At 58.9% G+C, this 226,939-nt stretch carries 208 protein-coding genes, 2 tRNA genes and 2 pseudogenes (1 of these 212 running past the window's edge); 119 read left to right on the top strand and 93 right to left on the bottom strand.

All coding sequences use genetic code 11. From position 1 onward, the window contains the following. Positions 1–209, top strand: the end of a protein-coding gene (locus H8F22_RS08040) for a class I SAM-dependent methyltransferase (protein ID WP_027924956.1). Its footprint begins 574 nt before the window's first position; the window shows 209 of its 783 coding nt (coding positions 575–783); its start codon lies off the left edge, out of view; its stop codon occupies positions 207–209. Positions 210–327: 118 nt separating this feature from the next. Here the strand turns inward: H8F22_RS08040 and H8F22_RS08035 are convergent, their stop codons facing one another. Further along, positions 328–972, bottom strand: a complete 645-nt coding sequence (locus H8F22_RS08035; RefSeq protein ID WP_027924957.1) for a TetR/AcrR family transcriptional regulator — start codon at positions 970–972, stop codon at positions 328–330. Between the two features lie 93 nt (positions 973–1,065). Here H8F22_RS08035 and H8F22_RS08030 point away from each other — a divergent pair, with 93 nt between their 5' ends. The 3 genes from H8F22_RS08030 (at position 1,066) to H8F22_RS08020 (ending at position 6,701) form a co-directional block, all read left to right on the top strand. Further along, the gene (locus H8F22_RS08030; protein WP_027924958.1) at positions 1,066–2,166 is read left to right on the top strand and encodes an efflux RND transporter periplasmic adaptor subunit; all 1,101 of its coding nucleotides are present in this window, start codon (positions 1,066–1,068) and stop codon (positions 2,164–2,166) included. A 6-nt stretch (positions 2,167–2,172) separates the two neighbouring features. Next, positions 2,173–5,238, top strand: coding sequence for an efflux RND transporter permease subunit (locus tag H8F22_RS08025; protein WP_027924959.1), 3,066 nt, complete (start codon positions 2,173–2,175; stop codon positions 5,236–5,238). Between the two features lie 95 nt (positions 5,239–5,333). Next, positions 5,334–6,701, top strand: a complete 1,368-nt coding sequence (locus tag H8F22_RS08020) for a Fic family protein (protein WP_194939936.1) — start codon at positions 5,334–5,336, stop codon at positions 6,699–6,701. Between the two features lie 64 nt (positions 6,702–6,765). Here the strand turns inward: H8F22_RS08020 and H8F22_RS08015 are convergent, their stop codons facing one another. From H8F22_RS08015 to plsB, 3 genes are all read right to left on the bottom strand, one after another. Next, the gene (locus H8F22_RS08015) at positions 6,766–7,455 is read right to left on the bottom strand and encodes a DUF4197 domain-containing protein (protein WP_027924961.1); all 690 of its coding nucleotides are present in this window, start codon (positions 7,453–7,455) and stop codon (positions 6,766–6,768) included. Between the two features lie 40 nt (positions 7,456–7,495). After that, positions 7,496–8,110 carry a hypothetical protein gene (locus H8F22_RS08010; protein WP_194939935.1) on the bottom strand — a complete coding sequence of 205 codons (615 nt, stop codon included), beginning with the start codon at positions 8,108–8,110 and terminating at the stop codon, positions 7,496–7,498. A gap of 102 nt (positions 8,111–8,212) precedes the next feature. After that, complete coding sequence (gene plsB / locus H8F22_RS08005) at positions 8,213–10,696, bottom strand: glycerol-3-phosphate 1-O-acyltransferase PlsB (RefSeq protein ID WP_027924962.1); 2,484 nt, start codon at positions 10,694–10,696, stop codon at positions 8,213–8,215. Between the two features lie 165 nt (positions 10,697–10,861). Between plsB and H8F22_RS08000 the strand changes: the two genes are divergently transcribed. Then, positions 10,862–11,071 carry a cold-shock protein gene (locus H8F22_RS08000; RefSeq protein WP_010462862.1) on the top strand — a complete coding sequence of 70 codons (210 nt, stop codon included), beginning with the start codon at positions 10,862–10,864 and terminating at the stop codon, positions 11,069–11,071. Between the two features lie 135 nt (positions 11,072–11,206). Here H8F22_RS08000 and H8F22_RS07995 read toward each other — a convergent pair whose 3' ends face one another. From H8F22_RS07995 to H8F22_RS07980, 4 genes are all read right to left on the bottom strand, one after another. Continuing rightward, complete coding sequence (locus tag H8F22_RS07995) at positions 11,207–11,584, bottom strand: hypothetical protein (protein ID WP_007947690.1); 378 nt, start codon at positions 11,582–11,584, stop codon at positions 11,207–11,209. A gap of 84 nt (positions 11,585–11,668) precedes the next feature. Then, a complete protein-coding gene (locus H8F22_RS07990; RefSeq protein WP_027924963.1) occupies positions 11,669–12,478 on the bottom strand; it encodes a putative RNA methyltransferase in 810 nt (269 codons plus the stop codon). Beyond that, entirely contained in the window at positions 12,478–13,629 is a 1,152-nt protein-coding gene (gene dapE / locus H8F22_RS07985) for a succinyl-diaminopimelate desuccinylase (RefSeq protein ID WP_027924964.1), read from the bottom strand. Before dapE ends, H8F22_RS07990 begins: the two co-directional genes overlap by 1 nt. Positions 13,630–13,826: 197 nt before the next feature. After that, positions 13,827–16,418, bottom strand: coding sequence for a glycosyltransferase (locus H8F22_RS07980; RefSeq protein ID WP_194939934.1), 2,592 nt, complete (start codon positions 16,416–16,418; stop codon positions 13,827–13,829). A gap of 218 nt (positions 16,419–16,636) precedes the next feature. Here H8F22_RS07980 and tcdA point away from each other — a divergent pair, with 218 nt between their 5' ends. Both tcdA and H8F22_RS07970 read left to right on the top strand, forming a co-directional pair. After that, on the top strand, positions 16,637–17,452 hold the full coding sequence (gene tcdA, locus H8F22_RS07975) for a tRNA cyclic N6-threonylcarbamoyladenosine(37) synthase TcdA (RefSeq protein WP_032833614.1): 816 nt from the start codon (positions 16,637–16,639) through the stop codon (positions 17,450–17,452). Positions 17,453–17,567: 115 nt separating this feature from the next. Next, positions 17,568–18,737 (top strand): IS4 family transposase, encoded by a 1,170-nt coding sequence (locus H8F22_RS07970; RefSeq protein WP_194939933.1) that lies wholly within the window; start codon positions 17,568–17,570, stop codon positions 18,735–18,737. 46 nt (positions 18,738–18,783) lie between these two features. On the opposite strand, the gene H8F22_RS07965 is transcribed toward H8F22_RS07970, so the two are convergent. The 4 genes from H8F22_RS07965 to H8F22_RS07950 all read right to left on the bottom strand — a co-directional run bounded on the left by H8F22_RS07965 (position 18,784) and on the right by H8F22_RS07950 (position 21,954). Further along, positions 18,784–19,188, bottom strand: coding sequence for a SufE family protein (locus H8F22_RS07965; protein ID WP_194939932.1), 405 nt, complete (start codon positions 19,186–19,188; stop codon positions 18,784–18,786). Further along, the gene (locus H8F22_RS07960) at positions 19,185–20,390 is read right to left on the bottom strand and encodes an aminotransferase class V-fold PLP-dependent enzyme (RefSeq protein ID WP_194939931.1); all 1,206 of its coding nucleotides are present in this window, start codon (positions 20,388–20,390) and stop codon (positions 19,185–19,187) included. The genes H8F22_RS07965 and H8F22_RS07960 overlap by 4 nt, the downstream gene beginning before the upstream one ends. A 134-nt stretch (positions 20,391–20,524) precedes the next feature. Continuing rightward, positions 20,525–21,559: a 2,3,4,5-tetrahydropyridine-2,6-dicarboxylate N-succinyltransferase gene (dapD, locus tag H8F22_RS07955; RefSeq protein WP_027924969.1), complete on the bottom strand. Its 1,035-nt coding sequence runs from the start codon at positions 21,557–21,559 to the stop codon at positions 20,525–20,527. Positions 21,560–21,591: 32 nt separating this feature from the next. After that, the gene (locus H8F22_RS07950) at positions 21,592–21,954 is read right to left on the bottom strand and encodes an ArsC family reductase (protein ID WP_007949322.1); all 363 of its coding nucleotides are present in this window, start codon (positions 21,952–21,954) and stop codon (positions 21,592–21,594) included. Between the two features lie 181 nt (positions 21,955–22,135). Between H8F22_RS07950 and H8F22_RS07945 the strand changes: the two genes are divergently transcribed. After that, the gene (locus tag H8F22_RS07945; RefSeq protein ID WP_059181547.1) at positions 22,136–23,767 is read left to right on the top strand and encodes a Na+/H+ antiporter; all 1,632 of its coding nucleotides are present in this window, start codon (positions 22,136–22,138) and stop codon (positions 23,765–23,767) included. A 39-nt stretch (positions 23,768–23,806) separates the two neighbouring features. Here H8F22_RS07945 and H8F22_RS07940 read toward each other — a convergent pair whose 3' ends face one another. The 4 genes from H8F22_RS07940 to map form a co-directional block, all read right to left on the bottom strand. Next, positions 23,807–24,538, bottom strand: a complete 732-nt coding sequence (locus H8F22_RS07940; RefSeq protein ID WP_194939930.1) for a M12 family metallopeptidase — start codon at positions 24,536–24,538, stop codon at positions 23,807–23,809. 165 nt (positions 24,539–24,703) lie between these two features. Next, positions 24,704–25,903 carry a succinyldiaminopimelate transaminase gene (gene dapC / locus H8F22_RS07935; protein WP_194939929.1) on the bottom strand — a complete coding sequence of 400 codons (1,200 nt, stop codon included), beginning with the start codon at positions 25,901–25,903 and terminating at the stop codon, positions 24,704–24,706. A gap of 153 nt (positions 25,904–26,056) precedes the next feature. Beyond that, a complete protein-coding gene (locus tag H8F22_RS07930) occupies positions 26,057–28,759 on the bottom strand; it encodes a [protein-PII] uridylyltransferase (protein ID WP_027924972.1) in 2,703 nt (900 codons plus the stop codon). Between the two features lie 49 nt (positions 28,760–28,808). Further along, positions 28,809–29,591: a type I methionyl aminopeptidase gene (map, locus tag H8F22_RS07925; RefSeq protein ID WP_027924973.1), complete on the bottom strand. Its 783-nt coding sequence runs from the start codon at positions 29,589–29,591 to the stop codon at positions 28,809–28,811. Between the two features lie 372 nt (positions 29,592–29,963). Here map and rpsB point away from each other — a divergent pair, with 372 nt between their 5' ends. The 23 genes from rpsB (at position 29,964) to ispD (ending at position 56,271) form a co-directional block, all read left to right on the top strand. Then, a complete protein-coding gene (gene rpsB / locus H8F22_RS07920) occupies positions 29,964–30,701 on the top strand; it encodes a 30S ribosomal protein S2 (protein WP_003219330.1) in 738 nt (245 codons plus the stop codon). A gap of 191 nt (positions 30,702–30,892) precedes the next feature. Further along, a complete protein-coding gene (gene tsf, locus H8F22_RS07915) occupies positions 30,893–31,756 on the top strand; it encodes a translation elongation factor Ts (protein ID WP_007949329.1) in 864 nt (287 codons plus the stop codon). Positions 31,757–31,967: 211 nt separating this feature from the next. Further along, the gene (pyrH, locus tag H8F22_RS07910; RefSeq protein WP_003172271.1) at positions 31,968–32,711 is read left to right on the top strand and encodes a UMP kinase; all 744 of its coding nucleotides are present in this window, start codon (positions 31,968–31,970) and stop codon (positions 32,709–32,711) included. Further along, positions 32,708–33,265, top strand: coding sequence for a ribosome recycling factor (gene frr / locus H8F22_RS07905; RefSeq protein ID WP_007949335.1), 558 nt, complete (start codon positions 32,708–32,710; stop codon positions 33,263–33,265). Before pyrH ends, frr begins: the two co-directional genes overlap by 4 nt. A 13-nt stretch (positions 33,266–33,278) precedes the next feature. Next, complete coding sequence (gene uppS, locus H8F22_RS07900; protein WP_027924974.1) at positions 33,279–34,034, top strand: polyprenyl diphosphate synthase; 756 nt, start codon at positions 33,279–33,281, stop codon at positions 34,032–34,034. After that, the gene (locus H8F22_RS07895; RefSeq protein WP_027924975.1) at positions 34,034–34,840 is read left to right on the top strand and encodes a phosphatidate cytidylyltransferase; all 807 of its coding nucleotides are present in this window, start codon (positions 34,034–34,036) and stop codon (positions 34,838–34,840) included. The genes uppS and H8F22_RS07895 overlap by 1 nt, the downstream gene beginning before the upstream one ends. After that, positions 34,837–36,027: a 1-deoxy-D-xylulose-5-phosphate reductoisomerase gene (gene ispC / locus H8F22_RS07890; RefSeq protein ID WP_027924976.1), complete on the top strand. Its 1,191-nt coding sequence runs from the start codon at positions 34,837–34,839 to the stop codon at positions 36,025–36,027. Before H8F22_RS07895 ends, ispC begins: the two co-directional genes overlap by 4 nt. A 53-nt stretch (positions 36,028–36,080) precedes the next feature. Further along, the gene (rseP, locus tag H8F22_RS07885; protein ID WP_194939928.1) at positions 36,081–37,433 is read left to right on the top strand and encodes a sigma E protease regulator RseP; all 1,353 of its coding nucleotides are present in this window, start codon (positions 36,081–36,083) and stop codon (positions 37,431–37,433) included. Positions 37,434–37,507: 74 nt separating this feature from the next. Beyond that, positions 37,508–39,898 (top strand): outer membrane protein assembly factor BamA, encoded by a 2,391-nt coding sequence (bamA, locus tag H8F22_RS07880; RefSeq protein ID WP_027924978.1) that lies wholly within the window; start codon positions 37,508–37,510, stop codon positions 39,896–39,898. A 45-nt stretch (positions 39,899–39,943) separates the two neighbouring features. Beyond that, positions 39,944–40,447 (top strand): OmpH family outer membrane protein, encoded by a 504-nt coding sequence (locus tag H8F22_RS07875; protein ID WP_010462812.1) that lies wholly within the window; start codon positions 39,944–39,946, stop codon positions 40,445–40,447. A 2-nt stretch (positions 40,448–40,449) separates the two neighbouring features. Beyond that, positions 40,450–41,505, top strand: coding sequence for a UDP-3-O-(3-hydroxymyristoyl)glucosamine N-acyltransferase (gene lpxD / locus H8F22_RS07870; RefSeq protein ID WP_027924979.1), 1,056 nt, complete (start codon positions 40,450–40,452; stop codon positions 41,503–41,505). Between the two features lie 108 nt (positions 41,506–41,613). Further along, entirely contained in the window at positions 41,614–42,054 is a 441-nt protein-coding gene (gene fabZ / locus H8F22_RS07865) for a 3-hydroxyacyl-ACP dehydratase FabZ (RefSeq protein WP_008154051.1), read from the top strand. Next, on the top strand, positions 42,051–42,827 hold the full coding sequence (gene lpxA / locus H8F22_RS07860) for an acyl-ACP--UDP-N-acetylglucosamine O-acyltransferase (RefSeq protein WP_027924980.1): 777 nt from the start codon (positions 42,051–42,053) through the stop codon (positions 42,825–42,827). The genes fabZ and lpxA overlap by 4 nt, the downstream gene beginning before the upstream one ends. A gap of 2 nt (positions 42,828–42,829) precedes the next feature. Next, a complete protein-coding gene (gene lpxB / locus H8F22_RS07855) occupies positions 42,830–43,960 on the top strand; it encodes a lipid-A-disaccharide synthase (protein WP_027924981.1) in 1,131 nt (376 codons plus the stop codon). An 11-nt stretch (positions 43,961–43,971) separates the two neighbouring features. Then, positions 43,972–44,598, top strand: coding sequence for a ribonuclease HII (gene rnhB, locus H8F22_RS07850; RefSeq protein ID WP_027924982.1), 627 nt, complete (start codon positions 43,972–43,974; stop codon positions 44,596–44,598). Between the two features lie 76 nt (positions 44,599–44,674). Further along, positions 44,675–48,196, top strand: coding sequence for a DNA polymerase III subunit alpha (dnaE, locus tag H8F22_RS07845; RefSeq protein ID WP_027924983.1), 3,522 nt, complete (start codon positions 44,675–44,677; stop codon positions 48,194–48,196). Between the two features lie 151 nt (positions 48,197–48,347). Then, positions 48,348–49,295, top strand: coding sequence for an acetyl-CoA carboxylase carboxyltransferase subunit alpha (locus H8F22_RS07840; protein ID WP_027924984.1), 948 nt, complete (start codon positions 48,348–48,350; stop codon positions 49,293–49,295). 133 nt (positions 49,296–49,428) lie between these two features. Further along, positions 49,429–50,757: a tRNA lysidine(34) synthetase TilS gene (gene tilS, locus H8F22_RS07835; RefSeq protein ID WP_194939927.1), complete on the top strand. Its 1,329-nt coding sequence runs from the start codon at positions 49,429–49,431 to the stop codon at positions 50,755–50,757. Between the two features lie 274 nt (positions 50,758–51,031). Continuing rightward, a complete protein-coding gene (locus tag H8F22_RS07830) occupies positions 51,032–52,663 on the top strand; it encodes a CTP synthase (RefSeq protein ID WP_027924986.1) in 1,632 nt (543 codons plus the stop codon). Between the two features lie 5 nt (positions 52,664–52,668). Beyond that, on the top strand, positions 52,669–53,514 hold the full coding sequence (gene kdsA / locus H8F22_RS07825; protein ID WP_007949350.1) for a 3-deoxy-8-phosphooctulonate synthase: 846 nt from the start codon (positions 52,669–52,671) through the stop codon (positions 53,512–53,514). A gap of 156 nt (positions 53,515–53,670) precedes the next feature. Next, positions 53,671–54,960 (top strand): phosphopyruvate hydratase, encoded by a 1,290-nt coding sequence (eno, locus tag H8F22_RS07820; protein ID WP_194939926.1) that lies wholly within the window; start codon positions 53,671–53,673, stop codon positions 54,958–54,960. Positions 54,961–55,288: 328 nt separating this feature from the next. Beyond that, on the top strand, positions 55,289–55,567 hold the full coding sequence (ftsB, locus tag H8F22_RS07815) for a cell division protein FtsB (RefSeq protein ID WP_027924988.1): 279 nt from the start codon (positions 55,289–55,291) through the stop codon (positions 55,565–55,567). Beyond that, positions 55,564–56,271, top strand: coding sequence for a 2-C-methyl-D-erythritol 4-phosphate cytidylyltransferase (ispD, locus tag H8F22_RS07810; RefSeq protein WP_027924989.1), 708 nt, complete (start codon positions 55,564–55,566; stop codon positions 56,269–56,271). Before ftsB ends, ispD begins: the two co-directional genes overlap by 4 nt. A gap of 70 nt (positions 56,272–56,341) precedes the next feature. On the opposite strand, the gene H8F22_RS07805 is transcribed toward ispD, so the two are convergent. Next, entirely contained in the window at positions 56,342–57,238 is an 897-nt protein-coding gene (locus H8F22_RS07805) for a LysR substrate-binding domain-containing protein (protein WP_194939925.1), read from the bottom strand. 107 nt (positions 57,239–57,345) lie between these two features. Between H8F22_RS07805 and H8F22_RS07800 the strand changes: the two genes are divergently transcribed. The 8 genes from H8F22_RS07800 to rpoS all read left to right on the top strand — a co-directional run bounded on the left by H8F22_RS07800 (position 57,346) and on the right by rpoS (position 64,491). Beyond that, complete coding sequence (locus H8F22_RS07800; protein ID WP_027924991.1) at positions 57,346–58,458, top strand: S-(hydroxymethyl)glutathione dehydrogenase/class III alcohol dehydrogenase; 1,113 nt, start codon at positions 57,346–57,348, stop codon at positions 58,456–58,458. A gap of 8 nt (positions 58,459–58,466) precedes the next feature. Next, positions 58,467–59,312: an S-formylglutathione hydrolase gene (fghA, locus tag H8F22_RS07795; RefSeq protein ID WP_059181540.1), complete on the top strand. Its 846-nt coding sequence runs from the start codon at positions 58,467–58,469 to the stop codon at positions 59,310–59,312. A gap of 53 nt (positions 59,313–59,365) precedes the next feature. After that, a complete protein-coding gene (gene ispF / locus H8F22_RS07790) occupies positions 59,366–59,839 on the top strand; it encodes a 2-C-methyl-D-erythritol 2,4-cyclodiphosphate synthase (protein ID WP_059181539.1) in 474 nt (157 codons plus the stop codon). Then, a complete protein-coding gene (gene truD, locus H8F22_RS07785; protein WP_194939924.1) occupies positions 59,836–60,894 on the top strand; it encodes a tRNA pseudouridine(13) synthase TruD in 1,059 nt (352 codons plus the stop codon). The genes ispF and truD overlap by 4 nt, the downstream gene beginning before the upstream one ends. Further along, a complete protein-coding gene (gene surE / locus H8F22_RS07780; protein ID WP_027924995.1) occupies positions 60,882–61,631 on the top strand; it encodes a 5'/3'-nucleotidase SurE in 750 nt (249 codons plus the stop codon). Before truD ends, surE begins: the two co-directional genes overlap by 13 nt. A gap of 41 nt (positions 61,632–61,672) precedes the next feature. Beyond that, entirely contained in the window at positions 61,673–62,308 is a 636-nt protein-coding gene (locus H8F22_RS07775; RefSeq protein ID WP_172825954.1) for a protein-L-isoaspartate(D-aspartate) O-methyltransferase, read from the top strand. A 211-nt stretch (positions 62,309–62,519) separates the two neighbouring features. Further along, complete coding sequence (locus tag H8F22_RS07770) at positions 62,520–63,377, top strand: peptidoglycan DD-metalloendopeptidase family protein (protein ID WP_194939923.1); 858 nt, start codon at positions 62,520–62,522, stop codon at positions 63,375–63,377. Positions 63,378–63,483: 106 nt separating this feature from the next. Beyond that, positions 63,484–64,491, top strand: coding sequence for an RNA polymerase sigma factor RpoS (gene rpoS, locus H8F22_RS07765; RefSeq protein ID WP_027924998.1), 1,008 nt, complete (start codon positions 63,484–63,486; stop codon positions 64,489–64,491). A gap of 470 nt (positions 64,492–64,961) precedes the next feature. Here rpoS and fdxA read toward each other — a convergent pair whose 3' ends face one another. Next, the gene (fdxA, locus tag H8F22_RS07760; protein WP_027924999.1) at positions 64,962–65,285 is read right to left on the bottom strand and encodes a ferredoxin FdxA; all 324 of its coding nucleotides are present in this window, start codon (positions 65,283–65,285) and stop codon (positions 64,962–64,964) included. 142 nt (positions 65,286–65,427) lie between these two features. Then, positions 65,428–67,995 (bottom strand): DNA mismatch repair protein MutS, encoded by a 2,568-nt coding sequence (gene mutS, locus H8F22_RS07755; protein WP_194939970.1) that lies wholly within the window; start codon positions 67,993–67,995, stop codon positions 65,428–65,430. A gap of 213 nt (positions 67,996–68,208) precedes the next feature. Between mutS and H8F22_RS07750 the strand changes: the two genes are divergently transcribed. From H8F22_RS07750 to recX, 7 genes and pseudogenes are all read left to right on the top strand, one after another. After that, a complete protein-coding gene (locus tag H8F22_RS07750; protein WP_027925001.1) occupies positions 68,209–68,943 on the top strand; it encodes a LexA family transcriptional regulator in 735 nt (244 codons plus the stop codon). A 499-nt stretch (positions 68,944–69,442) separates the two neighbouring features. Beyond that, on the top strand, positions 69,443–69,790 hold the full coding sequence (locus H8F22_RS07745; protein ID WP_027925002.1) for a phage holin family protein: 348 nt from the start codon (positions 69,443–69,445) through the stop codon (positions 69,788–69,790). A gap of 128 nt (positions 69,791–69,918) precedes the next feature. Further along, complete coding sequence (locus H8F22_RS07740; protein ID WP_027925003.1) at positions 69,919–70,482, top strand: glycoside hydrolase family 19 protein; 564 nt, start codon at positions 69,919–69,921, stop codon at positions 70,480–70,482. A gap of 18 nt (positions 70,483–70,500) precedes the next feature. Next, positions 70,501–70,625: pseudogene (locus H8F22_RS32570) on the top strand (lysis protein); the annotation flags it as partial. A 74-nt stretch (positions 70,626–70,699) separates the two neighbouring features. Further along, positions 70,700–71,200: a CinA family protein gene (locus tag H8F22_RS07735; protein ID WP_027925004.1), complete on the top strand. Its 501-nt coding sequence runs from the start codon at positions 70,700–70,702 to the stop codon at positions 71,198–71,200. 83 nt (positions 71,201–71,283) lie between these two features. Then, positions 71,284–72,336 (top strand): recombinase RecA, encoded by a 1,053-nt coding sequence (gene recA / locus H8F22_RS07730; protein ID WP_007907270.1) that lies wholly within the window; start codon positions 71,284–71,286, stop codon positions 72,334–72,336. Positions 72,337–72,344: 8 nt separating this feature from the next. After that, positions 72,345–72,812, top strand: a complete 468-nt coding sequence (gene recX / locus H8F22_RS07725; RefSeq protein ID WP_027925005.1) for a recombination regulator RecX — start codon at positions 72,345–72,347, stop codon at positions 72,810–72,812. Between the two features lie 44 nt (positions 72,813–72,856). Here the strand turns inward: recX and H8F22_RS07720 are convergent, their stop codons facing one another. Next, positions 72,857–73,975: an LOG family protein gene (locus H8F22_RS07720; RefSeq protein ID WP_027925006.1), complete on the bottom strand. Its 1,119-nt coding sequence runs from the start codon at positions 73,973–73,975 to the stop codon at positions 72,857–72,859. A 371-nt stretch (positions 73,976–74,346) separates the two neighbouring features. On the opposite strand from H8F22_RS07720, the gene H8F22_RS07715 reads away from it, so the two are divergent. After that, complete coding sequence (locus tag H8F22_RS07715) at positions 74,347–74,541, top strand: hypothetical protein (RefSeq protein ID WP_027925007.1); 195 nt, start codon at positions 74,347–74,349, stop codon at positions 74,539–74,541. Here H8F22_RS07715 and H8F22_RS07710 read toward each other — a convergent pair whose 3' ends face one another. Continuing rightward, positions 74,542–74,967, bottom strand: coding sequence for a PA3611 family quorum-sensing-regulated virulence factor (locus H8F22_RS07710; RefSeq protein ID WP_027925008.1), 426 nt, complete (start codon positions 74,965–74,967; stop codon positions 74,542–74,544). 189 nt (positions 74,968–75,156) lie between these two features. On the opposite strand from H8F22_RS07710, the gene H8F22_RS07705 reads away from it, so the two are divergent. From H8F22_RS07705 to H8F22_RS07695, 3 genes are all read left to right on the top strand, one after another. Then, entirely contained in the window at positions 75,157–75,915 is a 759-nt protein-coding gene (locus H8F22_RS07705; RefSeq protein ID WP_194939922.1) for a tRNA-uridine aminocarboxypropyltransferase, read from the top strand. Positions 75,916–76,111: 196 nt separating this feature from the next. Then, positions 76,112–76,762 carry a response regulator transcription factor ErdR gene (gene erdR, locus H8F22_RS07700; RefSeq protein ID WP_027925010.1) on the top strand — a complete coding sequence of 217 codons (651 nt, stop codon included), beginning with the start codon at positions 76,112–76,114 and terminating at the stop codon, positions 76,760–76,762. A gap of 75 nt (positions 76,763–76,837) precedes the next feature. Then, the gene (locus H8F22_RS07695; RefSeq protein ID WP_008010143.1) at positions 76,838–77,200 is read left to right on the top strand and encodes a diacylglycerol kinase; all 363 of its coding nucleotides are present in this window, start codon (positions 76,838–76,840) and stop codon (positions 77,198–77,200) included. On the opposite strand, the gene H8F22_RS07690 is transcribed toward H8F22_RS07695, so the two are convergent. Beyond that, positions 77,197–78,123 carry a LysR family transcriptional regulator gene (locus H8F22_RS07690; protein WP_027925011.1) on the bottom strand — a complete coding sequence of 309 codons (927 nt, stop codon included), beginning with the start codon at positions 78,121–78,123 and terminating at the stop codon, positions 77,197–77,199. The two genes, H8F22_RS07695 and H8F22_RS07690, sit on opposite strands and share 4 nt — an antisense overlap. 122 nt (positions 78,124–78,245) lie before the next feature. Here H8F22_RS07690 and fpr point away from each other — a divergent pair, with 122 nt between their 5' ends. Further along, the gene (gene fpr / locus H8F22_RS07685) at positions 78,246–79,025 is read left to right on the top strand and encodes a ferredoxin-NADP reductase (RefSeq protein ID WP_003443014.1); all 780 of its coding nucleotides are present in this window, start codon (positions 78,246–78,248) and stop codon (positions 79,023–79,025) included. 123 nt (positions 79,026–79,148) lie between these two features. Here fpr and tsaA read toward each other — a convergent pair whose 3' ends face one another. From tsaA to rimO, 6 genes are all read right to left on the bottom strand, one after another. Then, on the bottom strand, positions 79,149–79,847 hold the full coding sequence (gene tsaA, locus H8F22_RS07680; protein ID WP_194939921.1) for a tRNA (N6-threonylcarbamoyladenosine(37)-N6)-methyltransferase TrmO: 699 nt from the start codon (positions 79,845–79,847) through the stop codon (positions 79,149–79,151). Positions 79,848–80,008: 161 nt separating this feature from the next. After that, complete coding sequence (locus H8F22_RS07675) at positions 80,009–80,779, bottom strand: SDR family oxidoreductase (protein WP_027925013.1); 771 nt, start codon at positions 80,777–80,779, stop codon at positions 80,009–80,011. Positions 80,780–80,972: 193 nt separating this feature from the next. Next, entirely contained in the window at positions 80,973–81,443 is a 471-nt protein-coding gene (locus H8F22_RS07670) for a YehS family protein (RefSeq protein WP_008010137.1), read from the bottom strand. 76 nt (positions 81,444–81,519) lie between these two features. Continuing rightward, positions 81,520–82,230, bottom strand: coding sequence for an rRNA pseudouridine synthase (locus H8F22_RS07665; RefSeq protein WP_027925014.1), 711 nt, complete (start codon positions 82,228–82,230; stop codon positions 81,520–81,522). Positions 82,231–82,313: 83 nt separating this feature from the next. Beyond that, positions 82,314–82,787: a GNAT family N-acetyltransferase gene (locus H8F22_RS07660; RefSeq protein ID WP_059181534.1), complete on the bottom strand. Its 474-nt coding sequence runs from the start codon at positions 82,785–82,787 to the stop codon at positions 82,314–82,316. 113 nt (positions 82,788–82,900) lie between these two features. Beyond that, positions 82,901–84,238: a 30S ribosomal protein S12 methylthiotransferase RimO gene (gene rimO / locus H8F22_RS07655; RefSeq protein ID WP_059181533.1), complete on the bottom strand. Its 1,338-nt coding sequence runs from the start codon at positions 84,236–84,238 to the stop codon at positions 82,901–82,903. 288 nt (positions 84,239–84,526) lie between these two features. On the opposite strand from rimO, the gene H8F22_RS07650 reads away from it, so the two are divergent. Continuing rightward, positions 84,527–86,428 (top strand): potassium transporter Kup, encoded by a 1,902-nt coding sequence (locus tag H8F22_RS07650; protein WP_027925018.1) that lies wholly within the window; start codon positions 84,527–84,529, stop codon positions 86,426–86,428. Positions 86,429–86,618: 190 nt separating this feature from the next. Here the strand turns inward: H8F22_RS07650 and H8F22_RS07645 are convergent, their stop codons facing one another. After that, positions 86,619–86,942 (bottom strand): DUF3077 domain-containing protein, encoded by a 324-nt coding sequence (locus tag H8F22_RS07645; protein WP_027925019.1) that lies wholly within the window; start codon positions 86,940–86,942, stop codon positions 86,619–86,621. 531 nt (positions 86,943–87,473) lie between these two features. Between H8F22_RS07645 and H8F22_RS07640 the strand changes: the two genes are divergently transcribed. Together H8F22_RS07640 and H8F22_RS07635 are read left to right on the top strand one after the other, a co-directional pair. Beyond that, positions 87,474–87,764 carry a Phd-YefM gene (locus tag H8F22_RS07640; RefSeq protein WP_027925020.1) on the top strand — a complete coding sequence of 97 codons (291 nt, stop codon included), beginning with the start codon at positions 87,474–87,476 and terminating at the stop codon, positions 87,762–87,764. Positions 87,765–87,775: 11 nt separating this feature from the next. Continuing rightward, positions 87,776–88,063, top strand: a complete 288-nt coding sequence (locus H8F22_RS07635; RefSeq protein WP_194939920.1) for a type II toxin-antitoxin system RelE family toxin — start codon at positions 87,776–87,778, stop codon at positions 88,061–88,063. Positions 88,064–88,452: 389 nt separating this feature from the next. On the opposite strand, the gene H8F22_RS07630 is transcribed toward H8F22_RS07635, so the two are convergent. The 4 genes from H8F22_RS07630 to H8F22_RS07615 form a co-directional block, all read right to left on the bottom strand. Continuing rightward, positions 88,453–89,751, bottom strand: coding sequence for a virulence factor family protein (locus H8F22_RS07630; RefSeq protein WP_194939919.1), 1,299 nt, complete (start codon positions 89,749–89,751; stop codon positions 88,453–88,455). Further along, complete coding sequence (gene mprF / locus H8F22_RS07625) at positions 89,751–92,393, bottom strand: bifunctional lysylphosphatidylglycerol flippase/synthetase MprF (RefSeq protein WP_059181528.1); 2,643 nt, start codon at positions 92,391–92,393, stop codon at positions 89,751–89,753. The genes H8F22_RS07630 and mprF overlap by 1 nt, the downstream gene beginning before the upstream one ends. A gap of 278 nt (positions 92,394–92,671) precedes the next feature. Continuing rightward, a tRNA-Met gene (locus H8F22_RS07620) sits at positions 92,672–92,748 on the bottom strand. A 233-nt stretch (positions 92,749–92,981) separates the two neighbouring features. Next, positions 92,982–93,058 (bottom strand) — tRNA-Met (locus tag H8F22_RS07615). 300 nt (positions 93,059–93,358) lie between these two features. On the opposite strand from H8F22_RS07615, the gene dinB reads away from it, so the two are divergent. Then, positions 93,359–94,420, top strand: a complete 1,062-nt coding sequence (gene dinB, locus H8F22_RS07610; RefSeq protein ID WP_027925673.1) for a DNA polymerase IV — start codon at positions 93,359–93,361, stop codon at positions 94,418–94,420. 102 nt (positions 94,421–94,522) lie between these two features. Here the strand turns inward: dinB and H8F22_RS07605 are convergent, their stop codons facing one another. From H8F22_RS07605 to H8F22_RS07590, 4 genes are all read right to left on the bottom strand, one after another. Then, positions 94,523–95,476 carry a hypothetical protein gene (locus H8F22_RS07605; protein WP_027925672.1) on the bottom strand — a complete coding sequence of 318 codons (954 nt, stop codon included), beginning with the start codon at positions 95,474–95,476 and terminating at the stop codon, positions 94,523–94,525. A 17-nt stretch (positions 95,477–95,493) separates the two neighbouring features. Continuing rightward, on the bottom strand, positions 95,494–97,209 hold the full coding sequence (locus H8F22_RS07600) for a proline--tRNA ligase (protein WP_027925671.1): 1,716 nt from the start codon (positions 97,207–97,209) through the stop codon (positions 95,494–95,496). Positions 97,210–97,339: 130 nt separating this feature from the next. Next, the gene (locus H8F22_RS07595) at positions 97,340–98,899 is read right to left on the bottom strand and encodes an AmpG family muropeptide MFS transporter (RefSeq protein WP_194939918.1); all 1,560 of its coding nucleotides are present in this window, start codon (positions 98,897–98,899) and stop codon (positions 97,340–97,342) included. Between the two features lie 44 nt (positions 98,900–98,943). Further along, positions 98,944–99,297 carry an MGMT family protein gene (locus H8F22_RS07590; protein ID WP_027925669.1) on the bottom strand — a complete coding sequence of 118 codons (354 nt, stop codon included), beginning with the start codon at positions 99,295–99,297 and terminating at the stop codon, positions 98,944–98,946. 164 nt (positions 99,298–99,461) lie between these two features. Here H8F22_RS07590 and H8F22_RS07585 point away from each other — a divergent pair, with 164 nt between their 5' ends. Next, the gene (locus H8F22_RS07585; RefSeq protein ID WP_027925668.1) at positions 99,462–100,469 is read left to right on the top strand and encodes a DUF481 domain-containing protein; all 1,008 of its coding nucleotides are present in this window, start codon (positions 99,462–99,464) and stop codon (positions 100,467–100,469) included. Between the two features lie 115 nt (positions 100,470–100,584). Here H8F22_RS07585 and H8F22_RS07580 read toward each other — a convergent pair whose 3' ends face one another. Further along, complete coding sequence (locus H8F22_RS07580; protein ID WP_002554837.1) at positions 100,585–100,794, bottom strand: cold-shock protein; 210 nt, start codon at positions 100,792–100,794, stop codon at positions 100,585–100,587. Between the two features lie 354 nt (positions 100,795–101,148). On the opposite strand from H8F22_RS07580, the gene dcd reads away from it, so the two are divergent. Continuing rightward, positions 101,149–101,715, top strand: coding sequence for a dCTP deaminase (gene dcd / locus H8F22_RS07575; RefSeq protein WP_007904652.1), 567 nt, complete (start codon positions 101,149–101,151; stop codon positions 101,713–101,715). A gap of 107 nt (positions 101,716–101,822) precedes the next feature. After that, on the top strand, positions 101,823–102,032 hold the full coding sequence (locus H8F22_RS07570) for a hypothetical protein (RefSeq protein WP_007947208.1): 210 nt from the start codon (positions 101,823–101,825) through the stop codon (positions 102,030–102,032). A 47-nt stretch (positions 102,033–102,079) separates the two neighbouring features. On the opposite strand, the gene pdeM is transcribed toward H8F22_RS07570, so the two are convergent. The 10 genes from pdeM to H8F22_RS07520 all read right to left on the bottom strand — a co-directional run bounded on the left by pdeM (position 102,080) and on the right by H8F22_RS07520 (position 115,247). Next, complete coding sequence (gene pdeM / locus H8F22_RS07565; protein WP_194939917.1) at positions 102,080–102,736, bottom strand: ligase-associated DNA damage response endonuclease PdeM; 657 nt, start codon at positions 102,734–102,736, stop codon at positions 102,080–102,082. Then, positions 102,736–105,222 (bottom strand): ligase-associated DNA damage response DEXH box helicase, encoded by a 2,487-nt coding sequence (locus H8F22_RS07560; RefSeq protein WP_194939916.1) that lies wholly within the window; start codon positions 105,220–105,222, stop codon positions 102,736–102,738. Before H8F22_RS07560 ends, pdeM begins: the two co-directional genes overlap by 1 nt. Before the next feature lie 158 nt (positions 105,223–105,380). Next, positions 105,381–106,145, bottom strand: coding sequence for an ABC transporter ATP-binding protein (locus tag H8F22_RS07555; protein ID WP_027925665.1), 765 nt, complete (start codon positions 106,143–106,145; stop codon positions 105,381–105,383). 13 nt (positions 106,146–106,158) lie between these two features. Continuing rightward, the gene (locus tag H8F22_RS07550; RefSeq protein WP_059181524.1) at positions 106,159–107,277 is read right to left on the bottom strand and encodes a succinylglutamate desuccinylase/aspartoacylase family protein; all 1,119 of its coding nucleotides are present in this window, start codon (positions 107,275–107,277) and stop codon (positions 106,159–106,161) included. Positions 107,278–107,301: 24 nt separating this feature from the next. Further along, on the bottom strand, positions 107,302–108,012 hold the full coding sequence (locus tag H8F22_RS07545) for an ABC transporter permease (protein WP_027925663.1): 711 nt from the start codon (positions 108,010–108,012) through the stop codon (positions 107,302–107,304). Next, complete coding sequence (locus H8F22_RS07540) at positions 108,009–108,737, bottom strand: ABC transporter permease (RefSeq protein ID WP_027925662.1); 729 nt, start codon at positions 108,735–108,737, stop codon at positions 108,009–108,011. Before H8F22_RS07540 ends, H8F22_RS07545 begins: the two co-directional genes overlap by 4 nt. Positions 108,738–108,794: 57 nt before the next feature. After that, the gene (locus tag H8F22_RS07535) at positions 108,795–109,577 is read right to left on the bottom strand and encodes a transporter substrate-binding domain-containing protein (RefSeq protein WP_027925661.1); all 783 of its coding nucleotides are present in this window, start codon (positions 109,575–109,577) and stop codon (positions 108,795–108,797) included. Between the two features lie 310 nt (positions 109,578–109,887). Beyond that, a complete protein-coding gene (locus H8F22_RS07530; protein ID WP_194939915.1) occupies positions 109,888–111,576 on the bottom strand; it encodes an ATP-dependent DNA ligase in 1,689 nt (562 codons plus the stop codon). Beyond that, on the bottom strand, positions 111,573–112,607 hold the full coding sequence (locus H8F22_RS07525; RefSeq protein WP_194939914.1) for a ligase-associated DNA damage response exonuclease: 1,035 nt from the start codon (positions 112,605–112,607) through the stop codon (positions 111,573–111,575). Before H8F22_RS07525 ends, H8F22_RS07530 begins: the two co-directional genes overlap by 4 nt. 189 nt (positions 112,608–112,796) lie before the next feature. After that, positions 112,797–115,247: a penicillin acylase family protein gene (locus H8F22_RS07520; protein WP_194939913.1), complete on the bottom strand. Its 2,451-nt coding sequence runs from the start codon at positions 115,245–115,247 to the stop codon at positions 112,797–112,799. Between the two features lie 428 nt (positions 115,248–115,675). Here H8F22_RS07520 and H8F22_RS07515 point away from each other — a divergent pair, with 428 nt between their 5' ends. Further along, complete coding sequence (locus H8F22_RS07515; protein WP_027925657.1) at positions 115,676–116,233, top strand: cysteine hydrolase family protein; 558 nt, start codon at positions 115,676–115,678, stop codon at positions 116,231–116,233. A 183-nt stretch (positions 116,234–116,416) separates the two neighbouring features. Here H8F22_RS07515 and H8F22_RS07510 read toward each other — a convergent pair whose 3' ends face one another. From H8F22_RS07510 to H8F22_RS07495, 4 genes are all read right to left on the bottom strand, one after another. After that, positions 116,417–116,635, bottom strand: coding sequence for an SEC-C metal-binding domain-containing protein (locus H8F22_RS07510; RefSeq protein WP_194939912.1), 219 nt, complete (start codon positions 116,633–116,635; stop codon positions 116,417–116,419). Further along, positions 116,632–117,126 (bottom strand): LEA type 2 family protein, encoded by a 495-nt coding sequence (locus H8F22_RS07505; protein WP_027925656.1) that lies wholly within the window; start codon positions 117,124–117,126, stop codon positions 116,632–116,634. Before H8F22_RS07505 ends, H8F22_RS07510 begins: the two co-directional genes overlap by 4 nt. 165 nt (positions 117,127–117,291) lie before the next feature. Next, positions 117,292–117,768, bottom strand: a complete 477-nt coding sequence (locus tag H8F22_RS07500) for a YchJ family protein (protein ID WP_027925655.1) — start codon at positions 117,766–117,768, stop codon at positions 117,292–117,294. Positions 117,769–117,772: 4 nt separating this feature from the next. Beyond that, on the bottom strand, positions 117,773–118,270 hold the full coding sequence (locus H8F22_RS07495; protein WP_027925654.1) for a DUF6231 family protein: 498 nt from the start codon (positions 118,268–118,270) through the stop codon (positions 117,773–117,775). Positions 118,271–118,459: 189 nt separating this feature from the next. Between H8F22_RS07495 and H8F22_RS07490 the strand changes: the two genes are divergently transcribed. From H8F22_RS07490 to H8F22_RS07475, 4 genes are all read left to right on the top strand, one after another. After that, positions 118,460–119,149 (top strand): OmpA family protein, encoded by a 690-nt coding sequence (locus H8F22_RS07490; protein ID WP_027925653.1) that lies wholly within the window; start codon positions 118,460–118,462, stop codon positions 119,147–119,149. A gap of 91 nt (positions 119,150–119,240) precedes the next feature. Then, complete coding sequence (locus H8F22_RS07485; protein WP_027925652.1) at positions 119,241–119,960, top strand: OmpA family protein; 720 nt, start codon at positions 119,241–119,243, stop codon at positions 119,958–119,960. A 147-nt stretch (positions 119,961–120,107) separates the two neighbouring features. After that, positions 120,108–120,386 (top strand): DUF1145 domain-containing protein, encoded by a 279-nt coding sequence (locus H8F22_RS07480; protein WP_194939911.1) that lies wholly within the window; start codon positions 120,108–120,110, stop codon positions 120,384–120,386. Beyond that, positions 120,379–121,137: a hypothetical protein gene (locus H8F22_RS07475; RefSeq protein ID WP_027925650.1), complete on the top strand. Its 759-nt coding sequence runs from the start codon at positions 120,379–120,381 to the stop codon at positions 121,135–121,137. Before H8F22_RS07480 ends, H8F22_RS07475 begins: the two co-directional genes overlap by 8 nt. Positions 121,138–121,173: 36 nt before the next feature. Here the strand turns inward: H8F22_RS07475 and H8F22_RS07470 are convergent, their stop codons facing one another. Further along, on the bottom strand, positions 121,174–121,638 hold the full coding sequence (locus tag H8F22_RS07470; protein WP_027925649.1) for a CopD family protein: 465 nt from the start codon (positions 121,636–121,638) through the stop codon (positions 121,174–121,176). Between the two features lie 99 nt (positions 121,639–121,737). Here H8F22_RS07470 and dinG point away from each other — a divergent pair, with 99 nt between their 5' ends. The 5 genes from dinG (at position 121,738) to pdxH (ending at position 129,756) form a co-directional block, all read left to right on the top strand. Beyond that, positions 121,738–123,882: an ATP-dependent DNA helicase DinG gene (gene dinG / locus H8F22_RS07465; protein ID WP_027925648.1), complete on the top strand. Its 2,145-nt coding sequence runs from the start codon at positions 121,738–121,740 to the stop codon at positions 123,880–123,882. A gap of 95 nt (positions 123,883–123,977) precedes the next feature. Beyond that, the gene (locus tag H8F22_RS07460; RefSeq protein WP_194939910.1) at positions 123,978–126,488 is read left to right on the top strand and encodes a beta-galactosidase; all 2,511 of its coding nucleotides are present in this window, start codon (positions 123,978–123,980) and stop codon (positions 126,486–126,488) included. Between the two features lie 225 nt (positions 126,489–126,713). Beyond that, complete coding sequence (locus H8F22_RS07455; RefSeq protein WP_194939909.1) at positions 126,714–127,859, top strand: serine hydrolase domain-containing protein; 1,146 nt, start codon at positions 126,714–126,716, stop codon at positions 127,857–127,859. 115 nt (positions 127,860–127,974) lie between these two features. Next, positions 127,975–129,084: an OmpA family protein gene (locus tag H8F22_RS07450; RefSeq protein WP_059181515.1), complete on the top strand. Its 1,110-nt coding sequence runs from the start codon at positions 127,975–127,977 to the stop codon at positions 129,082–129,084. Between the two features lie 24 nt (positions 129,085–129,108). Next, the gene (gene pdxH / locus H8F22_RS07445; protein WP_027925644.1) at positions 129,109–129,756 is read left to right on the top strand and encodes a pyridoxamine 5'-phosphate oxidase; all 648 of its coding nucleotides are present in this window, start codon (positions 129,109–129,111) and stop codon (positions 129,754–129,756) included. A gap of 5 nt (positions 129,757–129,761) precedes the next feature. Here the strand turns inward: pdxH and H8F22_RS07440 are convergent, their stop codons facing one another. After that, positions 129,762–129,998, bottom strand: coding sequence for a hypothetical protein (locus H8F22_RS07440; protein WP_027925643.1), 237 nt, complete (start codon positions 129,996–129,998; stop codon positions 129,762–129,764). Positions 129,999–130,130: 132 nt separating this feature from the next. On the opposite strand from H8F22_RS07440, the gene H8F22_RS07435 reads away from it, so the two are divergent. Beyond that, positions 130,131–130,595 carry an outer membrane lipoprotein gene (locus tag H8F22_RS07435; RefSeq protein ID WP_027925642.1) on the top strand — a complete coding sequence of 155 codons (465 nt, stop codon included), beginning with the start codon at positions 130,131–130,133 and terminating at the stop codon, positions 130,593–130,595. Between the two features lie 252 nt (positions 130,596–130,847). Here the strand turns inward: H8F22_RS07435 and H8F22_RS07430 are convergent. Together H8F22_RS07430 and nhaA are read right to left on the bottom strand one after the other, a co-directional pair. Next, a pseudogene (locus tag H8F22_RS07430) lies at positions 130,848–131,771 on the bottom strand (S-type pyocin domain-containing protein); the annotation flags it as partial. A gap of 121 nt (positions 131,772–131,892) precedes the next feature. Further along, entirely contained in the window at positions 131,893–133,080 is a 1,188-nt protein-coding gene (gene nhaA, locus H8F22_RS07425) for a Na+/H+ antiporter NhaA (protein ID WP_027925641.1), read from the bottom strand. Positions 133,081–133,316: 236 nt separating this feature from the next. Between nhaA and H8F22_RS07420 the strand changes: the two genes are divergently transcribed. Next, positions 133,317–134,414 (top strand): PLP-dependent cysteine synthase family protein, encoded by a 1,098-nt coding sequence (locus H8F22_RS07420; protein ID WP_172825951.1) that lies wholly within the window; start codon positions 133,317–133,319, stop codon positions 134,412–134,414. A 117-nt stretch (positions 134,415–134,531) separates the two neighbouring features. Here the strand turns inward: H8F22_RS07420 and H8F22_RS07415 are convergent, their stop codons facing one another. Beyond that, entirely contained in the window at positions 134,532–136,145 is a 1,614-nt protein-coding gene (locus H8F22_RS07415; RefSeq protein WP_027925639.1) for an NAD(P)/FAD-dependent oxidoreductase, read from the bottom strand. A 94-nt stretch (positions 136,146–136,239) separates the two neighbouring features. Beyond that, on the bottom strand, positions 136,240–136,893 hold the full coding sequence (locus H8F22_RS07410; RefSeq protein WP_194939908.1) for a COG3650 family protein: 654 nt from the start codon (positions 136,891–136,893) through the stop codon (positions 136,240–136,242). 134 nt (positions 136,894–137,027) lie between these two features. Between H8F22_RS07410 and H8F22_RS07405 the strand changes: the two genes are divergently transcribed. Then, the gene (locus H8F22_RS07405) at positions 137,028–138,128 is read left to right on the top strand and encodes an acyltransferase family protein (RefSeq protein ID WP_194939907.1); all 1,101 of its coding nucleotides are present in this window, start codon (positions 137,028–137,030) and stop codon (positions 138,126–138,128) included. Between the two features lie 19 nt (positions 138,129–138,147). Here H8F22_RS07405 and H8F22_RS07400 read toward each other — a convergent pair whose 3' ends face one another. Further along, positions 138,148–138,747: a short chain dehydrogenase gene (locus tag H8F22_RS07400; RefSeq protein ID WP_027925637.1), complete on the bottom strand. Its 600-nt coding sequence runs from the start codon at positions 138,745–138,747 to the stop codon at positions 138,148–138,150. Between the two features lie 104 nt (positions 138,748–138,851). On the opposite strand from H8F22_RS07400, the gene H8F22_RS07395 reads away from it, so the two are divergent. Beyond that, positions 138,852–139,778: a LysR family transcriptional regulator gene (locus tag H8F22_RS07395; protein WP_027925636.1), complete on the top strand. Its 927-nt coding sequence runs from the start codon at positions 138,852–138,854 to the stop codon at positions 139,776–139,778. A gap of 146 nt (positions 139,779–139,924) precedes the next feature. Here the strand turns inward: H8F22_RS07395 and H8F22_RS07390 are convergent, their stop codons facing one another. From H8F22_RS07390 to H8F22_RS07350, 9 genes are all read right to left on the bottom strand, one after another. After that, the gene (locus tag H8F22_RS07390; protein ID WP_194939906.1) at positions 139,925–140,407 is read right to left on the bottom strand and encodes a DoxX family protein; all 483 of its coding nucleotides are present in this window, start codon (positions 140,405–140,407) and stop codon (positions 139,925–139,927) included. Beyond that, positions 140,404–141,165 (bottom strand): HvfC/BufC N-terminal domain-containing protein, encoded by a 762-nt coding sequence (locus H8F22_RS07385; RefSeq protein WP_194939905.1) that lies wholly within the window; start codon positions 141,163–141,165, stop codon positions 140,404–140,406. Before H8F22_RS07385 ends, H8F22_RS07390 begins: the two co-directional genes overlap by 4 nt. Further along, positions 141,162–142,016, bottom strand: a complete 855-nt coding sequence (gene bufB, locus H8F22_RS07380; protein ID WP_194939904.1) for an MNIO family bufferin maturase — start codon at positions 142,014–142,016, stop codon at positions 141,162–141,164. The genes H8F22_RS07385 and bufB overlap by 4 nt, the downstream gene beginning before the upstream one ends. Before the next feature lie 25 nt (positions 142,017–142,041). Further along, entirely contained in the window at positions 142,042–142,344 is a 303-nt protein-coding gene (locus tag H8F22_RS07375) for a BufA1 family periplasmic bufferin-type metallophore (protein ID WP_194939903.1), read from the bottom strand. Positions 142,345–142,644: 300 nt separating this feature from the next. Beyond that, positions 142,645–143,346: an ABC transporter ATP-binding protein gene (locus H8F22_RS07370; protein ID WP_027925631.1), complete on the bottom strand. Its 702-nt coding sequence runs from the start codon at positions 143,344–143,346 to the stop codon at positions 142,645–142,647. After that, positions 143,347–144,114 carry a high-affinity branched-chain amino acid ABC transporter ATP-binding protein LivG gene (livG, locus tag H8F22_RS07365; RefSeq protein ID WP_027925630.1) on the bottom strand — a complete coding sequence of 256 codons (768 nt, stop codon included), beginning with the start codon at positions 144,112–144,114 and terminating at the stop codon, positions 143,347–143,349. It lies immediately after the preceding gene. Next, positions 144,111–145,367: a high-affinity branched-chain amino acid ABC transporter permease LivM gene (locus tag H8F22_RS07360; RefSeq protein ID WP_194939902.1), complete on the bottom strand. Its 1,257-nt coding sequence runs from the start codon at positions 145,365–145,367 to the stop codon at positions 144,111–144,113. Before H8F22_RS07360 ends, livG begins: the two co-directional genes overlap by 4 nt. Beyond that, positions 145,364–146,287, bottom strand: a complete 924-nt coding sequence (gene livH, locus H8F22_RS07355) for a high-affinity branched-chain amino acid ABC transporter permease LivH (protein ID WP_027925628.1) — start codon at positions 146,285–146,287, stop codon at positions 145,364–145,366. The genes H8F22_RS07360 and livH overlap by 4 nt, the downstream gene beginning before the upstream one ends. Before the next feature lie 232 nt (positions 146,288–146,519). Then, complete coding sequence (locus tag H8F22_RS07350) at positions 146,520–147,647, bottom strand: branched-chain amino acid ABC transporter substrate-binding protein (RefSeq protein WP_027925627.1); 1,128 nt, start codon at positions 147,645–147,647, stop codon at positions 146,520–146,522. Positions 147,648–147,997: 350 nt separating this feature from the next. On the opposite strand from H8F22_RS07350, the gene H8F22_RS07345 reads away from it, so the two are divergent. Next, positions 147,998–148,303, top strand: a complete 306-nt coding sequence (locus H8F22_RS07345; protein ID WP_027925626.1) for a DUF2288 domain-containing protein — start codon at positions 147,998–148,000, stop codon at positions 148,301–148,303. Positions 148,304–148,598: 295 nt separating this feature from the next. Here H8F22_RS07345 and H8F22_RS07340 read toward each other — a convergent pair whose 3' ends face one another. Next, positions 148,599–150,800 carry a hypothetical protein gene (locus H8F22_RS07340; RefSeq protein ID WP_194939901.1) on the bottom strand — a complete coding sequence of 734 codons (2,202 nt, stop codon included), beginning with the start codon at positions 150,798–150,800 and terminating at the stop codon, positions 148,599–148,601. Between the two features lie 196 nt (positions 150,801–150,996). Between H8F22_RS07340 and H8F22_RS07335 the strand changes: the two genes are divergently transcribed. Continuing rightward, complete coding sequence (locus H8F22_RS07335) at positions 150,997–151,893, top strand: NAD(P)-dependent oxidoreductase (RefSeq protein ID WP_081744011.1); 897 nt, start codon at positions 150,997–150,999, stop codon at positions 151,891–151,893. On the opposite strand, the gene H8F22_RS07330 is transcribed toward H8F22_RS07335, so the two are convergent. Together H8F22_RS07330 and H8F22_RS07325 are read right to left on the bottom strand one after the other, a co-directional pair. Next, the gene (locus H8F22_RS07330; RefSeq protein WP_194939900.1) at positions 151,784–154,066 is read right to left on the bottom strand and encodes a putative bifunctional diguanylate cyclase/phosphodiesterase; all 2,283 of its coding nucleotides are present in this window, start codon (positions 154,064–154,066) and stop codon (positions 151,784–151,786) included. The genes H8F22_RS07335 and H8F22_RS07330 overlap by 110 nt on opposite strands. Before the next feature lie 148 nt (positions 154,067–154,214). Then, entirely contained in the window at positions 154,215–154,580 is a 366-nt protein-coding gene (locus H8F22_RS07325) for a YkgJ family cysteine cluster protein (protein ID WP_027925623.1), read from the bottom strand. A 290-nt stretch (positions 154,581–154,870) separates the two neighbouring features. Between H8F22_RS07325 and H8F22_RS07320 the strand changes: the two genes are divergently transcribed. Beyond that, positions 154,871–156,220: a spinster family MFS transporter gene (locus H8F22_RS07320; RefSeq protein ID WP_194939899.1), complete on the top strand. Its 1,350-nt coding sequence runs from the start codon at positions 154,871–154,873 to the stop codon at positions 156,218–156,220. A gap of 96 nt (positions 156,221–156,316) precedes the next feature. Here the strand turns inward: H8F22_RS07320 and rapA are convergent, their stop codons facing one another. Next, a complete protein-coding gene (rapA, locus tag H8F22_RS07315) occupies positions 156,317–159,163 on the bottom strand; it encodes an RNA polymerase-associated protein RapA (RefSeq protein ID WP_027925621.1) in 2,847 nt (948 codons plus the stop codon). A 218-nt stretch (positions 159,164–159,381) separates the two neighbouring features. Here rapA and H8F22_RS07310 point away from each other — a divergent pair, with 218 nt between their 5' ends. From H8F22_RS07310 to ccoM, 3 genes are all read left to right on the top strand, one after another. Next, on the top strand, positions 159,382–159,723 hold the full coding sequence (locus H8F22_RS07310) for a hypothetical protein (protein ID WP_027925620.1): 342 nt from the start codon (positions 159,382–159,384) through the stop codon (positions 159,721–159,723). Between the two features lie 59 nt (positions 159,724–159,782). Further along, positions 159,783–159,944 carry a hypothetical protein gene (locus H8F22_RS07305; RefSeq protein ID WP_007935839.1) on the top strand — a complete coding sequence of 54 codons (162 nt, stop codon included), beginning with the start codon at positions 159,783–159,785 and terminating at the stop codon, positions 159,942–159,944. Positions 159,945–160,088: 144 nt separating this feature from the next. Beyond that, entirely contained in the window at positions 160,089–160,202 is a 114-nt protein-coding gene (gene ccoM / locus H8F22_RS32955; protein WP_027925619.1) for a cytochrome c oxidase subunit CcoM, read from the top strand. A gap of 181 nt (positions 160,203–160,383) precedes the next feature. Here the strand turns inward: ccoM and H8F22_RS07300 are convergent, their stop codons facing one another. Both H8F22_RS07300 and H8F22_RS07295 read right to left on the bottom strand, forming a co-directional pair. Beyond that, on the bottom strand, positions 160,384–161,859 hold the full coding sequence (locus H8F22_RS07300; protein WP_027925618.1) for an inorganic phosphate transporter: 1,476 nt from the start codon (positions 161,857–161,859) through the stop codon (positions 160,384–160,386). Positions 161,860–162,236: 377 nt separating this feature from the next. Next, positions 162,237–162,437, bottom strand: coding sequence for a hypothetical protein (locus tag H8F22_RS07295; RefSeq protein ID WP_007935837.1), 201 nt, complete (start codon positions 162,435–162,437; stop codon positions 162,237–162,239). A 674-nt stretch (positions 162,438–163,111) separates the two neighbouring features. Between H8F22_RS07295 and pcaR the strand changes: the two genes are divergently transcribed. From pcaR to pcaC, 11 genes are all read left to right on the top strand, one after another. Then, positions 163,112–163,954: a pca regulon transcriptional regulator PcaR gene (gene pcaR, locus H8F22_RS07290; RefSeq protein WP_027925617.1), complete on the top strand. Its 843-nt coding sequence runs from the start codon at positions 163,112–163,114 to the stop codon at positions 163,952–163,954. Between the two features lie 142 nt (positions 163,955–164,096). Continuing rightward, positions 164,097–165,443: an MFS transporter gene (locus H8F22_RS07285; protein WP_027925616.1), complete on the top strand. Its 1,347-nt coding sequence runs from the start codon at positions 164,097–164,099 to the stop codon at positions 165,441–165,443. 270 nt (positions 165,444–165,713) lie between these two features. Continuing rightward, positions 165,714–166,571 (top strand): CoA transferase subunit A, encoded by an 858-nt coding sequence (locus H8F22_RS07280; RefSeq protein WP_059181506.1) that lies wholly within the window; start codon positions 165,714–165,716, stop codon positions 166,569–166,571. Continuing rightward, positions 166,571–167,350 (top strand): CoA-transferase subunit beta, encoded by a 780-nt coding sequence (locus H8F22_RS07275; RefSeq protein WP_027925614.1) that lies wholly within the window; start codon positions 166,571–166,573, stop codon positions 167,348–167,350. The genes H8F22_RS07280 and H8F22_RS07275 overlap by 1 nt, the downstream gene beginning before the upstream one ends. Next, positions 167,347–168,552 (top strand): 3-oxoadipyl-CoA thiolase, encoded by a 1,206-nt coding sequence (gene pcaF, locus H8F22_RS07270; RefSeq protein ID WP_172825950.1) that lies wholly within the window; start codon positions 167,347–167,349, stop codon positions 168,550–168,552. The genes H8F22_RS07275 and pcaF overlap by 4 nt, the downstream gene beginning before the upstream one ends. Before the next feature lie 37 nt (positions 168,553–168,589). Beyond that, positions 168,590–169,294: a protocatechuate 3,4-dioxygenase subunit beta gene (gene pcaH, locus H8F22_RS07265; protein ID WP_027925612.1), complete on the top strand. Its 705-nt coding sequence runs from the start codon at positions 168,590–168,592 to the stop codon at positions 169,292–169,294. Between the two features lies 1 nt (position 169,295). Further along, positions 169,296–169,862: a protocatechuate 3,4-dioxygenase subunit alpha gene (gene pcaG / locus H8F22_RS07260; protein ID WP_027925611.1), complete on the top strand. Its 567-nt coding sequence runs from the start codon at positions 169,296–169,298 to the stop codon at positions 169,860–169,862. Positions 169,863–170,056: 194 nt separating this feature from the next. Further along, positions 170,057–171,361, top strand: coding sequence for an MFS family transporter (locus tag H8F22_RS07255; RefSeq protein WP_027925610.1), 1,305 nt, complete (start codon positions 170,057–170,059; stop codon positions 171,359–171,361). A gap of 45 nt (positions 171,362–171,406) precedes the next feature. Next, on the top strand, positions 171,407–172,771 hold the full coding sequence (locus tag H8F22_RS07250; protein WP_059181504.1) for a 3-carboxy-cis,cis-muconate cycloisomerase: 1,365 nt from the start codon (positions 171,407–171,409) through the stop codon (positions 172,769–172,771). An 11-nt stretch (positions 172,772–172,782) separates the two neighbouring features. After that, on the top strand, positions 172,783–173,571 hold the full coding sequence (gene pcaD / locus H8F22_RS07245; RefSeq protein ID WP_194939898.1) for a 3-oxoadipate enol-lactonase: 789 nt from the start codon (positions 172,783–172,785) through the stop codon (positions 173,569–173,571). Between the two features lie 13 nt (positions 173,572–173,584). Next, positions 173,585–173,977 carry a 4-carboxymuconolactone decarboxylase gene (gene pcaC / locus H8F22_RS07240; RefSeq protein ID WP_027925607.1) on the top strand — a complete coding sequence of 131 codons (393 nt, stop codon included), beginning with the start codon at positions 173,585–173,587 and terminating at the stop codon, positions 173,975–173,977. A 129-nt stretch (positions 173,978–174,106) separates the two neighbouring features. On the opposite strand, the gene H8F22_RS07235 is transcribed toward pcaC, so the two are convergent. The 7 genes from H8F22_RS07235 to emhA form a co-directional block, all read right to left on the bottom strand. Further along, positions 174,107–174,925 (bottom strand): methyltransferase domain-containing protein, encoded by an 819-nt coding sequence (locus H8F22_RS07235; protein ID WP_059181502.1) that lies wholly within the window; start codon positions 174,923–174,925, stop codon positions 174,107–174,109. A gap of 20 nt (positions 174,926–174,945) precedes the next feature. Beyond that, positions 174,946–175,314, bottom strand: a complete 369-nt coding sequence (locus H8F22_RS07230) for a DUF1641 domain-containing protein (protein ID WP_194939897.1) — start codon at positions 175,312–175,314, stop codon at positions 174,946–174,948. Between the two features lie 26 nt (positions 175,315–175,340). Continuing rightward, positions 175,341–176,531, bottom strand: a complete 1,191-nt coding sequence (locus H8F22_RS07225; protein ID WP_194939896.1) for an NAD(P)/FAD-dependent oxidoreductase — start codon at positions 176,529–176,531, stop codon at positions 175,341–175,343. Positions 176,532–176,723: 192 nt separating this feature from the next. Continuing rightward, a complete protein-coding gene (locus tag H8F22_RS07220; RefSeq protein WP_059181500.1) occupies positions 176,724–177,983 on the bottom strand; it encodes an OprD family porin in 1,260 nt (419 codons plus the stop codon). Between the two features lie 437 nt (positions 177,984–178,420). Continuing rightward, positions 178,421–179,881, bottom strand: coding sequence for an efflux RND transporter outer membrane subunit EmhC (gene emhC, locus H8F22_RS07215; RefSeq protein ID WP_059181499.1), 1,461 nt, complete (start codon positions 179,879–179,881; stop codon positions 178,421–178,423). Then, on the bottom strand, positions 179,878–183,042 hold the full coding sequence (emhB, locus tag H8F22_RS07210) for an efflux RND transporter permease subunit EmhB (protein WP_059181498.1): 3,165 nt from the start codon (positions 183,040–183,042) through the stop codon (positions 179,878–179,880). The genes emhC and emhB overlap by 4 nt, the downstream gene beginning before the upstream one ends. A gap of 3 nt (positions 183,043–183,045) precedes the next feature. Beyond that, a complete protein-coding gene (emhA, locus tag H8F22_RS07205; RefSeq protein ID WP_027925600.1) occupies positions 183,046–184,203 on the bottom strand; it encodes an efflux RND transporter periplasmic adaptor subunit EmhA in 1,158 nt (385 codons plus the stop codon). A 265-nt stretch (positions 184,204–184,468) separates the two neighbouring features. Here emhA and emhR point away from each other — a divergent pair, with 265 nt between their 5' ends. After that, complete coding sequence (gene emhR / locus H8F22_RS07200) at positions 184,469–185,101, top strand: efflux system transcriptional repressor EmhR (protein WP_027925599.1); 633 nt, start codon at positions 184,469–184,471, stop codon at positions 185,099–185,101. Positions 185,102–185,324: 223 nt separating this feature from the next. Here the strand turns inward: emhR and H8F22_RS07195 are convergent, their stop codons facing one another. From H8F22_RS07195 to H8F22_RS07185, 3 genes are read right to left on the bottom strand one after another with little or no spacing between them, the layout of a single operon-like run. Then, complete coding sequence (locus tag H8F22_RS07195) at positions 185,325–186,374, bottom strand: alkene reductase (protein WP_027925598.1); 1,050 nt, start codon at positions 186,372–186,374, stop codon at positions 185,325–185,327. Positions 186,375–186,402: 28 nt separating this feature from the next. Further along, a complete protein-coding gene (locus H8F22_RS07190) occupies positions 186,403–187,569 on the bottom strand; it encodes an MFS transporter (protein WP_027925597.1) in 1,167 nt (388 codons plus the stop codon). Positions 187,570–187,603: 34 nt separating this feature from the next. Then, positions 187,604–187,906, bottom strand: a complete 303-nt coding sequence (locus H8F22_RS07185; RefSeq protein WP_007983055.1) for an ArsR/SmtB family transcription factor — start codon at positions 187,904–187,906, stop codon at positions 187,604–187,606. Positions 187,907–188,077: 171 nt separating this feature from the next. Here H8F22_RS07185 and H8F22_RS07180 point away from each other — a divergent pair, with 171 nt between their 5' ends. After that, positions 188,078–188,656 (top strand): acyl carrier protein phosphodiesterase, encoded by a 579-nt coding sequence (locus tag H8F22_RS07180; RefSeq protein ID WP_027925596.1) that lies wholly within the window; start codon positions 188,078–188,080, stop codon positions 188,654–188,656. Positions 188,657–188,763: 107 nt separating this feature from the next. Here H8F22_RS07180 and H8F22_RS07175 read toward each other — a convergent pair whose 3' ends face one another. Both H8F22_RS07175 and olsB read right to left on the bottom strand, forming a co-directional pair. Beyond that, on the bottom strand, positions 188,764–189,555 hold the full coding sequence (locus H8F22_RS07175; protein ID WP_027925595.1) for a lysophospholipid acyltransferase family protein: 792 nt from the start codon (positions 189,553–189,555) through the stop codon (positions 188,764–188,766). Beyond that, on the bottom strand, positions 189,555–190,310 hold the full coding sequence (gene olsB, locus H8F22_RS07170; RefSeq protein ID WP_027925594.1) for an L-ornithine N(alpha)-acyltransferase: 756 nt from the start codon (positions 190,308–190,310) through the stop codon (positions 189,555–189,557). Before olsB ends, H8F22_RS07175 begins: the two co-directional genes overlap by 1 nt. A gap of 154 nt (positions 190,311–190,464) precedes the next feature. Here olsB and H8F22_RS07165 point away from each other — a divergent pair, with 154 nt between their 5' ends. From H8F22_RS07165 to H8F22_RS07145, 5 genes are all read left to right on the top strand, one after another. After that, the gene (locus H8F22_RS07165) at positions 190,465–191,343 is read left to right on the top strand and encodes an acyl-CoA dehydrogenase middle domain-containing protein (RefSeq protein ID WP_027925593.1); all 879 of its coding nucleotides are present in this window, start codon (positions 190,465–190,467) and stop codon (positions 191,341–191,343) included. Between the two features lie 157 nt (positions 191,344–191,500). Beyond that, positions 191,501–192,595 (top strand): serine hydrolase domain-containing protein, encoded by a 1,095-nt coding sequence (locus H8F22_RS07160; protein WP_194939895.1) that lies wholly within the window; start codon positions 191,501–191,503, stop codon positions 192,593–192,595. After that, entirely contained in the window at positions 192,592–192,912 is a 321-nt protein-coding gene (locus H8F22_RS07155; RefSeq protein WP_194939894.1) for an amidase, read from the top strand. Before H8F22_RS07160 ends, H8F22_RS07155 begins: the two co-directional genes overlap by 4 nt. 209 nt (positions 192,913–193,121) lie before the next feature. After that, positions 193,122–193,712 (top strand): YceI family protein, encoded by a 591-nt coding sequence (locus H8F22_RS07150; protein ID WP_194939893.1) that lies wholly within the window; start codon positions 193,122–193,124, stop codon positions 193,710–193,712. Position 193,713: 1 nt separating this feature from the next. After that, a complete protein-coding gene (locus tag H8F22_RS07145; protein ID WP_027925589.1) occupies positions 193,714–194,871 on the top strand; it encodes a phospholipase D-like domain-containing protein in 1,158 nt (385 codons plus the stop codon). A gap of 149 nt (positions 194,872–195,020) precedes the next feature. Here the strand turns inward: H8F22_RS07145 and bglX are convergent, their stop codons facing one another. Then, positions 195,021–197,312, bottom strand: a complete 2,292-nt coding sequence (gene bglX, locus H8F22_RS07140; protein WP_194939892.1) for a beta-glucosidase BglX — start codon at positions 197,310–197,312, stop codon at positions 195,021–195,023. Positions 197,313–197,547: 235 nt separating this feature from the next. On the opposite strand from bglX, the gene H8F22_RS07135 reads away from it, so the two are divergent. From H8F22_RS07135 to H8F22_RS07120, 4 genes are all read left to right on the top strand, one after another. Continuing rightward, entirely contained in the window at positions 197,548–198,156 is a 609-nt protein-coding gene (locus H8F22_RS07135) for a LemA family protein (protein ID WP_027925587.1), read from the top strand. Between the two features lie 34 nt (positions 198,157–198,190). Beyond that, on the top strand, positions 198,191–198,946 hold the full coding sequence (locus H8F22_RS07130) for a TPM domain-containing protein (RefSeq protein ID WP_027925586.1): 756 nt from the start codon (positions 198,191–198,193) through the stop codon (positions 198,944–198,946). A 28-nt stretch (positions 198,947–198,974) separates the two neighbouring features. Then, positions 198,975–199,592: a TPM domain-containing protein gene (locus H8F22_RS07125; RefSeq protein ID WP_027925585.1), complete on the top strand. Its 618-nt coding sequence runs from the start codon at positions 198,975–198,977 to the stop codon at positions 199,590–199,592. A 123-nt stretch (positions 199,593–199,715) separates the two neighbouring features. Then, on the top strand, positions 199,716–200,930 hold the full coding sequence (locus tag H8F22_RS07120; protein WP_194939891.1) for a class I SAM-dependent methyltransferase: 1,215 nt from the start codon (positions 199,716–199,718) through the stop codon (positions 200,928–200,930). Positions 200,931–201,004: 74 nt separating this feature from the next. Here H8F22_RS07120 and H8F22_RS07115 read toward each other — a convergent pair whose 3' ends face one another. Continuing rightward, a complete protein-coding gene (locus H8F22_RS07115) occupies positions 201,005–201,895 on the bottom strand; it encodes a DMT family transporter (protein WP_194939890.1) in 891 nt (296 codons plus the stop codon). 301 nt (positions 201,896–202,196) lie between these two features. On the opposite strand from H8F22_RS07115, the gene H8F22_RS07110 reads away from it, so the two are divergent. From H8F22_RS07110 to H8F22_RS07100, 3 genes are all read left to right on the top strand, one after another. Further along, positions 202,197–202,778, top strand: coding sequence for a DJ-1/PfpI family protein (locus tag H8F22_RS07110; protein ID WP_027925582.1), 582 nt, complete (start codon positions 202,197–202,199; stop codon positions 202,776–202,778). A 14-nt stretch (positions 202,779–202,792) separates the two neighbouring features. After that, entirely contained in the window at positions 202,793–203,098 is a 306-nt protein-coding gene (locus H8F22_RS07105) for a ribbon-helix-helix domain-containing protein (RefSeq protein WP_027925581.1), read from the top strand. A gap of 165 nt (positions 203,099–203,263) precedes the next feature. Then, positions 203,264–203,608 carry a YegP family protein gene (locus tag H8F22_RS07100; protein ID WP_194939889.1) on the top strand — a complete coding sequence of 115 codons (345 nt, stop codon included), beginning with the start codon at positions 203,264–203,266 and terminating at the stop codon, positions 203,606–203,608. 189 nt (positions 203,609–203,797) lie between these two features. Here the strand turns inward: H8F22_RS07100 and H8F22_RS07095 are convergent, their stop codons facing one another. After that, positions 203,798–204,817 (bottom strand): DUF4917 family protein, encoded by a 1,020-nt coding sequence (locus H8F22_RS07095; RefSeq protein WP_027925579.1) that lies wholly within the window; start codon positions 204,815–204,817, stop codon positions 203,798–203,800. A gap of 156 nt (positions 204,818–204,973) precedes the next feature. Here H8F22_RS07095 and yiaY point away from each other — a divergent pair, with 156 nt between their 5' ends. Then, a complete protein-coding gene (gene yiaY / locus H8F22_RS07090; RefSeq protein WP_027925578.1) occupies positions 204,974–206,122 on the top strand; it encodes an L-threonine dehydrogenase in 1,149 nt (382 codons plus the stop codon). Here the strand turns inward: yiaY and H8F22_RS07085 are convergent. Further along, positions 206,119–207,285, bottom strand: coding sequence for a multidrug effflux MFS transporter (locus tag H8F22_RS07085; RefSeq protein ID WP_194939888.1), 1,167 nt, complete (start codon positions 207,283–207,285; stop codon positions 206,119–206,121). The two genes, yiaY and H8F22_RS07085, sit on opposite strands and share 4 nt — an antisense overlap. Positions 207,286–207,303: 18 nt before the next feature. After that, positions 207,304–208,536, bottom strand: a complete 1,233-nt coding sequence (locus H8F22_RS07080; protein ID WP_194939887.1) for an aminotransferase class I/II-fold pyridoxal phosphate-dependent enzyme — start codon at positions 208,534–208,536, stop codon at positions 207,304–207,306. Positions 208,537–208,734: 198 nt separating this feature from the next. Here H8F22_RS07080 and H8F22_RS07075 point away from each other — a divergent pair, with 198 nt between their 5' ends. The 5 genes from H8F22_RS07075 to H8F22_RS07055 all read left to right on the top strand — a co-directional run bounded on the left by H8F22_RS07075 (position 208,735) and on the right by H8F22_RS07055 (position 211,843). Continuing rightward, positions 208,735–208,917 (top strand): hypothetical protein, encoded by a 183-nt coding sequence (locus H8F22_RS07075; protein WP_059181487.1) that lies wholly within the window; start codon positions 208,735–208,737, stop codon positions 208,915–208,917. A 65-nt stretch (positions 208,918–208,982) separates the two neighbouring features. Continuing rightward, the gene (locus tag H8F22_RS07070) at positions 208,983–209,621 is read left to right on the top strand and encodes a LysE family translocator (protein WP_027925574.1); all 639 of its coding nucleotides are present in this window, start codon (positions 208,983–208,985) and stop codon (positions 209,619–209,621) included. A gap of 18 nt (positions 209,622–209,639) precedes the next feature. Continuing rightward, on the top strand, positions 209,640–210,989 hold the full coding sequence (locus H8F22_RS07065) for a sensor domain-containing protein (protein WP_027925573.1): 1,350 nt from the start codon (positions 209,640–209,642) through the stop codon (positions 210,987–210,989). Between the two features lie 116 nt (positions 210,990–211,105). Next, positions 211,106–211,264 (top strand): KGG domain-containing protein, encoded by a 159-nt coding sequence (locus tag H8F22_RS07060; RefSeq protein WP_081744010.1) that lies wholly within the window; start codon positions 211,106–211,108, stop codon positions 211,262–211,264. A gap of 75 nt (positions 211,265–211,339) precedes the next feature. Then, entirely contained in the window at positions 211,340–211,843 is a 504-nt protein-coding gene (locus tag H8F22_RS07055; RefSeq protein ID WP_194939886.1) for a DUF4142 domain-containing protein, read from the top strand. A gap of 66 nt (positions 211,844–211,909) precedes the next feature. Here H8F22_RS07055 and H8F22_RS07050 read toward each other — a convergent pair whose 3' ends face one another. Further along, the gene (locus H8F22_RS07050; RefSeq protein ID WP_027925571.1) at positions 211,910–212,320 is read right to left on the bottom strand and encodes a low affinity iron permease family protein; all 411 of its coding nucleotides are present in this window, start codon (positions 212,318–212,320) and stop codon (positions 211,910–211,912) included. Between the two features lie 238 nt (positions 212,321–212,558). Between H8F22_RS07050 and H8F22_RS07045 the strand changes: the two genes are divergently transcribed. Together H8F22_RS07045 and tam are read left to right on the top strand one after the other, a co-directional pair. Continuing rightward, a complete protein-coding gene (locus H8F22_RS07045; RefSeq protein WP_059181485.1) occupies positions 212,559–213,644 on the top strand; it encodes a type I restriction endonuclease in 1,086 nt (361 codons plus the stop codon). Between the two features lie 310 nt (positions 213,645–213,954). Beyond that, positions 213,955–214,725: a trans-aconitate 2-methyltransferase gene (gene tam / locus H8F22_RS07040; protein ID WP_194939885.1), complete on the top strand. Its 771-nt coding sequence runs from the start codon at positions 213,955–213,957 to the stop codon at positions 214,723–214,725. A 261-nt stretch (positions 214,726–214,986) separates the two neighbouring features. On the opposite strand, the gene H8F22_RS07035 is transcribed toward tam, so the two are convergent. Continuing rightward, positions 214,987–215,715 (bottom strand): class I SAM-dependent methyltransferase, encoded by a 729-nt coding sequence (locus H8F22_RS07035; RefSeq protein ID WP_027925569.1) that lies wholly within the window; start codon positions 215,713–215,715, stop codon positions 214,987–214,989. 612 nt (positions 215,716–216,327) lie between these two features. On the opposite strand from H8F22_RS07035, the gene H8F22_RS07030 reads away from it, so the two are divergent. The 8 genes from H8F22_RS07030 to H8F22_RS06995 all read left to right on the top strand — a co-directional run bounded on the left by H8F22_RS07030 (position 216,328) and on the right by H8F22_RS06995 (position 226,609). Continuing rightward, a complete protein-coding gene (locus tag H8F22_RS07030) occupies positions 216,328–216,513 on the top strand; it encodes a hypothetical protein (protein ID WP_027925568.1) in 186 nt (61 codons plus the stop codon). Between the two features lie 611 nt (positions 216,514–217,124). Next, positions 217,125–217,262 (top strand): hypothetical protein, encoded by a 138-nt coding sequence (locus tag H8F22_RS07025; protein ID WP_194939884.1) that lies wholly within the window; start codon positions 217,125–217,127, stop codon positions 217,260–217,262. Then, on the top strand, positions 217,259–217,621 hold the full coding sequence (locus tag H8F22_RS07020) for a hypothetical protein (protein ID WP_194939883.1): 363 nt from the start codon (positions 217,259–217,261) through the stop codon (positions 217,619–217,621). The genes H8F22_RS07025 and H8F22_RS07020 overlap by 4 nt, the downstream gene beginning before the upstream one ends. 236 nt (positions 217,622–217,857) lie before the next feature. Then, the gene (locus H8F22_RS07015; protein ID WP_194939882.1) at positions 217,858–218,535 is read left to right on the top strand and encodes a hypothetical protein; all 678 of its coding nucleotides are present in this window, start codon (positions 217,858–217,860) and stop codon (positions 218,533–218,535) included. 456 nt (positions 218,536–218,991) lie between these two features. After that, on the top strand, positions 218,992–220,665 hold the full coding sequence (locus tag H8F22_RS07010) for a hypothetical protein (RefSeq protein ID WP_194939881.1): 1,674 nt from the start codon (positions 218,992–218,994) through the stop codon (positions 220,663–220,665). A 376-nt stretch (positions 220,666–221,041) separates the two neighbouring features. Next, entirely contained in the window at positions 221,042–222,256 is a 1,215-nt protein-coding gene (locus tag H8F22_RS07005; RefSeq protein ID WP_194939880.1) for an SIR2 family protein, read from the top strand. Next, positions 222,253–224,991, top strand: coding sequence for a hypothetical protein (locus tag H8F22_RS07000; RefSeq protein WP_194939879.1), 2,739 nt, complete (start codon positions 222,253–222,255; stop codon positions 224,989–224,991). The genes H8F22_RS07005 and H8F22_RS07000 overlap by 4 nt, the downstream gene beginning before the upstream one ends. 829 nt (positions 224,992–225,820) lie before the next feature. Beyond that, positions 225,821–226,609 carry a competence protein CoiA gene (locus H8F22_RS06995; protein ID WP_194939878.1) on the top strand — a complete coding sequence of 263 codons (789 nt, stop codon included), beginning with the start codon at positions 225,821–225,823 and terminating at the stop codon, positions 226,607–226,609. Positions 226,610–226,939: the final 330 nt, after the last annotated feature.

Below are 226,939 nucleotides of genomic sequence, written 5' to 3'. Positions count from 1 at the left end.
AGAAGGAAATGCGCTTGTTCCGGCCGTTGGTGGGCGATGACCCGGATGCGCCGGCGTTGTTGGAGGCCGCATTGGCGTTGGCCAGCCACCGGGTAGTGGTCAAGCGGCCGCGCAAGGCGCCGTGCATTGCAGGGCCGAAGCCGAGTCATGCGCTGGACGGGAAATCCAGCCGGTATGACATTTATCCGAAGAAAGCGCTCAAGCCCTGAGACCGAGTCGCTCCCATCGCGAGCAAGCTCGCTCCCACATTGGATCTGTGCAACGCCAGAGATCCTCTGTGGGAGCGAGCTTGCTCGCGATGGGGCCAGACCAGTCACCCCATTTCTATCAGGCTGTCTGCGGCCGATAAGCCCGCATAAACAACCCCACCACTTCCTGCACATGGTCTTCGGCCGCCTCCCCGGTCACCGGCCCGCCGCAGCCATACAGCAACCGAAAATTGCCCCCACCCTTGAGCAAGCAGAAGAAATGCTCAGCCGCATTACGCGGTTTATCAATGCTCAGCACACCGCTTTGATCAACCTTGGTCAGCAACCGCTCCATGCCATCCAGCATGCGTTGCGGCCCGGCCTCGAAAAAGATCAGCGAGAGTTTCGGGTCCTGGCTGCCGAGGGTGATCATCAGGCGGTGCAGGTTCACGGATTCGTCGCTGTTGATCAGCTGATGAAAGCCGTGCGCGATATTCAGCAGCACCGTTTCAACCGCAACCCCATCCGCCAGTTCGAAAAACAGCGGCGGCAGTTGCTCTTCGCACTTGGCGACCACGGCGGCGGAGAACAGCGTTTCCTTGTCGTTGAAGTGGCTGTAGACCGTCAGCTTGGACACGCCCGCCTCAGCCGCCACGGCATCCATGCTGGTGTTCGCGTAACCCTTGCTCACAAACAGAATTTTAGCCGCATCGAGGATGGCCTGGCGCTTGGCCAGATCCTTGGGGCGGCCCGGACCGCTGGGTGCTGAAAGATTGTTCGACATATTCCGCTTTAATACTGGACTGGTGAGTTTGCTATTAATACCATACTGCTCAGTATAATTATTCCAAGCACCATTAGCGAAAGGTCGTTCACCATGTTCCGCTATGCCTTGTCCCTCGCGTTGCCAGTCAGTCTGGCGTTTTTTTTGACGGCGTGTGGTCACGAAGAGGCGCCGCAAGTCACCCTTCGTCCGGCCATGGTGGTCCAGCCAGAGCCTTCGGCGCAGGCGATGGAAAGCTATCCCGGTGAAGTGCGGGCTCGCTATGAACCGGATCTGGCGTTTCGCATTGGCGGCAAAGTCAGCCGACGACTGGTCGAGGAAGGGCAGCGCGTCAAGGCTGACCAGCCTCTGGCCGAGCTCGACCCTCAAGACGTACGCCTGCAACTGGAAGCCACCCGCGCGCAGGTCGCCGCCGCCGAGGCCAATCTGAGCCTGGTGCGCACCGAGCGGGATCGCTACAAGACCCTGATGGACCGTCAGATGGTCAGCCATTCACAGTACGACAATGCCGAAAACCTTTACCGGTCCGGTGAAGCCCGCCTCAAGCAAATCAAAGCCGAATTCAATGTCTCGACCAATCAGGCGAGCTACGCGGTACTGCGCGCGCCCCAGGATGGCGTCGTGGCCAAGCGGGCCGTGGAAGTCGGGCAAGTGGTGGCCGCCGGGCAAACCGTGTTCACCCTCGCCACCGATGGCGAACGTGAAGTGCTGATCAGCTTGCCGGAACAGAGTTTCGGCCGCTTCAAGGTCGGTCAGCCCGTGTCGGTAGAACTCTGGACCCAACCGGATCAGCGCTTCGCCGGCCGCATCCGCGAACTGTCGCCCGCCGCCGATCCAAAATCGCGCACCTTCGCCGCCCGCATCGCGTTTACCGCCGGCAAAGTCCCGGCGGAGCTTGGCCAAAGCGCCCGGGTGTTTATCCAGACGGCAGAAACCATTGCGCTGTCGGTGCCGTTATCGGCGGTCACCGCGGAAAACGGCGCGACCTACGTGTGGGTGCTCGGGGCCAACAACACCCTGAAAAAAGCCCCGGTGCGGGTCGGTCCGTTCGGCGAGAAAACCGTGACTGTGCTCGAAGGCCTGAACGCCAGCGACTGGGTGGTGGCCGCCGGTGTCCATGTGCTTCACGACGGGCAGCAAGTGCGTCCGGTGGATCGCTCCAACCGCGTGGTCAATCTGGCGGACAAGGAGTAATTCCCGATGCGCTTCAACCTTTCCGAATGGGCGTTGCGTAATCGCCAGATCGTACTGTTCCTGATGCTCTTGCTGGCCGTCGTCGGTGCGCTTTCCTACACCAAGCTCGGTCAAAGCGAAGACCCGCCGTTTACTTTCAAGGCCATGGTGATTCGTACCAACTGGCCGGGGGCTACGGCTCAAGAAGTGTCGCGTCAGGTCACTGAACGCATCGAAAAGAAACTGATGGAAACCGGCGAGTACGAGCGCATCGTCTCGTTCTCCCGTCCGGGTGAGTCCCAGGTCACCTTTGTCGCGCGCGATGCCATGCATTCCAAGGACATTCCCGAACTCTGGTATCAGGTCCGCAAGAAGATCAGCGACATCCGCTACACCTTGCCGCCGGGCATTCAGGGGCCGTTTTTCAACGATGAGTTCGGCACCACCTTCGGCAACATCTACGCCCTGACCGGCGACGGTTTTGATTACGCGGTGTTGAAGGACTACGCCGACCGCATTCAGATCCAGCTGCAACGGGTCAAGGATGTGGGCAAGGTCGACTTGCTCGGGCTGCAGGACGAGAAGATCTGGATCGAGCTGTCCAACGTCAAACTCGCCACCCTTGGCTTGCCATTGGCCGCCGTGCAGCAAGCGCTTGAAGAACAGAATGCGGTGTCGACGGCCGGGTTCTTCGAAACCACCAGTGAGCGATTGCAGCTACGGGTCTCGGGGAATTTTCAGACGGTCGATGAGATCAAGAACTTCCCGATTCGCGTCGGTGATCGCACGTTCCGCATTTCCGATGTGGCCGACGTTCGCCGCGGTTTTAACGATCCTCCCGCACCGCGTATGCGCTTCATGGCCGAAAATGCTATCGGTCTGGCCGTGGCGATGAAGGATGGCGGCGACATTCTGGTGCTGGGTGAGGCACTGGAAAAAGAGTTCGACCGCATCCAGAACAACCTCCCGGCCGGGATGCAATTGCGCAAAGTGTCGGACCAGCCCGCCGCGGTGAAAACCGGGGTCGGCGAATTCATTCAGGTGCTGGTCGAAGCCTTGGCGATTGTGTTGCTGGTGAGCTTCTTCTCACTTGGCATGCGCACTGGCATGGTGGTCGCACTGGCGATTCCGCTGGTGCTGGCAATGACCTTTGCCTGCATGTATTACCTCGGCATCGGCCTGCACAAGATTTCCCTCGGCGCGCTGGTGCTGGCGCTGGGCCTGCTAGTGGACGACGCGATCATCGCCGTGGAAATGATGGCGATCAAAATGGAGCAGGGCTTCGACCGTATCAAGGCAGCCAGTTATGCCTGGACCAGTACGGCGTTCCCGATGCTCACCGGTACGCTGATCACCGCCGCCGGCTTCCTGCCGATTGCTACCGCGCAATCGAGCACCGGCGAATACACCCGCTCGATCTTCCAGGTGGTGACCATCGCGCTGCTGGCCTCGTGGGTCGCTGCGGTAGTGTTTGTGCCGTACCTGGGGGAAAAACTCCTGCCGGATCTGGCGAAAATTCATGCGGCGAAACACGGCACGGATCAGCCCGACCCTTACGGCACGCCGTTCTATGAGCGGGTCAGACGTTTGGTGGAATGGTGCGTACGGCGACGCAAAACGGTGATCGTGCTGACGATCATGATGTTTGTTGCCTCGGTCATGCTGTTCCGTTTCGTGCCGCAACAGTTTTTCCCGGCGTCGGGGCGGCTGGAGCTGATGGTCGATCTGAAACTGGCCGAAGGCGCCTCCCTGAGCAACACCGCCGACGAAGTCAAACGCCTGGAAGCCTTGCTGAAGGACCGCGCCGGTATCGACAACTATGTGGCCTACGTCGGCACCGGTTCACCGCGTTTCTACCTGCCACTGGATCAGCAACTGCCGGCGGCGAGCTTCGCGCAAGTGGTGGTCCTGGCCAAGACCATCGAGGATCGCGAAAGCCTGCGCACCTGGCTGATCGAAACCCTCAACGAACAATTCCCGGCCCTGCGTGGGCGGGTCACGCGTCTTGAAAACGGGCCTCCAGTAGGCTATCCGGTGCAGTTCCGGGTGACCGGCGAGCACATCGACGAAGTCCGCGCCCTGGCCCGTAAAGTGGCGGCCAAGGTTCGCGAGAATCCGCACGTTGCCAACGTCCACCTGGACTGGGAAGAACCGAGCAAAGTGGTGTACCTGAACGTCGATCAGGACCGCGCCCGAGCGCTGGGCGTGAGCACGGCGAACCTGTCGAAGTTCCTGCAAAGTTCCCTGACCGGTTCCAGCGTCAGCCAGTACCGCGAAGACAACGAGTTGATCGAAATCCTGCTGCGCGGCACCTTGCACGAACGCACCGAACTGTCGTTGCTGCCTAGCCTGGCCGTGCCGACCGACAATGGCCGCAGCGTTGCACTGTCGCAGATCGCGACGCTGGAATACGGCTTCGAAGAAGGCATCATCTGGCACCGTAATCGCCTGCCCAACGTCACCATTCGCGCCGACATCTACGGCAAGGAACAACCTGCCACGCTGGTGCAGCAGATCATGCCGACGCTCGATCCGATTCGCGCCGAATTGCCGGACGGCTACTTGCTGGACGTCGGCGGCACGGTCGAAGATTCCGCCCGTGGACAGAACTCGGTGAAGGCCGGTGTGCCGCTGTTCATCGTGGTGGTGTTGACGTTGCTGATGCTGCAACTGCGCAGCTTCTCGCGCACGGTGATGGTGTTCCTCACCGCGCCGCTGGGGCTGATCGGCGTGACCTTGTTCCTGTTGGTTTTTCGCCAGCCGTTCGGTTTTGTCGCGATGCTGGGGACCATTGCGCTGTCCGGGATGATCATGCGTAACTCGGTGATTCTGGTGGACCAGATCGAGCAGGACATCGCGGCAGGTCTCAAGCCCTGGCAGGCGATTATCGAGGCGACCGTGCGCCGCTTCCGCCCGATTGTGTTGACTGCATTGGCGGCGGTACTGGCGATGATTCCGTTGTCACGCAGTGTGTTCTTCGGGCCGATGGCGGTGGCGATCATGGGCGGTCTGATCGTGGCGACGGCGTTGACGTTGCTGTTCTTGCCGGCGTTGTATGCGGCGTGGTTCAGGGTGAAGAAAGAGCCGGTCTGACTTCCTACATGTATTTCAGAATCCTCTGATGTTGAGTCAGAGGACTCTGAATGCTGTACTCACGACTCAGTTTTACGAGTATTGAGACAGTCGTCATGAAGAAGCCACCGGTTGTAACGGGCAGGACCGATCCGGTGTTCGACCTGTTGATGAAATTCCCCCACAAGGAACGCCTCCCTGACTACCTGGCCCTGCTGAAGCCGCTGGATGATCAGGGGCGCTACCTTCCATTTGATGAATTGCGTTACCGCTGGGCGCCGGGGCTGGATTCCAGAGTGTGCTGGGCCTTGGTCAAAAAGGCCCGGACAGCACAATATTCCTGCCTTCTGCCCTTGGGCGAACCGGTCCAGTGGTGCAACTTCGTGCTGACGCCATTGGCGCAGAAAGCCATTTCGGCAGTCGATCGGCAAACCACCACCGCTGCGCTGGAATACATGACCAACCAGATCGGTGAGCGCGCGCATTTCAGCTATCTGCTCAATGACCTGATCGAAGACGAAGCCATCAGCAGCAGCCAACTCGAAGGCGCTGCCACCACCACGCGGGTGGCAAAGGACATGCTTAAGCGCCATCGCCTGCCGCGTACACCCGATGAGCGAATGGTCATTGGCAACTATCAGATGATGAACTTTGCCTGGGAAAAGCGTTATGAACCACTGAGTGTGGAACTCATCACTGCAATGCACCGTGTTGGCGTCGAGGGTATTGATGACGCGCAGTATTCGCCGGGTGAATTCAGAGGCAACGATGATGTGGTGGTGCAGGACGGTGAGGGCAACACCGTGCATACACCGCCGCCCGCCGCAGGGCTGGTGTCACGCTTGCAGGTGCTGACGAAGTGGATCAATCAGTCCCACAACGATATCAATCGTGAGGACTACCTCCATCCGCTGATGAAAGGCATCGCGCTGCATTTTGCCTTGGGTTACGAGCATCCTTTCCGCGATGGCAATGGTCGTGTTGCGCGGGCGCTGTTTTACTGGTTCATGTTCAAGAATGATTTCTCGGCATTTCGCTACATCGCGATCAGCGTGTTGTTGCGCAACGCACCCATGAAATACGGGCGGTCGTATTTGAATACCGAGGCCGATGAGCTGGACCTGACTTACTTCATCGATTTCCAGTGTTCGGTGGTCCTGCGGGCCGTCAGCGGTTTTACCGAGGTCTATCGCAAGCGTCTGGCCTACGCCGAGCGCTTTGATCGCTGGTTGATGGCGTCCGGCTTTTTCGACCAGCTCACCGAGAAGCAACGCGCCGTTTATCAAGTGGCCAAGAGCGGGATGGCCAAGGAGTTCACCGCCGTCAATGTGAAGGAAAATCTCGACTGTTCTTACAACACGGCTTCGGCGACCTTGAACGGGCTGGTTGATCTGAAGGTGTTCGAGAAACGGAAGATGGGCCGCGAGTGGGTATTCTTTTTACGGGCGGCCCCCGTTACACCATCCATCATCGAGGCCGTTTAAATGAAAAGCCCGCTGAAGTCGTAAAGGTCAGCGGGCTTTTTCTACAGGGTTCAGGCGCTCGGAATTACAACGTTCCAAACACCTTTTTCGCCAGACTGGTCGCCGCTGCCGCGGGGTTCTGGCGAATGGTTTCTTCCTGTTTGCCGATCATCTCGAACAAACCGTTCAGGGCTTGCTCGGTCACGTAGTTTTCGACGTTGGCGTTCTTGGCATCCAGCACACCCATGGTCGCCGCCTGACCGGCGAACGTGTTGTATTGCTTGGCCAGGCCGACCTGATCAGTGGCTTGCTTCACAATCGGCAGGAACTTCGTGCGGATCTGTTCGCGACTGGTTTTGTTCAGGTATTGAGTGGCCGAGTCATTGCCGCCGCTGAGGATGCCCTTGGCATCTTCCACACTCATTTTCTTCACCGCGTCCACGAGGATCGGCTGGGCCTGGGTCACGGCAGTTTCAGCCGCTTTGTTCATGCTGGCTTCCAGTTCGTCGACCTGATCGCCCATGCCGAACTGCTTCATCTTGCCGGCGACCTTGCCGAGTTTACCCGGCAAACCGATTTTCACCTCAGGGTTGTTGCTGAAGCCACCCGGTGTGCCGAGTTGTTTGACCGCCAGTTGTGCACCTTGGGTCAGGGCATCCTTGAGGCCGCCAGTGGCATCTTTTTGCGACAGGTCGTTGAGCGACAGCGCCAGTGCGCTGGCAGAGATCATCAGGCCTGCGCAGAGGCCGGCGAAGCGAAGGGTAGGGCGGAACATGACAGCTTCCTTGTTCGGTTTATTGTGAGCGTGAAGGTTATCAGGCTTTGCTGAAGGGTTTTAATACAACAGAACCGGGATAGACTTCGATTGAGTTGCGGTATCCATTTTCAATCGCCGTCAGGGTATAGCGTTTACCTGGCACAACAGTGTTCGGATCGTATTCCAGATAAAACGCCTCTGCCATTTGTTCACTGATATGCACTTGAGTCAGTTGCAACGTCGCATTGTCGTGCTCATGGGCAACAATGGTCACTGCGTGTTCAGGCGCCACCGCTTGAGGTTCTTGCGCCTGGATGTAGAGGCGACCGATCGGGCTCAGGTGCAGTGTTTGGCGGTGTGGTGCGCGGTGAACAACAATGAAGTGGTCCAGATCAATCAACAGCGGCACACCGTTGTGGGTCATGCTGACATTCACGCGGTATTTGACGCTGACATCGGAATAACTGTGCGCAAACGTAAAGTTCCAGCGGCCGCTGTACAGCAACGGTTTACGGGATTGCGCCACTTTAATGAGAGCCTGAGTGTTTGCCGTATAAACGCTTATATAAGTCTCGGCCTCGCCACCGTCAGGGGGTATAAAGTCTTCAGGCAAACTCAATGTCAGGGTGATGTAGTGGGTGGGGTTATCTAATGAGTTCATCGTGATATCCATATCGTGGTGGGGTACTTGAAGGGATCTATTAATCCATAATCGGACAACTATAAGAACGTCCCTGTTCTTATAGTTGTTGTCAGGGCGTTACTGACGATCCCACTAAGCCTGATCCGCCGCATCTTCACTGCGATGCAACGCTACCTGACGGATCGACAAGCGAATCTCCGCCGGCAACACCCGTTTGGCCGCGCCTTCGGCCAGTTCGCCGAGCAATTCGTGATAGCTCAACTTGCCGGCTTCGTCGCGCTTGAGCACCTCGAGGTCCAGCATCGTCTGGATGAAGTGACGGAACAGGCTCTTGTCGAAGAATTCCGGGGCGTTCAGGCCATGGAGGATCGACAGGCGCTGGGCCATGACCGTGCACAAGTCTTCCAGCTCCTCGGCGCTGATGCTGTTCTGGCCGCTGTTGAGCAGCAGGGACACGGTCATGTAGAAGCGCTGCAAGGTCTGGGCGATGCTCTTGGACAGCAAGGTCAGCAGCACGAAATGCCGTGAGCTGGGTGCCGGGCGCAGGTAGACATCGTTTTCGAAGCGCAGCAGGCCTTGTTCGACAAACGCTTGCAGCCATTGGTCGATCACGGCGTCCAGTTCATCCATGGACCAGCGAATGAACAGTTCCGATTGCAGGTACGGATACAGTGCGCGGGTGTAACGCAGGATCTGGTCGCGGTTCATGCGCGAAGCGCTCTGGAAAAAACTCGCGAGCAGTGCCGGCAACGCAAAAATATGCAGTACGTTGTTGCGGTAGTAGGTCATCAGGACGGCGTTTTGCTCGTCCAGGTACAAAATTTTGCCCAGGGCATCGCTCTGCTCGGACAGCAGGTCCATGTCCTTCACATGCTCGATCAGCGCACGACCGTCACCTTCCGGTAGCGTGGTGTGCGGCGAATACGGAACCTTGCGCAGCAGTGCCAGATATAGATCGAGCACCCGCGCCATGGCGCGATCATCCAGTGCCAGACGGCTGGTGGACAGCAACGCCAGCGCCACCAGATTCACCGGGTTGATCGCTGCCGCTTCGTTGAGATGCTGTGCGACTTTATCGCCGAGGCGGTTAGTCGTTTCGTTGAGCCAGGCCGGTTTGAATTGCGGGCCGAGTTCCTGTTGGCGCCAGTCCGGCTGTTCGCTGTCGAGGAACTCCGCCAGTTTGATCGGCTCGCCGAAGTTCACCGCCACCTGGCCGAAGCGCTGCTTGAGCGCGCCGATGACCTTGAAAATATCGAAGATCGACTCTTTCTTCTTGGTCGCACCACGCAGTTCACCGAGGTAGGTCCGGCCTTCCAATACGCGCTCGTAACCGATGTACACCGGCACAAACACGATGGGCATGCGCGACGAACGCAGGAAGCTGCGCAGGGTAATCGCGAGCATCCCGGTTTTTGGTTGCAGCATGCGCCCGGTGCGCGAGCGGCCACCCTCGACGAAGTATTCGACCGGGAAACCTTTGGTAAACAAGGTGTGCAGGTACTCGTTGAACACGGAGGTGTACAGCGGGTTGCCCTTGAAGGTGCGGCGCATGAAGAACGCACCACCGCGACGCAGCAGGCCGCCGATCCCCGGCATGTTGAGGTTGATCCCGGCGGCGATGTGCGGCGGGGTCAGGCCATTGCGGAACAGCAGATAGGACAGCAACAGGTAGTCGATGTGGCTGCGGTGGCAGGGCACGTAGATCACTTCGTAACCCGGGGCGACCTTTTGCACGCCTTCGATGTTGTTGACCTTGATGCCGTCGTAAATCTTGTTCCAGAACCAGCTCAACACCACTTCCATGAAGCGGATTGCGGTGTAGGTGTAGTCGGAGGCTATCTCGTTGCCGTAGCGCAGGGCCTGGGCCTTGGCTTTCTCCGGGGAGATGTTCTCGCGCTCGGCTTCGTCGAGGATCGCTTGCTTGACCAGTGGCTGGTTGAGCAAGCCCTTGACCAGATTGCGCCGGTGGGAAATGTCCGGGCCGATGACGGCGGCTTTGAGGTTGCGGAAGTGCACCCGCAGGATCCGCTGGGCCATGCGCACGGTGCGCTCGTGGCCCTTGTTGTGATCGATCAGCTCGCGCAGGTGAATCGGCGCGGAAAACTGCACGCGGGTCTTGCGTCCGAGCACGATGATACTCAGCAAGCGACGCAGGCGACCGGTGACCGCCCAGCTGTCGGCGAAGAGCAATTTCCATGGGCTCGATTCGCTGTCCGGCGACTGGCCCCAGAACACGCTGACCGGAATGATCTGCGCGTCTTCGGCGGCATTCTGGCTCAGGGCACTGACCAGGCGAGTCAGGGTGGGCGGCGCGCCGCGTTTATCCTGACGGCCGAGCCAGTCGGGCTCTGGCGTGAGGTAAAAGAACGCGGCGGGTTCCACCAGGTTACCCACTGAAACCGGCAACACCGGGCGAGGCAGGCCGGCCTTGCTGCATTCGGTGTCGACCACGGCGAGGTCGGTCAGCGAAGGGTTTTGCAGGACGTAGAACACCGGACGACTGCGGTCGAGGTTGAGGGTAAACGACGACTGGTTGATCGTCTCCGAGCGAACCCAGAGATACAACAGTCGGCGCAGGGTGCCAAACACAAGACGGCGGAACGGGGAACGGGTCATACGGCTTCTGCGTGAGTGAATAAAACCGAGCGTTTGCTCGGGTGGGCGATAGTGTGCCGTATTCACCGAAAATCGGCAAAAAAGCGGCTAAGTAAAGTGAGTTGAGAGTTTTGACGGCTGTCATATACTCGGCCGTTCAAAATAAAAACAAGGGGGTACTGATTCATGGCTACGCGCGAAACCGGCAACGTGAAGTGGTTCAACGACGCCAAGGGCTACGGCTTTATTCAACGCGAGGACGGGGTGGACGTGTTCGTGCATTACCGCGCGATTCGCGGCGAAGGGCACCGTTCGCTGGCTGAAGGCCAGCAGGTTGAATACGCCGTGGTGACCGGCGAGAAAGGGCTGCAGGCTGAGGACGTTGTAGGTTTGTAAACCCGATCTTCAGATCACCCAGAACCACTGTGGGAGCGAGCTTGCTCGCGATGACTGACTGACATTCAACATTGATGTTGGCTGACAGGGCCCCATCGCGAGCAAGCTCGCTCCCACAGGTTTTGTGTACTGGTTTTAAGCAGTTTTCCAGGTGATTTCTTCTTCACCGTCAGCGCTGATACGCATCCAGCGATCCGCTGTCTCTTCACCTTCTTCCTCGACCCACGTACCCGGCGCGCAACGCACTTCGACGTTCAGCGCGGCAAAGGCTGCGCGGGCGCAGGCAATGTCGTCTTCCCATGGGGTCTGGTCGCTGTCCAGAAACAGGCTGTTCCATTTGCCCACGGCTTTTGGCAACCAGGTCACCGGCACGTTGCCGGCCTTGCACTTGTATGTCTGGCCTTTCTGAACCCAGTCGGTGCACGGGCCCAACGCAGTGCCGAGCCAGGCCGCGATGGCCTTGTAGTCGACGTCGGCGTCTTTCAGGTAAATCTCGATATCGGGTTGGCGCATGGATGTCCTCACTGCGGGTCTGAAAAATCCATTCGCGGATTTAGCCGGCCTCAAGCCGTTGCTCAAGACCAAAAAATTAAGGGTTTATTGAAGAACGAAGTAATCGTAGCGCATCGACACAGTGACCTCGAACGGCTCGGCCTGTTCGATGACCGCTGCGCGGCGTTCGGCACTGGCGCGCCAGCCGTGGGGCGTCATGGCCAGCAGGTTCGCGCGGTCCTGACCCTCTGCAAGCGTCAGTTTGAATTCCAGGGTTTCACTGTGCGCCAACGCCATGCCGTCCGGCACCAGGGCCAGATGCTTGTCGTCGGTGTATTCGCGGACTTCGTCGTACAGCCGCTCGCGTAACTCCATCAGATGGCCGCTGGTCGGCCCGACTTTCATCAAGCCGCCACCGGGGCTGAGCAGGCGTTTGGCTTCTTCCCAATCCAATGGGCTGAAGACGCTGGCGAGAAACTGGCAACTGCCGGAAGCCAACGGCACCCGCGCCATGCTGGCAATCAACCAGGTCAGCTGCGGGTTGCGTTTGCAGGCGCGTTTGACCGCTTCGCGGGAGATGTCCAGCGCGTAACCGTCGGCATTGGGCAAGGCCTCGGCGATTTGCGCGGTGTAGTAACCCTCGCCACAGCCGATGTCCAGCCAGCGCTGTGGCGCATAGTGCGCCGCCAGTTCCGCCAGACGCTTGGCCACCGGCGCGTAGTGGCCGGCGTTCAGGAAATCGCGGCGGGCTTCGACCATGGCCAGGTTATCCCCAGGGTCGCGGCTGTTTTTGTGCTGCACCGGCAACAGGTTCAGGTAACCCTGGCGCGCGCGGTCGAACCGATGCCCGGCGGGGCAGGCCACGCCGTTGTCCACCGCGTTCAGCGGTTCACTGCAGATCGGGCAAGCGAGCATCAGGCGAGCAACTTGATCAGGGTCTGGTAGTAGATTTCGGTCAGCACGTCGAGGTCGGCGGCCAGTACACGCTCGTTGACCTGGTGGATCGTGGCGTTGACCGGGCCCAGTTCAACCACTTGCGTGCCCATGGTCGCGATGAAGCGACCGTCGGAGGTGCCACCGCTGGTGGACGCCTTGGTGTCGCGGCCGGTGATGTCCTTGATGCTCGACGCCACGGCATCCAGCAACGCCCCCGGCTCGGTCAGGAACGGCAGACCGGACAGCGCCCAGTCGATGTGCCAGTCCAGGCCATGCTTGTCGAGGATGTCGGCGACGCGTTTTTGCAGGCCTTCAACGGTGGATTCGGTGGAGAAGCGGAAGTTGAACACCGCCACCAGGTCGCCCGGGATCACGTTGGTCGCGCCGGTGCCGGAATTGACGTTGGAGATCTGGAAACTGGTCGGCGGGAAGAAATCGTTGCCGTGGTCCCAATGCTCGGCGGCCAATTCGGCCAGGGCCGGGGCAGCGAGGTGGATCGGGTTCTTGGCGAGGTGCGGATAGGCCACGTGGCCCTGAACACCACGAACGGTCAGCTTGGCACCGAGGGAGCCGCGACGGCCGTTCTTGACCACGTCGCCTACCAGCGTGGTGCTCGACGGTTCGCCGACGATGCACCAGTCCAGACGTTCCTTACGCGCGGCGAGGCGTTCAACCACCGCCTTGGTGCCGTGGTGCGCCGGGCCTTCTTCGTCGCTGGTGATCAGGAAAGCGACCTTGCCCTTGTGGTCCGGGTAATCGGCAACGAAGCGCTCGGCGGCCACGGTCATCGATGCCAGGCTGCCCTTCATGTCCGCCGCGCCACGGCCGCAGAGCATGCCGTGTTCGTCGATCAGCGCATTGAACGGGTCGATCTGCCAGGCCGTCACCGGACCGGTCGGCACCACGTCGGTGTGACCGGCGAAGCACAGCACCGGGCCGTCATGTTTGCCGTGGGTCGCCCAGAAGTTATCCACATCTTCGATGCGCATCGGTTCCAGCATGAAACCGGCATCGCCCAGGCGCTGCATCATCTGCTTCTGGCAATCGGCGTCGACCGGCGTCACGGACGGACGGCGGATCAGGTCGATGGCGAGTTGAAGGGTCGGCGAAAGGTCGGCGTGGGCCGTCATGGAAAACTCCGGAAGCTAATTGTGTAGGAGCAGAATTTGCTCGCGATGAACGATGATGAGGTCTTTCTGTTACACCGAGTCGCATCAATCGCGAGCAAGCTTTGCTCCTACAGGAATTGGTGCTGGGCGCGCAAAATGGCGGTTATCTTAAAGCAAAACGGCGACCATTGGCCGCCGTTTAGTGCATCCATACAGATTTAGACGGCGGGTGCCGGCTCCGGCTCGGCGGCCGGTTTCGGCAGCGAAGACAGGAACGCCATGATCAGCGCCGCCAGGTATGGCAGCGATTGCACCAGCAACATGGTCACCCAGAAGCGCATGTCGTTGCTCGGCAAGCCGTTGACCAGAAAGATCCCCAGCGCCGCGCCCCACAACAGCAGCATGATGAACACCTCTTCACGGGCCTCCGAAATTGCCACCCAGAAGCCGTGGTTATCGGCGTTTTTCGGGGTGCGGAAGAACGGAATGCTGCTGGTGAAGAAGCCGTACAGCACCGCTTTGGCGATGGTGTGCGACAACGCCAGCCCGGCCAGAGCCGCGCAGAACGCATCTTTGAGGTTCACGCCGACGGCGCGGCGATACAGGAAGATGATCTTGCCGACCTTGAACACGAACAGCGCCAACGGCGGGATTGCGAAAATCAGCAACGGCGGATCGACCCGCTGCGGCACGATGATCATCGCCGCCGACCACAACAATGCGCCGACCGTGAAGAAGATGTTCATGCCATCTGCGACCCACGGCAGCCAGCCCGCAAGGAAGTGGTAACGCTGGCCACGGGTCAGCTCGGTGTCCTTGCCGCGCAGCAGGCTGGCGGTGTGGCGCTTGATGATCTGAATCGCTCCGTAGGCCCAGCGGAAACGCTGTTTCTTGAAGTCGATAAAGGTATCGGGCATCAAGCCTTTGCCATAGCTGGTGTGGTAATACGCCGCCGACAGGCCTTTTTCGAACACGCGCAGACCCAACTCGGCGTCTTCACAGATGCACCAGTCAGCCCAGCCGAGCTCTTCAAGCACCGAGCGCCGGGTCATGGTCATGGTGCCGTGCTGGATGATCGCGTCACGGTCGTTGCGGGTGACCATGCCGATGTGGAAGAAGCCTTTGTATTCCGCGTAGCAGAGCTTTTTGAAGGTGCTTTCGTTCTGATCGCGATAGTCCTGCGGCGACTGCACCACCGCAATTTTCGGATCGGCGAAGTGCGGCACCATGTGCTTGAGCCAGTTCGGATCGACGCAGTAATCCGAGTCGATTACCGCGATGACTTCGGCATCCTTGGCGGTGTGCGGGATCAGGTAGTTCAGCGCGCCGCCCTTGAAACCGGCCAGCGGTGCAACGTGGAAGAACTTGAAGCGCGGGCCGAGGGTTTCGCAGTAATCGCGCACCGGTTCCCAGACCGCAGGGTCCTTGGTGTTGTTGTCGATGATCAGGACTTCGAAGTCCGGGTAATCGAGGTTGGCCAGCGCGTTGAGGGTCTGTTTGACCATCTCCGGCGGCTCGTTGTAGCAGGGCACGTGGATTGAGACTTTCGGTCTGTAGTCCGAGTCGCCCACCACCGGCAGGAATTCACGACGACGCTTGTGAGTCCAGACCGCTTCGGCCAGTTCATGCGCCTCGGTCAGCAGAACGATAAAGACCCCGAGCGCGCCGAGGGCCAGGAGGAGTCCAACTGTCAGGCTGAACCAGGTGCTGTATTGCTGGCTGTAGTCGTAACCGATCCACACCAACACCGAACCGCACAGGAACGCGATAAAGGTCAGGAAGGTACGGCCACGCTGGCGCAGGGCCGAGCCGTCGATCATCAGCAGGGTCAGGGACAGCAATGCCAATACGGCCGAGCCGATCGCCAGCACGCGCCATTGCGGGATCGCGACCACCGGGCCCTCGAAGTTGAATTTCTGCTGGCGCGCGGCATTGAACACGCCCCAATACGCGCCCACCGAACCTTCGTCGCTGGCCTTCCACGGCTGGTCAAATGCTTCGATCACGAAGTAGTTGAAGCCCTGGCGGTTGAGTTTGTTGACCAAGGTGCGCAGGTAGATCGCCTGATCCGCCGGGCTCGCATCGGTGCCGCCACGCATACGGCCGTTGCTCGGCCAGCCAACCTCCGAGAGCAACAGCGGTTTTTTCGGGAACATCTTTTTCAGGTCGCGGGCGCGGTCAAGGACGAACTGGCCGGCTTTGTCCACCGGGATGAATTCCCAGTAAGGCAAAACGTGGGCGGCGATCAGGTCGACGTGCTTGGCCAGTTCCGGGTGTTCTTCCCAGACGTGCCACTGCTCGGACGTGGTCACCGGCACCTTCACGGCGGCGCGCACGCGATCAAGGATCACGCTCAGTTCGGCAGCGGTAATTTCCTTACGGAAGATCGCCTCGTTACCGACCACCACGCGAACCACACTGCGGGAGGTGTTGGCAATTTCGATGGCACGGGTTATTTCGCGCTCATTGCGCTCCTGGTCCGGGCTGATCCAGATCCCCAGGGTCACGCGCAGGCCGAATTCCTCGGCGAGCTTGGGAATGTCTTCCAGGGTGCCGTCGACCGAGTAAGTACGGATGTTGTCCGTCAGCTTGCTCATGATCTCCAGGTCGCGACGCATTTGATCGTCGGTCGGGTACTGCTCTTTCTGCGGGTACTGGCCTTGCTGGAACGGCGAGTACGAGAAGCCGGAGATCTGTTCAGGCCAGTTGGGGGCGGTGACCGGGCGGTTGATCAGCGCCCAGAAGCCGGTAAACAAGGCTGCGATGGCGAGCACCACGACCAGGTTGAGTCCAAATTTGCGGGATGACATAGCTATTTCAGGTTCCAAAGACTGTGGAACGAAGGAACGGTTGGCGGTCGCCAAGGGGCGCGCATCCTACACCGGGCATTCTCTTTTCGTACAGCGGACAGGGAATTGCCGGACATTGGGCAATTTGCTTTCACATAAGTTCTTACACTTGTAGCCAGAAGGTTAAAAGTTCTCGCGCAGTGGCCCTATAATGCGCGCCGGTTTTTGGGGTATTGGTCATGAGTACAGAAGATCCGCGGTTTGCAGGCATCGCCCGTTTGTATGGCATCGAGGGGCTGGAGCGCCTGCGCGCTGCGCATGTGGCAATCGTTGGCGTCGGCGGCGTGGGTTCGTGGGCTGCGGAAGCCATCGCCCGGTGTGGCGTGGGCGAGATTTCGCTGTTTGACCTCGACGACGTCTGCGTCAGCAACGCCAACCGTCAGTTGCACGCGCTGGACAGCACCGTCGGCAAACCCAAAGTTGAAGTGATGGCCGAGCGCCTGCGCGGGATCAACCCGGACTGCTCGGTGCACGCGGTGGCGGATTTCGTCACCCGCGAGACCATGGCCGAGTACATCACGCCGAACATTGACTGCGTGATCGATTGCATTGACAGCGTCAACGCCAAGGCCGCGCTGATTGCCTGGTGCAAGCGGCGCAAGATCCAGATCATCACCACCGGCGGTGCGGGTGGGCAGATTGATCCGACGCTGATTCAGGTGTGCGACTTGAACCGTACGTTCAATGATCCGTTGGCGTCGAAAGTGCGCTCGACCTTGCGTCGCGACTACGGCTTCTCTCGCACCGTGACTCGCCATTACAGCGTGCCTTGTGTGTTTTCTACTGAGCAACTGCGCTACCCGAAACCGGATGGCAGCATCTGTTTGCAGAAGAGTTTTGTCGGCGATGGCGTGAAGCTGGACTGTGCGGGCGGGTTTGGTGCGGTGATGATGGTAACGGCGACGTTCGGGATGGTGGCGGCGACCAAGGCTGTGGACAAGATTGTGGCGGGTGTTCGGCGCCCTTCGGATCGGGTCAAGCCTGAGGTTGGATGATTGTTCCCACGCAGAGCGTCACTAGTGTCCGGTAAAAACCCAAGGGGGAGCTTGCTCCCCCTTGCTGTGCCTGCTTCGTAAGCAATAATCAGGTTTTCACACTCGATTTTCTCCCATGTTCAGCAGCACTCGATTTGCGCAAATGCTTCAAGCCCTTCCTCATCAGCTCTTCAAAGCCGCCGTCAAACGCTGTGGCGCTGATCGGTACGCCAAACAATTCACGTCCTGGGATTTGCTCGTTACGTTGATTTTTGGTCAGCTGACGCAAGCCAAAAGCTTGCGTACGTTGGCGACAGCTTCACAGTCGCTGCACCCCCATCGTCACCACCTCAACGCCAAAAACATGGTGCGTTCAACCCTTTGTGATGCGTTGAACAAGCGCAGCTCAGAGCCGTTTCGGCTGGCCTGCGAGCATTTGCTTCAGGGCATCGGCCGCAAGCAGCGCAAGTCGCTCGAAGCGATGATCACCCTGATCGACTCGACCTCGATCAGCCTGCGCGGACCCGGTTTTGACGAATGGACCACCGCGACAAAAACCCGCATAACCCAAGGCTTGAAGGTGCATGTGGCCATCGATCCACAGCAAACAGCCCCGACTTACGTAAACATCAGCGCCGCCAACGTCAACGATCTGAGCGATGCCCTGACCATGCCGCTTGAAGCAGGTATGACGTACGTTTTCGACAAGGGTTACTGCGACTACAACTGGTGGCACCAGATTGATCAAGTGGGCTCTTTTTTCGTCACACGACTGAAGAAAAACGCCAATCTAAAGCCGGTAGAAAATTTGAGAGAAAAGGATGCACCGGAATTCATTGAGGCGGACGAATCGGTATTGTTCGGCAAGAAATACCTGAGCACTCGACGTCCGAATCACTACCAAAATCAGGCTGTGCGTCGGGTTCAGGTCCGTCGAGAGGCCCACGAAACGCCATTGATTCTGGTCACCAACGACTTCTCTCGCTCAGCGGAGGAGATCGCCGATCTGTACAAGCAACGTTGGCAGATCGAGCTGTTTTTCAAGTGGATCAAGCAAAACCTCAAGCTCAAACGGTATTTCGGCTTCTCCGAAAATGCCGTTCGATTGCAGATATACAGCGCCTTGATTACCTACCTTTTGCTGCATCTTTATCAGCGCCGTTCAGGTTGCTCGGGGTCTATTTCAGACTTTGCCATTAGGCTAACCCACAGCTTGTTCGAACGCCCATTAAGCATCGAACACCTTGAACACCGAAGGCAAAAGCGAACAAAGCTGAAGGCTGCCCAAGGCAGCCTTCAGCTTTGAAAAGGTTTTACCGGACACTAGTGACGCAGAGCGTGGGAACGATCAGTTACTGAGCCAACTCATTCATTCGCTGGAGCACGGCATTCAGGCCATTGCTGCGCGACGGCGACAGCTGCCGCGAAAGCCCGAGTTGATTGAACCACTCCGGCAAATCCACCTGCCGCAATTCAGCCGCCGACAACCCGTTGACCCGCGCCAGCAGCAACGCCACCAACCCGCGAATCAACCGCGCGTCGCTGCTTGCCGCAAACTGCCAATAACCGTCCAGCAGCGCGCCCACCAACCAGACCTGGCTTTCACAGCCATGCACCCGGTTGGCATCTACCTTATCCACATCGCTCAACGCAGGCAGGCGGTCGCCCCATTGCATCAGCAATCGCGCGCGCTGTTCCCAGCCGGCAGCGTTCTGGAACGTCTCCAGCGCCGCCACCGCATCGGCAGGCAGATTCATCTCAACAGCTCCAGCGCCTGATCCAGCGCTTCAAAGAATCGCTCCAGGTCTTCGGAATCGTTGTACAGCGCCAACGACACCCGGATCGCCCCGGCCAGTTCGAAGCTTTTGAGGAGCGGCATCGCGCAGTGATGCCCGGCACGAACGGCAATTCCCTGTTCGGTCAGCAAATGCGCCAGGTCTGAGTTATGCACACCCTCGACGACAAAACTCGCCAGGGCCAGTTGCGGTTTGCCCAGCAATCGAATGCCGTTACGGGCCTCAAGACCCTTCAGCAAGTAATCATGCAGCGCGGCTTCATGGGCGTTAACGGCGTCCTGATCGAGCCCGGTGAGGTAATCCAGGGTCGCGCCCAGACCAATCACAGCGGCAATAGGTGGCGTTCCGGCCTCGAAACCCAACGGGGCAGGGCGGAAGCGTGCGTGGTGGTAATCCGCATCCAGCACCATTTCGCCGCCGAATTGCCAGTGACGCAGTTGCTTCAGTGCCTCGTTGCGGCCGAACAACACACCGAGGCCATCGGGGCCATAGAGCTTGTGGCTGGAAAACACATAGAAGTCGCAACCCAGTGCCTGCACGTCATGCCGGCCATGCACCACGCCTTGAGCGCCGTCGACCACGGTCAACGCATCGTGCGCCTTGGCCATCGCCATTAAGGACGGCAGTGGCTGCCAGACGCCGAGCACGTTGGACAGCTGACTGACCGCCAGCAAGCGGGTTTGCGGCCCAATCAACTGCGCGGCGGCCTCAAGATCGATCAAGCCGTCGGCATCCAGCGGCAGGATCACCAGATTCAGCTCGCGCCGCTGGGCCAGTTGCTGCCATGGCAGCAGGTTGGCGTGATGCTCCAGGGCGCTGATGACAATCTCATCGCCCGGATTGAAAAGATGCTCCAGGCCATAGGCCAGGAGGTTCAGCGCGGAGGTCGCGCCATGGGTAAAGATGATCTGCCCGCCATCGCCAGCATTCAGCCATTGCGCGACTTTGCTGCGACTGGCCTCGAACGCTTGGGTGGCGTGGGCGCCGGGCAAGTGTTGCGCCCGATGCACATTGGCTGCGCCGTTGGCGTAGTAATGCGTCAGGGCATCCAGCAGGGCTTGAGGCTTTTGCGTGGTGGCGGCGTTGTCCAGATAGGTCTGGTCTTGCCGTTGCAGAGCGGCGATGGCCGGAAAATCGGCGCGCCAGGGAGAGGGGATCATCATGTTATTTCGGCCCTGGTAAACATGGGCGGGTGTACGCCAAACCCGTAGGAGCAAAGCGTGCTCGCGAAGCTTTTAGTGGCCTCAGGGGCCCCATCGCGAGCAAGCTCTGCTCCTACAGGTGATCGTGACGTCGCTTAGTTGTGAGCGTGCAGCGCTTCGTTCAGTTCGATGGCCGATTTGTGGGTTTTGCATTCCACGGCACCGGTCTCCGAATTGCGACGGAACAACAGGTCAGGTTGGCCGGCCAGTTCACGCGCCTTGACGACTTTGACCAGCTTGTTGTTTTCGTCCAGCAGCGCCACTTTGGTGCCAGCGGTCACGTACAGGCCCGACTCAACGGTGTTGCGGTCGCCCAACGGAATACCGATACCGGCGTTCGCGCCGATCAGGCAGCCTTCACCGACCTTGATCACGATGTTGCCACCGCCCGACAGGGTACCCATGGTCGAGCAACCGCCGCCCAGGTCCGAACCCTTGCCGACGAATACGCCAGCGGAAACGCGGCCTTCGATCATGCCCGGGCCTTCGGTGCCGGCGTTGAAGTTGACGAAGCCTTCGTGCATCACGGTGGTGCCTTCGCCGACGTAAGCGCCCAGACGGATACGTGCCGCGTCAGCGATACGCACGCCGGCCGGTACCACGTAGTCGGTCATTTTCGGGAACTTGTCCACCGAGAACACTTCCAGCAACTCGCCACGCAGGCGGGCTTCCAGTTGATGCTCGGCCAGTTCGGACAGGTCGATCGCGCCCTGGCTGGTCCATGCCACGTTCGGCAGCAGCGGGAACACGCCGGCCAGGTTCAGGCCATGGGGCTTGACCAGGCGGTGCGACAGCAGGTGCAGCTTGAGGTAAGCCTCAGGCGTGGAAGTCAGTTGCACGTCTTCGGCCAGAATGGTCGCGACCAGCGGCTTGTGGCTCTCGGCCAGACGGGTCAGCAGGGAAGCCTGGGCAGCGTCGACGCCTTTCAGCGCTTCAGCCAGTTGCGACGCCTGAGCGGTGCTGAAAGCGATGGCCTGATTGCCTTCGGTGTAACCCAGGACCGGCGCGATGGCGGCGATGACTTCAGCCGACGGATGCAGGACAGGGGCGGCGTAGAACACTTCCAGCCATGCGCCTTGACGGTTTTGAGTGCCGACACCGAAGGCCAGGCTGAACAGGGAATTGGACATGTGAATACCTCTACAAAATTGAACGGGCTGGCTTACTTGAGCGCTGCCGCGTAGATATCTGGCTTGAAGCCAATCAGGGTTCGGTCACCGAGATCGAGCACCGGGCGCTTGATCATCGAGGGTTGTGCGAGCATCAGTTCGATGGCTTTCGGCTGGTCGAGATCGGCTTTGCGTTCGTCGTCGAGCTTGCGAAAGGTCGTGCCTGCACGGTTCAACACCACTTGCCAGCCGTGCTCGTCGCACCATTGGGTCAGGTGTTCACGGTCGATTCCGGCCGTTTTGTAATCATGAAAGTCATAGCTGACAGCGTGTTCATCGAGCCAGGTGCGCGCCTTTTTCATGGTGTCGCAGGCTTTGATGCCGAAAAGGTGCAACGTTTTGCTTGAAACGGTCAAGGAATTGCCCCCTTTGCAGGTGCTGAAAAAAAAAGGTGACGGATTATGCCATGGCCTTCCGGTTAAAACGCAAAACCTGTGGGAGCTCAGATCCGCCTGCGACATTGGTGTAACGTCCGTCGTGCAGTCTATGCGGCTAATATGGCACTTCGATGCTGTCGATTGCTGGGAACCGCGCTTTATGCAAACCGCCTATACCGTTCTTATCCTGTTGATGCTGGTCGGCGTTTCGCGTCTGATCGGACGGGTGATCCCACTGCCGCTGCCCTTGGTGCAAATTGCTGCCGGGGCGTTGCTGGCGTGGCCGACCCTGGGTTTGCACGTGGCACTCGACCCGGAACTGTTCCTCTTTCTGTTCCTTCCGCCGCTGCTGTTCTCCGACGGCTGGCGCATGCCCAAGCGTGAGTTCTGGCGACTGCGCGGGCCGATCCTGACGTTGGCGGTGGGATTGGTCCTGTTCACTGTAGTCGGCGCGGGTTACTTCATTCATTGGTTGATCCCGAGCATTCCACTGCCGGTGGCCTTCGCCCTTGCCGCCGTGTTGTCGCCGACGGATGCCGTGGCGGTATCGGCCATTTCCCGCAATCGCTTGCCCATGCCCTTGATGCACATGCTCCAGGGCGAGGCGCTGATGAACGATGCCTCGGGTCTGGTGACCTTCAAATTCGCTTTGGTCGCTGCGGTGACGGGCGTGTTCTCGCTGGCCAGTGCCAGTCTGGCGTTTGTATTGGTGGCGGTTGGAGGCCTGGCCGTCGGCGTGGCACTGAGCTGGCTGGTCGGGCGCTCGCGGTCGTGGATGATTGCTCGCGGTTGGGATGACCCGGCGACTCACGTGGTGTTCATGTTGCTGCTGCCGTTCGCCGCTTATGTGTTGGCTGAACGGCTCGGTGCCTCGGGCATTTTGTCGGCGGTGGCGGCGGGGATGATGCAGAGCTGGCTCGACTTGCTGCCGCGCCAGACCAGCACCCGACTGCTCAACCGCAGCGTTTGGTCATTGCTGGAATTTGCCTTCAATGGCCTGATTTTCCTGTTGTTGGGCTTGCAGCTGCCGGACATCATCAAGGCGGTGGCCAGCCATGAAACCTCGCTGTGGCCGACGCTGCTCTACCGCTGTCTGGATGTGCTGGCGATTTTCCTGGTCCTGCTGGTGTTGCGGTTTGTCTGGGTGCAGAGCATCTGGCGTTTGTCGGTGTTGATGCGGCGCTTGCGCGGCAAAGGCGAGATGACGCATGTGCCGACGATGCGTTCCTGTTGGCTGCTGACGGTCGGCGGAGTACGCGGTGCGGTGACGTTGGCGGGCGTGCTGTCGGTGCCACTGATGATGGGGGGCGAGGCATTCCCTGAGCGCGACCTGCTGATCTTCATCGCGGCCGGGGTCATCCTGTTGTCGCTGATTTCAGCGTGTATCGGCTTGCCGCTGTTACTGCGCGGCATTGAAATAAGTCCTGACGACAAGCGCCGCAATGAAGTGCGAGACGCGTGGCGCAAGACCGCTGAAGCGGCGATTCATGCGCTGGAAATCGAAGAGGCCAAGCCTGTAGACGCGAGTGAGGCAGCGTTGGCTGTCGAACTCAAGGCACGGATCATGTCCGAGTATCGGCATCAGCTGGATGTGTTCAATGATTCGGCGGAAGCCCAGGCGCTGGCCTTTCAGATGGATCTGCTGGAGCGCCGATTACGACTCAAGGCGCTGCGGGCGCAACGCCTGGAGTTGTATAACCTCAGTCGTCATCACCAGATTGGTGATGACGTGCTGCGAGAGGTGTTGGGTGAGCTGGACTTGAGTGAGGCCAATCTTGGGCTGGTTAAATAGTTTAAGCGGGCTCACTCGAATCTATGGATAACTTGATTGCTAACGTTTTGGATAAAGCAACGACATCAGTTTCTTATCTTTTTTACTTATTTTACGGTTGATAGGGATTTCCCAATTTTTTAGAGTCAGCGTGTTAGCGACCGGGTGGTGCATGATGGATTTTCTGTCGTACGAGGTATAAATCGCTTCGATTGTATTGAAGGGCTCAAAGAGATTGCTATCGACCTGTTCTTTGGTCAACGGGTTCATCTCTCTATTCTGGTAAAACTCATACACCTTCGGTTTGTCCCAGGGAATATTGGCTTCGGGGTGTTGATGTTCGTGCATTGCTCCCAAGGCGTGACCAAACTCGTGAGTCACAATCACTGCGAAATCTTCATGGTCAGGTTTGACTCCCAGGTTCATGGTCGGCCAGTCGGGATGAATCAACAGCGCGTCGGTGCCCAGCATTGAGCTGTTTTCATTGTTCCTGGTAGCGATCCGAATCTCGCCCTGCAAATCATCGACGAACTCAAACTTGAGATTGATATACGGCAGCCATTGGCTAGCGGCGTCGATGATTTTCTGTTTGTGCTCATCGTCGGGGCCATCGATAAAAGCGATTTTGAGCGTGCGTCCGTTTGCCCAGAGTTTCGAGTAATTGATCAGCGAGCGTTTGCGCCGGGTGCCGGTTGCGGAACCTGCGTTATCAGGGTTTTCGTTAACAGCAGCGTCGTAGGATTGTTGATCATCGGGCCACTGGATGAGGTTGCAGTCTTCAATACTGTTCATTGGCTACTTCTTCCATGAAGTTAGAGTAAAAGTCGTGTGAGTGCGCACAGCAATGCGCTACATGAGAGTAAGGGGCGGCTGCAGTTCAGTGAACTTTAATTTTGGCAGAAGTGTAACTTGCTGTATGAGAGGCCCGCGCTGCGTTGCACAGTGCGGGCCGGATACTTACTTATTACGAGTAATGAAGTCGCGAATTCGCTTCGCCGCTTCTACGCATTCGTCCAACGGTGCGACGAGTGCCATGCGCACGCGACCAGCTCCCGGATTAGCGCCGTCAACTTCACGGGACAAATAGGAACCCGGCACTACCGTCACGTGTTCTTCAATAAACAGGTCACGGCAGAACGCTTCATCGTCGCCTGCAACATTGGGCCACAAGTAAAAACCGCCATCCGGACGCTGCACGTCCATCACCGGGCTGAGGATTTCCAGCACCGCGTCGTACTTCTCGCGGTACAGCGCACGGTTGGCGCGCACATGCACTTCGTCATTCCATGCGGCCACGCTGGCCAGTTGGGTCTGAACCGGCATCGCGCAGCCGTGGTAGGTGCGATACAGCAGGAAGCCCTTGAGAATGTCTGCGTCACCGGCCACAAAACCCGAGCGCAGGCCCGGCAGGTTGGAACGCTTGGACAAGCTGTGGAAGACCACGCAACGTTTGAAGTCTTTGCGACCCAGCGCCACGCAGGCGCTGAGCAGGCCGGCTGGCGGGGTTTGTTCGTCGAAGTACAGTTCGCTGTAGCACTCGTCGGCGGCGATCACGAAGTCGTATTCATCCGCCAGGGCGATCAGCTTTTTCAGAGTGTCGACCGGGATCAGTGCACCGGTCGGATTGCCTGGCGAGCACAGGAACAGGATCTGGCAGCGTTTCCAGATGTCTGGCGAAACGGCATCGAAGTCCGGATTGAAGCCGTTTTCGTCCAGGCACGGCAGGTAGTGCGGCTTGGCCCCGGCGAGAAACGCCGCGCCTTCGTAGATTTGATAGAACGGGTTCGGGCTGACTACCAACGCATCGTCGCCACGGTTGACCACGGTCTGCGTGAAGGCGAACAGCGCTTCGCGAGTACCGTTGACCGGCAGCACGTTACGCGCCGGGTCGAGCCAGCCGTTCGGAACGCTGAAACGGCGTTCGCACCAGGCGGCGATGGCTTCACGCAGGGCCGGGATGCCGAGGGTGGTCGGGTACACGGCCATCTGATCCAGATTGCTGGCCAGGGCTTCGGCCACGAAACTTGGCGAGCGGTGTTTCGGCTCGCCGATGGACAGCGCGACAGGGCGTTTGTCCGGGTTTGGCGTCACGCTGCCGAGCAGGGCGCGGAGCTTCTCGAAGGGGTAGGGCTGCAACTGGTTCAGAGCGTTGTTCATCGGTAGATCTCGTTCGGTGTGGGGGCTGGCTTTTGTAGGCGCCAGGCTTGCCCGCGATGCAGGCGCCTCGGTTTGTCAGTGCACCGAGGTGATGCTATCGCGGGCAAGCCCGGCTCCTGCATAAGCGCTTTCCCACAGGGAAAGTTGGTTTGTTCAGATGCTGATGCGGGAAAGCTTGATATCGGGTTCGTGGCTGACGCTCAGCTGTTCAACGATTGCATCCTGCAAGCGGCTGCACAGCAACGGGTCCGACAATTGCTGGTTGTTCGCGTCGGTAATGAAAAACACGTCCTCCACCCGCTCGCCCAGCGTGGCAATCTTGGCATTTTGCAGCGACAGGTCGAACTCCAGGAAGATCGTGCCGATTCGCGCCAGCAGGCCTGGACGGTCGGGCGCCGTGAGTTCCAGGACCGTGACCGGACGCTGGGCGTCGTTGTGGATCGTCACCTGTGGCGCAAAGGCGAAATGCTTGAGCTGGCGCGGCACCCGGCGCTGGATGATGGTCGGGTAATCGTCCGGATTGCGCAGGGCTTCGGTCAGGCCGTCACGGATCTGCTTGACCCGCGCCGGGTTGTCGCCAATCGAGTCGCCGTCGGTGTCGAGCACGATGTAGGTGTCGAGAGTGAACTGGCTGCTGGAGGTGATGACGCGGGCGTCATGAATGTTCAGGTTGAGCTGGTCCATCGCGGCCACGGTCACGGCGAAGAAGTCGTGCTGGTCCGGCGCATAAATGAAGATCTGCGTGCCGCCCTCGAACTCGCGCTGAGTGGTTTCCTTGATCAGCACCAGGGGTCCGCCGTCGGCCGGCTGCTGGAGAATCGCGTCGCTGTGCCAGGCCACGTCGCCGGCGGTGTGACGCAGGAAGTAGTCATCGCCGAGCTGCGCCCACAGTTGCTCGACGTCGTCCGGGTCGGTACCGCCGCGCACGAGGATGTCCAGTGCCGCGCTCTGGGTCTGGCGGATCTGCTCTTCGCGATCGACCGGATTCTCCAGGCCGCGGCGCAAGGCGCGCTTGGTCTCGGTGTAGAGCTGGCGCAACAGGCTGGCACGCCAGGAATTCCACAGGGTCGGGTTGGTGGCGTTGATGTCGGCGACCGTCAGCACGTACAGATAATCGAGGCGGGTTTCATCGCCGACAATCTGTGCGAAATCGTGGATCACCTGCGGGTCGGACAAGTCCTTGCGCTGTGCCGTGGTCGACATCACCAGGTGGTTTTGCACCAGCCAGACGATCAGGCGGCTGTCCCACACCGGCAACTGATGGCGCTGGCAAAAGGCTTCGGCATCCACCGCGCCGATTTCCGAGTGGTCGCCATGCCGGCCCTTGCCGATGTCGTGGTAAAGCCCGGCCATATAGATCAGCTCGGGCTTGGGCAGCTTGCCCATGAGCTTGGCGGCCAGCGGGAATTTTTCCGACACTTGTGAGTACTGCAGCTTACGCAGGTGTTTGATCAGGTTCAGGGTGTGTGCATCGACCGTATAGATGTGGAACAGGTCGTGTTGCATCTGGCCGACGATGAAGCCGAACTCCGGCAAATAGCGCCCGAGGATGCCGTAACGGTTCATCCGGCGCAGGTTGCGGTGAATGCCGATCTTGCACTTGAACAGCTCGATAAACAGGCTGGTGTTACGAATATCGTTACGGAAGTCGTCGTCGATCAGGTGCCGATGTTCGCGCAGGAGACGGATGGTATCGGCGCGAACACCTTTGATTTCCGGCTGCTGGGCCATCAGCACGAAGATTTCGAGCATGGCAAACGGCGTGCGCCGGAACACGTTGTCGTTGCGCGCCTCGATGTAGCCGTCGTGCAACTGGAACCGCGAGTTGATCGGCTGCGGTGGCGCTTCGTCTTCCGGGGCGAGGATGACTTCTTCGAAGTGCTGGATGATCAGGTCGCTGAGCTGGGCAATGCTCATGACCACCCGGTAATACTGCTGCATGAAGTTTTCGATGGCTTGCTTGGCGTCATCACCGACGAAGCCCAGCAGCCCGGCAATCGAGCGCTGGTGATCGAACAGCAAGCGATCTTCGGAGCGACCGGCGAGCATGTGCAGCGCGTAACGGACTTTCCAGAGAAATTCCTGGGACGAGGCCAGCAGGGCGTTTTCGCTCTCTACCAGAAAACCTTCGCCGGCCAGTGCACGCAGGTTCAGGGTGCCGTATTCACGACGGGCCACCCACAGAATCGTCTGGATATCCCGCAGGCCGCCGGGCGAACCTTTGACGTTGGGTTCCAGGTTATATTCGGTGTCGTTGTATTTGTGATGACGGGCTTTCTGTTCGGCACGCTTGGCCAGAAAGAAGTCCTTGCTTGGCCACATGTGCGCGGTGCTGGTGACATCCAGCATGCGCTGGCGCAGGCGCTCGGGGCCGCAAATAGTGCGACTTTCCATCAGGTTGGTGACCACCGTCAGGTCCGCGCGGGCTTCAACGGCGCATTCATCCACCGAACGAACACTCTGACCGACTTCCAGGCCGATGTCCCACAACAGCGTCAGAAAACGCTCAATGGAGTCGCGGAAAACCTCGTGGTCGGCGCTGTCCAGAAGGATCAGCAGATCGATGTCGGAATACGGGTGCAGTTCACCGCGACCATAGCCGCCGACCGCGACCAGCGCGATGTCGGCGTCTTCACTCCAGTTGAACTGCTCCCAGGCCTTTTGCAGGATGTTATCGACGAACCAGGCGCGATCCTCGATCAGCCGGCGAATGTCGCGGCCGCTGCGAAAGCGCCCGTCGAGAACCTCGCGGGCCTGGCGGATCGCCTTCTTGAAGGCGGCAATCGGGCTTGCCTTCAGGGCCAGTTCAGCCTGGAACTGGCCGCGGTCGAAGAGTTCGGGATCCACCTGCGGCATCGATTGGCTTTCCTGTCTATCTATAAGGCTGAGAGCGTTGCGGTCCGGATCAGGCCGAAACGCGCGCGATGGTGTCGTCGGCGCGCAGGGTGAAGATCTCGTAACCGGTTTCGGTGACCAGCAGGGTGTGCTCCCACTGGGCCGACAGCTTGCGGTCCTTGGTGATCGCGGTCCAGCCATCGCCCAACACCTTGGTGTCGGCCTTGCCCTGGTTGATCATAGGCTCGATGGTGAAGGTCATGCCCGCTTTCAGTTCCATGCCGGTGCCGGCACGGCCGTAATGCAGGATTTGCGGCTCTTCGTGGAACACTTTACCGATTCCGTGACCACAGAATTCGCGAACCACCGAAAAACCGTTCTTTTCGGCGTGCTTCTGGATGATTTCGCCGATGTCGCCGAGGCGGCAGCCGGGTTTGACGATTTCAATCGCCTTGTACATGCATTCCTGGGTCACTTGCGACAGGCGCTCGGCCCAGACCGGCACGGTGCCGACGTGGAACATGCGGCTGGTGTCGCCGTGGTAACCGTCCTTGATGACGGTGACGTCGATGTTCAGGGTGTCGCCATCCTTCAACGGCTTCTCGTTCGGAATACCGTGGCAGACCACGTGGTTGATCGAGGTGCAGATCGACTTCGGGTAGCCTTTATAGTTGAGCGGCGCGGGAATGGCTTTCTGCTCGTTGACGATGTAGTCGTGGCAGATGCGGTCCAGCTCATCGGTGGTGATGCCCGGTTTGACATGTTCGGCAATCATTTCCAGCACATCGGCGGCCAGTTTGCCGGCGATGCGCATTTTTGCGATGTCCTCTGGGGTTTTGAGGGTGACGGTCATACAGGCTCTCTCTGCGCTCGATGGCGCTTGTCAAAACGAAATGGGCGGTGTGCGATCGATCTTCGCGGCCCTGAAAAACCTGATTCTATCAGACGATCAGTGCAAATCTGAGCCTTCGTGCGTCGCATCTCTCTATAGATAGGCGCATTCTTGAACGATTCCACGGGTCTATTAAGGGTGCGCATCAGGATTTGAGAATCCGGGTTCCGTTTTTTTCAGCCTTGTGGTATAAAATGCGCCGCTTTCCGGGGATACCCCGAAAGGCTTAAATCCACACACGTGTCGACACGATGACCTGGGTGCCTTCAGCTGATGCTGCTGGTTGGTCATTGGGATACGTGGAGGCCAAACCCGACTTATTAAGGAACTATCATGTCCCAAGTCAACATGCGCGATATGCTGAAGGCCGGTGTGCACTTCGGTCACCAAACCCGTTACTGGAACCCGAAAATGGGTAAGTACATTTTCGGCGCGCGTAACAAGATTCACATCATCAACCTTGAAAAAACCCTGCCAATGTTCAACGAAGCTCTGACTTTCGTAGAGCGTCTGGCCCAGGGCAAAAACAAGATTCTGTTCGTCGGCACCAAGCGTTCCGCTGGCAAGATCGTTGCTGAAGAAGCAGCACGTTGCGGTTCGCCGTACGTCGATCACCGCTGGTTGGGCGGCATGCTGACCAACTTCAAAACCATCCGTGCTTCCATCAAGCGTCTGCGTGACCTTGAAGTGCAAGCCGAAGACGGTACTTTCGCCAAGCTGACCAAGAAAGAGGCGCTGATGCGCACTCGCGACCTGGAAAAGCTCGATCGTTCCCTGGGTGGTATCAAGGACATGGGCGGTCTGCCAGACGCTCTGTTCGTTATCGACGTTGATCACGAGCGCATCGCGATCACCGAAGCCAACAAGCTGGGCATCCCGGTTATCGGCGTAGTCGATACCAACAGCAGCCCGGAAGGCGTTGACTACATCATCCCAGGCAACGATGACGCAATCCGCGCTATCCAGCTGTACATGGGTTCGATGGCTGACGCTGTGATCCGCGGTCGCAACCACGTTGCTGGCGGCACCGAGCAGTTCGTTGAAGAAGCTCCGGTAGCAGCAGCTGAGTAATTGACGCCTTGGCGTTGACTCAGTAAGCAAAAAGGGGGCTTGGCCCCCTTTTTGCCACCTCGAAAACCGTTTGTCGGCCCCGCACTTGCAGAGCTGTAACGTGCAGCGGCTTACAACGGTGGTTCGGGAAGAATTGATCGCCCGTTCGATCGGGTGGAATGGTTGAAAACCTATCCAAGAGGATTTTGAAAATGGCAGCAATTACTGCAGCGTTGGTTAAAGAACTGCGTGAGCGTACCGGCGAAGGCATGATGGATTGCAAGAAAGCCCTGGAAAAGGCTGACGGCGACATCGAAAAAGCCATTGATGACATGCGTGCTTCCGGCGCAATCAAGGCTGCCAAGAAAGCAGGCAACGTGGCTGCAGAAGGCGCTATCGCTCTGAAAGAAGACGGCAAATCTGCTGTTCTGCTGGAAGTGAACTCGCAGACTGACTTCCTGGCCCTGCAGGACGACTTCAAGGCATTTGTTGCTGCTAGCGTTGAAAAAGCGTTCGCTGACAAACTGACCGACGTCGCTCCGCTGATCGCCGCTCAAGAGGCTGATCGCCTGGTACTGGTTGGCAAGGTTGGCGAAAACGTCAACATCCGTCGCCTGGTACGCGTTGAAGGTGATGTTGTTGGTGGTTACCTGCACGGCAACAAGATCGGTGTTGCAGTTGTCCTGAAAGGCGGCAACGTTGAACTGGCCAAAGACATCGCTATGCACGTAGCGGCCAGCAACCCAGAGTTCCTGCTGCCTTCGGAAGTTTCTGCCGAAGCAATCGAGCGTGAAAAAGCTGTGTTCCTGCAGCTGAACGAAGAAAAAATCAAAGGCAAGCCAGAAAACATTGTTGAAAATATGGTCAAAGGCCGTATCAGCAAGTTCCTGGCTGAAGCAAGCCTGGTTGAGCAGGCGTTCGTCAAGAACCCTGAAATCAAGGTTGGCGAACTGGCCAAGAAAGCCGGTGCTGAAATCGTTTCTTTCACCTACTTCAAAGTAGGCGAAGGCATCGAGAAGCCAGTCGACAACTTCGCTGAAGAAGTTGCTGCCCAGCTGGCTGCTGCCAAGTCGTAAGACGGTTTTTTAAACTGTCGCCCTGAAGAGGCTGCCCGCTTACGCGCGCAGCCTCTTTTCAGATGGGCCGCCAATTTTTAATTGGTTTCCCGTTGGAACTGGCTTACAAAGCCATGTTCCGATGGCGCTGAAGCAGCGCCAAGCTAGAGTGAACGCAGCTGTAAACAGCTCGCAAAGAATTTTTTAAAATACGCCGCAGGAGAGATTCGCAATGGCTCAGCAGGGCAGTGGTTATCAGGCTCGCTATAAACGCATTCTACTCAAGCTTAGCGGCGAGGCCCTGATGGGCTCGGAAGAGTTCGGGATCGATCCGAAAGTTCTGGATCGCATGGCGCTGGAAGTCGGCCAGCTGGTCGGTATCGGCGTTCAGGTCGGTCTGGTGATCGGTGGTGGCAACCTGTTCCGCGGTGCAGCGCTGAGCGCGGCCGGCATGGATCGGGTGACGGGCGACCACATGGGCATGCTGGCCACTGTGATGAACGCCCTGGCCATGCGCGATGCGCTGGAACGTGCCAATATCTCGGCCATCGTGATGTCGGCCATTTCCATGGTGGGCGTGACCGATCACTATGATCGCCGCAAAGCCATGCGCCACCTGAACGCCAAGGAAGTCGTGATTTTCGCGGCGGGTACCGGTAATCCATTCTTCACCACGGACTCGGCGGCCTGCTTGCGTGCAATCGAAATCGATGCCGATGTCGTGCTCAAGGCGACCAAGGTCGATGGCGTCTACACCGCTGACCCATTCAAAGACCCGCATGCCGAGAAGTTCGATCATCTGACTTACGATGAAGTGCTGGATCGCAAGCTGGGCGTGATGGATCTGACGGCCATTTGCCTGTGCCGCGACCACAAGATGCCATTGCGCGTCTTTAACATGAACAAGCCCGGCGCCCTGCTGAATATCGTGCATGGTGGCGCTGAAGGGACCCTGATCGAGGAAGGCCAACAATGATCAATGAAATCAAGAAAGACGCTCAAGAGCGCATGCAGAAATCCCTGGACTCTCTGAACCATGCATTTGGTCAGATTCGTACCGGCAAGGCTCACCCAAGCATCCTGGGTAGCGTGATGGTGCCGTACTACGGCACAGACACGTCCATTACCCAAGTGGCCAACATCACGGTAAAAGACTCCCGCACCCTGCAGGTCGTCGCGTTTGAGCGCAACATGCTCGCGGCCGTCGACAAGGCGATCCAGAGTGCTGGCCTGAACCTCAACCCGACCAACCTGGGCGAGTTGCTGCTGATCTCCATGCCTGCCCTGACTGAAGAAACCCGCAAGGGCTTCACCAAACAGGCGCGCAGTGCCGCTGAAGATGCTCGTGTTGCCGTGCGCAACATTCGTCGCGATGCCTTGGGTGACCTTAAGAAGCTGGTCAAGGACAAGGAAATCAGCGAAGACGAAGAACGTCGTGCCGCTGCCGATATCCAGAAGCTGACCGACAAGGCTGAGGCTGACATCGATGCGGCCACCAAGCAGAAAGAAGCCGACCTGATGGCCGTATAAGGGTCGCGTTTTCATGGATAAGACCAAGCAGACTGCGCCGTCCGCGGTGCCGCGCCATGTCGCGATCATCATGGATGGTAATAATCGCTGGGCGAAGAAGCGCTTTATGCCGGGTGTCGCCGGGCATAAAGCGGGCGTGGATGCGGTTCGTGCGGTAATCGAGGTGTGCGCCGAGGCCAAGGTCGAGGTGCTGACCCTGTTCGCTTTCTCCAGTGAAAACTGGCAGCGCCCTGCAGATGAAGTCAGTGCCTTGATGGATCTGTTCTTCAAGGCATTGCGTCGCGAGGCCAAGCGCCTCAATGACAATAACATCAGTCTGCGCATCATCGGTGATCGCTCGCGCTTTCACCCCGAGCTTCAAGCTGCCATGCGTGAAGCCGAAGCGATGACCGTCGGTGCCAACCGTTTTGTCCTGCAGATCGCCGCCAACTACGGCGGTCAGTGGGACATTGCGCAAGCCGCTCAGCGTTTGGCGCGGGAAGTTCAGGCCGGGCATCTGCGCCCGGAAGACATCACTCCGGAATTGCTGCAAACCTGTCTGGCCACGGGCGATCTGCCGTTGCCAGATTTGTGCATCCGTACAGGTGGCGAACACCGCATCAGCAACTTCCTGCTGTGGCAGCTGGCTTATGCCGAGTTGTACTTCTCCGACCTGTTCTGGCCGGACTTCAAACACGATGCCATGCGAAGTGCGCTGGCCGATTTCGCTTCTCGCCAGCGCCGCTTCGGTAAAACGAGCGAGCAGGTCGAGGCTGGAGCCCGGGTTTAATGCTTAAACAACGAATCATCACCGCACTGATCCTGCTACCGATCGCTTTGTGCGGGTTTTTCCTGCTCGAAGGGTCCGGTTTTGCGCTGTTCATCGGGCTGGTCGTGACGCTTGGTGCCTGGGAATGGGCGCGGCTGGCCGGTTTTACCGCCCAGCCGATTCGCATTGCCTATGCTGCAGTGGTCGCGTTGATGCTGTTTGTCATGCACATCCTGCCGGGGCTTGCGCCCTGGGTACTGGGCGCTTCGGTGCTCTGGTGGGCGGTGGCGACGTATCTGGTGCTGACCTATCCGCGTTCCAGCGAACATTGGGCCAGTGCCGCCTGCAAGCTGATGATTGGTTTGCTGATTCTGTTGCCGGCCTGGCAAGGTCTGGTCCAGATCAAACAGGAGCCCTTGGGGAATTGGTTGATCATGGCGGTGATGGTGCTGGTCTGGGGTGCCGATATCGGCGCGTACTTTTCCGGTCGTGCCTTCGGCAAGCGTAAACTGGCGCCACAGGTCAGCCCCGGCAAGAGCTGGGAAGGCGTTTACGGAGGCCTGGTGCTGAGCCTGGTCATCACCGCAATCGTCGGCCTGGTGCGCGACTGGAGTTTCGCCCAGATGCTGATGGGGTTGATCGGCGCGGCAGTGATTGTCTTCATTTCCGTGGTGGGTGACCTCACCGAAAGCATGTTCAAGCGTCAATCAGGCATCAAGGACAGCAGTAACCTGCTGCCGGGGCATGGTGGTGTGCTTGATCGAATCGACAGCCTGACGGCTGCGATCCCGGTATTTGCCGTGCTGTTGTGGATGGCTGCACCGTGAGCCGCCCTCAACAGATTACTGTGCTGGGGGCGACCGGTTCGATTGGTCTGAGCACCCTCGACGTGATTGCTCGTCATCCTGCGCGTTATCAGGTGTTCGCCTTGAGCGGGTTCACTCGCTTGAGTGAGCTGTTGGCCCTGTGTGTGCGTCATACGCCGCGGTTTGCGGTCGTGCCGCAAGCCGATGCTGCCCGAACCCTGCAGGACGATTTGCGCGCGGCCGGCCTGTCGACCCGTGTGCTGGTAGGGGAGGAGGGGCTGTGTCAGGTTGCTTCCGATCCTGAAGTCGATGCCGTCATGGCGGCCATCGTTGGCGCGGCGGGCTTGCGTCCGACCCTGGCGGCGGTCGAGGCGGGCAAAAAGATTCTGCTGGCGAACAAGGAGGCGCTGGTCATGTCCGGCGCCCTTTTCATGCAGGCCGTGCGCAAAAGCGGCTCGGTGCTGCTGCCGATCGACAGTGAACACAACGCGATTTTCCAGTGCATGCCGCAGGATTTCGCCCGTGGGCTGGGTGTGGTTGGCGTGCGTCGGATTCTTCTGACGGCCTCTGGCGGTCCGTTCCGACAGACACCTTTGTCTGAACTGACGCATGTTACCCCCGACCAGGCGTGCGCTCATCCAAACTGGTCCATGGGGCGCAAGATTTCGGTCGATTCGGCCAGCATGATGAACAAAGGGCTCGAGCTGATCGAGGCCTGCTGGCTGTTCGATGCCAAACCGTCCCAGGTCGAAGTGGTGATTCACCCTCAGAGCGTGATTCATTCTCTGGTCGACTACGTCGATGGTTCGGTGCTCGCGCAGTTGGGTAATCCGGACATGCGAACACCGATCGCCAATGCCCTGGCCTGGCCGGAGCGTATCGACTCGGGTGTGGCGCCGCTGGACCTGTTTGCCATTGCGCGTCTGGACTTCCATGCGCCCGATGAAGAGCGTTTCCCTTGCCTGCGCCTGGCGCGTCAGGCTGCCGAGGCTGGTAATAGCGCACCGGCGATGCTGAATGCGGCGAATGAAGTGGCTGTGGCGGCGTTTCTCGACGGGCGGGTTCGCTACCCGGAAATCGCGAGTATCATCGAGGAAGTGTTGAACCTCGAGCCTGTAGTGGCGGTGGATGATCTCGAGGCCGTGTTCACGGCTGACGCGAAAGCGCGAGTACTGGCCGGGCAATGGTTGAGTCGTCACGGGCGGTAAGTGCTGCAATACGTTGGTCCATGCAGCACCGGATAGGATTGCGGAGAAAATAGATGAGCGCGCTCTATATGATTGTCGGCACCCTGGTGGCTTTGGGTGTGCTGGTTACCTTCCACGAATTCGGCCATTTCTGGGTCGCACGTCGCTGTGGGGTCAAAGTGCTGCGTTTCTCCGTAGGCTTCGGCATGCCGTTGCTGCGCTGGCACGACAAGAAAGGCACTGAGTTCGTAGTGGCTGCCATCCCGTTGGGCGGCTACGTGAAAATGCTCGATGAGCGTGAAGGCGAAGTGCCGGCCGATCAGCTCGAACATTCTTTCAATCGCAAATCTGTCGGCCAGCGTATCGCAATCGTGGCTGCCGGCCCGATTGCCAACTTTCTGCTGGCCATGGTTTTTTTCTGGGTCTTGGCAATGCTCGGCAGCGAGCAGGTACGGCCGGTTATCGGTGCGGTCGAATCCGGCAGTATTGCCGCCAAGGCCGGTTTGACTGCGGGTCAGGAAATAGTTGCCATCGATGGCGAGCCAACGACCGGCTGGGCTTCGGTGAATCTGCAACTGGTTCGCCGTCTTGGCGAGAGCGGTTCACTTCAATTGTTGGTGCGTGAGCAGGGTTCCACTGCGGACACTCCTAGCGAGCTGATGCTGGATAAGTGGCTCAAGGGTGCTGACGAACCGGATCCGATCCGTTCACTGGGTATCCGTCCTTGGCGTCCGGCGTTGCCGCCCGTGTTGGCCGAACTTGACCCTAAAGGGCCGGCGCAGGCTGCTGGCCTGAAGACCGGCGATCGCTTGCTGGCTCTGGATGGCAAGGCGCTGGACGACTGGCAACAAGTGGTCGACACCGTCCGTATGCATCCGGATACCAAAATCATGCTGCGCGTCGAGCGCGATGGTGCTCAAATCGATGTCCCTGTGACGCTGGCCGCTCGCGGCGAGAGCAAGGCGCCTACCGGTTACATGGGGGCCGGGGTGAAAGCGGTCGATTGGCCACCAGAGATGATTCGCGAAGTCAGTTACGGTCCTGTGGCCGCGATTGGAGAGGGTGCTCGACGCACCTGGACCATGAGTGTACTGACCCTCGATTCGCTCAAGAAAATGTTGTTCGGTGAGCTCTCGGTAAAAAACTTGAGTGGACCGATAACCATTGCTAAAGTGGCGGGCGCTTCTGCCCAGTCGGGCGTTGCTGATTTCCTGAATTTCCTTGCTTATCTGAGTATTAGCCTGGGAGTTCTGAATTTGTTGCCTATTCCTGTACTGGATGGGGGGCATTTGTTGTTTTATCTGATCGAGTGGGCGCGTGGTCGTCCCTTGTCGGATCGGGTGCAGGGTTGGGGGATGCAGATCGGTATCAGTTTGGTGGTCGGGGTGATGTTGCTTGCTCTGGTCAATGATTTGGGCCGTCTGTAACACTTCGCTGAATTGCGAATCTGCCGCATTTTGCGGCAGTTTGTTTATTGCCAGTTGGAATAAGAAAGGACTTCATGAAACGTCTGCTGCTAACTGCGGTTCTCACCGTATTGATGATCGCCGAAGTTCACGCCGAGTCCTTCACTATCTCTGATATTCGCGTCAATGGCCTCCAGCGGGTCTCCGCGGGTAGCGTCTTTGGTGCTTTGCCGTTAAACGTCGGCGAACAGGCGGACGATCGTCGCCTGGTGGAATCCACTCGTGCTTTGTTCAAAACCGGGTTCTTTCAAGATATCCAGCTGGGCCGCGATGGCAACGTCCTGGTCATCACGGTAGTCGAGCGCCCATCGGTCGCGAGTATCGAGATCGAGGGTAACAAGGCGATCTCCACTGAAGACCTGATGAAGGGCCTCAAACAATCCGGTCTGGCCGAAGGCGAGATCTTCCAGCGTGCCACGCTCGAAGGTGTGCGTAACGAACTGCAGCGTCAATACGTCGCTCAGGGTCGCTACTCGGCCACCGTCGACACCGAAGTGGTACCGCAGCCACGTAACCGCGTCGGCTTGAAGGTCAACATCAACGAAGGCACCGTCGCGGCTATCCAGCACATCAACGTGGTGGGTAACACGGTCTTCCCTGACGAAGACCTGATCGACCTGTTCGAACTGAAGACCACCAACTGGTTGTCCTTCTTCAAGAACGACGACAAGTACGCCCGTGAAAAACTCTCCGGTGACCTGGAGCGTCTGCGCTCCTACTACCTGGACCGTGGCTATATCAATATGGATATCGCTTCGACCCAGGTATCGATTACCCCGGACAAGAAACACGTCTATATCACTGTCAACGTCAACGAAGGCGAGAAGTACACCGTTCGTGACGTCAAGCTGAGCGGTGACCTGAAAGTCCCTGAAGATCAGGTCAAGTCCCTGCTACTGGTTCAGAAAGGCCAGGTGTTCTCGCGCAAGCTGATGACCACCACCTCGGAACTGATCACTCGCCGCCTCGGTAACGAGGGTTACACCTTCGCCAACGTCAGCGGCGTGCCTCAGCCTCACGATGAAGACCACACTGTCGACATCACCTTCGCTGTCGATCCGGGCAAGCGTGCCTACGTTAACCGCATCAACTTCCGTGGCAACACCAAGTCCGAAGACGAAGTGCTGCGCCGTGAAATGCGTCAGATGGAAGGTGGCTGGGCTTCGACCTACCTGATCGATCAATCCAAGACCCGTCTTGAGCGTCTGGGCTTCTTTAAAGAAGTGAACGTCGAAACCCCGGCTGTACCGGGCGTCGATGACCAGGTTGACGTGAACTACAGCGTTGAAGAACAAGCTTCCGGTTCGATCACTGCGAGTATCGGTTTCGCGCAAAGTGCCGGCCTGATCCTCGGTGGCTCGATCACCCAGAACAACTTCCTGGGTACCGGTAACAAGGTCAGCATCGGCTTGACCAAAAGCGAATACCAGAGCCGCTATAACTTCGGTTATGTCGACCCGTACTGGACTGCAGACGGTGTGAGCCTGGGCTACAACGCTTTCTATCGCACCACCGACTACAAAGACCTCGACGTCGACGTAGCCAGCTATGCCGTAGACAGCCTGGGTGCTGGCGTGAGCGTCGGTTACCCGATCAGCGAGACGTCGCGTCTGACCTTCGGCCTGACGGCACAGCAAGACAAGATCAAGACCGGTCAATACACCGTCGACGAAATCTTCGACTTTGTTAACCGTGAAGGCGATCAGTACCTGAACTTCAAGGCGTCGGCCGGCTGGTCCGAGTCCACCCTGAACAAAGGCGTATTGGCGACCCGTGGTCATTCTCAAAGCCTGACGGCGGAAGTCACTACACCAGGTAGCGACCTGTCGTTCTTCAAGCTCGATTACCGTGGCCAGTTGTTCCAGCCATTGTCTGAGAACTACACCATGCGCCTGCACACTGAATTGGGTTATGGCGATGGTTACGGTTCGACCGATGGCTTGCCATTCTATGAAAACTACTATGCTGGTGGTTTCAACTCGGTTCGTGGCTTCAAGGACAGTACATTGGGCCCGCGCAGTACGCCGAGCCGTGGTCAAGGATCTACCGGTAACCCGGGCACGCTGGCTGACCCGGATCAGGATCCACTGCCATTCGGTGGTAACGTCCTGATTCAAGGTGGTGCGGAGATTCTGTTCCCGCTGCCGTTCGTCAAGGATCAACGTTCCCTGCGTACCTCGGTATTCTGGGATGTGGGTAACGTGTTCGACTCCAAGTGCGAGCAGACGACCAACACTAATCCTGCGTCGAAGTCCAATACGCAGTGCAACGACATCAGCCTCAGCAACATGGCCAGTTCCGTCGGTGTAGGTGTGACATGGGTCACTGCGCTGGGTCCGCTGAGTTTCGCGCTGGCAATGCCAGTAAAAGAACCGGATAACGCTGAAACTCAAGTGTTCCAATTCTCTCTTGGTCAGACGTTCTAAGCGTCTGCCCCAAAATAATGACAATGGATTTTGTAGGGGTGCATCGTGCGTAAGTTGACTCAATTGGTTCTCCTCGCCACCGTACTGGTAGCAGGCCCGGCTTTTGCCGACATGAAAATCGCCGTTCTGAACTATCAGATGGCACTGCTGGAATCCGACGCGGCCAAGAAATACGCCGTGGATGCCGAGAAGAAATTTGGTCCGCAACTGAGCAAGCTCAAGACGCTGGAAAGCAGCGCCAAAGGCATTCAGGACCGTCTGATGGCTGGTGGCGACAAGATGCAGCAAGGCGAGCGTGAACGCCTTGAGCTCGAGTTCAAGCAAAAGGCCCGTGACTTCCAGTTCCAGTCCAAGGAGCTGAATGAAGCCAAAGCCGTTGCCGACCGTGAAATGCTGAAGCAGCTGAAGCCGAAACTGGACAGTGCTGTGGAAGAAGTCATCAAGAAAGGTGCTTTTGACCTGGTCTTCGAGCGTGGCGCAGTGATTGATGTCAAACCTCAGTACGACATCACTCGCCAGGTTATCGAGCGCATGAATCAGCTGAAGTAACTATGACTGCGACTATAAAGCTTGGCCAATTGGCCGAGTTCCTCGGCGCCACGCTACGTGGCGACCCGGAGAAAGCAATTACTGGGCTAGCCACTTTGCAAGAGGCTGGCCCAGCTCAGTTGAGCTTTCTCGCAAACCCTCAATACCGTAAATACCTGGCAGACAGCCGGGCCGCAGCGCTGTTGCTGAAGGCCGCTGATGCCGAAGGTTTTGCCGGTAATGCGCTGGTGGTGCCTGACCCGTATCTGGCCTACGCGCGTATTTCCCACCTCTTCGATCCAAAACCGAAAGCGGCTGCCGGAATTCATCCGACAGCCGTTGTGGCCGAGGACGCGGTGGTTGACCCGGCCGCGAGTATTGGTGCCTTTGCGGTGATCGAAAGCGCGGCACGTATTGCTGCCGGCGTGACTATCGGCGCGCATTGCTTCATCGGTGCCCGTTGCGAAATTGGCGAAGGTGGCTGGCTCGCCCCGCGGGTCACGCTGTACCACGATGTGCGCATCGGTAAGCGTGTGGTGATTCAGTCAGGTGCCGTACTCGGCGGCGAAGGCTTCGGCTTTGCCAACGAGAAAGGTGTCTGGCAGAAAATCGCCCAGATCGGTGGCGTGTTGGTCGGCGATGATGTGGAGATTGGCGTGAATACCGCTATCGACCGCGGCGCATTGGCCGATACCGTTCTCGGTAATGGCGTGAAGCTCGACAACCAGATCCAGATCGCCCACAACGTTCAGGTCGGTGATCACACCGCCATGGCCGCCTGTGTCGGGATCTCCGGCAGCACCAAAATCGGCAAGCATTGCATGCTCGCTGGCGGTGTCGGGCTGGTAGGTCATATCGAAATTTGCGACAACGTTTTCATCACCGGGATGACCATGGTGACCCACTCGATTACCGAAAAGGGCGCCTATTCTTCCGGTACGGCCATGCAGCCAGCAGCCGAATGGCGCAAAAGCGCGGCTCGCATCCGTCAGCTCGATGACATCGCGCGGCGTCTGCGACAGCTGGAAAAGCGTGTAGGGGAAGTGACCCCTGACGGTAATGCTTCATCAGATGGCTGATACCATTTCCATATCAAGTGTGCACAGCCGTTAGACTGCCTGCTTGATTTGCTAGAGGGGCGCGCGTCAGTCGCACGCTCCCAATCTTTACATAGGCTTCCCCCCGAAATGATGGACATCAACGAGATTCGCGAATACCTGCCTCACCGTTACCCGTTCCTGCTGGTGGACCGGGTCGTGGATCTGGATGTGGAAGGCAAGCGCATTCGCGCCTACAAGAATGTCAGCATCAACGAACCGTTTTTCAATGGTCACTTCCCTGCGCATCCAATCATGCCGGGCGTACTGATCATCGAAGCGATGGCTCAGGCTGCCGGCATTCTTGGCTTCAAAATGCTCGACGTGAAGCCTGCCGACGGCACGCTCTACTACTTCGTCGGCTCCGACAAGCTGCGTTTTCGCCAGCCTGTCACCCCAGGCGATCAGTTGATCCTCGAGGCCCGCTTCATCAGCTGCAAGCGTCAGATCTGGAAGTTCGAATGCCAGGCTTCGGTCGACGGCAAGCCAGTCTGCTCCGCTGAAATCATCTGTGCGGAACGCAAACTATGAGTTTGATTGACCCTCGCGCAATCATCGATCCGACGGCCATTCTGGCCGACGACGTCGAGGTCGGCCCGTGGTCGATCGTCGGCGCAGGTGTGGAAATCGGCGAGGGAACAGTGATCGGGCCGCACGTGATTCTCAAAGGCCCGACCCGAATCGGTAAGCACAACCGCATCTACCAGTTTTCGTCGGTAGGTGAGGACACGCCCGATCTGAAATACAAAGGCGAAGAAACCCGTCTGGTCATCGGTGACCACAACGTCATCCGGGAAGGCGTGACGATTCACCGCGGGACCGTTCAGGACCGTTCGGAAACGACCCTGGGCGATCACAACCTGATCATGGCCTATGCCCACATCGGTCACGACAGCGTCATCGGCAACCACTGCATCCTGGTCAACAACACGGCGTTGGCCGGCCATGTGCACGTTGAAGACTGGGCGATCCTCTCCGGTTTTACCCTGGTTCATCAGTATTGCCACATTGGCGCCCACAGCTTTTCCGGCATGGGCACGGCCATTGGCAAGGACGTTCCAGCGTACGTCACCGTGTTTGGCAACCCTGCCGAAGCGCGCAGCATGAACTTCGAGGGCATGCGTCGTCGTGGTTTCAGCGAAGACGCAATCCACGCGCTGCGTCGTGCCTACAAGGTTGTTTACCGCCAGGGCCTGACCGTCGAGCAAGCACTCACCGAACTGGCCGAGCCCTCGGATCAGTTCCCGGAAGTCGCGGTGTTCCGTGATTCCATCCAGTCTTCGACTCGCGGCATCACCCGTTAATCATGGCTAATCTGCGTATCGCGCTGGTAGCGGGTGAGGCTTCCGGTGACATTCTGGGCGCGGGTCTCATGCGCGCACTCAAGGCTCAGCATTCTGCGGTGGAGTTCATCGGTGTCGGTGGTCCGTTGATGCAAGCCGAGGGCCTGACCTCGTATTTCCCGATGGAACGTCTTTCGGTCATGGGCCTGGTGGAAGTGCTGGGCCGATTGCGCGAACTGATGGCGCGGCGCAAGAAGCTGATCGCCGACCTGATCGCCGAGAAACCGGACGTGTTCATCGGTATCGATGCCCCGGACTTCAACCTCAATATCGAACTCAAGCTGCGTCAGGCCGGGATCAAGACCGTGCATTACGTCAGCCCGTCGGTATGGGCGTGGCGGCAGAAGCGTGTGCTGAAGATTCGCGAAGGCTGCGACCTGATGCTGACGCTGTTCCCGTTCGAAGCAAAATTCTATGAAGAGAAGGGCGTGCCGGTGCGGTTCGTCGGGCACTCCCTGGCCGATGCGATCCCGCTTGAGGCTGATCGGGCCGCGGCGCGTGCCGAACTTGATTTACCGGACGGTCCGCTGGTTGCGCTGATGCCCGGCAGTCGCGGCGGCGAAGTGGGGCGCCTTGGTGCGTTGTTCCTTGACACCGCTCAGCGTTTGCGAGCCCTGCGCCCTGGCGTGCGTTTCGTCATGCCGTGCGCCAACCCGGAGCGCCGTGCGCAGCTTGAAGAATTGTTGGCCGGCCGCGATCTGCCGCTGACCTTGCTCGATGGCAAATCCCATCTGGCGCTGGCCGCCTGTGATGCGGTTCTGATCGCTTCCGGTACGGCGACCCTTGAAGCATTGCTGTACAAGCGGCCGATGGTGGTGGCGTATCGACTGGCGCCCCTGACGTTCTGGATTCTCAAACGCATGGTGAAAAGCCCTTACGTGTCCTTGCCGAACCTGCTGGCACAGCGTCTGTTAGTGCCCGAGTTGCTGCAGGACGATGCAACGGTCGAAGCCTTGGCTCAGACGCTATCGCCACTGATCGAGGGTGGTGAAGAACAGACTCGCGGCTTCGACGAAATTCACCGGACCTTGCGTCTGGACGCCTCCAACCAGGCTGCGGATGCAGTGCTGAAGCTGATCGGCCAAGTACAATGAGTAAAACAAGCATGCAAATGGGGCTGGATTTCACCTTGGTCGCTGAAGTCGAGGAATTGGTTGCCGGTGTTGACGAAGTCGGTCGCGGTCCACTCTGCGGTGCCGTGGTGACGGCTGCGGTGATCCTTGATCCGAGTCGGCCGATCCTCGGCCTCAACGATTCGAAGAAGCTCACCGAAGCCCGCCGCGAAAAGCTCTACGACGAAATCTGCGAAAAGGCCCTGAGCTGGTGCATCGCTCGGGCCGAAGTGGAAGAGATCGACGAACTGAACATCCTGCACGCCACCATGCTGGCGATGCAGCGCGCGGTCGAAGGGCTGCACATCCAGCCGAAACTGGCGATGATCGACGGCAATCGTTGCCCGAAACTGTCCATGCGCGCGGAAGCGGTGGTGCAGGGCGACGGCAAGGTTCCGGCCATTGCCGCGGCATCGATTCTGGCCAAGGTCAGCCGCGACCGCGAGATGGCGGCATTCGAACTGATTTACCCCGGTTACGGCATCGGCGGGCACAAAGGCTACCCGACGCCCGTTCATCTGGAAGCGCTGGCCCGCCTTGGCCCGACGCCGATTCACCGCCGCTCGTTCGCCCCGGTGCGCCTGGCGTACGAGGCGCGGGAAAGTCTGATCGAGAGTTAGTCGCAAGGCTGATGTTTTACTCAAGGCCCGGTACAATCCGGGCCTTGTTGTCTTCACGTTTCTAGACAGGATCACTATGCCGGCTTCATTCGTTCATCTACGCCTGCACACTGAATATTCCCTGGTCGACGGTCTGGTGCGGATCAAACCGCTGGTCAAGACCCTGGTCGGCATGAACATGCCTGCCGTAGCGGTCACCGACCAGAACAACATGTGTTCCCTGGTCAAATTCTACAAAGCCGCCATGGGCGCCGGGATCAAGCCGATCTGCGGTGCCGACTTGTGGCTGTCGAACAAGGACCCGGACAACGCCCTGAGCCGGATCAGCCTGCTGGCCATGAACGCGGTCGGCTATCGCAACCTGACCGAACTGATTTCCCGTGGCTTCATCGACGGCCAGCGCAACGGCTCGGTGATCATCGAGCGCGAATGGGTCGCCGAAGCCAGCGAAGGCCTGATCATGCTGTCGGCGGCGAAAGAGGGCGAAATCGGTCTGGCCATGCTCAGTGGCAACCCGGCTGAAGCGGAAAACCTCGCGCGCGAATGGATGGCGGTGTTCCCGGATCGTTTCTACCTGGAAATCCAGCGCACCAACCGCCCCAACGACGAAGAGCAGTTGCACGGTGCCGTGGCCTTGGCCGAGAAAATCGGTGCGCCACTGGTCGCAACCAACGATGTGCGCTTCATCAAGCAGGAAGACTTCGCCGCCCACGAAACCCGCGTTTGCATCGGTGAGGGCCGCGCCCTCGACGATCCGCGGCGTTCGAAGAACTACAGTGATCAGCAATACCTCAAAAGCGCCGAGGAAATGGCCGAGCTGTTCAGTGACCTGCCCGAGGCGTTGGAAAACACCGTCGAAATTGCCAAGCGCTGCAACATCGAAGTGAAACTGGGCAAGCACTTCCTGCCCAACTTCCCGATTCCCGATGGCATGACCATCGACGAGTATTTCCGCAAAGTGTCGTTCGATGGCCTGGAAGAGCGCCTGACCGTTCTGCTGCCCAAAGACACCACGGAAGACTACGAGGCCAAGCGTCAGGTCTACGTCGACCGGTTGAATTTCGAGCTGGATATCATCATCCAGATGGGGTTCCCCGGTTACTTCCTGATCGTGATGGACTTTATTCAGTGGGCCAAGAGCAACGGCGTGCCGGTAGGTCCGGGCCGGGGGTCGGGCGCCGGGTCGCTGGTGGCCTATGTACAGAAGATCACCGACCTCGACCCGCTGGAATACGACCTGCTGTTCGAACGTTTCCTCAACCCGGAACGGGTATCGATGCCCGACTTCGACGTCGACTTCTGCATGGACGGTCGCGATCGGGTAATTGAATACGTGGCCGAGAAATACGGTCGCAACGCGGTGAGCCAGATCATCACCTTCGGTTCCATGGCGGCCAAGGCTGTGGTCCGGGACGTGGCGCGGGTGCAGGGCAAGTCCTATGGTTTGGCGGATCGTCTGTCGAAGATGATTCCGTTCGAAGTCGGTATGACCCTGGAAAAGGCCTATGAGCAGGAAGAGATCCTGCGTGACTTCATCAAGGTCGATGAAGAAGCCGCCGAAATCTGGGAGATGGCCCGCAAGCTTGAAGGCGTTGTGCGTAACGTCGGTAAACACGCCGGTGGTGTAGTGATTGCGCCGACCAAACTGACCGACTTCTCGCCGATCTATTGCGATGAAGCCGGTGACGGCCTGGTAACCCAGTTCGACAAGGATGACGTTGAAGCCGCCGGTCTGGTGAAGTTCGACTTCCTCGGTCTGCGGACCCTGACGGTTATCGACTGGGCGCTGAAAACCATCAACCGCGACCGCGCCAAGGTCGATCAGCCGCCGCTGGACATTGCGTTCATTCCGCTGGACGACAAGCCGACCTACACGCTGCTGCAAAAAGCCGAAACCACGGCGGTGTTCCAGCTCGAATCCCGCGGCATGAAGGAGCTGATCAAGAAGCTCAAGCCCGACTGCCTGGAAGACTTGATCGCACTGGTGGCCTTGTTCCGTCCGGGCCCGTTGCAATCGGGCATGGTGGACGACTTCATCAACCGTAAGCACGGTCGCGCCGAACTCGCGTACCCGCACTCGGATTACCAGTACGAAGGCCTCAAACCGGTACTGGCACCGACTTACGGCATCATCCTGTATCAAGAACAGGTGATGCAGATTGCCCAGGTCATGGCCGGTTACACCCTCGGTGGTGCGGACATGCTGCGTCGGGCCATGGGTAAGAAAAAGCCCGAAGAAATGGCCAAGCAGCGCGGCGGTTTCATTGAGGGCTGCGCGACCAACAACATCGATGCGGACCTTGCCGGTAACATTTTCGACCTGGTAGAGAAGTTCGCCGGTTACGGCTTCAACAAATCCCACTCCGCGGCGTATGGCCTGGTGTCGTACCAGACCGCGTGGCTGAAAACCCATTACCCGGCACCGTTCATGGCGGCGGTGCTGTCGGCGGACATGCACAACACCGACAAGGTCGTGACCTTGATCGAGGAAATTCGCAGCATGAAGCTGCGCCTCGACGCGCCGGATGTGAATGCCTCCGAGTTCAAGTTCACAGTGAATGACGAAGGCCGGATCATTTACGGCCTCGGTGCGATCAAGGGTGTGGGCGAAGGTCCGGTAGAGGCGATCACCGAGGCGCGCCAGGACGGTCCGTTCAAGGACCTGTTCGATTTCTGCGCCCGTGTCGATCTCAAGCGGATCAACAAACGTACCCTCGACGGTTTGATCCGCAGCGGTGCGCTGGATCGTCTGGGGCCTTATTTCCATGACGAGCCGAAAGCTTATCAAGCGAGCATCGACCAGAATCGCGCGGTGCTGCTGGCGGCGATGGAAGGGGCGATCAAAGCTGCCGAGCAAACTGCTCGCACCCAGGACAGCGGCCATGCCGACCTGTTCGGCGGGCTGTTTGTCGAAGAAGACGCCGACGTCTACGCCAGCCACCGCAAGGCCAAGGAACTGACGCTCAAGGAACGGCTGAAAGGGGAGAAAGACACCCTGGGCCTGTACCTGACCGGTCACCCGATTGACGAATACGAAGGTGAAATCCGTCGCTTTGCCCGTCAACGCATCATCGATTTGAAACCGGCCCGCGATACCCAGACCGTCGCCGGCATGATCATCGCCCTGCGGGTGATGAAGAACAAAAAGGGCGACAAGATGGGCTTCATCACCCTCGATGACCGCTCCGGACGGATCGAGGCGTCGCTGTTTGCCGAGGCGTTCCATACCGCGCAGTCGCTGTTGCAGACGGATGCGATGGTGGTGGTCGAAGGTGAGGTCAGCAATGACGACTTCTCCGGCGGCCTGAAGCTGCGGGTCAAGCGCGTAATGAGCATGGAAGATGCGCGCACCAACCTTGCCGAGAGCCTGCGCCTGAAGTTGCAGACCAAGGATTTGAAGGGTGATCAGCTACGCTGGCTGGGTGAGTTGTTCAAGCGGCATCGCGGCGCATGCCCGATCACCATGGAGTACACGAGCCCCGATGCAAAGGCCTTGCTGCAGTTTGGCGAGACCTGGCGAATCGATCCGGCGGATGCGTTGATTCAAGCCTTGCGTGACCAGTTCGGGCGAGACAACGTCTTCCTCCAATACCGTTGACGGTCAGGTGACATCCTTGTGATTCAGAGCTGCCCCTGATCTCGACCCAATTTTTAATCTCGACCTGAACGCGCCTGTCCCTTAAGGTAGGGCGCGAATAGACAACCGGCCGGCCCAAGCTCTCTTGGACGTCGACCCAAGACGGACGCCTATGAACCCGAATTTTCTAGATTTCGAACAGCCGATCGCCGACCTGCAAGCCAAGATCGAAGAGTTGCGCTTGGTCGGTAACGACAATTCGCTGAATATCGGCGATGAGATCTCCCGCCTGCAGGACAAAAGCAGCACGCTGACCGAAGACATCTTCGGCAAGCTGACCAGCTGGCAGATCGCACGTCTGGCGCGTCACCCGAAACGCCCTTATACCCTGGACTACATCGAACACATCTTCACCGAGTTCGACGAGCTGCACGGTGACCGTCACTTCTCCGATGACGCTGCCATCGTGGGTGGTATCGCCCGTCTGGACGACCAGCCAGTGATGATCATCGGTCACCAGAAAGGCCGTGAAGTGCGCGAGAAGGTTCGCCGCAACTTCGGCATGCCGCGTCCGGAAGGCTACCGCAAGGCGTGCCGCCTGATGGAAATGGCCGAACGCTTCAAGATGCCGATCCTGACCTTCATCGACACCCCGGGCGCTTACCCTGGTATCGACGCTGAAGAGCGTAACCAGAGTGAAGCGATCGCCTGGAACCTGCGTGTCATGTCGCGCCTGAAAACCCCAATCATCGCCACTGTAATTGGTGAAGGCGGTTCCGGTGGTGCGTTGGCGATTGGCGTTTGCGATCAGTTGAACATGCTGCAGTACTCGACCTACGCGGTGATTTCGCCGGAAGGTTGCGCCTCGATTCTGTGGAAAACCGCCGAGAAGGCCCCGGACGCCGCTGAAGCCATGGGCATCACCGCCGAGCGCCTGAAAGGCCTGGGTATCGTGGACAAGGTCATCAGCGAGCCATTGGGCGGTGCACACCGTGACCCTGCCGCTGCGGCCGCCTCGATCCGTGCCGAACTGAGCTCACAACTGGCGATGCTGAAGAAGTTCGACAACGACGCGCTGCTGGCCCGTCGTTACGCGCGACTGATGAGCTACGGTCTCTGATCTGACCTCGCTTTTCCCATGTGGGAGCGAGCCTGCTCGCGATGGCGGCTTAACATTCAACTAATCTGTTGGCTGTTAGACCGCTATCGCGAGCAGGCTCGCTCCCACATTTGTTTTGTGCAAAGGGAACGCCATGAGTCGGCCAATGATTGATCTGCCTGCCAGGCTTTTGCAGAATTTGAAACCGTGGCGCAATGCTACGGCCTGGCGCATCGCCTTTAGTGGTGGGCTCGATTCCACCGTCCTCCTGCACTTGCTCGCCCACTTGGCAAAAACCGAATCCCTGCCTGCGCTCAGCGCTATCCATGTCCATCACGGCCTTCAGGTCGCGGCTGATGCGTGGCCGGCACATTGCCAATCCGTCTGTGATGCCTTGAGTGTGCCGCTACACGTCGTTCATGTTCAGGTTCAATCCGGCGCCAGCCTCGAGCGTGCCGCCCGGGATGCGCGCTATGGCGCATTCGTTGAAGCCACTCAGGCCGATGAACTGCTGCTGACCGCTCAGCACCGTGACGATCAGGCGGAAACCCTGTTGTTTCGACTGTTGCGCGGGGCGGGGGTGAGAGGTCTGTCGGGTATGCCGAGCGCGCGTCCGTTGGGGCGGGGTTATCTGCTGCGACCCTTGCTGGATGTCAGTCGCGCCGAACTCGAAGCGTATGCAACGGAGCATCAACTGCACTGGATCGAAGACCCTTCGAACCAGGATCGGCAGTTTTCGCGCAACTATCTGCGGCATCAGGTGTTCCCGGTATTGACCGAGCGCTGGCCGCAAGCGATGGCGACCATGGCTCGCAGCACCGCGCACTTGAGCGAAGCACAGGCATTGCTGGATGAGCTGGCGCAAATCGATCTGGCCGAAGCGACGACGGTCAATGATTTTGACTGGCTGGGCGTGCCCTCATTGGCGCTCGCTCCTCTTTTACGACTCTCCGCCGCTCGTCAACGCAATGCGCTAAGCCATTGGCTCGCAGCGCTGACTCGATTGCCGGACAGCGACCATTGGTCGGGTTGGGAAGATGTGCGCGACGCTACGGGTGATGCGCGTCCGGTCTGGCGGCTGGCGGATGGCGAGCTGCATCGGTCGGCCGGGCGTATCTGGTGGCTATCGGGCTGTTGGCTGCGCAATCCGCCGCCTGCCGTGCATTGGACCGATCCTTCGAAGTCGCTGGCGTTGCCGGAAAATGGTCTGCTCACGCTCACCGGGCAAATCCCCGATGGCCCGCTGCAAATCCGCTATCGTGAGGGAGGTGAGGTCATGCATTTAGCTGATCGCGGCCACCGCGACCTCAAGCGTTTGCTCAATGAGCGTGGGGTTCCGGCCTTCGCCCGTGGCAGATTGCCGCTGCTCTGTCGCGACGAGCAATTGCTGGCAGTGGGCAGCGTACAGGGCTTGAATGGCAGTGGGCAGGACGGCTGGCTTTTGCATTGGCGGCCACCTGGCGAAGATCAAGGTTTGAGCTGAAAGGGGCTTTCCGGTAGACTACGCTCCCTTCTTGATACAACTTCTGTGGATTCGCCTGAATTGCAGGAGTTGCCGATTACCAAGCAGTCTTTGCTGGGCGATTCCAAAAAATGTGTAGCGAGCAACGCACCGGTGTTTTATCTGCCGGTCTGTCCCAACGCGGCGGTTTTTTTGAAAGGTGCACTGTGATTAATGCAGGTGATCGGGGGCTTCGGCCTTCCTTCGCTTTCCCCGGCGGCTCGGACCGCTTTAACGCAGACTTCTAGGGTTTTTCATGACGCGCTACATATTCGTCACGGGCGGTGTTGTTTCTTCATTGGGGAAAGGCATCGCATCGGCTTCATTGGCGGCCATCCTGGAGGCGCGGGGACTTAAGGTCACCATGCTGAAGCTGGACCCGTACATCAACGTTGACCCGGGCACCATGAGCCCGTTCCAGCACGGTGAAGTGTTCGTCACCCATGACGGCGCCGAGACCGACCTGGACCTGGGCCACTACGAGCGGTTCATCCGCACGACCATGACCCAGAACAACAACTTCACCACCGGCCGTGTCTACGAGCACGTGCTGCGCAAAGAGCGCCGTGGTGATTACCTGGGCGCAACCATCCAGGTGATCCCGCACATCACTGACGAAATCAAGCGCCGGATCATCAAGGGCGCCGGCGATGCCGACGTGGCGATGGTCGAGATCGGTGGCACCGTGGGTGACATCGAGTCGCAACCGTTCCTGGAAGCGATCCGCCAATTGCGTTTCGAAGTCGGCGCCAAGCGCGCAATGCTGATGCACCTGACACTGGTGCCGTACATCGCCACGGCCGGCGAAACCAAAACCAAGCCGACCCAGCATTCGGTCAAGGAACTGCGTTCCATTGGCCTGCAGCCGGATGTGCTGGTTTGCCGTTCCGATCACCCGATCGACATCTCTTCGCGCCGCAAGATCGCGCAGTTCACCAACGTTGAAGAGCGTGCAGTGATCGCGCTGGAAGACGCCGACACCATCTACAAGATCCCGGGCATCCTGCATTCCCAGGGCCTGGATGATTTCGTCGTCGAGCGTTTCGGCCTGCAATGCGGCAGCGCTGACCTCTCCGAGTGGGAAGCGGTGGTTGATGCCAAGCTGAACCCGGAACACGAAGTGACCATCGCGATGGTCGGCAAGTACATGGAACTGCTGGACGCCTACAAGTCGCTGATCGAAGCGATGAGTCACGCCGGCATCAGCAACCGCACCAAGGTCAACCTGCGCTACATCGATTCCGAAGACATCGAAAACCAGGGCACCGCGCTGCTGGAAGGTGTTGACGCGATCCTCGTACCTGGCGGCTTCGGTCTGCGTGGCGTGGAAGGCAAGATCACCGCCGTTCAATACGCTCGCGAAAACAAGGTTCCGTACCTCGGCATCTGCCTGGGCATGCAAGTGGCCGTGATCGAGTTCGCTCGTAACGTGCTGGGCTGGAAAGATGCCAACTCCACCGAGTTCGATCGTGCCAGCGGCCATCCGGTCGTGGGTCTGATCACCGAGTGGGAAGATGCTACCGGCGCGGTCGAAACCCGTACCGAATCGTCTGACCTGGGCGGCACCATGCGCCTCGGTGCTCAGGAGTGCCTGCTGGAGCCGGGTTCGCTGGTGCACGACTGCTACGCCAAAGACGTCATCGTCGAGCGTCACCGTCACCGCTACGAAGTGAACAACAACCTGCTGCCGCAGATTATGGAAGCCGGTCTGAAAATCACCGGTCGTTCCGGTGACGGCGCGCTGGTTGAAGTGGTTGAAGCTCCGGATCATCCATGGTTCGTTGCTTGCCAGTTCCACCCTGAGTTCACCTCGACGCCACGCGACGGTCACCCGTTGTTCAGCGGTTTCGTTAAAGCAGCATTGATTCAACACCAGAAGAAGGCATAAATCTGATGGCGCAGAAGATCATCCGCGTAGGCGATATCGAGATTGCCAACGACAAGCCAATGGTGCTTTTCGGTGGCATGAACGTGCTGGAAAGCCGCGACATGGCGATGCAGGTCTGCGAAGAGTATGTGAAGGTTACCGAGAAACTCGGCATCCCTTATGTGTTCAAGGCCAGCTTCGACAAGGCCAACCGTTCCTCCGTGACCTCTTACCGTGGCCCCGGCCTGGAAGAAGGCATGCGGATTTTCCAGGACATCAAGCAAGCCTTCGGCGTGCCGATCATCACCGACGTCCACGAGCCTGACCAGGCCGCGGTCGTCGCTGAAGTCTGCGACATCATTCAATTGCCGGCCTTCCTGTCGCGCCAGACCGACCTCGTGGTCGCGATGGCCAAGACAGGCGCGGTGATCAACATCAAGAAAGCCCAGTTCCTGGCACCGCACGAGATGAAACACATCCTGAGCAAGTGCGTGGAAGCGGGCAACGATCAGTTGATCCTCTGCGAACGCGGTTCGAGCTTCGGCTACAACAACCTGGTTGTCGACATGCTCGGCTTCGGCATCATGAAGCAGTTCGAATACCCGGTGTTCTTCGACGTGACCCACGCGTTGCAAATGCCCGGTGGTCGCTCCGATTCCGCCGGTGGTCGCCGTGCCCAGGTGACGGATCTGGCCAAGGCAGGCATGAGCCAGTCGCTGGCCGGCCTGTTCCTCGAAGCCCACCCGGACCCGGACAACGCCAAATGCGACGGCCCTTGCGCCTTGCGTCTGGACAAACTGGAGCCATTCCTGGCCCAGCTCAAAGCGTTGGACGAACTGGTGAAGAGTTTTCCGACGGTAGAAACCGCGTAAACCTCAATTCTCCGGTAAAGTACCGCACGATTTGTTGCTCAGGCCCTCGGGCCTGAGCCTTATCGTCCGCAAGTCTGCCCGCTGCACCTCACTTGCCGACGGTAAAAGATTTCCTCTAGCTGCGTCGTTTTCGTCAACTTTGGAGTGTTTACAACAATGGCAAAAATCGTCGACATCAAAGGTCGTGAAGTTCTCGACTCCCGTGGCAATCCCACCGTGGAAGCGGACGTGCTTCTCGATAACGGCATCATCGGCAGCGCCTGCGCGCCGTCCGGTGCTTCCACTGGCTCGCGTGAAGCACTCGAGCTGCGTGATGGCGACAAGAGCCGTTACCTGGGCAAAGGCGTTCTGAAGGCCGTGGCCAACATCAACGGTCCGATCCGTGACCTGTTGAAAGGCATGGACCCAAGCGACCAGAAAGCGCTGGATCACGCGATGATCAAGCTCGACGGTACCGAAAACAAAGGTTCCCTGGGCGCCAACGCGATCCTCGCCGTTTCCCTGGCTGCGGCCAAGGCAGCAGCACAGGACCAGGACCTGCCGCTGTATGCTCACATTGCCAACCTGAACGGCACCCCGGGTGTTTATTCGATGCCGGTACCGATGATGAACATCATCAACGGTGGCGAGCACGCCGATAACAACGTCGACATCCAGGAATTCATGGTTCAGCCGGTTGGCGCCAAGTCTTTCTCGGAAGGCCTGCGCATGGGCACCGAAATTTTCCATCACCTCAAAGCTGTGCTGAAGGCACGTGGCCTGAGCACTGCTGTCGGTGACGAAGGTGGTTTCGCACCGAACCTGGCTTCCAACGAAGACGCTTTGAAAGTGATCTCCGAAGCCGTGGCCAACGCCGGTTACGAACTGGGCACCGACGTGACCCTGGCTCTGGACTGCGCGGCGAGCGAGTTCTACGAAGACGGTAAATACAACCTGTCCGGCGAAGGCCAGGTGTTCACCGCTGAAGGTTTCGCTGATTACCTCAAAGGCCTGACCGAGCGCTATCCGATCATCTCGATCGAAGACGGCCTGGACGAGTCCGACTGGGCTGGCTGGAAAATCCTCACCGACAAGATCGGCGAGAAGACCCAGCTGGTAGGCGACGACCTGTTCGTGACCAACACCAAGATCCTGAAAGAAGGCATCGATAAAAAGATCGCCAACTCGATCCTGATCAAGTTCAACCAGATCGGCACCCTGACCGAAACCCTGGAAGCCATCCAGATGGCCAAGGCCGCTGGTTACACCGCCGTGATCTCGCACCGCTCCGGCGAAACCGAAGATTCGACCATCGCCGACCTGGCTGTGGGCACCTCGGCTGGCCAGATCAAGACCGGTTCCCTGTGCCGTTCCGACCGCGTATCCAAGTACAACCAACTGCTGCGTATCGAAGAGCAGTTGAATGGCAAAGCCAAGTACAACGGTCGTGCCGAGTTCCGCGGTTGATAGAGTGCCGTGCCTCGCCAATACTGCGCCTTTTTGACGGTGCCTTTTGTCGTCATACTGCGTTGCCGCTCCTCGCCATAGCCAGCTATGACTCGTCGCGGCGCCTTGTCTGACAACAACAGTCACTCGTCAAAAAGGCGCGTATTGGTGAGGCACGGCACTGCATGGTAAAAAGACACCGGATTGTGTCGGAAAAATCGCTACAGCGACGTTTTTGCCACTAATCTGATGCCTTATAAGCACAAGCCTGGATTTTCCAGGCTTCGTGCTATCAGAAGCTTCAATGTTTTTGCATGGCTGTCTTTTTTCACTGGAAACCTGATATTCGATGCGCAGTCCCAATTGGTTGTTCCTTGTCTTGCTCTTGTTGCTGGCTGGCCTGCAATACCGCCTGTGGGTGGGTAATGGCAGTCTGGCGCAAGTGGCAGAGCTGACTCAGCAGATCAAGGATCAACAGGCTGAGAACGAAGGGTTGCTGGAGCGCAATCGGGTCATGGACGCCGAAGTCGGTGAGTTGAAAAAAGGCATGGAGACCGTCGAAGAACGGGCTCGCCATGAGTTGGGCATGGTCAAGGACGGTGAAACCCTTTACCAGCTGGCTCGATGAATTCCCCATTACCGGCCTTCTGGGCCGTGATTCCTGCCGCGGGCGTCGGTGCCCGTATGGCCGCAGACCGTCCCAAGCAATACTTGCAACTGGGCGGGCGCACTATTCTCGAACACAGCCTCGGCTGTTTCCTTGATCACCCGTCCCTGAAGGGGTTGGTGGTCAGTCTTGCTGTTGATGATCCTTATTGGCCAAACCTGGCCTGTGCTGGCGACTCGCGAATTCAGCGGGTTGACGGCGGTGCCGAGCGTTCCGGGTCGGTGCTGAATGCGTTGCTGCATTTGCATGCGTTGGGTGCTGATGATGAAGACTGGGTGTTGGTGCACGATGCTGCGCGGCCGAATCTGAGTCGTGACGATCTGGACAAGTTGCTGGGTGAGCTGGCAAATGATCCGGTCGGCGGGTTGCTGGCGGTTCCGGCGCGCGACACCCTCAAGCGGGTCGACAAACATGGGCGTGTGGTTGAAACCGTGGATCGCAGCGTGATTTGGCAGGCTTATACGCCGCAGATGTTTCGCCTGGGTGCCTTGCATCGGGCGCTGGCTGACAGTCTGGTGGCGGATGCGGTAATCACTGATGAAGCGTCGGCGATGGAGTGGGCTGGTTTGGCGCCGCGTCTGATTGAAGGCCGGTCCGATAACCTCAAAGTTACGCGTCCTGAAGATCTCGAATGGCTTCGTCAGCGTTGGGCTAATCGCCGCTGAATTCTTCGCTGGCTGTTCAACCGCCATCGCGAGCAAGCTCGCGATAGGTCAGGCACAGGCAACAAATAACTTAGCTCCGATACTCCGGCCGCTCAGCCAACCCTTCCTTCAAATAATCCACCAACTTGCGCACCTTCGGCGACAGATGCCGCTGCTGCGGATAAAGCGCCCATACCGCCGTGTTAGGCGGTTGATGCGCATCCAGCAGTGAAATCAATTCGCCGCTTTTCAAATGTTCCAGCACGTAATAGTCCGGCAACTGACACAACCCCACGCCCTGTAGCGCCGCATCCAGCACCGCTTGCCCACTGTTGCAGCGCCAGTTTCCCTGGACCCGCTGCGAAAATTCCCGCCCGTTCTGTTCCAGTTGCCACATGTCCGAGCTGCCAATGAGGCAGTTGTGGCGGCTCAGTTCCGACAAGCTGTGCGGGCGGCCATAGCGTTCCAGATAGGAGGGCGATGCGCACAGGTACATGCGTCGTGGTGCCAGACGTGTAGCGACCAATCGCGAATCCTGTAGGCGTCCAAGACGAATCGCCAAATCCAGACCTTCGTGCACCAGATCGAGCGTGCGGTTGCTCAGTTCGATATCGACACGCAGCTGTGGGTAAAGCCCCATGAAGCGCGTCACCAGCGGCACGATGAAGCGCTCTCCGTACGCCACGGCACAGGTCATGCGCAGCATGCCTTTGGGTTCGCTGGTCAAGTCGCCCACTGCGCGCAGGGCTTCTTCGCGACCGTCTTGCAGGCGCTGGCAATGTTGCAGGAAGGTTTGCCCGGCTTCGGTCAGCGTGACCCGGCGCGTGCTGCGGTACAGCAAACGAGTTTGCAAGCGCTCTTCCAGGCGTACGATTTGTCGACTGATATGGGAGGAAGAAACCCCAAGACGTTCCGCTGCGGCCGTAAATTGGCTGCATTCAGCCACGGCGACGAACTCGTCGATCCCTTCCCAGCGGCTTTCGGCCATCGTTGATTATCCCTATATGGCAATAATGTTTTGCTTTTGCCCTGATTATTCACCGTAAGGCCGTGTATTACACTTCCTGTCTCGTTTTTATTCGCTGGAGAATCCACATGATCAAGTCGCGCGCTGCCGTTGCCTTCGAGGCCAAGAAACCCCTCGAGATCGTCGAAGTCGATGTCGCCATGCCCAAGGCCGGCGAAGTTCTGTTGCGTGTGGTTGCCTCCGGCGTCTGCCATACCGATGCCTACACGCTGTCCGGCGCGGATCCGGAAGGTATCTTCCCGTCGATCCTCGGTCACGAAGGTGGCGCGGTGGTTGAAGCGATCGGCGAGGGCGTGACCTCGGTTGCGGTGGGCGATCATGTGATCCCGCTGTACACCCCGGAATGCCGCCAGTGCAAATTCTGTCTGTCGGGCAAAACCAACCTTTGTCAGGCGATTCGCGCGACCCAGGGCAAAGGCCTGATGCCGGATGGCACTTCGCGCTTTTCCTACAAGGGTCAGCCGATTTTCCACTACATGGGCACGTCGACGTTTTCTGAATACACCGTGTTGCCGGAAATCTCGGTCGCCAAGATTGCTAAAGAAGCGCCACTGGAAAAAGTCTGTCTGCTGGGTTGCGGTGTCACCACCGGCATCGGCGCGGTACTGAATACGGCCAAGGTGAAACCGGGTGATACCGTGGCCATTTTCGGCCTCGGCGGCATTGGTCTGTCGGCGGTGATTGGCGCGGTAAAAGCCAAGGCTGCACGCATCATCGCCATCGACATCAACCCGGCCAAATTCGAGATCGCCAAGCAGTTGGGTGCAACCGACTGCGTGAACCCGAAAGACTTCGACCGTCCGATCCAGGAAGTCATCGTCGACATGACTGATGGCGGCGTCGACTTCTCCTTCGAGTGCATCGGCAATGTGCAATTGATGCGCGCCGCCCTTGAGTGCTGCCATAAAGGCTGGGGCGAGTCGGTGATCATCGGTGTCGCCGGTGCCGGTCAGGAAATCTCCACCCGTCCATTTCAGCTGGTCACCGGTCGCGTCTGGCGCGGTTCTGCGTTCGGCGGCGTGCGCGGCCGTACCGAGTTGCCAAGCTACGTCGAAATGGCCGAGACCGGCGAAATCCCGCTGGACACGTTCATCACCCACACCATGGGCCTGGAAGATATCAACAAGGCGTTCGACCTGATGCATGAAGGCAAGAGCATCCGTTCCGTCATCCACTTCTGAGGTCGGTCATGAGCCTGGAAAATATCTCCTGCCAGAAAAGCTTCGGCGGCTGGCACAAACGTTACCGGCACCGGTCAGACGTGCTCGGCTGCGAGATGGTGTTTGCCGTATACCTGCCGCCTCAAGCGGAGCAGGGCGGCAAGCTTCCGGTGCTGTACTGGTTGTCCGGCCTGACCTGCACCGACGAAAACTTCATGCACAAGGCCGGCGCCCTGCGCATGGCTGCCGAGCTGGGGTTGATCATCGTCGCGCCGGACACCAGTCCGCGCGGTCCTGATGTGCCGGGTGATCCGGACGGCGCCTGGGACTTCGGCCTCGGTGCCGGTTTTTACCTGAATGCAACCCAAGAGCCGTGGTCGCGACACTATCGGATGCATGACTATGTCGTGCAGGAATTGCCGGCATTGGTCGAAGCTCATTTCCCGGCGTCGGACAAACGTGGCATCAGCGGTCACTCCATGGGCGGCCACGGTGCGCTGGTTTGTGCGTTGCGTAATACGGGGCGTTATCAGTCGGTGTCGGCGTTCTCGCCGATCAACAATCCGATGGACTGCCCGTGGGGTCAGAAGGCCTTCTCCCGTTATCTCGGCGAAGACCGTTCGAAGTGGCGCGAATGGGATGCGTGCGCCCTGATCGCCGAGGCTGACGAGAAGCTGCCGCTGTTGGTCGATCAAGGTGATCGCGACGATTTCCTCGCCACCCAGCTCAAGCCTGAAGCCTTGCAACAGGCCGCCAAACTGGCCGGTCATCCGCTGACGTTGCGCCTGCAACCCGGCTATGACCATAGCTATTTCTTCATCGCCAGTTTCATCGACGACCACTTGCAACATCATGCGCGCGCTCTAGGCGCCTAATGTTCGACAAAGCAGGTAGAATCACGCCCTGACAAAAATCGGGGCGTTTTTTTATGCGTATTGGCCACGGCTATGATGTGCACCGTTTCGCTGAAGGCGATTTCATTACTCTGGGCGGCGTGCGCATTGCACACGGCTTCGGGCTGCTCGCTCACTCCGACGGTGACGTCCTGCTGCACGCCTTGAGCGATGCCTTGCTCGGCGCCGCTGCGCTGGGTGATATCGGCAAACATTTCCCGGACACTGACCCGACCTACAAGGGCGCCGACAGCCGTGTGCTGTTGCGTCACGTCGTCTCGCTGATCCACGCCAAGGGCTGGAAAGTCGGCAACGTCGATAACACCATCGTTGCCCAGGCGCCGAAAATGGCCCCGCATATCGAATCGATGCGCGCGCTGATTGCCGCGGATCTTCAAGTTGAGTTGGATCAAGTGAACGTGAAAGCTACCACCACCGAAAAGCTTGGCTTTGTCGGTCGCGAAGAAGGCATTGCCGTGCACGCCGTTGCCTTGTTGCTGCGCGCATGAACGAATCGCAATTGCTTGGCCCGCGGGCCTATGGTGACGCTCTCGGCACCGCTGTTCTGAAAGCCACGGCAGAAGATTTCCAGGTCGATGAAGTGCTCAACATCCCCCTCAGTGGTGATGGCGAGCATTTGTGGATCTGGGTAGAAAAGCGCGGGCTGAATACCGAAGAAGCGGCACGGCGAATCGCCAAGGCAGCGGGCGTGCCATTGCGCACCGTCAGTTATGCCGGGCTCAAGGACCGTCAGGCGCTGACGCGCCAATGGTTCAGCGTACAGCTGCCCGGCAAGGCTGATCCGGATTTGTCGGCAGCAGAAAACGACACGCTGAAAATCCTCAAGACCGGTCGGCACAAACGCAAGCTGCAACGTGGCGCTCACTCGGCCAATGGCTTCACGTTGCGCCTGACGCAATTCGCTGGCGACAAAGCCGCGATTGAAGAACGACTGCAGCTGATTGCCAAGCAAGGTATTCCCAATTATTTCGGCGCCCAGCGTTTCGGCTTTGACGGCGGCAACGTGGTCGATGCCCGTGCCTGGGCCGCGCGCAAGGCGTTGCCGGAGCAGCGCAACGTGCGTTCGCGCCTGCTCTCGACGGCGCGCAGTTTCCTGTTCAATCAGGTGTTGGCGGCGCGTGTTGCCGACGGTACCTGGCAGCAAGCCTTGGTCGGCGATCTGCTGGCCTTCACCGACAGCCGCAGCTTCTTTCCGGCCGGTGAAGAGGAGTGCAGCGACCCGCGACTGGCGATTCTCGACTTGCACCCGACCGGCCCGCAGTGGGGCGAAGGTGACTCGCCGGCGTCAGGCGTTGTCCATGAACTGGAGCAGGCAATCGCCGCGCGCGAAGCGGAGCTGCGCGATTGGTTGATTAACGCCGGAATGAGCCACGAACGTCGCATCCTGCGGCTGCCCATTGGCGGGTTGACGTGGCATTATCCCGAGCCTGACATTCTGCAACTGGAATTCGTCCTTCCGGCCGGATGCTTTGCCACCGTATTGGTGCGCGAGCTTGTTGATCTGGTGCCGGTGGGGCAGACGGACAGCCCATGCGTATTCTGATTTCTAACGACGATGGGGTAGCCGCACCCGGTCTCGCCGCGCTTTATGCTGCGCTGGCGGATTACACCGAATGCGTGGTTATCGCCCCGGACCAGGACAAAAGCGGCGCCAGCAGTTCGCTGACGCTCGACCGTCCGTTGCACCCGCAAACCCTGGCCAACGGCTTCATCAGCGTGAACGGCACCCCCACCGATTGCGTGCACCTGGGCCTTAACGGCTTGTTGGAGCAGCAACCGGACATGGTCGTTTCGGGGATCAACCTCGGCGCCAATCTGGGCGATGACGTGTTGTATTCCGGTACGGTGGCGGCGGCCCTTGAAGGGCGTTTTCTTGAGCGTCCTTCGTTTGCCTTTTCATTTGTCTCGCGACAAATAGAGAACCTTGCTACCGCCGCTTACTTTGCGCGCAAGTTGGTTGAAGCCCATGGCGATCTCGACCTGCCACCGCGCACGGTACTGAATGTGAACATTCCCAACCTGCCGCTGGACCATATCCGCGGTATTCAGCTGACCCGCCTCGGGCATCGCGCACGTGCTGCGGCGCCGATGAAAGTGGTCGATCCGCGGGGCAAGTCCGGTTACTGGATCGCCGCCGCCGGGGATGCTGAAGATGGCGGCCCAGGCACCGATTTCCATGCGGTGATGCAGGGCTATGTTTCGATCACCCCGCTGCAACTGGATCGCACCTTCAACGATGCCTTCAGAAGTCTCGATGGCTGGCTGGAGGGACTGCGCTAATGTCTCGTGAACAAGACGATATGCTGCGCCGCGGCATCGGCATGACTTCTCAGCGGACCCGCGAACGCCTTATCCAGCGCCTGTACGAAGAGGGCGTTTCCAACGCCAAAGTGTTGGAAGTCATTCGCCGCACACCCCGTCACCTGTTCGTCGACGAAGCGCTGGCCCACCGGGCTTACGAAGACACGGCGCTGCCGATCGGGCATAACCAGACCATCTCCCAGCCTTACATGGTGGCTCGCATGAGCGAGTTGCTGCTGGAGGCAGGTCCTTTGGACAAGGTGATGGAGATCGGTACCGGGTCGGGCTACCAAACGGCTGTCCTGTCGCAGCTGGTCGAGCGGGTGTTCTCCGTGGAGCGCATCAAGGTGTTGCAGGACCGGGCCAAGGAACGCCTGGTGGAGCTGAACCTGCGAAACGTGGTGTTTCGGTGGGGCGATGGTTGGGAGGGCTGGCCGGCACTGGCGCCTTACAACGGCATTATCGTCACGGCAGTGGCCACTGATGTGCCGCAGGCCTTGCTCGATCAGTTGGCACCGGGTGGGCGCCTGGTCATCCCTGTCGGCTCCGGCGAGGTGCAGCAATTGATGCTGATCATCCGCGAAGAAAACGGCTTTTCCCGACGTGTTCTGGGGGCAGTGCGATTCGTGCCATTGCTCAACGGGCCACTGGCCTGAGCATTTGTTTTGGCGCGCTGAATTCTCTTCGATTGGCCGTGTCTTACAGCGGCATCGATTGGTTAAACGGTATTTATCGTCAGTCAGCAAACGTGTGCGCGAAGCGAATTCGCTTCATTAAAGGTAAAGCCTGTCCGGCCCGTTATACTTGCGACATCTCGAGCCGGAACACGGCAATCCACAATTTCAGCCACCACAAAGGGAGCGGCGGGTGAGTCTCACAGTCATTGCGCAGCGTATGAGTACAACGAGCTTTCAGCGCCTGGTGACTGGCCTTGTCTTGAGCACCTTGCTGGTCGGTTGCTCCAGCACCAAATCGAGTAACGTCGGCGTCGTCGATCGCAACAACGCGGCCCCCCAACGTCCGGCAACGACGACGGGCCAGTATGTCGTTCGACCAAAAGACACCCTGTTCTCGATCGCTTTTCGCTACGGCTGGGACTACAAAGCCCTCGCAGCGCGGAACAATATTCCTACGCCCTATACGATCCATCCGGGTCAGATAATTCGCTTCGATGGCCGCACCGGATCAACGCCGACAGCGGTTGCCAGTACGAGCGATTCCACGCCTTCGTCGTCGCTGAAAACCACGGTAATCCGGCGCCAGCCGAATGGCGCAACCACCAGTACTACGGTGGTTGCACCGTCCGTCGCCAACAAACCTGCACCCGCTCCATTGCCGCCAGCCGGCCCGGCCCCGACCGGCTGGGGATGGCCATCTAATGGCATTCTGATTGGTAAATTCTCCTCAAACGGTAGTTTGAATAAAGGAATTGATATCGCCGGAGATTTGGGACAGCCTGTTTTAGCTGCGTCTGATGGGACGGTGGTATACGCCGGGAGTGGCTTAAGGGGCTACGGCGAATTAGTCATCATCAAACACAGTGAAACCTACGTCAGTGCCTACGGACATAACCGCAGGCTGTTGGTACGGGAGGGGCAGCAGGTCAAAGTCGGACAGACAATTGCCGAAATGGGGTCAACGGGTACAGACCGGGTGAAACTGCATTTTGAGATTCGCCGCCAAGGTAAACCTGTAGATCCGCTGCAATTCCTGCCACGTCGTTGATTTGTTAGCCAGCCTGTTCCGTCACGTAGAGGGAACAGGCTCCAGCGTTGCCAAGGATAAAGGCGCCGCTTGAGCTTGAGGTCGAACTCACCAAAGGACTATAACAATGGCTCTCAGTAAAGAAGTGCCGGAGTTTGACATCGACGATGAGGTTCTCCTGATGGAGACCGGCATCGCCACGGATTCGATGTCGAATGATGAAGGGGCAGCTCCACCTTCCGTTCGTGCTAAATCCAAACACTCCGCTTCGTTAAAACAGCACAAGTACATTGATTACACGCGGGCACTTGATGCCACGCAGCTGTATCTCAATGAAATCGGCTTTTCCCCATTGCTCTCCCCGGAAGAAGAAGTTCATTTTGCGCGCTTGTCGCAAAGTGGCGATCCGGCCGGGCGCAAGCGCATGATTGAAAGCAACCTGCGGCTGGTGGTTAAAATCGCCCGGCGTTACGTCAATCGTGGGCTGTCGCTACTGGACCTGATCGAAGAGGGCAACCTCGGCCTGATCCGGGCAGTGGAGAAGTTCGACCCCGAACGCGGCTTCCGTTTTTCGACCTACGCAACCTGGTGGATTCGTCAGACCATCGAGCGCGCGATCATGAATCAGACCCGGACTATCCGGTTGCCGATCCATGTGGTCAAAGAGCTGAACGTGTACCTGCGGGCCGCACGGGAGCTGACGCAAAAACTCGATCACGAACCCTCACCCGAAGAAATCGCCAACCTGCTGGAAAAACCAGTGGGCGAGGTCAAGCGCATGCTCGGCTTGAACGAGCGGGTTTCTTCGGTCGACGTCTCGCTGGGTCCGGATTCGGATAAAACCCTGCTGGACACCCTGACTGATGACCGTCCAACCGACCCTTGTGAGCTGCTGCAGGACGATGATCTGTCCCAAAGCATCGATCAATGGCTGTCGGAGCTGACCGACAAGCAACGCGAAGTGGTGGTACGTCGCTTCGGCTTGCGCGGTCACGAGAGCAGCACGCTTGAAGACGTAGGCCTGGAGATTGGCCTGACTCGGGAACGGGTCAGACAGATTCAGGTCGAGGGCCTGAAGCGCCTTCGGGAGATTCTCGAGAAAAACGGCCTGTCGAGCGAGTCGCTGTTCCAATAAGCGATCGGCTCAACCGGCCATAAAAGACCCCGACTGACTCGGGGTTTTTTATTGCCTGCAAGATGGGCGGGGATTGCCGCAGGTTTGTAGTCTTGCGCTGTAAGTCTTTGCTTACTCTTTCGTAAGTGTTCGTTATTTTTAAAAGGCAGTACTCGTCCATATTCCTAAACACGCATTCCTATCTTTTTGATTTATATGGATATTTGTTTTTGTTAAGAGCATATGACAAACGTTTTTGACGATCACGCTCAATTGCACCAGGCAGAGAACCCTCTAGTATCTGAACTGTGTCGACGGACAGACACGCCCTTCAAGGAAGAGGGGAACGGACATCGCAGGAAGCGGTTCATCAGGACGATGAAAAGGAATACAGGGAATAGGGAAAAATGTGGGCGGGTCAAACCGCCCCTTTTTTTGCCTGTAGAAAAGCAAAAAGGCCCGCTAGGGGCCTTTTCGGGAACGCGCGGGAATCAGCGTTCGAGGTCTTTGATCTTGCCTTTGACGCCATCCCACTCTTCAGCGTCGGGCATCGATTCTTTCTTCTCGGTGATGTTCGGCCAGATTTCGGCCAGCTCAACGTTCAACTGAATGAATTCCTGCATTTCTACTGGCACTTCATCTTCGGAGAAGATGGCCACGGCAGGGCATTCTGGTTCGCACAGTGCGCAGTCGATGCACTCATCCGGGTGAATCACCAGGAAGTTCGGGCCTTCGTAAAAGCAGTCCACCGGACACACTTCTACGCAGTCGGTGTACTTGCACTTGATGCAGTTGTCGGTGACGACGAAGGTCATTTCTAATTTTCTCCTCAGGCGGCGGCAGCGGAGCCCCTTCACGTTGGGGTCGCCAGGTTCGGGAGCGATAGTCTGCTGGCCAGGCTATTAGCCAGCAGCATCCCAAACCGCGCGAGATTCTAACAGCTTGCAGGCAAGTGCGTTAGATCCGGTTCTTTAGTGTATAGAGCATTTCGAGCGCACGGCGCGGCGTCATGTCATCCAGATTGAGCTTGGTCAATTCATCCAGCACCGGGTGCGGCAGGCTGGCGAACATGTCGCTTTGCTGCGGCGCGGCCGGTTTGCCCTTGGCAGGTGCAGGAATTTCATGGGGCAGGGCGGTGGCTTCCAGGCGACCCAAGTGCTCGCGAGCACGCACAATCACTTCGCTCGGCACGCCGGCCAGTTGCGCCACGGCCAGGCCGTAACTCTGGCTGGCAGGCCCGGGCAACACGTGGTGGAGGAACACGATGCGTTCGTTGTGCTCGGTGGCATTGAGGTGAACGTTGGCCACCAGCGGTTGCGCCTCCGGTAGCACCGTCAACTCAAAATAGTGGGTGGCAAACAGGGTGTAAGCGCGCAGATGGGCCAGCCGCTCGGCAGCCGCCCAAGCCAGGGACAAGCCGTCGAAGGTGCTGGTGCCGCGACCGACTTCGTCCATCAGCACCAGGCTACGTTCGGTGGCGTTGTGCAAAATGTTCGCGGTTTCGCTCATTTCAACCATGAAGGTCGAGCGGCCGCCCGCGAGGTCATCGCTGGAACCGATCCGGGTGAAAATCCGGTCCACCAAGGACAGTTCGCAACTGGCCGCCGGCACGAAGCTGCCGATGTGCGCGAGCAACACGATCAACGCGGTCTGACGCATGTAGGTGGATTTACCGCCCATGTTCGGACCGGTGATTACCAGCATGCGCGTGTTGTCGTCGAGGCTCAGATCGTTGGCCACGAACGGTGTGCTCAGCACTTGCTCGACCACCGGGTGACGACCCTGGGTGATGCGCATGCAGGGCTCGTCGACGAAACGCGGGCAATTCAGGTCGAGGTTCAGCGCGCGTTCGGCGAGGTTGCTCAGCACGTCCAGCTCGGCCAGCGCAGCGGCGGTGTCCTGCAGCGGTGGCAATTGGGCGATCAGGTCTTCGAGCAGCGCTTCGTAAAGCATTTTCTCGCGGGCCAGGGCACGGCTCTTGGCCGACAGGGCCTTGTCCTCGAACGCCTTGAGTTCCGGGGTAATGAAACGCTCGGCACCTTTCAACGTCTGGCGGCGGATGTAGTCGGCCGGCGCGGACTCGGCCTGTTTGCTGGGCAACTCAATGAAGTAGCCGTGAATGCGGTTGTAACCGACTTTCAGGTGCGACAGACCGGTGCGGGCTTTCTCGCGTGCTTCCAGATCGATCAGGAACTGCCCGGCGTTTTCGCTGAGCGATTGCAGATCGTCGAGTTCGCTGTCGTAACCGGTCTTCAACACGCCACCGTCACGGATCACCGCTGGCGGGTTGTCGATAATGGCTTTTTCCAGCAGCGCTGCCAGTTCTGGATAGGTGCTGGTGGTCTTGGCCAGTTGAATGATGTGTGGCGCTTCCAGCTCGGTCATCGCCACTTGCAACTGGGGCAGCGCGCCCAGTGCATCGCGCAGACGAGCGAGGTCGCGAGGGCGGGCATTACGCAGGCCGATCCGTGCCAGAATCCGCTCGATGTCGCCGATTTCCTTGAGCTGTGGTTGCAGTTTCTCGAAGCGGTAGCTGTCGAGCAGGCACGTGATCGACGTCTGACGCGCCAGCAACACGGTCAGGTCCCGCAACGGACGGTTCAACCAACGGGTCAGCAAGCGGCTGCCCATGGCGGTCTGGCAGCGATCGACCACCGATTGCAGGGTGTTGTCGCGACCACCGGCCAGGTTGGTGTCCAGTTCCAGGTTGCGACGGCTCGCGCCGTCCAGCACCACGGTGTCATCCAGGCGTTCATGGCGCAGGCTGCGTAAATGCGGCAGAGCGGTGCGCTGGGTTTCCTTGGCGTAGCTGAGCAGGCAACCGGCAGCGCCGATGGCCAGGGTCAGGTTCTCGCAACCAAAACCTTTAAGGTCCTGAGTAGAGAATTGCTGGCACAGACTTTTCAGCGCCGAGTCGCGCTCGAAATCCCACGGCGCACGGCGACGAACCCCACGACGTTTTTCCGCCGGCAGGTCTTTTGGCCAATCGTCCGGGATCATCAGCTCGACCGGATTGACCCGCTCCAGCTCCGCCAGCAGGTTTTCCCAACCCTTGATTTCCAGCACCGTGAAATTGCCGCTGGTGATGTCCAGCACGGCCAGGCCGAACAGGCGCTCGTCACCCAGCACCGCCGCGATCAGGTTGTCCCGACGCTCATCCAGCAGCGCTTCATCACTGACCGTACCCGGCGTGATGATCCGCACCACCTGACGATCCACCGGCCCTTTGCTGGTCGCCGGATCACCGACCTGCTCGCAAATCACCACCGATTCGCCGAGCTTGACCAGTTTCGCCAGGTAACCTTCCGCGGCGTGGTAAGGAATCCCACACATTGGAATCGCTTGCCCCGCTGACTGCCCACGAGCAGTCAGGGTGATGTCCAGCAACTTGGCGGCCTTCTTCGCGTCTTCGTAGAAGATCTCGTAGAAGTCGCCCATGCGGTAGAACATCAACTGGTCAGGGTGCTGGTTCTTCAGGCGCCAGTACTGCTGCATCATTGGCGTGTGGGAAGACAGATCGGAGATGGCTTTATTCATCGGAAATTCAGGAAAACTCGTTGAAAGGTGTAGGGCAAAAGGAGGGGCATTGGCCCGGCTTTTCCGCGATGGGCGCAAGATTACCATGGGCGGTCCGCCCGACGCAGGCATGAAAGCCCCACGGCACATTTACACTGAATATGCACGAATTATGCAAAACAGCATTTGTCTTCGGCGAAAAGAACAAGCACTATGCGCGTTATGCAAAAACGCAACGTTTCTACTGTCTTAAGAGCACTGCTGGATCAGCACGGGATCTCCCCCACGGAGCTTCACCGTCGCACCGGCGTGCCTCAATCCACACTCTCGCGGATTCTCAGCGGGAAGATCGTCGACCCTTCGGATAAACACATCTCGAAGATCGCCGAGTACTTCGCCGTGAGCACCGATCAGTTGCGTGGCCGCGCCGATGTCGCGCCCGCCGCCCATGCCGCGCGCAATGAAGTGCATTCCGAACTCAAGGACATAAGTCTGTGGGACGACGATACGCCCGTCGATGACGACGAGGTGTCGGTTCCCTTTCTTCGCGAGGTTGAATTGGCTGCTGGATCAGGAAGATTCGTCATCGAAGAGAGCGAGCGCTCTAGCCTGCGCTTCGGCAAACGCAGCTTGCGTCACAACGGGGTGCAGTTCGACCAGGCAAAATGCGTGACGGTGCGCGGCAACAGCATGTTGCCGGTGCTGCGCGATGGCGCCACCGTTGGCGTGAACGCCGGCAAGTGCGGGATTGGCGACATCGTTGATGGCGACCTTTATGCGATCAACCATAACGGCCAGTTGCGGGTAAAACAGCTGTATCGCCTGCCGACCGGCATTCGCCTGCGCAGCTTCAATCGTGATGAGCACCCGGACGAGGACTACACCTTCCAGGAAATCCAGGAAGAGCAGATTGTCATCCTCGGTCACGTCTTCTGGTGGGGCATGTACGCCCGTTAACCTCGTCACCTTCAGATAAAACCCGCCATCGAGCGGGTTTTTTTTCGCCTGTCGAAACCGGCTGAGCCTTTGTCCGTGGGGCTTCAATGCGGTGGTGCATTTTTAAATACGCAAATAAATGCATTGGTGCATTGACTGTATATGCATCCATGCATATTCTTTGTCTCAAGCCGCTCAACAAAGCAGCTCGAAACGAAGTTCTTTAGTTCCACCACAAAGGCAGCGATGAACCGGCCTCAACGGTTCAGAGGGTTGGCAACTGACCCGGGTGTGCAGCGTAAAGCACCAGAAGCAGTTATCCGGCGGGCAGCGACCGCGGTCGGCGACACAATATGAATGGACTCGTACCGCGCCAGTAGCGCCGAAAGGTCAATGCAGGACCGCATTACTGAAAAGCCCGGAACGATGCCGGGCTTTTTGGAATGCCTACCTTCCATCAGGCACCTCAAGAAAACACTGTTTTAAAGAACCACTCATCAATCACTCCCGGAGGCGTGACATGACAAACGAGCAACTAGCGTTGCTGGACATGCCGATATGGCTCGTCATCGTCCTTGCCCTGGTGGGCGGGGTGTCCGGCGAAATGTGGCGCGCCGACAAGGACGGCGCTCGCGGCTGGTCACTGCTGCGACGCCTGGCCTTGCGGTCCGGGGCCTGCATGGTCTGTGGGGTCTCGGCCATCATGCTGCTGTACGCCGCCGGTGTGTCGATCTGGGCGGCCTGCGCCTTTGGCTGCCTGACAGCAATGGCTGGGGCCGACGTGTCCATCGGGCTTTATGAGCGTTGGGCTGCGAAGCGCATGGACGTGTGCGATGTGCCCCCGCGTGACACCCATCAGGATCGTTGAAACTCAAGACCAATGGATTGGCGAGCAGTGGTGCCGACCGGCATCCGGCCTGCAAGGACGCAGGTCTCCCACGGCCAGTGCCGTTCATTCAAACCCACCATAAACGGTTTATTGACCGAGGACCTTTTATGCCGCTAACCGATGGGCAACTGCTAAAAATCATGCCCAACGCCCGCGTCCAAGCGGGCGTTTTCATTTCTGCGCTCAATGCCGCCATGGCTCGTTTCAACATCAATACCCCGAAACGTATCGCCGTCTTTCTCGCTCAAGTCGGCCATGAGTCCGGGCAGTTGCAATACGTACGTGAACTCGGCAGTGAACAATATCTGAGCCAATACGACACCGGTGCCTTGGCTACTCGCTTGGGTAACACTCCTGCACAGGATGGTGATGGTCAAAAGTACTGCGGCCGAGGCTTGATCCAGATCACTGGCCGCGATAACTATCGCCAATGCAGTCTTGGATTGTTCGGTGATGATCGCTTGCTGTTTATTCCGCAACTGTTGGAAAAACCTCAATGGGCCGCTGAATCCGCGGCCTGGTACTGGGCGCAGAACGGCCTTAACGAACTCGCCGATCACGACCAGTTCAACAGCATTACTCGTCGCATCAATGGTGGGCTGAACGGCCTGGAGGATCGTCTGCAACTCTGGGCGCGGGCGAGGGCGGTGCTATGCCAGTCTTCGGTCTGATCTCTTGGCGGGTTATTGGCGGGACTTGACCCGGCGCATGCTCAACGATGGTCGCCATCACCGACACCGGGGACCGTGGACTGATTGCCTTGCAAGCTTGTCAGGCCTATATCAGAGCCCTTGCGCCCTCACATTTTGATTGATCCTGCGCCTTGCAAGCGCGATACGCTCGTGTACGGTAGTTCTCATTCCGCTTCCGTTCGCTCAGGAGATGACCGTGAAAGAAATCACCCAACTGGCCGCTGAACTGGGCAGGCGCTTGCAGGTGCTCAATGCCCATGTCACGGCCGCCGAATCTTGCACGGGCGGGGGGATCAGCGAGGCGATCACCCGTATTCCGGGAAGTTCGGCGTGGTTCGAGGCTGGCTATGTCACTTACTCCAATCGACAGAAAACCCAGCAATTGAACGTGCCGGTCGAGTTGTTTTCGACGGTGGGGGCGGTCAGTCGCGAGGTGGTCGAGGCAATGGTTCGCGGTGCCCAGGAAAAGAGCCGGGCGCATTTTGCCGTGGCAGTCAGCGGTGTGGCGGGGCCGGATGGCGGCTCTGCGAGCAAGCCGGTGGGCACGGTCTGGCTGGCCTGGGGCGTCGGTGAGCAGGTGTTCAGCGAGGTGCAGCACTTCCCTGGCAACCGCGACGAAGTCCGCCGACAAACGGTGAAGGCCGCGCTAGAGGGGCTGCTGCGCCATGCCGCCACAGAAATCTCAAATCAGGGGTAGGCGATCCTGAATCGCTGTGGAATAATACTGGCTACTTATACAGGTGTTGGCCGTCAGGCCTTATTGATTACGTGAGGACTTTAATGGACGACAACAAGAAGAAAGCCTTGGCTGCGGCCCTGGGTCAGATCGAACGTCAATTCGGCAAGGGTGCCGTAATGCGTATGGGCGATCAGGACCGTCAGGCGATCCCGGCTATCTCCACTGGCTCTCTGGGTCTGGACATCGCGCTCGGCATTGGCGGCTTGCCAAAAGGCCGTATCGTTGAAATCTACGGTCCTGAATCCTCCGGTAAAACCACACTGACACTGTCCGTGATCGCCCAGGCTCAAAAAGCCGGCGCGACCTGCGCATTTGTCGATGCCGAACACGCCCTTGATCCTGAGTACGCCGGCAAACTGGGCGTCAACGTTGACGACCTGCTGGTTTCGCAGCCGGACACCGGCGAGCAGGCCCTGGAAATCACCGACATGCTGGTGCGTTCCAACGCCGTTGACGTGATCATCGTCGACTCCGTGGCCGCTCTGGTGCCAAAGGCAGAAATCGAAGGCGAAATGGGCGACATGCACGTCGGCCTGCAAGCCCGACTGATGTCCCAGGCGCTGCGTAAAATCACAGGTAACATCAAGAACGCCAACTGCCTGGTGATCTTCATCAACCAGATCCGTATGAAAATCGGCGTGATGTTCGGCAGCCCGGAAACCACCACCGGTGGTAACGCGCTGAAGTTCTACGCGTCGGTTCGTCTGGACATCCGTCGTACTGGCGCGGTGAAAGAAGGTGATGAAGTCGTCGGTAGCGAAACCCGCGTCAAGGTCGTGAAGAACAAAGTGGCTTCGCCGTTCCGTCAGGCCGAGTTCCAGATTCTTTACGGCAAAGGCATCTACCTCAATGGCGAGATGATCGACCTGGGTGTTCTGCACGGTTTCGTTGAGAAGTCCGGCGCCTGGTATGCCTATGAAGGCACCAAGATCGGTCAGGGCAAGGCCAACTCGGCCAAGTTCCTGGCAGACAATCCGGAAATCGCCGCCAAGCTCGAGAAGCAACTGCGTGACAAGTTGCTGACCCCGGCGCCGGACGTCAAAGCATCGCCAGTCAAAGAGACGGCTGATGACCTGGCTGACGCTGATATCTGATTGATCCGATGACCGCCGTACTCGATACACTCGTCGCGGTGCGGCGAACCGCAATGGACCTGCTCGCTCGACGCGAGCACGGTCGAGTCGAGCTGACGCGTAAACTGCGTCAGCGAGGCGCCCTCCCTGAAATGATCGACACAGCACTCGACCGCTTGACGGAAGAGGGCCTGCTGTCCGAATCCCGTTACCTCGAAAGCTTTGTTTCTTACCGCGCCCGCTCCGGTTATGGCCCTTTGCGTATTCGCGAGGAGCTTGGCCAGCGCGGTCTGCAACGGGCCGATATCGAACTCGCGTTGCGCGAGAGCGGTATCAACTGGCAGGAGCAGTTGGAGGATACCTGGCGGCGTAAATTTTCCGGGCATCTGCCGATAGATGCTCGGGAGCGTGCCAAGCAAGGGCGCTTCCTGAGTTATCGGGGATACTCCATGGAGATGATCAGCCGCTTGTTCAGTGGCCGGGGAATGGATGATTGATAAAAAATGGCCCGCTATTTCGATAGCGGGCCATTTTTTTTGCCTCACATAACCTTGGAGGGCTCGCGCGTGCGCTGCTGCGTTTGGGGGGTAGATTGCGCCCAGTTTTGCGGCAGGTTGATGTAGTCCACCAGTTCACGCAGGCGACCATGATCACGCGCGTTAAAGTTGAAGGCCAGTCGCGCCAAGTGGCTGAACTGCGCTTCATCGTGCTCTTCGCCGCTGTAGGCGTGCTGATGGAAGCGATCGCTCAGGCACAGGTCGGCAAATGCTTCCTGCATGTGGTCAAGCGTTTGCTCACTGAGGGTGTGGTTCATGCGAATCACAAACTGATGCTTGAGCCAGCGGCTGGAGTGGAAGTTGCTGTAGAACTGGTTGATCTGTTCCACCGCTTCTTCAGCGCTGTAGACAAGGCTCACAAGCTTCATGTCGGTCGGCAGGATGTAGCGGTTTTCCTCCAGTTGATGGTGAATGAAGTCCAGCGCGCCTTGCCAGAACTTGCCGCCCGGTGCGTCCAGTAATACCACCGGCACCAATGGGCTTTTGCCGGTCTGAATCAGTGTCAGTACTTCCAGCGCCTCATCCAGGGTGCCGAAACCGCCTGGGCACAGGACCAGTGCATCCGCTTCCTTGACGAAGAACAGCTTGCGGGTGAAAAAGAAGTGGAAGGGCAGCAGGTTGGCGGTGCCTTGCACCGTGGGGTTGGCATGTTGTTCGAACGGCAGGGTGATGTTAAAGCCCAGGCTGTGCTCCCTGCCGGCCCCTTCGTGCGCCGCCGCCATGATGCCGCCGCCAGCGCCAGTGATGACCATCAGGTCCGAGCGCGCCAGCGCGGCGCCCAGTTCTCGGGCCAGACCATACAGTGGGTGTTCGATCGGTGTTCGGGCCGAGCCAAACACGGTGACTTTACGTCGGCTGCGGAACTGCTCGAGTACACGGAAGGCGTGCTCCAGTTCGCGCAGGGTTTGAAGGGTTATCTTGGCATTCCAGCGGTTGTGATCTTCCTGGGCCATGCGCAGCACTGTCAGGATCATGTCGCGGTAGATGGGGATGTTGGGGCTGTTGGGTGACACCAGGTTGAGTTGTTCTTCGACCTTGTTGGTGAGGTCGTGGCCGCTTTCTTCAAAATGACGGCTTAGCAGGTCATTCGGTTGGTAAGGCATCAATTTCTCCTTCCATACAGGCTGTGTTTTCCCTTGAAGCAGGAAACATTCGCACACTTGGCACAACAAGACGCGTCGCGGGCGGCCCCTTTCCAGCCCGGAAAAGTGAATGGGATCACTATGAATCTAGACCCTCGCAGAGATTTACGCTGGCTTGATCATTGCGCCGCAAAGTGTTTCCTGGCAACCGCTTATTGACGATTTGCAAGGTGATTTCACCGCTCGTCTGAACGCACGCCGAGTGTCGGGCGCTCTGATTTACTAAGCTACAGATGCGACACGACAACTTTGCGTCAAAGGCAGGGCGCGCGGTTCTAGAAGTTGAAGGAATTTTCGCTCAAGCAGGGCGAGGAGCAGGGAGGCGGGATGTTATGGCCAGAGTGATTCTGGAGATCGATACGCGACTGTATCGATTGCTCAAGTCATCAGCCGAGACCCATCACGTGAGTCTCGAGGAGGAGTGCTGCCGACGTCTGGAGGGAACTGAGCGACGGTCACATTACTTGCAGGCGTTGCTGGCAGAATTGCGCGCCGAGGATGAACAACGGCGCGCCAAATCCGGGTGATTACTTTTTCTTCTTGGCCGCCGGTTGCAGGCAATCCGACTCCTTGAAGCGCTCGCTGGCCACCGGACGGTTGGTTTTGACCTCGGTGAACTCGTAGCGCATGGTCGCGCCCTTGGCCATCAGCTTGCGAAAGCCCGGGTTGTTGCACACGGTAGAGCCCAGCTGGAAGTAAACAGCCTTGGGGTCGGCGCGCATCTTGTCAGCGTGGCTGCTCTGGACGCTGAGGTGGTTGATCAGCTCGGTGCCTTCAACGGTATAACCCTGATCGAGAATATCTTCGTTGATCGCCCGTGGCGTGCCGACGCTGCTTTGGGCGGCTACGTTTTGCAGCATTTTGTTCAGTTCCGTGTCTTTCAAGGACGCAGCCTGAGCGCTGAAGGACGACGCCAGCAGAATGGCAGCGGTGGGAACGATAAGGCGCAGCATGAAACTCTCCTGGTTCAGTGACTGGTGCTTCGACCCGTCACATGACTGTGCGTTCAGTGGCGGCGAATTATAGGGGACGCGCTCCGGACGGTACAGGCTTGCGCTGGCTGCTCTGATAAACTGGTGGCACTTTTTGCCCAGCCGAGTGCTTTTCGTGTCGATTTCCTCCTTCTGCCGGCGCTGCCTGCGATGAACCCTGCCATTCCGCCCTTTGCTGCCAACGCCGTGGCCCGCTTGCGCGATTCCCGAGAAGAAGAGGGGATCAAGCCGATTCAGGCCCGAGGCTGGAGGGCGCCGCGTTGCCGTTCCTGCCGGGTGATCGAGAGTCATTGTCTGTGCGCCTGGCGCCCGCAGGTCGAGGCGCGCTCCGGTGTGTGCCTGATCATGACCAACAAGGAAGTGTTCAAACCGAGCAACACCGGTTGGCTGATTGCCGATGTGGTACGCGACAACCATGCGTTTATCTGGTCTCGCACCGAGGTTGATGAACAATTGCTGGCGTTGCTGGCCGACCCGCAGTGGCAGCCCTATCTGGTGTTTCCGGGGGAATACGTTGAGCCCGAGCGTGTCACCAACACGGTGGACATGGACAGTTCGAAGCGTCCGCTGTTTATTCTGCTGGACGCCACTTGGACAGAAGCCCGGAAGATTTTCCGCAAAAGCCCTTACTTTGATCGCTTGCCGATCCTCAGCCTGTTGCCCGAGAAGCTGTCTCGATACCGATTGCGCAGGTCGACCCGCAGCGAGCATTTGTGCACCGCCGAAGTGGCTGCACTGTGCCTCGATCTGGCCGGGGATACCGCAGCGGCCTCGGCGCTGGACGCCTATTTCGACGTGTTCAGCCAGCATTACCTGGACGCGAAACGGCAACTGGACATGAACGTCGCCACGCCCGCTCATGCCGAGCTGATGCCCTTCGTGCAAAACTCGGCCCCAGCCATCTGCTGATTGTCGCCCATACTGCAAAGAACTGTACTGCCCATGCACCTTGACCACCCAGTCTTGGCTGGGCATGCTTGGCGCCGATTGGGGCGCGGCCAGGTTTGATACGCCGTTTTCAGCTGTTATTGGCGTTGAACGTGCCCCATTGGTGCAGCTCCGTGGCTGTGCCTTGAGTCGTTTGAAAAACAGGATCATTTGAAAAATGGCCACATACGAAATCCTGATTGCCGATGATCACCCGCTGTTTCGAAGCGCGCTGCATCAGGCCGTGACTCTGGGCCTGGGCCCGGATGTTCGTCTGGTGGAAGTGGCGAGCATTGCCGAGCTGGAAGCCCGCCTGGATGAAAAGTCCGATTGGGATCTGGTGCTGCTGGACTTGAACATGCCCGGTGCCTACGGTTTTTCCGGGCTCGTGCTGTTGCGCGGTCAGTACCCGCAAATTCCGGTGGTGATGGTGTCCGCGCAGGAAGAAGCGTCGATCATGGTCAAGTCCCGTGAGTTCGGCGCCAGTGGGTTCATTCCAAAATCCAGCGACCTGAGCGTGATCCAGAAAGCCGTGCGTGCCGTACTGGACGGCGACGTATTCTGGCCGCCACAGGCGTTTGAAGCGGTCAACGTTTCCGAGGAAGCCAAGGCCGCCAGCGAAGGCCTTGCCAGCCTGACACCCCAACAGTTCCGGGTGTTGACCATGGTCTGTGAAGGTTTGCTGAACAAACAGATTGCTTACGAGCTGAGTGTCTCGGAAGCAACGATCAAAGCCCATGTCACGGCGATCTTCCGCAAGCTGAATGTGCGGACCCGGACCCAGGCTGCACTACTCTTGCAACAACTTGAGTCAATTCCAAGCCACTAAACAGCTCCATGTTCACGCTATTTTGACTTTGCTTGATCTAGCGTTCCCATTCCTATCTGGTCAGTTGCCCACTCTATGTCACCTTTCAAAGGCCAAACCGGCCTCAAGCGTATCCTCAATGCCTCCGGCTATTCGCTGGATGGCCTGCGCGCAGCCTTCACCGGCGAAGCGGCCTTTCGCCAACTCGTGTTGCTCAACGTCATCCTGATTCCGCTGTCGTTCTTTTTGAACGTCAGCCGTGTCGAGCAGGCGCTGCTGATTGCCGTCTGCCTGTTGGCGCTGATCGTCGAGTTGCTGAACTCAGCGGTGGAAGCGGCCATCGATCGCATTTCCCTGGAATTGCACCCGCTGTCCAAGAACGCCAAGGACATGGGCAGCGCAGCTCAATTCGTGGCGCTGAGCATGATCGCGCTGGTCTGGGCGGTGATTCTGCTTTAAGCGATATTCGGCAGAACGATCTCGTCGCTGCGCTGAACCCCTGCGGTGAAAGCGCGGCACAGGTCGAGGAACTCGCGCATCGCCGATGTCTGATATTTCTGTTTGTGCCAGATGAAGTAGAACTGTCGCGCCAGGTCCAGGTCCGGTGTTTCCACGGGAACCAGGCTGCCACGACGGAACGCATCGCGCAGTGCCAGCCGTGAGATACACCCAATCCCCAATCCCGATTCCACTGCGCGCTTGATCGCTTCGGTGTGTTCCAGTTCGAGCCGGATATTCAGCGAGCTGCGATGGTGACGCATGGCCTGGTCGAAGGTCAGTCGTGTGCCAGAGCCTTGCTCGCGCAATATCCATGCCTCGTGACTCAGCTCCTCCATGGTCGCGATACCGCGTTTGGCCAATGGATGCTGCGGTGCACAGAACACCACCAGCTCATCCTCGACCCAGCTTTGCACTTCGATGTCCGGATGGCTGCAGTCGCCTTCAATTAGACCCAGATCAATTTCATAGTGGGCGACTTGTTGCACGATATTGGCAGTGTTCTGCACGTGCAGCTTCACCTGGCTTTCCGGATGACGCTGCATGAAGCTGCCGATCAGCAAGGTGGCCAGATAGTTGCCGATGGTCAGGGTCGCGCCGACCGCCAATGAGCCGAAACCGGACTTGCCGTTGAGCAGGTCTTCGATTTCCTTGGACTGATCGAGCAGGGCCACGGCTTGGGGCAGCAGCTGTTTGCCGAGGGCATTGAGGCTCAGCCGTTTGCCGGCGCGGTCGAACAGCTGGCAGCTGGACTGGCGCTCCAGTTCGGTGATCGAGGTGCTCGCCGCCGATTGCGAGAGGTTGAGCAAGCCCGCAGCACGGGATACGCTTTCCTGCTGGGCGACGGCGACGAATACTTGAAGTTGACGGAGAGTAAATCGCATATCGATATAACCGATAACCCTTATCTTAATAATCCATTTAACAGATATTGTCTCTGCCTTTAGAATGCGATGCAATTGCGCACATCATCGGCGCAGGCAAAATCTCCAGGAGTCCCACGTACATGAGCAACATGAACCACGAGCGTGTCCTCAGTGTTCATCACTGGAACGACACTCTGTTCAGCTTCAAGTGCACCCGTGATCCGGGTCTGCGCTTCGAGAACGGTCAGTTCGTGATGATCGGCCTGCAACAGCCCAACGGCCGCCCGCTTATGCGCGCTTACTCGATTGCCAGCCCGAACTGGGAAGAGCATCTCGAGTTCTTCAGCATCAAAGTGCCTGATGGCCCGCTGACTTCCCAGTTGCAGCATCTGAAGGAAGGCGACGAGATCATCATCAGCAAGAAGCCTACCGGCACCCTGGTGCTGGATGACTTGAAGCCTGGCAAACATTTGTACCTGCTCAGCACCGGTACCGGTCTGGCGCCGTTCATGAGCGTCATCCAGGACCCGGAAACCTACGAGCGTTTCGAAAAAGTGATCCTGTGCCACGGCGTACGTTACGTCAACGAAGTCGCTTACCGCGAATTCATCACCGAGCACCTGCCGCAGAACGAATTTTTCGGCGAGGCCCTGCGTGACAAGTTGATCTACTACCCGACCGTGACCCGCGAGCCGTTCGAGAACGAAGGTCGCCTGACCGACCTGATGCGCAGCGGTAAGCTGTTCAGCGACATCGGCCTGCCACCGATCAACCCGCAGGACGACCGCGCCATGCTGTGCGGCAGCCCGAGCATGCTCGACGAGACCAGCGAAGTGCTGAACAGCTTCGGCCTGAAAGTGTCGCCGCGGATGCGCGAGCCGGGTGATTACCTGATCGAGCGAGCGTTCGTCGAGAAGTAAGCAACAGCGTTGTTTTACCTGTGGGAGCGAGCTTGCTCGCGATAGGGGAGTGTCAGTCGACATCAATATTGACTGACACACCGCCATCGCGAGCAAGCTCGCTCCCACAGTTGTTTCTGGTGTTTAGATTTTCGCGGGGATGACTTCCAGGACGCGGATAACCCCGGCCTCGGGATAATGCCAACGCACGTCCAGGTCCCAGAACTGCGCGCCATATTCCCGCTCCGGTGTAGGAATCTGGTACGCCGGACGTGGGTCTTGTGCCAGGCATTGCTCGATCAACGCCACCAAGGGCTCTTCAAGGCGCTGAGCATGGCCATGAGCCTGTTGCAGCGCGGCATCCGTCCACTGCACGGGAATCAGCTGCGGCGCGGCGCTGGCGATGTTGTTGGAGGCGCTGTCGATGATGTCGGCGTAAGGCACGTAAGGTTTGATGTCGAGAATCGGCGTGCCGTCCAGCAAGTCGATCCCGGATATCCACAGGCGATTGGCTTCGACCTTGTCCAGCTTGACCACGGATTGACCGATACCGTTGGGCCGATGCGTAGCGCGGGTGGCGAATACGCCCATGGATTTGTTGCCGCCTAGACGAGGCGGGCGGACTTTCAAGCGCGGTTTTTCTTCCAGGGCCTGGTGGAACAGGAACAGCAACCAGACGTGACTGACCTGTTCCAGGCCTTGCACCGCATCGCCCTGATCGAACGGCGCGACCAACTCCAGTACACCGCGAGCGGCCGGGGCCAGTTGCGGTTGGCGCGGGATGGCGAACTTCTCCTTGAAGCAGGAGCGCACGAAGCCGATGGGGGAAACGCTGTAGGTCATGATCTGGGGTCGAGGCGGGGTCAGGACGGGCATGATAACCCGAGCGGCCACAGGATCGGTGGTGCCAGTCAGTCCGTCATCGCGGGCAAGCCTCGCTCCCACAGGGAAATGCATTCCAACGGTGGGCGCGTGGCTTGCCCGCGATGGCCGCACCGCCAATCTCAGAGACTGAACCCACCATCCAAAGGAATAATATTCCCGGTCATATACGCCCCCGCCGTACTCGCCAGACTGATCGCCAGCGCCGCCATCTCTTCCTCTCGGCCCCAACGCTTCATCGGAATCAGCGCCGTATCCTCGGCCAACGCCTGTTCATCATTGCCAATGTGCTGGGTCATCTTGCTCGGGAAACGCCCCGGCGCGATCACGTTGACGTTGATGTGCTGGCTCACCAGTTCCCGCGCCAGAATCCGCGACAATTGATGTAGGGCGGCTTTACTTGGCCCGTAGGCATACGCCTGCTCACCAAAGGACGAAATCCCGGCCACCGAGCCGATGTTGATGATCCGCGCCGGATTGGCTTCGGAGCCGGCTTTGCGCAGCAGCGGCAAAAACTGCTGAATGCAGTTGAACACCGACGTCACGTTGAGCTGCATGACCTTTTCCCAACCCTTGACCGGGTAGCTCTCCAGCGGAGCGCCCCACGTTGTGCCGGCGTTGTTCACCAGAATATCCAGATGAGTGATCTGCTCGCCCAGGCGCGTAGCCAGTTGAAGCACACCTTCTTCGGTGGCCAGGTTGGCCGCTACGCCATGGCAGCGCCCGAATGCGTTCAACTCGTCAGCCGTTTGCCGGCAAGCTTCAGCATCCCGGGCGCAGACGTACACGGTTGCGCCGGCTTCGACATAAGCCTTGGCGATCATTTTGCCGATACCACGGGTGCCACCGGTCACCAGTGCAGTGCGGCCTTGCAGGGAAAAGTACGGGTGCATGGCGAATCCTGAGCGTTGAGGGTCAGTACACCCTAGTCGTCAGTCGCCGTCAGCGGAGCCACTATTTTTGCGAGGAATGAGGGGCCATTCGGCCCAGTCTGAGTCCGCTTCTGTAGGAACACAGCTTGCTGGCGATGGCGTTTTGAAGATCGCTATCGCACAGCAAGCTGTGCTCCTACAGGGGACGAGGCGCTTACTGCGGCCGAACGCGCAGGGTCAGGCCTTTGAGGAAGTTGCGCAGCAACTGGTCGCCACAGGTGCGGTAGTTGGTGTGGCCGAACTTGCGGAACAGCGCGCTTAGCTCAGGCTTGGACACCGGAAACTCGGCAGCCTTGAGGATCGCGTGCATGTCGTCTTCTTTCAGTTCGAAGGCTACGCGCAGCTTTTTCAGGATGATGTTGTTGGTCACCGGGACTTCGATCGGCTGCGGTGGACGGCTTTCGTCCTTGCCGCGCTTGAAGATCACCAGGCCATCGAGGAAGTGCGCCATGACTTCATCCGGGCAGCGGACGAAGCCTTCTTCGTCTTCTTCTTTCTTGTCGAGGTAAGTCAGCAGGTCTTCCATGGACACGTCCATGCCGCCGAGCTTGATGATCTCGATGACCTTCTTGTCGCTGATGTCCAGCATGTAGCGAACGCTGCGCAATACGTCGTTATGAATCATGGTGTGCAATCCTGATATTCAGCAGTGGGCGCCGCAGCAAACAGCGGCGCCGGAATGTGTGGCGGCGGGAGAAGCCTTAGAACTTCTCTTTGCCGGACAGGTAGCGCCATTGGCCCAGCGGCACTTTGCCGATGGACACACCGCCGATGCGGATGCGGCGGATGGCGACGACCTTCAGGCCGACGGCCTGGCAAAACAGGGCGATCACGCCCGGTTGCGGGTTCTTCATCGCAAAGCGCAGGCGGTTTTCGTTCTGCCAGCTGGCCTTGACCGGCGGCAGTTCCTTGCCCTTGTACGTCAGGCCGTGGTTCAGGCGGTTAAGGCCGTGAGCCACCATGTCGCCTTCAACCTCGACCACATACTCTTGCTCGATCTTGCTGGCATCGGCAGTGAGTTTGCGCAGAATCTTCCAGTCCTGGGTGAACACCAGCAAACCGCTGGCGTTGGCCTGCAGGTCGGTGCTGGCGGTCAGGCGCAGGAAATGGCCCTTGAGCGGACGTTTGCTGAAGCGGTGTTCTTCGCTCAGCGTCTCGGCGCTCAGGGTGGCCATGGCGGTGTCCGCGTCCATGCCCACGGGCACGTTCAACAGGATAGTCACCGGTTCTGGTGCAGTGGCCTTGGCCTCGGGGTCGAGTTCGACTTTTTGCGTGCCGACCTTGAATTGCGGCTCGTCGATGACTTCACCGTCCACGGTCACCCAGCCGCCCTCGATGAACAGCTCCGCCTCCCGACGGGAACAGCCGACGAGTTCGATGAGGCGTTTGGAGAGACGAATCGGGTCAGTCATGACAGGGCCGTAACAAAAAAGGGGTGGGCATTGTACCTGCGTGGCGCCGGTTAATCGCGGGTCCATTTTGCAAGGTGAGACTTTTAGCCGCGTTGAGCGTGCTGATCTGCCTGCTTCATGCGCATATGCAACAGCGGATAAGGCTGGCCCATGCCGTCAAACTCGGAACGGCCGATCACTTCGAAGCCTTGTTTGAAGTAGAACCCCAAGGCTTGCGGGTTCTGTTCGTTGACGTCCAGTTCGTCGGCATTCAGGTGTTCCATGGCATAGCGTAGCAACTGTTTGCCCAGGCCCTGGCCGCGGTGGGCCGGATCGATGAAGAGCATTTCGATCTTGCCGGCGGCGACCCCGGCGAACCCGGTGATGCGTTGGCGCGGGTCCCGGGTGCAAATCAGCATCACGGCATCGAGGTAGCGGGTCAGCACCAGATCTTTCAACAACAGGATGTAACTGTCTGGCAGAAAGTCATGGGTGGCGCGCACCGAGGCCTCCCAGACCCGGGTGAGTTCTTCGTAGTCACTGTGTTTCGGGGTGTGGATGACCGAATGATGGCGCATGGCCGGATGTCCTGTGTGCAGTGGGGTGTGCGAGTCCTTTCTCCCACAAAACGATAGACGTAAAAAAGCCCCGCATCTCGTCAAGAGAGCAGGGCTTTTCGTATTTTTTGCGTTTAGATCTGTTCAGCCCACAGGTCGTATTCGTCGGCGTCGGTCACTTTGCACCAGACTTTGTCGCCCGGCTTCAAGTTGCTGCCGTTGTCGATGAACACGTTGCCGTCGATTTCCGGGGCGTCGAAGAAGCAACGACCCACCGCGCCTTGCTCGTCGACTTCGTCCACCAGCACTTCGATTTCACGGCCGATGCGCAGTTGCAGGCGCGCCGAGCTGATCGCTTGCTGGTGCGCCATGAAGCGGTCCCAGCGGTCTTGCTTGACGTCGTCCGGCACGATGGCCGCGTCCAGCAGGTTGGCCGGGGCGCCTTCGACGGGCGAGTACTGGAAGCAGCCGACGCGGTCGAGCTGGGCTTCGGTCAGCCAGTCCAGCAGGTACTGGAAATCTTCTTCGGTTTCGCCAGGGAAGCCGACGATGAAGGTCGAACGGATGATCAGGTCCGGGCAGATCTCGCGCCAGTTCTTGATGCGCGCCAGGGTCTTGTCTTCGAAGGCCGGGCGTTTCATGGCTTTCAGGACTTTCGGGCTGGCGTGCTGGAACGGGATGTCCAGGTACGGCAGGATCTTGCCGGCGGCCATCAACGGGATCAGCTCGTCGACGTGCGGGTACGGGTAAACGTAGTGCAGGCGAACCCAGACGCCGAGGGTGCTCAGGGCTTCGCAAAGTTCGGTCATGCGGGTTTTCACCGGCGCGCCGTTCCAGAAACCGGTGCGGTATTTCACATCAACGCCGTAAGCGCTGGTGTCTTGGGAAATTACCAGCAGCTCTTTGACGCCGGCCTTGACCAGGCGCTGAGCCTCGTCGAGCACGTCACCGACCGGACGGCTGACCAGTTTGCCGCGCATCGACGGGATGATGCAGAAGCTGCAGCTGTGGTTGCAGCCTTCGGAAATCTTCAGGTAGGCGTAGTGGCGCGGGGTCAGCTTGATGCCTTGCGGCGGCACCAGGTCGATCAGCGGGTTGTGATCCTGACGCGGCGGCACGGCGTCGTGCACGGCGTTGACCACTTGCTCGTACTGCTGCGGACCGGTCACGGCCAGCACGCTTGGGTGCACCTTGCGAATGTTGCCTTCTTCGACGCCCATGCAGCCGGTCACGATAACCTTGCCGTTTTCCTTGATGGCTTCGCCGATCACTTCCAGCGATTCAGCCTTGGCCGAGTCGATGAAGCCGCAGGTGTTGACCACCACGACATCGGCGTCCTCGTAAGTGGACACGACGTCATAGCCTTCCATGCGCAGCTGGGTAAGGATGCGCTCGGAGTCGACCAGTGCTTTTGGGCAACCCAGGGATACGAAGCCAACCTTTGGATTGGCCGGCGCAGGAGTGGTGGACATGTCTAACCTCGGTATTTGTGACGCCTCCAGCCGAGTCGGCAAGGCGACAAACGGGCGCTTTTCTGCGCCTCTGATCAAAAAGTGCGCAATTCTAGCGATCAGTCGTTCACTTGACCAGCTTTATGCAGGGAAATACGACGAGTGCTGCGCTATGCTTCGCGCCGTTAGGCTTTACCAAATATTTACAGTCAACATATCGTCTGTAACCTGAAGTAAAACAGCGCATGCTGCGTGGCAATGCATAGTGCTTCTTCCAAAGAAGTCCGTTCTGGGTAGTAGGAGTGGTGGATGGGTCAGGCAAGTAGTCAGGCAGCGAGCGCCGGGCATTCGGCGGCGAAGCCGATCGGCATGCTGGTCGCGGCGGTCGGGGTGGTTTACGGCGATATCGGCACAAGCCCGCTGTACACCCTCAAAGAAGTGTTTTCCGGTGGCTACGGCGTGCCGGTCAACCATGACGGCGTGCTGGGAATACTGGCGCTGATCTTCTGGTCGCTGATCTGGGTCGTCTCGATCAAGTACATGATGTTCGTGCTGCGCGCCGACAACCAGGGCGAGGGCGGGATCATGGCCCTGACGGCGCTGGCCAGACGGGCGGCGTCGGGGTATCCCAGGTTGCGAGGGTTGCTGGTGGTCTGCGGGCTGATCGGTGCGGCGCTGTTCTACGGGGACAGCATGATCACCCCGGCAATTTCCGTCCTCTCGGCGATTGAAGGTCTTGGCTTGGCGTTCGATGGCATCGACCATTGGGTGGTCCCGCTGTCGTTGGTCGTGCTGGTGGCGCTGTTCCTGATCCAGAGCCACGGCACCGCGCGAATCGGCATTCTGTTCGGGCCGATCATGGTCACCTGGTTTGTGGTGCTGGGGGCGCTGGGCGTCTACGGGATCATGCAGCACCCGGAGGTGTTGCAAGCGCTGAACCCGGTCTGGGGCGTGCGTTTCTTCACCCAGCACCCGGGCATGGGCGTGGCGATCCTCGGCGCGGTCGTGCTGGCGTTGACCGGCGCCGAAGCGCTGTACGCCGACATGGGCCACTTCGGTCGCAAGCCGATTGCCCGCGCCTGGTTCATCCTCGTGTTGCCGGCGCTGGTGCTGAACTACTTCGGCCAAGGCGCGCTGTTGCTGGGGGATCCGGAAGCCGCTCGTAACCCGTTCTATCTGTTGGCGCCAAGCTGGGCGTTGATCCCGCTGGTGGGCCTGTCGACCCTGGCCACGGTGATCGCCTCGCAAGCGGTGATTTCCGGTGCGTTCTCCCTGACCCGTCAGGCGATCCAGCTCGGCTACATTCCGCGCATGCACATCCGCCACACCTCCAGCGCCGAACAAGGCCAGATTTACATCGGTGCGGTGAACTGGGCGCTGATGGTCGGCGTGATCCTGCTGGTGCTGGGCTTCGAATCCTCCGGCGCCCTGGCCTCGGCGTACGGCGTGGCGGTGACCGGCACCATGCTGATGACCACCATCCTGGTGTCGGCGGTGATGTTGCTGCTGTGGAAATGGCCTCCGGTCCTCGCGGTGCCGGTGTTGATCGGCTTCCTGCTGGTGGACGGCCTGTACTTCGCCGCCAACGTGCCGAAAATCGTCCAGGGCGGCGCCTTCCCGGTGATCGCCGGTATCGCGTTGTTCGTGCTGATGACCACCTGGAAACGCGGCAAGCAATTGCTGGTCGAACGCATGGACGAAGGTGGGCTGCCCCTGCCGATTTTCATCAGCAGTATCCGTGTGCAACCGCCGCATCGCGTGCAGGGCACCGCCGTGTTCCTGACCGCACGCCCGGATGCGGTGCCTCATGCGCTGTTGCACAACCTGCTGCATAACCAAGTGCTGCACGAGCAAGTGGTGCTGCTGACGGTGGTCTACGAAGACATCCCACGGGTACCGCCGAGCCGACGCTTCGAAGTTGATTCCTACGGCGAAGGGTTCTTTCGGGTGATCCTGCACTTCGGTTTCGTCGACGAACCGGACGTGCCACAGGCGCTGAAACTGTGTCACCTCGATGACCTGGACTTCAGTCCGATGCGCACCACCTACTTCCTCAGCCGCGAGACGGTGATTGCCTCCAAGTTGGAAGGCATGGCCCGTTGGCGAGAGGGGTTGTTTGCGTTCATGTTGAAAAACGCCAATGGCAATTTGCGCTTCTTTAATCTGCCGTTGAACCGGGTGATTGAGCTGGGGACTCAGGTAGAAATGTAAGCCCCAACAAAAAGCCCCCGTTGCCGTGAAGGTGGCGGGGGCTTTTTTGTGTCTGGCATTTGATCCCGACCCAATGAAAATCCTTGTGGGAGCGGGCTTGCCCGCGATAGCGGTATGTCTGTCAAATCAATGCTGGATCTGCCGCCGTCATCGCGGGCAAGCCCGCTCCCACAAGGGAATTGCGGTGTTACTAGCTTACGGGACGCTCTTCTTCGGATTCGGTCTTTGTCCGGGCAGGTCGTGGGGTTAGCACCTTCAAGACATCATCAATAACAGCCTTACCCATTGCCGTCAGGTAATGCGCGGCCCATGCGTGGCGGTCAGTGTCTCTTGCGTAGGCAGCATCCTCGGCGAATGATTTTCCGAGGAAGAGGAGGTCGGAGGCTTGGGCTAAAGCTTCGACGATGGGGACGCCGGCGCGGACGTTGAATAGCGCTTGATCCGAGCAGTAGATGAGGGGGGTGAAGCCGATGGTTTTTAAATCTGAAATCGCGGACGGATCTATTTTGCTCATTGTTTCGCTCCTTAAAACGAGGAGCTGCCACATTCGTTACCACACGAATGGGTGGCAGCTGTACGCAGGGTGGTAAACCGGAAGAGCAAAGGAACCGGCAGACCCGAAGGTCTCCCACGCACAGCCGCCATAACACTGGATGACAGGCGAAAACGCATGAAATCGTGTTGGGAGCGCTGTTGCACTTTGCTTTGCCGGGTTACCACACCCGATCACTGCATCTGCAGCGACGTCCTGAGACTATCCCGTCAAAGAAAAGAGAAAAGCGCAACAAGGCGGCAAAGTGCCCAAACGCGAGATTCGGAGTTTGCCTACAAGGTCTGCGGGCGTCATCTGATATTGCGACACCAGAAGTAAACGAAACTAAACACGGCGGGAGCGTTTACACGTCCTTCGGCTCACTTTTTCTCAGGGTGAAAAACGCTGGATGAGAAACTCGCGTTTTTTGCAGCTTGCTGTATGTCTAATTCAACGCAATACTCTGCGTAGAACTGTGTGTTCAAATTTGCATGATTGTGTAGAGAGGTGAGTATGACGGCATTACTGGAGCGTGCTGACCAAGCAATTTCGGTGACTGCAATGGTCAGGGGGTTCAGTGCGAGGCTAAAGGAGATTTCCAGCCGAGCCACCGAACGACTGGTCATTTTCAAAGACAACCAACCCGCAGCGGTCATTATCAATGTCGATGCGTATCAGGAAATGCTCGACGAGCTCGAGGACCTTCGGGTTGAAGCGGCGGCTCGAGAGCGACTGATCGGTTTTGATCAGGCCAAGGCTGTCAGCCACGACGATATGCGGGCGCGGTACGCCAAGAAAGACTAAAGGAGCTGTGGATGGTTTGGGGCGTTATCTATCATCCGGAGGTTCAGAAGGATCTGGATCTGCTGGGAGCTGTGGCGGCGAACCGCATTCTTGATGTGATTGAAGAGCGGATTATCAATGGTGAGCCAGATAAGAGCGGCAAGCCCCTAAGAGCCAGTCTTGCAGGTTGCAGACGGATCCGGACAGGCGCCACACGAATTGTTTATCGAGTCGATGGCAAGGCCATTCAGGTACTGATCGTCGCAGTCGGAGCCCGACGTGATGAAGAGGTCTATGACGCCGCAGAGCGTCGCCTATAAGTAGACGCCTCCGTTGCCGTGAAGGTAGCGGGGGCTTTTTTGTGTCCGAACACATAACTTGAAGACGACGGAGACTCAATGTGGGAGCGGTGTTACTTGCTCTGGGGCAGTTTTTCTTCTGATTCGGTCTTTGTTTGGTTCGGTCGAGAGGTCAGAATCTATTGAACTGTGTTGACGGCTCGATTTTTCCAATAACAAAAGTGTCCACGTTTTATGGAGTGTGGACACTTGGACTTTCTAGCTTGATGAAGAGTCAAGACATTTAGGAGAATGGAGTCGAGGTCGAGTTCGACATACCGTCTACTAGCTGAAAGCACTTCACGTCCGCACATGTAAAAAAGCCCCCGCAACCAAACAGCTGCGGGGGCTTTTTCGTGGCGACGCTCAGATCACTCTTGCGCCGTCGCGTCTTCCTTGGCCTGTCGCTTGACGATGATGTCCACAAGGCGCTGGGCCAGTGCCGGGTAGTTCTCGTCGAAGTGGTGGCCGCCAGGCAGTTTGATCGCTTCGCCCACGGCGGTCTTGTCGGTGCAGCCGCTTTCGTCGACTTCTTCTTCGCCGTAGATGCACACCACTTTTTCCGGTGGCAGCTTGGCCATTTCCGGGCCGGTGGCGGCTTCTTTGCCGGCGTTGCCGAGCCAGCCTTCGACTTCGATTTCGAAGCTGCCGGTGCGGGCGAAGGCCAGCAGGATGATCGCGTCGACGCGCTGTTGTTCCGATTCGGCCAGGCGGTTGTAGATCGCTGGCAGTACGTCAGCGCCGAACGAGTAACCGGTCAGGATGAAGCGCTTGGTGCCCCATTTCTGCCGGTAGTGCTGCATCAGTTCGGCGAGGTCCAGGGCGCTTTGCTCCGGGCTCTTGTGCTGCCAGTAGTAGCGCAGGGTGTCGATGCCGACCACCGGGTAACCGATCTTGGCCATCTCGCCCGCTACGTCACGGTCAAGGTCACGCCAGCCGCCGTCACCGGACAGGAATAGGGTCACAGTGTCCTTGGCCTGGCCGGCCGGTACTTCAACAACCGGGATCTGCAGGCCGCCGGCGGCTTTGTCGCCACCGACGAGGATCTTGCGCAGTTCGTTGTTCAGCACTTGCGGCAGGTTGATGTCGTAGTCGCTGATACTGGTTTCGGCGTTGGGTTGATCGCGCACGAAACCGGCACTGGTGTCGTCCGGGTTGTCGTTCCATGCCACCAGCCAGTGGCCGTGGGCGGCGCTTTTCGGCAGCAGGTGGGTGCAACCCGGTTTTTCCAGGGCCAGGTCAACGGAAACGGCCTGAGCCTTGTCGTTCTTTTGTTCGGACAACCAGCGCCACGCCAGCACGGCGCCAGGGCCGATGCCGCTGACCAGGGTCGCCGGGCCTTTGAGTTCTCTCAGGCCCGATTGCAGGGCGCGGCTTTGCAGCAGGCAGTCGTTGGGCAGGATCACCTGGACAATCTGCGCCGAGCTGGAGCGGCTCAGGGTCATCAACTGCTGATCGCTGAGCTTCTGGTCTTCATTGACCGCCACCAGTACCTGGGCTTTCGGTGTGGTCCCGGGAATCACACGGGTCATCGCCGCGCCATCAGCCGGTGTCAGCAGTTCGAGCGTCGGAGCCGGTGCCGGACGTTTCAGGTACCAGTAACCGCCACCGAGAATCAGGGCCAGCACTACCAGTGTGGCCAGTACGTACCGCAAGGAGCGTTGAATCATCAGCGTTTCACCAATCCGGTCAAGCCGCCCGCAATCAGGGCAGCAGTGTCGGCCAGGGCTACCAGCGGATCGAGTCCGGCGGGCACGGCCATATAACGGGGTTCCCAGTCAGGCTGGAACTTGTCTTTGAAGCGGCGCAAGCCTTGGAAGTTGTAGAGCTGCTCACCACGGCGGAAAACCATCGAGCCCAGGCGCTGGGTCAGTGGTGCACCACGACGGGGTTGCAACCCCGACAACGGCACCATGCCCAGGCTGAAGCGCGCGTATCCATGATTTTTATAATGTTGAATCAGGCCGACCATCATGAACTCCATGGTCAGTTTTGGCGCGTCCGGGTGCGCACGCATCAGGTCGAGGCTGGCCAGGTCATGGCCATAAGTCTCGAGCAAATTGGCGAACGCTACCGGGCGACCTTCGAAGCGGATCACCGCAATGCGGAAATGCTTGAGGTAATCATCGCTGAAACGGCCCAGCGAGAAGCCTTTCTCGCGCACGTTCTTGCCGGTCAGCCAGGCATCGGAAATCACCTTGAGCTCATCCATTGGCGCATGACCCGGCTCAAAGATCTCCAGCGACAACCCGTCGCGGGTACCGCGGTTCCAGGTGTAGCGCAGGTCTTTCATCTCTTTGCCCTTGGCTTCGAGATCAAATCGATGCAGATCGACTCGGGCTTCTTCGCCCAATTTGATCGCGGTCAGGCCGATGTCCATGTAGTACGGCAGGTTCTCGGCGCGCACCTGATAGAACACAGGACGGGCGTGGTGGACGTCGCAAAGGTCGCGGAACTGCCAGATCATTTCCGCCCGTTGCTGGGTCGGGCCGATCGGGTCGTACAACGCCACCAGGCTGCGCCCGCGGCGGGCGTACATCAGAAACGCCTCGTCGTCAGGGTGGAACAGCAGCGCCTTGTCACCGGTCAGGGCGAGGCCGCCATCCGGTTGGGCTGAAGCCATGAGGATCTTGGACGCGCGCTCCAGTTCATCCGGCGTCGGCAAATGGATGACCGGGCGGGCGGTGCGCAGCAGCCAGGTCAGGGACACCACGACCAGCAGCACGGCGGCGCCCAGCAGCGAGCGCAAGCCACGCGGCGCATCAGCATCGAGGGTGAACTGCCACCAGAGTTGATGGCTGTACGGAACGTCCTGATACGCAAACAACAGCAGCCAGATCGAGGCCCCCAGCACGCACAGGCTCGACACCAGATACAACGGCGAGAACGGCAGTTCGGTGAGGCGGCTCGGGCGATAGAACGAGCGACGGAAAACCCCCAGCAAGCTGGCGATGAGGGTCATCAGGCAGGCTTCTTCCCAGTCAAAACCCTTGAGCAGGGAGAGCAGGGCGCCGACCAGCAGCAAAATAGTGGTCAGCATCCAGGCGGCCGACAAACGTCGGCGCAGGCCTTGAGCCAGCAACAGGCACAGCACGCCGATCAGGCTGGCGCCGAAGTGCGAGGCGTCGACCAGACGATGCGGGATCAGGAAACCGATGTGTTCCAGGCGGGTATCGATTTCCGGGGTCACGCCAGAAAACAGCAGCACCACGCCAGACAGGAACACCAGCACCGCCAGAATCGGAGCAGCGAGACCGGACGCCGCGCGCAGGGACTGACGCGACTGAAACAGGCGCTGGCCTTCATTAATCAGCAGGAAGATGCAGGCCACCAGCAAAGGCAACACCACATAAATCAGTCGATACAGCAGCAGGGCGGCGGCCAGTGGTGCTGCGCCGAGTGAATCGGCGAAGGCGGCCAGCAGGATCGCTTCGAATACGCCGACCCCGCCCGGTACGTGGCTGAGCACACCCGCGGCCAATGCCAGCAAGTACACCAACAAAAAGGCGCCGAAGGGCGGAGCTTCCGGCAGCAACAGATAGAGCACGGTCGCGGCGGCGGCCACGTCCAGGGCAGTGATGATCAGTTGCAGGAAGGTCAGGCGGCGGCCGGGCAGGCGCAAGGTGCGGCGACCGACTTTGACCAACAGGTTATCCGGTGAAGGCTGTTCCGGCAGGCGACGGCGGTAGATGCCGATGGCCAGCACACTAAAGAGCAGCAGGACAGCTGCGGCAATCACGCCGAGCAAGGTCTCGGACAGACCCAGGGCGGTAGAGGCGGCCGGCAGGTCACTAAGGGTTGCCAGCGCGGCCAGCGGTGGCAGGGCGCAACCGAGCGACAGGCTGGCAAACAACGTCATGTGAGCGACGTCTCCAGCCCCCAGGCCATGACGCGCATATAAACGGTAGCGAACCGAGCCCCCCGAGAGCATGGAAAGGCCAATGGCGTTGCCGATGGCAAAGGCCGTGAAGCCACCAAGTGCAAGGATTCGCGGCGGCAGCGTTACACCCGCATAGCGGCTGGCCGACCATTCGTAACCCAACAGAATGATGAAGCCGACGATGGTCGCACCCAGTGCGCCGAGCAGGGCCGGTTTCGGGACTTCCAGGATCGAGTCATGCAAAGCGTACAGGTCGAGTTCGCTCAACAGATGACGACAGGCAATCAGCGCGATCGCGAACAACAGCAGCGTGACCGCCAGGCCAATGGGCTGACGGTATTTGCTGATCAGATCGAGCAGGTGCAAACGCCCGGCCTTGATCGGTTGTGTCGCTGTGACGGTGTCTTGTGGATCAGACGAGTTGGCGCGCATCAATCACCTCTTGGATTGTGCGCGACAGGATGGAGGTATCGAGCCAAGTTACCAATCCCTGTAGAAAAAAATAATCACGAATATTAACGCCTCTCACCGGTTTGCGGCGATGGCCTGTCATGAGTCGTAGAGGGGGCTGCCTGAGTTGCAGCATAGTCTGAACTCGGCTGCCTGATGATCCCTGACGCTTCACGACACTGTGACAGATCATTGTTGCGAAAGGACTTTTTCTGCAGATACAAAAAAGGCCACTCTTTCGAGTAGCCTTTTTTGATGTTTGGTTGCGGGAGCCGGATTTGAACCGACGACCTTCGGGTTATGAGCCCGACGAGCTACCAGACTGCTCCATCCCGCGTCTGTGTGGCGGCATTCTACAGGCGAACGGCGGGGTGTCAACCGTTAATCCCGATATAGGTCAAATAAGCGCAAATGAGCGGGCGAACGGTTGCAGGGGAGACCTAAGTTTCGGAATCAGAACGATTTCTCATTTCTGGCCACGATCATCTAAAGGCGCCATTTCTTCGCTCACACCTACAAAACAGGCGCGCACAAAAAAGGCCACTCTTTCGAGTAGCCTTTTTTGATGTTTGGTTGCGGGAGCCGGATTTGAACCGACGACCTTCGGGTTATGAGCCCGACGAGCTACCAGACTGCTCCATCCCGCGTCTGTGTGTCGGCATTCTACAGAGGATCGCCGGGGTGTCAACCTCAAATTATGGAAAAACCTGTTCCTGTTCAACCGCTTAGCTTGCAATCAAGACCTGGATAACGGCTGAAAGGCACGCCCGGCAAGGCTTGCAGCTCTATTGGATGCTCTCAGTCGATTGATAAAATAAATGCACTGGGTCCTTTCCTACGTGTGAAAAAGAACATTCAGACTACTGGTGCTATATACAGGTGCGAGTGAGATACTGCTTATCCGACACGCCAACACGCCCTTTCTCCGTCATGAACTGCGCTTTTATATGACCCAGCGAAAAATCATCCACGTCGATTGTGACTGCTTTTACGCTGCCATCGAGATGCGTGACGACCCGCGCCTGGCCGGCAAACCGTTGGCAGTGGGTGGTTCGGCGGATCGGCGGGGAGTGATTGCGACCTGTAACTATGAGGCGCGCGCCTATGGCGTGCGTTCAGCCATGTCTTCCGGGCATGCGTTGAAGCTGTGCCCGGACCTGACCATCGTCAAGCCGCGCATGGACGCCTATAGAGAAGCGTCGAAGGAAATTCACACGATCTTTCGCGACTACACCGACATGATCGAACCGCTGTCCCTCGATGAGGCCTACCTCGACGTGTCGGACAGTGCGCATTTCGGTGGCAGCGCGACACGTATCGCCCAGGACATCCGTCGGCGGGTGTCCAATCAATTGCATATCACCGTGTCGGCCGGTGTGGCACCGAACAAGTTTCTGGCCAAAATCGCCAGTGACTGGAAAAAACCCAACGGGCTGTTCGTCATCACGCCGGATCAAGTGGAAGACTTTGTCAGCGGCTTGCCAGTCAGCAAACTCCACGGCGTGGGTAAAGTCACGGCCGATAAGCTGGGCAGGCTCGGCATCGTCGATTGCTCGCATTTACGCGAGTGGGACAAATTGGCGTTGGTGCGTGAATTCGGCAGCTTTGGTGAGCGACTCTGGAGTCTGGCCCGTGGGATAGATGACCGTTTGGTCCACAACGACAGTCGGCGGCAGTCGATCAGTGTTGAAAACACCTACGACGTAGACTTGCCGGACCTGGTGAGCTGCCTGGATAAATTGCCCGAACTGCTGGAAACCCTGGCGGGGCGCATGGCGCGAATCGATAGCAGCTATCGGCCGGGCAAGCCGTTCGTCAAAGTGAAATTCCACGACTTTACCCAGACCACGCTGGAGCAGGCCGGGGCAGGGCGGGATTTGGGGAGTTATCAGCTTTTACTGACCCAGGCGTTCAATCGCGGCGGGAAACCGGTGCGGTTGTTGGGGGTTGGGGTCAGGCTTGAGGATTTGCGGGGCGGGTTTGAGCAGATGGAGTTGTTTGAGCGGTAGTTTGGTGGTGAATTGAGGGCCTCATCGCGAGCAAGCTCGCTCCCACAAGGATCTACGGTGTTGCATAGATCCAGTGTGGGAGCGAGCTTGATCGTGATGCTTTTAGTTCGGTCCCGGATCCGCTACCAAACGCCCTGCATCCTTGGTCAACGACTTGAGAAATTCAGTCTGCAACTCAGGATCATTGCGCGTCAGTTCGATCAGGCTTTGTTCCAGTTCGCTGGCTTCTTCTTCAAGACCCAGGTCTGAAAGGCGCTTGACCCGGTGTACCCACTGGCTCACTTCGTCGTCTTCAAGGTCGTCATAAATCAGCCCGTGGGCTTCGAGCAACTTGCCGCGCAAAGAGCTGCTGACCGCCAGGGATGAGTCGGTATGCACATCGTCCTGCCCATCTTCGACGCTGATCAGCAGGCGGGTCAGATGATTGATGTCATGTTCGGCGAACGGGCTGTCCAGCAGATTCAGGCGCAGAACGCCGTTTTTGTCGGTGCTCAGCTCGAAGGTTTCCTTGCCGGCCTTGACCTCCACCGGACGCTCACTCCAGGGCAGGCTCGAGTATTCGGTGCGTTTGTCGCGCTGAACCTCATCGATACCGGCCAGGTTTTGCTGCGCACGACCGTGGGATTGCACGTTCATGAACGGGTTGAGCCCGGCGAAACCGTAGCTCAGCCAATCCTTGGTCACGCTGTCGGGCAGATTGCCGAGGGCAAACACGTTAACCACGTTCGCACCGACACCGGCCACGACGGCCACTGCGCCCAGCGGGACCTCGTAGACCTCCCGCCAGGGTTGGTAAGGCGTGTAGCGATCGTAGTGGCGCGTGACTTCAAATTCGGTGACTTCGAAGGTCTTCTGCTCGTGGATTTTCACCCGACGTTGCGGCAGATCAAGCACCTTGGGCTCGCCGACATCGATCTGCAGGCTGTGATCGAGCAGTTTGCGCTCGACACGTTCCTCGTGCTCGCTGCGTTGCGACATGTGATTGGCGCAGCCGCTGACCAGCAGGGTGCCGCACAGGGCGGCACCACCGAGGCCTAAGGTGTTTCGCTTGAACATGACTTCTCTATCTGGTGTCAGCGGCGGATACGGGCCTGGAGGAAAGACAGCACGTCAGCGACCGGCAGCGCTTGCGCTTCAGGTTCGGTGCGGCTTTTGTATTCCAGATTGCCTTCGGCGAGGCCGCGGTCACTGACCACGATCCGGTGAGGAATGCCGATCAGCTCCATGTCCGCAAACTTGATGCCCGGGCTGGTTTTCTTGTCGCGGTCGTCCAGCAGGACTTCGAAGCCGGCAGCCGTCAGTTCTGCGTACAGCTTGTCAGTGGCTTCGCGAACCTGTTCGGTTTCGTAGCGCAATGGCACCAAGGCAACCTGGAACGGCGCAAGCGTGTCGCTCCAGATGATGCCGTTGGCGTCGTTATTCTGCTCAATGGCCGCCGCGACCACGCGGGAAACGCCGATGCCGTAGCAACCCATTTCCAGGGTAACCGGCTTGCCGTTCTCGCCCAGCACTTCGCACTTCATCGCTTTGCTGTACTTGTTGCCCAGCTGGAAGATGTGCCCGACTTCGATGCCGCGCTTGATTTCCAGGGTGCCCTTGCCATCCGGGCTTGGGTCGCCGGCGACTACGTTGCGCAGGTCGGCAACGGTCGGAACCGGCAGATCACGCTCCCAGTTCACGCCGAAGTAGTGCTTGTCGTCGATGTTGGCACCGATGCCGAAGTCGCTCATCAGCTCGACGGAGCGGTCGATGATGATTGGCAGTGGCAGGTTCAGCGGGCCGAGAGAACCGGCGCCGGCGCCAATGGCGTCGCGCAGTTCGCTTTCGGACGCCATCACCAGTGGGCTGGCAACGCCTGGCTGGTTGGCGGCCTTGATTTCGTTCAGCTCATGGTCGCCACGGATGATCAGGGCAATCAGCTTGCCTTTCTCTTCTGCGTGAACGACCAGGGTCTTGATGGTCTTTTCGATCGGCAGATTGAATTTTTCCACCAGCGCGGCAATGGTCTTGGTGTCAGGCGTATCGACCAGGCGCAGTTCTTCGGCCGGTGCTGGACGAGAAGTTTCACGCGGCACGGCTTCGGCTTTCTCGATGTTCGCCGCGTAGTCGGAACCGTTGCTGAAGACGATGTCGTCTTCGCCGGATTCAGCCAGAACGTGGAACTCGTGGGAGCCGGCACCGCCGATGGAGCCGTTGTCGGCTTCTACAGGGCGGAACTTCAGGCCCAGGCGGGTGAACACGTTGCAGTACGCCTGGTGCATGCGGTCGTAAGTGACTTGCAGCGAAGGCTGGTCCGCGTGGAACGAGTAGGCGTCCTTCATGATGAATTCACGGCCGCGCATCAAACCGAAGCGTGGACGGATCTCATCACGGAATTTGGTCTGGATCTGGTACAGGTTGATCGGCAGCTGTTTGTAGCTGCTCAACTCGTTGCGCATCAGGTCGGTGATGACTTCTTCGTGGGTCGGGCCGGCGCAGAAATCGCGACCGTGGCGATCCTTGAAGCGCAGCAATTCAGGGCCGTATTCTTCCCAGCGACCGGATTCCTGCCACAGCTCAGCCGGTTGTGTGCTCGGCATCAACACTTCGAGAGAGCCCGCGGCGTTCATTTCTTCACGAACGACGGCTTCGACCTTGCGCATCACTCGCAAGCCCATCGGCAGCCAGGTGTAGAGGCCCGAGGCGAGTTTGCGGATCATGCCGGCGCGCAGCATCAGCTGGTGGCTGATCACGACCGCGTCGGAAGGCGTTTCTTTCTGTGTGGCGAGCAAAAATTGACTGGTGCGCATGGTTGGCCGTTGTCGGTTGCTGATGACGAGAAATGACGGAGCATTGTACGGGCGAGATCCGCTGGCGTACAGGCGTGCGGTCGGTGGTGTGGCACGAGGGCGGGATTCATGCCGCCCTTTGCGATGCTTCCTACGATTCTTCCACGATCTGGGTCGGCACCGGTTCCGGTGTCGGTGTCGGGCCTGCGCGACGGCTTTCCTGGTACCAGTGCAGGGCGATCAGCAGCAGTGTCGGAACACCGAGCAGGGCAGTGATCAAGAAAAAATTGTGGTAGCCGAACTTCTCGACCATGACCCCTGAGTACCCGCCGATCAGGCGTGGCAGCAGCAGCATGATTGAACTGAGCAGGGCGTACTGGGTGGCGGAGAACTTGAGGTTGGTCAGGCTCGACAGGTAGGCGACGAACGCCGAGGTCGCCAGGCCGGAACTGAAGTTGTCCAGGGAAATGGTGACGATCAGCATGTTCAGGTTGGCGCCCATGTCGGCGAGCATCAGGAACAACAAGTTGGTGCCGGCCGATGTAATGCCGCCGATCAGCAGAATCGGCAGAATGCCGAAGCGCACGATCAACAGGCCGCCCATGCCAGCGCCGACCAGCGTCATGATCAAACCGAAGATCTTGCTGACACCGGCAATCTGATCTTTGGTGAAGCCCTGATCGATATAGAACACGTTAGCCATGACGCCCATGACCGTGTCGGACATCCGGTAGGTGGCGATCAAGCCGAGCAGCAGGAACGCTTGCCAGCGGTAGCGCGTAATGAAGTCGTTGACCGGCGTCAGCACGGGCGCCAGACCGCGGCGACCCATGGTCGACAGGCACAGGGCGGTCAGCGTGGTGTAGAGAATCGCCCGCAGCAGCGCCCGGTCTTCGAGGACCAGATCGAGCAGGCTGACGCCGCCGAACAGCACGCTGGCGAAGTCGGTGTTATAGAGCTGGGTGAACATGGCGGGCACGGACACCAACAGCACGATCAGCACGAACACCGACGCCAGTTGATGCACAAAGCTGTAGCGGCCGGCCTGAAGCTGGGTGCGCAGTGGCACGGGCGGTTCGCGCATGAATATCGAGGTGAGCAACGCCGGGATCATCAGGGCGCCGAACAGCACGTAGGTGCCGGCCCAGGCCGAATGCTGATAGTTGAAGCCGGTGGAGCCGAAACCCTCGGCGAAGAACAGGGCGCCGGCGGTCGCCAGCAACGCGGCGATTCGATAGCCGGACATATAGCTGGCGGCGAGGGCGGCCTGGCGACTGTCTTCGGCGATTTCCAGGCGATAGGCGTCTACAGCGATGTCTTGCGTCGCCGAAGCGAAGGCAACGACCACGGCAATAGCGATCAACCAGGACAAGTGTTTTTGTGGGTCGCAAAACCCCATGCCGATCAGACCGAGGATCACCAGCGACTGCGATAGCACCAGCCACGAGCGTCGACGCCCCAGCTTGCCGAGAAATGGCAGGCGCCATTGGTCCAGCAACGGGGACCACACCCATTTAAAGGCGTAGGCCAAGCCGATCAGGCTTGCATAACCAATGGTTTCGCGGGCTACACCGGCCTCGCGAAGCCAGACGGAAAGCGTTGAAAACACCAGCATGTAGGGCAGGCCGGCGGCGAAACCAAGCAGCAACAACACGAGCGTCGAGGGGCTGGCATAGGCGGCGAGCGCGGCGCGCCAGGTTTTACGGGGCATGGGCTGGAGTCTGCCTCAAGAAATACGGAAACAAAGGGCGCACTCTAACCGCTGTGCTCTACCGGACGCCAGCCATGGCGCTGAATATCAACACGATTATTCAGGACACTGATGCCTTCAGCACGTAATCGCGCGCGCTGCTCATCCCCTGAAGGGCTGCCCACCGGCAGGCTGATCCGACCACCGGCCCCCAGCACCCGGTGCCAAGGCAGTTTCGTGTCACCCGGCAATTGGCTCAGTGTGCGTCCGACCCAGCGAGCGGCGCGACCGAGTCCGGCCAGCTCTGCCAATTGACCATAGCTCACCACTTTGCCCTCGGGCACTTGTGCCAGGGTCAGGTACAGCGCCGTGCGTCGGATTTGCGCCGGGCTTTCGGTATCAGCGGTTGGGTCGGTCACGTCCGGTGGTTCCTGAAAAAGTTCGCTTTGCCGTCTGTAGAGTAAGTCGTGGATCACTGATTGAGAAATGAACTCAATAGAAATAGTCGGGTCAGTCCTTGCTAGGGCCTTATTCCTGAGGATAATGCCGACTTTTTTTCGCAATCTTGAGCCTGTCTTTGCTTATGTTGTCCAGAACCTTGCTGTGCCTCGCTGTTGCCAGTGCCTCCTCACCTTTGCTCGCTGATACCGTCTGGTTGAAGAACGGTGACAAGCTGAGCGGCAAGATCACGCTGTTCGATGGCGGCAAATTGCTGATTCAAACCGAGTACGCCGGTGCGGTCCCGATCGACTGGAAGCAGGTCAAAACCCTGGAGAGTGATCAGGAGTTGCTGGTCAAGCAGGATGCCTACACCGGCGAGAAGACCAAGTCGCTGCATGCGGCCGATGACGGCAAGGTGACGCTGCAAAACGGCGAGGCACCAAAGACGGTCGAGTTGGCCAGTATCCAGCAGATCCTCAAACCCAAGCCGGTCGTGGAAGATCTGGTGTGGAAGGGCAATATCGACGCCGCGCTGGATTACCAGCGGGCGGAAAATGACACCGACGACTACGACATCGACTTCAAGACCACGGCGCGCCACGGTAAATGGCGGCATATCGCAGAAGGCGAGTACAACCGCGAATTCCAGGATGGCGTGGTGACCACAGACAACTGGCGGGCTGAATACTCCCTCGACCGCTTCCTCACCGAAAAATGGTTCTGGCAGGGTCGGGCTGTTTATAAGCGCGACAAAGTCGAAGACCTGTCCCGTCAGCGCACCGTCGGTACCGGTCCGGGCTACCAGTTCTGGGACAACGAATTGGGCGCATTCTCCCTGGGCTCGCTGGTCAACCGTACGGACTACGAGTTCACCGACGGCAGCAAGGAAAACTTCTATTCCCTGGCGATGAAGTGGGATTACAACCGCTACCTGATTGGCAAGAAGGTGGAGTTCTTCACCAATGGGGAGATTGGCAAGCCGTTGTCGGGCGTGGCCGATTACGCGCTGGATTCAGAAATTGGCTTGCGCTACAAGGTAACCGAATGGGCTTCGCTTAACCTGAAGGCGGAGCGGGATATCATCAGCGGTACCGATGAATCTGATCTGGACAAGACGCGCTACACCGCAGGGTTTGGCGTGGCCTGGTAAGGCGTCAAAGAAAAATCGCAGCCTGGGGGCTGCGATTTTTTTTGCCTGCAAAAACACACAGGCACAAAAAAGCCCCGCTTTTAAGGGCGGGGCTTTTTACTAAAGCAAGTACAAGTTAGATAACTTGAACTTCTTCAGCTTGCATGCCTTTCTGACCGCGGGTAGCGATGAAAGAAACCTGTTGGCCTTCTTTCAGGCTTTTGAAGCCGTCGGATTGGATAGCTTTGAAGTGAACGAACAGGTCGTCACCGGATTGTGGAGTGATGAAGCCGAAGCCTTTTTCATCGTTGAACCACTTAACGGTACCGGTTTGGCGATTAGACATGGTGTAACTCCTTGAACAAAGATAACTGCGACTCAGGAAGAACCCTGGCCGAGACTGAGTGCAAAGAGCAGGAAAAATTCTTGTAGATGGTTGGATCGAAATTCAACATATCGTGTAGAGATTCTCAGTGACACAAGCAGCACAGTGGCGCCACCTTAACCCTTTTTCCGGGACGTGCCAATGCTTCTTGCGAAGGTTTCTCTGTTTTCAGGACTGACGGTCCATTGGTTTGACGCAAAGGCCCTGAATTCATGGGACATCGTCGAGAATTGTGCCCCACACTTTGAACCCGGAGCGCGCGCCCGGTAAGATGCCGGACAGAATTTTTCCACCTCGCTATTCAGGACACCCGCCATGAGCATCAAATCGGACAAGTGGATTCGCCGCATGGCGCAAGAGCACGGGATGATCGAACCTTTCGTTGAGCGCCAGGTGCGCGGCAGCGACGATAGCCGTGTGATCTCCTACGGCGTGTCCAGCTACGGCTACGATGTGCGTTGCACCAATCACTTCAAGGTGTTTACCAACATCAATTCGGCGATCGTCGACCCGAAAAACTTCGATGCGGGCAGCTTCGTCGATATCCACAGTGACGTCTGCATCATTCCGCCTAACTCCTTCGCCCTGGCCAGCACCGTCGAATACTTCCGCATTCCGCGCAATGTATTGACCATTTGCCTGGGTAAAAGCACCTACGCGCGCTGCGGCATCATCGTCAACGTCACCCCGCTCGAGCCCGAGTGGGAAGGTCACGTGACCCTGGAGTTTTCCAACACCACCAATCTGCCGGCAAAAATCTACGCGAACGAAGGTGTGGCGCAGATGCTGTTCCTTGAGTCTGACGAAGAGTGCGAAGTCTCATATAAGGACCGTGGCGGCAAGTATCAGGGGCAACGTGGAGTGACTCTGCCGCGCACCTGATCCGTTCATCTGGCCAATCAGCGGGAATTCTTGAGCGGGTAGACACTCTATTGGGTGTACTGCCCGGTTCGCGCACAGCGGACGGGGCCTTCGCTCAGGAGTGCTTTATGAAGATCGATCCTCGAATAAGTGCCGAACTGGCAAGGCTTGAGCCCAATCAGATTGGCGTTTTGGCCTGGTCCTTGTTGGCACATCCACCCGTCAGCATGGCGGGGGGCATCCCCGGTCAACCCGACCCCGATACTCCAAACGAGCAGCCTACGGAACCCGGTGAACCGACCTTGCCGGATGAACCACCTCCCGCGCCTGTCGCATGATCTGCTGTTGAAAATGAATGGCCAGTCAGCTGATGTCCTTGAAGACTTCAGCTGACTGGCCATATTTCGTTGTCGCCGATCACAAAGATCCTGCAACGGTCATCCCGCTCGACCTGATACCCACCGGTAAACGCCCCAAAGGCCGGTAGCAGGCTGACGGCTTCTCCCAGCCTGAAACATGCCAGTCGCAAACTTTGCCGACCTTTGCCTCTTAATCGATAAACGGGATGGACGTGCCCGGCAAGCACGTGGCGATCAGGATGAGGGGCGGGTTCATGCTGCAAGGCGAACGGCCCCAGTAGCAACGGCTCAGGCACTACCCGGATGTTCAGCGAGGCAGGTGGATCGCCCGCTCGTTTGTCGTGGTTGCCGCGAATCAGCGTCATCGGCAAATCAGCATGCCGAGCCCGCCATTCGGCCAGCGCGCTCAACGTGGCCGCTGCATGAGAGCCGGGCCCGTGAAGAAAATCCCCGAGAAACATCAGTTGGCGGCAGGGCAAGGCAGCCAGCAAGCCGTCAAGCACCGCGATATTACTGGCGGTCGTGCCATGAGGCACCGGTTGGCCAAGGCTGCGATACGCCGCTGCTTTACCAAAATGCACATCGGCAATGAGCAGGGCGTGTTGCGCTGGCCAGTAAATGGCTTTTTCCGGCAGCAGCCACAGGTCTTCACCGGCCAGTCGAACGGGGTAGGGCGTGCTCATCAGGTTTTCCCGGTTTCGGCGGTTTTCTCAAGATCGGTGACCATGCGTCGGATACGGTCTGCGAGTTTTTCCGAGCTCATGCTTTCGCGCATGCGCTCAACCAACAGTGGAAACCCCAGCGGTGTAGGGCGTTTGAGCTGATGCAGGTCCAGTTGCAGACGGTTGATACGCTCCAGCGTCTGTTCCAGGCGCTGGATATCCAGTTCTTCCCGCAGGACTTCTTCCCCGGCCTGCGCCAGTAACAGATTCCCGGCGTCGTACTGTTTAAACACTTCAAAGAACAACCCGCTCGACGCCTGAACCTGACGTGTACTTTTCGGTGCGCCCGGATAGCCGGCAAACACCAGCCCGGCGATCCGCGCGATTTCCCGAAAACGGCGAAGCGCCAGTTCTCCAGCGTTCAGACTGGCGAGCACGTCTTCCAGCAGGTGCTCGGGGCTCAACAGTCCGGGACTCAACACTTGCGGCCAGTCCACAGGCGTGGCGCTGAGCAACTCCAGCCCATAATCATTCACCGCGATGGAAAACGTTACCGCCTGCTGCTGACTCACGCGCCACGCCAACAAACTCGCCAGCCCCAGATGCACCTGGCGCCCGGCAAAGGGATACAGGAACAGATGCCAGCCTTCGCGAGACTTGAGGGCTTCGGCCAGCAATGTTGTCGACGTCGGCAAACCAGACCAGCGTTGCTGCACCTCTAAGAGAGGTCGCAATGCGCGCATTTCCGGGCCGACACATTCGCCCTGCGCCGCTGCACTGAAACGCTCGACCACCGCTTGCGCCAGCTCATTGGAAAGCGGCATCCGTCCGCCATTCCAGCGCGGCACCGCGGCTTTTTTCGCGGTGCTGCGTTTGACATAAGCGGTCATGTTTTCCACCCGGACCAATTCCAGCAGGCGCCCGGCAAACAGAAAACCGTCGCCCGGTTTCAATCGCGCGATAAACCCTTCCTCGACACTGCCCAATTGCTTGCCGCCGCCGCCCTTGCTCCAGAACCTCAGTTGGATACTCGCATCGCTGACGATGGTGCCGATGCTCATGCGATGTCGCCGCGCCAGTCGCGCATCGGGCACGCGCCACACGCCGTGCTCATCCGGTTCCACCCGGCGGTAGTCCGGATAGGCTGTCAGAGAAAGCCCACCGTGGCGTACGAACGCCAGCGCCCAGGTCCAATTCGCGACAGTGAGGTCGCGATACGCCCAGGCCCCGCGTACTTCTTCATACAGCTCATCGGGCAGAAACCCACCGCCCAGCGCCATGCTGACCAAGTGCTGAACCAGCACATCCAGCGGTTTATGCGGTGATTCGCGGGGCTCGATATGTCGTTGTGCCACGGCGTCTTGTGCCGCAGCCGCTTCGATCAGTTCCAGGCTGTGCGTCGGCACCAGCGTCACCCGTGAAGTCCGTCCCGGCGCATGCCCGGAACGGCCGGCCCGCTGCATCAGCCGCGCCACGCCTTTGGCCGAGCCGATCTGCAGCACCCGCTCCACCGGTAAGAAATCCACACCCAAGTCCAGACTCGAGGTGCAAACCACCGCTTTAAGTTGACCTTCCTTCAATGCTCGCTCGACCCAGTCACGGGTATCGCGCGACAGTGAACTGTGATGCAAGGCGATCAGCCCGGCCCAGTCGGGGCGTGCTTCCAGCAAGGCCTGATACCAGATCTCGGATTGGGCGCGGGTGTTGGTGAACACAAGGCTGCTGGGACTGGATTCCAGCTCTGCGACAACCTGCGGCAACATCTTCAAACCGATATGCCCGGCCCAGGGAAATCGCTCGATGGCGGGCGGCAACAAACTATCGACGAGCAGCGCCTTGGACGTCTGGCCCTGAACACTGATGCCGCCCCCTTGTGGGATAAGTACCTCTTCAGCGTGAGCCTGATTACCCAACGTCGCGGAAACACCCCACACGATCAGTGCCGGATTCCATCGGCGCAGTCGGGCCAGGGCCAGTTGCAATTGCACGCCGCGCTTGTTGCCCAGCAACTCGTGCCATTCGTCGACCACCACCATGCGCAGGGTTGCCAGCGCCGTTTGCGCATCGGCGCGGGCGAGCATCAGGGTCAGGCTTTCAGGCGTGGTGATCAGGGTGGTGGGCAGGCGCCGGCTCTGTCGTGCCCGTTCGCTGCTGTTGGTATCGCCGGTGCGCAGGCCGACGCTCCATGAAATCTGTAAGTCGACCAGTGGCGTTTCCAGGGCGCGAGCGGTGTCGGCCGCCAATGCGCGCATGGGGGTTATCCACAGGACTGTCAGAGGTTGGGCGATCGGTTTTCGTTTACGAGAGGTTTCAACGGCTGTGACAGACGCGGCAAAGCGATTGAGCGCCGCAAACCAGACTGCATAGGTTTTGCCGGCACCGGTGCTGGCATGCAGCAATCCGGACTCGCCGCGTTTAACCGCGGCCCACACCTGTTTCTGAAAGACGAACGGCTTCCATCCGCGGGCGGTGAACCAGTGTTTTGCGTAGTCGGGGGAGGTTCCCATACCGGCGGTGTGCGCTCTGAAAGTCTTCTTTCAGTGACCGTGCGGGGGGGTGAAAGGTTTAATGAAACAACGCGATCCTGCAGGAGCACGGCTTGCCGGCGATGGCGGTCTCAAGGATGCCATCGCGAGCAAGCTTTGCTCCTGCAGGAAGGTATGGATTACTTGAGGTTGCCGCTGAGAAACTGCTTTAGCCGTTCGCTCTTCGGATTGCCCAGCACGTCGTCCGGCGCGCCTTCTTCTTCCACCAGCCCCTGGTGCAGGAACAGCACCTGGCTCGAGACTTTGCGGGCGAAGCTCATTTCGTGCGTCACCATTATCATGGTCCGGCCTTCTTCGGCCAGGCCCTGGATCACGCGCAGTACTTCACCCACCAGTTCCGGGTCGAGCGCCGAGGTCGGTTCGTCAAATAGCATGACTTCCGGTTCCATGGCCAATGCGCGAGCAATCGCGACTCGTTGCTGCTGACCACCGGACAGGAACGCCGGGTACTGGTCAGCGACGCGCGCGGCCAGGCCAACCTTGTCCAGATAACGCCGCGCGCGGTCTTCGGCCTCTTCCTTGCTGCAACCCAACACCCGGCGCGGGGCCATGGTGATGTTTTCCAGTACGGTCATGTGGCTCCACAGGTTGAAGTGCTGGAACACCATGGCCAGGCGAGTGCGGATTCGTTGCAGTTCATTGGCATCGGCCACGTGCATGCCGTGGCGATCCTTGATCATGCGGATATTCTGGCCGTCCAGGCTCATCGCGCCGTCGTTGGGCTGTTCGAGAAAGTTGATGCAACGCAGAAAGGTACTTTTACCCGAGCCGCTGGCGCCGATCAGGCTGATCACGTCGCCGGTGTTGGCCTTGAGCGAAACGCCTTTGAGGACTTGATGATCGCCGTAGCTTTTATGCAGGCCTTCGATGGTCAGTTTGTACATGGGGCAGACATCCTCAAGGCGAAAGTAGGTAGCCGCTGCGATAGGCTTCGGCGCCCGCGACATGCGCGATCACCATGCCAGCAGTGGCCATGCGCCGTAGCGAGCGGGCGTACATCAACCCGGCGGCGGTGCAATGAACGGGGGTGACGCGATCGTTGATCGGGTCAATGATTTCGGCGATCAATTGCCCGGCTTCGAGGTATTCCCCCGGCAGTGCGGTGAACACCAGCAAACCACCGACCGGCGTTTCCACAGGTTCGACGCCGGCCAGCGGCGTGGCCGGGTAGGGCAGTTCGGGCAGTGGCGCCGGTTCGCCGGCGATGGCGCCGAAGTGAATCAGGTAATCGATCAGGGCCTGGCAATCGAGGCTGGCCAGCGGATGATTGACGTCACCCTGGCCGCGCAATTCGACGGTTACCGAGAAACTGCCCAGCGGAATGTCGAAGCGTTCGCCGAAGCGCTCCTTCAACTGCCACCAGAGCAGGGTGAAACACTCATCGAACGATTGGCCGCCGGAATCCGTGGCCAGCAAACTCGCCTCGGCACCGATGTAGCGCGCCAGCGGCTCGACCTGCGGCCAGGCTTCGGGGGTGGTGTAGAGGTGCGCGACGGCTTCGAAATCGCAATGCAGGTCCAGCACCATGTCCGCGTCGCAGGCCAGCCGTTGCAGGGTCAGGCGCTGGGATTGCAGTTGGGTGCTGGCGGTTTGCCGGGCGAGGGCGTTGCGCAAACTGTCGCGAATCAGCCCGAGGTTGCGCTGCGGATCGTCACCGAGTTGGGCTTCGATCTCGTTGCCGACCGCTTCGCTGACATCGACGAACCAGCGGTTGAAGTTCTGCCCGCTTTCGAGCTCGTAACGGCCCAGCGGCACATCCATCAACACTTGTTCCAGGCCCACCGGGTTGGCCACGGGAACCAACACGATTTCGCTGCGCAGGCGGCCACTGGCTTCAAGCTCCGCCAGGCGTTGCTTGAGGTGCCAGGCCACGAGCATGCCGGGCATTTCGTCGGCGTGCAGGGACGACTGGATGTAGATCTTGCCTTGGGCCGACGTGGGGCCGTAATGAAAACTGTGAATCTGTCGTGCAGTCCCCGGCAGCGGGGACAGCAGGTCATGAATCTGGTGGCGCATGTCTCTTTATCCCTAAAGCGGGTCCTAGTGGGTCGGCCCGAGGAAGGCCAGCCAGCGGCGTTCGGCGAGACGGAACAGGCCGACCAGCGCGAAGGTCACGGTCAGGTAGATCAGCGCGGCAATGCCGAACGACTGAAAGGTCAGGAAGGTCGCCGAGTTGGCGTCCCGAGCGACTTTCAAAATGTCCGGGATGGTCGCGGTGAACGCCACGGTCGTTGAGTGCAGCATCAGGATCACTTCGTTGCTGTAATACGGCAACGAGCGACGCAGGGCCGACGGCATGATCACGTAGGCGTACAGCTTCCAGCCGGTCAGGCCGTAGGCTTTGGCGGCTTCGACTTCACCGTGGTTCATGCTGCGAATCGCCCCGGCGAAAATCTCCGTGGTGTAGGCGCAGGTGTTCAGGGCGAAGGCGAGGATGGTGCAGTTCATCGCGTCGCGAAAGAACGCATCCAGCACCGGCTGAGCCCGAATGGCCGCCAGGCTGTAGATCCCCGTGTAACAGATCAATAGCTGGATATAGAGCGGCGTCCCGCGAAACAGATAGGTATAGAACTGCACCGGCCAACGGATGTAGAAGCGCGGCGACACACGGGCGATGGACAGCGGGATCGACACGATAAAACCGAAGAAGATCGAAGCGCTGAGCAGCCACATCGTCATGGCCAGGCCGGTGATGTTGTTGCCGTCGCTATAGAGGAAGGGTTTCCAGTATTCCTGCAGAAGTTCGATCATCGTACGGCCTCCCGGGTACCGGCGGAGTAACGACGTTCAAGCCAGCGCAGAATGAAGTTGGACGCGCTGGTGATCACCAGGTAGATCAGCGCGGCAAGGACCAGGAAATAAAACAGCTGATAGGTGCTTTTACCGGCGTCCTGAGCAGCCTTGACCAGATCGGCAAGGCCGATGATCGACACCAGGGCCGTGGCCTTGAGCATCACCATCCAGTTGTTACCGATACCCGGCAGGGCATAACGCATCATTTGCGGGAACACGACGATCCAGAAACGCTGGCCGCGCTTGAGGCCATACGCGGTGGCTGCTTCGACCTGACCCCGTGGGACGGCGAGAATCGCGCCACGGAAGGTTTCGGTGAAATACGCGCCATAGATGAAGCCAAGGGTGATGACCCCGGCGCTGAACGGGTTGATCTCGATGTATTCCCATTCCATGTAATCGGTCAGCGACGTCAGCCAGGTTTGCAGGCTGTAGAAAATCAGCAGCATCAGGACCAGGTCCGGAACGCCGCGAATAAGGGTGGTGTAAAGCTGGGCAGGCACGCGCATCAGTTTGACTTTTGACAGCTTGGCACTGGCGCCGAGTAGCCCGAGCAACACGGCCACCAATAACGACAACGCCGACAACTTGATCGTCATCCAGGTGCCTTGCATCAGCAACGGACCGAAGCCCTTGAGGCTGAAGGCAGAGAGCCCCAGATTTTGTAATAGGTTTTCGAACATAAAATCAGCAACCTGATCGGATGAAAAAAGCGCCCATCGCGAGATGGGCGCCGGGCATTATTTGCCGCTGTACAGATTCAGATCGCCAAAGTGTTTCTTCTGAATGGTGGCGTAAGTGCCATCATCGTGTAACGCTTTGATACCTTTATCCAAAAGTGCCTTCAGCTCGGTGTTACCTTTCTTAATGCCGATGGCGGTTTTGGCTGGCAGCAAATGGTCGTCGACCGGCTTGCTGACATCATAGTCGGCGCCTTGTGGCGACTTCAGGAAGCCCAGTTCGGCTTGCAGCATGTCCTGAATCCCTGCGTCGAGACGACCGGAGGTCAAGTCGGCGTAGACCTGATCCTGGTTGGCGTAGGCCTGGGTTTTCACGCCAGCCTTGTCCAGAACGGCTTTTGCATAGGCTTCCTGGATGGTGCCTTGCTCGTAGCCGACGGTTTTGCCCTTGAGCGAAGCGACATCTGCGGTGACGCCAGAACCTTTCTTCGACACGTAAGCGGTTGGGCCGGAGAACAGCTCGCTGGAGAAGTCGATGACTTTTTCGCGGGCTTCGGTGACGGTCATCGACGAGATCACACCGTCGAATTTATTGGCCTTGAGGCCCGGAATCATGCCGTCGAAATCGCTTTCGACCCATTTGCACTTGACCTTCAGCTCGGCGCAGATCGCGTTCCCCAGATCGATATCGAAGCCTACCAGGCTACCGTCGGCCGCTTTCGACTCGAACGGTGCGTAGGAAGGGTCAACGCCAAAACGCAGTTCCTTGTATTCCTTTGCCATGGCAGAACCAGCAGCCATGCACAACGCCAGTGCAGAAAGGGTCAGCAATGCTTTTTTCATTATTCAATCCCTAAGAACCAATATGAGCGCTTGTGGCGCAGAATTATTGTTACTGGTAAGCGTAAGACCTATTGAAAGTAGCAATTTCCGAACCAGAGTCCCGAACAAGCGTTTTAAAAGGTCATACAAGAAGTGACTGCGCGGGAATTGTGCACGAAAACGGGCGTCGTGGAAGTGCTGCACCAAGATGGTTCATGTCGGCACAAATTAATGTAGGAGTGAGCCTGCTCTCGATAACGGTGTGTCAGTTAACAAAGGGTGCCTGACACACCGCTATCGCAAGCAAGCTCGGCTCCTACAGGGCATCGGGTTAGCTGAGCAGATTTTGCAGGGTGCCCAGATTGTCAGCGTCTTCGACTGATTTGTCCTGACGCCAGCGCAGCATCCTGGGGAAACGCACAGCGATCCCGCTTTTGTGGCGTTTTGACAGGGCAATGCCTTCGAACCCCAGCTCAAACACCAGGCTGGGTTTCACGCTGCTCACCGGGCCGAATTTCTCCACCGTGGTTTTGCGCACGATGCTGTCGACCTGGCGCATTTCTTCGTCAGTGAGTCCTGAATAAGCCTTGGCAAACGGCACCAGTGTACGTTCGCTGGCGTCGGGTGGGCCGTCCCAGACCGCGAAGGTGTAATCGCTGTAGAGACTGGCCCGCCGTCCGTGGCCTCGTTGGGCATAGATCAGCACCGCATCGACGCTGAACGGGTCGACTTTCCATTTCCACCACACGCCCATGTCCTTGGTCCGACCCACGCCGTACAGCGCATCCCGCGCCTTGAGCATCATGCCTTCGACGCCGAGACGGCGGGAGGCTTCCCTTTGGCGGGCGAGGTCGAACCAGTCATCGCCGGTCAACATCGGGGAGAGCAGTAACACCGGGTCATGGCAGGTGGCGATCAACTGCTCCAATTGCGTGCGACGCCGGGCCTGCGGCTGCGTGCGCCAGTCCTCACCGGCCCACTCCAGCAGGTCGTAAGCGAGCAGGACCACCGGCACCTCATCGAGGATTTTCTTGCCGAGGATCTTGCGTCCGATGCGCTGCTGCAACAGGGCAAACGGTTGCACGGAGGGGGCGGCGGGAGAGGCTGGATCGAAGGCATCTTCGGTGTCGGGGCGGACGCTTTTCCAAGCAACGATTTCGCCGTCGATCACGGTGCCGTCGGGTAAGCCGTGCACCAGGTGATCGAACTCGGGAAAGCGCTCTGTCACCAACTCTTCACCCCGGGACCAGATCCACAAACGCCCGTCGCGCTTGACCACTTGGGCGCGGATGCCATCCCATTTCCATTCCACCAGCCATTGGCTGGCGGGGCCAAGCAACCCATCGAATTGCTCGACCGGTTGCGACAGCGCATGGGCCAGAAAAAAAGGATACGGCTGACCGCCCCGTTCAGCGTGTTCAACCGCGGATTCGGCGGCGATCAGTTTCAGATAACTCGCCGCATTCGGGCGATTTGTCAGGTCGGTGTACGCGACCATGCGCTGGGCCACGCGTTTGCTGTCGAGCCCGGCCATGGCCGCCAATGCACGGGTCACCAGCAGCTTGGAGACGCCCACGCGGAAGCTGCCGGTGATCAGTTTGATGCACAACATCAGGCTGGCGCGATCCAGTTGCGCCCAGAGTTCGGGCAGGCGCTCGGCAAGCACTTCGGGCGACTCGCCGCGCAAGGGCAGCAGCTTGTCTTCAATCCAGACCGCCAATCCGTCGGTGGAGCGGTGCGGCGATTCGGGCAACACCAGCGAGATGGTTTCCGCCAGATCACCCACCGCTTGATAACTTTCTTCGAACAGCCAGGGTTCAAGCCCGGAAACGGCTTGCGCCAATTCACGCAGCACGCGCACGGGGACCAATTGCCGGGGCCGCCCACCGGACAAAAAATACACTGCCCATGCGGCATCTTGCGGTGAGGCCTGGGCAAAGTAGTGTTGCATCGCGGCCAGTTTGGCATTGCTCGACGTGGTGGCGTCGAGTTCGGCGTACAGCTCGGCGAATGCCTTCATGCCAGCACCTTGTCTTTCTCGGGTTCGATCCCGGCGTTTTCTTCCTCGTCGTCGCCGTACTCGGTGTCGAAGCTTTGTGCATCCAGACCTTGTTCGCGCAGATGGCGTACCAGCACGCCGACCGAACCGTGGGTCACCATGACTCGCTCGGCGCCGGTCTGTTCAATCGCCCACAACAGGCCCGGCCAATCGGCATGGTCGGACAGGACAAATCCGCGGTCGACTCCGCGCCGGCGGCGGGTGCCACGCAAACGCATCCAGCCGCTGGCGAAGCCGTCGCTGTACTCGCCGAAACGCCGCATCCAGGTGCTGGCGCCCGCCGACGGCGGGGCGATGATCAGGGCTTTGCGCATCATCGGGTCGCTCTTTTTGACTTCGCCGGCATAGATCGTGGGCGGCAGATAAACGCCGCTCTGGCGATACACCTGGTTGAGCGGCTCCACGGCGCCGTGCACCAGAATGGGGCCGAGGCTGGCGTCGATGCCGTGGAGAATGCGCTGGGCTTTGCCAAACGAGTAGCAGAACAGCACGCTGGCAATGTCGGCGGCGGCATTGGCCTGCCACCACTGATTGATCTCGGCAAACACCTGTGCCTGAGGTTGCCAGCGATAGATCGGCAGGCCGAAGGTCGATTCGGTGATGAACGTGTGGCACCGCACCGGTTCGAAGGGCGCGCACGTGCCGTCGGCTTCCGTCTTGTAATCCCCCGAGGCAACCCAGACCTCGCCCCCGTGCTCCAGACGCACCTGGGCCGATCCGAGGACATGGCCGGCGGGGTGAAAACTGAGGGTGACGCCATGATGGTTGAGGGGCTGACCGTAAGGCAGGGTTTGCAGATTGATGTCGGCACCGAGGCGAGCGCGCAGGATGCCTTCGCCGGCTGACGCGGCCAGGTAATGACGATTGCCGCTACGAGCATGGTCGCTGTGAGCATGGGTGATGATCGCGCGTTCGACCGGCCGCCACGGGTCGATGTAGAAATCCCCGGCCGGGCAGTACAAACCTTCAGGACGCGCGATAACAAGTTCCATGTCGTTACCAAAATGGAGGGACTTGTTAGCTATGAGGTTGGCGTGAAGCCGGAAGTTCTATCGAGATTTCAATGACGAGAAACATTCCCCCTGTAGGCGTGAGCCTGCTCGCGATAGCGGTGTGTCAGTCACTCAAAATGGTGGCTGACACACCGCTGTCGCGAGCAGGCTCACGCTACAGGATCGGGGTTATTTGCCGGGTGTCAGGGTCAACTGAGTCTTGCCGTACACCTTGTCAAAGTTCTGCGGCTGCATCGGCAGGCTCATGTATTGCCCTTTGAGCCAAGGATCGATGCTGTTCAGATAATTAGGGCTGGCAGGGTTGCCCGACTGACCGGTGCCGTTCTGGCCCATCAGCGGTTCGGCCTGGCCGAAGTCGACGATGAAGCGCATGGCCGGTGCCAGGGTGGTGTTGAAATCCTGACCCCAGGCGAACGCCGCGGTGTTCAGCGTGGTGTGGTCCCCGCCTGCCGCAACCGGGCCGCGAACAGTCTGGCCATTGGCGTTTTTCCATTCGTAGCGGTGCAGTTTGCCCCACTGCCAGGCCTTGTGATCGCCACCCAACTGGCTGTCGCCAGCGCTGATCGCTGCCGCCAGACTGCGGGCGAGGATCGCCGGTTTGTCTTCTTTCTGCGGTGTGCGGGCGTCATCCCAGAACGGACTGTCTTCGCGCCCCAGCAGATGATCGGCCTGCGCCGCGTAGGACAACTTGCCATTGGCCACGAAGGCTTTCCACGTCGGGCTGCTTTCCGGACCCAGCTCGTCGAGGAAGATTTGCTTCATGCTTTCCTGGAGGAACAATTCGTAAATCGCTGCATCGGCGGAGGTCGTGCTGAGCTTGCCGTCGAACGCCATCAGGCGGGTATAGGCCTCGTGAGCCTTGCCGCGATCGGCAGCCGGCAGCGCTTCAATCGCCTGCTTGAGCGGTTGGGACATGCCCGGTGCTTCAAACATTTTCTTCAGCTTGGAGGCGAAGGTGGTGGTCTGGTCGTATTGCATTGCGATCACGCTGCGCGTGTCGTGTTTGCCGGCGCCCGCCAGTTCGGCCAGACGTTCACCACGTTCCGGCGCTGCCCAGGAATTGGACAGTTGCATGCCGTAGCCATGGGGAATGACGCGCTGGTTGGCGGTGCCGAGCCAGCCTTGGGCCGGGTCCTGGTCGTAGGGGTGCAGCATCGGGTCGGCGAAACCGTCCCAGTCGTAGCGACCTTCCCAGCCCGGTGATGGCAGCAAGCCTTCGCCTTCGCGACGGTTCGGGTAGCGGCCGGTAACTTGCCAGCCAATGTTGCTCGCATCGGCAAACACCAGGTTCAGGGCGATGGCGCGGATTTCGCGGCTGGCGTCCGAGGCTTTCTCGACGGTTTGGGCCCGGGACAGGTCGAAAAACGCGTCCAGGGATTTGTCATCGGTGAAGCTCGGCATTTGCAGGGCCAGGCCGAAACCGTTGGCCAGCGTGGTGCCCTGGGCGCTGTTGAGCAGTGGACCGTGACGGGTTTCGTACACCGCTTCACGAATCGGCCGCTGGCCTTTGACGAAGTAGGTTTCGTTGCGCACGACGGCGGGCTGCCATTTGCCGCCGACTTCGTAGGTGAGGCCGTTGCCCTGGCGTTTGATTTTTTCCAGGAACAGGTCCTGGTTGTCGCCCATGACCGTGGTCATGCTCCAGGCCACTTTGCCGTTGAAACCACCGAGCACCATCGGCAAACCGGCGATGGTCACGCCCGCCGCCTGATATTTCGGCGCGCGGATCTGCACGTAGCTGAACAGCGACGGCACGCCCAATGGGCCATGGCTGTCACTGGCCAAAATGCTTTTGCCCGTGCGGCTGCGTTGCGGGCCGATCGCCCAGTTGTTCGACGAGGTGGCGCCCAACAGATTCAGGTCGGACAGTTGCCCCGTGGCTTTACTGATTTCGGCCAGTCCGGGAATCGCGCCGTTGAGCTTGATGCCCTGGAGTTTGTCGGCTTCGCCCAGCGGCAGTTTTTCATCGGGCGCGGACGGCGTCAGCCACGCGAGTTTGTCGGTGGTGACGGTCTGGGCCAGCATCAACGAGGAAATTTCTTCCGGCAGGTTGGCCGACTGGCTGAAGTTCAGCAGGCAGAAAATCAGCGCCGAATCTTCCGGTTTCCAGTATTCAGGCTTGTAACCGGTGGCCGCGAGGTCGGCTGGCAGCTTGTCGCGGTAGCGGAACAGGTAGGCGTTGACGCCGCGCGCATAGACTTCGAAGAAGCGTTTGAGGCGCGGCGAAGAGGCTTTATACAGCTCGCCGGCGCTTTTCTTCAGATTGACCGCGCGCATGTAGCGATCAGCGTCCAACAGGTCGGCGCCGGACATTTCTGCCAGACGACCTTCGGCCAACAGGCGCAGGGTGACCATTTGCGTGATGCGGTCGCTGGCGTGGACGTAACCCAGGGCGAACAACGCGTCGTGGAAGCTATTGCTTTCGATCAGCGGCATGCCCATGGCATTGCGACGTACCGAAACGTTCTGCGCCAAGCCCTTGAGCGGCTGCACACCGGAAGTCGGCGGGAGGGTGTCCTGGGCGTTCCAGGTCTGACAACCGGACAGGCTCAAGACACCGGCTACTGCTGCGGCAACGCCGAACCGGGGAAGAAAATGTGTAAGGGCTGGCGAGGCCATGGCAAAGCTCCTGCGGGGGTAAAGGCGCAATAAAGGCGCTACGTTAGTGAGCAGGAGGAGGGCGCGCAAGCGGCGGGCGGGGTTATTTCAAGATTTGTCTGACGAAGATCGTTCCCACGCTCTGCGTGGGAATGCCTCAACGGGCGCTCCGCATTCGGCTTTGGATGGACGCGGAGCGTCCCGGGCTGCATTCCCACGCAGAGCGTGGGAATGATCTTGGGGAAAGGGTCGGGATTTTGGTGGTTTGATTTTGGCCGCCAGGGCATAGGCTTTGACGGTCGCCGGACGGTTCTGGATGTGGTTGAACCCAGGTGGGGACAGCAACCGCGGGCATCAGGTCGTCCTGTTTGCGTTCGATGGCTTGCCTGTGAGAGGAGGTGATGCTGAAGTGCGTGAAATTCAATGACCCCGCAGGAGAAAAAACCGGCATGGAGCTCAAGACCCGCGCAGCACTCGTCATCATCGATCAACAAAAAGGCATTCTGCATCCCCGGCTCGGTCGCCGGAATAATCCTCAAGCCGAGGAGCGAATTCTTGATCTGTTGGCGTTTTGGCGCCGAACCGGGCGGCCGGTGATTCACGTGCAGCACCTGTCTCGCTCACCGGATTCAGTGTTCTGGCCACAGCAGTCGGGGGTGGAATTTCAGGAGCGGTTCCAGCCAAAGACCGGCGAACAACTGATCCAGAAACAGGTGCCGGATGCCTTTTGTGCGACGGGGCTGGAGGCGAGTTTGCGCGAGGCGGGGATTGAGCAATTGGTGATTGTGGGGGTGGCAACGAATAACTCGGTGGAGTCCACGGCGCGAACGGCCGGGAATCTGGGATTTGAGGCGTGGGTGGCGGAGGACGCGTGTTTTACCTTCGATAAGGCGGACTATTTTGGCAAGGCGCGTTCAGCCGAGGACGTGCATGCGATGTCGCTGGGGAATTTGCACGGGGAGTATGCGACGGTTTTAAGCACTGAGCAGATTCTGCAGGTTGACTGAAAACCCTGTGGGAGCGAGCTTGCTCGCGATAGCGGTCTGGCTGAAAAATTGATAGTGAATGTGATGTAGTCATCGCGAGCAAGCTCGCTCCCACAGGGGTTTATGTTGGACACAAATCCAATGTGGGGGTGGGCTTGCTCGCGAAGGCGATTCAACCGGCGAAGAAATTCTTCGCCCGACGCATCAAGCGCCGTGGCACTTCTTGAATTTCTTGCCATTGCCGCACGGGCAAGGGTCGTTGCGGCCGACGTCTTTCAGGGCGTTGCGCACCGGTTCCTGGTGAGCGTGGCCGCAGTTCGGACCGTGAACATGGTCATGGTCGTGATCATGGTGATCATGGTGGTCGTGATGGTCATGATCGTGGTTACAGTCAGGGCCATGGACGTGGGGTTGCTGGGTCATCGGGTGTGCTCCGGAATTAAATCGGCGGGGATTATCACGCCATTGCGCGCAAGGTGCACGTCATGCGCGATGAATAAACCGGTTTGCAGTACACCTTCCAGACGATAGGGAATGGGTTGGTCGGGTTTTTTCAGCATTTTCACCAGATCGCGCACCTTGGGCCACAGGTTGGTCCGGATCGGAACCTTGAAGTAAGCGCTGTGTTTGGGGCCGACCGTGAACCAGTGATCGTACTCACCTTCGGTCAGCAAGATGTCACCCAAGTGAATTCGGTACTCGAGGCTGCGCACGGTCAAGTCACTGTCGTTGGGGTTGTCGATGCGAAAGTGCAGCAAAAATTTCTGCTCCAGCAGTTTTGCCCGCACGACTTCGACCTTGACCAGATGCACTTCGGGGTCAGGCTCGTCATCCTCGAACCACGACGCACAGCCAGCGAGCCCCAGAAACAGGAGCAGGCTGAGCAGATAAAGTGCGTGTCGCCGGGTGATCATGGTCGTGTATCTCCCTTGAACCTGTAGCAGCTGCCGAAGGCTGCGTCCGACTGCGAAGCAGTCGTATTCCTGTCACCTCTATCCCACTGAAACAACGCGCTGCCTGATTTCACGACCGCTCCGCAGCCGAACGCAGCCTCCGGCAGCTGCTACAGGTCGCTCACCTCAACTGTTGAAATACCCCGCGCAACATTTCTTGAATTTCTGGCCGCTGGCGCATGGACAGGCGTCATTGCGCCCGGCCTTGAGTTGCACGGTCGGATCGATGAAGTACCAGTGACCGGCGTTCTGCACGAAGGACGAGCGCTCGCGGTGGCTGTGTTCGCCGCTGCCATCGTGCCAGCGCGCGGTGAAGGTCACGAAGGCGTGTTCCGGCTGGCCGCCGAAGACTTCGGAGCTTTCCACCTCCAGGCCCAGCCAGGTGCTTTGAGCGCTCCAGTCGCTGATGGACTGACGATTCAGGCCGGCCTGTTGCGCGGGCAGGGTAGTCGCCACCAGATAGTCGATCAGCCCCAGCACGTAGGCGCTGTAGCGCGAGCGCATCAAGGCTTCGGCACACGGCGCCGGATGCCCGGCGTGGTAATGACCGCAGCAGGCATCGAGCAAGGTGCCGCTGCCGCAAGGGCAAATGGATGTACTCATTGCATTACCACCAATATTTCCCGAAGTTTTCCGGATTGGCCCAAAAGCGTGAGTTGAGCCAGTCGGGTACTTGTTTGTAGTCAAGCAGATCATAGGTGAACAGGGTCAACACTTGTTCATCGCGCTGGAAGCGCTCGCTGGCTTGCAGGGCCAGGGAGAAAAAATCCGTCTCCTGCCAGCCGCTGGCCGACAAGTCCGCCAGCACCGCAATGCGGCTGGCGTTGAGGTTGCGGATCCCGCCGAGCAGGTTCAAGCCGTCGCGCTTTGGCAAGTGTTCGAGGCAATCGACCGCCAGCGCCAGATCAAACCGGCGTGCCGCCAGTTCCGCCGGCAACGGTCCCGGTGCCGTGTGGGCGACACACGTATCCGGGTGCGCAAGCTTGAAGGCTTCCAGGGCGGGAAACTCACTGGCCCCGATCAGCAACAGCTGCGCGGGAGCGTAAAGGTCCAGCAAAGCGGCCAACGCCTGTTGCGGTGTGCGCGAAGAAATAGCTGCAATCATCAAAGATCCTCAATCAGAGCACCAAGACTAGCCTGCCCAAACGTCCGGGCCTAGAGCGGGTTTAGCGCAAATGCGCCAATCCGTCGTGTACACGGGATAAAACAGCAATGGCCTATTGCTGGCGGAGTTTAATAGTCGGGTCTTTACTACCTGAATCGGTTCTAAGCCGATCCCTCAGGAGAAAACTAGATGAGCATAGTTCGGACAGCATTACCCTTGGTTCTGCTCACCAGTGTGTTGACTGGTTGCGCAGGTTTGCAGAAAACCGACTGGCCGACCTGTGCGGCTGTCGGTGGTGTCGTGGGTGCGGGTCTCGGCGCGACCGAGAGCTCCGCGTGGGCAGGCTATGGCGCGCTGCTCGTCGGCGGCACGGCAGCGGCCTATTGCTGGGTTCACGGTGATGGCGACGAAGACGGTGATGGTGTACCGGATAGCCGCGACAAGTGCCCGGGCACACCGCACGGCGTGACAGTCGATGCCAACGGTTGCCCTCCACCTGCACCGGTGGTTGAAGAGGCTGTTGTGGTCAAGGAAGAAACCATCGTCATCCGCGATGTTCACTTCCAGTTTGACAAAGCCACCCTCACACCATCCGACAAGCAGGTCCTCGACAAGATCGCCACTCGCTTGAAGGCGGAAGCGCCTACCGCTCAACTGACCGTTACCGGCCATACCGACAGCGTGGGCAGCGATGCCTACAACCAGAAACTGTCGGATAAACGCGCTCACTCGGTGGTTGAGTACCTCATCGAGCAAGGCGTGCCACGTAGTAGCTTCGTGTCTGTAGTAGGTGCCGGTGAAAGCCAGCCGGTCGCCGATAACAAAACGGCTGACGGCCGCGCGATGAACCGTCGCACGGAAATCAAAATCAACCGTTAAAGTCCCTTCCGCTCCGTGGCTTGTATAGTCGCGGATGCGGGTCTTTACTCCTGTGTAACCGGTATGGGCCGGTAACACAGGAGCTTTCAATATGAGCGTTCTCACAAGGACCGTCCTACCGGTTCTGCTGCTTGGCAGCCTGTTGACCGGTTGCGCAACTCACAGTGATGGCACTGCCCCCCTCAATCAACGCACCTGGCCAATCTGCAGCGTCATAGGCGGGCTGGTGGGTGGCGGTTTGGGCGCCATCGAAAGTGGCGGCTGGGCGGCCGGAGGAGCAGCGCTCGGAATCCTGACTGGCGGCTTGATCTGTTACGCCCAGGATGGCGACGAAGATGGCGACGGCGTTTTTGATCGACGTGATCGTTGCCCCGATACTCCCGCCAATACGCCGGTCGAACATCATGGTTGCCCGCTGCCGCAATACCCGGCCAGCGTGAAACCTGTCGAACCTGTACCCGAAGAAGTCATCACCCTCAGCGATGCGGGCGATGTGCTGTTTGCGTTCAATCAATCTGACCTGACCCCGTCTGCGCAGAATCAGCTGACTGCGCTGATGCCGAAATTGCAAAGCGCCGATGTGGTGAGTATCAAGGTGGTCGGCCATACCGACAGTGTCGGTTCCGATGCCTACAACCAAATGTTGTCGGAACGTCGCGCCACCAGCGTGGCAGCCTATCTGATGAACCAGGGGCTGGACCCGAACAAACTCACCAGTGAAGGCAAGGGCGAAAGTGAGCCCATCGCCGATAACGCGACTGATGAAGGGCGCGCGAAAAACCGTCGCGTGGAATTGCATATCAATCGCTAAGCCGCGATATAGAGCCATCGGCCCGCCAATAAGGGGGGGCGATGGCCATTCGGCGGTCTTCATGAAGAATTTTCCGTTGCCCTCTGGCGCATCCCGCGTGGAAGCCGTTACTGTGCGCCCAAAGAATAATGATCAGCGGGGGAGCGTATGAAGGTGTTTTGGGGGCTGGGGAAGTTATTGACCCTGCTGTTCTGGCTGGTGGTGCTGGTCAATCTGCTCACGCCGTTTGTTTATCCGTTGCACCCATTGGTCAATCTGGCCGGGGGCCTGCTGGCACTGTTCCATCTGCTGGAGCTGGTGTTCTGCAACCGCAGCCTCAAAGGCCGCGCCCACCCTTGGCGTGATCGCTTGCAGATTGCCATTTTCGGCGTCTTCCATCTTCAAACCATCCCGGCTCCCTCCGCACCGAAGGCTTCCCATGCGTAATCTCTGTCTGCTCGCCGCATTTATCAGTCCATTGGCCTGCGCTCAGGTTGTCAGTGTCGAAGCCAACTCGTTGATGCGCCTGCCCAACACGGCCAGCACCTTGCAACTGGAGCGGCTGGAAGTCGCGGATTACGGCACTTTGCTGATTCCTTCGAATGTCACCGAAGTGACGGTGGGCGAATTGCACCTGGGGCGTGAAGCGCGAATTGCCATCGTGCCGGGTGAACAACCGCTGGAATTTAAAGTGCACCGTGCCGAGTTGTCGGAAGGCAGTCAGATCACCGCGCGGGGCGCGCCGGGGAGTTTCCAGAAGGCGGCACGCTCGGGGCGCAATCTGAACTTGCAGATCAAGGCGTTGACCGCTCCGCAATTGTTGGTCGATGCTCGCGGCGGTGCGGGCGCACCGGGGTTTTTCGGTCTTGACGGCGCCAATGGCCAGGATCCGGGTTGTACCTATGGTCAGGCCGGTCGCGGTGCCGATGGCAGCGATGGCAGTGATGGTCAGCCGGGGGCTGCGGGCGCACTGGTGAAGCTGGAAGTGCCGCGCGATTTCCCGGCGGATAAAATCAAGGTGCAGGTCGCTGGCGGTGCCGGCGGTCTTGCAGGTCCTGGTGGTAAACCGGGGGCGGGTGGCCAGGCCAAAGGCTGCCTGGTGTACAAGGCCGATGGCGGCAAAAGTGGCCGTCCGGGAGCGGATGGCCAGCCTGGTCCTGCCGGGGCGGCGGGTTCGGTAACGGTTCAACGGTTGTAATCCTGATCGTTCCCACGCAGAGCGTGGGAACGATCATCAGAACATCGGCCGGGCCGCAGCAATCGCCACCAGCAACAGACCCACCATCAAATTAATCCCCACCAACCGCCGAATCTTCCCGAGCACGGCTGCACCCGTCGGCCAATCCTGCGCGTTCACTGCAATGCGCAACTCCGGCAGCATCAGCGCCTGGATCCGGATAAACAGCGCCGTCATCACCACGTACAACCCCATCATCACCTGCACATAACGCGGCGCGGCCTCAAACCCGGCGTATTGCAGATGAATCATGCCGACCCCGCTGATCGGCAGCAGCACTACCGCGACCCAGACCCAGCGGAAAAAACCTTGAAACACTTCCACCCACAGCTTCAGCCGGGCGGGGCCTTCCAGCGCCTTCATGGCCGCGGGGCGCAAAACCATCCAAGCGAAAAACATGCCGCCCACCCACACCAGGGCGGACAGGACATGCAGGGTATAAACGATGCCAAAAGGTGTCATTGGGGTACTCCGTTCTGCGCGGGATTAATTAGCGGGGTATGATAGCCGCCGAACCGAACCACTGAAAATTTATCCAGCGTTTTTAGCGCCCGACAATCCATGATCAGCACCGAACTCAAAACCACGATCCAGGGCGCCTATTCGCGTTTTCTCGAAGCCAAGAGCCTCAAGCCGCGCTACGGCCAACGCCTGATGATCGCCGAAATTGCCAAGGTCCTCGGGGATATCGACACCGACGACGAAGGCCGGCGCAGTGGCGACCCCGCGATTGTTGCGGTGGAAGCCGGCACCGGTACCGGCAAAACCGTGGCCTACAGCCTGGCGGCGATCCCGACCGCCAAGGCTGCCGGCAAACGCCTGGTCATCGCCACGGCCACCGTCGCCCTGCAAGAGCAGATCGTCTACAAGGATTTGCCCGATTTGATGCGCAACAGCGGGCTGAATTTCAGCTTCGCGTTGGCCAAGGGCCGTGGGCGCTACATGTGCCTGTCCAAGCTCGACATGTTGCTGCAGGAAGGCCACGCACAAACGGCCACGGCGCAGTTGTTCGAAGAAGAAGGCTTCAAGATCGAGGTCGACGAGGCCAGTCAGAAGCTGTTCACCAGCATGATCGAAAAACTCGCCGGCAATAAATGGGACGGCGACCGCGACAGTTGGTCGACGGCGCTGGAAGATGCCGACTGGGCGCGTCTGACCACCGATCACAGCCAGTGCACCAACCGCCATTGCCCGAACTTCGGTCAGTGCGCCTTTTATAAGGCCCGCGAAGGCATGGGCAAGGTTGACGTGATCGTCACCAACCACGACATGGTGCTGGCCGACCTGGCCTTGGGCGGCGGTGCCGTGCTGCCAGACCCGCGCGACACCATCTACGTGTTCGACGAAGGTCACCACCTGCCAGACAAGGCCATCGGCCACTTCGCCCATTACACGCGCCTGCGTTCCACTGCCGACTGGCTGGAAACCACCGCGAAAAACCTCACCAAACTGCTGGCCCAGCACCCGCTGCCCGGCGATTTGGGCAAGTTGATCGAGCAAGTGCCGGAACTGGCCCGCGAGATCAAGACCCAGCAACAATTCATGTTCACCGCCTGCGAGCAGGTCGCCGATTTCAAACCCGGCGAAGACGTCGAAGGCCGCGAGCGGCCGCGTCATCGCTTCGTCGGCGGGGTGATTCCCGAGCACATGCGCGAGATGGGTGTCGAGCTGAAGAAGGGCTTTGCCCGGCTCACCGACCTGTTCACCCGACTCACCGAGTTGCTCAAGGAAGGCATGGACGGCGAGGTCAACATCGGCATCGCCAGCAATCAGGCCGAAGAGTGGTACCCACTGTTCGGCAGCCTGTTGTCCCGTTCCTCGGGCAATTGGGAGTTGTGGGTGGCGTTCACCGCTGAAGACCCGGAAGACAACCCGCCCATGGCCCGTTGGCTGACGTTGGCCGAAAGCGGTTCGCTGTTCGACATCGAGGTCAACGCCAGCCCGATCCTTGCCGCAGAAATGCTTCGGCGCAACCTGTGGAACGTCGCTTACGGCGCATTAGTGACCTCGGCAACCCTGACGGCCCTCGGCACGTTCGACCGTTTTCGCATGCGCGCCGGCCTGCCGAAAAAAGCCGTGACCGCCGTGGTCCCAAGCCCGTTTCACCACGCCGATGCCGGCGTGCTGCGCGTGCCGGACCTGAAAGCCGATCCGCGGGATGCACCGGCCCACACCGCGGCGATCATTCGTGACTTGCCGCAACTGGTTGAAGGCTCCCGGGGCACGCTGGTGCTGTTTTCTTCCCGCAAACAGATGCAGGACGTGTTCGACGGCCTCGACCGCGACTGGCGCAAGCAAGTGTTCATTCAAGGCAACCTGTCGAAGCAGGAAACCTTGAACAAGCACAAGGCACGTGTCGATGGCGGGGATTCCAGTGTGCTGTTCGGCCTCGCAAGTTTTGCTGAAGGGGTCGACTTGCCGGGCGCGTACTGCGAGCACGTGGTGATCGCGAAGATCCCGTTCTCGGTGCCGGATGATCCCGTCGAAGCCGCGCTGGCGGAATGGATCGAGGCCCGTGGCGGCAATCCGTTCATGGAAATCTCCGTGCCGGATGCCTCGCTGAAACTGGTCCAGGCCTGCGGTCGCTTGCTGCGTACCGAAGAGGATCGCGGCACCATCACCTTGCTCGATCGACGTCTGGTCACCCAGCGTTACGGCAAAGCCATCCTCAATGCGCTTCCGCCATTTCGCCGCGAAATTTCCTGATACACCGGTGGGCACATTTGCCCGCCGCGTTGTCTATCTCTCTACCATCGCTTTTCCATTGACCCTTGAAGGTCGTTAGGGAGATCCACGTTCCTATGATTCGCCGTTCGTTGCCCGCTGTATTTGCCCTGATGTTCGCAGCCCCTTTGCTGGCAGCCCCCGCCGGCCAACAGACGCTGTTCAACTTTGTACGCCCCGCTGACGTGGTCCAGGTGGCGACTCAGGACGCCAGCCTGCCCCAATCCAATGCGGAACAAACAGCCGAAGGCGAAGTGTTGCGCCGGGTGACGTTCAACCCGGTGGCCCAGCCGAGTTTGCGTTTGACCCCGCAAACCGGCGCCTGGGACTGGTCGCAATCGGGCGCCATGAGCCTGCGAATCCAGAGTGCAATGGATTGGGCCGTGACCCTGTACGTGAAAATCCAGAGCAATGACGGCAAGACGCTGGTCAGTCGCGTCGATTTGCCGGCCGGTCCTGCGCAGACCTTGCTGGTGCCGTTGGTGGCAAGCTCATCGTTGAGCCAGGGCATGAAAGCCGGGCCGCCCATGCCGATGACCGTCGACGGCCAGCGCATGTTGCTGGCCAGCAGCGCCGGTGAGCTGGATCGCAGCCAGGTGGTGTCGGTGACCTTGTCGATGGATCAACCGAAAGTGGCCCAGAACATCTTGCTCGAACGTTTTGGTGTGCAGGACGGTGATGCCGTGACCCGGGCCGTTTATGGCGGGTTAGTGGATGCATACGGTCAGTCGACCCGGGCCAAATGGCCAGAAAAGATCAGCAGCGATGAGCAATTGAAAAGCGCAGCCGCCAAGGAACAGCAACAACTGAAAACCTGGCTGGCCGAGCGCGAAAAATCCTCTCTGGACACCTACGGTGGCTGGACCAAAGGCCCGATATTCAAGGCCAGCGGCTTTTTCCGCACTGAAAAGCGCGACGGTCGCTGGTACCTGGTCACCCCGCAAGGGCATCCGTTCTATTCGCTTGGGGTCAACACCGTGGCCCCGGACGTCAACCAGACTTACGTTGCCGGCCGGGAGTGGATGTTCGAGTCCCTGCCAAAACCCGACGAGCCGCTGGCCAACCATTTTGGCGACGGTGACAACCGTGGCGGTAACGGTGCCGATCAGGGCCGCGGCTATAACGCCGGTCGCTGGTACGATTTTTACGGTGCCAATTTGCAGCGCCTGTATGGCGCACCGTGTGCGCTGGGCAGTGACACCAAGGCCGGTGTTGCCGAAGCGGCCAAGGCCGATGCGGTCGAAGCGACGGTCGAGAAGGCTGCCGAGCAACCTGTTACGCCTTCTATTGCCGAAGCCGGAGTCGCCGAAGCGGCCAAGACCGGCGCCGCCGAAGCGACCGAGGCGAAAGCAGTTGAGCAGAAACCCGCCGAACCCTGCAAAGCGGTGGTGGATGAACAACGCTGGACCAACCACACCCTGGATCGCCTGCAAGCCTGGGGCTTCAACACCATCGGCAACTGGAGCGCCCCGGCGCTCGGCGACGCTGATCGCGTGCCGTACACCTTGCCGCTGTCGATCGTCGGCGATTACGCCAGCATCAGCACCGGCACCGACTGGTGGGGCGGCATGCCTGACCCGTTCGATCCACGTTTCGCCATGGCCACCGAACGCGCCGTGGCCATTGCCGCCCGCGATCATCGCGACGACCCGTGGCTGATCGGCTACTACGCCGACAACGAATTGGCCTGGGCCGGTCCCGGTAACGACCCGAAAGCCCGTTATGCGCTGGCTTACGGCACCTTGAAAATGACCACCGACGTGCCGGCCAAACGTGCGTTCCTCAAGCAGCTGCGCGACAAATATCGCAATCAGGCGGGGCTGTCCAAAGCGTGGGGCATCGATTTGCCGGCCTGGGAATTGATGGAAGACCCGGGCTTCGTGCCGCCGCTGCCAAGCGCTGACCACCCGGAAATCGAGGCTGACTTCAAATACTTCCAGAAGGTCTTCGCTGATACCTACTTCAAGACCCTCTCCGACTCGCTGAAGTGGCACGCGCCGAACCAGCTGTTGCTGGGCGGTCGTTTCGCCATCAGCACCCCGGAAGCCGTGGACTCCTGCGCGCAGTATTGCGACGTGTTGAGCTTCAACATGTACACCTTGCAACCGCAGGACGGTTACGACTTCGCCAAGCTGCGCAGCCTCGACAAACCGGTGCTGATCACCGAATTCAACTTCGGCTCGGCGGATCGCGGTCCGTTCTGGGGCGGCGTGACGCAATTGGCCAAGGAAGAAGACCGTGGGCCGGCCTACGCGAACTTCCTCAAGCAGGCGCTGAGCGAGCCTTCGATTGTCGGTGTGCATTGGTTCCAATACCTGGACCAACCCGTGACCGGGCGTTTGCTGGATGGTGAGAATGGTCACTTTGGTCTGGTAGGGATTACTGATCTGCCGTTCCAAGGGTTTGTGGAGGCCGTGCGCAAGAGCAACCTGGCGGCTGTCGATCAGTTGAGCAAAGAGGCCGTGAAAGCAGCGGCCGAGGCCGACAAGGCCAGCCACGATGCGGAGGGCGGCAGAAAGGCCGAGGCCGGAAAAGGGCCGGGGAAGGGCACTGGAAATGCGGGTGGGCATTCCGGTAATGGTCATTAAGTTCTAAAAGCATCGCGAGCAGGCTCACTCCTGCAGGGGATCTTTGGTGTGGCGAAGATCCCCTGCAGGAGTGAGCCTGCTCGCGATGGCGTCCGAAAAGACACCACAAATTTTCTCATCCAATCCATGGGCAACCGACCGCCCAGCCCAACCCTGTTCCCAAAACGGCTAATGGCTGGAACAATGCGGGCCACTTTGTATAGCGAATATCCGGGAGCAATGCGGGTGCAGATTCAGGGTCATTACGAGCTTAAGTTCGAAGCCGTGCGCGAAGCTTTCGCGGCGCTGTTCGACGATCCTCAGGAACGTGGCGCAGCCTTGTGCATCCAGGTCGGCGGTGAAACCGTCCTTGACCTCTGGGCCGGCACCGCCGACAAGGATGGCAGCGAAGCCTGGCACAGCGACACCATCGCCAACCTGTTCTCCTGCACCAAGACGTTCACCGCGGTCACGGCCCTGCAATTGGTGGCTGAGGGCAAGCTGCAACTGGATGCACCGGTAGCGCGCTATTGGCCCGAATTTGCCGCCGCCGGCAAAGAGTCCGTGACCCTGCGTCAATTGCTCTGCCATCAGGCAGGCTTGCCGGCGTTGCGCGAATTGCTGGCCCCGGAGGCACTTTACGACTGGCAAACCATGGTCGACGCCCTCGCGGCCGAAACGCCGTGGTGGACGCCGGGCCAAGGCCACGGCTACGCCGCGATCACTTACGGCTGGCTGGTGGGCGAGTTACTGCGCCGTGCCGACGGTCGTGGGCCGGGCGAATCCATCGTCGCTCGCGTTGCCAGGCCATTGGGCCTGGATTTCCACGTCGGCCTGGCTGATGAAGAATTCCATCGCGTGGCGCACATCGCGCGTGGCAAGGGTAATGTCGGCGATGCCGCCGCCCAGCGCCTGTTGCAAGTGACCCTGCGTGAACCGACGGCCATGACCACCCGGGCCTTCACCAATCCGCCGTCGATCATGACCAGCACCAACAAACCCGAATGGCGGCGTATGCAGCAACCTGCCGCCAACGGTCATGGCAATGCGCGCAGTCTGGCCGGGTTCTACGCCGGCCTGCTCGATGGCAGTTTGCTGGAAGGCGAAATGCTCGATGAGCTGACCCGAGAACACAGCCTCGGCGACGACAGGACTTTATTGACCCGGACCCGCTTTGGTCTGGGTTGCATGCTTGATCAACCGGACGTTCCCAACGCGACCTACGGCCTCGGCCCACGGGCGTTCGGCCATCCGGGCGCTGGCGGCTCCATCGGTTTTGCCGACCCTGAACACGATGTAGCCTTCGGTTTTGTGACAAATACCCTGGGGCCGTACGTCTTGATGGATCCACGCGCGCAGAAGCTTGCGCGAGTACTGGCCACTTGTCTGTAAAACCCGCTCAAGGGTTCCAGTACCGGAACCCGGCAGCCTTTTCGGTTTCAAAGCGTCAGTTTGTGCGGGCCGCTTCGGTCTGACTTTTCATTACTTCATATTTCGTGGATATCCGATGTCATCCAAACCAACTCTCGCCCTGGCCCTGTGCTTTGCTATCACCGGTTGTGCACAGACCCCAAAAAGTGATTCCGATGGTGGCAGCTGGTGGCCGTTCGGTTCGTCCGACAAAGTCGCCGCTAAAGAGCCGAGCCCAGTTCCTGCCCCGGCCCCGGCCCCACTGAAACCTGCTGCCACCGCACCTGTTGCCAAAAGTGAGAGCGCCAGCCCTTGGTACTGGCCGTTCGGTGCCGATGATGCCGCTGCCAAGACCGCTGCCAAGCCGGAAATAAAACCTGAAGCCAAACCGGTCCCGGTCGCCAAGGCTGATACCAACGCGGGTAACTCGTGGTGGTGGCCGTTCGGCGGCAAGGATCAGAGCGCTACCAAGGTTGCGCCAATAGACCCGAAAGTCACCCAGGCCTGGCTAGACGACTACGAACCGCGTCTGCGTGAAGCGATCAAGGACAGCAACCTGCAACTTGAACGCCGCGAAAACGTATTGGTGGTGACCGCGCCGGTAGAAGGCTCGTTCAACCCGGATCGTCCAGCTATGCTGCTGCCTGTCACCCTCGGCCCGTTCACCCGTGTCGCGAAAATCCTTGAAGTCGATCCGAAAACGGCCGTGCTGGTACTCGGTCACAGCGATACGTCGGGTGCGGCACCGGCCAACGTGAAACTGAGCCAGGAACGTGCACAAGCCGTCGCCGCCATCTTCCGTCTCAGCGGTTTGCAGCGTGACCGCCTGATGCTCCGCGGCATGGGCGGTGACGCCCCGCGTGCGGCCAACGACAGTGTTGAAGGCCGTGCCTTGAACCGTCGCGTGGAATTGCTGGTGACCCCGCAGAACACAATGGTGGCGTTGCTGGCCAAGTACAACATGCCGGCTCCGGCGCCAGTGACTATGATCGCGGCGAAGGACATCAAGCCAGTGGCCACACCGGTCACCCCTGCGCCAGCGGCGAAGAAAGCGGCTGTGCCGGCGACGAAAAAGGCCCCGGCGAAGAAAGCCACTGCCAAGAAAGCGCCGGCTAAAACCGCAACGCCAGCGAAGAAGACGGTGCCGGCCAAAGCAGTTGCCGACGCCAAGAAAGTTGACGTCGCGGCTGACGCCACCAAAAAGTGATTCGTTAACCAAAAGGAATGCGCCATGACCCAAGGCCTGGCTGATATGCGTCGTGACTACACCCGTGATGGCCTGACCGAGGCGCAAGCCCCGGCAGAGCCGTTCGGGCTGTTCCACCAGTGGTTCGCCGACGCGGTGAAAACCGAGCAAGCGCCGGTGGAGGCGAACGCCATGACTTTGGCGACGGTCGATCAGGACGGTCGGCCTCATTGCCGCATTCTGTTGCTCAAAGGTCTGGACGAGCAGGGCTTCACGTTCTTCACCAACTACGAAAGCGCCAAGGGTCAGCACTTGGCGGCGAATCCGTTCGCGGCCATGACCTTTTTCTGGCCGGCCCTGGAGCGCCAGGTGCGCATCGAAGGTCGGGTGGTGAAGGTTTCGCCCGAAGAATCCGACGCCTACTTCCAGGTTCGTCCGCTGGGCAGCCGACTCGGTGCCTGGGCGTCACCGCAGAGCCGGGTGATTGCCGATCGTGCCGAACTGGAAGCGCTGCTCAAGAACACCGAGCAACGTTTCAGCGATACAGCGCCGCACTGCCCGGATCACTGGGGCGGTTATCGCTTGCTGCCGGAACGCATCGAGTTCTGGCAGGGTCGTGCGAGCCGCCTGCATGATCGCCTGAACTACCGCCTACAGGGCGCTGACTGGATTCTTGAACGTCTGGCACCCTAAGCAGTCTACCGTTCGGGATACCTTGCTGCAGCGGCCTCAAGCCACTGGGGCAGGTCCCGACGCTTGATCTTCTGTGCGTGAGCGTTCGCCAGTTGCTGGAGCATGAAAGCTTTTTTCTGTTCGTCCTTCCCAGCCAAAGCCAATGCCAGGTCGCGGTCCATCCAGCGTTTTATCCGAACGTACAGCCACCAATGGAAGTACAGACCGGCGACGGTAGTGATGAAAACGATGAAGTAATCCATGACAATCCTTGGGGCGTGAATGTGCAGTGGCGCCTGTACCGGGCCTGAATCAAAACATTTTTATCCCGACCATGCCGTGACAGGCGTCAAGCTGCGGGGTTTAATGATCACCTGTCCTTTGGAGTTGATGCTATGCGTAAGTCTGTTTTGTTGGTTGCTTCCTTTTCCACGATGGCGATGTTGCTCACCGGCTGCCAATCCAGCCTGACCGGTGACTCCTACTCCCGTGATGAAGCGCGTCGTGTGCAAACGATTCGCATGGGCACCATCGAAGCGCTGCGCCCAGTGAAAATCGAAGGCACCAAAACCCCAATCGGCGGCGCTGCAGGTGCAGTGGTCGGCGGCGTTGGCGGTAGCGCCATCGGCGGCGGCAAAGGCAGCATCGTTGCCGCAGTCATCGGCGCAGTCGCCGGCGGCCTGGTAGGTTCGGCGGCCGAAGAAGGCCTGACCCGCACCCAAGGCGTCGAAATCACTGTGCGCGAAGACGACGGCAGCATGCGCGCCTATGTTCAGCAAGTTCAGGAGAATGAAGTGTTCCGCGTTGGCGAACGTGTGCGGATTTCTACTGTAGATGGCACGAGCCGCGTTTCGCACTAAGCGGGATGGGTAAAGAAAAACCCCGATCAGGTGACTGGTCGGGGTTTTTTGTGTCTGTGGTTTTCACCTGTTGCACATCAGTTGCAGTCTCTCTAGAGACAAGTCGTAGCCGTCAAACTCGCTATCATATTGCTCCCGGTTCCGGTTCACGGTGCCGCACGGGTGCCGATGAATACTCCAAGCCTTCAGGGAAATCGACGTTTAGTAGCCGCGCTATCTGAAGGATTTGACTGTCGGTTAGCTCAAGTTCAACAAAGACAGAACAATGTAAACCGGCTTCACCCCTGACCCCGCCGGAAACACAAGAATGAAATCCTTGTACTCAGGCGGATACACCGGGTTCACAATAATGCTGGCCGCCGCCGGCGTCGGCGGATACACCCAGATATGCGGCGCCTGCGGTGCAGCCTCCAGTGCTGGAATGCCGAGGGTGTCCGAGCCATCCACGGCCGGTGTCCAGATCAGTTCAACACCTCCCCCGAGATCCGCCACCTGCTGGCTGCCGCGCAGTGTGAACTGCACGACATCGACCATTTCCCAATCGCGGTTTTTGCCGGTGTAGAACCCGTAGCCCTTGAGGCTGCCGTCAGCCTGCTGCTCGACCTGCAATCGAACGCGGGTTCTGGCCTGTTTCAGGGCACGCAGTTGTTCGTCGGTGTAGAGCGCGCTATCACCCGGGCTCGGCGTCCAGAACAACGCGACGACACCGGCCAATGTGGCGGCAGTGGCGGCTTCAAGTGCCAATAAAGGTGCAGCGAGCGCCGGGGCTCTAAGTGCCAGTCGACCTACGCCGAGGGAGACGGTACTGCCGCTGATGGTTTCGAGATTCAGCACCCCGGCATCGTCTGTATCACGAGCACCGAGCCAGACAATTTCTCCGTAATCCTTGAGGCTGTCGGTCGGAACCACACCCGAAGGATTCGAGTAATCGATAATGGCGTCTGGCAGGTTGCAGGACTTGGCAAAGACGCATCCCGCGCGAGGGATGTCGGGTTTTTTCGTCGAGGCCTGAAGCCTATCTTCAAAAGCCTGCTGCCGGGCGAGCATGGCGTCGTAAGCGCTTTGTCGCGCATCGCGCTCGGCCAGTTCGGTGGCTGTCATGAAGCGGTGGGTAACGTGATGACCGTCACCGGAGGGTGGGCTTTTAGCCCTGGGGACTTCCTTGTTGCCAGCCACTGATCTTCCTTGCGTTCGTCCGTCGACAGTCCCCAATAAAGGAGCTGTGCGACGTTAACGAACGAGGCGGATCGTGGCTGTAGGATGAATCCTTGATGCTGCTAGGAGCGTTCGCTTTCGCTCAGGACTGCAAAACGGCGCTCTTGCGACTCGCCATCGCCGTCACCGCATAACCAATCAATGCCGCGAGAATCGACCCGGTCAGAATCCCCATCCGGTCCATCCCGGCGTAGTCGCTGACGCCTGGCTCAAACGCCAGCGAGCCGACGAACAGACTCATGGTGAAACCGATCCCGCAAAGGATCGATACCCCCAGCACATGGCCCCAATTGGCGCCTTGGGGCAGGGCGGCGATGCCGATTTTCACCGCCAGCCAGGTCAGGCCGAACACACCCACGGTTTTACCCAGCAGCAGGCCGGTGGCGATACCCATCGGTACGTGGTGGGTGAAGCTTTCAACGGTGACACCGCTCAGGGACAGGCCGGCGTTGGCGAAGGCGAACAGCGGCAGGATGCCGTAAGCCACCCACGGGTGCAGGGCGTGTTCAAGGGTCAGCAGTGGCGAAGACTCGGCGTTTTTGGTGCGCAGCGGGATGCAGAACGCCAGGGTCACACCGGCCAACGTGGCGTGGACACCGCTCTTGAGCACGCAGACCCAGAGGATCAAGCCGATGATCATGTACGGTCCAAGCTTCACCACGCCGAGCCGGTTCATGGCGATCAGCGCGATGATGCAGGCAGCCGCCAATGCCAGCGACAGCGTCGACAGGGTGCCGGAATAGAAGATCGCGATGACGATGATTGCGCCCAGGTCGTCAATGATCGCCAGGGTCATCAGGAACAGCTTCAGCGACACCGGCACGCGTTTGCCTAGCAAGGCGAGTACGCCGAGGGCAAAGGCAATGTCGGTGGCCATCGGGATGGCCCAGCCACCCAAGGCTGCCGGATCGTCACGGTTCAAGAACCAGTAGAGCAGCGCCGGCACGACCATACCGCCAATCGCCGCGGCGCCGGGCAGGACGATTTGCGAAGGGTTCGACAACTGGCCGTCGAGGACTTCGCGCTTCACTTCCAGGCCAATCAGCAGGAAGAACATCGCCATCAGGCCGTCGTTGATCCACAGCAGTAACGGCTTGGCGATTTTCAGCGCGCCGATCTGAGCGACGACGGGGGTGTCCAGCAGCCCGCTGTAGAGCCACGACAACGACGAGTTGTTGATGATTAAAGCCAGGGCTGCCGCGGCGATCAGTAACAGACCGCTGGCAGCTTCCAACTGAAAGAAACGCGTGAAAGTGCTACGCAGAGGCAAGGTCGCTCTCCATCGATGAATTCAAAAGGTGGCACACCCTAACCCGTACCGTTAGTTGTTAAAACAAAAGTTATATTCTTTTTTGTTATATGCAGTAACAACGTGAAGGTTGGGACCGGGCTTGAGCCTAGCAGTTGCCGGCCGTATTGAACGTCAGCTGTACCTGTGCGGGATGTAGGTTTTTTCCTAAGCTTGAAGGCTGAGCCTTACAAGAAGGCCGACTCAACGAGAAAACCATCATGAGCGACAACCGACAGTGGGCCCGCGAAGCCATCCGGATCATCGAAGCAGACTTCCAGCGCAGCGCCGATACCCACCTGATCCCCTTGCCGCTGCCGGGTTTTCCGGGCATTGAATTGTATTTCAAGGATGAATCCAGCCATCCCACCGGCAGCCTCAAGCACCGCCTGGCGCGTTCGTTGTTCCTGTATGCGCTGTGTAACGGTTGGCTCAAGCCCGGTGCGCCAGTCATCGAGGCGTCCAGCGGTTCGACAGCGATTTCCGAGGCGTACTTCGCCAACTTGCTGGGTTTGCCCTTTATTGCGGTGATGCCGGCGACCACCTCGAAAGAGAAAATCGCCCAAATTGCTTTCTATGGCGGCAAGAGTCATCTGGTCGACGACCCGACCCAGATCTACGCCGAATCCGAACGGTTGGCGCGCGAGCATGACGGTCATTTCATCGACCAGTTCACCTACGCCGAACGCGCCACCGACTGGCGGGCGAACAACAACATCGCCGAATCGATCTTCCATCAGATGCGTTTCGAAAAGCACCCTGAGCCGAGCTGGCTGATCTCCAGCCCCGGCACCGGCGGCACCACCGCGACGCTGGGGCGTTACGTGCGTTATCGCCAGCATTGCACCCGCGTGCTGTGCGCCGATGCCGAGCGTTCGGTGTTTTTCGATTACTACCAGACCGGCGATGCCAGCCTGCGCCTGGAGTGCGGTTCGCGGATCGAAGGGATCGGCCGGCCGCGGGTGGAAGCGTCGTTCCTGCCCAAGGTGATTGATGCCATGGTCAAAGTGCCGGACGCGTTGTCCCTGGCGGCGATGCACTATCTGGCGCAGCGGTTGGGGCGGCGAGTGGGCGGTTCGAGCGGGACCAACCTGATCGGCGCCTTGATGGCGGCTCAGCAGATGGCAGCGGCGGGGGAGTCGGGGTCGATCGTGGCGATTCTGTGTGATGGCGGCGAACGTTATGCCACCACGTACTACGACCAGGATTGGCTCAAGGGCCAGGGCTATGAATTGAGTGGTTTGATGGAGAGGGTGGCGGCGAGTGTCGAGCGCGGTGAGGCGCTACCATCGACGGTACTGCGCGCCAACATCTGACACACTGAAGATCCCTTGTAGGAGTGAGCCGGCTCGCGATAGCAAAAGATCAGTCAACATCTCTGTTGACTGTTAATCCGCATCGCGAGCCGGCTCACTCCTACAGGGGGATGTGCATCAGGCTTCCAGGCCGAGGATATCGCGAGCCACGGCTTCCGCAATCCGAATGCCATCCACACCCGCCGACAGAATCCCGCCCGCATAACCCGCGCCTTCACCCGCCGGGAACAAGCCCTTCACATTCAAGCTCTGCATCGATTCATTACGGGTAATGCGCAGCGGTGACGAGGTGCGTGTCTCGATCCCGGTCAACACCGCGTCATGCAGCGAGTAACCGCGAATCTGCTTCTCGAACGCTGGCAGCGCTTCACGAATCGCCTCGATGGCAAACGCGGGCAAGGCCAACGCCAAATCACCCAATGCAACGCCAGGCTTGTAGGACGGCTCAACACTGCCCAACTCAGTCGACGGCTTGCCGGCAATGAAGTCACCGACCAGTTGCGCCGGCGCTTCATAGTTGCTGCCACCGAGCACAAACGCATGGGATTCCAGGCGTTCCTGCAATTCGATGCCGGCCAGCGGGCCGCCCGGGTAATCGACTTCCGGGGTGATGCCAACGACGATTCCGGAGTTGGCGTTGCGTTCGTTACGCGAGTATTGGCTCATGCCGTTGGTGACGACGCGGTTCGGCTCGGACGTCGCCGCGACCACGGTGCCGCCTGGGCACATGCAGAAGCTGTAGACCGAACGGCCGTTCTTGGCGTGGTGCACCAGTTTGTAGTCGGCCGCCCCGAGTTTCGGGTGGCCGGCGTACTTGCCCAACCGTGCGCGGTCGATCAGTGACTGCGGGTGTTCAATGCGGAAACCCACCGAAAACGGCTTGGCTTCCATGAACACGCCACGGCCGTGGAGCATGCGGAACGTGTCCCGGGCACTGTGGCCAAGGGCAAGAATCACGTGTTTCGAATGGATCTGCTCGCCGCCGTTGAGTTCGACGCCGACCAGTTGGCCGTCCTCGATCAACACATCGGTGACGCGTTGCTGGAAGCGGACTTCGCCGCCCAGCGCGCGAATTTGCTCACGCATGTTTTCCACGACACCGGTCAGACGGAACGTACCGATGTGCGGTTTGCTGACGTAGAGGATTTCGTCCGGCGCACCGGCCTTGACGAACTCGTGCAGGACTTTGCGACCGATGAATTTCGGGTCCTTGATCTGGCTGTACAGCTTGCCGTCGGAGAACGTCCCCGCGCCGCCTTCACCGAACTGAACGTTGGATTCGGGGTTCAGCACGCTTTTACGCCACAGGCCCCAGGTGTCCTTGGTGCGCTGACGCACTTCGGTACCGCGCTCGAGGATGATCGGCTTGAAGCCCATTTGTGCAAGCAGCAGCCCGGCGAAAATCCCGCACGGCCCGAAGCCTACGACTACAGGGCGTTGCTGCAGATCGGCCGGTGCGTGGCCGACCACTTTGTAACTGACATCCGGCGCCACGTTGACGTTACGGTCATCGGCGAACTTGTGCAGTATCGCGGCCTCATCCTTGGCGGTGAGGTCGATGGTGTAGATGAAGCACAGTTCGGAGGACTTTTTGCGCGCATCGTAGCTGCGCTTGAACAAGGTGAAATCGAGCAGATCATCGCTGGCGATGCCCAGGCGCTGCACGATGGCAGGGCGCAGGTCTTCTTCGGGATGGTCGATCGGCAACTTCAGTTCAGTGATTCGTAACATGGCAAGACCCGGTTCGCGGGGCGCACAACTGCGCCAAGGCGTTGGAAACCGGTGATTATAAGCCCCAAAGGCGGATTCCGTGAGGCTTAAACGATCAGTCGTTGCGCGCACCGCCGAAATACGCGCAACCACGCTGTACCTGGCCATTGATGCGCAGTTCGGCGCTCATGTGCTGGACGCTGCCGGTGCTACTGTCGGTGCAGCGTTGCGGCGCGACCCACAGTTCGATGTGCTGGTTATTGGCTTCGGTACTGAGGTTGAAACGGCCGTCGCCCAGCTGTTCTTCCACATAAGGGACGGCCAGGGGCGGTTGACCGGCGCGATCGACCACCATGCCTTTGCCACTGACCTTGACGTTCCACTCAGGCGAGTGACCGGCCGCGCGCAGGATCTGCAGTTTGAAATTGGGATCGTCGCACGCCGTGCCCGAGCGCTCGACGCGGTACAGCTGCTCCAGATCAAGGCGGCTGTCGACGATGCGCCCGCGCACATCGGCAAACAACTTGCCCTTGGTATCGGCCAGAGACGCCGCCTGTTGCAGCACACTGGTGCCGCCGGTGTCGTTGACCACATAGCTGCTGGTTTCATTGCAGGGCTGGAACAGCAACTTGCCGTCCGCCGCCGTCAACTGGCCTTGCATACGGGTCTGGCCCGCGTGGGAGGCACTTTCACGCGGGCCATCAAACAACTGACAGGCAGCAAACAGCGGCAGCAGGGCAACGACGACTAAGGAACGGGCAACACGCATCTTTGGCTCTCCAGACAAGTGCCGCCACGTTACTCAGGCACGCTCGTGATCACAAGGCTTGTGTGCCAGGGATTGAGTTGCCGGGTGCGTCCCAGCATAGTGGCGCCCTTGTCCAGGATCGGGCTCTTTTCGGCATGAACCAACGTCTCTCTATTTTCCCCAAACGGTTGTACGCACTGGATGCACTGCGCGGTATCGCGGCGTTGGCGGTGGTGTTCTGGCATTGGCAGCACTTCTTTTTTCAAGGGGCAGTGCCGGGCCCGCTGCAAACCGAACTGCAACCTTTCTATAGCGTGTTCGCCTTGTTTTATCGACACGGTGGCGATGCGGTCGCGTTGTTCTTCAGCTTGTCCGGGTTCATCTTTTTCTGGTTGTTCGGTCATGCCGTGGCGCGTAGGGAGCTGACCGGAAAACAGTTCTTCATCGAGCGTTTCAGCCGCATCTATCCGCTGCATCTGGCGACCTTCGCCGCTGTTGCGCTATTACAGATGATCTATACACGGCATACGGGCAACGCTTTTGTTTATCCGTTCAACGATCTCTATCACGGCGTGTTGAATGTATTTCTCGCCCCGGCCTGGGGATTGGAACAAGGCTGGTCATTCAACGCCCCGGCCTGGTCGATTTCGGTTGAAGTGCTGCTCTACGCGGCATTCTTCCTGCTGTGGCGTTATTCGCCCCTGCCCATGCTGATCAGCATTTTCTTGATCGCCGTGGCCGCTTGTGTGTTTCCTGCGCAGTACAAAATCACCTTGGGCGTGTTCAGCTTTTTCTGCGGTGGTGTTGGCTATGTGTGGGTGACGTGGCTGCTGCAACGAATGCCACCGCGCTGGGTGGGCATGGGGTTGACGATCGGGTGTGCGGCGGGGTGGTGGTTGTTCGGCGCTGATCAGCCGCTGATCAAATGTGTGCTGTTGTTCCCGCTGACGATCATGGCCATTGCAGCCTGTCATCAGGTACTGGAACCGGTTGCCCGGCGCTTGGCGTGGCTGGGGGATATCAGCTACGCCTCCTATTTGCTGCATTTCCCGCTGCAAATTATCGCCGCGCTGTTGGCGGATAAATTCTTTGCGGGGCGAAGCGTCTTTTATCAGCCGTGGACGTTGCTGCTGTTCTTTGCGGTCCTGATCGGTGCCAGCCTGATTTGCCACCGCTGGTTCGAACGGCCAATGCAACAGTGGCTGCGCCAGTTCGGGCGCGAGCGCCTGGCGAGCGAAGTGATCGCTCGCCAGTAATGCCTGTCAGAAAGGACGGTCAGCCGACGTGAAACGTCTGACCTGTCTGCAAGCCTTCCACGCTTTTGGCGTAGGCCAATGCCACATCGGCTGCGGGAACCGGTTTGAACCCGCGGAAGTAAGGCGCGTATTTGCCCATGGCTTCCAGCAGCACGTTCGGGCTGATCGAGTTCACGCGCAGGCCGCGAGGCAGTTCGATGGCGGCGGCGCGGACGAAGCTGTCCAGCGCTCCGTTGACCAACGCGGCCGAGGCACCGCTGCGAATCGGGTCATGGCTGAGCACACCGGTGGTGAAGGTGAACGAGGCGCCGTCATTGGCGAACTCGCGACCGATCAGCAACAAATTGACCTGGCCCATCAGTTTGTCTTTGAGGCCCAGGGCGAAGCTGTCTCCGGTCATTTCATCCAGCGGCGCGAAGGTCACGTTACCCGCCGCGCAGATCAGGGCATCGAACTTGCCGGTCTGTTCGAACAGCTTGCGGATCGAGGCGCTGTCGCTGATATCCACTTGAAAGTCGCCACTGTTGCGGCCGATGCGGATGATTTCGTGGCGCTGGGACAGTTCCTTGTCGACGGCCGAGCCGATGGTGCCGCTTGCGCCTATCAATAGAATTTTCATCGTGCTGATTCTCGATTGGTTGAAAGTGATCTCAGTCTAGAGTGGTTTTTTCTGTTGATAAGCGCACTAATAGGCAACCTTTGGTTTTCAAATGGAAACAATCCATGAGCGAAATGGATGACCTGGCGGCGTTCGCGGTATTGATCGAAGCCGGCAGTTTTACCTTGGCAGCGCAGCAACTGGGTTGCAGCAAAGGCCAATTGTCCAAGCGCATCAGCTTGCTGGAAACACGGTTTTCGGTGGTGCTGTTGCAACGCACCACGCGTCGTTTAAGCCTGACGGCGGCAGGCGCGGCGCTGTTGCCTCAAGCTCAGGCGCTTGTCGTCCAGGTCGAAAGGGCGCGTCAGGCGTTGGCGCGGTTGAAGGACGACATGGCCGGGCCGGTGCGTATGACGGTTCCGGTATCGCTGGGGGAAACCTTCTTCGATGGTTTGTTGCTGGAGTTTTCCGGCAAGTACCCAGAGGTGCAGATCGAGCTCGATCTGAACAACAACTTTCACGACCTGTCTCGGGATGGTTTCGATCTGGCGATTCGTTCCGAGGTGGGCAAGGACGAGCGATTGGTGGCTCGGCCACTGCTGGCCTGGCACGAGATGACCTGCGCCAGTCCGGCGTATCTTGAACAGTATGGCGAACCGCAAACACCGCAGGCCCTGGCCGAACACCGTTGTCTGCTCAACAGTCATTACAGCGGTCGCGAAGAATGGCTCTATCACCAGCAACATGAGTTGTTGCGCGTACGGGTGTCGGGGCCGTTTGCCAGCAATCACTACAGCTTGCTGAAAAAAGCCGCATTGGCGGGGGCCGGCATTGCGCGCCTGCCGTCCTATTTACTGCAAACGGAATTGGCTGACGGGCGATTGCGCTGGCTCCTGCGTGATTATCAGACGCGGCGCATGCCGATGTACCTGGTTCACCCGTATCAGGGCGGTTTGCCGAAACGCACGCAGGTGCTGGCGGATTACCTGATCGGCTGGTTCAAGCGTAGCGGTGAGGCGCTGGATCGCCTTAGCCTCGCACGGTCCGTGTAGCCGCTGTCGAGCTTGCGAGGCTGCGTCCGGCTGCGCAGCACTCGTAAAATCAGTCACTGTGGTCTGACAGGTAAACCGCGTTTGCAGGTTTTGCGACCGCTTCGCGTTCGAACGCAGCCTTCGGCAGCTGCTACAGGGGGGCTGGGTTAGCGGGCGAAGCGTCGGGCGATCAGGTGATCAATCGACAATTTCCCCGGCCCCGTCGCCATCAAATACAGCAACACCGCCGCCCAGGTGCCGTGAGTCGGGTACGCATCCGGGTACACGAACAGTTGAATCGTCAGGGTCATGCCGAGCAAGGCCAACGCCGAAAAACGCGTGGCAAAGCCAATCAAAATCAGAACCGGGAAAAAGTGCTCGGCAAACGCCGCCAAGTGCGCTGCGATCTCTGGCGACAGCAACGGCACGTGGTACTCGCTCTTGAACAATGGAATGGTCGAATCGGCGAGGCGAGGCCAGCCGAGCTGAAAGGTGCCGTCGATCAAATCAATGGCGAGGCCTTCGACCTTGGTTTGTCCGGACTTCCAGAACACCGCCGCGATGGAGAACCGCGCAATGAAGGCGATCAGGCTCTGTGGAATCATCTCCAGCAGCGCGACAGCGCGGCTGATCGGGTTCTGAGTGTTCATGGCGATACCTTGTTGTGGTGGAGGTGAGTAAGGGCGTTGTGGCTGATCAGCAAGGCCAGGGTTTGGCTGAGGTCGAATGCGGGGGCGGACTCCACTGCCTGGAGCAGCGGCTGACCGTTTTGCAGGTTCTGAATGAAGGCGCTGGCGCCGGGTTCGATGACGAAGACTTCAACGTCCAGGCCATTGCGCAGGATCAACGCGTGTTGCCCGTGGTCCAGATCAATCCCGGCCAGCGTTGCGTCTTGCTGATGGGCAGCCCAGATCGAGACCACGGCGAAGGCTGACGTCAGCAGGTTGAGCGAGGGGTGAAGTTCGACGCTCAGCTCGCTCAGGGTGTGCGGGTCAGCGAGCGCTGCGCCGATCTGTTCAGGGTTCAACGGCTGGGCGTCGGCCGCGTGATAGGCGAGGGTGCGCAGGCGTTCCAGTCGCGCGACATCGGCCAGGTACGGCACGCTGACCGCCGGTTCGAAGCCTTCGATAAAGTCCGCCAAGTCGTGGCCGTAATCCTTGATCAACGGGCTCTGAGGCGCATTGCCGAGCAAATAGATCGCGGCCATGGCACGGAAAAATTCATTGCCGACCAATTGCGCAACCACGGGGTAGCTGTGCGCCAAGGCGTTGATCAGCGAACTCTGTACGTTATTGCGATACACCGCGAACCGGCTGGCGGGATCGGCGCCGTTGGCACTGAACACACCTTCGGGGCAGTTCAGTCGGGGATCAAGCAGGGCAGCAGCAAACGCGGCGTGCGTGTTCATGACCGGCCTCCCGCGCACCGCAACCGTTCATCGGCCTGACGCGCCTCGGCGTGCAAGACGCTGAAGGCCGGCAACTGATTGTCGCGTTCGATCAGGGTCGCTATCGGGCCTGTTCGCTCCAGTATGTGCTGGTACAAGGTCCAGACGGCGTTATCGATGGGGGCGCCGTGATCATCGATCAGCAGACGGTCACCGAGGCTGTCGGTGTCTTCGGCGAAGCCGGCCAGATGAATCTCGCCGACGGCATGGAGGGGCAGGGCGTCGATGTAAGCCGACAGATCGCGCTGATGATTGATGCTCGATACATAGACGTTGTTCACGTCCAGCAACAACCCGCAGCCCGTGCGACGGATGACTTCGTTGATGAAGTCAGCTTCATCGTACGTCGAGCGTTCAAACGCCAGATACGTTGCCGGGTTCTCCAGCAGCATCGGGCGTTTGAGGGTGCTTTGGACGTGATCAATGTGTTCACAGACGCGGCTCAGCGTCGGCGTGTCATAGGCCAGGGGCAGCAGGTCATTCAGAAACACCGGGCCATGGCTGGACCAGGCCAGGTGTTCGGAAAAGGACTGGGGTTGATAGCGCTCGATCAGTACGCCGAGACGCTTGAGGTGCTGAATGTCCAGTGGACCTTCAGCACCAATCGACAAGCCCACGCCATGCAGCGACAGCGGGTACTGCTCGCGAATCAAACCCAGGTAGTGATGAAACGGGCCGCCGGCCACCATGTAGTTTTCGGCGTGGACTTCGAAAAAGCCGATGTCCGGTTGTGAACCGAGCACTTCACGAAAGTGCTCGGTCTTGAGCCCCAGCCCGGCGCGGGGCGGGAGCCCGAACGGTAGATTGTTCATGGTCGACACTCGGGCTGGGTTGGGATCAGGCTTTGGCTTTGAACGCTTCCATTTGCCCGAAACCGGTCGGCGAGGTCTTGCTTTCGGTGGTGGCGCAGGTGCCTTTAGGGACGAGTTTCCAGGCGTTAGACTGGAAATCGGTTTTCGAAGTGCCAGCGCAGGTGGTGCCGGCGCCTGCTGCACAATCGTTATGACCTTTCATGGCCACGCCGAAGCATTTTTCCATGTCGTCGGCCGCGTGGGCGGTGGACACGGCGGCCATGCTCAAGGCAGAACCAAGGGCCAGAACCAGGGCTGTGGCGGACAGGGTGCGGGTGGTAGCAGTCATGATGTTTCTCCGGTTTTGAGGTGTCGGTCAGCAACGTTTGTGCTGGCTTACCCCTCTAGAGAAAGGTCGTGGCGATGCGTTACAGCGGTCTCCAAAACTTTTGTAAAAAACTTCAATACACACCACATCCCTGTAGGAGTGAGCCTGCTCGCGATCTCGGTGGTGGAGTCAACACAGGTGTTGAATGTGAAATAGCTATCGCGAGCAGGCTCACTCCTACAGGGGATTTCCTTTGTCCGGAAGGTGTGTGGCAGGCACAAAAAAACGGCCCGAAGGCCGTTTTCTGTTTACCGCGAAGACTCAACCACCCAGATACGCTTCACGCACTTTCGGGTCAGTCAGCAGGGCTTCACCGGTGCCTTGCATCACCACACGGCCGTTCTCCAGAACGTACGCGCGGTCGGCAATCTTCAGCGCCTGGTTGGCGTTCTGCTCGACCAGGAACACGGTCACGCCATCCTTGCGCAGTTGTTCGATGATGTCGAAGATCTGCTGGATGATGATCGGTGCCAGGCCCAACGAAGGTTCGTCGAGCAGCAGCAGCTTGGGCTTGCTCATCAGCGCACGGCCGATGGCGAGCATTTGCTGTTCGCCGCCGGACATGGTGCCGCCGCGCTGGGCGAAACGCTCTTTCAGGCGTGGAAAAAGTCCGAGAACCTTGTCCATCTGTTCCTGATAGTCGCCCTTGTCGGTGAAGAAGCCACCCATGGCGAGGTTTTCTTCCACGGTCAGGCGGGAGAACACCCGACGACCTTCCGGCACCACGGCAATGCTCTTGCGCATGATCTGCGCCGAGGTCTGCCCCACGAGCTCTTCGCCCATGTACTTGATGCTGCCACTGTGGGCCTGCGGCGAACCGCAAAGCGTCATCAGCAGGGTGGATTTGCCCGCGCCGTTGGCGCCGATCAGGGTGACGATTTCGCCCTGGCGGATTTCCACGTTGACGCTGTGCAGGGCCTGGATCTTGCCGTAGAAGGTGGAAACGTTTTCGAATTGCAGCATTTACGCTTCCCCCAGGTAGGCTTTGATCACTTCGGGATTGTCGCGGATCTGTTCCGGCGTGCCGTTGGCCAGGGGCGTGCCCTGGTTGATCACGACGATGTGGTCGGAAATGCTCATGACCAGTTTCATGTCGTGTTCGATCAGCAGCACGGTCACGTTGTGCTCTTCACGCAGCACACTGATCAGCGCCTTGAGGTCTTCGGTTTCCTTCGGGTTCAGACCGGCCGCCGGCTCGTCGAGCATGAGGATCCGCGGGCGGGTCATCATGCAGCGAGCGATTTCCAGGCGACGTTGCTGACCGTAAGCCAGGGTGCCGGCAGGCCGGTTGGCGAAGGCCTTGAGGTTGACCTTCTCCAGCCAGTACTCGGCGAACTCCATGGCCTCGCGTTCGCTTTTGCGAAAGCCCGGGGTCTTGAACAGGCCGGCCAGGAAGTTGGTGTTCAAGTGACGGTGCTGGGCGATCAAGAGGTTCTCGACCGCGGTCATGTCCTTGAACAACCGCACGTTCTGGAAGGTGCGCACCACGCCTTTGAGGGCGATCTTGTGGCCTGGCAGGCCTTCGATCGGCTCGCCGTCCAGCAGGATGCTGCCGCCGCTCGGCTTGTAGAAACCGGTCAGGCAGTTGAACACGGTGGTCTTGCCGGCGCCGTTGGGGCCGATCAATGCCACGACCTGTTTTTCCTTCACGGTCAGGGCGACGCCGTTGACCGCCAGCAAGCCGCCGAAGCGCATGCTCAAATTGTCTACTTTCAGGATCTCGCGGCTCATTTGCGCAGCTCCATGTGAGGACGTTGCATGGGCAGCAGGCCTTGAGGGCGCCAGATCATCATCAGCACCATCAAGGCGCCGAACATCAACATGCGGTATTCACTGAACTCACGCATCATTTCCGGCAACAGAATCATCACCGTGGCCGCCAGTACGACGCCCAGTTGCGAGCCCATGCCGCCCAGCACCACGATGGCGAGGATGGTTGCCGACTCGATGAAGGTGAAGGACTCCGGTGTCACCAGGCCCTGACGCGCGGCAAAGAAGCTGCCGGCGAAACCGGCGAAGCACGCGCCCAGGGTGAACGCTGACAGCTTGATTGCGGTCGGGTTCAGCCCCAGCGCCCGGCAGGCGATTTCGTCTTCACGCAGTGCTTCCCAGGCACGGCCCAGAGGCATGCGCAGCAAGCGGTTGATGACGAACAGGGCGAACAGCGACAACAACACCGCGATCAGGTAAAGGAAGATCACCTTGTTCACCGGGTTGTAGACCAGGCCGAAGTACTCGTGGAAGGTCTGCATTCCCTCCGCGGCCGTTTTATCGAACGTCAGTCCGAACAGCGTTGGCTTGGGAATGTTGCTGATGCCGTTCGGGCCACCGGTGATATCGGTCAGGTTACGCAGGAACAGACGGATGATTTCACCGAAGCCCAGGGTCACGATCGCCAGGTAGTCACCCCGCAAACGCAACACCGGGAAGCCCAGCAGGAAGCCGAACGTGGCCGCCATCAGGCCGGCAATCGGCAGGCAGATCCAGAAGCTCAGGCCGTAGTAATGCGACAGCAGCGCATAACTGTAGGCGCCGACGGCATAGAAACCGACGTAGCCGAGGTCGAGCAGGCCCGCCAGGCCGACCACGATGTTCAGGCCCAGGCCCAGCATCACGTAGATCAGCACCAGAGTGGCGATGTCCACCGCGCCGCGGGAGCCGAAGAACGGCCACACCAGCGCACCGATGATCAGCGCAATGATGATCCAGCGCTGGGTGGTCGGCAGGGTCAGGAAGTTACTGGCCTTGGCCGGCATGCCCGGCATGCTTGGCGAAGATTTCCAGGCCGCGCTGATCGACTTGTCGAACAACACTCGCAGGAACATCAGCATCGAGCAAACGGCGATGATGAGCAGCGTGGTGTTGCTGGTGCCATGGACTTCGAGGTTGATGCCGACGATGGTCAGTTTCAAACCCAGTACCGGGTAGGCGACGGCCCACACCAGCAAGGCGCTGAACAGCGCCTGTCTAAGATTCCTAGTCATACTTTTTCAACCTCCGGACGGCCCAACAGGCCGGTAGGCCGGAACAACAACACCAGAACCAATAGACCGAAAGCCACGACGTCCTTGTACTGGTCGCCGAAGATGTCGGCACCAAAGGCTTCCGCTACCCCCAACACGATCCCGCCGAGCATGGCGCCGGGAATGCTGCCGATACCGCCCAATACCGCAGCGGTGAAGGCCTTGAGGCCGACGAGGAAACCGGCGTTCGGGTTGATCACGCCATACTGCATGCTCAGGAGCACGGCCGCGATGGCCGCCAGTGCAGCACCGATGACGAAGGTCAGGGCGATGATGTTGTTGGTGTTGATACCCAGCAGGTTGGCCATCTTGATGTCTTCGGCACAGGCACGGCAGGCGCGACCCAGGCGAGAGCGGGAGATGAACAGCGTCAAGCCGAGCATGGCGACGAACGTCACCACGAACACCACGATTTGCATGTAGGAAATCAGCACTTCATGTGCGCCACCTGGCCCGATGGTGAAGTTACCAGGGATCAGGTTGGGGATGGATTTGTCCTTGGAGTCTTGCGCCAGCAGAACCGTGTTCTGCAGGAAGATCGACATGCCGATGGCGGAAATCAGCGGAATCAGACGGTTGCTGCCGCGCAAGGGGCGGTAGGCGATCCGTTCGATGCTGTAGCCGTAGGCACTGGTCACGACGATGGTCGCGAGGAAAGCGGCAGTCATCAACAGCGGAACGCTGTCGAGTCCCATCATGGACAGGCCCGCGATGGCGATGAACGCCACGTAGGAACCAATCATGTACACCTCGCCGTGGGCGAAGTTGATCATTCCAATGATGCCGTAAACCATCGTATAGCCGATGGCGATCAGGGCATACGTGCTGCCAATGGTCAGGCCATTAACCAGCTGTTGGAAAAAGTGATAGATGTCAGGCATTACAGCGCTCCTAAAAACCTGATACGCATTTCACTGGTGGAGTCATTTTCCCGCTCGAGCCCCGTGGATCTGCACCCACTTCGAACGCGAGGTTTGCCAGCGAACCGCTGATGACGGTTTTGAGATTTTCAGGTGGGGAGACTGGCGGATCACGCCAGCGCGGCCCAAAACGTTCGTAAAACAAAGCCCACGGCACGCCGTGGGCTTTGTTGGCAGTCAGTCAGGCAAGGCCTTACTGAGGCGAAGCTTCAGTTTTTGGTTTGCCGAAGTGCCACTCGTAAACCACAAATTTGAAGTCTTTCAAGTCGCCCTTGGCGTCGAACTGCAGATCGCCAGTCGGGGTCTTGAAGGTGCCAGCGTGGATAGCAGCAGCCACTTTGGCAGTGTCTTCGCTCTTGGCGGCTTCGATACCACCGGCAATCACTTCAACAGCCGAGTAGGCCGGGAACACGAACGGACCGCTCGGGTCTTCTTTCTTCGCCTTGAACGCGTCAGCCAGGGCAACGTTGGCCGGATCCTGGTCGAAGGATTTCGGCAGGGTCACCAGCAGACCTTCGGAAGCGTCTTTGGCGATCTGCGAAATGGAGTCGTTACCCACGCCTTCCGGACCCATGAACTTGGCTTTCAGGCCTTTTTCCTGGGATTGACGCAGGATCAGACCCAGCTCCGGGTGGTAGCCGCCGTAGTAGACGAAGTCGACGTTGGCTTGCTTGAGCTTGGCGATGATCGAGGAGAAGTCCTTGTCGCCGGCGTTGATGCCTTCGAACACGGCAACCTTGACGTTTTTGCCTTCCAGGGTTTTTTTCACGGCGGTGGCGATGCCTTCACCGTATTGCTGTTTGTCATGCAGAACAGCAACGATTTTCGGTTTGACGTGATCGGCAATGTAGTTACCGGCGGCAGGGCCTTGGGCGCTGTCCAGACCGATGGTACGGAATACCATTTTGTAACCACGAGCGGTGATGTCCGGGCTGGTGGCAGCCGGGGTGATCATGATCACGCCTTCGTCTTCGTAGATGTCCGAAGCCGGTTGAGTGGAGCTGGAGCACAGGTGACCGACCACGAACTTGACGCCGTCGTTGACGACCTTGTTCGCGACCGCTACCGCTTGTTTTGGATCACAGGCGTCATCGTATTCAACGGCTTCGAGTTTCTTGCCGTCTACGCCGCCTTTGGCGTTGATCTGTTCAATGGCCATTTTGGCGCCACTGAACTGCATGTCGCCGTATTGGGCTACAGGACCGGTCTTAGGGCCGGCGATGCCGATCTTGATGGTGTCAGCTGCGAACGAATGGCTGGCAACCCCGGCCAGAACCATAGCGGCAAACAGTTTGGAAATCTGCTTAGTAGCCTTAGTCATAGTGCTCCACTCTTACTGTTGTAGTTTTTATAGTCCTGGCGCCGTAGCAGCAGAACCGGGTCAGATATCTTCGATACCCTCCGGAAAATGCCCCCGACAACTGTACCGGTACAGTGTAGAGCGCCAATTGTTAGCCTGGGAAGCTGGCGCCGGGGGACAAAACCTGAGGGTGTCGCTTTTTTGAAAGAAAAAGACAGAATCACGGCGGGATGTTAGCTGGCTAATTGCTTGATTCAGCGGCATTCCCTGGCTTTCCTGCTCTTTTCGATCGGTGACTCAATTGCATCCGGGTTTTTCTGGCGGACCACCGACGTTATCATTCGCGTCGATTTCTTTTCCGGACAGGACCCATGACTCAAGAACCTAGCACCCTCTATGCCAAGCTGCTTGGTGAAACCGCATCTATTACCTGGAAAGAGTTGGAGCCGTTCTTTGCCAGGGGTGCCCTATTGTGGGTCGATCCCGGGCTGGATTTGATCGCGGCCGCCGAAGCCGTGGCGACTGACGAAGGGGAGAAAGTGGCTGCCTGGCTGGCTGCCGACCAGGTCGCCAAGCTGTCTGAAACGCGGGCGCTGGATCTTTTTGAGCGCGACCCGGCGTTGTGGGCAGTGGTGGTTTCGCCGTGGATTCTGATCCAGGAAAGGGCGACGAGCTGAATCGCTGCGCCTTATTGGTGCGTCGTGCGGGCGAGCAAAAGTGTGTAGGTGAGTAGCGTGATGGCACGTTGCCGTAGAGAAAGGCCACAGGCATGGCCAGCATCACGGTGACGTAAACGTAACGGGAACAGTTTGTCGGGCAGCCTGAGGGCTGCTTAATTGTTTCTGGATGTTGGAAAGACTGACATTTTCAGCGGATTTGAGGGGCTCATCGCGAGCAGGCTCACTCCTAGAGGGGAACGCATTCCACATGTAGGAGTGAGCCTGCTCGCGATGGCGGCAACCTGGTCTGGCGTCAGACCGAGAAAGTCTTGCCAGTATGGTTATTCAGCGAAATAACCTTGGTTTTGCCAATGCGGTGACGGTAGATCTCACGCAGGTACTTGATCGCCTTCTTCACGCAATCACGCGACAGGCGAATGTCGTTGATCGAGACAAACTTGTCCTTGTCGTTGATCAGCTCGCGGTACTTCTTCTCGTACATCGGTTTGATCGCGTACCAGTTGGTATCGAGGATCTTCGCCGGGTTCTCGAATTCGTTGAGCAAGTCGTCGATCCGGTCTTCGTCGAATTCTTCATTAATAATGAAGTCGAGGATCGAGTTGTCCAGCGTCTCGTCGAAGCGGTACGGGTTCTTCGCGAAGCAGCGCTTGATGAACGCGACGATCAACGTCAGGAAGTCGTCCGACAGGCACGGGCTCTTGGCGATCAGGGTGGTCAGCGACAAGTTGGCCGAGGCGCCGATCACCAGCGCGTAGCGCTTGAGCGTCGTGTTCGGGAACAGGCTGTTGAGGTGGGTCTTCAACCGGTTCAAGTCCATGTAGGACAGCTTGTAGTCTTTCGGCAAGGAAACGATCGACACCACCGACGAGCAGTTCTTGAAGAAGTGCAGGTCGTGCAGCGCGGCCGCGTCGTAACCGGAATTCTTGTACTGCTCAAGCGAGGCGCGATAGCGCTTGGATTCGATCGGCAGCAGGCTGATGCCTTCGATCGCCTGGGTCACTTTGTTGAAATGCGGCAGGTCGATGGAGCGGAAGAACAAATCATCGATGTTCAGGCGCTGCGGTTCTTTCTCGAACACCTTGAACTTGTCGCTGCTTGGCGGCGGGGTTTCCGGCACCACGGATTCGGCGTAGGCAATCGCCACCGGGCCGGCCAGGCTCATGAACAGGTCGTTGGCGTCGAGGCGAATGGTTTCGCCGATGTCGATGCCGGCGCGACGGAAATAGTTCTGGTCGTAGTCGGTCGTTACCGCCTGCGCCGTCAGGATGTTGAAGATCTGCTGCGAGATGTACTGGTTGGCGTGTTTTTCCATCGCATTGACGTCAATGTTCTGGATGTTGCCGTCATCGCTTTCTTCGGCATAACGCATGATGTCGTTGGAGATCAGCATCATGGCGTTCCATGGGCGGATACGGCCCATGACGCTGGCTTCGCTGCTGTCTTCGTTGGCGAAGTTGTAGGAGAAATCCCACTCTTCTGACAGGTATTTACACAGCAGGCGACCGGCGTTGATGTGCAGCGCCTCGGACATTTCGCTGCGGTGATCGGAAATGTTCGGCAGCACGCAAATGCCGCTGGTGAAGATCGGCTCGAAGACGAAGGAATGACCGCTCTTGCCGTCATGTTCGTCCATCGGTTTGGTGTCGAACGTCTTGTTCATGTACGAGTGCTGCTGGGCCAGGCCGAACTCCGAGGCCATGCCCGAACCGGTACCGCCGCCGGCACTGAAGATCGAGAAATACAGGCGCGACTGGTTGGCCTTGATCCCGCAGCTGTCGATCAGGTACGAGTGAATCATCTTCCAGTCAGGGCTGGAGAAACGCTGGGTGTCCTTGTTCAGGATGATCTTGGCCAGGTACTGACCGAGGATCGGCGCGTTACCGGCACCACCGGCGTGGACTTCCGACAAGTCCATGATTTTCATTTTGCTGTAGTCGCGCAGGAACCCGCTTTTTTCGCCCTTGCGCGAGAAACGGATGCGGCCGGCGATGTCTTTGTCGAGGTCGCCAAGCATCACCAGCGGTTCTACCAGGAACACCGGTTTGGCGCCCTTGTTGGTGCCCAGGCGCAAGTTGTTACGAATCCATTGGGCCGGGCTGTAGCCCTTTTCCGCAAAGCGTTTGTCCGGCGACAGACGGTCTTCGTTGTTGAATTCGTTGAGGTAGAACTTGCGGGCGTTGTACACCAGCTCCGCGACGTCCAGAGCAATGTTCGAGCCGCAACGACCAAGACCGATCAGGCACACCGACGGGAATTCCTGGTCGTTATGCTGTTCGCTCACGCCTTCCAGGTGGGGCGGGCGCGGGAACACCATGTCGCGCAGGCCGTCGAGGTTATCGAGGATGCGGTCGGTATTGGTTTCAGTGAAATACAGGTATTGCTGAGTGGCCAGCGGGCGCACCGGGGTCAATGGCTTCGACGATGAGGGGCTGTTCGCCGCAGGGCTCAGAGTCAGATCGGAGACCGTGGTGGCCGGGTTATTTTTAGAAGTCATTGGGCGCCATCTACCTGGACTGGTTGGCTGAGCGACATCTGTCGTCAAACCTTCACGGAATGGGATCTCGCGTCTTTTTTATGCGCGTATTTGGCCAAAGTCTCAGGGACTCGCCTGAGCATCAGTGGGTGGAATCCTTTCCTTAGTCATGATGGATCGGCCAATATTCGGCGATCTTTAATCAAAAGGAGGCTAAATGATGTCAACGCTACCTTCGTTGGGGTTCGCCGGTATTGGTCTGATGGGGCTGCCCATGTGCCGGCGCCTGCTGGCTGCGGGCTATCCGTTGACCGTGTGGAACCGTAACCCGGGCAAGTGCGCGCCGTTGGTGGAGGCCGGTGCCCGACAAGTGGCAACCCCCGCCGAACTGTGCCAGCACGCCGACATCATCCTGCTGTGCCTGGCGGACACCGCGGTGGTGCGTGAGGTGGTGTTTGGTCCGGTCGGGGTGGCCTCGGGGGCAAAAAGCGCTCAGTTGCTGGTGGATTTTTCCAGCCTGGAACCCAGCGCTACACGAGAAATGGCCAAACAGCTGCTCGACAGCACCGGAATGAGTTGGCTGGATGCGCCGGTGTCCGGTGGTGTGGTCGGCGCCGAGGCCGGCAGCCTGGCGATCATGGTGGGTGGCGAAGCGGTGGATCTGCAGCGAGTACGTCCGCTATTGCTGACTCTGGGCCAGCGTGTCACCCACATGGGCGGCGTCGGGGCCGGGCAGGTGACCAAGGCGTGCAATCAGATGATCGTGGCGTGCAATGCGCTGGTGATCGCCGAAGTGGTGGCGTTGGCCGAGTCTTCCGGGGTTGACGCCCGGTTGATCGCCGAGGCACTGGCCGGTGGTTTTGCCGATTCAAAACCGTTGCAGATCCTCGCCCCGCAAATGGCCGAGAGCCAATTTGAACCGGTGAAATGGCATGTGCGCACGCTGCTCAAAGATCTCGACACCGCCGTGAAGTTTTCCCGCGAACAGGGTTCGGCGACCCCCCTCAGCGGATTGGCTGCGCAACTGATGCGCCTGCATGGGAGCCAGGGATTCCTGGAAAAAGATCCATCGACGTTAGTGCAGATGTACCGCGAGCCTGGCTCAGAGGTGTGACGTTGAACGAATGCTTGCGCTGGTTGATTTCGTTCAACACCGGACGCAACTCAGCCAGTGGCACCGGGCGACTGAGCAGGTAGCCCTGAACGAAATCGCAGCCCAGGCGTTCGAGAAAATCGTACTGCTCGAAGGTTTCGACTCCTTCGGTGACCACCTGCAAATGCAAGCTGTGGGCCATGACGATGATGGCCTGGACGATTTCCATGTCCTGTGTGGCTTTGGGAATGTCCTGGATAAACGAGCGGTCGATCTTCAGCGTGTTCAGCGGAAGGCGCTTGAGGTAGGCCAGGGACGAGTACCCGGTGCCGAAGTCATCGATCGACAAGGAGACCCCGAGGGCACGAATCTGCCGTAGCAGCACCAGCGTGTTGGCGAGGTTGCCCATCAGCGCATTTTCGGTGACTTCCAGCTCCAGCCGTTGCGGCGCGACCCCGGAGGCGTGCAGCGCGAGTTCGATTTCGTCGGCCAGCTCTTCACGCGCAAGGTTCAGCGGTGAGCAATTGACCGCGATCTTCAGTTCCTCGCAACCGTGCCGGGACAATTCACCCAGGTCTTCGCAGGCTTTGCGCAGCACCCAGTTGTCGAGCTCATGGATCAGGCCATTGGCCTCGGCAATGGCAATAAACCGATCAGGCGCCAGCAAGCCATGAACCGGGTGTTGCCAGCGAACCAGTGCTTCGAGCTTACTGACCTGGCCGGTTTTCAGGTCGAAGATCGGCTGGTAATACAGCATCAATTCATTGTCTTTACGCAGGGCGTGCCGCAGTTCTTCTTCGAGTTGCAGCTCCATCGTGGCGCGGGTCTTGAGGTTGGAGCTGAAAAAATTCAGGCCGTTGCGACCTGCGTCCTTGGACTGGTACAGCGCCAGGTCGGCGTTTTTCAACAGTTCTTCACAGGTCTTGCCGTCTTGCGGGAACAGGCTGATGCCGATGCTGGTGGTCATGACCATGTTGCGGCCGGAGAGCTCGATGGGCTCCTTCATTTTCAGCATGATGCGCTGGGCCATGTGCTGCGCTTCTTCGGGATCATTGAGGCCGATGAGGATGCAGAACTCGTCCCCGCCAAATCGGGCCACGACATCTTTGTGGCTGCGCACCGAGCTTTTGATATGGCCGGCCAGCACTTTGAGCAATTCATCGCCAGCGTCATGGCCAAGGCTGTCGTTGATGCGCTTGAAGTGGTCGATGTCGAGGAACATCACCGCCAGCATGCCCCCTTCGTTGGTCTTCTCGATCAGTTTCTCGGCGAATATCTGATTGAAGCCACGACGGTTGATCAGGTTGGTCAAGGCGTCGTAATGCGCCACTTGCTGCAGCGACAGGCGCGCCTGATCCAGTTGGCTGAGCAGCGAGTTGACCCGCTGCAGATCACGCTCCTTGTGTTGCAGTTTTTTGTCCGCCAGTGCCGCGCTGATGCTGCTGCCGATGATCAGCAGCGTAATGACCGCCACCGTCAGCGCCAGTTGCAGGTGGCTGTGTTCGCTGACCGGCGCCAGGACGCTACTGCTGGGTATCACCAGATCGAAGGCGGCCATCCCGGTGAAATACATGCTCAGGATGCCGGCCCCGAGGAGGAGGCTGGCGCTGTATTTGAGCAGTTGGTGAAACATCCCGGTGCCGTCACGCAAATAGCGCGACAGCAGCAGTGCCGCGAGGCTGGCGCCAATCGCGATGGCGATGGACAAGGCAAACAACGCCGGCTGGTAGTAGACCGTGGCACTCGATTGCATCGACGCCATGCCCACGTAATGCATGGCGGTAATCCCCAGACCGACCCACACCGAGGCCTTGAGGCAATGCCGGACATTCAGGTCGGGGAAGCTGAGGGTGTGCATCACCAGCCAGGCCGCGCACAGGGCGATTGCCAGTGAAATCAGGGTGACGGGGAGTTGGTAGTGAATGTCGACAGGTGCCTGGAACGCGAGCATGCCGATAAAGTGCATGGCCCAGATTCCGCCTGCCAGGCACCCACTGCCGACCCAGCGCCAAAGCCTTTGCGAAGCCGGACTTTCCGCATGCGCCACACGCTCTGCCATATCCAGCGTGGCAAAGCAGCCAGCACACGCCACGACATAAGCCAGCAGCACCAGAAAAGGGTCATGCGTGCAATTGAGTATGAATTGCCCGCTCGCTGTCAGCTCGGTAATGAAATGCAGACCAAGCCACTCCATAGCACGCCCCGTCGTTGTCATCCCGGCCGGCGCAATGAACGCCAGCGAATGTCATCGAGTATAGAGGCCGTGTCTGGAGTGCAAGGGATGATGTCAAAATGGTTCCATATGATTTTGGCATCATGGTAATCGCGTTTGGTGCTAAGCCTCAGGCGCTTTGTTCAAAGGGGATTTCGTACGCCGGTTGCAGGGCTGGAAGGCCGAATGCTGCCCGGGCCGCGTCGCAATCCACGTTCGCTTCGCCATTTTCCCAAGACGCCTCAAATTCCCGGCAGGTGCTGGAACGCTCGTTGTAAATCGAGCATTTGACCTCGCTGCCGACGGTCCCCTCCAGGCTGATGCAGCGGGTGGGTTTGCAGTCGGTGCCGAGCATCGCCACGCGACTGGGACTGATCGACGCGACCAGCTCATCCGGCACCGTTCCCCCGGACGAGGCGCATTCGCCCCAGAAAAAAGACACACGGAAATGGGAACAGCAGGCACCGCAATTCAGACACGGACTGACTTCGGACATGGTCGATGATCTACGCAGGAGGGGGTACGCAGGGGAGCGGACAGGGGCGCTATTCTAGGCTTCGCAACGGGCTTTGGAAGGGGGTATGAAAGGTATTTTTCAGCGACGGACGGTACCGTGAAAATAGCGGCCGGATCCCCGTGAATCCTGGGCCTGGCGGTCAGCGCGCCTGCGTGAATCCATGGCCTGATATCAGCCTTGTCAATAATGACAGACAGCGTGGGTGGGCCTGTCTAGATTGGCGGTTCCGGGGACAGTGAGGCCCCAATAACAATAAAAGAGACGGACCCATGCAGAACTCGACCCAAGCGGCGAATGCCTGGCGCATTCTGTTCCTGTTGTTCCTGGCCAACCTGTTCAACTTCTTCGATCGCACCATTCCCGCCATCATCATCGAACCGATCCGCATGGAGTGGCACCTCAGCGACTTTCAGTTGGGGATCGTCGGCACCGCTTTCACCCTGGTTTACGCGATTGCCGGCCTGCCGTTGGGGCGGATGGCCGATACCGGGTCACGCCGCAAGCTGATGGGTTGGGGCCTGGCGGTCTGGAGCGGGCTGACCGCGGTCAACGGACTGGTGGGCAGCTTCTGGAGTTTCCTGATCGTGCGCATGGGCATCGGCATCGGTGAAGCCAGTTACGCACCGGCTGCCAACTCATTGATCGGTGACCTGTTCCCGGCGCACCGCCGGGCGCGGGCGATGGGCATTTTCATGCTGGGTCTGCCGCTGGGGTTGTTGCTGGCGTTCTTTACCATCGGCGCGATGGTCAAGGCGTTCGACAGCTGGCGCGCGCCGTTCTTTATCGCGGCCGTGCCGGGGCTGATCCTGGCGATCTTCATGTTCTTCATTAAAGAGCCAAAGCGCGGCGCAGCAGAAACCGTGCAGGTGTCGCAGGAGCGCGTCGACCGGCCGATCCGCCGGGTGCTGGCGGTGCCGACGTTCCTGTGGCTGGTGATGGCGGGACTGTGCTTCAACTTCGCGACCTACGCCTGCAATTCATTCCTGGTGCCGATGCTGCAGCGCTATTTCCTGATGCCGTTGCAGGAAGCCGCAGTGGCCACGGGGGTGATCGTCGGCGTGACCGGTTTGTTCGGCCTGACGCTCGGCGGCTGGGTCGCTGACAAGATTCACCAGCGAGTGGCCAACGGGCGGCTGTTGTTTGCCGCGTTCAGTTTGATTATTTCGACCGTGTGTACGGGGTGGGCATTGCACGCCGGGCGCATCGAGATCGGCGTGTTCGTGGCGGTCTTCAGTGTGGGCTGGTTGTTTGCCTACAACTTCTACACCTGCGTCTACACCGCGATTCAGGACGTGGTCGAGCCACGATTGCGGGCCACGGCGATGGCACTGTTCTTTGCCGGGTTGTATTTGCTGGGCGGTGGATTGGGGCCGGTGGTAGTGGGCGGTTTGTCCGATCACTTTGCGCACACGGCGATGCTGGCGGCCGGTACCGAGCAGATGACCGAGGCGTTCAAGGCCGTCGGTTTGCATGACGCGATGTACCTGATTCCGGTGGCGTTGTTCTTCACCATGGTCTTTTTGTTTATGGCTTCGCGGTGTTTTGTGCGGGATGCGAAACGGATGAAGGCAGGGTTGGGGGCGGTGGTTGAGCCTGGGGTTTCTGTGGCGACTGCATAAATGATCGTTCCCACGCGAGCGTGGGAACGATCAGCAGACAAAAAAAGGCCCGCATCACTGCGGGCCTTTTTTATTTAGCCGGGTAGAGCAGGGGACTTAACCCGCCACCAACACCCGAATCGCTTCCAGTCGCAACGCAGCCTTTTCAAGCATGGCCAACCCTTGCTCGCGCTGTTTGCGCAGGGCAATCAGTTCGCTGTCGCGCACGGTCGGGTTCACGGCTTGCAACGCGGTCAGGCGCGCCAGTTCTTCATCGGTATCCGCCGCCAGGCGACGCTGCGCCTCGGCCACACGCTCGGCGTGACGCGGCAGAATCTTCTCTTCGCCAGCATTGATCCGTGGCGTCAGCTGATCGCGCTGGGCCTGGATGAATTTGTTGGCGCTGGCACGCGGTACGCTTTCCAGCTGATCGTTCAAGGTCTCGAACGACACACGGGCCGACAGGTCGTTGCCGTTGGCATCGAGCAGGCAGCGCAGCGCGGCCGGCGGCAGGTAACGGCCCAGTTGCAGCGAGCGCGGGGCAACCACTTCGCTGACGTAGAGCAGTTCCAGCAACACGGTGCCAGGCTTGAGCGCCTTGTTCTTGATCAGCGCGACGGCGGTATTGCCCATCGAGCCGGACAGGACCAGGTCCATGCCGCCCTGCACCATCGGGTGTTCCCAGGTGATGAACTGCATGTCTTCGCGAGACAGCGCCTGGTTGCGGTCGTAAGTGATGGTCACGCCTTCGTCGTCGCCCAGCGGGAAGCTGGCGTCGAGCATTTTTTCGCTCGGCTTGAGGATCAGGGCGTTTTCCGAATGGTCTTCGCTGTCGATGCCGAAGGCGTCGAACAGGGTTTCCATGTAGATCGGCAGGGTGAACTGATCGTCCTGCTCAAGAATGTCTTCGACCAGCGCATCGCCTTCGCCCGCGCCGCCGGAGTTGAGCTCCAGCAAGCGGTCACGGCCGGTGTGCAAGTCGGCTTCCAGACGCTCACGCTCGGTGCGGGCTTCGTCGATCAGCGCTTGCCACTCGCCGTCGTCGGCCTCTTCCAGCAGCGGCAGCAGGCGCGGGCCGAACTGATGCTGCAAGGCGTTGCCGGTCGGGCACGTATTGAGGAATGCGTTCAGCGCTTCGTGGTACCACTGGAACAGACGCTCTTGCGGGCTGGTTTCCAGGTACGGCACGTGCAGCTCGATGATGTGCTTCTGGCCGATCCGGTCCAGACGCCCGATACGCTGCTCCAGCAGGTCCGGGTGTGCCGGCAGATCGAACAGCACCAGGTGGTGCGAGAACTGGAAGTTGCGACCTTCACTGCCGATTTCCGAGCAAATCAGCACTTGTGCACCGAACTCTTCGTCGGCGAAGTAGGCGGCGGCGCGGTCACGCTCGAGAATGTTCATGCCTTCGTGGAACACCGTGGCCGGGATGCCGGAACGCACGCGCAGGGCGTCTTCCAGGTCCATGGCGGTTTCGGCGTGGGCGCAGATCACTAGCACTTTGGTGCGCTTGAGCATCTTCAGGGTGTCGATCAGCCACTCGACGCGCGGGTCGAATTTCCACCAGCGTTCTTCTTCGTTGGCGTCTGGCTGGGCCTGGAAGCTGACTTCCGGGTACAGCTCGGCGTGATCGCCCAGCGGCAGTTCGAGGTATTCATCCGGGCACGGCAGCGGGTACGGGTGCAGTTTACGCTCCGGGAAACCCTGAACGGCGGCGCGGGTGTTTCGGAACAGCACGCGGCCGGTGCCATGGCGATCCAGCAGTTCACGCACGAGGCGCGCGCTGGCTTCGGTGTCGCCATCGTTCACGGCAGTCAGCAGGGCTTCGCCTTCGTTGCCGAGGAAACCGTGAATGGTCTTGTGCGCTTCAGGCGACAGGCGCCCTTTGTCCAGCAGCTCCTGAACGGCTTCGGCCACCGGGCGATAGTTTTCGCTCTCGGCGCGGAAGGCAGCCAGGTCATGGAAACGGTTCGGGTCGAGCAGGCGCAGACGGGCGAAGTGGCTGTCCTGGCCCAGTTGTTCCGGGGTCGCGGTCAGCAGCAGCACGCCGGGAATGGTCTCGGCGAGTTGTTCGACCAAGGTGTATTCCGCGCTGGCCTTGTCTTCATGCCACACCAGGTGGTGGGCTTCGTCGACGACCATCAAGTCCCAACCGGCGGCAAACAGTGCGTCCTGGGCCTTTTCGTCTTCGACCAGCCACTCCAGTGCAACCAGTGCGAGCTGGGTGTCTTCGAAGGGGTTGGTGGCATCGCTTTCGATGAAGCGTTCTTCGTCGAACAATGCGACTTGCAGGTTGAAGCGGCGGCGCATCTCGACCAGCCACTGGTGCTGCAGGTTCTCGGGAACCAGGATCAGCACACGGTTGGCGCGGCCCGAGAGCAGTTGGCGATGGATCACCAGACCGGCTTCGATGGTTTTACCCAGGCCTACTTCGTCCGCCAGCAGAACGCGCGGCGCAATGCGGTCGGCGACTTCGCGGGCGATGTGCAACTGGTGCGCGATCGGTTGTGCGCGCACGCCACCGAGGCCCCACAGCGCGGACTGCAATTGGCGGCTGGTATGTTCCAGGGTGTTGTAACGCAGGGAAAACCAGGCCAGCGGGTCGATCTGCCCGGCGAACAGACGGTCGCTGGCCAGACGGAACTGAATGAAGTTCGACAGCTGGGTTTCCGGCAGCGTGACGCTTTCGTTCTGCGCGTTGAGACCGTGGTAGACCAGCAGGCCATCGACGTCGTCGACTTCCTGGACCGTCAGCTTCCAGCCTTCGAAGTGAGTGATCGAGTCACCGGGCGAAAACCGCACGCGGGTGAGGGGCGCATTCCGTAGCGCGTACTGGCGAGTCTCGCCAGTGGCCGGGTAGAGCACGGTCAACAAGCGGCCGTCCTGTGCCAGAACGGTGCCTAAACCCAGCTCGGCTTCGCTGTCACTGATCCAGCGTTGCCCCGGTTGATACTGCTGCGCCATGCTGCCTGACTCCCACCTTGAAAAAGCGGGCTATCTTAACGGAAGGAGGCCCTCAGGGCCAAAGGACTCTCATAAAAACTCGCAGTCTTACGTTAGCCCAATGAAGTCGTGCTTGCCGGTCAGGGCACTGATGAGTGCCAAACGGGTCACAGTTTGCGACCGATGGCTCAAGTCGCCATCCCCGCAGCCGACAGCCTGCTGACAGGAGACTAAAAATTATGCTGCTACCGATGCTCCCCTTGAGTGCCGTGCCAATCACCTCACAGCACGACCCGATCCGTCAGCGCCCGGATATTCCGCCAGTGGTGCCGGTGCAGGAAAGCTCGAACGAAAGCACGATCGACCTGCAGCAGCGCGATCCCGAGGAAGCGGCTTTTCAACTGCGCGAGGAACAACGCCGCAAGCTGGAGCGCGAGCGTCGCCGCCGCGAGGCCGATGAAGACCCCGAGGAGCACCTGGCCATTCCCGGTGACGAACTGAATGCCGACAACACCGTGCCGGTGGCCCCGTTGATGGAGGATCAGCCGCGTCAGGGCTTGTGGGTCGATATTCAGATTTGAGTTGTGGCGGGTCAGACCGCATTATTGCGATATACCCGTCAAACGATGCACTGAGCACCATGAGCCAAGACGATAAGCTGATTGATCTCAACTCTGAACGCGCCAAGCGGGTTCACGACCTTAATGAAAAACGTCTGAATGAAGTTCGACAGGCGTTTGAGCAGGCAATGCCTTTGGGCAAAGCCAAGAAAAAACCGAAGAACAAACCGAAAAAGCGTTGAAACCCCCTGCATCTGTTGATGCAGGTCAGTTATTACCCCGCCTTTACGCCCGGTCTCGGGCGACATTGATCCAGGTCAATTTTTTCTTCTGCCTGTTTGGTTAACTTAGCCCTATCGCAACAGGGCAAGCCCAGGAGGCCAGTCATGTTTTTCGACAACGTGGTGATCGCCGGAGTGCTGACTGTCAGCCTCATGGTCATGTTTTTCGCAGGGTTTGGATTTTTTATCTGGAAGGATTCGCACAAGCGTAAACCGTAGTTCTTTCCGGATGTAATGAGCACGCAAGGCATTTTGGGCAACTTCGGTTGCCCTTTTTTTTGCCTGCAATTTAGACCTGGCAATACAAAACCCTTGTAGGAGTGATCTCCCCCTGAATTAGAAATTGCGCCCACAAAAAGCCCGACTCAATGGTCGGGCTTTTTCATTGCTCGGCGATGTATCAGCTACCCAGTGCCTTCGACGCCAGCCAGAACAGGCCGGCCGACAGGCCCACCGTCGCAGGCAGGGTCAGGACCCAGGCCAGCAGGATGGTTTTCACCGTGCCACCTTGCAGGCCGCTTTTGTTCGCGACCATGGTGCCGGCCACGCCCGAGGACAGCACGTGGGTGGTGGAGACCGGCAGGCTGAAGATGTTCGCCAGGCCGATCATGCACGCGGTGGTGATCTGCGCCGACATGCCTTGGGCGTAGGTCATGCCTTGCTTGCCGATCTTCTCGCCGATGGTCAGTACCACGCGTTTCCAGCCCACCATGGTGCCCAGGCCCAGTGCCAGGGCCACCGCCAGAATCACCCAGAACGGCGCGTATTCGGTGGTGGTGGTCAGGTCTTTGCGCAGTTTGTCCAGGTCGGCCTTTTCACGGGCATTGAGGCCAGGCAACTTGCCGACTTTCTTCGCCGTGTCATCCAGGCAGAGCAGGTAGCGACGCACTTCGATGCGGCTGTCCGACGACAACGAGTGGTAGTCCGACACACCTTTAAGGGTGCCGAGCAGGGCGGTAATGGTCGGTTCGGTCTGTTGCGGGTTGCAACGGAATTTCTCCGGCAGATCACCTTCTATGCTTTTGCCCAGCGCCAGGTATTCACCCAGGGTGTCGGCATTGCGCTTATAGAACTGGCTCAGGTGCAGGGTCGCATCGCGGGTCCGTTCGATCTGGTACGTCGTGCTGCCCAGGTCGAGTACGAACTGCGCCGGCACGATACCGATCAGCACGAGCATGATCAGGCCGATACCTTTCTGACCATCGTTGGAGCCGTGCACGAAGCTCACGGCCATGGCCGAGATCACCAGGACCAGACGGTTCCAGAACGGTGGGTGCTTCTTGTCATCGAGCTTGCGGCGCTGGTCCGGTGTCTTGTGCATCTTCGACAGTGGACGCCACCATTTAAGGCCGATCAACACCAGTGCCGCGACGAGGAAGCCGGCCATTGGCGAGAACACCAGGGAGGCACCGATGTCGATCGCCTTCTGCCAGTTCACGCCATCGGCCAACGGAATATCGTTGATCAACGCGTTGGCCAGGCCGACACCGAGGATCGAACCGATCAGGGTGTGGGAGCTGGAGGCCGGGATACCGAAGTACCAGGTGCCCAGGTTCCAGGTGATGGCGGCAGCAAGCAGCGAGAACACCATGGCCAGTCCGTGACCGGTGTTCACATTGATCAGCAGTTCTACCGGCAGCAGGTGGACGATGGCATACGCCACGCCAACACCGCCCAGCAGCACGCCGAGGAAGTTGAACACCCCGGAAAAGAACACCGCCAGATGGGGCGGCATGGCTTTGGTGTAGATAACAGTGGCCACCGCGTTTGCGGTGTCATGAAAGCCGTTGATGAACTCGAAGGCGAGGACAAAGGCCAGGGCGAGCAAGAGGCTCACAAGCACCCAAGCATCCAGTCCGCTGAATAAATCGATCATGAAGGTTTTCTGACCCGGTCGTAAGGGGGCGCGATTATGCCAGAAAAGACTGCTAATCAATGCACTTGCTGCTCATCGGTAACATTCTTCAACGAAATAATTGGCGAGGGACGCCAATCTCCCAGCGTTTTACCGGGTTTTACAAGCTATTGAATTAAAAGGAGAAATCAACAGGAACAAGGGTTCCGCTCGTGGAGTCGAGAGGCTTGAACGCTTGTGTGAAATATCTGAGAAGAGGGTCAGAAACGAGCCATTTGCCTCATCCGAGGGGTGAGGAGGCCGCTGCCCGCTTGTAGCGGGCACGAAAGGCTTGATCGATGCCACCCGCTTTTAGCGGGAGCAGACGCAGACCCCTGAAAGAATTCGGGCCGAGTCGGTCAAGGCTCTTCGGCTTTGAGTTCCTTTTCCATCTTCTGCAGTTCTTGGGTGAACGCCTGGTCCTGAACGGTGGCGCGTTTACGCCAGGGTTTACGTTCCGGTTCGGGCTGGGCGGCGTAGGTGGTGACTTCCCCGCCGTAAACTTCCTTGTAACGTTGTTCCTGGCGCTCAAGTTCCGCGCGCAGTTCGTCTTTCGTCACAGTGCTACCTGTATGAGTTGGGATAATTTCCGGTGAAACGCGCTGCATCGAGTCGATTGACCACGCTCATAAAAGGGTAATGCCCGGGAAGGCAACCTTTTGACGGCATGTGAACAATACTTCCATGTTGCAGGCGGCCACGACACCAGAGAAAAACAGCTGACGTAGCATCAGGTTCCTGTTTCAGCGAGCGCATTGGCGGAGCATATGAAATGAGCGTCAGGCGCTTGCTGTGGGCAACGACAATGGGACATCGCGCTGCCGGGTGACAGAGTCGGTGGATAAAAAACCGCTTCGCCACTGGATTGCATTATAGCGGTCGATTCGAAGAACACTATCACCGAGGCGTTAAAAGTAGTTCGTCATGTGTGATTGTTTTGTTACTGACAAGTGTTAACGGCAACTAGGAGGCCGATGATGTCATTGTGCAGCGATGTCTTTCTGGCGCCATTAAGGCGAACAACTTAAACCGCTTACATCGACCTTTAAGAAGTGGACCAGACAAAAAATAAAACGGGCAGTTAATGGCGTGAGTCGCATCAGGCCTTGCGTGGCATTGATTGCGATTATCGGCCTGCCGTCCGATAATCGCCCAATCTTGGCGGTCCCGGACTTGTGTGCAGAAGCAGGGGCCGCGTGTAATAGCCGCTGATCCGCCTCGGAAAGGACCTGTCATGAATGATCAAATGCGCAACTCTTTCACTTCAGTGGCGCCGCCGATCGTCGCCTCACCCGCGAAGCGAATCCAGGCCCTGACCGGCGACCCTGATTTCATGACGTCCCTGGCGCGTGGCCTGGCGGTGGTGCAAGCGTTTCAAGAGCGCAAGCGCCACCTGACCATTGCCCAGATCAGTCACCGCACGGAAATTCCCCGCGCCGCCGTGCGCCGTTGCCTGCACACCCTGATCAAACTTGGTTACGCCACCACCGACGGTCGTACCTATTCGCTGCTGCCCAAGGTGTTGACCCTGGGTCATGCTTATTTGTCTTCGACGCCACTGGCGGTATCAGCCCAGCCGTACCTGGACCGCATGAGCGAGCAACTGCACGAAGCCTGCAACATGGCCACGCTGGAAGGCGATGACATTTTGTACATCGCGCGCTCGGCGACCACACAGCGGCTGATTTCGGTCGACCTTTCAGTCGGCGGTCGCCTTCCGGCCTATTGCACGTCAATGGGCCGGATTCTGCTCGCCGCACTGGACGATACCTCGCTGCGCGAATATCTCGATCACGCAGAGTTGCAAGCCAAGACCAGCCGCACCCTGCATACACCCGAGGCGTTGCTCGAATGCCTGCAAGAGGTGCGGCAACAAGGTTGGTGCATCGTCGATCAGGAGCTGGAACAGGGGCTGCGTTCGATTGCTGTGCCGGTGTATGACGCATCCGGTCAGGTGGTGGCCGCCTTGAACGTCAGCACCCACGCTGGCCGTGTCAGTCGCAACGAACTGGAACAACGCTTCCTGCCCGGACTGCTCAGCGCCAGTCGCGACCTCAGCGCACAGCTCTTCGCCTAAGCCTCTTCTATCTAAGCTGTTCGATAAACGCACAGACTCGCGTTTATCGAATTGACGCTCTTTCCCTTGGATCATTACTGTCGCGGCAGCGCCAGCTCAGGCTGGCACCTGTCCGACTGCGTTCTTGCGTGGAATAAAAATAATGAACCAGCCCCAGTCTGCTGTAGGTCACTGCCTCGATGTGCAGTCCTTCATCAATGCTCAACCCATTTCGCGCTATCAGTGGCGAGTGGTGATCCTGTGTTTCCTGATTGTTTTCCTTGATGGCCTCGACACCGCGGCCATGGGCTTTATCGCGCCTGCGTTGTCGCAGGATTGGGGGATTGACCGCGCCAGTCTCGGCCCTGTGATGAGTGCCGCGTTGATCGGCATGGTCTTCGGCGCGCTGGGTTCCGGCCCGTTGGCTGACCGCTTCGGGCGCAAAGTCGTGCTGGTGGGGGCGGTGTTGTTGTTTGGCGCGTTCAGCCTGGCGTCGGCCTACAGCACCAATGTCGATCAATTGCTGGTGCTGCGTTTCCTCACCGGCCTGGGTCTTGGTGCCGGCATGCCGAACGCCACCACCCTGCTGTCGGAATACACCCCGGAGCGCAAGAAGTCCCTGCTGGTGACCAGCATGTTCTGCGGCTTCAACCTCGGCATGGCCGGTGGCGGGTTTATCTCGGCCAAGCTGATCCCGGCGTTTGGTTGGCACAGTTTGCTGCTGATCGGCGGGATTCTGCCGCTGATCCTCTCGGTCGTCCTGCTGTTGTGGCTGCCGGAGTCGGCGCGCTACCTCGTGGTCCGTAACCGTGGCACCGACAAAGTGCGCAAGACCCTGGCGCCCATCGACCCGACCATCGTCGCCCAGGCTTCAAGCTTCAGCGTGCCGGAACAGAAAACCGTGAAGGCGCGCAACGTGTTCGCGGTGATCTTCTCCGGCACCTACAGCACCGGCACCTTGCTGCTGTGGCTGACCTATTTCATGGGCCTGGTGATCGTGTACCTGCTGACCAGTTGGCTGCCGACACTGATGCGTGACAGCGGCGCGAGCATGGAGCAGGCCGCGTTCATTGGCGCCCTGTTCCAGTTTGGCGGGGTGCTGAGCGCGGTGGGCGTGGGCTGGGCGATGGACCGGTTCAATCCGCACAAGGTCATCGGCATTTTCTACCTGTTGGCCGGGGTGTTTGCCTACGCGGTAGGGCAGAGCCTGGGCAACATCACGCTGTTGGCGACGTTAGTGCTGGTGGCGGGCATGTGCGTCAACGGTGCGCAATCGGCGATGCCTTCCCTGGCGGCGCGGTTTTATCCGACACAAGGGCGGGCGACCGGGGTGTCATGGATGCTCGGGATTGGCCGGTTTGGCGCGATTCTCGGGGCTTGGATGGGCGCGACGTTGCTCGGGCTGGGCTGGAATTTTGAGCAAGTGCTGACGGCGCTGGTGATTCCGGCAGCGTTGGCGACTACGGCGGTGGTGATCAAGGGCATGGTCAGTCATGCGGATGCGACTTGATCGCCTGATCTGGAATCTTCAGCGGCTCTGATGGCCTCTTCGCGAGCGGGCTCACTCCTGCAGGTGACCGCGTTCCCCCTGTGGGAGTGAGCTTGGTCGCGATGCTTTTGATCTTCGATAGGCAGACAACAATCTGTTCGATAAACGAACGCTTAGTCGATTATCGGATTGTTTGGTGTTTTGCACAGGCTTAACCTTCAGTCATTCCGGCGCTGCGCATCGCGCCTTTTTCTTCCACTGTCGGTTGATCACAAAACGGGAGCCTGCCCCATGGCTGAAATCCTTTCGCTGCACGACGCGGTGAAGCAATTCGTAAACGACGGCGATACGGTCGCGCTCGAAGGCTTCACCCATCTGATCCCTACGGCGGCGGGTCATGAAATCATTCGTCAGGGCAAGAAAGACCTGACGCTGGTGCGCATGACCCCGGACTTGATTTACGACCAGTTGATCGGCGCCGGTTGTGCTCGCAAATTGATTTTCTCCTGGGGCGGCAACCCGGGTGTGGGTTCGCTGCACCGTCTGCGTGATGCCGTCGAAAAGCAGTGGCCGCATCCACTGGAGATCGAAGAGCACAGCCACGCCGACCTGGCCAATGCTTACGTCGCCGGCGCATCCGGCCTACCGTTCGCGGTGCTGCGGGCCTACGCCGGCTCCGACCTGCCGAAGGTCAATCCACTGATCAAGACCGTGACCTGCCCATTCACCGGTGAAGTGTTGGCGGCCGTGCCGTCGGTGCGTCCGGACATCACCGTGATTCACGCGCAGAAGGCTGACCGCAAAGGCAACGTGCTGCTGTGGGGCATTCTTGGTGTGCAGAAAGAAGCCGCACTGGCCGCCAAGCGTTGCATCGTCACCGTCGAAGAAATCGTCGACGACCTCAATGCCCCGATGAACGCCTGCGTCCTGCCAACCTGGGCCTTGAGCGCGGTTTGCCTCGTCCCTGGCGGCGCACATCCGTCCTACGCCCACGGTTACAACGAGCGCGACAACCGCTTCTACCAGGCCTGGGACCCGATTGCCCGCGACCGTGAAACCTTCACCGCGTGGATCAACGAATACATCCACGGCTGCGCTGACTTCAGCGAGTTCCAGGCCAAGCTGGCCGCTGCTTCGGAGGCCAAGTAATGACTTACACCACCAATGAAATGATGACCGTCGCCGCCGCGCGCCGTTTGAAGAACGGTTCGGTGTGCTTCGTCGGCATCGGCCTGCCGTCGAAAGCGGCCAACCTGGCGCGCCTGACGTCGTCGCCGGATGTGGTCCTGATCTACGAATCGGGTCCGATCGGTGCCAAGCCGAGCGTATTGCCGCTGTCGATTGGTGACGGTGAGCTGGCGGAAACCGCCGACACCGTGGTCCCGACCGGTGAGATTTTTCGCTATTGGTTGCAGGGCGGGCGCATCGACGTCGGTTTCCTCGGCGCTGCGCAGGTCGACCGTTTCGGCAACATCAACACCACCGTGGTCGGCGATTACCATGCGCCGAAGGTTCGCCTGCCGGGTGCCGGTGGCGCGCCGGAGATCGCCGGTTCGGCTAAAAGTGTGCTGATCATCCTCAAGCAGTCGGCGCGTTCCTTCGTCGATAAACTGGACTTCATTACCTCGGTCGGCCATGGCGAGGGCGGTGATTCACGCAAGCGTCTCGGTCTGCCGGGCGCTGGTCCGGTCGGCATCATTACCGACCTGTGCGTCATGGAACCGGAAGCCGGCACCCATGAATTTGTGGTCACCGCGCTGCACCCCGGCGTGACCCGTGAGCAAGTGGTCGCCGCCACCGGTTGGCCGATTCGTTTTGCCGACACGGTTGAAAACACCGCTGAGCCTACCGACGTCGAACTGACGGCGCTGCGGGATCTTGAAGCCCGCACTGCCGCCGCCCACGGCCAAGCACCCGGAGAAGCCTGATGCGTGACGTTTATATCTGCGACGCCATTCGCACCCCTATCGGCCGTTTTGGCGGCGGTCTGTCGACCGTTCGCGCTGATGATCTGGCCGCTGTGCCGATCAAGGCGCTGATGGAACGCAACCCGTCGGTGGACTGGACGGCGGTGGACGAGGTGTTCCTCGGCTGCGCCAACCAGGCCGGCGAAGACAACCGGAACGTCGCCCGCATGGCATTGCTGCTGGCCGGGCTGCCGGAAAGCATTCCCGGCGTCACGCTCAATCGCCTGTGCGCATCGGGCATGGACGCCATCGGCACGGCGTTCCGCGCCATCGCCAGCGGTGAAATGGAACTGGCGATTGCCGGCGGCGTCGAGTCGATGTCCCGCGCACCGTTCGTGATGGGCAAGGCCGACGCGGCGTTCTCGCGCAACATGAAGCTGGAAGACACCACCATCGGCTGGCGTTTCATCAACCCGTTGATGAAAGCGCAATACGGTGTGGATGCGATGCCGCAGACCGCCGACAACGTGGCCGACGATTACGAAGTGTCCCGCGAGGATCAGGACGCTTTCGCGCTACGCAGCCAGCAACGCACAGCCGCCGCGCAGGCCGCAGGATTTTTTGCTGAAGAAATCGTCGAAGTGCGGATTGCGCACAAGAAGGGTGAAACGGTCGTGACGCAGGACGAGCATCCTCGTGGCGATACCACACTAGAGATGTTGGCCAAACTCAAACCGATCAATGGCCCCGACAAAACCGTCACTGCAGGCAACGCTTCGGGCGTCAACGACGGTGCAGCAGCGCTGATTCTGGCCTCGGCCGAAGCCGTGAAAAAACACGGCCTCACCGCCCGCGCCAAAGTGCTGGGCATGGCGAGTGCCGGTGTCGCCCCACGTGTGATGGGCATTGGCCCGGTCCCGGCGGTGCGCAAACTGACCGAGCGTCTGGGCGTGGCGGTCAGCGATTTCGATGTCATCGAACTCAACGAGGCCTTCGCCAGCCAAGGCTTGGCGGTGCTGCGTGAACTGGGCATTGCCGACGACGCGGCCCAGGTCAACCCGAACGGTGGCGCCATTGCTTTGGGCCATCCGCTGGGCATGAGCGGTGCGCGCCTGGTCCTGACCGCGTTGCATCAGCTGGAAAAAACCGGTGGCAAGAAAGGCCTGGCGACCATGTGTGTCGGTGTCGGCCAAGGTCTGGCCCTGGCGATCGAACGCGTCTGACACGTCGCGTCGACAAATAAGAACAGAGGAAAGCGCAATGACTGACAAGCCTGGTTACCGTCGTCCGCAGGAAGGCACTCAGCCGGAATACCTGCACCCGACGTATCAATCCACCAACCTTCGCTCGCCGTCCAAACCGTTGGTGTTTCTGCCCCATTCGCTGTCGGAAATCACCGGCCCGACCATCGGCGCCGAACGCGTCAACGAGAAGGACAACGACCTGACCGTTCAGCACAAGGGCGAGCCGCTGGGTGAGCGGATCATCATTCACGGCCGTGTGCTCGATGAAAACGGTCTGCCGGTGCCGGGTATTCTGGTAGAGATCTGGCAGGCCAACGCCGCCGGTCGCTACAACCATGCCCGCGACCTGCACGACGCGCCGCTCGACCCGAATTTCACCGGCACCGGCCGCACCGTGACCGATGCCGATGGCTGGTATCAATTCCAGACCATCAAGCCCGGCGCCTATCCATGGGGCAACCACCACAACGCATGGCGTCCGGCGCATATCCATTTCTCGTTGTTCGGGCCGAGCATTCTCACGCGGCTGGTCACGCAGATGTATTTCCCGGGTGACCCGTTGCTGGCTTACGACCCGATTTACAACTGCGTGCCGGACACCCGCGCCAAAGAGCGTTTGATCGCCACGTTCGATCTGGAAAAAACCGTCCCTTCCTACGCCCTCGGTTATCGCTGGGACATCGTCTTGCGCGGCCGCGACGCCACGCCGATGGAGAAATAAGATGACGCTGAACGCGACCACGTCCCACACCGTCGGGCCGTATTACCACATCGGCCTGACCTGGCTGAACCGCGAAGACCTGACCGTCGAACAAACCCTGGGCCAACGCGTGGCGATCACCGGGCAAGTCATCGATGGCAACGGTGATGTCGTCAACGACGCGATGCTGGAAGTCTGGCAGGCCAACGCCGCCGGCAAATACGACCATCCGGAAGACGACCAGGACAAACCGCTGGACCCGAACTTCGAAGGCTTTGGCCGGGTGCCGGTGGATGCAGAAGGGCGCTTTCGTTTCACCACCATCAAGCCGGGCACGGTCGAAGGCCTGAAAGGCTCGACCCAGGCGCCGCACCTGGTGGTGCTGGTGTTCGCGCGCGGGTTGGTGAAGCATTTGCTGACGCGGATTTACTTTGAGGGTGACGCGGCGAATGTGTCGGATCCGTTGCTGGAGTGTGTACCGGCCGAGCGTCGCAGCACGTTGCTGGCGAAGCAGGATGCGTCCGGCGTGTATCAGTGGAATGTGATCCTGCAAGGGACTGAAGCCGAGACGGTGTTCTTCGACTATTAAACGTACACCGCAAATCCCTGTGGGAGCGAGCTTGCTCGCGATGGCGGCCTGTCAGTCAACGTTGACGACACAGTTACACCGCAATCGCGAGCAAGCTCGCTCCCACAAGGGGATTTGTGTGCCTGATCTATCTGGGGAACAGGACTGTTGCGAAGTGTGTCTAGACTCTCACTGTCCCCATTGAGTGAAAAACAATGACAACGACCGCTGCTTCAACAGAACACTACACCGGCGAAGAGCGCAGCAAGCGCATCTTCGCCATTGTCGGCGCCTCGTCCGGCAACCTCGTGGAATGGTTCGACTTCTACGTCTACGCCTTTTGCGCGATTTATTTCGCCCCGGCCTTTTTCCCCTCCGACAACCCCACGGTGCAGTTGGTCAACACCGCTGGCGTGTTCGCCGCCGGGTTCTTGATGCGCCCCATCGGCGGCTGGATTTTCGGCCGGGTAGCGGACAAGCACGGGCGCAAGAACTCGATGATGATCTCGATTCTGATGATGTGCTTCGGTTCGTTGCTGATCGCTTTCCTGCCGACCTACAAGGACATCGGCGTCTGGGCGCCGGTGCTGTTGCTGCTCGCGCGTTTGATTCAAGGGTTGTCGGTGGGCGGCGAGTACGGCACCACCGCCACCTACATGAGCGAAGTCGCGCTCAAGGGACAGCGAGGATTTTTCGCCTCGTTCCAGTACGTGACGCTGATTGGCGGGCAATTGCTGGCGGTGTCGCTGGTGGTGATCCTGCAACAGTTCCTCACCGAGGATGACCTGCGTGCCTACGGCTGGCGGATTCCGTTTGTGGTCGGTGCGGCAGCCGCGCTGATTTCACTGTTCCTGCGCCGTTCGCTGAAGGAAACCAGCAGCAAGGAAATGCGTGAAAACAAGGACGCCGGCAGTATCGCAGCACTGTTCCGCGACCATAAAGCCGCGTTCATCACCGTGCTCGGTTACACCGCCGGTGGCTCGCTGATTTTCTACACCTTCACCACGTACATGCAGAAATATCTGGTGAACACCGCCGGCATGCAGGCCAAGACCGCCAGCTACATCATGACCGGTGCACTGTTCCTTTATATGTGCATGCAGCCGTTCTTCGGCATGCTCGCCGACAAGATCGGCCGGCGTAATTCGATGCTCTGGTTCGGCGCCCTCGGGACCTTGTGCACCGTGCCGATTCTGTTGAGCCTGAAAAGTATCAGCAGTCCGTTCCTGGCCTTTGTACTGATTACCGTGGCGCTGGCGATCGTGAGTTTCTACACCTCGATCAGTGGCCTGGTGAAAGCCGAGATGTTCCCGCCGGAAGTGCGCGCCCTCGGCGTTGGCCTGGCGTACGCGGTGGCGAATGCGATCTTCGGTGGTTCGGCGGAATACGTGGCCCTGAGCCTCAAAGCCGTGGGCATGGAAAACTCCTTCTACTGGTATGTCACGGTGATGATGGTGGTGGCGTTCCTGTTCAGTTTGCGCCTGCCCAAGCAGGCAAAGTATTTGCACCACGACCTCTGATCTTTCCGCGCGGGCCTGACGGGCCTGCGCCATCAAGGACTGTTTATGAACGATCGACCGGGCAATCAATTGTTCGATGCCTATTTCACTGCCCGCGATATGCGTGAAGTGTTCTGCGATCAGGGCCGCGTGCAGGCCATGCTCGACTTCGAAGCGGCACTGGCCCGGGCCGAGGCGCGTGTCGGGCTGATTCCGCAAACGGCTGTCGCTTCGATTGAAGGCGCGTGTCAGGCCGGGCATTACGACTTCGCCGCCCTCGGCGAGGCGATTGCCACCGCAGGCAATTCCGCCATTCCGTTGGTCAAGGCGTTGGGCAAGCAGATCGCGGCCAATGATGCTGAAGCCGAGCGCTATGTGCATTTGGGCGCCACCAGCCAGGATGTGATGGACACCGGTCTGGTGTTGCAACTGCGCCAGGCACTGGCCTTGATCGAAAGCGATCTCGCGCAACTGGGCGACACCCTCGCCACTCAAGCCCAGCGTTATGCCGCCACGCCGCTGGCTGGACGCACCTGGTTGCAGCACGCCACACCGGTCACCCTCGGTATGAAAATCGCCGGGTGGCTGGGGGCGGTCACCCGCAGCCGTCAGCGCTTGCAAGAACTCAAGCCACGTTTGCTGGTGCTGCAATTTGGTGGCGCCTCGGGAACCCTGGCCGCCCTCGGCGCGCAAGCGATGCCGATTGCCGAAGCGCTGGCCGGCGAGTTGCAACTGACCTTGCCGGATCAGCCTTGGCACACTCAACGTGATCGTCTGGTGGAGTTTGGCTCGGTGCTGGGACTGATCGCCGGCAGCCTCGGCAAACTCGGTCGCGACATCAGTCTGTTGATGCAGACCGAGGCGGGCGAAGTATTCGAACCCTCGGCGCCGGGCAAGGGTGGATCCTCGACCATGCCGCACAAGCGCAACCCGGTGGGTGCTGCGGTGCTGATCGGTGCGGCGACTCGGGTTCCCGGTTTGCTCTCGACGCTCTTCAGCGCCATGCCCCAGGAACACGAGCGCAGCCTCGGTCTGTGGCATGCCGAATGGGAAACCCTGCCGGAGATTTGCTGCCTGGTGTCCGGCAGCCTCAAGCAAGCCTTGCTGGTGGCGCAGGGGCTGGAAGTGGATGCGGCTCGCATGGCGCGCAACCTCGATTTGACCCAGGGCCTGGTGCTGGCCGAAGCGGTGAGCATCGTCCTTGCCCAGCGGGTCGGCCGCGACACCGCGCATCATTTGCTGGAACTCTGCTGCAAACGTGCGGTGGCTGAACAGCGGCATCTGCGCGCCGTCCTGGGTGACGAGCCGCAAGTGACCGCCGAGCTTTCGGCGGCTGAACTCGATCATTTGCTGGACCCCGCCCATTACCTCGGCCAGGCCCATACCTGGGTCGAGCGGGCGGTGGCTGAACATTCTGCGTTGACTGCCTGAAGGAGATTGCTGTGGCTTTTGTACAACTCGCCGAGGGCGAACTGCACTACCAAATAGAGGGGCCTGAAGATGCACCGGTCCTGGTGCTGTCCAACTCGCTGGGCACCGACCTGCACATGTGGGACGCACAGATTGCAGCGTTCACCGAACACTTCCGGGTGTTGCGTTTCGACACCCGTGGCCACGGCCTGTCTCTGGTGACCCCCGGCCCGTACAGCATCAAGCAACTGGGCCATGACGTGCTGGCGCTGCTGGATGCCTTGCATATTGAGCGTGCGCATTTCTGCGGGTTGTCCATGGGTGGCTTGATCGGCCAATGGCTGGGGATCAACGCCGCTGATCGACTGAGCAAACTGGTGGTGTGCAACACCGCGGCGAAAATCGGCGATCCGTCGATCTGGAACCCGCGCATTGAAACCGTGCTGCGTGACGGTCCGGCCGCGATGGTCGCGCTGCGCGATGCCTCGATTGCGCGCTGGTTTACTCCGGACTTTGCTGCCGCCAATCCGTCTGCCGCGAAGCGAATCACCGACATGCTGGCCGCCACGTCGCCAGAGGGGTACGCCGCCAATTGCGCAGCCGTGCGGGATGCCGATTTCCGTGATCAGTTGTCGTCGATCAAGGCGCCGCTGCTGGTGATCGCCGGCACCGAAGACGCCGTGACGCCGCCGTCCGGTGGGCACTTCATTCAAGAGCACGTGGCGGGCGCCGAATACGCCGAGTTCTACGCCGCACACTTGTCCAACGTCCAGGCCGGCGCCGCGTTCAGCGCGCGGGTGTTGGCGTTTTTGTCAGCTTAGTAAGGGGATGGTTGTGGACGAAAAACAACGTTACGACGAGGGCATGAAAGTCCGTCGCGCAGTACTCGGCGACGCTCACGTCGACCGCAGCCTGACCGCCCTGACCGAGTTCAACTCGGAGTTCCAGGAGATGATTACCCGCCACGCCTGGGGTGATATCTGGACCCGCCCGGGCCTGCCGCGCCACACTCGCAGCCTGATCACCCTTGCCATGCTGATCGGCATGAACCGCAATGAAGAACTGAAATTGCACCTGCGCGCCGCCGCCAATAATGGCGTATCCCGTGGCGAGATCAAGGAAGTGATCATGCAGAGCGCAATCTACTGCGGCATCCCGGCGGCGAATGCGACGTTCCATTTGGCGGAGTCGGTTTGGGATGAGTTGGGGGTTGAATCGCGGGAGTGACCTCGGGTTTTGATGGTGCCTGAGCTGAGGCCTTCGCGAGCAGGCTCGCTCCTACATCAGACCGCATTCTTCCGGGAGGAACTCGGTCAACTGTAGGAGTGAGCCTGCTCGCGATAGCGATGCCATGGCTTACACAGTAGCCACAATGAAAACCCGCTTGAACGGAAACAACGTGTGCCCATCCCCCTCCCGCGGATATTGCGCATGCACCCGCATCATGAAGTGATAGATGAACCTCGCCTGTTCGTCATCCTTCAATCCCTGCATGACCTCCCTTAACGCCGACACCTTGATCCAGTCATAAATCGGCGACTTGCCGTCAACCACCTGTAGCTGCTCGGTTTCCCAGATATCCAGCGTGGCACAGAGCGGCGCCAGCAATCGGTAGTAGTCCTCCAACGACAACAGTGGCCGCCGGGCCATGGTTTCACGCAACTGCGGTGTGCCCAACGGCTGACCGTTGTGGCCGCCATCGTCGAGGGTTTCGAGCATCAGCTGATACCACGGCGCATCCCGCCAGTCAGGCATGTGCGCCGCCAGACAACCGCCCGGGTCGAGGTGTGTGAGCAATCGGGGCAACAGCCGTTGATGATCGTCGATGAAATGCAGCACGGCGGCGGCAAATAGCAGATCGGCGGGTTGTTCGGGCTGCCAGTTTTGCAGGTCGCACTGCTTCCAGTGGGCCCTGATCGGCAAGGCTCTGGCCTCCTGAAGCATTTGCTCAGAACTGTCGATACCCATCAAGTGCGCGCGGGGCCAACGCTTGGCCAGCAGCTGTGTCGCAATGCCCGTGCCGCAGCCCAGGTCGTAGATGCGACGGGGGTTCTTGATGTCGACACGGTCGAGCAGTTCGTTGACCGGTCGTTGCCTGAGGCGGGAAAACTGCTGGTACGCCTTGGCGTCCCAGTGAGTACAGGCGTTCCCTGCCGTTTCGAGTTTGACGCTCATGAGGTGATCCTCTCTGGCGATTACAGTTGCCTTCCGATGACATTCAGGGATTTCAGGACAACCGCCACGCCTTTGCGTGTGTCCGGATCGTTCAGCATTTTGATCAGCGCATAGGCGCCTGGTGGGGCGGCGGCGCTGACCTCGGCTTTGGCCAGGCGCACGGCATTGCCAATCATCCAGGTGGACGCCGTGGCGTTTTCGAACAGCTGCGCCAGTTTTTCTACCATTGCAGGGTCCAGCAGGTCGATCATGTCCGAGACCAGCGACAGCGCATCGACAATATTGTCCAGCCGCCCGCCGTCGAGCAACGGCTGAAGTTTGGCCATCAAGGCGTTCAGCCCCGGCGTTCCGGTCGCACCGACCGCCAGTGTTTCATCCAATGAGTTCATCACCGTTCACTCCTCCCTGTGCAGGGTCAAAGCATTCCGCGGGCAACCGCCCAATACAGGCCACGATTGAAGCCATGCCTGAGCAGGCCGCCAAGTTTGGTCGGCGGAGTCGGCGACACGTCACGGGCATAGTTGTACACCAGTGGCATGCCGGCATTGAGGCCCATTTGCGCGACGGCCTGAACACGCCCGTCATAGACGCTGTGGGGCGCGCCAAGGCGAATCTGCGCGGTAATATTGTTGGCGATCACCGGCGCCTGGTTGTGGCAGGCGCCTCCGGCCTTGCTCACCGGCAGGTCGACGGTGTCGCCAATCACGTAGACGTTTTCGAGGCCATAAACCTGCAGGGTTTCGTGGTTAGTCGGCAGCCAGCCTTCGTTATTCGGGGCTTGCGAAACGCCGCACTCCAGCACTGCATCCACGGCGCGGATCGGTGGCGTTGCCATCAGGATGTCGAACGGTTGCGCGTCGCCTTCTGCCGAGTAGGCGATCTTCTGATCCGGATCGACCCGGTCGAGGGTGAAGCCGCGTTGGAAGTGAATGTTTTTCTGCTCGAAAATGCCGGGCAGTATTTCTCCCGTAGGCCTTTGCAGAAACAGGCAGTTGCGCAGCAGCTGAGCGGTGGTCGGGTAGGTGTAGACGATTTCCACCTGGTCGCGTACACCCCGAAGCCGCAGAAAATCATCGAGCATCAGCGTGGTTTCCACCGGGGCAATGCCGCATTGATGCGGCACGTTGGGTGTGTGCGGAAAGGACACTGTGATGAAAATCCGGCCCTTCTTGATCGTGCTCAGGCGTTCTGCCAGTTGCCGGGCGGGTTGATATTGGTAGAAGTGGTCGCCGGCTTCTTTCAAGCCTTCGATACGCTCCGGTGCGGGTACGCAACCGGTGGCGATGACCATAAAGTCATAGCCATAACATTTGCCGCTGCGGGTTTTCAGGCTTTGGCCGGGAAAATCGAAGTGTATGACTTCCTCGATGTGAAAGCTGATTTCCGGGCGCAACAATGAACGTTCCGGGCGCTTGAGTTCTTCTTCAAAGAACTGATTGAACGCCACATACATGAACGCAGGTTTGTAGAAGTGATCGGGGGAATTGGACAGTAATGCAATCGAGACTTCGCCACGCAGGATTTCTGGATACAACTTGCTGGCCAGTTGATTGGCCAGCATGGTTCCACCTACGCCGCCACCGACGATAACTATTCGCTTGCTCATACCTGACCTCCGTGGTCATGGCAGCTTCGCGTACAGCATCCGGAGATAACGGAAGAAAAAATGGGGCTCCTACATCAGGCTGGAGAATTTAAACGCACAGCCTGACTGTATCTGCGCTTGTGCAAACCGCCAGTACCAAGTGACCAGTGGTTAGCGCCGGCATTACCTGAGCGCGCATGCCGGCGCTGAGTTTTATAACAAACTGATCGGATAGCTGACGATCAACCGGTTCTCGTCGAATTCGTTGTTGCTGAAGTCGCGGCGGATGGTCGAGTTGCGCCATTTGACGTTGAAGTCCTTCAGCGCGCCGCTTTGCACGGTGTAGCCCAGTTCCGACTCGCGGCCCCATTCCTTGCCGTCGGTGACGGTGCCGGTGTGGACGTTGTCGCCGCTGATGTAGCGGTTCATCAGGGTCAGGCCCGGAATGCCGAGGGCGACGAAGTTGTAGTCGTGGCGCACCTGCCAGGATTTTTCCTGTGCGTTGTCATAACTGGCGTTGTAGCTGTCGTTGGCCAGGGTGCCGCCGCTGGTGCCGTTGACGCGCATCCAGGCGCTGTCGCCAGTGAGTTTTTGCAGGCCGACGTAGAAGGTGTTGCCGCCGTATTTGGCCGAGAACAGGCCAGACCAGGTCTTGTTGTCGAGATCGCCGGCGCGGGCGCTGCCGTCATCCTTGCCGTAGAAAAAGCCGAGGTTGGCGCCCAGGGTCCAGTCGCCCAGTGGCTGGCTGTGGATCAGATTGACGAATTGCTGGCTGTAGATGTCCTTGAGTTCGGCGTTCCACAGGCCAATCTGGGTGCGCTTGTCGTTGAAGGCGTATTCACCGCCCTGGAAGTTGAAGCGGTCGGAGGTGAAGGCCGGTTTCCCGTTCATCGACATGTCGCTCATGCTGCTGTCGTCGCGTGGGCTGTTGGCGCGGAACTGGCCGCCGTAAAGCGTCAGGCCGGCGATTTCCTTCGAGGTGATCTGGCCGCCACGGAAGGTTTGTGGCAGGGAGCGACCATCGTCTGAACGCAGGATGGGCAGCACCGGCATCCATTCACCGACCTTGACTTCAGTCTGGGACAGCTTGGCCTTGAACGCGACGTTGGTGCGACCGAAGTTGTCCGCCGGGCGTCCGTCATGGTCCAGTGGCAGCAACTGCGTACCGCCGGTGCCTTTGCCGCCGTCGAGCTTCACTGAATACAAACCCAACACATCCATACCGAAACCGACAGTGCCCTGGGTGAAGCCGGATTTGGCGTCGAGGATGAAACTTTGCGTCCACTCTTCAGCCTTGCCTTGAGCCTTGGTCGGGTTGGTGAAATTGCGGTTGATGTAGAAGTTGCGCAGGTTCAGGTTGACCTTGGCGCCGTCGACAAAACCCGCTTCCTCGGCCATGACAGGCAGGGCAGCGCTGGCCAGGGCGATGGCGATTAGGCTGGGAAGATAATACTGCGCGGTGGAAGGCGTCATGGGGCGGTCTCTCTAATTGTTAGGGATGAAACAGGGCGCTGCCGCAACGTCGGAATTGCGGACAAAGGATTCGAAGTTGTGAAAATCGGAACGGATCAGCCGGACAGGGCAGGGCGCGGAGACATGGTGTCGAACCTGATGTTATTGGTCTTGTGGGGGCAGATGGTGAGGGGAATGAACCAGCTGGTTCAATTGGCAAAAGCGGGTTTTGGGCGATAATCGAACGTAAGATTGGATTAGATTTTGTGTCGTTTGCGCGGGCCTCATCGCGGGCAAGCCCGCTCCCACAGGTTTCTATGTTTGCCGCAAATCACATACACACAGAAATCCACTGTGGGAGCGGGCTTGCCCGCGATGAGGCCAGTGCTGACAACACAGTGTTCGGCAGACAACAAAAAGCCCACCAAAAGGTGGGCTTGATGTTTTTCATAACGCGATCAGAACAACTTCATCTTCGGCGCGTCTTCTTTGAGCGGTTCGACTTTCGCCGTCTGCTCATTCCAGCCACCGCCCAAGGCCTTGTACAGATTGACCGCACTGACCAACTGCGCCAGGCGATCAGTGATCAGCACTTGTTGCGCGTTGAACAGCTGACGCTGGGCGTCGAGGAAGGTCAGGTTGCTGTCGACACCAATGCGGTAACGACGCTCGGCCAGGCGGTAGTACTCCTGGTTGGCGGTGACGTTGTCACGCTGCGCCTGCAACTGGTGGGTGTAGGTCTCGCGGGCAGCCAGGCCGTCGGCGACTTCCTGGAAGGCCGTTTGAATGGACTTCTCGTAGTTCGCCACGCCGATGTCTTTCTGGATTTTCGAGTAATCCAGGCTGGCGCTCAGGCTGCCGGCGTTGAAGATCGGCAGGTTGATCTGCGGCGAGAACAGCCAGGTGCCCGAACCGCCCTTGAACAGACCGGACAAGTCCGGGCTCAGGGTGCCGGCGTTGGCCGTCAGGCTGATGCTCGGAAAGAACGCAGCCCGTGCCGCGCCGATGTTGGCGTTGGCAGCTTTGAGGTTGTATTCGGCCTGGAGGATGTCCGGACGACGTTGCAGCAAGTCCGATGGCAGGCCGGCGGGTACGTCGCTCAGCAAATCGTCGGACAGTGGCTTGGCCGCTTGCAGGTTGGCCGGGATGCCGGTGCCAAGCAGGAGCACCAGGCTGTTTTCATCCTGAGCGACCTGGCGGGTGTACTTCGCCAGTTGAACCCGGGCGGTTTCCACCGAGGTGCGCGACTGGGCGAGGTCCAGCGCAGACGCAACACCGACTTCGGCACTGCGCGCGGTGAGCTTGTAACTCTCCTCGAACGCACCGAGGGTGTCCTGGGTCACTTTCAGCAGTTCCTTGTCGGCTTGCCAGGCCAGGTAGGCGTTGGCCACGCTGGCCACCAGGCTGAGCTGCGTGCTGCGTCGACCTTCTTCAGTAGCGAAGTACTTCTGCAGCGCTTCTTCGCTCAGGCTGCGAACCCGACCGAACAGGTCGAGTTCATAGGCACTGATGCCGACCGTCGCCGAGTAGGAACTGGTGATGCCCGCCTGGCCGGACTGCGAAGCGTCAGCCGGAACGCGCTGACGGCTGCCGGTGCCGTTGGCCGACACGGCCGGGTACAGGTCGGCGCGCTGAATGCGGTACTGCGCTGCAAAGGCGTCAATGTTCAAGGCAGCGACACGCAGGTCACGGTTGTTTTCCAGTGCGACCTGGATCAACTGTTGCAGGGCCGGGTCATGGAAAAACTGCTTCCAGCCTTGCTCCGCTGCCGCCTGGCCAGGCGCCTGGGCCGGCGAATACGCCGGGCCTTGCGGGTATTGGGCTGCCACCGGTGCCGCAGGTTGCTGATAATCAGGTATCAGCGAGCAACCACCGAGCACAAACGCGGCAACGGCTAGGGAGAGTAGCGACTTGCTCATTGGCCAGCCTCTTTAGGAGTTTCAGTGGCGTCATCCTGGTCGACTTTTTTGCGCTGACCGATGGACGACACAGTGACGAAGAACAGTGGGACCCAGAAGATCGCCAGAACGGTGGCGGTGATCATACCGCCAATCACCCCGGTGCCGATGGCATGCTGGCTGCCCGAACCTGCACCGGTGGAAATCGCCAGGGGTACCACGCCCAGAACGAAGGCCAGCGAGGTCATGATGATCGGTCGCAGACGCATCCGGCAGGCTTCAATCGCCGCATCGCGCAAGCTACGCCCTTGTTCATGCAGTTCCTTTGCAAATTCGACAATCAGAATGGCGTTTTTCGCCGCCAGGCCGATGGTCGTCAACAGGCCCACCTGGAAGTACACGTCGTTGGACAGGCCACGCAGGCTGGTCGCCATCAGTGCACCGATGATCCCCAGCGGCACCACCAGCATCACCGCAATCGGGATCGACCAGCTTTCGTACAGCGCCGCCAGACACAGGAACACCATCAGCAACGACAGAGCGTACAGCGCTGGCGCTTGCGAACCGGACAAGCGTTCCTCGTACGACAGGCCGGTCCAGGAAATACCGACACCCGCCGGCAGTTTCGCGGCAATGGCTTCGACTTCGGCCATGGCTTCACCGGTGGAGTAGCCCGGCGCCGGGGAACCGAGGATTTCCATCGCTTCCACGCCGTTGTAACGGGCCAGCTTCGGCGAACCGTAAATCCATTCACCCTTGGCAAACGCCGAGAACGGAACCATGGTGCCGACGCTGTTGCGCACATACCATTTCTTCAGGTCTTCCGGGCTCATACGCGAGCCGGGCTGGCCTTGCACGTACACCTTCTTCACTCGACCACGGTCGATGAAGTCGTTGACGTAGCTACTGCCCAACGCAATCGACAGGGTGTTGTTGATGTCGGCGATGGTCACGCCCAGGGCGCTGGCCTTCTCGTCGTCGATTTCCAGTTGGTATTGCGGTTCGTCGTTCAGGCCGTTCGGGCGCACTTGCGTCAGAATCTTGCTCTGCGCGGCCATACCGAGGAACTGGTTACGGGCAGCCATCAGCTTTTCGTGACCAATGCCGGCACGGTCTTGCAGGAACACGTCGAAACCGGTGGCGTTACCCAGTTCCAGTACCGCCGGTGGCGCAAAGGCAAACACCATGGCATCGCGGAAGGTGAAGAAGTGCTGCTGTGCACGGGCCGCTACCTTGAACACGTTGTTGTCGGCGTTACGTTCGTCCCATGGGCGAAGCATGATGAACGCCATACCCGAGCTCTGGCCGCGACCGGCGAAGTTGAAGCCGGTTACGGTAAACACCGAGTTCACTGCATCGCCTTCACCGCCATCCTTGCCCGGACGCAGCAGGAATTCACGCATCTCGTCCACGACCACCTGGGTTCGCTGGGCCGTTGAACCGGCCGGCGTCTGCACCTGGGCGAACAGTACACCCTGGTCTTCTTCCGGCAGGAACGCTGTTGGAATACGGGTGAACAACCAGATCATGCCGACAATGATGATGAGGTAGGCCAACAGGTACGGCGCCTTGTGCGCGAGCATGCTGCCCACGCCGCGCTCGTAGCGTTTTACACCACGGTCGAAATTACGGTTGAACCAGCCGAAGAAGCCGCGCTTGGGTGTGCCGTGCTCACCCTTCGGAATGGCCTTGAGCATGGTGGCGCAGAGCGCCGGTGTGAAGATCAGTGCAACCAGTACCGACAAGGCCATGGCCGAGACGATGGTGATCGAGAACTGCTTGTAGATCACGCCGGTGGAGCCGCTGAAGAACGCCATTGGCAGCAGAACCGCCGACAGCACCATGGCGATACCGACCAGTGCGCCCTGGATCTGCCCCATGGATTTCTTGGTGGCCTCCTTGGGTGACAGGCCTTCTTCACTCATGACCCGTTCGACGTTTTCCACCACGACGATGGCGTCGTCCACCAGCAAGCCGATGGCCAGGACCATACCGAACATGGTCAGGGTGTTGATGCTGAAACCGGCGGCCGCGAGGATGCCGAATGTACCGAGCAGTACCACCGGCACGGTCATCGTGGTGATGATGGTGGCGCGGAAGTTTTGCAGGAACAGGAACATCACCAGGAACACCAGCACGACGGCTTCGACCAACGTGTGAACCACACCTTTGATCGACTCGGTCACCACTGGAGTGGTGTCATACGGAAACACCACTTCCATCCCTTGCGGGAAGAACGGCTTGAGGTCGTCGATGGTCTTGCGCAGGGCTGTGGCGGTATCCAGGGCGTTGGCGCCGGTGGCCAGCTTCACGGCCAGGCCGGACGCCGGAGCGCCGTTGAACTGGGCGTTGATGCTGTAGTTTTCACCGCCCAGACCCACGTCGGCGACATCTTTCAAGCGAACCTGAGAGCCGTCCTTGTTGACCTTGAGCAGGATTTTATTGAATTGCTCAGCGGTCTGCAGACGGGTCTTGCCGATAATCGTGGCGTTCAGCTGCGTGTCGGGCAGGGCCGGCAAACCGCCGAGTTGACCGGACGAGATCTGCACGTTTTGTGCGGCAATGGCGGTTTTGACGTCAACCGGGGTCAGGTTGAAGTTGTTCAACTTGGCCGGGTCGAGCCAGATACGCATGGCGTACTGGGAACCGAACACCTGGAAGTCGCCGACGCCGGCGGTCCGCGAGATCGGGTCCTGCATGTTCGACACGATGTAGTTGGACAAGTCGTCCTTGGTCATGCTGCCGTCACGCGAGACCACGCCGATGACCAACAGGAAGTTCTTCACGGCCTTGGTCACGCGGATACCTTGCTGCTGCACTTCTTGCGGCAGCAGCGGGGTGGCCAGGTTCAGCTTGTTCTGGACCTGAACCTGCGCGGTATCGGAGTTGGTGCCTTGCTCGAAGGTCGCGGTGATGGTCATGGTGCCGTCGGAGTTACTTTCCGAGGACACATAACGCAAGTGGTCGATGCCGTTGAGCTGTTGCTCGATCACCTGCACCACGGTGTCCTGTACCGTTTGTGCCGAAGCACCCGGGTAGGTCACAGAGATGGCGATCGCCGGAGGCGCGATGCTCGGGTATTGGTTGATCGGCAGCTTGAGGATCGATAGTGCCCCGACCAGCATGATCACCAGGGCAATTACCCAGGCGAAAATCGGACGGTCGATAAAAAATTTCGACATGGTTTACTCCCCTTTGCCGCTGGAAGCCTTATCAGCTGCCTGTGCGGGGGCCGGGTTCTTTACGCCAACGTTGGTCGCTTCACTGGCTTTGACTTCGATACCAGGTTTGACGAATTGCAGCCCTTCGGTGATCAGGCGATCGCCTGCCTTCAGGCCGTCCTCGATCAGCCATTGGCTGCCGACGGTGCGGCTGGCCTTGAGCTGACGCAACTCGACCTTGTTGTCAGGACCGACGACCAGTGCAGTCGGGGTGCCTTTCAGGTCACGGGTCACGCCTTGTTGCGGCGCCAGAATGGCTGCTGCGTTCACACCGGACTGCAACTGGGCGTGCACGAACATGCCCGGTAGCAGGGTGTGTTCCGGGTTCGGGAACACGGCGCGCAAGGTCACGGAACCGGTGGTCTGATCAACCGAGACTTCGGAGAATTCGAGCTTGCCGTCCAGCTTGTACTGGCTGCCGTCTTCGAGGGTCAGCTTGACCGTTGCCGCGTTGTCGCCAGCCTTTTGCAGGCGACCGCTTTCCAGTTCACGGCGCAGTTGCAGCAATTCCACCGAGGACTGCGTCACGTCGACGTAGATCGGGTCGATTTGCTGGATCACTGCCATCGGATCGGCCTGGCCGCTGGTGACCAGCGCGCCTTCGGTCACGTTCGAGCGACCGATACGACCGGTCAGCGGCGCGTAGACCTTGGTGTAGCGCACGTTGATCTGGGCGGTTTGCAAGGCGGCTTCCGATTGCAGGCGGTTGGCCACGGCCGTGTCGTATTCCTGACGGCTGACGGCTTGCTCGTTGACCAGTTGCTTGTAGCGGTCGGAGATCGACTTGGTCTGTTGCAGGTTGGCTTCGGCACTTTTCAGGGTGGCGTCATACACCGACGAATCGATCTGATAGAGCTGTTGGCCAATCTTGACGTCGCCGCCTTCCTTGAACATGCGCTTGAGAATGATGCCGTTCACCTGAGGACGCACTTCGGCGATGCGGTACGCGCTGGTACGGCCCGGCAGGTCGGACGTCAGCGTAAACGTTTGCGGTTGCAGGGTAACGACGCCGACCTGAGGAGGCGGTGCGGCTGGTGCCGCTTCTTCCTTTTTGCATCCGCTGAGCAGCGATGCCAAGGCGACGGCAGTGACCAGAGCGGTAACAGCTGGCTTGAATTGCATGAAAATCCTCGGGTCAGGCGCGCAAAGTGCGCACTAGAAAGGTGGAAGGGTAAAAATAGGGTGCTGAGTGGATAAGTAGCTTGCTAAGGAATATACTTACGTTCATGGTTGTTTGTAAACACCTTGGCTGTGTACCCACTTCGCTACAAAAGCCGTTCGAAGGTTTGAATTCTAAGACGGGGACGGCGCCCAAGAGCGAACGCTCCACTTTTATTCAGCTGATGTTCAGACATCACTGAAGCATCCTGATTGAGGTTTTACTGCCATGGTCCGTCGCACCAAAGAGGAAGCTCAAGAAACCCGCGCCCAGATACTCGAAGCGGCAGAGAAAGCCTTTTATGAAAGGGGCGTGGCACGCACGACACTGGCGGACATCGCGACCCTGGCCGGCGTGACTCGCGGTGCCATCTACTGGCATTTCAGCAACAAGGCCGATCTGGTGCAGGCCATGCTGGATACCTTGCATGAGCCACTGGATGAGATGGCCAGGGCCAGCGAAAGCGAAGAAGAACTCGACCCGCTCGGCTGCATGCGCAAGCTGCTGATTCATTTGTTTCATCAAGTTGCACTGGACCCGAAAACCCGACGCATTAATGAGATTCTGTTTCATAAGTGCGAATTCACCGATGAAATGTGCGATCTGCGCCAACAGCGCCTGACGGCCAGCCTTGATTGCAATGTGCGCATCGGCCTGGCCCTGCGTAATGCCGTGAATCGGGGGCAAATGCCCGCAGACCTCGACACGGCGCGCGCGGCCATCAGCCTGCACGCGTACATCGATGGCATCCTGTACAAGTGGTTGCTGGCCCCCGACAGTTTTCAATTGCACGCCGAAGCCGAGCGTTGGGTCGAGACCGGGCTGGACATGCTGCGCTTGAGCCCAAGCCTGCGCAAATGAAACAAAATGCGTAATCGGCGTCGCCACTGTCAACTTTCCAGGCGGGTGCCGATGCCATAGGGTGCTTTTATATACGGACGCTCGCCAGGATGACAGGTAGCGAGCTACGTATTTTGTAGGAATTTTGTGTCTTGGATGTGAACGTGTGTGATCACGCCACGTTAAAAACCAAAAAGCCCCGGCTCTCACGAGTCGGGGCTTTTTGCATTTCAGTGACGGATGCTTACAGCGCAGGGTAGTCGATGTAACCGACCGGGCCTTTTGCGTAGAACAGTTCTGGACGTGCTTCGTTCAGCGGCGCATCGGCCTTCAAACGGGCCGGCAAGTCCGGGTTGGCGATGAACGGCACACCAAAGGCGACCGCATCGGCCTTGCCGCTGGCCAACCAGGCGTTGGCGCTGTCCTTGGTGAAGCGTTCGTTGGCGATGTACGGGCCGCCGAAGGCTTCTTTCAGTTGTGGGCCGAGGCTGTCGCCGGCTTCTTTCTCGCGGGAGCAGATGAAGGCGATGCCACGCTTGCCCAGTTCGCGAGCGACGTAGGTGAAGGTTTCGGCCAGGTTGTCGTCGCCCATGTCATGGGAGTCAGCACGCGGTGCCAGGTGCACACCCACGCGGCCGGCGCCCCAGACTTCGATGGCTGCGTCGGTCACTTCCAGCAGCAGGCGCGCACGGTTTTCCAGGGAACCGCCATAGTTGTCGGTGCGCTGGTTAGTGCTGCTTTGCAGGAACTGGTCGAGCAGGTAACCGTTGGCGCCGTGGATTTCCACGCCGTCAAAACCGGCAGCCTTGGCGTTCTCGGCACCGGTGCGGTAAGCGTCGATGATGTCGGCGATTTCAGCGGTTTCCAGGGCACGCGGCGTTGGATAGTCGGCCAATGGGCGAACCAGGCTGACGTGACCTTTTGGCTGAATGGCGCTCGGTGCGACCGGCGCTTCGCCGTTCAGGTACGAGGTGTGGGACACCCGGCCGACGTGCCACAGTTGCAGGAAAATCTTGCCGCCCGCGCCATGGATCGCTTTGGTCACGTTAGCCCAGCCACGGACCTGGTCGTTGGACCAGATGCCCGGGGTGTCCGGGTAGCCGACACCCATTGGCGTGACCGAGGTGGCCTCGCTGAGAATCAGGCCGGCGGAAGCGCGCTGGACGTAGTATTCGGCCATCAGCGCGTTTGGCACGCGGCCTTCGTCGGCGCGGCAACGGGTCAGCGGCGCCATGATGATGCGGTTGGCCAACTCGATGTCGCCCAGTTTGATCGGATCGAAAATAGTCGTCATGAAAACACCCTCGTGAGGTTCAAGTGGATTAGTGAGTCGCTGGAGCCAGTTCGGGATTGCCGCTCTGGCGGAAAGTAATCAGGGTCACCAGCAGGGCGAGTACCGCCAGTGCGGCAGCCGCGAGCGGTACGCTGGTCAGGCCGAAGCCGTGGGCGATGACACTGCCGCCGACCCAGGCACCGAGGGCGTTGCCAATGTTGAAAGCGCCGATGTTCAGGGTCGACACCAGGTTCGGTGCCGCTTTGCCAAAGGTCACCACGTTCACTTGCAGGGCCGGCACGGCGGCAAAACACGCGGTGGCCCAGAGGAACAGGGTGATTTCGGTCGGGATCAGCGCAACACTGGTCCACGTCAGCACGGTGGAGACCACGGCCATGCTGATGAACACACCAATCAGCGTCGCAGCCATGCCTTTGTCCGCCAGTTTGCCGCCGATGATGTTGCCGACGGTCAGGCCCAGGCCGATGAGCATCAGGGTCCAGGTCACGCCACGTGGCGAGACGCCGGTAACTTCGCCCAGCAACGGCGCGACGTAAGTGAAGAGGGTGAAGACCGAGGCCGCGAACAGCGCAGTCATGCTCAGGGACAACCAGATCCCGGCACCCTTGAGCGCAGCCAGTTCGGCACGCATGTCGAGTTTTTCTTCATCACGCTTGGCCGGCAGGAAGCGGATCAGGCCAATCAGGGCGATCACACCAATTACCGTCACGGCCCAGAAGGTCGAGCGCCAGCCGGCCTGTTGGCCGAGCGCGGTGCCCAGTGGCACGCCGAGCACGTTGGCCAGGGTCAGGCCGGTGAACATCAAGGCCACGGCCGAAGCGCGTTTGTTGGCCGGCACCAGGCCTGCCGCCACCACCGAACCGATACCGAAGAAGGCACCGTGGCAGAGCGCCGTGACAACGCGTGCAAACATCAACACGTTGTAGTCACTGGCGAGGGCGCAGAGCAAGTTGCCGATGATGAAGATCCCCATCAACGCCACCAGTGCAGCCTTGCGCGGCAGTCGGGCGGTGGCCAGCGCCATGAACGGCGCCCCGATGGCCACGCCCAGGGCGTAACCGGTCACCAACCAGCCAGCGCCGGGGATCGACACACCGAGGTCAGCCGCCACATCGGGCAGCAGGCCCATGATGACGAACTCGGTGGTGCCGATGGCGAAGGCACTCAAGGCCAGTATGAGAAGCGAGAGGGGCATTGTTGATTCCTTGTCGGCTGACTGACGTTAAGGGTCAGAGCTCTTTACTGAAGGTCTTGAGGAATTCCTGGATGGTTTCCTCATTACGTTTGAAAAAATGCCACTGGCCGACTTTGCGGCTGCTGATCAGGCCGGCGCGTTGCAGCGTCGCCAGGTGCGCGGACACCGTGGACTGCGACAAGCCGCAACGTTGATCGATCTGCCCGGCACAAACGCCGTGCTCGTTGCTGTGGGACTGGTCAGGAAATTCGACGGTAGGGTCTTTGAGCCAGTGCAGGATTTCTCGCCGTACTGGGTGTGCCAGGGCTTTTATTATTTCGTCGAGATTAATGGTCATGGGGGTGAGCTCGTGATGGTTAAAACGCTATATCGCGATGAGGCGAACTTTAAATCGGTATTTCGCGATATACAAATATGATTTGGCTCTGAGCCGCTAACAATTCGGTATATCGAGTTATAACGATACGTGGGATGTAAAGATCCAAAGGCGCAGTGCTAAGCTGCGCCTATGAACTATCTCGCACATCTTCACCTCGGTGGCCAGCGTCCCGGTCAATGGCTCGGCAGTCTCTATGGCGATTTCGTCAAAGGACGGCTGCAAGGGCAATACGCGCCGGAGATCGAGGCGGCCATTCAGCTGCACCGCAGCATCGACGTGTTTACCGACCGCCATCCGCTGGTGGATGTTGCGTTGTCGCGGTTTTCCACGACACGCCGGCGTTACGCCGGGATCGTGCTCGACGTGTTTTTCGACCACTGCCTGGCACGGGACTGGACGCTGTACGCCGACCGGCCGCTGGAGTTGTTCACGTCGGATGTGTACCGGGTGCTGGCGGCCGAGCCGCAGTTGCCGGAACGGTTGGCGAGCATCGCGCCGCACATGGTGGCGAATGACTGGTTGGGGTCGTATCAGGAATTCGAGGTGCTGGAACAGGTGCTGCGGGGGATTTCTCGGCGGTTGACCCGGCCGGAGGAACTGGCGGGGGCGATGCAGGAATTGCGGGTGTTGTATGAACCGTTGAGTGACGATTTCAGGCTGTTCTACCCACAGCTCCAAACCTTTGCCCAACACTACCCAACACCTTGAACCCAATGTAGGCGTGAGCCTGCTCGCGATGGCGGCATAACATTCAACAATGATGTGAATGAAAGACCGCTATCGCGAGCTGGCTCACTCCTACAGGGGATGTGTGTTTAAGCAGCGATGGCCGGGCGCATCGGGATTGGCTGCTTCTCCGCAATCGCCCCAAACAACGCTTTCTGCACCGCTTGCTGCGCTTCGAACGCCAGCGCTGCACGTTCGCGACCTTCGCAAGCAATCGGCTTGAGCAGGTGAATCTCCACATCCCCCCGGTCATTGGCAAACAAGCGCATCAAATGCGACAGCAGATCATCGTCGCCAATGAACGGTGCCAAGGTGTCGAGCTGACCGTCACGCAAATAACGAATCGCCACCGGTTGCAGCTGCACCTCTGAATCAATTGCCGCCGACAGCAAGCGACCATGAAAGGTACGCAACGACCGGCCATCGGTGGTGGTGCCTTCCGGGAACATCAGCAGCGGATGCTCCTGTTCCAGGTGGCGGGTCATTTGTTTGCGGATCAGTTGACTATCGCCCGACCCACGACGAATAAACAGACTGCCAGCCTTGGCCGCCAACCAGCCCGCCACCGGCCAGGTGCGCACTTCGGCCTTGGACAGGAACGACATCGGCGTGAGCATGCCCAGCAGCGGGATGTCAGTCCAGGACACATGATTACTGACCCAGAGCATCGGTTGCTTGGGCAATTCACCCTGAACAGTCACGTGGAAGGGCAGGGCATTGCTCAACCGCGTCATGAAAAATCGCGACCAGCGTTGGCGGCGGACCATCGAGTGGGCGATGCCCATGCGCTCGAACAGACCGAACACGCAGGCCATGCTCAATCCCAGCGCGACCACCACCAGCACTCGCGCAATCCGCGCGTACACCCGCAACCGGTTCATCACATCGCCGCCTTGAAGTGCTTGGCGTAACGCGGGCAGAGCTCGTCGCGCTTGAGCAGGATGAACACGTCGGCCACCTGGAAATCTTCGTCCCAGCAAGGCTCGCCGCAGATCTTCGCGCCGAGGCGCATGTAGGCCTTGAGCAGCGGCGGCATTTCGGCGATCACGTTAGAAGGAATATCCAGCGTCGGCAGCGGCTTTTTCGGCTCGGCGCGCAGGTGTTCGGTGCACAGGTAGCGTTCGCGCAGGCGCTGCATGATCGCGTGGGCCTGGATGCCGCCGTCCTGCATCGGGATGCTCGCGCAGCCCATCAAATAGCTGTAGCCGCCCTGATTCAATACTTCGGCCAGTTCACCCCAGAGCACAGCGATGGTGCCGCCGTTGCGGTAGGCCGGGTCGACGCAGGTGCGGCCGATTTCCAGGATCGGGCCTTTGAGATGCACCAGGCCGTGCAGGCTGAATTCTTCTTCGCTGTAAAACTTGCCCAGGCTGCTGGCCGCCGTGTGATCGAGCAAACGGGTGGTCGCCACCAGGCGCCCGGTATTCAAGTCACGCACGCCGATGTGGGCGCAATGAACATCATAGTCATCCATGTCCAGACCCAGCTCAGCGCCCTTCAGCTTGGCGTTGAACTCGCCGCTGAACACGTTGAAGCGCAAGGCCTGGGCTTCCTGCAAGGCCTCGCTGCCGATCAGGCGTTCGGCTTGCAGGCGGCGGTCGTTGCCGGTGTCGCGGATGCGGGCGATCTGAGTCATGGCGATTCTCCGTGCGGGCTGCTCACCCGTCTTGGGTTACAGCGGATCGACTTTCTTTATGCAGCCGTTTTGTGCAAGGTCAGGCTATGTAGCCCCGGTGTCATCGCCATTAAGCTTTGGTGATGCTTATATGACAGCCCACGAGGAGCCTCTTATGCCCTGGCAAAACCTGTTGAACCGCCAAGAACGCCTGCCCGCCAACCCGGATCTGGCGGAAGGTTTCGTGACCTTGTTGCACCAGTTGGGCACGGTGACGCCGTTTGAACTGGCCGTGGCTGGCGGGCGTTTGATGGCCACGCCGGGGCTGGCGTTTCTGGTGGGGTATCAGGCAGCGTTGCGCATGCTCTGGCCGAGCGCGCCGCTGAGCCTCGGCGCGCTGTGTGCGACCGAACAGCGCAGCCTGCGACCGGCGGACATGCAAACCCGTCTCACGGATTTGCGCCTGAGCGGGCGCAAGGATTTCGTCACCGCCGGTGATGCCGCCGAATGGCTGCTGATCGCTGCCCGCAGTGAAGCGCCCGGCGACCCTGTAAGCCTGAGCCTGGCGGTGGTCTATCCCGATGAACCCGGCGTGCGCCTGGAAAAGCTGCCGGCGATCCCGCTGATGCCGGACATCAGTCATGGCCGCTTGTTTCTCGACAATGCCCAGTGCGAGTTGTTGGCGGGGGATGGTTGGGATGCCTACGTCAAACCGTTCCGCACCCTTGAAGATGTGTACGTATTGAGCGCCATGACGGCGTGGCTGTATGGCATTGGCCAGGACAGCGACTGGCCGCAAGCGTTGCAGTTGCGGTTACTGGCGCTGCTGGCCGGGTGCGCGGAAGTCAGCCGTCAGGCACCGAACAATGCGGCCGGGCATGTGTTGTTGGGTGGGTTGTTTGCGCAGTTCGAGGGGCTCAAGGTTGAAATTGATCTGGCGTTGGCCGATGGGCCGGGGCATTGGGCGGCGATGTGGCAGCGGGATCAGGCGGTGATGGATTTGGCGGCGGGTGCCAGAGGTAAGCGGTTGGCCAAGGCATTAGCCGTGAATTAAAGGGCCCCATCGTGAGCAGGCTCACTCCTACAGTTTGAAATGCATTCCCCTGTAGGAATGAGCCTGCTCGCGATGGGGCCAGTATGGGCAACACAGATCCCAAAACTGTCATCAACCTCAACTAGGCTCAGCAAGTTAATCCTCCCGAGCCCACGCCATGTTCAAAGGCTTGTCCCTCATTGTCATGCTGCTGCTCAGCCTCCCGACCCACGCCGAAAACTGGCCGGCCGAGCAATGGTCAACCGCCCCGGCCATCACCGGGTCAGCGCTTCAAGCCCTGGAAACCTACGCCTTCCCACCCCGCGACGACAGCACCCGAAAAGGCGTGCGCACCGACGCCTTGCTGGTGATCCGCGACGGTCAATTGATCTACGAACGCTACGCCGGCCCGACCACCGCCGACACGCCACACCTGACGTGGTCGATCAGCAAAAGCCTCATGGCCACGGTGCTGGGTGTGGCCTATGGCGAAGGCTTGTTCAAACTTCAGGACCCGGTGCAGACGTTTTATCCGCCGATGAAAAAACACCCCGGCGTGACCATGGCCGACCTGCTGCATTGGGCTTCGGGGCTGGACTGGCAGGAAGACTATGAATACGCCCCGTTGAAGTCCTCGGTGGTGGCGATGCTCTACACCCGTGGTCATCAGGACATGGCTGCGTTCACCGCCGAGCATCCCGAATACGCCGAGCCCGGTCAGGCCTTTCGTTACTCCAGTGGTGACAGCGGTTTGCTCGCCGCCGCGCTGAAAAATATCGTCGGCCCGGCACGTTATCCAGACTATCCGTGGACTGCGCTGTTCGAGCCCTTGGGCATCCACCATGCCGTTTGGGAAACCGATGCCACGGGCACTTTCGTCGCTTCGTCCTACGCCTATCTCACGGCTCGCGATCTGGCACGCATCGGGTTATTGATGGCGCGCGACGGGCGCTGGCAGGGTCGTCAGTTGCTGCCCAAAGACTGGGTCGCCTTCAATCGCGAACCGTTCGCCCGCTATCACGCTCATCAGGATGACGCCGTGCCTGGCGGTCAATGGTGGCTCAATCGCGCAGTGGACGGGGCGGCACAACCCTGGCCCGATGCGCCGGCCGATACCTTCGCCGCACTGGGTCATTGGGGGCAGGCGATGTACGTGATCCCCAGCGAAAACCTGGTGATCGTGCGCTATGGCGATGATCGCGACGGGAGCTACCAGCACAACGAATTGCTCAAACTCGCGCTCAAGGCGTTTGCTCAAAAGGTGCAGCCATGAGTTTTCTTCGACACAGACCGTTCAGCGCGTTGTTCCTGGTATTGCTGGTCGCGTTGCTCAGCTGGATCTGGCAGGAGCGAGTGGCGCTGTGGGCGTTCCCTGACATCATCAGCGCCTACACCGCCAAAGAATATTGCTCGTGCCGGTATGTGATGAACAACGAGACCGGGTATTGCCACCGCTATGTAAAGCAGTGGCTGCCGACCAGCAGTTTTGTCGATGATGCCGCCAGCAAACGGGTCACGGTCAGTGGCATGGGCCGTAGCAACAGCGCTGTGTGGATCGGCGAACGCCAAGGTTGCCGTCTGCAACCCTGACGCCCACGAACCTTTGTAGCCGCTGCCGAAGGCTGTGTTCGGCGGCGAAGCCGTCGTAAAACCAAGCGCCGCGGTACTTCAGGTTGCCTCGCTTCGCAGGATTTCACGACGGCTTCGCCGCCGAACGCAGGCTTCGCCAACGACTACAGGTTTGCATCTTGCTGCCGGGCGGTTAAGGTTCGTGCAGGTTTATCTGCACACGAGTCTCTATGTTCAACCGCTCCCTCTCTAAAACCCTCGCGTTCCTGCTGTTGGCCGGTGCCACGCTGTCGGCCCGCGCCGATTGGTATCTGGACGGGGAGTCCTCGCGGCTGTCGTTCATCAGCACCAAAAACGCCAACCTCTCCGAAGTGCAGCGCTTTCTGGTGTTGCACGGCAAGGTCGACGCCAAAGGCCTCGCCGAGGTGGAAGTCGAGCTGGAGTCGGTGAACAGCGGCATCCCCTTGCGTGATGAACGGATGCGCAAAGAGCTGTTCGAGATCCAGACCTATCCTGAAGCGTTGATTACTGCGCAGATTGATCTGCGTCCAATCAACGACCTCGCGCCCGGCGCGCAGTTGGAGTTGCGCTTGCCGCTGACCGTCAACCTGCATGGCAAGCAACATCAATACAACGCCGAATTGCTGGCGACGCGCCTCGATGACCGACGCTTTCAAGTGGTAACCCTGGAGCCGCTGGTAATCAATGCCGAAGATTTTGATCTGGCTCCCGGGCTGGAAACGTTGCGCAAGGTTGCCGATCTGTCGGCCATCAGTCTGTCGGTACCGGTGGGTGCGGTACTGATTTTCACGGCGCGCTGACATGGCCGGCGCAATCTTTCCCTGGCGTGAAGGCAACCACTTCGAGCTGCTGATCGACGGTCCGCAGTTTTTCCCACGCATGCTGGTCGCGATTGCCCGCGCCGAAGAACAGGTCGAGCTGGAGCTGTATCTGGTGGAGGCGGGCGCCTGCGCCGAGGCCATGGTGCAAGCCCTGGTGTCGGCAGCCGAACGCGGTGTGCGCGTGCGCTGCCTGTTCGATGACTATGGCAGCCTGGCGTTTACCCTGACCTTGCGTCAGCGCCTGACGGCGGCCGGGGTCGAATTGCGTTTCTACAATCGCCTGAGCTGGCGGCGTTGGGTCGGCAACTTCTACCGCGATCACCGCAAGCTGTTGCTGGTCGATCAAAGTCTGGCGGTGGTCGGTGGCACGGGCGTCACCGATGAGTTCTGGACGCCGGGTGAAGACACCAGCGAATGGCACGAAGTCATGGTGGAAATCACCGGGCCTTTGGTCATTGACTGGCAATTGTTGTTCGACCGCCAATGGATCGCCAACCGCCATCGACGGGCCTGGAAACCGGCCTCGCATTTTGGCTTGCCGCGCCTGCCACGAGTGCCGTCGATGGGTGAAGGCATGGGCCGGGTGGCCTATGCCGACGCCCGCCAGCACCGCGACATTCTGCAATCGCTGGTTCGCGCGCTGAACAGCGGCCAGCAACGCATCTGGCTGGCGACGCCGTACTTCCTGCCGACCTGGAAAGTCCGCCGCTCACTGCGCCGGGCCGCCGGTCGGGGTGTTGACGTGCGCCTGTTGTTGACCGGGCCGCGCACCGATCACCCGTCGGTGCGTTACGCCGGGCATCGCTACTATCCGCGATTGCTCAAGGCCGGGGTGAAAATTTTCGAGTACCAGCCGTGTTTCCTGCACCTGAAAATGGTCCTGATCGATGATTGGGTGAGCATCGGCTCATGCAATTTCGATCACTGGAACTTGCGCTTCAACCTGGAAGCCAACCTTGAAGCGCTGGACCCAGGGCTGACGCTGGCAGTGGCGGGGAGTTTCGAACGGGACTTTGCGCAGAGCCAGGAAGTCAGCCTCGAAGAATGGCAACGCCGGCCATTGTGGAAGCGGGTCAAGCAACGGATCTGGGGCTGGGTGGATCGGCTGGTGGTGAACCTGCTGGATCGCCGCGGATAGCCGCCGTACCCAAAAAACCATTGGAGGAAAACCACTGTGGGAGCCGAGCTTGCTCGCGATGGCGGCGTAACAGTCAACATAGGTGTTGGATGTTATGGCCTCATCGCGAGCAAGCTCGGCTCCCACAGGTTTTTGCGGTGTTTGAATAATTACAGCAACTCAAAGCTCTGCTGTGTCACGTCCTGGGAGTCCAGGCCGATCTGCACGTTGAACTTGCCCGGCTCGGCAGCGAACTTGAGCTGGGTGTTGTAGAACTTCAAGTCGTCCTCGGTGATGGTGAAGTGCACGACTTTCTGTTCGCCGGCCTTGAGCATGACTTTCTGGAAGTTCTTCAGCTCCTTGATCGGTCGGATCATCGAGCCAGTCACGTCCTGGATGTACAACTGCACCACGGTTTCGCCGTCGCGTTTGCCGGTGTTTTTCAACGTGACGCTGGCGTCGAGCTTGCCGGTCTTGTTCAGTGTGGTCGACGACAGGGCCATGTCGCTCAGGCTGAAATCGGTGTAGCTCAGGCCGAAACCAAACGGGAACAGTGGGCCGGTGGTGTCATCGAAATACTGCGAGGTGTAGTTGCCCGGTTTGCCCGGCGTGAATGGCCGGCCAATGCTCAGGTGGTTGTAGTAGGTCGGAATCTGACCCACCGAGCGCGGGAAGGTGATTGGCAGTTTGCCCGACGGGTTGTAGTCGCCGAACAGCACGTCAGCGATGGCGTTGCCGCCTTCGGTGCCGCTGAACCAGGTCTCCAGAATCGCGTCAGCCTGTTCCTTCTCTTCGAGAATCGACAGCGGGCGGCCGTTCATCAACACCAGCACCAGTGGCTTGCCGGTGGCTTTCAGGGCCTTGATCAGATCGCGCTGGTTGGCCGGGATGTTGATGTCGGTGCGGCTCGACGATTCGTGGGACATGCCACGGGACTCGCCCACCGCTGCCACCACCACGTCGGCATCCTTGGCGGCTTTCACCGCTTCATCGATCAGCACTTGCGCCGGACGCGGATCATCCACCACTTCCGGGGCGTCGAAGTTGAGGAAGTTCAGGTAATCCAGGACCTTCTTGTCACTGGTGATGTTGGCGCCACGGGCGTAGATCAGCGTGGCCTTGTCGGCGACGGCGGCGTTCATGCCGTCGAACAGGGTCACCGATTGCGCCGGTTTACCCGCCGCTGCCCAGCTGCCCATCATGTCGATTGGCGCCTTGGCGAGCGGGCCGACCAACGCGATTTTCGCGGTTTTCTTCAGCGGCAGGGTTTCGTTCTGGTTCTTCAGCAACACCAGGCTGCGACGCGCGACGTCACGGGCCTCGGGGCGATGCAGGCGGCTGTCGGCGTAGGTGTCGGCCGGATCATCTTCAGCCTTGCCGATGCGCAGGTACGGGTCCTTGAACAGGCCCATGTCGTACTTTGCGCCGAGCACTTCACGCACGGCGTTGTCGATGTCGCTTTGCGCGATCTCGCCCGATTTCAACAGCCCCGGCAGTTCTTTGCCGTACAGCGTGTCGTTCATGCTCATGTCGATGCCGGCCTTGATCGCCAGCTTCGCGGCTTCGCGGCCGTCAGCGGCGACGCCGTGCTTGATCAACTCGAAAATCGCCCCGTGGTCGCTGACCGCCAGGCCTTTGAAGCCCCATTCCTTGCGCAACAGGTCATTCATCAGCCAGGTGTTGGCGGTGGCCGGCACGCCGTTGATCGAGTTCAGGGCAACCATCACCCCGCCGGCACCGGCGTCAATCGCCGCGCGGTAAGGTGGCAAGTAGTCCTGGTACATCTTGACCGGGCTCATGTCGACCACGTTGTAGTCGCGACCGCCCTCGACCGCGCCGTACAAGGCAAAGTGTTTGACGCTGGCCATGATGCTGTCAGCCGCGTTGGCGCCTGAACCCTGGAAGGCTCGGACCATCACGCCGGCAATGCGCGACACGAGGTAGGTGTCTTCACCGAAGCCTTCGGAAGTCCGGCCCCAGCGCGGGTCGCGGGAGATGTCGACCATCGGCGCGAAGGTGATGTCGAGGCTGTCCGCCGCGGCTTCCTTGGCGGCGATGCGCCCGGAGCGGCCGATGGCGTCCATGTCCCAGCTCGAAGCCAGGGCAATCGGGATCGGGAAAATGGTGCGGTGGCCGTGGATCACGTCATAGGCGAAGAACATCGGGATCTTCAACCGGCTGCGCATGGCCGCGTCCTGCATCGGACGGTTTTCCGGGCGGGTGATCGAGTTGAACGTGCCGCCGATGTTGCCGGCCGCGATTTCCTTGCGGATCAGTTCGCGTGGCATTTCCGGGCCGATGCTGATCAGGCGCAATTGGCCGATCTTTTCATCGAGGGTCATCTGCTTCATCAGGTTACTGATGAAGGCGTCCTTGTTCTCCAGAGGTGCGGGGGTCGTGGCGGCCAATACGTTTTGACTGGCCAGGCTGACGAACAGGCCCAGCAAATACAGCTTCTTCATGAATTGTTTTCTCAAAAGCCTAAACGGCAGTGAATACGCGCCGATCAGCCAAAAGTTAGGGAGCGACTATTGTTGTTCAAGTAAATGCAGCACACTTCTGCGTGTTTTTTGTGCAGGGGCATCTTTTAGCCCATTGGCTCGTTGCAATCCAGTGGCGGCGGCAGATTATGCCCCAAGTGCCCGGTCAGAAGAGTGTGATTGGTTTTTCAACGGAATGTGCCAGGGAGTGACCCAGATGAATGCAAGACACCACTATCGCTCGAGCTTGCAGGTGGCAGCCCTGATGCTGTTGACCACTGTGCTCGCGGGCTGCGGCATCAATACGATTCCGACCCTCGACGAGCAGGCCAAGGCCGCGTGGGGCCAGGTGCAGAACCAGTATCAGCGTCGCGCCGACTTGATCCCCAACCTGGTGGAAACTGTCAAAGGCTATGCCAAGCACGAAGAAGAAACCCTGACCGCGGTGATTGAAGCACGGGCCAAGGCAACGTCTATTCAGGTGGACGCCAAGACCCTGGATAACCCGGAAAAACTCAAACAGTTCCAGCAGGCCCAGGATCAACTGACGGGGGCTTTGAGCCGTTTGATGGTGGTGTCCGAGCGTTATCCGGACCTGAAGGCCAACCAGAACTTCCTCGCCTTGCAGTCGCAACTTGAAGGCACCGAAAACCGCATCGCCGTGGCCCGTCGTGATTTCATCCTCGCGGTGCAAAAGTACAACACTGAGATTCGTACTTTTCCCGGTCGCTTGTGGCACACCGTTTTGTACAGCGATTTGCCGATCCGCGAAACCTTCGAGGCGACCACGCCGGATGCCGATAAGGCACCTCAGGTAAAGTTCTGACCGGCTAAAAGCATTACCACGGATGAGGTTGCCAATGCGCGTGTTGAAAGTGGGGCTGATGCTGTTGTTCTGGGTGTGTGCCCTGACGGCGCAGGCCGAGTTGAAGTTTCCGGCGCTGACCGGGCGGGTGGTCGATAACGCCCAGATGATCGAGCCGTCGGTGCGCGAGCAACTGACACAACAACTTCAGGCCCATGAAAGCGCCACCGGCGAGCAGTTGGTGGTGGTCACGTTGCCGGACTTGCAAGGCACCGACATCGCGGACTTCGGCTACCAATTGGGCCGAGCCTGGGGCATTGGCCAGAAAGATAAAAATAACGGCGCGCTGCTGATCGTTGCGCGCGATGAGCGTAAATTGCGCATCGAAGTCGGGTATGGCCTCGAAGATCGACTGACCGACGCGCAAAGTTCGGTGATTATCAATCAGGTGATCACCCCCGCGTTCAAGGCGGGTAACTTCAGCAAAGGCATCAGCGACGGGGTCGCGGCGATGCTGGTGGTGTTGGGCGGCAGTCCGCTGGATGAACCCTCAACGGTCTATGAGCCGCGCGGTGATGAGGACAGCGACTTCGTGGCGCGTCATCCCGGCGTCTTCGTGTTTCTGGTGATGCTGTTCATCCTGACGATTTTTGTCTTGCAGATGCTCGGGCTTCTGCCCTCCGGCCGTGGGGGTTCGGGTGGTTCGGGCGGCGGTTTCGGCGGCGGTGGTTTTGGTGGCGGCGGTGGAGGCGGGGGCTTCAGCGGCGGCGGGGGCAGTTTCGGGGGCGGCGGTTCGTCGGGCGGCTGGTGATAACAATAATGAGCAGGCACTTTTCAACATGGCATTACTGACTGAACACGAACAACGCAAAGTCGCCGAGGCGATTGCCCGGGTCGAGCGCGACACTGACGCCGAACTGGTGACCGTGCTCGCTGCCCGCGCCGACGACTACGCATACATTCCGCTGCTGTGGGCCAGCCTGCTGGCGCTGATGGTGCCGGGGATCGTGCATTACCTCAGCGGATGGCTGACCCTGCACAGCTTGCTGCTGGTGCAATGGATCACTTTTGTGGTGCTGTGCCTGGTGTTCCGCCTGCCGAAAGTCACCACGCACCTGGTCCCGCGTTCAGTGCGGCACTGGCGCGCCTCGAACCTGGCGCGCCGGCAATTCCTGGAGCAGAACCTGCACCACACGGTCGGTAGCACCGGAATGCTGATTTTTGTCTGCGAGGCTGAGCGCTATGTGGAAATCCTGGTGGATGAAGGGATTTCCAGGCGGCTGGACAACAAGAACTGGGATTCGATTGTGGCGGCGTTCACCCAGCAGGTGAAACAGGGGCAGACGTTGCAAGGGTTCGTGACGTGCATCGAGGCGTGTGGTGAATTACTTAAAGTGCATGTGCCGGTAACGCAGGTGCGCAATGAGTTGCCGAACCGGTTGGTGGTGTTAGGCTGATGCTTGACCACGCGCCAGCTGCTACAGATCGTGCCGTTCGGGAAATTACCCGTGCCCTGCATCGACATCCCCCCTAAAATACCCGCCATTCCCCGATTCGCTCCGCCCGAGGCCGTTTTGCCCATGTCCGTCACCGCCACTCCCGCCAGCCTCGCGCCGGATCACCACGCCCAGTTCATCGACCTGCTGCAAACCAGCCTCGACGCCAACGCCTTTATCAAGCTGGTGCTGGCCAAGTACGTCGGTACCGAAGCGGATTTACAGCGCCTGATCATCAATCAGCTGACGGTCAAGGATCAGCCTTGCCTGTCCTTCGTCTATCGCTACAAAACCCGCGACATCACCAAGAACCTGCCGCTGGCCGAAGGTGTCGCGACCATCGCCGCGCTGCTGCCGGCCTCGTTCAAAAATGCGCATTTGTTGTCATTGACCGATGAAGCCCAGCTCGAATACAGCAAAAAGGGCAAGTCCTCGCTGTTCAAGAGCAAATCTCAGCAATTGCGTGAAGTGCCATCCGCCGAGCACAACCGCGAAAAAAACCGCTTCCTCGACCTGAGCCGGCCGTTCCTCGCCGACCTTGGCGTGACCAACAGCAAACACGAGCTGATCCCGGCGATGTCGCGCAAGTGGAAGCAGATCAACAAGTTCATCGAAGTCTTCAGCCATGCGCTGACTACCTCACCGCTGGCGCTGGACAAGCCGGTGCAGGTGGCGGATTTCGGTTCGGGCAAGGGTTACCTGACGTTCGCCATCCACGACTACCTGCGCAACACCTTGAACGCTGAAGGCGTGGTGACGGGTGTCGAGCTGCGTGAAGAAATGGTCAACTTGTGCAACGCCGCTGCGGCGAAACTCGAGCACCCGGGGCTGGTGTTCAAATGCGGTGACGTGCGCAGCGTGGCACCGAGCAAGCTGGACGTGATGATCGCCCTGCATGCCTGCGATATCGCCACCGACTACGCGATTCACACCGGCATTCGTTCCGGCGCCTCAATCATCATGTGCTCGCCGTGCTGCCACAAACAGATCCGCCTGCAAATCCAGAGCCCGGCACTGCTCAAGCCGATGCTGCAATACGGTCTGCATTTGGGCCAGCAAGCTGAAATGGTCACCGACAGCTTGCGCGCGTTGTTCCTTGAAGCCTGCGGTTATGAAACCAAGGTGTTCGAGTTCATCTCGCTGGACCACACCAACAAGAACAAGATGATCCTGGCGGTCAAACGCGCCGAGCCGGTGGACCCGGCCCAGCTGTTGGTGAAGATTCAGGCGCTGAAGGATTTCTACCACATCAGCGAACACTGTCTTGAAACCCTGCTGCGGGCTGACGGCTACCTCTGAGCCCTGTAGGAGCCCGGCTTGCCGGCGATGGCGATTTCGAATACGCCATCGTTAGCAAGCCGGGCTCCTACCGTTCAGGCGGTGGCGATGCGTGCGGGTTTAACCGCGGTCTTGCGGCCCAGCATCACGGTCACGATCACCCCGGCGGCAAACAGCCAGGTGATCGGCTCGATGTGTTCACCAAAGAACAACGCCGAAAATGCAATCGTGAAGAAGATCTGCAACAACTGAATCTGACTGACCCGCGCAATCCCGCCCATCGCCAACCCGGCGTACCAGGCAAAAAAACCAATGAACTGCGAAAATAGCGAAACATAACCAAACGCCCACCAGGTCTTCGCTGAAATTTCGCCTTGATGTTGCAGCGCCAGATACACCACCGGTCCGATCAACAGCGGTGTCGACAACACCAGCGCCCAGCAGATCACCTGCCAGCCGCCCATTTCCTTGGCCAATCGACCGCCCTCGGCGTAGCCCAGACCACCCACCGCAATTGCCCCGAGCATCAACAAGTCACCGGCCTGAATGCTGCCGGCACCGCTGATCAACGCATAACCCAGCACCAATGCACTGCCCAACGCGGCGCAGGCCCAGAAGGCTTTTGACGGCCGTTCGTGGGATAACCACGCGGCGTACAGCGCCACGCACAGCGGTTGCAGACCGTTGACCAGGGCACCGTGGGACGCCGGCAAGGTTTGCATGGCCCACGCCGACAACACCGGAAAACCGAGAATGACCCCGGCGATCACCAGGGTCAGGCCTTTGACCTGTTTCCAGGTCGGCCATTTCTCCCGTCGCCACAGCAACAGCACCGCCGCCGGCACCGCCGCGAACAGCGCCCGGCCGAGGCCATTGAGCAGGGGATGCAGTTCCTGCACGACGATTCGCGTGAAGGGCAGGGTGAGGCTGAAAATCACAACGCCGAGCAGGCCGAGGGCCATGCCGGTGTTTTCGCGCGAGGACATGATTTGGGGACCAGAATTCAGGGTGATGGGAAGTACCTTCATCTAGCCACAAACCGCGTTGGCTGCGCTGTTACAGCTAGGCGCAGAGTTATCCGTACAGTTTGAGGGCGCCATCGCGGGCAAGCCACGCTCCCACAGTTGATCGCATTCCCATGGACGACTCGGTCAACTGTTGGGCGCGTGGCTTGCCCGCGATGAACGATGATGCGGTCCATCAGGTAGTAGCAGGTTATTACCCGACCCACTGGATAAGGACTACCTTGAATACTCCTGCCAATGTTCCCCCAGAGGAGTCCTCCCCATGGCTGCCAAGAAAATCCTGATGCTGGTCGGCGATTACGTCGAAGACTACGAAGTGATGGTGCCGTTCCAGGCGCTGCTGATGGTCGGTCACACCGTCCACGCCGTGTGCCCGGACAAAACCGCCGGCCAGACCGTGCGCACCGCGATCCACGACTTCGAAGGCGACCAGACCTACAGCGAAAAACCCGGCCACCTGTTCGCCCTGAACTTCGATTTCGCCAAAGTCGCTGAGTCCGACTATGACGCGCTGCTGATCCCCGGCGGCCGTGCGCCGGAATACCTGCGCCTGAACGACAAAGTCCTGGACCTGGTGCGCGCCTTCGACAAGGCCGGCAAGCCGATTGCTGCCGTGTGTCATGGCGCGCAATTGCTGGCAGCGGCCGGAATTCTCGAAGGCCGCGAGTGCAGTGCTTACCCGGCCTGCGCCCCGGAAGTCCGTCTGGCGGGCGGCACGTTCATCGATATCCCGGTGACGCAAGGCCATGTTCAAGGCAATCTGGCCACTGCCCCGGCCTGGCCGGCGCACCCGAGCTGGCTCGCCGGTTTCCTCGGGTTGCTGGGCACCAAAATCACGCTGTAACGAGGGACCTGTCCATGTGCGAGCTTTACGTCAAGGCCGATCCGATCCTCTACGAATCGCGCTCCCGCTCGCTGCGCATCTGCGGGGTGGTCACCACCCTGCGGCTGGAGAACCAGTTCTGGGACATTCTCAGCGAAATTGCCGAAGTCGATGGCATGACCACCAACCAACTGATCGCCAAGCTGTATGAAGAGGTGATGGATTACCGGGGGGAAGTGGTGAATTTTGCCTCGTTTTTGCGGGTGAGTTGTATGCGGTATTTGAGTCAGCGGCGGGTCGCTGTGCCGGAATTGTCGGTGGTTCGGGCGGTGGTGAAGTAGCTAATACCGCGTAGACCCATTCGCGAGCAGGCTCACTCCTGCAGGGGATCGCATTTCCATCGTAGGAGTGAGCCAGCTCGCGATGGGGCCTGTGCAGGCGACAGAAACCGTGGTGTGGTCTTTACTCTGAAACGCGAAACCTCTCAATCGCCAAGGAGAAAGAGCATGTCCGGATGGTACGAAGTGAGCAAAAGCAGCAGTGGCCAGTTCAGGTTTGTTCTCAAGGCCGCCAATGCCGAAACCATTCTGACCAGCGAGCTGTACACCACCCGCGCCGCCGCCGACAAAGGCATTGCATCGGTTCAGTTCAACAGCCCGCTGGATGAGCGCTACGAAAAAAAGACCACCAAGGATGGCCATCCTTATTTCAACCTCAAGGCCGGTAACCACGAGATTATCGGCAGCAGCGAGTCGTACGCCTCCGCTGCCGCGATGGATAAGGGCATTGCCAGTGTGAAAGCCAACGGGCCGACCACGGTGATCAAGGACAAGACCTTGCCGGTGCTCTAAACACACATTTCAAACTCACACACATCCCGCTGTAGGAGTGAGCCTGCTCGCGATCGCTGCTTAACATTCGACGAAGAGGTTGAATGTCAGACCGCCATCGCGAGCAGGCTCACTCCTACAAGGATTTGTATACGCCGCAAACCCAATGTGGGAGCGAGCCTGCTCGCGAAGGCGTCAGCCGCCTCGCCGCTAAACCTCAACCGGAACCGTAAGCTTCGGATTCCCCAACGCGTGCGTCTTCGAATCAAAAAACCGCAGCGCTGATCCCGTCCCCTCAAACACCTTCGCGTAATGCCGCTTCTGATGCTGGATAAACGCCTTGCTGCGCGGATAAATCGAGATCGCCACCACCGACGGTTTCGCCTGGCGCAACGCATGAACGATATGGCTATCCTGCTCGCCCAGCGCATGTCCAAAGACACACAACCCGTCGCCATGCCCCAATAACTGGTCATAACAGAACGACAGATAATCCGAGCTGCGAATGGTCTTGAGCTTGTCCTGCGCCGGCCCTTCGTTCACGAACAGCGGCACGTCATCCAGGGTCTTGATCGTATTGTTGATCGCGAAACTGCCGAGCAGCGTGCCCTCGGTCGACATCAGCTTGCGCGCCGTGCCGTCCTGATTGCGCACCAGGTGCAAACCACCGTGCAGGTACAGCAAACGGGTTTTATCGGTCGCCGTGACGCTCAGGTCAAAGCCCGGCTCGGCGCCCTGGAACAGGTCGGTGATCGCGTCCGGCTGATGCTGGATGGACCAGTAATTGAGCAAGTCATAGTTGGTGGTAAACACCGTCCGATAGTTGCCCAGTTCCGAGCTGATGGTCGCCAGCGTCGAAGGCACGACCAGTCGCCATGGAATATGTACTGCATGCACGGTGTTGATCAGCGCTTCCTTGATCGCGTAATAGCGATTGCGCGGTGCGGCGGAGCTGACGGCCAACGCCTTGTTCACGCGACTGGTGGTTTTCAGCGCGCTCAGCACTTGTTCGAAACTGCGTGTCTGCATCGCCTCGAACACGCTCAGCTCGGACTGGCTCAGCGGTTTTTCTTCGACGGTGCGCGCATTCTCGAACAGCGAGTCGTAACCAAAGTCGTCCCACACCGCACGGCTGGCGCCGTTGCCCACCAGCAGGCCGCTGAACGAGGCGGTGGCGCGCAAGGCGTTCCAGTCTTCAAGTTGGGCATCAACATCCTGGAAATCGGTCATTGCGGTCAAAGTCTCAAAGCAAAAGGTCTGATGGGCGGCGACTTTATCACGACCATGACTTGAGCCAGATCAAGTTACTGCGTGAGCGAAGGGTCGAAGCTGTGGGCGTCCCGCTGGATCGGCGTCGCCGATTCGGCCCAGCCAGGAGAATCGCTCATGAGCAGCACGTTTTTCATTCCCGCCGTGAACATCATGGGCACGGGTTGCCTCGACGAAGCCATGGACACCATTGGCAAGTATGGCTTTCGCAAAGCGCTGATTGTCACCGACGTCGGGCTGGCCAAGGCCGGCGTTGCGAAAATGATTGCGCAAAAACTGGCGATGCAGGACATCGATTCGGTGATCTTTGACGGCGCCAAACCCAACCCGAATATGGCCAACGTTGAGCTCGGCCTGGGCTTGTTGAAGGAAAGTTGCTGCGATTTTGTGGTGTCTCTCGGGGGTGGTTCGCCCCACGACTGCGCCAAGGGCATCGCGTTATGTGCGACCAACGGCGGGCAGATCCGCGACTATGAAGGTGTCGATCAATCAAGCAAACCGCAGCTGCCGCTGATCGCGATCAACACCACCGCCGGCACCGCCAGCGAGATGACGCGTTTTTGCATCATCACCGACGAATCGCGCCACGTGAAAATGGCCATTGTCGACCGCAACGTCACGCCGCTGCTGTCGGTCAACGACCCGGCGCTGATGGTCGCCATGCCCCAGGGGCTGACGGCCGCCACCGGCATGGACGCACTGACCCACGCCATCGAAGCGTACGTCTCCACCGCCGCCAACCCGATCACCGATGCTTGTGCACTGAAGGCGATCACGTTGATCAGCAACAACCTGCGGCTGGCGGTGCGCAACGGCGATGACATGGCGGCGCGGGAAAACATGGCCTACGCGCAATTCCTGGCGGGCATGGCGTTCAATAACGCGTCCCTGGGTTATGTCCACGCCATGGCTCACCAATTGGGTGGGTTCTACGACTTGCCTCATGGCGTCTGCAACGCAGTGCTGCTACCCCACGTTCAAAGCTTCAACGCTCAGGTGTGCGCCCCGCGCTTGACCGACGTGGCTCATGCGATGGGCGCCGACATCCGTGGTTTCAGCCCTGAAGAGGGTGCTCAAGCGGCTATTGCCGCGATCCGTCGCCTGTCCAGTGATGTGGACATCCCGGCCGGATTGCGTGAGCTCGGCGCCAGACTCAATGACGTCCCCATGCTTGCCACCAATGCGCTGAAAGACGCCTGCGGTTTTACCAATCCCCGGGCGGCGGATCAGCGCCAGATCGAGGAGATTTTTCGCAGCGCCTTTTAGGCCGTTTTGCGACCGGGCGCGAGCATGACGCACAGCATCGCGCCCACCGCCAGCAAGGTACAGAGCAACGACAACGGCCATGCCTGCTGACTGGCGATCAGGCTGGCAACACCGCCAATGATCGCTGCCATCAGTTGATGAATAAAGCCGCTCAACGCCATCGCATAGGCACCCCCGACCGGTGAACCGTCGTTCGCCAGCGACAGGCTGATCGGGTACGTCAACGACTGCCCGAACACTGCCACGCAATAGGGCAACCAGAACAGCAGCGCAATGGAGGTGCCGACGAGGCTGCCCAGCAACATCACCGCGCTCCCGGTCAGCACCAGAGCGACGCCCACCGTCATCAACCGGCGCTGACCGGTGCGCAGTACCAAGGCATTGACCCCCAGTGCTCCCAGAAAGTACGCCGCGCTGATCGGCCAGCCCAGCAGGCCATATTCCACGGCCGACCAGTTGAACGGCCCTTGCAGAATCAGCGGCGCGGCCGTGTTGAAGGCAATGATCACCCCGTAGCCGAGGCCACCGGTAAGCGCCGGCAGCAAGAACGCCCGATCACGCAGAATGCGCCCGTAACTGGGCCACGCAGACGTCTGAACGTTGTCCTCGACCAGCACCGCAAAAGAAACCCGCGCCACGACGATCGCCATCAACAGGCTCGTGCCACCCAGCAGATAGAAAATCGCCGGCCAGCCCAGTGCGACCTGAATGACCGACCCCAGGTATTGGCCGATGCCCAGCGCTATCACGAACGAAATCGAAATCCACGACAACGCCTTGGCCAACAGCTCACCGCGGAAACTGTCGCGGATCAACACCCGTGCCATGACTGAAATCCCGCTGGCACCAATGCCTTGTAGCAGCCGAAAAAACAGAAACGCTTCAAGCGTCTGGCCCAGCGGCAGCGCAAGGTTGGCCAAGCCATAAATGCCAAGTGCCGCGAGCAGCACCGGTTTGCGGCCGATGCGCTGGCCGAGGCTGCCCCAGAACAACATCGGCAGCGCCATGCCGATCAGATACACCGCCAGTCCCCAGGACACCTGCGAAGCGTCGGCGGACAGGTGCCGAGCCATCTCCGGCAGCGCCGGCAGGTAAATGCTCATGCCCAGTTGCGCGAGGAAAACCGTGCTGCAGGTGACGAGGAGGGTGGTGCTGCTCTTCATGGAATCATCCCTGGATGTCTAGCGGGCGTCCCCGGCGCAGGTGCGTAAAAGCTCGGTGACGAGTTCACAAAAATGTCGAATCAGCGTCGGCTCCATGTCGGCGCGTAGCGTGATTCTGATGGCGGCCTTGCCTTGTGCAACCACGGGGAAAAACACCGCCGAGGTAAAGAAACCCAGATTGGATAATTCGATGGCAATACGGTTGGCCAGCCTCGCTTCACCGCAGTGGATCAAGCGAATCGGCATGTTGCTGGCGTATTGTGCGGTTCGAATCAGGCTGTCAAAGAGGCGGATATTAACCTGAAGCTTTTCCTGTAACGCAGTCAATGCAGGCGTGTGATGCAGCAGGATGGACGCTCTGCCCGCACCGATGGACGCGCTGTTCAGGCTTTGCGACCAGTTACTGGGGCCGCCGTAGCGTTGAATCAGTTTTTTCTGCCGTTCGTTGCCCAGCATCACCATTCCGCCGCTGGCGCCAAATGACTTGGCCAATGAGGCGACAATCAAGGCGTCATCCTCCAGCGCCTGCAACCTGGGACGCACGAGGCCCGCACCGAACGTGCCGACAGCGGACAAAGCGTGAGAATCGTCGAGGTAAAGAAACAGGCCGTAACGGTCCTTCAGGTACAACAGGCTGTCCAGGTCGGCGACCCCGCCCATGCTGTACGCACCGTCGGCCACATACGCGACCCTGGCATGTTGCTGGCACTGCGTTTCCAGAAAATCCATGTCGTTGTGCGGGCTGGTCACGACCCTGGTTTCGTCGGCGCAGGCGGCTTTGAGGTGACTCATCGAATAGTGTGCCAAGCGGTCAAACACCATCACCGGCGACCGGTTCTCGTTGAACACGCCGCTGGCCAGCAGCGGCAGGACGCCGGCACTCGCCGCGCTGCACGACAAGGTGCTCAGGCATGTGGCGCCGAACAACGCTGACAGCTCCGTTTCGTACTGATCGAGGATTGCCAGTTTGCAGCGATTTTTCGAGTTGGCGATGCGCAGGGTGCCGGTTTCCCACAAGGTGGTCATGGCGCCATCGAGTAAGTCGGGATGGTGATCCAGGCCCAGGTAGGAGGTAGTACAGAAGTGATGAAAAGCGCGTCCGTGCTGGTCAACCATGCGGTTGCTGCTTCTGATGTCGACGTTCAGCCCCGCGACTTTTCCCGCTTCCGCGGTTTCCCAGTCGTGATCGGCTAGCGAGATCAGTTTTCGATAGTTGGTGAAAGTGTTTGCCGCGTGCGTTGTCTGGTCCATGTGACGTGTCTGTCCTTGAGTGATGAAACCGTCCGTGTGTTTCCAGACTTTACAGCGTGGGGTGTGGGCGCTGAATCGGCCGTTTCCTGTTCGGTTGAGTGTTACAAGAGATTTACATGTAGGGCGATGGCGTGTGAGGTTGTGGGCAAAAACCGAGCTATCTGCCGACTCAGCCGAACTGAAGTCATCGAGCCCTCCATGCTGCCAAAAAGCCTGATCCGCCGTCTCGACCTGATCATCCTTGTGATATCGATGTGGCGGCGCGTCGTTTACGTTTGTGTTGGCGTGGCACACGTGGCGGGGTGGGGATCAGGTGTTGAATTGGCTGAATGGGCGGAACGACGACCCAACGCAGGAATGAAGTTCTTCGACGATCAGTAAGTCCACGCACAAGGACCTGAGATAGACTGGCGCCCATTCACCAGACAGTTCAAAAGGATTTCCTGATGACCCCATCGCTGCTAATGGCTGTTCTCGCCTCGGGCTTTATCTACGGCATCACTCCGGGGCCGGGTGTGTTGGCGGTGTTCGGCATTGGCGCGGCGCGCGGTCGGCGGGCGGGGGCGGGGTTCTTGTGTGGGCATTTGCTGGGCGATGTGGTCTGGTGCAGTACCGCGTTGATTGCAATAGTCGGGGCGCGGGAAATCGGTAGCACGGCATTCGATGTGTTGGGCGTGTTCAGCGGGTTGTATTTGTTCTGGCTCGGTTTGCGCGCCGTGCGGGCGAAACGCAGCAGTGCCGAAGCGCCTCAAGGCCCGGCCCGCCAGCCGTTCTGGCACGGCATTCTGTTCGGTTTGACCAATCCCAAGGCTTACCCGGTGGCGGTGGCCACGTTTACCGCACTGCTCTCGAGCCGCGCGGAGCTGCTGCACTGGTCGATGCTGCCGTGGTTGATTGTGCTGAGCTTCGTCGGTGGCCTGATCGCCTACGCTATTCTCATCGGCATCGTCGGTGCGCGGCAGGTCCGGACCCTGTATCAACGTCACGAACTGGCCATCACCCGGTTGTGCGGGGTCATGTTTATCGGTTTTGCCATTAATGCCCTGGCGCACGCGTTGCCGGGACTGGTCACAAACAAGACTTGAGGCCATATGCAAGACACCATGGCATCCAGAAATTCCGCGCCGTTGGCGAGCTACATCGATCTGTTGCTGGACGCCGTTTGTGCGGTCGACAAGCAAGGTCGCTTCGTTTTTGTCAGTGCGGCGTGCGAGCGCATTTTTGGCTATACCCCCGACGAGCTGATCGGCCAAGTGATGATCGACATGGTGCATCCTGGCGACCGCCAGCGCACCCTCGACGCCGCGCGGGAAATCATGGGCGGTGAGCCCAAACTCAACTTCGAAAACCGCTACCTGCGCAAGGACGGCCAGGTGGTGCACATCCTCTGGTCGGCGCGCTGGTCGGAAGTCGATCAATTGCGCATCGCCGTGGCCCGGGACATCACCGAACGCAAGCAGGCCGAGTCCCGGCAAGCAGCGTTGTACGCGATTTCCGAAGCGGCTCACGCGGCGGAAGACTTGCTGGCGCTGTTCAAGCGCATTCACCTGATCATCGGCGAATGGCTGCCTGCGCTGAATTTCTCCGTGGCGCTGTATGACGAACACTGCGCGCAGCTGAATTTCCCCTATCACGTCAACGACCACGAACTGCAACCCGAGCAGCCCGGCACCATCACCGGGCGCCTGTGTGCGGAAGTGATCCGCAGCGGCTTGCCCATTTTGCTGACCCCGGACCAGGGCCATTCGCCCGCAGGTTTTGAGACGTTGGTCGAGGGCCCGAATTCACCGTGCTGGCTGGGCGTGCCGCTGAATTCGCAAAACGGCACCATCGGCGCGCTCATCGTCAAAAGCGTTGCGGGTGGCGAGCGCTACACCGAACGGGACAAGGAGCTGCTGCAATACGTCTGCGCCCAGGTCGCGACCGCCATCGAGCGCAAGCAGTTGCATGCCCGGTTGCAGCGAATGGCGCAGTACGACCAGTTGACTCAATTGCCCAATCGCGAGCTGCTGCGTGATCGTCTCAAGGCTTCGCTGGCGCTGGCCCGGGCCGATGGTGGGCGCATGGCGTTGCTGTACGTCGACCTCGACCGTTTCAAGGACGTCAACGACACCCATGGCCACGCGGTGGGCGACATGCTGTTGCAAGCGGTGGCCAATCGGATCAAGGGGTGCGTACGCGAAACCGATACCGTGGCGCGCATCGGCGGGGACGAGTTTGTGGTGTTGTTGCACAGCATCCACGGCCTGGAAGACGCCGACGGCGTGGCGGAAAAAATTCTTCAGGTCCTGGCGCAGCCGCTGCGTCTGGACGGGCACAACCTGAACATCCACACCAGTATCGGCGTCGCTCATTACCCCGAGCACGGCACCGAGGAAAAGCAGTTATTCAGGCATGCCGACGAGGCCATGTACGCTGCCAAACGCCAGCATCATCTACGACTCGAAGTCTGATAGTTCGCCGCCGTTCGTCGCGGCGTTTTCAGGTTTTCTAAACCTTTTGGGGCTCGTTCATTCTGATTTTATGCGGGCTGTTGCTCGCCTGGATCATCACCAAGAGGTAGAGAATCATGCCTAACTCAAGAAACTCGAACTCGGGAAACTTCGCCAACGATCGAACGAAGGCGTCTGAAGCCGGTCGCAAAGGTGGGAAAACCACCACAACGACGGTCGATAAAGACTCTACGAAACCCGAAATGGGCCGCAAAGGTCCTCAGAAGTCCAAGTAGTGATTGAAGGTGGTTTTGATCGAGAGGCGGGGGCGCAAGCTCCCGCTTGAATTTTTTCAGAAGGAGGGCGCGACCATGAGCCGGATGGCCACCCGAATACGTCATGCAAGTTTTGCCACGTTCCTGGGATTGTTCGCCAGCAGTGCCTTTGCCCAGTCCCCCGCCGAATTCATCAACGATGCCTCGGCCCAAGGCATGGCCGACATCGAAGCCAGTCGCCTGGCGCATCAGAAAACCGAATCCAAAGAGGTTAAGGACTACACCATCGTCGTCATCAACGACCGCACCACCGCCAACCAGCACCTGGCGAAAATCGCCAAGCAACTGGATCTGCCAGTGGCCCCTCGCGAAGAAGTGGTCGATAAGGCCAAAGCCTTGATGCCGCAAGCGATGGACGGCGCAACCTTTGACCAGGCCTACGCCGCCAGTCAGGTGAAAACCACGCAGCAAGCCATCGAGCAACTTCAACAGGAAGCGCAAACCACGGACATTCCGCAAATCAAAGCATTTGCTGAAGAAACCCTGCCCAAACTGCAAAACCATCTGCAAATGGCCAGGGCGTTGCAGGCCGGTCGCTAGTTCAAGTCTTTACGCCATTCAGAGCAAACGGCGCGTGATTCACATCACGCGCCGTTTTGTTTGTGCTCAGCACTTGTTCAAACCCTGTTTGCGCGGGCTCGTCGTCGCCAGCCCCGCCAAGTCATGCACATCTTTTTCGCCCATGGCGCGATAGTGGCGGCGCAGCGCTTCCAGTTGTTTGAGGTCCAGTAGTTCCAGCCCCAACATCGCGTTCTGCGCCTCCTTGTTCACCCGCAGCAACTCATCGATTTTCAGATGCAGAATGTCGGTGTCGCGGTTCTGCGTGTTCTGGATCAGAAACACCATCAGAAACGTGATGATCGTGGTTGAGGTGTTGATGACCAGTTGCCAGGTGTCGTTGAAACCAAAAATCGGACCGCTCGCGGCCCACAGAATAATAAGAATAAGCGCCCCCATGAATGTCTTGGGACTGCCGGCCCACAGGGCGAGTTTCTGCGAGATTTTTGCGAATTTCATTGCCGTGTTCCTTATTGGGATGCGCCTGAATTTCAGACAGCGACGGCGTGTTGAAAATTCTTTCGGGTTTTGCGCACTCATGGAAAGCGCGTATTGCGCTGGCTTCGGATGTAAGAAACCTCAGTATTTCGCAAATCCTGATCGGAATCTTTCTTTGTGCCGGTTTGTGTCTAGTATCAAGGGCAGTCAATTTGCCAGCATGCAAGCACACGGATCGAAACCAGCTAAGAGGTCACTCATGGAATTCTTCGAAAAGTTAGCAAGTCTAGCCGCCAAAGTTCGTTTGCAGAGCGCTGCAATTCAGACGGAAGAAGCGACCAAAAACGCTTTTGTCATGCCGTTTATCAGCACAGTACTGGGCTACGATGTCTTCGATCCGACTGAAGTGACTCCCGAATTCGTTTGCGATATCGGCACGAAAAAAGGAGAAAAAATTGATTACGCAATCATGAAGGGTGGAGAAGTTCAGATTCTTATCGAGTGTAAAAAAATAGGCGAGCCACTGCACATCAATCATGCGTCTCAGTTGTTTCGCTATTTCCATGTCACCAGCGCTCGAATCTCCATCCTTACTAACGGCCAGGTCTACAAATTCTTCACCGACCTGGATGCGCCCAACAAGATGGATGAGAAGCCGTTCCTTGAACTCGACCTGCTGGACATCGATGAATATTCAGTCCCGGAATTGGTGAAGCTCACCAAATCAGCTTTCGATGTGGATTCGATCATCAGCGCCGCAGGTGAGTTGAAGTACGTCAGCCAAATCAAAAAGGTCATTGCGGCTCAAGTCAGCAAACCCGATGACGACTTCGTCAAAGTGTTCGCTTCGCGTGTCTACGACGGGGTGATTACTCAAAAGGTCCGAGAGCAGTTCCATGAACTGACAAGAAAAGCGGTCGTGCAATTTCTCAATGATCAAATCAACGAAAGGCTCAAGTCCGCCATGAGCGGTGCCATACAACCTGCATTGGCGTCTTTGCCAGTTTCATCCAGTGGGGCTGAGCCACCGGATGTGCGGGACGAGTCGGAGGACAAGGTCCTGACGACATTGGAAGAACTGGAGGGTTATCACATCGTTCGTGCCGTGGTCCGGTCTGTGGTCGATGCAAAGCGGATTGTTCAGCGCGACACTCAGAGTTACTTCGGTATTTTGCTCGACGACAACAACCGTAAACCGATTTGCCGTCTGCACTTCAATCGTTCACAGAAGTACATCGGCATTTTTGACGAAGAGAAAAATGAAACCCGACATGCGATAAATTCGATAGACGATATCTACGAGTATTCGGATCATTTGAAGAAGACGGTTGGGTATTACGCCTAGCATCGTTTGTCGTAAACCAGCCAAGATTGGCCGAAACGGCCAATGTCGGTTATGGATGATGCATACCTTGTGGCGAGGGAGCTTGCTCCCGCTGGACTGCGCAGCAGTCCCCTACTTTTTTGGGTGAGAAAGGGGGGCGCTCCGCACCCCAGCGGGAGCAAGCTCCCTTGCCACAGGTTTCTTATCGCTTGTGCTTTTCCGGCATAAGCCTAGGTGGCCGGTTTTTTGTGGCTGTTGTTTGCTACTTCAGTTTCACTACCCAACTCAAGTTACCCATCGCCTCGCAACAACGCACCAACAGGAGAACGCAATGAGTTGGTCCGCCAAACAATACGTCGCTTTTGAAGATGAACGCACCCGCCCGGCGCGAGACCTGCTCGCCGCCATCCCGCCGGTGGATGCGCGCTCGGCCATCGACATCGGGTGCGGTCCCGGCAATTCGACCGAGTTGCTGGTCGAGCGCTTCAGCGGCGCCACGGTGCGTGGGGTCGACAGTTCGAGCGACATGATCGAGGCCGCTCGCAAGCGCTTGCCAAACGTGCAGTTCGACACTGTTGATATCGGAACCTGGGACGATAACGGCCCGTTCGACGTGATCTTCGCCAATGCCGTGCTGCAATGGCTGCCCGATCACGCGACGTTATTGCCGTCGCTGGCCGCCCGACTGACCGAGGGCGGCAGCCTGGCCATCCAGATGCCCGACAACCTCAACGAACCTTCCCATCGCCTGATGCGCGAAGTGGCCGCCGAAGGCCCTTGGGCCAGCAAACTGGCGGACGCCGCCGGGCAACGCACCGAGATGGCCAGTGCCAGCGATTACTACTCGATGCTGCGGCCACACTGTGCGCGCGTCGATGTGTGGCGCACCACTTACCATCATCCGCTGGCAGGTGGCGCGTCGGGTGTGGTCGAGTGGTTCAAGGGCAGCGGTTTGCGGCCGTTTCTCGAACCGCTGGATGACACGGAAAAGACGCACTACCTCAAGCAATACCATGCCGCGATCGAGCAGGCTTATCCGGCGTTGAGCGATGGTTCGGTGCTGTTGCCGTTTCCGCGGTTGTTTATTGTCGCAACCCGATAGTGCAAAAAGGGACGGATCTCGCTGAGCGTTATCTGTCCCTGTACTTGGCACTCAAATATTCAAAAACAAACGAAGCAAAGCCGAACAACCCGATCATCGAAATGATCATGATCCCCAACTCTGAATTGTCCATGTTGATCTCTAGGTGAAAGTTGAGCCGACAGAATAAGGCACCTTTAGTCAGGCCCAACATCGCGCTACTGCTTCTTTACCGGATTTCAAAGACCTATACGTAAAATATACGAGAACCCGACGCGGCTCTTAGCGATGAACGCTAACCAGCAACATCATCGGCCGTTCCCGCTCTTCGGCCAGCGCCGGTTGAGCCGCCACTTCTGTATCACTCGGCCCCCATTCGTTGACATGCTGAATACTGAAACCCGCGCCAATCAGCGTATTGAACAGCGTGCCAAGGGTTCGGTGCTGCTTGATCACGCCTTCCGCCAGCCAGTTCGTCACCCGCTCACCTTCCCGTTGATAGCTGTCTACCGGCCAACGCTTGCGTCCCTCGCCGTCGATCAGCCAACCCGGATTGCGCGGGGCCATGAAGATCGGGTGCTCGATGGAAAACACAAAGCGCGAACCAGGTTTAAGGGCCGCGTGGATCGTGGCGAACAACCCGGACAGATTCTTGATGTAGTGCAGCGCCAGTGAGCTGTAAGCCAGGTCGAAACCAGCTATGGGTAAATCAAGCTGTTCCAGATCTGCCCGTGAATAGTGGATGTTGCCCACCGATGTGGTCTTGCGAGCCTGCTCCAGCATCTTTTCCGAGACGTCCAGACTAAGCACGCTATCAGCGCCTTGCTCACTGGCCCAGCGGCTGAACCAGCCGTAACCGCAACCGAGGTCCACTACCTTCAGGCCTTTCATCGGCGGCAGCATTGATTTGAGTGTTGGCCATTCCGGTGCCGCGTCGAGGCCTCCAAGGGAACGGCCCATTTGGCTGTAACCGTGGAAAAACTCCGGATCGTCGTAGATGTTTTGAGTCATGTCGGGTTGCTCTATTGAGATCGTTGGTGGGCGGAATTTGGGCCGCGCCGATTGGTTTCCCTCGAAGCGTTGTGGCGCGTATTCGTTGATGGCCGCGCGGTGGGGAGGGGCGTTGGAGATGGTGGAAATGCTAGCGGGTCGGGCGGGGAGGGGAAACGGGTTGAGCGTTGCGGATTTGTAACCAAGGCCCATGTAAAAAATCGGCGATTCGGTTAAGGCCGAACTGCAAGACGATCAACCGACCGAAAAACAGTTAACGCTCCTTCATGCGCAGCTCTCGGATGTTGCCTACAACCTAAGCGGGAATCACCCGCTATCCGCTGGTGGGTAGATAGGAAATAGTGCTCCGCAGAACGGACTGCACGATAGGTGATGAGTGATTGACGTCCGACAGATTTTGCCGGCTTCGCAGACAACGACGCTTAGGTTGGCGGCTAAAAGCCGAGAAGGATGATCAATGCACCAGAACGATCGCGAAAATTTAGAACTCGATAAGCTATTGGTCGCCGATACTCAACATACATCGCTGGTACTTGAGCTTTGCAACCACACGGCTCACATTGTCAGGAACAGTTCACGGACTCAACACGGACTGCGAGAGGAGAAAGAAACATGTCCACTCATCGTAGTAACGGAGCAAGCATCGAGCAATTGCATCGTGAAATGGAGGCTTTAGCTGAAGAGATGAGACGCCCGGCCCCGACCAAAATCCGCACTACGTTGTTGCCGTTCAGCATCGGTGCTGCATTCGCGCTGACCCTGTTTGTCGCCGTCGCTTTTGTCGCAAAACATCTTTAATTCTCTGTCGGCTCAGATACCTTTTTTTCGTACTATCTGAGGCGCTGAAACAAACCTCATCGCTGTGCCCTCCTGGCAACCTCCCACCAACTAGCGCTTGTCGGCTATCTACCGTGCACAACTGATCAGCGGCGTCGTATAACTCACATCAGGTCCTGCCGCATAATCCAGTCCGGATTAGTCGGCACATCGTCCCTCGTCCTGAACGCCAATCTGACCAAACACCGTTATTAACCGAGTCGCCTCGGTTGTGTACCGCAGAAGTCACCACCCTGTTCTCCCTGCAACCGTGCCTTTTGGAAATGCCGCAGAAGGTGAAGTCGCTACGCTAAGTAGGGTGTGCCTGCCATATCTTGGCTTCCATCATTTGCGTAGCCGCGAGGTCTTCCTGAAACACCGCGTCACCTGATTCCACGACTGCTGCGCAGCCGGACGCAGGCTTCGCCAGCTGCTACGAATCGAGGGCGCCCCGAAAGGCGCCCCTTATCACATCAGGACGGCTCTGCATCCATGCGTCGAGCGATCACGTCCAGGGCATTGCCCGGGAGAAGGTCCGGACGTCGCAGATCGCCAAGCTGGAGGACGACTGGGATCAACAGGTGCAGGCACTGGTGAACATTGGCAGCCACCTGGTGAACCTCGGCAGCAATGAAGCCTTTCGCTCTATGAAGATTCCCCACATGGCAGACCGTAGCCGCTCAATTAGCTATCACGACCTGCTCGACGATCCGTCGGTACTGCTCGGGTGAAGCCGGCCGTAGACAAAGTAAATCTGTACCGCACGTGGGTCGCCAGCGCTGTCGAACGACCGTTGTGCCGCGGCTTTGAAACCGTGGGCAAGAAGGTCGTGTTCTGGTCGGTGGTCTGCTGGGAGGCGATCAAGTCAGGAGGCGAACGGAGCATTGTTCGTCCGTTTTCCACCGAGCAAAAGGCGCAGTGGGCGGTGCAGGTACTGACCATACATTACCCCGGCCGAGCGTACGCGCTGCTACGCCAGATCAGTGAGAATGATGTCGAGGCGGCTCAGATGGAGGTTTTCGAGCGTTCGGTGATGGACGACGTGTTGGCCTTGGAACTGACCGCCAAGTACGCAACAGCGCCGGATTAATCCCTTGGCTTTGAGGTGACCGTAGGCCGCTGGGTTCACACCCTGGCGGCCTTTTTTATTCGCACATGAAGAGGTATGTGGCTGCCTTCGTCGCGTTGCGCCTGAAAGGGTTCCTCTGACCTTTCAATCAGGAAGTAAAGCTTTGCCTTTTCATGCCGAATTACATTGAAATGACGTGATCCTGCGTAACGGATAACGTGCCCTATTGATCAGTTTTTATTCGAAAGTAGATGTACATGCCAAAATCAACGCGAGCACTTATCCATTACTCAACTGCCGAAGTCGATGTGTTCGATGTCCCCAACGGTCATTTCAACGTTAGGACTCAAGGGCGGCTATACACCATTGGGGTCGAAAGCCGAACAAAGATTGGTGTAACTAGAGCTCTCGCGCCACGCAGCGCTCTGCTGTTTACCGACGCGGCACTGGATAAATTTTCTACGCACTCATTTTGGACGCTGAATTTTTTTAAGAGATTGTTCGGCCAGCATCGAACCCTCACATTCGGTGATGTAACTTGGAAAATGAGTGATACGGTCCGCCAAGGTGATGTTCTACAGATAAAAGACATTCAGATTGTGCCAATTAAAGATCGCAGACGCGGAGTATGGCAACGTATCAAAGTAGTGGCTGCGCGGACCCTGGACGCAGTGGTTTTTGGTTCGATGGCTACGGCGATGACAGTGATCCTGGCGATACAATTCAGACGTTCTTATGATGCTCCCTATGTAATGATAGAAAAGCTAGTACCAGGTATTTACGATTATCTTGATACTGTAGGCCCATGGCTACTCCAAAAACTTCCTTTTGTGCTTGCTGGGTTGTTGGTAATTCTGACTATTCTTTTGATTCAGGCTTCGCGGCAGCTGGAGACCAAGTGTTTCCGGGATGATCTGAGTAAGCTGGGTTATTGAGGAGACCTAAACACTTTATGCGTTATAGCGGCGTCGTGATTTCCCGCTCAGACGCCAAAAGGCAATTCGTCATTCACGGATTGAAGGACGATAGAAATACAAATCGGGTAATCCTTTGGAGGCCACGTCGGGTAAGGGCTGCAATGCCTATCAAGAATCAACCGTAGACGAGGTAGGCGAAACGGCCCAAAGGGTAGATGAATGTGGCGTTGGAGCTGTTCGCGGGTAGACAGGCGTTAGATTTGAATATTCACAAATCAGTCCGTAAGCCACGAACGGCGGAGCCTGCAAGACGACACCACAATTTGTTAATGCCGAGGTTTGAAAATGGCAACGGGGACCTTTTTTGGCGTCCGACGATGCAGCCAGCAGAGCTTTTCAGTCAGGGAAAAAAGTCGCCGAGCGATTAATTTCTTAGCATAATATTGATGTGAACTCAGTTGGGAATGAGGGTATATGGCCTTAAAAAACCCTATGGACAAGAAGCCAGTTAAAGCAAAGGGCAATATCAAAAAAGCTAGATCTACGTCAGTAAAACGTGACAATTTTCTAGCCTCGACGGTTCAGCGCCTACGAGATATGGCCGGTAACGTTTGCTCCTTCCCTGGCTGTCATGTGCACACCCATGGTTCAAAGGCACTACACGACGGGCCTTTCAGCATTGGTGTTGCATGCCATATTAAGGCCGCCGCCCCCGGTGGTCCGCGATACGACACTAGTCAAACCCAAGCAGAGCGTAAGGATGTAAGAAATGGGGTTTGGATGTGTCAAACGCACTCTAAACTGGTAGATGCAGACGATTCACCTTATCCGGTGGAGACCTTGCATGAGTGGAAGCGCCTTGCTGAAATTCGCGCGAATGAAATGGTCAACAAACGAGCCTTTACCGAATTAGAGTTAAAGGATGCCGCACATACTGAATCAGTGGCATTATTAGAACGCTGGGTAAACCGGACCGGAAACCCAATAGACTCTCCTATCATTGAGGTTATGGAAGGCTATGAAGCAGGCTTAGAAAGTTTAGATCCACGATTTAAAGTGCAGGTCAATCGTGATGGGCAACAAATCAATCACGTTATAACTCCTGCTTCGAAAGACGCAAACTTCTGCATATTAATTAACGACATAGAAAATCTTGAAGGTTTTTTGTCTGCCGAAAAGGCTTTTTTTGAGGAAGGGCGCGAGCTTGTTATACCCTCGTCAAATTTTGAGCTTGCTGGCTCAAAGCTGTTTGAAGCCATTCATAAAAAATTTGATACAAAGCGCGCTGGCTCAATATCGCTTAGTAGCATAAAAAAGCCAATCAAGACTAATTTTTATGCTTGCGACTTGGATGGGCATGAATATTTAATAGAATCATTTATATCTAGTTGCAGCTCTGGAGCTATTCGCGCAGTAATAAACGGCGCGTGCCTAAGCGACTTACTTGTATTTAAAGTGGCAATTGAAGGCGACAAAAGCCTTACGAAATTGGATATGTCGTTTAACCTTGAAGCATGGAAGGGGTTGAACATCTTAGAGCTTCCGCTTTTCAGTAGACTGGTGCGCGCCCTATCTTACTTAGAGAAAGGACACTTTGTTGTTGAGTTTGAAATTGAAAATGAATTACCTAGGTTTGATTCAAGTCAAAATGGCGACATCAGAATATTTGTTGACGAGTTCACTGAGGTCATTTCGGCTCTTCATAAAGCTAGAAAAATCGCTGAAAAATGTGAAAGTGCGATTATTCTGAAAAACATAAACATCGATGAGCGCACTCAGCGATTTCTCAACAAGTACTCTCGCCTTATATCTGGCCCAGTCAAAAGTAAGCGCACACCTTCCATGCTGTGCTGGGGGCACTTTAAATTCTACGAGGGCTTTACCCTTGACTACCTTAACTCCAAGGGAAAAGCAAATCACATCACAATTAATGAGGTCGGTGGTTTTGCATGTGATATTTTTGGCCAGACTATTAAAGCCCCGAGAATATCGACTAACTATATCAATATCGAGTCTCTAGTGTTTAGCGATCTGGATAACAGAGAAAGTACAATATATGAAGTCCGCACAACTGAAGAAACGCTAATTGAATCTAATTTGCTTGAAGGAGATCATTGGGAAGTACTTAACAGTTTTCCAAACTCATAGATAGAATGGCGAGCACCTCCGACTGATGCAAGGCAACTCAAGATGAGTTAGCAGCAAACCAGCCTCGAAAACCATCAACCTTTACCAACCATACCGGACACTCAGTAAAAATATGCGGCTCCTCCCGAGAGGATGTGCCGCAGGGAGAATTTTGGGCCTCGCCGTGTCCCTGAGCATGATCCATTTTCGGAGGTTGCCGCGAGCCCTTGATTCTGTGAGTTCTCCTGCCCTCCGTACCACAACCATCAGGGGGGCCAGACGAGCAGAGGTATGACTCAGATAGATTTATCATGGAAACCGACTCATGTGTTCCGAATGTATTCTGCTACCTTCTATGCCGATCCTTGGCGTACATTCGTGATCCACGGACATGGGCTTGAATTTGAAAATGGATACATCTGCTCAAGATCGCGTAATCTCATTCGGCAACGGTCTGGCTGCAATACCGGAACGCCTGCTGCTAGCCCACGCACGAGGCCAGGTCCTATTTATATGCGGCGCAGGTATTTCGATGCCTGCTGAGTTACCAGACTTCCGCCAACTTGTAGTCGACGTTTACGAAAAGCTAGACCCCGGCGTTTATGCAGTTATTTCGAAGTTACCACGCGGTGCTTGTAACCAATGGAAAGCAGATGTGTCGCATCTCAATGCCCCTCAAAAGGCGGAGGTACATCGGTTCATCATCGGAGACTTCGACGTAGTCCTAGGCATGCTTGAAAGACGTCTTGATGGTCGAACACATGGTGGCAGTCAAGTTAGACATGCTGTAGCCGAACGTTTGCGAGCTGGTGATACCAAGCCAGCTCCTATTCATCGCGCTCTTATGCGACTTGCGGATCGAGGGGGCGCAGTTACTATCGTCACAACAAACTTTGACCAGCTTCTTGAGCGTGCAGGGAAGCGTCGCGGCTCTAAAATCCAGACTTATTCACTCGGGGCGATCCCCAGGCCCACTCGACAGTTGGATTTCGCTGGAGTGTTTCACATCCACGGCGTACTTGAGCCGCAGCCAAATCGTGTTTCCGAATTAGTTATTTCAGACCAAGACTTCGGCGAGTTTTATCTACGTCGTCGAGTTGTACCGGATCTTATTTATGATGCTGCCCGCTTGTACCACTTAGTCTTGGTTGGCTACAGCGCCAACGATCCGCCAATGCGATACTTGTTAAATGCGGTGGCTGCAGATGGATTTCGTTTCGGAGACTTGAAGGAGAGATTCACGTTTTTCGGCTCTGGCACACCTGACCCAATCGCGCTTGAGGATTGGAAGGCGCGCGGTATTACACCAATACACTACGATGATCAAAACGAACATTCCGCATTACGCGAAACACTTGAGCGCTGGGCAAATTTTTCGGCAAATAATGGAAGTCCACGCCGTGTAGATGCCGAAATTCGGAGGATCGTGAGAAACCCCAGAGCACTATCGCCGGAAGCGGATCGCGACTTGTTCGATCATTTGATTAGAAGAGGCAATACAAGTGAACGAATTAGATTGTCTGCGCTAACGTCTCGTGGAAAAGCTGACCTCGGCTGGCTCGATGCAATCATTAAAATCGGTGCAGAAAAAGACCAGGATCGCCGCCCATGATTGCGGATTTGGCATATCTCGATGAGCAAGACCGCGCCTCGCTGCAAGCAATGATTGTGTTTCTTGAGCAACGATTAGCGGACGCTGGAACGATTGACTGGGCACTGCGTTTAAGACCGCAGCAGCGAGTGGAGCGCATTGCCATTGAGTATCTGCTGCGAAGTCCTCATGGACGCAATCTCGATGAGCCCTGGAACTCTACATGGCAGTTGATCGAAGAAAGCTGGTCAACCCCAAGGATCGAATCGGATCCATCAACTGCGATCTATGACATTCAAAATCGGCTTCGCGCAGGAGATCGTTCGGGGGCAGTCATTTCAAAGATTGTAGCCTGCGTCATGCCGACCCTGAGCGTTGAACCACGCGACTCCTGGTACCGCCAATTTGCAAAACGACCAAGCCGTCCTAGAACGTTCGAGCACCTGCTTTCCGCAAAGCTGACCAGCGGCGAGCTAATGAATTTAGACGTGCTCGAACTGGCACGCTTAACTGAAATAGCCTTCCTAAAGGAATTAGGGATTGCGTTGGAATCAGCTATAAATCTCGGCCTTCAAGTAGCTAGACGGCTCGGCTGGAATGATCAAGATAATTACTGGAAGCTTGGGGATTTACGACGGGTATATTATGCAATCGGTACACCCAACGACGATAACGACCGTGACCCCGATGCTTTTCACACTGGAATCGCCCCATCAGTCAAACTTCTTTTCGCAGTTGTCGGGCGGATCGCGGAGCTAAGCCCTCCTGATGCACGGCAATTTGTCCAACGGTGGAGGAGCGAGCAATCATCTGTCTATACACGTCTTTGGGCAGCCGCGGCTCGGAATCCAGAACTCGTTGAGCCCATACAAGTTATCGCGTTCCTAGCCAACCTCGATGACCTCCACTTTTGGAATTTGCACATTTTTCCGGAGATCGCAGAGCTTCGTGCGATACGATTTGGCGATCTAGACCTCCTGTCTCAGAAGGCGATAGCCAAGCGAATACACAAAGGGCCTCCGCGCAATTTCTGGCCGAAAAAAGTAGAGGCTGAAAAAATCAAAGAGGCCCGAACTTACCAAGCTGTCCGAGAATTTAGACGGATCGAAGCCGCGAGAGGAGCGTTGCCACTGGATGAACAGGAATGGCTGAACTCAAACCTTAGTCGGTTCGATGATTTGATAGACATGGGCGTGGATGGAGGGCTTCCGAAAGGTCCCACGGCGTATTGGGTTCAGCCAAACCCAGATTCAAAATATGACTCTATGACTGGGGTGATTCGCTTGCGAGCGTTGGAAACTGGCCTTTCAACTAGTCGTGACGGTTGGAGTCACAATCCTTCAGAGGGCGCGAATGACTGGCTTCAAGAGTTCGATAATACACTGCTAGTACTACGGGATCTTGAATCAACTGGCAATGGCGGAGACGATTTTCCGTATGTCTGGAACCGTTTCGGTTGGGCACACGTACCGACCATGAAAGATGGCAACGCTACTCTTAATCGTGACCTTCAATCTGAAGCTGAGCGGGTGCTCTCGATGCTGATCCAAACCACCGAGGACACACTCTCGGTGGCAATCGAGGGAGTCTGCGCCTGGTTGGATGCTTGGCGGATACAAGTTGTACTTTCCAATCTGGGCTTGTCTGTATGGGAGAAGGTTTGGCCATTAGCTGTCGAAGCTACCAATATACAAACTGCCCACACAGATGATGCAAATCTCAACGTTTTGGTTCGTAGCGCAAACGATGACGATGTGCCCATGGATCTGGATACGTTAAATACGCCTGTAGGAAAGCTAGTGGGCGTATTCATTGAAGCCTGGCGATCGCTCGCCGGCGTCGAGGCTCTCTTCGCCGAGGGCACCGTCACCCGCACGATGCGGGATACAGCAATTAGTGCAACTGGCCGCAGCGGTTTGATCGTTCGCCATCGCTTTATCGAGCATTTGCCGTATTTCCTTCGCACTGATCGACACTGGGCTGAAGTAAACCTGATTTCGCCATTGTTGATAAATGATGATGCCTCAGTCCCCCTCTGGCGTGCTGTAGCGCGACGTACACGTTACAGCGACGTTCTGAAAATCATCGGCAACGAAATGGTGGAAAGGGCCAATGATCGGCGCCTTGGGCGCGAAGCTCGACAAAGCTTGGTTTTCAGCCTTGTCATAGAAAGTTTGCACTCTTTCAGAGAGGCGCGTGAACCAGCTGTATCCGCTCCAAAAATTCTCCAAATGCTGCGGAATTTGGACGATGAAATTCGTGCCACTGCAGCTAAAGCGGTCCAGCAATTTGTACGAGAACTGTCTGCTAGTAAATCAGATGAAATAGACACACCTGGCGCCGCTGAACTGTTCAGAACGGCAGCCGCGCCATTTCTCAAACAGGTCTGGCCCTCAGAGCGCTCCTTGGCTACTCCCGGCGTTAGTGGTGCGTTTGCTGCTCTCCCAGCGGCATCAGAAGACGCTTTTGGTGAGGCCGTCGATGCCATTGAACGCTTCCTCGTTCCATTCAAATGCTGGTCATTGATTGACTACGGCCTATATGGTGAGGTCCATGGGGAGAAGAAGCTTTCCATTATCGACAGCGAGTACAAAGCTAGAGCCTTACTCCGTCTGTTTGATCTCACCATTGGAAACGCGGACGGAGCAATTATTCCTTACGATCTCACTGAGGCATTAGATCAAATACAATATGTTTCTCCTGAACTTACAAAAAATCCGATCTATAGACGACTCTCTACTGCGGCTAGGCGCTAATGGTATCCGGTCTTACTTATGCACATCGATCGCATCTACGATAAAAGTTGGATGTCTACTGTGCACTGCGACACTGAGTCTTGACGGTCGTCAGCGTCTCGTCAAAGAAGTAGCGATCCTTACCTGAAACACGTCGGGGCCCCTGGCAATTTAGACGGAATACGGGTGCTGAAACTCGCGTAAATTTGTTAGCGGCACCCCGCCAAAGTTAGTTAACTGGTTAACTCGGTTGGTAACTAAGCTGAAAGCCTTGCAGGGCGTGGCTTGTAGCCCGGTTAACTAAGCATTTGAGCTGGTTAACTCGGCAGTCCTTCAATTCACCTGAGAGCCAAGCCGGCCGAGGCTTTCAGGGCGGTTAACTAAGGAGTTAACCGACTAAATTACTCGGTTAACTGGTTAATCACTCGAACCGGCAGGTTAAATCGACTGAGAAGCAAGCGGGCTGTGGCTTTCAGGGCAGTTAACCAAGAGTTAACCGACTAATTCACTCGGTTAACTCTGGTTAACTGGGTTTGGTCAACTCAAGTGGCAGCTGTCGATCTGGCAGCTTCTGTTCCCCCAATAAAACACTGGGGTACAAGTTCCCCCTCTCAAGCCCCCGGAAACATTGGCTGTTCCCACTGTTCCCCCGTTCCCCCGTTTTTTGAAATCAGTCACACATTGGATGACGACCAGCCGCGACACATTGGAGTGGTTAATTTGCCTCTGTAGCGAGGGGCAGCAATCGACCCTATGCTGTCGGTGGTGGGGTAGAAGTCAGTCAAACACCGAAGAAAAAAATCAGCTCTCTTTTCCACGAGTGCTATCTGACCATGAGAAATATTGGGGTATGAAATTTTCCTTGGTAAGCGGGCAACGCCAACTGGCGCAGCCAAACCTTTCCGGAATATGCCCAAGCTGTGGGCGCACTACGCATGCGAAGTGCGGAGAGTTGAAAGCGTGGCACTGGGCGCATCAAACCATGCGTGATTGTGACTCCTGGTGGGAAAAAGAAACTGAGTGGCACCTCGATTGGAAAGACCAGTTTCCCGCTGACTGGCAGGAGATTGTTCACCATACCGAGGACGGTGAACGACACATTGCAGACGTGAAGACTCATGATGGCTGGGTGCTCGAGTTCCAGCACTCGATCATCCGACCTGAGGAGCGCCGATCTCGCGAGGCCTTTTACCAAGCCTTGATTTGGGTGGTGGATGGAAAGACACGACAGAGAGATGAAGCTAAGTTTTTGAGCGCGTGGGCTAATGGTGTGCCTCGCAATCGGCTTTCGTCCAAGCGGAGAATCAACTTACCCGGGGGCGCCTTGTTAAGGGATTGGGCGGGCAGCACCGCGCATGTTTTCTTTGATTTCGGAGACAAGAGGACGCTTTGGTGGCTCTTCCCTGCTAGCGACGATGTGAGAGCGTACGTCTTCCAAATTTCGCGCGAGGAGTTCCTCAGAATCCATCGGGAGATCAGCGCGCATGGGGAAAGCAAATTCGATTCGCTTGTGCAGAACTTCACCGCATTCATCGCGGATTACGAGTCACCGCCACCTGTACCGCAACCTCGAAAGCTGAAAGAAATTTCTCCGCACCCCAATCGCACGTCAATGATTCGAAAAAAATTCCGACTTTAGGACACCTTTAATCTCGTTGTTCCGGCCGTCTAGCCTGTGAGGAACAACGGAAACCGAACAGAAGTCACCTCCTGTGAATGCCTGCTGCTAGCCGGTTGTTGCCAATCATCGTGGATCGCAGATTTCGTAGCGCCGAGCGGCGCTGCGCGACTCTCCAATTTTTTGAGATGTCTCAAGAACTTAGGAATAGAAGATCCCGAAACGGGGAACGAACGGGGAAAATTGAAGGAGGTTGAGGCCAGAAACGAAAAAGGCCCACCGTAAGGTGAGCCTAAGTCGTTGTTCTATATGGTGCCGGCACCAGGAGTCGAACCCGGGAACTACTGATTA

Origin of the sequence: Pseudomonas mucoides (genome assembly GCF_015461845.1) — a bacterium.
GTDB classification, from domain to species: Bacteria; Pseudomonadota; Gammaproteobacteria; order Pseudomonadales; family Pseudomonadaceae; genus Aquipseudomonas; species Aquipseudomonas mucoides.
The sequence above is the reverse complement of the archived record's forward strand: the minus strand, read 5'-3'. Positions and strand labels throughout refer to the sequence as shown.

Excerpts from the sequence above, each read along its gene's own strand:
- eno (WP_194939926.1), top strand. The coding sequence starts at position 53,671 with ATGGCAAAAATCGTCGACATCAAAGGTCGTGAAGTTCTCGACTCCCGT.
- truD (WP_194939924.1), top strand. The coding sequence starts at position 59,836 with ATGAACGAATCGCAATTGCTTGGCCCGCGGGCCTATGGTGACGCTCTC.
- lpxD (WP_027924979.1), top strand. The coding sequence starts at position 40,450 with ATGACTGCGACTATAAAGCTTGGCCAATTGGCCGAGTTCCTCGGCGCC.
- frr (WP_007949335.1), top strand. The coding sequence starts at position 32,708 with ATGATCAATGAAATCAAGAAAGACGCTCAAGAGCGCATGCAGAAATCC.
- H8F22_RS07410 (WP_194939908.1), bottom strand. The coding sequence starts at position 136,893 with ATGCGTGTTGCCCGTTCCTTAGTCGTCGTTGCCCTGCTGCCGCTGTTT.
- fpr (WP_003443014.1), top strand. The coding sequence starts at position 78,246 with ATGAGCAACATGAACCACGAGCGTGTCCTCAGTGTTCATCACTGGAAC.
- H8F22_RS07055 (WP_194939886.1), top strand. The coding sequence starts at position 211,340 with ATGAGCCGGATGGCCACCCGAATACGTCATGCAAGTTTTGCCACGTTC.
- H8F22_RS07220 (WP_059181500.1), bottom strand. The coding sequence starts at position 177,983 with ATGACGCCTTCCACCGCGCAGTATTATCTTCCCAGCCTAATCGCCATC.
- livH (WP_027925628.1), bottom strand. The coding sequence starts at position 146,287 with ATGCCTGACATCTATCACTTTTTCCAACAGCTGGTTAATGGCCTGACC.
- H8F22_RS07585 (WP_027925668.1), top strand. The coding sequence starts at position 99,462 with ATGTTGTCCAGAACCTTGCTGTGCCTCGCTGTTGCCAGTGCCTCCTCA.
- H8F22_RS07130 (WP_027925586.1), top strand. The coding sequence starts at position 198,191 with ATGCGCGTGTTGAAAGTGGGGCTGATGCTGTTGTTCTGGGTGTGTGCC.
- H8F22_RS08000 (WP_010462862.1), top strand. The coding sequence starts at position 10,862 with ATGGCTACGCGCGAAACCGGCAACGTGAAGTGGTTCAACGACGCCAAG.
- H8F22_RS07230 (WP_194939897.1), bottom strand. The coding sequence starts at position 175,314 with ATGAACTCATTGGATGAAACACTGGCGGTCGGTGCGACCGGAACGCCG.
- tsf (WP_007949329.1), top strand. The coding sequence starts at position 30,893 with ATGGCAGCAATTACTGCAGCGTTGGTTAAAGAACTGCGTGAGCGTACC.
- H8F22_RS07340 (WP_194939901.1), bottom strand. The coding sequence starts at position 150,800 with ATGACTTCTAAAAATAACCCGGCCACCACGGTCTCCGATCTGACTCTG.
- H8F22_RS07305 (WP_007935839.1), top strand. The coding sequence starts at position 159,783 with ATGAGCCAAGACGATAAGCTGATTGATCTCAACTCTGAACGCGCCAAG.
- H8F22_RS07095 (WP_027925579.1), bottom strand. The coding sequence starts at position 204,817 with ATGACCGATTTCCAGGATGTTGATGCCCAACTTGAAGACTGGAACGCC.
- dinG (WP_027925648.1), top strand. The coding sequence starts at position 121,738 with ATGATCAGCACCGAACTCAAAACCACGATCCAGGGCGCCTATTCGCGT.
- bamA (WP_027924978.1), top strand. The coding sequence starts at position 37,508 with ATGAAACGTCTGCTGCTAACTGCGGTTCTCACCGTATTGATGATCGCC.
- H8F22_RS07285 (WP_027925616.1), top strand. The coding sequence starts at position 164,097 with ATGAACCAGCCCCAGTCTGCTGTAGGTCACTGCCTCGATGTGCAGTCC.
- H8F22_RS07800 (WP_027924991.1), top strand. The coding sequence starts at position 57,346 with ATGATCAAGTCGCGCGCTGCCGTTGCCTTCGAGGCCAAGAAACCCCTC.
- H8F22_RS07460 (WP_194939910.1), top strand. The coding sequence starts at position 123,978 with ATGATTCGCCGTTCGTTGCCCGCTGTATTTGCCCTGATGTTCGCAGCC.
- H8F22_RS07060 (WP_081744010.1), top strand. The coding sequence starts at position 211,106 with ATGCCTAACTCAAGAAACTCGAACTCGGGAAACTTCGCCAACGATCGA.
- H8F22_RS07980 (WP_194939934.1), bottom strand. The coding sequence starts at position 16,418 with ATGTCATCCCGCAAATTTGGACTCAACCTGGTCGTGGTGCTCGCCATC.
- H8F22_RS07450 (WP_059181515.1), top strand. The coding sequence starts at position 127,975 with ATGTCATCCAAACCAACTCTCGCCCTGGCCCTGTGCTTTGCTATCACC.
- H8F22_RS07550 (WP_059181524.1), bottom strand. The coding sequence starts at position 107,277 with ATGCGCCACCAGATTCATGACCTGCTGTCCCCGCTGCCGGGGACTGCA.
- H8F22_RS07665 (WP_027925014.1), bottom strand. The coding sequence starts at position 82,230 with ATGACTGACCCGATTCGTCTCTCCAAACGCCTCATCGAACTCGTCGGC.
- H8F22_RS07500 (WP_027925655.1), bottom strand. The coding sequence starts at position 117,768 with ATGAGTACATCCATTTGCCCTTGCGGCAGCGGCACCTTGCTCGATGCC.
- dinB (WP_027925673.1), top strand. The coding sequence starts at position 93,359 with ATGACCCAGCGAAAAATCATCCACGTCGATTGTGACTGCTTTTACGCT.
- yiaY (WP_027925578.1), top strand. The coding sequence starts at position 204,974 with ATGAGCAGCACGTTTTTCATTCCCGCCGTGAACATCATGGGCACGGGT.
- H8F22_RS07035 (WP_027925569.1), bottom strand. The coding sequence starts at position 215,715 with ATGACTCAAAACATCTACGACGATCCGGAGTTTTTCCACGGTTACAGC.
- H8F22_RS07235 (WP_059181502.1), bottom strand. The coding sequence starts at position 174,925 with ATGAGCGTCAAACTCGAAACGGCAGGGAACGCCTGTACTCACTGGGAC.
- H8F22_RS07775 (WP_172825954.1), top strand. The coding sequence starts at position 61,673 with ATGACTTCTCAGCGGACCCGCGAACGCCTTATCCAGCGCCTGTACGAA.
- H8F22_RS07065 (WP_027925573.1), top strand. The coding sequence starts at position 209,640 with ATGGCATCCAGAAATTCCGCGCCGTTGGCGAGCTACATCGATCTGTTG.
- H8F22_RS07030 (WP_027925568.1), top strand. The coding sequence starts at position 216,328 with ATGTCCACTCATCGTAGTAACGGAGCAAGCATCGAGCAATTGCATCGT.
- H8F22_RS07830 (WP_027924986.1), top strand. The coding sequence starts at position 51,032 with ATGACGCGCTACATATTCGTCACGGGCGGTGTTGTTTCTTCATTGGGG.
- dnaE (WP_027924983.1), top strand. The coding sequence starts at position 44,675 with ATGCCGGCTTCATTCGTTCATCTACGCCTGCACACTGAATATTCCCTG.
- pcaH (WP_027925612.1), top strand. The coding sequence starts at position 168,590 with ATGACTGACAAGCCTGGTTACCGTCGTCCGCAGGAAGGCACTCAGCCG.
- H8F22_RS07715 (WP_027925007.1), top strand. The coding sequence starts at position 74,347 with ATGGCCAGAGTGATTCTGGAGATCGATACGCGACTGTATCGATTGCTC.
- recA (WP_007907270.1), top strand. The coding sequence starts at position 71,284 with ATGGACGACAACAAGAAGAAAGCCTTGGCTGCGGCCCTGGGTCAGATC.
- tcdA (WP_032833614.1), top strand. The coding sequence starts at position 16,637 with ATGAGTACAGAAGATCCGCGGTTTGCAGGCATCGCCCGTTTGTATGGC.
- H8F22_RS07435 (WP_027925642.1), top strand. The coding sequence starts at position 130,131 with ATGCGTAAGTCTGTTTTGTTGGTTGCTTCCTTTTCCACGATGGCGATG.
- H8F22_RS07580 (WP_002554837.1), bottom strand. The coding sequence starts at position 100,794 with ATGTCTAATCGCCAAACCGGTACCGTTAAGTGGTTCAACGATGAAAAA.
- H8F22_RS07075 (WP_059181487.1), top strand. The coding sequence starts at position 208,735 with ATGCTGCCAAAAAGCCTGATCCGCCGTCTCGACCTGATCATCCTTGTG.
- H8F22_RS07375 (WP_194939903.1), bottom strand. The coding sequence starts at position 142,344 with ATGACTGCTACCACCCGCACCCTGTCCGCCACAGCCCTGGTTCTGGCC.
- H8F22_RS08015 (WP_027924961.1), bottom strand. The coding sequence starts at position 7,455 with ATGTTCCGCCCTACCCTTCGCTTCGCCGGCCTCTGCGCAGGCCTGATG.
- mprF (WP_059181528.1), bottom strand. The coding sequence starts at position 92,393 with ATGCGCGCCAACTCGTCTGATCCACAAGACACCGTCACAGCGACACAA.
- H8F22_RS07555 (WP_027925665.1), bottom strand. The coding sequence starts at position 106,145 with ATGTACAAACTGACCATCGAAGGCCTGCATAAAAGCTACGGCGATCAT.
- H8F22_RS07320 (WP_194939899.1), top strand. The coding sequence starts at position 154,871 with ATGCAGAACTCGACCCAAGCGGCGAATGCCTGGCGCATTCTGTTCCTG.
- dapE (WP_027924964.1), bottom strand. The coding sequence starts at position 13,629 with ATGACGGCCCACGCCGACCTTTCGCCGACCCTTCAACTCGCCATCGAC.
- H8F22_RS07740 (WP_027925003.1), top strand. The coding sequence starts at position 69,919 with ATGCCGCTAACCGATGGGCAACTGCTAAAAATCATGCCCAACGCCCGC.
- H8F22_RS07300 (WP_027925618.1), bottom strand. The coding sequence starts at position 161,859 with ATGATCGATTTATTCAGCGGACTGGATGCTTGGGTGCTTGTGAGCCTC.
- emhC (WP_059181499.1), bottom strand. The coding sequence starts at position 179,881 with ATGAGCAAGTCGCTACTCTCCCTAGCCGTTGCCGCGTTTGTGCTCGGT.
- H8F22_RS07470 (WP_027925649.1), bottom strand. The coding sequence starts at position 121,638 with ATGACACCTTTTGGCATCGTTTATACCCTGCATGTCCTGTCCGCCCTG.
- fghA (WP_059181540.1), top strand. The coding sequence starts at position 58,467 with ATGAGCCTGGAAAATATCTCCTGCCAGAAAAGCTTCGGCGGCTGGCAC.
- ispD (WP_027924989.1), top strand. The coding sequence starts at position 55,564 with ATGAATTCCCCATTACCGGCCTTCTGGGCCGTGATTCCTGCCGCGGGC.
- H8F22_RS07635 (WP_194939920.1), top strand. The coding sequence starts at position 87,776 with ATGGTTTGGGGCGTTATCTATCATCCGGAGGTTCAGAAGGATCTGGAT.
- H8F22_RS07275 (WP_027925614.1), top strand. The coding sequence starts at position 166,571 with ATGACTTACACCACCAATGAAATGATGACCGTCGCCGCCGCGCGCCGT.
- H8F22_RS07010 (WP_194939881.1), top strand. The coding sequence starts at position 218,992 with ATGGCCTTAAAAAACCCTATGGACAAGAAGCCAGTTAAAGCAAAGGGC.
- H8F22_RS07105 (WP_027925581.1), top strand. The coding sequence starts at position 202,793 with ATGTGCGAGCTTTACGTCAAGGCCGATCCGATCCTCTACGAATCGCGC.
- H8F22_RS07015 (WP_194939882.1), top strand. The coding sequence starts at position 217,858 with ATGCCAAAATCAACGCGAGCACTTATCCATTACTCAACTGCCGAAGTC.
- H8F22_RS07540 (WP_027925662.1), bottom strand. The coding sequence starts at position 108,737 with ATGTTCGAAAACCTATTACAAAATCTGGGGCTCTCTGCCTTCAGCCTC.
- H8F22_RS07225 (WP_194939896.1), bottom strand. The coding sequence starts at position 176,531 with ATGAGCAAGCGAATAGTTATCGTCGGTGGCGGCGTAGGTGGAACCATG.
- H8F22_RS07970 (WP_194939933.1), top strand. The coding sequence starts at position 17,568 with ATGTTCAGCAGCACTCGATTTGCGCAAATGCTTCAAGCCCTTCCTCAT.
- olsB (WP_027925594.1), bottom strand. The coding sequence starts at position 190,310 with ATGACTCAGATCGCCCGCATCCGCGACACCGGCAACGACCGCCGCCTG.
- rpoS (WP_027924998.1), top strand. The coding sequence starts at position 63,484 with ATGGCTCTCAGTAAAGAAGTGCCGGAGTTTGACATCGACGATGAGGTT.
- H8F22_RS07405 (WP_194939907.1), top strand. The coding sequence starts at position 137,028 with ATGAACCAACGTCTCTCTATTTTCCCCAAACGGTTGTACGCACTGGAT.
- uppS (WP_027924974.1), top strand. The coding sequence starts at position 33,279 with ATGGATAAGACCAAGCAGACTGCGCCGTCCGCGGTGCCGCGCCATGTC.
- H8F22_RS07160 (WP_194939895.1), top strand. The coding sequence starts at position 191,501 with ATGTTCAAAGGCTTGTCCCTCATTGTCATGCTGCTGCTCAGCCTCCCG.
- H8F22_RS08025 (WP_027924959.1), top strand. The coding sequence starts at position 2,173 with ATGCGCTTCAACCTTTCCGAATGGGCGTTGCGTAATCGCCAGATCGTA.
- H8F22_RS07045 (WP_059181485.1), top strand. The coding sequence starts at position 212,559 with ATGGAATTCTTCGAAAAGTTAGCAAGTCTAGCCGCCAAAGTTCGTTTG.
- H8F22_RS07545 (WP_027925663.1), bottom strand. The coding sequence starts at position 108,012 with ATGATCGAACTTCTGCAGGAATACTGGAAACCCTTCCTCTATAGCGAC.
- H8F22_RS07675 (WP_027925013.1), bottom strand. The coding sequence starts at position 80,779 with ATGCACCCGTACTTTTCCCTGCAAGGCCGCACTGCACTGGTGACCGGT.
- lpxB (WP_027924981.1), top strand. The coding sequence starts at position 42,830 with ATGGCTAATCTGCGTATCGCGCTGGTAGCGGGTGAGGCTTCCGGTGAC.
- H8F22_RS07330 (WP_194939900.1), bottom strand. The coding sequence starts at position 154,066 with ATGGAGTGGCTTGGTCTGCATTTCATTACCGAGCTGACAGCGAGCGGG.
- H8F22_RS07050 (WP_027925571.1), bottom strand. The coding sequence starts at position 212,320 with ATGAAATTCGCAAAAATCTCGCAGAAACTCGCCCTGTGGGCCGGCAGT.
- ispF (WP_059181539.1), top strand. The coding sequence starts at position 59,366 with ATGCGTATTGGCCACGGCTATGATGTGCACCGTTTCGCTGAAGGCGAT.
- H8F22_RS07560 (WP_194939916.1), bottom strand. The coding sequence starts at position 105,222 with ATGGGAACCTCCCCCGACTACGCAAAACACTGGTTCACCGCCCGCGGA.
- pcaG (WP_027925611.1), top strand. The coding sequence starts at position 169,296 with ATGACGCTGAACGCGACCACGTCCCACACCGTCGGGCCGTATTACCAC.
- H8F22_RS07310 (WP_027925620.1), top strand. The coding sequence starts at position 159,382 with ATGCTGCTACCGATGCTCCCCTTGAGTGCCGTGCCAATCACCTCACAG.
- H8F22_RS07440 (WP_027925643.1), bottom strand. The coding sequence starts at position 129,998 with ATGGATTACTTCATCGTTTTCATCACTACCGTCGCCGGTCTGTACTTC.
- H8F22_RS07195 (WP_027925598.1), bottom strand. The coding sequence starts at position 186,374 with ATGACGACTATTTTCGATCCGATCAAACTGGGCGACATCGAGTTGGCC.
- H8F22_RS07190 (WP_027925597.1), bottom strand. The coding sequence starts at position 187,569 with ATGCCCCTCTCGCTTCTCATACTGGCCTTGAGTGCCTTCGCCATCGGC.
- tam (WP_194939885.1), top strand. The coding sequence starts at position 213,955 with ATGAGTTGGTCCGCCAAACAATACGTCGCTTTTGAAGATGAACGCACC.
- tilS (WP_194939927.1), top strand. The coding sequence starts at position 49,429 with ATGAGTCGGCCAATGATTGATCTGCCTGCCAGGCTTTTGCAGAATTTG.
- lpxA (WP_027924980.1), top strand. The coding sequence starts at position 42,051 with ATGAGTTTGATTGACCCTCGCGCAATCATCGATCCGACGGCCATTCTG.
- tsaA (WP_194939921.1), bottom strand. The coding sequence starts at position 79,847 with ATGACCTACAGCGTTTCCCCCATCGGCTTCGTGCGCTCCTGCTTCAAG.
- H8F22_RS07995 (WP_007947690.1), bottom strand. The coding sequence starts at position 11,584 with ATGCGCCAACCCGATATCGAGATTTACCTGAAAGACGCCGACGTCGAC.
- pyrH (WP_003172271.1), top strand. The coding sequence starts at position 31,968 with ATGGCTCAGCAGGGCAGTGGTTATCAGGCTCGCTATAAACGCATTCTA.
- H8F22_RS07250 (WP_059181504.1), top strand. The coding sequence starts at position 171,407 with ATGAACGATCGACCGGGCAATCAATTGTTCGATGCCTATTTCACTGCC.
- livG (WP_027925630.1), bottom strand. The coding sequence starts at position 144,114 with ATGAGCCGCGAGATCCTGAAAGTAGACAATTTGAGCATGCGCTTCGGC.
- H8F22_RS07100 (WP_194939889.1), top strand. The coding sequence starts at position 203,264 with ATGTCCGGATGGTACGAAGTGAGCAAAAGCAGCAGTGGCCAGTTCAGG.
- H8F22_RS07495 (WP_027925654.1), bottom strand. The coding sequence starts at position 118,270 with ATGATTGCAGCTATTTCTTCGCGCACACCGCAACAGGCGTTGGCCGCT.
- ftsB (WP_027924988.1), top strand. The coding sequence starts at position 55,289 with ATGCGCAGTCCCAATTGGTTGTTCCTTGTCTTGCTCTTGTTGCTGGCT.
- H8F22_RS07645 (WP_027925019.1), bottom strand. The coding sequence starts at position 86,942 with ATGAGCAAAATAGATCCGTCCGCGATTTCAGATTTAAAAACCATCGGC.
- H8F22_RS07965 (WP_194939932.1), bottom strand. The coding sequence starts at position 19,188 with ATGAATCTGCCTGCCGATGCGGTGGCGGCGCTGGAGACGTTCCAGAAC.
- fabZ (WP_008154051.1), top strand. The coding sequence starts at position 41,614 with ATGATGGACATCAACGAGATTCGCGAATACCTGCCTCACCGTTACCCG.
- plsB (WP_027924962.1), bottom strand. The coding sequence starts at position 10,696 with ATGACCCGTTCCCCGTTCCGCCGTCTTGTGTTTGGCACCCTGCGCCGA.
- H8F22_RS07360 (WP_194939902.1), bottom strand. The coding sequence starts at position 145,367 with ATGACTAGGAATCTTAGACAGGCGCTGTTCAGCGCCTTGCTGGTGTGG.
- H8F22_RS07110 (WP_027925582.1), top strand. The coding sequence starts at position 202,197 with ATGGCTGCCAAGAAAATCCTGATGCTGGTCGGCGATTACGTCGAAGAC.
- H8F22_RS07150 (WP_194939893.1), top strand. The coding sequence starts at position 193,122 with ATGTTCAACCGCTCCCTCTCTAAAACCCTCGCGTTCCTGCTGTTGGCC.
- H8F22_RS08035 (WP_027924957.1), bottom strand. The coding sequence starts at position 972 with ATGTCGAACAATCTTTCAGCACCCAGCGGTCCGGGCCGCCCCAAGGAT.
- H8F22_RS07370 (WP_027925631.1), bottom strand. The coding sequence starts at position 143,346 with ATGCTGCAATTCGAAAACGTTTCCACCTTCTACGGCAAGATCCAGGCC.
- H8F22_RS07595 (WP_194939918.1), bottom strand. The coding sequence starts at position 98,899 with ATGCCCCGTAAAACCTGGCGCGCCGCGCTCGCCGCCTATGCCAGCCCC.
- bglX (WP_194939892.1), bottom strand. The coding sequence starts at position 197,312 with ATGAAGAAGCTGTATTTGCTGGGCCTGTTCGTCAGCCTGGCCAGTCAA.
- H8F22_RS07640 (WP_027925020.1), top strand. The coding sequence starts at position 87,474 with ATGACGGCATTACTGGAGCGTGCTGACCAAGCAATTTCGGTGACTGCA.
- H8F22_RS07895 (WP_027924975.1), top strand. The coding sequence starts at position 34,034 with ATGCTTAAACAACGAATCATCACCGCACTGATCCTGCTACCGATCGCT.
- H8F22_RS07535 (WP_027925661.1), bottom strand. The coding sequence starts at position 109,577 with ATGAAAAAAGCATTGCTGACCCTTTCTGCACTGGCGTTGTGCATGGCT.
- H8F22_RS07390 (WP_194939906.1), bottom strand. The coding sequence starts at position 140,407 with ATGAACACTCAGAACCCGATCAGCCGCGCTGTCGCGCTGCTGGAGATG.
- H8F22_RS07930 (WP_027924972.1), bottom strand. The coding sequence starts at position 28,759 with ATGCCGCAGGTGGATCCCGAACTCTTCGACCGCGGCCAGTTCCAGGCT.
- H8F22_RS07745 (WP_027925002.1), top strand. The coding sequence starts at position 69,443 with ATGACAAACGAGCAACTAGCGTTGCTGGACATGCCGATATGGCTCGTC.
- H8F22_RS07085 (WP_194939888.1), bottom strand. The coding sequence starts at position 207,285 with ATGAAGAGCAGCACCACCCTCCTCGTCACCTGCAGCACGGTTTTCCTC.
- fdxA (WP_027924999.1), bottom strand. The coding sequence starts at position 65,285 with ATGACCTTCGTCGTCACCGACAACTGCATCAAGTGCAAGTACACCGAC.
- H8F22_RS07750 (WP_027925001.1), top strand. The coding sequence starts at position 68,209 with ATGCAAAAACGCAACGTTTCTACTGTCTTAAGAGCACTGCTGGATCAG.
- H8F22_RS07000 (WP_194939879.1), top strand. The coding sequence starts at position 222,253 with ATGATTGCGGATTTGGCATATCTCGATGAGCAAGACCGCGCCTCGCTG.
- H8F22_RS07385 (WP_194939905.1), bottom strand. The coding sequence starts at position 141,165 with ATGAACACGCACGCCGCGTTTGCTGCTGCCCTGCTTGATCCCCGACTG.
- kdsA (WP_007949350.1), top strand. The coding sequence starts at position 52,669 with ATGGCGCAGAAGATCATCCGCGTAGGCGATATCGAGATTGCCAACGAC.
- H8F22_RS07180 (WP_027925596.1), top strand. The coding sequence starts at position 188,078 with ATGAACTATCTCGCACATCTTCACCTCGGTGGCCAGCGTCCCGGTCAA.
- H8F22_RS07135 (WP_027925587.1), top strand. The coding sequence starts at position 197,548 with ATGAATGCAAGACACCACTATCGCTCGAGCTTGCAGGTGGCAGCCCTG.
- H8F22_RS07280 (WP_059181506.1), top strand. The coding sequence starts at position 165,714 with ATGGCTGAAATCCTTTCGCTGCACGACGCGGTGAAGCAATTCGTAAAC.
- H8F22_RS07485 (WP_027925652.1), top strand. The coding sequence starts at position 119,241 with ATGAGCGTTCTCACAAGGACCGTCCTACCGGTTCTGCTGCTTGGCAGC.
- H8F22_RS07940 (WP_194939930.1), bottom strand. The coding sequence starts at position 24,538 with ATGAACAGTATTGAAGACTGCAACCTCATCCAGTGGCCCGATGATCAA.
- pcaR (WP_027925617.1), top strand. The coding sequence starts at position 163,112 with ATGAATGATCAAATGCGCAACTCTTTCACTTCAGTGGCGCCGCCGATC.
- dapD (WP_027924969.1), bottom strand. The coding sequence starts at position 21,559 with ATGTCCAATTCCCTGTTCAGCCTGGCCTTCGGTGTCGGCACTCAAAAC.
- map (WP_027924973.1), bottom strand. The coding sequence starts at position 29,591 with ATGACCGTCACCCTCAAAACCCCAGAGGACATCGCAAAAATGCGCATC.
- H8F22_RS07490 (WP_027925653.1), top strand. The coding sequence starts at position 118,460 with ATGAGCATAGTTCGGACAGCATTACCCTTGGTTCTGCTCACCAGTGTG.
- H8F22_RS07345 (WP_027925626.1), top strand. The coding sequence starts at position 147,998 with ATGACTCAAGAACCTAGCACCCTCTATGCCAAGCTGCTTGGTGAAACC.
- rnhB (WP_027924982.1), top strand. The coding sequence starts at position 43,972 with ATGCAAATGGGGCTGGATTTCACCTTGGTCGCTGAAGTCGAGGAATTG.
- H8F22_RS07705 (WP_194939922.1), top strand. The coding sequence starts at position 75,157 with ATGAACCCTGCCATTCCGCCCTTTGCTGCCAACGCCGTGGCCCGCTTG.
- H8F22_RS07960 (WP_194939931.1), bottom strand. The coding sequence starts at position 20,390 with ATGATGATCCCCTCTCCCTGGCGCGCCGATTTTCCGGCCATCGCCGCT.
- H8F22_RS07695 (WP_008010143.1), top strand. The coding sequence starts at position 76,838 with ATGTCACCTTTCAAAGGCCAAACCGGCCTCAAGCGTATCCTCAATGCC.
- H8F22_RS07070 (WP_027925574.1), top strand. The coding sequence starts at position 208,983 with ATGACCCCATCGCTGCTAATGGCTGTTCTCGCCTCGGGCTTTATCTAC.
- H8F22_RS07840 (WP_027924984.1), top strand. The coding sequence starts at position 48,348 with ATGAACCCGAATTTTCTAGATTTCGAACAGCCGATCGCCGACCTGCAA.
- H8F22_RS07570 (WP_007947208.1), top strand. The coding sequence starts at position 101,823 with ATGAAGATCGATCCTCGAATAAGTGCCGAACTGGCAAGGCTTGAGCCC.
- H8F22_RS07475 (WP_027925650.1), top strand. The coding sequence starts at position 120,379 with ATGCGTAATCTCTGTCTGCTCGCCGCATTTATCAGTCCATTGGCCTGC.
- emhA (WP_027925600.1), bottom strand. The coding sequence starts at position 184,203 with ATGCAATTCAAGCCAGCTGTTACCGCTCTGGTCACTGCCGTCGCCTTG.
- H8F22_RS07720 (WP_027925006.1), bottom strand. The coding sequence starts at position 73,975 with ATGCCTTACCAACCGAATGACCTGCTAAGCCGTCATTTTGAAGAAAGC.
- H8F22_RS07530 (WP_194939915.1), bottom strand. The coding sequence starts at position 111,576 with ATGAAGGCATTCGCCGAGCTGTACGCCGAACTCGACGCCACCACGTCG.
- H8F22_RS07670 (WP_008010137.1), bottom strand. The coding sequence starts at position 81,443 with ATGATTCATAACGACGTATTGCGCAGCGTTCGCTACATGCTGGACATC.
- pdeM (WP_194939917.1), bottom strand. The coding sequence starts at position 102,736 with ATGAGCACGCCCTACCCCGTTCGACTGGCCGGTGAAGACCTGTGGCTG.
- pdxH (WP_027925644.1), top strand. The coding sequence starts at position 129,109 with ATGACCCAAGGCCTGGCTGATATGCGTCGTGACTACACCCGTGATGGC.
- H8F22_RS07165 (WP_027925593.1), top strand. The coding sequence starts at position 190,465 with ATGCCCTGGCAAAACCTGTTGAACCGCCAAGAACGCCTGCCCGCCAAC.
- H8F22_RS07945 (WP_059181547.1), top strand. The coding sequence starts at position 22,136 with ATGCAAACCGCCTATACCGTTCTTATCCTGTTGATGCTGGTCGGCGTT.
- H8F22_RS07335 (WP_081744011.1), top strand. The coding sequence starts at position 150,997 with ATGATGTCAACGCTACCTTCGTTGGGGTTCGCCGGTATTGGTCTGATG.
- H8F22_RS07480 (WP_194939911.1), top strand. The coding sequence starts at position 120,108 with ATGAAGGTGTTTTGGGGGCTGGGGAAGTTATTGACCCTGCTGTTCTGG.
- H8F22_RS07990 (WP_027924963.1), bottom strand. The coding sequence starts at position 12,478 with ATGCTCGCTTGCCCGATCTGCAGTGAACCGCTGAACGCGGTGGACAAC.
- H8F22_RS07115 (WP_194939890.1), bottom strand. The coding sequence starts at position 201,895 with ATGTCCTCGCGCGAAAACACCGGCATGGCCCTCGGCCTGCTCGGCGTT.
- H8F22_RS08030 (WP_027924958.1), top strand. The coding sequence starts at position 1,066 with ATGTTCCGCTATGCCTTGTCCCTCGCGTTGCCAGTCAGTCTGGCGTTT.
- H8F22_RS07120 (WP_194939891.1), top strand. The coding sequence starts at position 199,716 with ATGTCCGTCACCGCCACTCCCGCCAGCCTCGCGCCGGATCACCACGCC.
- rimO (WP_059181533.1), bottom strand. The coding sequence starts at position 84,238 with ATGTCCACCACTCCTGCGCCGGCCAATCCAAAGGTTGGCTTCGTATCC.
- H8F22_RS07605 (WP_027925672.1), bottom strand. The coding sequence starts at position 95,476 with ATGTTCAAGCGAAACACCTTAGGCCTCGGTGGTGCCGCCCTGTGCGGC.
- H8F22_RS07525 (WP_194939914.1), bottom strand. The coding sequence starts at position 112,607 with ATGGAACTTGTTATCGCGCGTCCTGAAGGTTTGTACTGCCCGGCCGGG.
- surE (WP_027924995.1), top strand. The coding sequence starts at position 60,882 with ATGCGTATTCTGATTTCTAACGACGATGGGGTAGCCGCACCCGGTCTC.
- H8F22_RS08020 (WP_194939936.1), top strand. The coding sequence starts at position 5,334 with ATGAAGAAGCCACCGGTTGTAACGGGCAGGACCGATCCGGTGTTCGAC.
- recX (WP_027925005.1), top strand. The coding sequence starts at position 72,345 with ATGACCGCCGTACTCGATACACTCGTCGCGGTGCGGCGAACCGCAATG.
- H8F22_RS07155 (WP_194939894.1), top strand. The coding sequence starts at position 192,592 with ATGAGTTTTCTTCGACACAGACCGTTCAGCGCGTTGTTCCTGGTATTG.
- H8F22_RS07395 (WP_027925636.1), top strand. The coding sequence starts at position 138,852 with ATGAGCGAAATGGATGACCTGGCGGCGTTCGCGGTATTGATCGAAGCC.
- dapC (WP_194939929.1), bottom strand. The coding sequence starts at position 25,903 with ATGAACAACGCTCTGAACCAGTTGCAGCCCTACCCCTTCGAGAAGCTC.
- emhB (WP_059181498.1), bottom strand. The coding sequence starts at position 183,042 with ATGTCGAAATTTTTTATCGACCGTCCGATTTTCGCCTGGGTAATTGCC.
- H8F22_RS07175 (WP_027925595.1), bottom strand. The coding sequence starts at position 189,555 with ATGAACCGGTTGCGGGTGTACGCGCGGATTGCGCGAGTGCTGGTGGTG.
- H8F22_RS07510 (WP_194939912.1), bottom strand. The coding sequence starts at position 116,635 with ATGACCCAGCAACCCCACGTCCATGGCCCTGACTGTAACCACGATCAT.
- H8F22_RS07080 (WP_194939887.1), bottom strand. The coding sequence starts at position 208,536 with ATGGACCAGACAACGCACGCGGCAAACACTTTCACCAACTATCGAAAA.
- H8F22_RS07145 (WP_027925589.1), top strand. The coding sequence starts at position 193,714 with ATGGCCGGCGCAATCTTTCCCTGGCGTGAAGGCAACCACTTCGAGCTG.
- rseP (WP_194939928.1), top strand. The coding sequence starts at position 36,081 with ATGAGCGCGCTCTATATGATTGTCGGCACCCTGGTGGCTTTGGGTGTG.
- H8F22_RS07505 (WP_027925656.1), bottom strand. The coding sequence starts at position 117,126 with ATGATCACCCGGCGACACGCACTTTATCTGCTCAGCCTGCTCCTGTTT.
- H8F22_RS07350 (WP_027925627.1), bottom strand. The coding sequence starts at position 147,647 with ATGACTAAGGCTACTAAGCAGATTTCCAAACTGTTTGCCGCTATGGTT.
- H8F22_RS07660 (WP_059181534.1), bottom strand. The coding sequence starts at position 82,787 with ATGCGCCATCATTCGGTCATCCACACCCCGAAACACAGTGACTACGAA.
- H8F22_RS07805 (WP_194939925.1), bottom strand. The coding sequence starts at position 57,238 with ATGGCCGAAAGCCGCTGGGAAGGGATCGACGAGTTCGTCGCCGTGGCT.
- H8F22_RS07400 (WP_027925637.1), bottom strand. The coding sequence starts at position 138,747 with ATGAAAATTCTATTGATAGGCGCAAGCGGCACCATCGGCTCGGCCGTC.
- H8F22_RS07520 (WP_194939913.1), bottom strand. The coding sequence starts at position 115,247 with ATGGCCTCGCCAGCCCTTACACATTTTCTTCCCCGGTTCGGCGTTGCC.
- H8F22_RS07255 (WP_027925610.1), top strand. The coding sequence starts at position 170,057 with ATGACAACGACCGCTGCTTCAACAGAACACTACACCGGCGAAGAGCGC.
- rpsB (WP_003219330.1), top strand. The coding sequence starts at position 29,964 with ATGTCCCAAGTCAACATGCGCGATATGCTGAAGGCCGGTGTGCACTTC.
- H8F22_RS07600 (WP_027925671.1), bottom strand. The coding sequence starts at position 97,209 with ATGCGCACCAGTCAATTTTTGCTCGCCACACAGAAAGAAACGCCTTCC.
- dcd (WP_007904652.1), top strand. The coding sequence starts at position 101,149 with ATGAGCATCAAATCGGACAAGTGGATTCGCCGCATGGCGCAAGAGCAC.
- emhR (WP_027925599.1), top strand. The coding sequence starts at position 184,469 with ATGGTCCGTCGCACCAAAGAGGAAGCTCAAGAAACCCGCGCCCAGATA.
- H8F22_RS07125 (WP_027925585.1), top strand. The coding sequence starts at position 198,975 with ATGGCATTACTGACTGAACACGAACAACGCAAAGTCGCCGAGGCGATT.
- rapA (WP_027925621.1), bottom strand. The coding sequence starts at position 159,163 with ATGGCGCAGCAGTATCAACCGGGGCAACGCTGGATCAGTGACAGCGAA.
- H8F22_RS07325 (WP_027925623.1), bottom strand. The coding sequence starts at position 154,580 with ATGTCCGAAGTCAGTCCGTGTCTGAATTGCGGTGCCTGCTGTTCCCAT.
- H8F22_RS07185 (WP_007983055.1), bottom strand. The coding sequence starts at position 187,906 with ATGACCATTAATCTCGACGAAATAATAAAAGCCCTGGCACACCCAGTA.
- H8F22_RS07710 (WP_027925008.1), bottom strand. The coding sequence starts at position 74,967 with ATGCTGCGCCTTATCGTTCCCACCGCTGCCATTCTGCTGGCGTCGTCC.
- ccoM (WP_027925619.1), top strand. The coding sequence starts at position 160,089 with ATGTTTTTCGACAACGTGGTGATCGCCGGAGTGCTGACTGTCAGCCTC.
- erdR (WP_027925010.1), top strand. The coding sequence starts at position 76,112 with ATGGCCACATACGAAATCCTGATTGCCGATGATCACCCGCTGTTTCGA.
- H8F22_RS07650 (WP_027925018.1), top strand. The coding sequence starts at position 84,527 with ATGGGTCAGGCAAGTAGTCAGGCAGCGAGCGCCGGGCATTCGGCGGCG.
- H8F22_RS07690 (WP_027925011.1), bottom strand. The coding sequence starts at position 78,123 with ATGCGATTTACTCTCCGTCAACTTCAAGTATTCGTCGCCGTCGCCCAG.
- H8F22_RS08010 (WP_194939935.1), bottom strand. The coding sequence starts at position 8,110 with ATGGATATCACGATGAACTCATTAGATAACCCCACCCACTACATCACC.
- H8F22_RS06995 (WP_194939878.1), top strand. The coding sequence starts at position 225,821 with ATGAAATTTTCCTTGGTAAGCGGGCAACGCCAACTGGCGCAGCCAAAC.
- bufB (WP_194939904.1), bottom strand. The coding sequence starts at position 142,016 with ATGAACAATCTACCGTTCGGGCTCCCGCCCCGCGCCGGGCTGGGGCTC.
- H8F22_RS07415 (WP_027925639.1), bottom strand. The coding sequence starts at position 136,145 with ATGTTACGAATCACTGAACTGAAGTTGCCGATCGACCATCCCGAAGAA.
- H8F22_RS07630 (WP_194939919.1), bottom strand. The coding sequence starts at position 89,751 with ATGATTCAACGCTCCTTGCGGTACGTACTGGCCACACTGGTAGTGCTG.
- H8F22_RS07515 (WP_027925657.1), top strand. The coding sequence starts at position 115,676 with ATGGAGCTCAAGACCCGCGCAGCACTCGTCATCATCGATCAACAAAAA.